Raw genomic sequence first — 226524 nt, 5'->3', positions numbered from 1 at the left:
GCGGAGCGCGCGCTGCGCCACCTCCGCCGGGTCATCGAGTCCGAGGGGCCCGCGTCGATCGCGGCGATCCTCCTCGAGACCATCCCCGGCACCGCCGGGATCATGATCCCGCCGCCGGGCTACCTCCCCGGGATCAGGGCGCTGGCCGACGAGTTCGGGATCATGCTCATCCTCGATGAGGTCATGGCCGGCTTCGGCCGCACCGGCGAGTGGCTGGCCCTGGATGCCTACGACGTCGTTCCCGACCTGATCACCTTCGCCAAGGGGGTCAACTCCGGCTACGTACCCGCCGGCGGAGTGATCATCTCCGACCCGGTCGCGGCGACCTTCGACGACCAGGTCTTCCCCGGCGGGCTCACCTACTCCGGCCACCCGCTCGCGATGGCGTCGATCGTGGCGACCATCGAGGCGATGAACGAGGAGGGCATCGTCGACAACGCCGCGACCATCGGCACCGACCACATCGCCCCCGGCCTCGCCTCGCTGGCCGAGAAGCACGACGTGATCGGCGAGGTGCGCGGCACCGGGGTCTTCTGGGCCCTCGAGCTCGTCGCCGACCGCGAGACGCGGGAGCCGCTGCCCGCCGCGACGATGGGCCGGATCAAGTCCGAGCTCATCGCCCGCAACCTGATCCCGTTCACCATGGAAAACCGCATCCACGTGGTGCCCCCGTGCATCGTCACCCCCGACGAGGTCGCCGAGGCGATCTCGATCTACGACGACGTGCTCGGCTCGCTGTAACAGCTCTCAAAAGGACGCATGACATGACCGATCTCCCCATCCTCGACCACTGGATCGGCGGGGCCACCAACCCCGGCACCGGCACCCGTCTCGGCGACGTCTACAACCCCGCGCTCGGCACCGTCCAGAAGCGCGTACGCTTCGCCTCGGCCGCCGACGTCGACACCGCCGTCTCGGCGGCCAAGAAGGCGTTCGAAGAGTGGAGCGAGACCTCGCTCACCCGGCGTACGGCCGTGCTCTTCAAGTTCCGCGAGCTGCTCAACGCCCGCAAGGGCGAGCTCGCGGAGATCCTGACCGCCGAGCACGGCAAGGTGCTCTCCGACGCCGCCGGCGAGATCGCCCGCGGGCTCGAGGTCGTCGAGTTCGCCTGCGGGCTCTCCCACCTGCTCAAGGGCACAGTCTCCGAGCAGGTCTCCTCCGGCGTGGACGTGACCACGCTCAAGCAGCCGCTCGGCGTGGTGGGCATCATCAGCCCGTTCAACTTCCCCGCCATGGTGCCGATGTGGTTCTTCCCGATCGCGATCGCGGCCGGCAACGCGGTCGTGATCAAGCCCTCGGAGAAGGACCCGACCGCGTCCAGCTGGATCGCGGAGCTGTGGTCCGAGGCGGGGCTGCCCGACGGTGTCTACAACGTCGTGCACGGCGACAAGGAGGCGGTCGACGCGCTCCTCGACAACCCCGATGTCGCCTCGATCTCCTTCGTCGGCTCCACCCCGATCGCCCGCTACGTCTACGAGCGCGGCACCGCCGCCGGCAAGCGCGTCCAGGCGCTCGGCGGCGCCAAGAACCACATGCTGGTGCTGCCCGACGCCGACCTCGACCTGGTCGCCGACTCCGCGGTCAACGCGGGCTTCGGGTCGGCCGGTGAGCGCTGCATGGCGATCTCGGTGGTGCTCGCGGTCGACTCGGTGGCCGACAGCCTGATCTCGAAGATCACCTCGCGGATGGCCACGCTCAAGACCGGCGACGGCACCCGGGACACCGACATGGGGCCGCTCATCACCGGCGCTCACCGGGACAAGGTGGCGAGCTACGTCGACGTGGCCGCGGCCGACGGGGCCGAGGTCGTCGTCGACGGACGCGGCATCGAGGTGGACGGCGACCCCAACGGCTTCTGGGTCGGACCGACCCTGGTGGACCGGGTGCCGACCACGTCGACCGTCTACACCGAGGAGATCTTCGGACCGGTGCTCTCGGTCATCCGCGTCTCCGGCTACGAGGAGGGCCTCGAGCTGATCAACTCCGGTCAGTTCGGCAACGGCACCGCGATCTTCACCAACGACGGCGGCGCCGCCCGTCGGTTCCAGCGTGAGGTGCAGGTCGGGATGGTCGGCGTGAACGTGCCGATCCCGGTGCCCGTCGCCTACCACTCCTTCGGTGGCTGGAAGGCGTCGCTGTTCGGGAACGCGAAGGCGTACGGTCCCGCGGGGCTGGACTTCTTCACCCGCGAGAAGGCGGTCACCACCCGCTGGCTGGACCCGTCGCACGGCGGGATCAACCTGGGGTTCCCGCAGAACTCCTAGTGACCAACTAGTAGTCGTAGTCGTCGTCGGGGCCGACTGCGTCGAGCTTCTGCTCGGCGTAGTCGGCCTCGTTGACGTCGTCCGGGGTCGAGGTCACCGTCTCCTCGGCGTCCAGAGGCGCCTCGTCGTCGACGGCCTCCTTCACGACATCGGTCGCCTGCTCCTCGAGGTCTGCCTCTGCTGCGTTCTCGCTCATCTACCCTCGCTCAGATCGATCCGTGTGCTCGGACTCCAGTAGACCACCGCCACCCGAGTGCCGCCACGGACCGCTGCGGCTCAGCGCCGGCGTGGCGCCCCCAGGGCAAGTCGGAGATCCTGCTTCAGGGTCGTGTACGCCTCCTTGGGCTGCCGATTCACATCCCAGAGCAGCGCGTAGCCCTCCCCTTCGAACCAGCCAGGTACCCAGGAGTGGGTGTCGTCGATGCCCCAGACCGTGAACGATGTGCAGGCGCGTACGGCGAGGCAGGCCTGGAGCATCTGGGAGAACTCGTAGGGGTGAGCGAAGAGCGCCAGGTTGTCCGTGGGGACCTGGGTCTCGGCGGAGTCGACGAAGGTGCGTACGTCGGCCTCGGTGACCGCCACCTCGAGACCGAGGTCGGCATAGCGCTGCAGGTCGGCGCGGAAGCGCTCCCCGGAGAAGCCGTACTGAGTGTCGAGGTGGCCCTGGTTGCCGACACCGTGGATGGGTACGCCCTGGGCGACCAGGCTCTTGACGAAGGCGTAGACCGCGTCGGCCTTGGCGTTGTGGCCGTCCTCGCCGGCGATGTTGTAGTCGTTGTAGAACAGCCGCGCCTTCGGGTCGGCCTGATGGGCCCAGCGGAAGGCGTCGGCGACCACCTCGGGTCCGAGCCGGGAGACCCAGAAGTTGTCCGGGTTGAGCCGCGAGGGGTTGGTGTCGGTGAAGAACTCGTTGGCGACATCCCACTGGTAGACCTTGCCGCGGAAGTGGGCGACCTCGTCGGTGATGTGTTTCTTGAGGATCCCGCGGAGCTCGTCGTTGCTGATCGTGCCGTTGTTGACGCCCTCGGTCAGCCAGGCGGGATTCTGGTTGTGCCAGAGCAGGGTGTGGCCGCGCACCTTCTGACCGTGGGCGCGGGCGAACTCGACGACCTCGTCGGCGCCGGACCAGTCGTAGGTGCCACGAGTCGGCTCGACGGTCTCCCACTTCATCTCGTTCTCGGGCGTGATGCTGGAGAACTCGTCCGCGGCGATGCCGGCGAGCTCCTCGTCCGCGAGCACCTCGGGGTTGGCGGCGACACCGAGGTGCAGCCCGATCTGGGACGCGTAGGAGCGGAGCGAGTCGGACGGGGGCCGGAAGCCACGTGGCTCGGCCTGGGCCATGGATGACGCGGTCGCGGTGACGGTCGCCGCCGCGGTCACGGTCACGACGATGTGACGAAGTTTCACGGTGCCTCCAGGTGCACTAAGTGTGATCGGCATCACAGACAGGGATCAGGATGGCGAGGGCCCACGACTTTGTCAATCGTTGTCGATAACGTTTTCCGACGATGCCCATCGAAGCTGGATCCCGGCTACGATCCGGTCCATGCCCACCGAGACCTCTGCCCGCGAAGCTCCCGGATCGACGTGGGCCCGCAGCTACGACTACACCGCGCGCGAGCTGGTGCGACCACGTTCCGTGGATGACGTACGCGACCTCGTGCTGCGCGAGCCGCGGCTGCGCGCGCTGGGGTCTCGGCACTCCTTCACCGATCTCGCGGACACGCCGGGGGTGCTGGTCTCGCTCGACCTGGAGAGCTCGCCGAGCCTGGCCGGTGACGTGGTCCGGGTGCCCGGCGGGATGCGCTACGGCGAGCTCGCCGCCTGGTTGCAGGAGCACGGGCGGGCGCTGCCCAACCTGGCCTCGCTCCCCCACATCTCGGTCGCCGGCGCGGTCGCGACCGGCACTCATGGCTCCGGTGTCGGCAACGGCTCGCTGGCCACCTCCGTGACCGCGCTGGAGATCGTCGACGGCCGCGGCGACCTGGTGCGTCTGGAGGCCGGCTCGCCCGACTTCGCGGGGGCCGTGGTCGGCATCGGCGCCCTGGGGATCGTGACCCATCTCGAGCTGCTGACCTCGCCGACGTACCAGGTCGCACAGACGGTCCACGAAGGGCTCACCTACGCTGACCTGCGAGAACACCTCACCGAGATCCTCGGTGCGGCCTACTCGGTGTCGATCTTCACGCGCTGGTCCGACGAGCCCGACGGGTCGGTCGCGCGGGTCTGGGTGAAGTCGCGTTCGGGGACGCCGGAGCTCCCCGGGACGGTGCTCGCCACCGAGCCGCGGCACGTCGTCCCCGGCCTCGACCCGGCCCCGTGCACCGAGCAGCTCGGCGTACCCGGACCGTGGCACGAGCGGCTGCCCCACTTCCGACTCGACTTCCAGCCGAGCGTCGGCGCGGAGCTGCAGAGCGAGTACCTGGTGCCGCTCGATCGCGCGCAGGAGGCGGTCGAGGCGGTCCGCTCACTCGCCGACCGGGTCCGGCCGCTCCTGCAGGTGAGCGAGATCCGCGCGGTCGCGGCCGACGAGCTGTGGCTCTCCCCCGCCTACGGCACCGACACGCTGGCGCTGCACTTCACCTGGAAGGCCGACCCCGTCGGCGTACGCGAGCTCCTGCCCGACCTGGAGCAGCGGCTTCCGGCGGGCACCCGGCCGCACTGGGGCAAGCTGTTCGCCACCAAGGACCCCGGTGCCGCGTTCCCGCGCTGGGACGACTTCAGGGACCTGGTACGCCGCTTCGACCCCGACCGCCGGTTCTGGAACGGGTGGCTGGAGCGGGTGCTCGGCTGACGCGTGGCTGGGGTGGTCCGGTAGCGAACTGCCTATTACCGGCGAGTAGATGGGCAGGTCGCTACCGGACTACCCCGACGCTCAGTCCTCGACGAACTGGCGGTGGTTGCGGATCACCTCGGCGATGATCACGTTGAGGATCTTCTCGGCGAACTCGGGGTCGAGGCCGGCGTCGTCCGAGAGCCGGCGGAGCCGCTCGATCTGGACCGCCTCGCGGCTCGGATCGGCCGGCGGGAAGCCCGCGCGCGCCTTCAGCCGGCCGACCTGCTCGGTGCACTTGAAGCGCTCGGCGAGAAGGTGGACAAGGGCGGCGTCGAGGTTGTCGATGCTGCCGCGCAGGCGCAGGAGCTCGTCGTGGGCGTCTTCGGTCACAGCGCTATCAAACCCGATGCCGGCCCCGGAGCACCGACGAGTCTTACTCGCCGGACTCCTTCGAGGACTGCTCGGCAAGCGCCTTGTCGATGTCGAGCTCGACGACGGCGTCGATGACCTGCTTGAGCGCGGGCGCGGGGAGCGCACCGGGCTGCGAGAAGACGAGGTTGCCCTTCTTGAAGGCCATCAGCGTCGGGATCGAGGTGATGTTGGCGGCACCGGCGAGCGCCTGCTCGGCCTCGGTGTCGACCTTCCCGAAGACGATCTCGGGGTGCTCCTGGGAGGCGGCGTCGTAGATCGGGCCGAACTGGCGGCACGGGCCGCACCAGGACGCCCAGAAGTCGACGAGGACGATCTCGTTGTCGGTGACGGTGCTCTCGAAGTTCTCTGCGCCGAGCTCGACGGTGGGCATGGGGCTCTCGCTTCCGGTCTGGGGTGGGTGCGCGCCGGATCGGCGGGCACGTACGTATCAACGCACGTGCGTCACTGAGGATTCCCCGTGCGGATTCCTTATGGGATCAGGGAAGACGCTTGCTCTTCGGCCCGATCTGCCGCTCGATGCGGCTGCGTGGCTGCCCGGTCAGCTTGGCGACGATCGGAACCCGGAACACGTATCCACCGACAGCCGCTGCGATGACCAGCAAGATAATCCAGAACATGTGATCCAGCGTACGCCGGACCACCCAGGCCCCACCTCAGGATTCTCCCTGAGATGGGGCCCGGATGAGTCCTGGGTCGGTGTCAGGCGGCGCGCCGGCCGCGGCGGCCGGACTCGCGCTTGCGCAGAGCGTCGGTCAGCAGCGAGACCAGGGCCTCGAGCTGTACGTCGGCGGAGTCGGTGACCTCTTCGTCGGAGCCGTCCAGGGCTCGAGCCGCGAGGCCGGCCTTGGAGTCGATCAGCTCGGCGATCCGGGTGTCGATGGTCTGCGAGGCGATGATGCGCCAGGCGGTGACCGGCTCGGTCTGGCCGATGCGGTGGACACGGTCGATCGCCTGGGTCTGCTCGGCGTCGGTCCAGGAGAGCTCGGCCAGGATCAGGTTGGAGGCGGCCTGCAGGTTGACGCCGACACCGGCGGCGGTGAGCGAGCAGACGATGATCTTGACCTCGGGGTCGTTCATGAACTCGTCGATGGCCTTCTCGCGTGCCTTCGAGGTCTGGTCGCCGCGGATCGTGGAGTAGCGGATGCCGCGCTCCTCGAAGAGCTTCTGCGCGGTGTCCATCACCTCGATGTGCTTGGCGAAGAAGACGACCTTGCCGACGTTGCGCGCCAGCTGAGCGGCGTAGTCGGCGGCCAGCGAGGCCTTCGCGCGACCGATGCGGCGCATCATCCCGAAGACGTTCTCGCCGGTGGAGGCGTCCTGGTCCTCGCGCTCCCAGGTGGCGACGCGGCGGATCAGCTCGAGGTCGAGCTCGCCGGGGGCCGGCTTGGCGCCGGTCACCCGGGTCTCGATCGCAGTGTCGTAGCGCTGCATCATCCGCTTGGCCAGCTCGGCCTCTGCGGCCCGGATCGAGCGGCCCTCGGCGTCGTCGAGCTCGACCGGCAGGTCGGCCACGCGGCGCGCCGGGATGTCGCTGGCGACGTCGATCTTGCGGCGGCGCACGATGCCCTGGTTGACGACGACGCGGCGGGCCGCGCCGTAGAAGCTGTTGTCCTGCGGGGTCAGCCCGGTCTCCTCGAGCCCTTCGAGCAGGCCGTTGAGCGGCTTGACGTCGTCGATCCAGCCGAGGAACTGCCAGATCGCCCGGAAGTCCTCGATGTCGTTGATCAGCGGGGTGCCGGTCAGCGCCATCAGCAGCGGGTTGGCCGTACGCTGCCGGATCTTCTCCGAGAGGGCCAGCACGTGCTGGGAGCGCTGGGAGGACTTGTTCTTGATGAAGTGGGCCTCGTCGACGACCATGCCCTTGAAGCCGAACTCGCCGAGCCAGCCGACGTGGCGGTCGAGGATCTCGTAGTTGACCACGATGATGTCGGCGAAGCCATCGATGTCCTCGCCGTTGCCGTGGACGACGGTCGCCTTCTTGGACGGTGTCCAGAGGTCGACCTCGCGGGCCCAGTTGGCCTTGACGACGTTGGGCACGACCACGAGCAGCGGGTAGGCGTCGGCCGCCTCGGCGGCGAGCAGCGCCTGCGCGGTCTTGCCGAGGCCGGGCTCGTCGGCCAGCAGGTAGGAGCGGTGGCCCTCGGCCGCCGAGGCGACCAGCTGCGCCTGGTGGTGCATGAGCTCGCGGGTGCCCGGCGCGTCGATGTGGCCGGGGCCGTAGGCGGGCGGCTCGGGCAGCGGCATGCAGGAGGGCCCGGAGTCGGCGTACTCGAAGCTTCGGAACAGCGGCCCGAGGAGCTCCCAGCCGGACAGGCGGCGGGCGTGCACCGGCGGGCGGGCGTTGGTGAAGTCGGGCACCAGGAACGGGTTGGAGAGCTGGCGCTGGATGACGCTGGTCGGCACCACGCGCTTGTCGGGGACCACGACGGCAGGCGTCTCGTCCTCGTCCTCCTCCTCGTCCTCCGGCACGTCGACGCCGCCACGCGCCATCAGCTCGTGCTTGAGGTCGACGGCGGCCTCGGAGATCTCGGCGTCCTCGGCGAGGAGCTCGAACAGGCGCGAGTCCATGGTCGCGGTCTTGGCGAGGATCGTGGCGATCCCGTCCAGACGCTTGAGCTGCTCGGCGCGGCGACCCTCGTTGAGGGTCTCGTCCTCGAGCACGCGGTGGCGCTCGTCTCGGGCGAGGAGCGCGACGACCTGGAACTTGGTCCGTACGTCGGGCATGGCCGAGCGGCGCTGAACGGCCGACTCCACCTCGCGGACGACCTGCGCGAGCACCGGAATGATGCCCTCGTTGTCCTTGTGGACGCCCTTGCGGCGACCGTTCTGCCCGGACTTGCCGGCATTGCCGTTGCTACGTGAACGGCCGGACCGGTTGTTGCGCCGGGTAGCGGCTCCCTGAGCCAACTGAATCCTCCTTGGGGCCACGCACGGGTGAGTGGCATGTCCAAATGCCGACCCTCATCGGCCGGTCGCCCTCCCAGGGCTCACGCAGATCGATGGCAGACGACTGACGACCGCGTCCAAACAGCGGATACGCGCGATCGGCGCCTCATCGACCGGGCCAGTGACTCGTTCGGTCCCCACGACGAACGTCCACGAGCCGGGCGCTTGGAGCGAGTGTAACCCCACCCACACCGGTTAGCGGAAGTCTCGTTCGGCGTTTTCTGTCAATTGATCAAACGCGGGGCTCAGGCAGGCCTCGGATGAGCCCGGTAGAACTCGCGTGCGCGCCTCCCGAGACGGTTGGTGGCGACGTCTGAGAGCACCACACCGAGCGGGATGTTGAGCACCGGGATGCCGCGCAGGACGACACGCCGGGCGACCCGGACGCCGACGAGGTGCGCCATCGAACTGGTGGCCTCGACGGTCTTGTTCACCGCCCAGCGGGAGACGGCCCGGACGCCGAAGCGGCTGCCCGCGGCGCCCGCCACGCTGCCGCCGCCGTCGAAGAGCAGGTTCACGCCGGCCAGCTTGAGGAACTCATTGATCCGGACCGGATCCTCCAGATCGTGTCCGTACGCGGCGGCGATGTGCATCACCAGGCGCTGCTCGATCCACGCCAGCGCGATCAGGTCTCCGAGGATCGCCGTTCCGGCCGCGGCGGCAACCGCAGCCGGACCGCCGATCACGGCCGGCACCTCGGCGACAGCGATCATCGCGCCGCCGCCGGCACCCTGCAGACGGGCGAACCAGCGGTGCTTCCTGATCAGCTCGTCGACGTACGCCTCGGTGTCGAAGCCGGGCTCGGACCGGTCCGCGGCCACCTTCCTGGCGATCTCCGGACCCTGGGTCGCGACCAGGTGGCCGACCAGCACCTGCGGTGCCGCAGACCCTGCCGTGATCAGCTCCTTGACCGGGAACTTCGGCTTCTTGATCATCTACCCTCCGCGTCGCTCGGCGACCGTGCCACCGTCTGATGGCCCGAACCTATCCGAGGTCGACGCGGCGACAGCGCTGCGACTCAGTCGATCAGGTACTGATCCGCCCAGGCCGAGATGATCCGGGCGGCACGCTGGGCCTGGCCTCGCTTCGTGAGGAGATGGTCGGAGCCCTCCAGCGCCACGAAGGACCGCGGGTGGCGGGCGGTGTTGAAGATGTCGGAGGCGTTCTCGATGCCGACCGTGGTGTCGGTCGGGCTGTGCATGACCAGGAGCGGCTTCTTGAGCTGCATGATCTTGTGGCGCAGGTCGGCGCGGCGTACGTCATGGACGAAGGCCTTGCGCAGGGTCAGCGACTTGCCACCCGCCATCCACGGCGCCTCGCCGTCCTCCAGCACACGGGAGAGCACGGCGTCGTAGTTGTGCTCGACGTGCGCCGGCTGGAACGGAGCCGCGACGGTGGCGACGGCGTCGACGCCGACCCCGTCAGCGGCCGCAGCGAGGACCGCCGCACCGCCGAAGGAGTGGCCGACGAGCAGCTCAGCCGGGGTGCCACGTTCGGCCATGAAACGGGTGGCCTCGACTGTGTCGGCGACCTTGTGGGTGAAAGAGCCGTCGCCCCAGTCACCCTCGGAGTCGCCGAGCCCGAGGTTGTCGAAGCGCAGCATCCCGATGCCCTCGGCGGCGAGCTGCTTGCAGATCCGTGCGGCCGCCGGAGAGTCCTTCCCGAGGGTGAAACCGTGACTGAACACGCCCCAGCCACGCACCTCACCCTCGGGCAGGTCGATGAGACCGGCCAGCATGGGTCCGGACGTACTCTTGAAGGTCACCTTCTCAGCCACGCCCAGGATTCTCTCAGAATCCGGCGTGACTGCTCGGGTCTGCTCAGCGCTCGACGTAGAACAGACGCTTGTTGAGGAACTCGTCGATGCCGAGCGGGCCGAGCTCGCGGCCGAAGCCGGAGCGCTTGGTGCCGCCGAAGGGGACGTCGGCGCCCTCGCCGGCCGGCGTGTTGACGTTGGCCATGCCGACCTCGAGCTGCTGGGCGACGGCGATCGCGCGCGCCTCGTCGGTCGAGAAGACGGCGCCGCCGAGGCCGTACTCCACCGCGTTGGCCAGCTCGACGGCCTCCTCGTCGGTGCTCACCTTGTAGACGACGGCGACCGGGCCGAAGAGCTCCTCGGTGTAGGCGCGCATCTCCGGCGTGACACCGGTGAGGACCGCGGGGGCGAAGAAGGCGTCGGGGCCGTCGGAGATCTCGCCGCCGGCGTGGAGCGTGGCGCCCTTGTCGACGGCATCCTGGATCTGTGCGCGCAGCGCCTCGGCCGCCTTGCGGGCCACCAGCGGGGAGTAGACGGTGTCGTCGCCGTCCTCGCCCTCGAGCGGCTTCATCGCGGCGGCGCGCTTGGTGAGGGCCGCGACGAAGTCGTCGTAGACGCCCTCGTTCACGATCATCCGCTTGTTGCCGTTGCAGACCTGGCCGACGTTCTCCATCCGGGTCGCCCAGGCGGTCTCGGCAGCGTCGTCGACGTCGTCGGAGTCGAGGATGATGTAGGGGTCGGAGCCGCCGAGCTCGAGGACGACCTTCTTCAGGTGGCGGCCGGCGGCCTCGGCGACCGCCGTGCCGGCGCGCTCGGAGCCAGTGAGGGAGACCGCGCGGACCCGCGGGTCGGCGATCATCGTGGCGATCTGCTCGTGGGTGGCGTAGAGGTTCTGGTAGACGCCCTCGGGAAGGCCGGCGTCCTCGAAGATCTTCGCGATCGCGGCCGAGGAGCGCGGGCAGTTCTCCGCGTGCTTGAGGATGACGGTGTTGCCGGCGACCAGGTTGGGCGCGGCGAAGCGGGCGACCTGGTAGTAGGGGTAGTTCCACGGCATCACACCGAGCACCGGACCGAGCGGGAGACGCTGGATGACCGCCTTGCCCTCGTGGCCGGGCAGGTCGGTCTCCGCGAGCAGCTCGGGGCCGTGGTCGGCGTAGTAGGCGGTGATCTCGCCGGAGAACTCGGCCTCGCCGGCGCCGGAGGAGGCCTTCTTGCCCATCTCGGTGCGGATGATCCTCCCGAGCTCCGCGGCCCGCTCGGTGAAGAGGTCCGCGGCGCGCTTCACGATCGCGGAACGCTCCTCGATCGGGGTCGAGCGCCAGGTTTCGTACGCCTTCTTGGACCGCTCCAGCGCCTCCTCCACCTCGGCGTCGGTGGCGAACGGGAAGGTCTCGATCACCTCGCCCGTTGCGGGGTCGGTCACCTGGTAGGGAGGCGTGGTGCTCATCGTCATCCTCTTCGATCGGGGGCTGCTTTGGTGCGATGGTACGTGGTTCTGGAGCGCTTTTGATGACGGAACCGTTACTCTTTACCGGTTTTGGCAACTGAATCCGAAGTTAGGACACGTTCTAGAATGTCCGCATGGATCTCGCATTCTTCCGGCGCACCGATGACGGTTTCGAGCCTACGCCGATGGCTCGCAGCATGTGGGCCGAGGACCACATGCACGGAGTGGCCGCCAGCGGCCTGATCGCTCGCGGTCTCGAGGACCAGATCGAGGAGCTCGGACGTGCCTCGGAACTGGTGCCCTCGCGCTATCACGTGGACCTGTTCCGACCGCCACGGATGGTGCCGACGCGGATCCGTACGAGCGTCGTACGCAACGGCCCACGCATCGCGCTGCTCGACGCCGAGATGGTCCAGTCCTCCGGCGACGGCGAGGAGCGGGTCGTCGCCCGCGCGACCTGCACCTACCTGCTCGCCGGCGAGAACCCGGCCGGCGACGTCTGGTCGGCGACCGACCGCGCCACTCCCCCGCCGCTCGAGGTCGCGCCGCCGACCTCCGAGCCGCACGTACCGTTCTTCGTCTCCGAGAACCCCTGGTCCGACGACTTCGGCAAGCACCAGAACGCCGGGCGCCACGTCACCTGGCAGGTCGCGGTTCCGACCGTCGCCGGCGAGCCGATGACCCCTTTCCAGACCGTGGCCTCCATCGCCGACGCCACCTCGATGGTCACCAACTGGGGCAGCAACGGCGTCGAGTGGATCAACACCGACATCTCGCTCGCCCTCGCCCGGCGACCTGCCGGGATGGAGGTCGGCCTCGCCACCATCGACCACGTCGCCCATGAGGGCATCTCCGTCGGCACCGCCGAGGTCTTCGACCGCGAGGGCACCATCGGCACCGCCACCGTCACCGCCCTGGCCAACGCCAAGCGCACCGTCGACTTCACCGCTCCTGGCGAGGGTGGTCCCGCCACCCCGGTCTAGCCGAAACCGCAGTTGTGGCGGCCGAATCCGCACTTGTGGGCGACGAAACTCTCGTTTCGTCGCCCACTTCTGCAGTCTCGGCCGCCAGAACTCACGTCTCGGCCGACGCTTGTGCCTTCTCGGCGAGGGTCAGGTTCTGGTCGACGAGGGCGGCCATGAGGGCTCGCTGACGGGTCGGGGTGAGGCCGAAGCCGGAGGGGGTGAGGTCGGGGGTTGCCAGGGACTCGTCGATGCCGTGGAGACGGGCGGTCGCGTGGTTGACGTCGGCGATGGCCTGGCGAAGGTCGGTGGTCGCGGGGTCGTGGGCGTCGGGGTCGCCGACGAGGTTGAGTACGCCGGTGATGCCGATCCGGCGATCCTCGCCGACCCGGTCGAGGGCCGCCAGGAGCGTGATGCCGGCCGGGCGGAGCGGCTCGAGGTCAGCGGGGAACGGGTAGGTGGCACGCAGACGCGAGGGGTTGTAGCGGTAGGCGGTGTTGAGCATGGTGCCGCCGGCGCGTACCGCCCAGACCCGGTGGAGGTCGGAGGCGAGGAAGGCGTATGCAGCCGGGTCCTGGGTGGGATAGACGACCAGCCCGTTGGAGAAGACGTGGTCGGCACCGACCAGCACGGGCCACAGGTGCTTACTGTGCTTGCTGAACGCGATGACGTGCGACAGCCCGGCCGCGTCGCGGTAGAGCTCGTCGACGGGGCTGAGGAAGCCCCACCAGCGCTCCTTGAGCTGGGGGTACTTCACGAACTGGCGGCGGCGCTCGGCACGCACCTTCGACCGCACCAGACGCGCGAGCGCGCGGTCCTCGGCGAGCTCCTCGAGGCCCAGCTTGCCGACGTCGAGCACGAAGCGGGAGGCGGTCGAGCCGCAGGGCGTCACCAGGTCCTCGCCGCTCAGATAGGGGCGCACGGTGTGCCCGAGCGGACCACGTCCGAGAGCCTCCGCCTCGGCCGGCGTCAGGACGAGCGTGCGGCCGAGCACGATGGTGCCCTGATAGCCGTGAGGCAGCGGTACGTCGAGATCCAACCTCGCAGGCTCCGGGAGGGAGAAGCCGTCCTCGAGCGTCCCGGTGATCGCCGGGACCGAGCGCCCGTCGAGCCACGCGCTGTCGAGCGGCCGGGTGGTGAGCCAGATCTTCGCGAACCGTACGCCCGCCGTCGGCCACGGGGCCGAACGCTCCGCCCGGGCGACCTGCCAACCGCGGTCCAGCAGCGCACCGAGGCCGAAGCGCGCGGTGTCACCCTCGCTGATCGAGTCGGTCGTGATCAGCCCGATCTCGCCGCGACTGAGAGCAGCTGCCCGGAGCAGGAAGTAGATGACGTAGTCGGCCCGCCTCGTCGTGCCGCCGGCGAGGGTGTGCGCGAGGTAGTCGCGCAGCTCCTGGCCGATCGCGTCCCGCACCCGTTTCACCCCGAGGTAGGGCGGGTTGCCGACCACCGCGTCGAAGCCGCCGCGCGCCATCACCTCGGGCGCGACCAGCGCCCAGTGGATCGGCCGGACGGCGGGCACCGGCAGACGCCGACACCGACTCAGTGCCGCGTAGGCCTCCTCGAGCCGTCTCCCCGGCCGACCGCCCAACGGCAGCGCGACCGCGACCATGGCATCGGCGTACGCCTCGGGGTCATCGACGCCGGCCGGCAGCTCGTCCGCGTCGACGAGCCCGACCAGCGAGTTGCCGCACAGGATCCGGTCGTCGAGGAAGGTCAGCGGGAGCGAGGGGTCCTCGCAGAGCAGCCAGAGGGAGAGCTTGGCGATGTCGACCGCGACCGGGTCGATGTCGGCACCGTAGAGGCAGCGCGTGACGATCTCGGCCACGGGCCGCTCGCACGCGGACGCCAGATGACGGGCGGAGGCGAGGAGGAAGACGCCGGTCCCGGCGGCGATGTCGACCACGGCCGCGTCGGCGGAGGCGACCGGAGCCAGCGCGTGGGCGACGACCTCGTCGGCGAGCTCGGGAGGGGTGTAGTGGGCGCCGTTGTCGCGTCGCGAGGAGACCTCGAGCAGCGCCTCGTAGACGTAACCGATCTCCTCCAGAACGAGATCATCGACCGCGGCCCCATCCAGGAACAGATAGTTCGACAGCAGATGATCCGGCTGCGGACCGTCCGCGCACGACAGCAACCCGGCGGCGTCCAGGGCAGCATCGGTGAGCACCATCCCCCGTGCCCGCGCGAACCCCGCTACGACACTGCGCATCACCGCCGCCACCGCCGAGGGGCCGCCGCCCAGCTCGGCAACCGCCGACCGCGCTCGAGTGCGCAGTGCCCGGGGCGTGATCACAGGATGAACCATAGAACGCCCGCAGGTTCGCGGAGACGAACCGATGGTGAAGAGTGACGCGCCGGGGTGCCCCCGTTCACCACAACGTCACACCGTGCGTACAGAATCCGGCGCATGTCAATCGACTCGGAGCGGCTCGGGCCCCTCCTTCACATCCGGCCGGGCACGGCGCCCCGCGTGGCGATCATCTCCGCGAGCTACGGCGCCGGCCACAACTCGGCCTCCCGGGAGATCTCACGAGCACTCGGGGAGGCCGGATGCGACGTCGAGATCTTCGACTTCGTCGACCTGATGCCCTGGCGGCTCGGGCACGGGCTGAAGGTCGGCTACAAGATGCAACTCCAGGTCAGCCCCGACTCCTGGGGCACCACGATGAGTCTGGTCATGCCGGGACGCCCGCTCCACAAGCCGTTCAACCAGTTCCTTCGCCTCTCCACGCGCAACCTCACCGAGGCCGTGCGCGGCGCCGATCTGGTCATCTCGACCCACCCGTTCTGCTCGCAGGTCATCGGCCACCTGCGCACCAGCGGACAGCTCACCGTGCCGGCGGTCACCTATCTCACCGACGCCGCCGTCCCGGCGCTGTGGATCAACCCCGGCATGGACCTCAACCTCGCCATCCACGAGGTCGCCGCACGCGAGGCGCGCATGCTCGGCGGCAACGCGGCGGTGGTCCAGCCGCTGGTCCCACCGGGGGCGGCGTACGTCCCGGGGCAGGTCTTCCCCGATCCGCTCGCCGACCTCGACCTGACGGGTCCTCGGGCGCTGGTCACCGGCGGCTCGCTGGGCGCCGGTGCGCTCGAGCAGACCGCCCGCGACATCCTCGAGCACAGCGACATGACCCCGGTGGTCCTCTGCGCGACCGATCCCTGTCTCAAGCGCCGCCTGGAGCGGATTCCCGGTGTCGTGGCGCTCGGCTGGCGCACCGACGTACGCGCCCTGATGGCGACCAGCGACTGCGTCGTCCAGAACGCCGGCGGCTTCACCTCACTCGAGGCTCTGGCCTCGGGCACGCCGGTGATCACCTACCGCTCGATCTCCGGCCACGGCGCCGCCAACTCGGCCAACCTGGACCGTGCCGGGCTGATCCCGTGGGCCCGCGACGAGGTCGAGCTCGCCAAGCACCTGGAGGTCGCCGCCGAGTCGCCACGGTTCAACCGGCTCGCGCTCGGCGTCCCCGACATCGTCCAGATCCTCACCGACAGCTACGACGAGACCGCCGTGGCCTAGCCGGCCGGCGGCAGCCCGAAGAGCCGCGCGGCGTTCTCGTAGAGCACTCCGCGCGTCCACTCATCACCGAGCCCGAGCCCCAAGACCCCGTCGACCGCCTCGAGATAGGGATAGGGGATGTTCGGGAAGTCGCTCCCGAACAGCACCCGCTCACCCAGCGCCTTCAGGCGCGGCAGCTCCTCGGCCGGGAAGGGCGTCGACGCCTCGGTGAAGGCGGTGAAGGCCATGGTGGTGTCCAGGTGCACGCCGTCGTACTTCTCCACCAGGTCGAGGAAGCGCGAGTAGTCCGGCAGCCCCATGTGAGCGACGATCAGCACCAGATCCGGATAGCGTCCGAGCAGCGCCTCCATGCCGCCGGGCCCGGTGAACCGACCCGGAGCGGGCCCGTGACCCGAGTGGATCACCAGCGGCGTGCCCGACTGGGAGAGCACCTCCCAGACCGGGTCGAGCAGCGGCGAGTTGGGGTCGTAGTCGCCGACCTGGACGTGCGCCTTGAAGATCCGCGCACCTGCGTCGACGGCCTCGCGCACGTAGTCACCGGCCCCCGGCTCCGGGTAGAACGTCGCCGACTGCAGGCAGTCCGGCTTGTCCGCCGCGAACTCCGCACCCCACTGATTCAGCCACGCCGCCATCCCCGGCTTGTGCGGATAGGTGAGCGCCGAGAAGTGACGTACGTCGAGATCCCGCAGCACCCGGAGCCGCTCCTCCTCGGAGCGCCGATAGGCGATCGGCCACGGCTGGCCGGTCAACGGCCCGACCGCATCGAAGTAGCCCCACACCTTGTCGAGCATCCGCGCGGGCAGGAAGTGGGTGTGTACGTCGAAGATGCCGTCCAGGCCCAGCGCATCGAGCCGCGCGCGGACCTGCGCGGGCTCGTCGGGGGCGATGGTGACCGTAGGAGGGTTCACGAGGGCCGAACTTACCTGGCTGAAGCGGAGCCCGAAGCAATCTATCCGGCGGCGGCGGAGCCGGACGCCACGGGCGCAGCGAACGTCTCCGCGATCGCACGGGCCCTTTCGGGCACCTCGTCGGCGGTCAGCCCCCAGGTCCCCTCGGCGAAGCGCCGGGCGAGCTTCGCGAGCGAGTCGGCACCCTCGTTGAGCGCCTCGCCGACGTGGCCGCGCACCCACTCGAAGGAGAGCCGGTCGGACTCGCGGCACAGGTCGTCGTGCATCCGGGTCAGGCCGGCGAGCTCGGCGCGATGTTCGCTCTCATAGCCCTTCGGCATCGACAGCTCACCCCGGAGCCAGTCCTCGATCATCGCGAGCGCGACCCGGGAGTCGGTCCGGATGGTCAGCGTGCGGCGGGGCAGCGCCCGCACCGCCTCCGCGATCGCCTGCAGCTCGGCCAGGACCACCAGCGACTGCGGGTCGCGGATCCGGGCGTTGGGCACCTGCCGACCGAAGCCGTGCTGGCCGTCGCCGGCGAGCCATCCCCAGCCGATGAACCCGCGGTGGGCCGAGCCGTCGGTCGCCACCACCAGCGGCGGCATCGGGCCGGCCCGATGGATCGCCAGCGCCTCCACCGCCTCCGCGCGGATGTCCGCGTCCTCCTCGGCGAACGGCACCACGGTGACCCCGGGATAGGCGTCGGCGATCTCGTCGGTCAGGATCCAGAACCGCGAGTTGGACGGCAGCGCCACCACGACCTGGACCGGCGCGAGCGACTCCAGCGAGTCGTACGCTGCCCCGACCGCCGCGATGATCGCGTCCTCGGTCCCGCGGGCACCCAGCGATCCCGCCGCCTGCAGCCCCGGACCAGCCAGGACCCAGTCCCATCTCTCGGCATCGCTGCGCTCTTTGACGACGATGAAGCAACGCATTGCTGACCTCCTGACCCGCCCGAACAAGTCGTCCTCGACGTTACCGGGCGGCCCCTGAGAAAGTGACTCCGCCGTCAGGATCCGGACACCGCTGACCGGAACGGTCAGACGAGCCCGAGCTCCCGAGCACGTACGCCGGCCTGGAACCGGGACGCGGCGCCGAGCGCCTCCATCAGCTCGGCGACCCGGCGCCGGTAGGTGCGTACGCCGAGCCCGAGGGTGCGCGCCGCGGCCTCGTCCTTCACGCCCCGGCCGAGCAGGTCGAGCACCTGCGGCGCGATGTCGCGCAGCTCGGCGATCCGGGCGTCGTAGGCGTCCACCGTCGTCGCCGAGCGCCAGGCCGCGTCGAAGAGCGAGGTGACGCCCTGGACCACCTCGGGCTGGGTGACGATGCTGAAGCTGCGCTCGCCCAAGCGCGGGTCGCCGGCGAGGATCGCGACCCGGCGGTCGATCAGGATGGTCTCGTTGATCTCGTCGGGGGTGATCCGGATCTGGGCGCCGCGGACGTCGCGGATCTCGCGCAGATGGGCGGCGGAGACCGGGTCGAGCAGCACGTTGGGCCGGTAGACCTTACGCAGCCGCACCTCTGCGCCGTCGCGACCGCACAGCGCCGCTCTGATGCCGGATTCGGTGCGCGCGGCCGACCAGGTGCGCAGGTCGATCGCCGCACACGCGATGTCGGTGGCGGCCGCGAACAGGTGCGAGGTGCGCCGCACGAGCTCCTCCTCGCCGCGTACGACGGCGACGGTCCCGCCCGCCCGGATCGTCCCCACCGTGTTGGTCACGGCATCGATTCTCCCCCGCCATCCAAGACGCGAGCCGCGATCGGCAACAACCTGCCAACGGCGTGAGTACGCGGCACCGGGTCGCGACGCTGGAGGGCATGACGACGAACCACATCACCGCCGGTGCCGCCGGCACCTGGCAGCTCGGCGACAAGCAGATCAACCGGATCGGCTTCGGCGCGATGCGCCTGATCGGCAACCTCTCCACCCCGATCGCCCCCGACCGCGAGAACGCCATCGCCGTCCTCCGCCGCGCCGTCGAGCTCGGCGTGAACCACATCGACACCGCGGCCATCTACTTCACCCCGACGCGCTCGGCCAACGAGCTGATCGCGACCGCCCTCCAGCCGTACGCCGACGACCTGCTGATCGCGACCAAGGTCGGCCCCACCCCGCGCGGCCGGGACGGCGCCTGGCAGTCCGAGCCTCGACCCGAGCGGCTGCGCGACCAGGTCGAGGAGAACATCCGCCAGCTCGGCCTCGACCACCTCGACCTGGTGAACCTGCGCTGGGGAGTCGGGCGCGAGCGCGGCACCGGATCGATCGCCGACCACTTCGGCGCCCTGCTCGACCTGCGCGAGGCGGGCCTGGTCGAGCACGTCGGCCTCTCCAACATCGGCCCCGAGCAGCTCACCGAGGCGCTCGCGATCGGGCCGGTGGCCTGCGTACAGAACCAGTACGGGCTCACCACTCGCCGCGAGGACGACGTCCTGCTGCGGCTGTGCGGCGAGCACGGGGTCGCGTTCGTGCCCTTCAACTCCATCGGCGCCGCCGTCGCCGGCGCGGTCCCCGGAACCGCGCCCGACGAGACGGGTCGCGAGGTCGTCGAGGCCATCGCCGCGGCGCACTCCGCCACCCCCTCTCAGGTACGTCTCGCCTGGACGCTCCACCAGGGTCCGCACGTGCTCGCCATCCCCGGCACCGCCGACCTCGCCCACCTCGAGGAGAACATCGCCGCCGGCGCCCTGCGGCTCACCGACGAGGAGGTGAGCCGCTTGGACGCCGTCGCCGCGTAGGCCGCCCGGCTCAGTCCTGGGTGTAGAGCCCGTCGATGACGTCGGCGTACTTCTTGCTCACCACCCGCCTCTTGAGCTTCAGGGTCGGGGTGAGCTCCTCGGACTCGGCGGTCCACTCCTCGCCGAGCAGCTCGAAGGCCTTGACCTGCTCGGGGCGGGAGAGGCGGGCGTTGGCGGCATCGACGGCCTGGGCGACGGCGCCCCGGATCACCGGGTGCTGGGCCAGCTCGGCGAGCGAGCCGGCCTCGACGCCGAGCTTCTGAGCGACCACGGGAGCGATCTCGCCGTCGAGGGTGAGGACGGCGACGACGTACGAACGGCCGTCACCGACCACCATCGCGTGGCCGACGAGCGGGCTCTCCTTGAGGAGGTTCTCGATGTTGGAGGGGGCGATGTTTTTGCCCGCGGAGTTGATGATCATCTCCTTCTTGCGGTCGACCACGGTGAGGAAGCCGTCCTCGTCGAGCGAGCCGATGTCGCCGGTGTGCAGCCAGCCCTCCGAGTCGAAGAGCGCGGCGGTGGCGTCGGGTCGGCCCACGTAGCCCGGGGTCATGATCGGGCCCCGGAACAGGATCTCGCCGTCATCGGCGATGCGCAGCTCGATGCCGGGCTGGGCGCGCCCGACGGTGCCGAGCCGGAAGGCCTTCGGCCCGTTGCCGGTGGCCGCCCCGGTGGTCTCGGTCATGCCGTAGACGTCGTAGATCTTCAGCCCCAGGCCGGCGAAGAACTTCGCCACCTCGATCGGCATCGGCGCGGCCGCGCTGGCCGCCCACTCGACCCTGTCGAGACCGAGGAGTGCACGCATGGTCGACAGGACCGCGGCGTCGACCTGTTCGAACTGCGCCTGCAGTTCGGGTGAGGTGGTCTGCCCGAACTGCTGCGACTCGACGTAGGCCAGCCCGACCGCCATCGCCTTCTCGACACCGGCCTTCTTGGCCTCGTCGGTCTCGGCGGCGAGCAGCGCGGTGACGCCGGTGCGGATCTTCTCCCAGACCCGTGGCACCCCGAAGAAGCTGGTCGGGTGCACCTCCTGGAGGGTGCCGAGCAGCAGCGCGGGGTCCTGGACCAGGTAGACGTGGCCGCCGTTGAACTGCGGGATGTAGAGGCTGAGCACCCGCTCGGCGATGTGCGCGAACGGCAGGTACGAGACGAGCACTCCCGGCTCCACGACCCCGGAGACCGTCAGCGAGCTGGTCGTCTCGAAGACGATGTTGCGGTGGGTGAGCACCACACCCTTCGGCTGCCCGGTCGTGCCCGAGGTGTAGAGCATCGTGACCGTGTCGTCAGGGCTCACCGCGGCACTGCGCGCGTCCAGCTCCTCGCCGACCTCGGACAGCGCCGCCGCGCCCGAGGCCACGAAGTCGTCCCAGGCGACCGCCCGCGGGTCGTCCTCCACGGCGGTGTCGATGGTGACGACGCGTACGATCTCCTCGCGCTTGAGCCCGAGCGCCCAGCGGGCGACGTGGTCGTCGGTCTCGAGCACGACGATCCGCGGGTCGGCGTGCTCGGCGACGTAGCCGACCTGGTCGGGCGCGAGGGTGTTGTAGATGCTGATCGGGACACCACCGGCGAGCACCGTGGCAATGTCGGCGACGACGTGCTCGATGCGGTTCGCGGCCATGATCGCGACCGACTCCCCCGGCTGGAGACCGGCGGCGATGTAGGCGGCGGCCAGCTCGCGGGCACGCTGGTGCAGCTCGCCCCAGGTCAGCGTGCGCCAGCCCGTGCCGTCAGGGGTGTGCCGGTCGGAGAAGGCCGGCTCGGAGCCGCGGTCGGCGACCACCTTGGCGAGTACGTCGACCATGGTCCGGTCGCCGATCTGGGACTCGAGGGCGGCGCGGTCGGCGAGGACGTCGGGCATCGGAGCGCTCCTTCTGTAGTTTGTGACTCGGGTCACAATCGAGGTGCCTCGACCGTAGGGACGAGTTGGCGCGGACACAAGAGCCCGTCTGCGCTATTTGGAAATCCACCCAGGGGCGCGCTTTTCATTCAGTGGAAGAACGCGCTGGCGGCAGCCGCCCGAACGGGAGTTGACTCACCCCATGGCAGAAGAACGTACGCAGGTTGTGATCGTCGGCGCCGGCCCCGCGGGGATGCTGCTGAGCCATCTCCTCGCCGCCGACGGGGTCGACTCGGTCGTGGTCGAGACCCGGTCGGAGGAGTACGTCGCGGCCCGCATCCGCGCCGGGATCCTGGAGCAGTCGAGCGTCGATCTGCTCACCGAGGTCGGTCTCGGCGACCGGCTCGCCCGCGACGCCGACAAGCACCGCGGGATCTACCTGCAGTGGCCCGAGGAGCGCCACCACCTCGACTTCGTCGACCTGGTCGGCCGAGCGGTCTACGTCTACGGCCAGACCGAGGTGCAGAAGGACCTGATCGACGCCCGCAAGGCCGCCGGGCAGGTCGTCCACTATGAGGTCAGCGACACCGCGCTGCACGACATCGAGTCCGACCGCCCGTCGGTGACCTTCACCGACGCTGCCGGGCTCCCCCAGCGGATCCGGGCGGATGTCATCGTCGGCTGCGACGGCTCCTTCGGCCCCAGCCGCGCCGCGATCCCGGCCCGGGAGAGCTGGGACCGCACCTACCCCTACAGCTGGTTCGGCATCCTCGCCGACGTCGCGCCGTCGACCGACGAGCTCATCTACGCCTGGCACCCCGACGGCTTCGCACTGCACTCGATGCGCTCGGAGAGCGTCTCGCGGTTCTATCTCCAGGTGCCCAACGGCACCGACCCGGCGACCTGGTCCGACGACCAGATCTGGGACGCGCTCGCCGCCCGGCTCGGCCACGGCCAGAACGGCTGGAGCCTGCAGCCGGGCCGGATCACCGACCGCAGCGTCCTCCCGATGCGCTCGCACGTCTCCACGCCGATGCGCCACGGCCGGCTCTTCCTGGCCGGCGACGCCGCCCACATCGTCCCGCCGACCGGCGCCAAGGGGCTCAACCTCGCGGTCGCGGACGTCGCGCTGCTGGCCCCCGCGCTCACCGCGCTGCTCAAGGGCGACTCACGACTGGCCGACGACTACTCCGAGACGGCGCTGCGTCGCGTCTGGCGCTGCACCCACTTCTCCTGGTGGATGACCACGATGCTGCACACCGCCGACGATCCGTTCGACACCCAGCTCCAGCTCTCCCAGCTGCGCTGGGTGACGTCCAGCGAGCATGCCGCCGCCGGGCTCGCGGAGAACTACGCCGGTCTGCCGATCGGCTTCTGAGCGGGCGAGCCCCGCCCGGTCGGCGTGCGACCGGACGGGCCCGATCCCCTTCAGGCCGTGACCTCGTAGACCAGGTTGAACGGTGTCTCGGCGACGGTGCGGAAGGAGCTGAACCCGCCGTCGGCGGTCACCTGCTGGATCCGCGCGGGTCCCGCCTGGGTGCCCAGTGCCGCGGCGCCCTCCTGCGATACCGATCCCGGCGTGCAGAGCAGCGTCGAGAAGCCGTAGTAGGCCCGCCCGACGGGGTTGAAGTTGTCCTCGACGTGGTCCCCGGCCTTCGGCTCGACGATCATCCAGGTGCCACCGTCCGCGAGCGTGGCGCGGACCTGACGGGCGGCTCCCACCGGGTCGCCCATGTCGTGGAGGCAGTCGAACATCGTGACCAGGTCGTAGCCCTCGCCGCCGAACGACTGGGCCGTGGCCGTCTCGAAGCGCACCCGGTCGGCGACACCGGCATCGGCCGCGCGCTGACGTGCCATCTCGATGGACGGGCCGTGGGCGTCGTACCCCACGAACGTCGAACGCGGGTAGGCCTGCGCCATCAGGATCGTCGAGGCCCCGTGGCCGCAGCCGACGTCGGCGACGTTCGCGCCCGCCTCCAGCTTCGGCACCACTCCCTCGAGCGCGGGCAGCCAGTCCGGGATGAGGTTGGCGTTGTAGCCGGGGCGGAAGAACCGCTCGCAGCCGTTGTGCACGTCGGAGTCATGGTCGCCCCACGCGACGCCGGTGCCCATGCGGGCCGCCTCGATGATGTGCGTGGTGTCGTGCACGGTCCCGAGGGCGATCTGGAAGAAGCCGGGCAGGAACGCCGGGCTGTCCTCCACGGTCAGTGCCACGGCCTGCTCGGGAGGCAGCGTGAAGCGGTCGGTCTCGGCATCGTAGGTCAGGTACTCGCCGGCGGCCTGCGCCCGCAGCCACTCCCGGGCGTACGGCTCGACGGTTCCGGTACGCCGGGCCATCTCCTCGGCCGTGGACGGCCCGTTGGCCGCGAGGTCGCGGTAGTAGCCGAGCTTGTCGCCCATCACGACCAGAGCCGCGTTGAGCGTCGCACCCACTTCGTCGACGGCCCTGAAGACGAACGCCATCAGCTTGTCGGTGTCGATGTCGGTGACGGTCATCGGTGAATTCCCCCTCTCGTGTGCCCGAGAAGGTCCAGCCGGTCGGCCGGATCGCCTCCGACGCTAGCCATGGCGCCGGGCGCCGGATAGTTCACGATCTGAAGCGGCTGGTCCCGGCATTGATCACTCCAGGATGTGAGCGGTGGCTCTTGCTCGATCAATCGGATTCATGTTTAGGTAAGCCTTACCTAAACAGGAGGTGCCATGGATTCGACCGCCAGCATTGCCCGCAGCATCCTGTCATGCCCTCGTGGCGGCAGCGTGGTGATCGACGGCATCCCCTACTCGATGGAGGAGCTGGAGATGCAGGGCTTCGCCGACGACGGCGGGCGCCCGACCTTCCTGTGCCCGCCCGAGCAGCGGATGGCGTACGCCGGGCGCCGGGGCAGCCATGTCGTGCTGGTCCTCCAGGGCGTGCTGGGTGACGGCGAGGCGGTCCGGCTGACCGGGGCGCTGAGGTGGCTGCGTACGGATGCCTGCACGTGCTGCGAGACGGAGTGGGAGGAGGTGGTCATGGACGTCTCCAACGTGATGCTGGTGCGCCGCACCGGCGAGGCGGTCCCGATCCCCCTCGATGCCTTCACCGACCGCGACCTCGACCTCAACGACGGCGTGCTCCACCGCAACCAGGACCATCTCAACAACCACCACGGCAACGAGCTCCGCGAGGCGGTCGCGACCCGCTCATACATCCCGGTCGACACCATCCTGGCCGCCCAGATCACCGGCCTCAGCGCCGAAGGCTTCGAGTTCCAGTGGGTCGACGAGGGCGGGGCGCACAGCGCTCGCACCACGTTCGACCGACCGGCCCGGACCCCGGAGGACCTCGTCGCCGGCGTGCGGAAGGCTCTCGCCGCCGAGATCTGCTGAGCGGGACACGCGCGCCGAACCTGTTTCCCGGTACACAAATCCCATGTACCTTGGTGACGTATCAACGTCGTGCAAGGAGGCTCGGATGGTTGTGCAGACACTGCGCTCGATCGGTGGCTACGTGGGTGCGGTCGCCGGCACCCCGGTCCGGATGATCACGCCCACAAGGCCCCTGCCGCGGCGGGAGTACGACGAGACGCTGCGTACTTTGTCCGAGGCGTCGGTCGAGATGTACTTCAACGCCTTCAAGGACGTCGACTGGGACGCGCCTGAGATGGCCCTGCCCGAGGACGACGAGCGCTGGATCCTGCCCACGCTTGACCTGCTCGGCGCCCATCCGTGGTACCAGTCGCTGCCCAAGGCACGGCAGATCGAGGTCGGCCGGCACCGGCTCACCGCGATGGTGAAGACCGGCTCCCAGTTCGAGCAACTGCTCCTCCTCGGCGGCACCCAGTTCCTGATGGGCGTCGACAACGGCGACCCCGAGTTCCGCTACTTCATGCACGAGCTCACCGAGGAGACCCATCACATCCAGATGTTCCAGGAGTTCACCAACCGCGCCTGTCCCGACGTGGTGGGCGCACCGGGCTGGCTGATGCGTGCCATCCCGCTCGTGGGACATCTCGGCGGGCTCTATCCCGCTCTGTTCTTCGCCATCATCCTCGCCGGCGAGGAGCCGATCGACCACGTGCAGAAGGAGGCCATGCGCGCCGGCGGAACCCATCCGCTCCTGGACCAGATCATGGCCATCCACATCGCCGAGGAGGCCCGCCACATCGGCTTCGCGCACGCCTGGCTCGAGGAGCACGCCCCCTCGCTCAACCCGATCTCGCGCCTGGCTCTCGGCATCCTCACCCCGCTCGCGATGCGGCTGGGCTCCGACGCGATCATCATCCCCTCGCGCGCCGACCGCGAGCTCATGGGACTGCCCGACTCGGTCGTCCGCGAGGTCTGGGGCACCGGCGCCGAGGCCGCCGCGTTCCGCCGTCATCTCTTCGCCGACGTCCGGATGCTCTTCGACAACCTCGGGCTGCGTACGCCGCTCACGCGGTGGTCCTGGAAGGTGCTCGGCGTGGATGGGCGGCCGGCGCGTTTCCGCGCCGAGCCACCCACGGCCGCCGCTTGACGAGCAGAGTTGAATGGCATCACCGACTCAACCGAGGAGCACGATGCCGAACAACGACAATGGCCGCGCGAACATCGGCGTGGTGGGCCTGGCCGTGATGGGATCCAACCTGGCCCGCAACCTCGCATCTCGCGAGGGCAACACGGTGGCGGTCTACAACCGCACCTACGCCCGAACAGAGGAGCTCATCACCGAGCACCCGGAGGCCGGCTTCCTCGCCTCCGAGACGATCGACGACTTCGTGGCGACGCTGGCCAAGCCGCGTACGGCGATCATCATGGTCCAGGCCGGCAAGGGCACCGACGCGGTGATCGAGCAGCTGGCCGAGCGGTTCGAGCCGGGCGACATCATCGTCGACGGCGGCAACGCCAACTTCAACGACACCATCCGCCGCGAGCGCGAGCTGCGTGAGCGTGGCCTGAACTTCGTCGGCACCGGCATCTCCGGCGGCGAGGAGGGTGCACTCAACGGCCCCTCGATCATGCCCGGCGGCTCGGCCGAGGCCTGGACGACGCTCGGCCCGATCCTGAAGAGCATCGCCGCGGTGGCCGAGGGCGAGCCGTGCGTGACCCACGTCGGCACCGATGGCGCCGGCCACTTCGTGAAGATGGTCCACAACGGCATCGAGTACGCCGACATGCAGCTGATCGCGGAGGCCTACGACCTCCTCCGGCGGGTGGCCGGGCTCTCGGTGGAGCAGCTCGTCGACGTCTTCAGGGACTGGAACACCGGCGACCTGGAGTCCTACCTGATCGAGATCTCCGCGGAGGTGCTCGCCCAGAAGGACGCCGAGACCGGCCAGCCGCTCGTGGACGTCATCCTCGACGAGGCCGGCTCGAAGGGCACCGGCGTCTGGACGGTGCAGAACGCCCTCGGCCTCGGCATCCCGGTCTCCGGCATCGGCGAGGCCGTCTTCGCCCGGGCGGTCTCCTCCAAGCCGGCCCAGCGCGGCGCGATGCGGGCCGCGGTGACCAACCGCCCGAAGGCACCGGCGGTCCCCGACACGTTCGTCGACGACGTACGCGCAGCCCTCTACGCCTCGAAGGTGGTCGCCTACGCGCAGGGGTTCGACCTGATCGTGGCCGGAGCCAAGGAGTACGGCTGGGACATCGACCTGGGTGCGCTCGCCAAGATCTGGCGCGCCGGCTGCATCATCCGGGCCCGCTTCCTCAACCGCATCGTCGACGCCTACGCCACCAAGCCCGACCTGGAGACGCTCCTGGTCGACCCCTACTTCGCCGACGCGGTCGCGTCCGGCGAGGAGGCGTGGCGACGCGTCGTCGGGATCGCGGCTGCCTCCGGCGTACCCGCACCGGGGTTCTCCTCGGCGCTCGCCTACTTCGACTCGCTCGCCGCCGACCGGCTCCCGGCCGCGCTCATCCAGGGCCAGCGGGACTTCTTCGGCGCCCACACCTACAAGCGCGTCGACAAGGACGGCACGTTCCACACGCTGTGGTCCGACGACCGCTCGGAGATCCCGACGACGCCCTCGACGCACTAGGGAAGCTGCCCGGGCGGAGATACCGAACTTGGGGCTGTCAGCGGCGGCGACGGCAGACCTAGCCTGAAGCATGGGGTTCGACGTCGCCGCTGAGAGGTATGCCCGCTTCATGGGGCGCTACGCCGAACCCCTTGCACCGCACTTCGCCAACTTCGCCCGGGTCAGCATGGGCCAGCGGGTGCTCGACGTCGGCTGCGGACCGGGAACGCTCACCCGCCATCTGGTGACCCTCACCGAGGCCCACCTGGTGGCCGCGATCGACCCCTCGCCACCATTCATGGAGGCGGTCGCACGGCAGCTGGCCAGGGTCGACGTGCACACCGGCGTGGCCGAGGCGCTCCCCTTCGCCGACAACTGGTTCGACGTCTCGCTGGCCCAGCTCGTCGTGCACTTCATGACCGATCCGGAGGCCGGGATCAGGGAGATGGTCCGGGTGACCCGACCCGGCGGCACCGTCGCGGCGTGCGTCTGGGACGGCGACACCGGTGCCGTAGCGCCGTTCTGGGACTGCGTGCACGAGATCGACCCGGAGGCCGAGGACGAGGCCCTGCTCGCCGGCGCCCGGCTGGGTGATCTGGAGAAGCTGTTCAAGAAGGTCGGCCTCCACAAGGTCGAGCCGAGCGGCCTGGTCGTCCGCGTCACGCATCCCACGTTCGAGGACTGGTGGGACCCGTACACCTTCGGTGTCGGGCCGGCAGGCGACTACGTGAGCGCCCTCGACGACGCCGGGCGCACGGCGCTCGAGGAGGTTGCCCGGCGCCGGCTCGGCAACGGCCCGTTCACCGTGACCGCGACGGCCTGGGCGGCCCGCGGCACCGTCGCCTAGCCGCCCGGGTCTCCGCCGGCGGTCCGGCGTGGCAATTTGCATCGTTCCCCTATCCTCCATAAGGTTGTAAAAGTCAACCAATCAGAGGGGGCGATGATGACGCAGGCGACCTACCGCGAGCTGATGCATCGACTCATCGAGGTCGGGGCCGTCAAGAAGGGCCTGGCCCGCAACCTCCCGCCCGACCTGCCGGCCGGCTCGGCGGCCGTGCTGGGTCTGCTGAGCCAGCACGGCGAGATGACCATCAGCGAGCTCACCGACCTGCTCGCCATCGACATCTCGGTGACCAGCCGCCACGTCTCGTACGTCGCCCACCAGGGCTGGCTCGAGCGCACCCCCAACCCGGCCGACGGGCGCTCGCGCCTGCTGCGCCTCACCGACTCCGGAAGCGATCTGCTCGCCGGGTTCTCCGACCACATCACCGAGCTGCTCGCCGAGCGGCTCAGCGACTGGAGCGAGGAGGAGGTGCATGAGCTGATCCGGCTCATGGCAAAACTGCACGACAGCCTCGTCTGCCCCGCGCCCACCCTCCCCCACGTACGCAACTAGGGCTCTGCCCCACCACCGATCTGCTCGATACAGAAGGGAAGTCCATGGCAACGACGACAGCCGAACGGACTCACGCCGGTCCACCGGGAGGCCCGTCCGAGGGCTCACCCACCTCGCACGGTGAGATGTCTCACCGCGAGATCATGGAGGCGCTCTCGGGTCTGCTGCTCGGCATGTTCGTGGCGATGATCTCCTCCACGATCGTCTCCAACGCTCTGCCCGAGATCATCGCCGACATCGGCGGCGGGCAGTCAGCCTACACCTGGGTGGTCACCGCTTCCCTGCTGACCATGACGGCCACCACCCCGCTGTGGGGCAAGATGTCCGACCTGTTCAGCAAGAAGCTGCTCATGCAGATCGCGCTGGTCCTGTTCGTGGCGGCCTCGGCCGTCGCCGGCCTCGCCCAGAACCCGGGTGAGCTCATCGCCGCCCGGGCGGTCCAGGGCATCGGCATGGGCGGTCTGACCGCCCTCGCCCAGGTCATCATGGCCGCGATGATCTCCCCGCGCGAGCGTGGCCGCTACTCGGGCTACCTCGGCGCCGTCTTCGCGGTCGCCACCGTCGGCGGCCCGCTGATCGGCGGGGTCATCACCGACGCCGACTCGCTCGGCTGGCGCTGGTGCTTCTACGTCGGCATCCCGTTCGCGGTCATCGCCTTCATCGTGCTGCAGAAGACCCTGCACCTGCCCGTCATCAAGCGCGACGGCGTCAAGGTCGACTGGGCCGGCGCCTTCTTCATGGCCGCCGGCGTCTGCCTGCTGCTCGTCTGGGTCACCTTCGCCGGTGACAAGTACGACTGGGCCTCCTGGGAGACCGCGGCCATGGTCGGCGGCTCCGTGCTGCTCCTGCTGATCTTCGTCCTCGTCGAGTCTCGGGCCAAAGAGCCGATCATCCCGCTGCGGCTCTTCGCCAACCGCACGATCACGCTCTCCTCGCTCGCCTCGCTCTTCGTCGGTGTGGCGATGTTCGCCGGCACGATCTTCTTCAGTCAGTACTTCCAGCTGGCCCGCGGCGAGTCGCCGACGATGGCCGGGGTGATGACGATCCCGATGATCGCGGGACTGTTCCTCTCCTCGACCGTCTCCGGCCAGGTCATCACCCGCACCGGGAGGTGGAAGGCCTGGCTCGTCGTCGGCGCCCTCCTCATCGTCGGCGGGCTCGGCCTGCTCGGCACGATCCGCTACGACACCGAGTACTGGCACGTCGCCGTCTTCATGGCGGTCCTCGGCCTCGGCGTCGGCATGACGATGCAGAACCTGGTCCTCTCCACCCAGAACCAGGTCGCACCCGCCGACCTCGGTGCGGCCAGCTCCATGGTGACGTTCTTCCGCAGCCTCGGCGGCGCGATGGGCGTCTCCGCCCTCGGCGCGCTCATGGCCCACCGGGTCACCGACTACGTCCAGGACGGCCTGGCCGACCTCGGTCCGCGCTACGCCGCGCTGGCGCAGGGCACCTCGGGCGAGATCCCGGACATGGACAAGGTCCCCGAGCCGCTGCGGACCGTGCTGGAGAGTGCGTACGGGCACGGCATCGCCGACATCTTCCTGGTCGCCGCAGGGGCAGCCGTCATCGCGCTGCTGTTCGTGGTGTTCATCAAGGAGGTTCCGCTGAAGACCAAGGGTGGGATCGCCCAGGCCGCCGCGGAGGCTGCCGAGGTCGACCGACCCGCAGCGGTCGCCGAGGCCGTCGCCGGGGTGCCCGAGCAGCACGCCGCCCCCGCGCCGGTCGTCAACGGGATCGCGCTGCACGGCTTCGTCCGCGGCTCCGGAAGCATCCCGATCCCGCACGCCGCGGTCACGCTGATCTCGCTGTCCGGGCGCCAGCTCGGCCGCTCGGTCGCCCACGCCGACGGCTCCTACGCGGTGGACGCGCCCGGGTCGGGGACGTACGTCCTGATCGCCTCAGCCGACGGCTTCCAGCCGCAGGCGTCCACGGTGGTCGTGGGCGGTGAGCCAGTGGCGTACGACCTCCTGCTCAGCGGCACCACGGGCCTGAAGGGCATCGTGCGTGGCGGCGAGGACGGGGCGCCGATCAAGGACGCGATGGTGATCGTGACCGACGTACGCGGCGACCTGCTCTCCACCGGCACCACCGTCGCGGACGGCACCTTCTTCATCGACGAGCTGGTCCCGGGACCGGCGACGGTCGCGGTCAACGCCGAGGGCTACCGCCCGCGCGCCGTGCCGATCGAGATCGGCGCCACCGGCCTGACCCGGATCGAGGTCGAGATGGTCACCGGCGCTCGCCTGACCGGTGTCGTCAAGGCGGCCTTCGGGCCGCTCGCCGACGCTCGGGTGACGCTGGTCGACGCGGCCGGCAACGTGGCCGGGACCGCGACGACCGGCCCGGACGGGGCGTACGCCTTCGCCGATCTCGACAGCGGGGACTACACGGTCCTGGCCACCAGCTACCCGCCGGCGGCCGGCGCCGTGAGCCTCACCGGCCATGGGGTGGACGGCCACGAGATCGTCCTCTCCCACCCCGAGGACTGATCCGCGATGGCACTGACCGCACAGATCCGCACCCGCGACGGCTGGGCCGTGGCGCACGCGGTCGTCACCCTCACCGACACGGCCGGCGGTCAGGTGCTGCGCGCCGAGGCCGACGAGGACGGTGTCGTCGCCGACGACACCGCCCTCGCCCCCGGGCCGTACGTCGCGATCGTCACCGCGATCGGCTGGTCCCCCACCGCGGCGACCGCGATCGTCACGGCCTCGGGGACGGCTGCGCTCGGCGCCGTCACCCTGACCCGTCAGGGAGACACCTCCCTCCCCGCTCCTGGGCCGTGGACGATCGACCCCGCCCACTCCACCGTCGGCGCGGTCGCGCAGCACCTGGGCATCTCCAGCGTGCGCGGCCGCTTCACCGACTTCGTCGGAGTCGTCGAGATCGCGCCGGACCATCTGGAGAAGTCACGCGTCGAGGCCGTCATCCGTGCCGCCTCGATCGACACCGGCAACCGGATGCGCGACGACCACCTTCGCAGCGGCGACTTCCTCGATGTCGAGGCGTTCCCCGAGATCGTCTACCGCTCCACCGGCCTCACCCCGGCCGGATCGGACCGCTGGACCGTCCACGGAGAGCTCTCGATGCACGGGCAGACCCGCTCCGTCGACCTCGACGTCGCCTACCTCGGCACCGGCCCGGACGCGTGGGGCGGCACCCGGGCCGCCTTCCGCGCCACCGCTCAGCTGCGCCGTGACGACTTCGCGATGAACTACAACCAGGCCGTCGCCGCCGGCATCGCCGCCATCGGCACGACGCTCAAGGTGGAGCTGGACATCCAGGCCGTCCAGGGCGACACGTTGCCGGCCTGAGCCGAGGCCCACGACAGCCGAAACGTCAGCTACGTCGGCCGAAACGTCAGCTACGTCGGTCGAGTTGGCAAAGCGGTGCCATCTCGGCCGACGTACGTGACGCCTCGGCCGACGGGGGCGACGGCTCGGCAGGCTGATCAGTGCCGAGCGACTGAGACTCTGCGAGTATGAGTGCATGGAGCTGCGCCATCTTCGCTACTTCGTCGCGGTCGCCGAGGAGCGTCACTTCGGCCGGGCGGCGGAGCGGCTCCACATGGCGCAGCCGCCGCTGTCGCAGCAGATCCGCCAGCTCGAGGCCGAGCTCGGGCTGACCCTGCTCACCAGGACGACGCGGCGGGTCGACCTGACCCCGGCCGGTGCTGCGTACCTGGAACGGGCGCGGGAGATCCTCGGCGCCGTGGACGCAGCCGCCCACGAGGCCGCCAGCATCGCCTCGGGGCGGCGTGGGCGGCTGCTGATCGGGTGCGTCGGGTCAGCGACCTACTCGCTGCTCCCGGCTCTGGCACGCACCCTGCGCGCCGAGCTGCCCGAGGTCGAGTTCGGATTCCGGGGCGAGATGCTCTCGCCGGACCAGGCCGCGGCGCTCACCGACGGCACCCTCGACCTCGGCCTGCTCCGCCCGCTGCCCACGGGCAACTCCGGGAGCCTCTCGATCACCCACCTGCGCCAGGAGAACCTGCTGGTGGCGATGCCGAAGGACCACCGGTTCGCCGGCCGTCGCCGCGTACGCATCGCCGACCTCGACGGCGAAGGCCTCGTCATCCACGCCGGCGGCGGCCGCTCGGCGATGAACGCGATGATCCAGGAGCTCTTCGACTCCGCCGGGATCCGCAGCCACATCACCCACGAGGTCGCCGAGACCTCCACCCTGGTCACCTTCGTGGCCGCCGGTCTCGGCGTCGCCATCGTCCCCGAGCCCACTGCGGCCCTCGCCGTCCCGGGCGTCGTGTACGTCCCCCTCACCGGCACCCCCGGCGTCGAGCTCGTCGCCGCCACTCGCGCCGGCGACGAGAGTCCGCTGATCACCCGCGCACTGGACATCCTGGCCGGCCTCAGCACCGACTAGCCCCGAGTCGGCGCGAACTGACGGCACGACGCCGAGTCGGCGCGTCATGACGAGCCGACTCGGCACGGATCTCGGTCAGAACGAGCCGACTCGGCACGGAGAGGGTCAGCGGCAGCGCAGGGTCTGCGAAGGCGTCACGCCGTAGGCCTGCCGATAGGCGGCGGCGAAGCGGCCGAGGTGGGTGAAGCCCCACCGGTAGGCGACCTCGGCGACCGTGTCGCCGCGGCTGGCGAGGAGGTCGGCGTGGACGCGTTCGAGGCGGATCTCCTGCAGCTTCTGGGTCGGGGTGCGGCCGAGGTATCGCTGGAAGCCCTGCTGGAGGCGGCGGATGCCGACGTCGGCCTCGCGGGCGAGATCGGAGGCGGCCCATTCGCGCGCCGGGTCGGCCTCCATGGCCTCGACGACGCGGGAAACGATCCGGGGCCGGACGGAGCCGACGGCCGGCTCTTCGGGGAAGCAGGCGGCGACGAAGGCCGCGGTCAGCGTCCCGGCCAGCCGGCGGCGCACCCTCTCGTCGCCCACCAGCGCCGGGTTGCGCATCGCCTCGGTGCCGAGCGAGCCGAGCAGGCCGATCCAGGCGCGGGCGCCATGGGCACGCAGGTCGAGCTGAGCGGGCAACCGGTCGGTGTGCAGGCCGACCAGGGCCGCGACCTCCTCGACCAGGTAGTCACGGTCGACCCGCATCCCGACGATCGAGCAGTCGGCCGACCAGCGCGTCATCTTGGTCGGCCGGTCGGGAGGGCACACCGTCGCCTGGCCGTCGAGCGAGAGCACGTGGGCGCCACCGACGTTGGCCTCGAGCACACCGCTGCGCGGGACGTTGACCGCCCAGGCGCCGGGATGGTCCGACTCCACCGACACCTCCGCACCCCAGCCGATCCGGGTCAGCCGGACGGGGCCGAGGTCGACCGCACGCAGCTCAGCCGGGCACGCGGGCCGGCCGCGCATGGTCAGGGCATGCGGGAAGTACGCCCGGGCGACCTCGTCGGAGAAGCTCTCCATGTCGCCGGACGACCCGGATGATGCGGTGAGAGTGCCGGTGCTCATCTGCCACCCCCTAGTGACGTCCTTCACATTAACAGCGCATCGGGCCGTCGCCGAGAGCGTCCGGAAACCCGGTGCGCAATCCGGACAGCCCGTTCGCCCAGCGGATCGCCGCCCTCGTGATCCGGATCTAGCGTCGTCCTCCGACGTGACCGCCGCCACACATCTGCGGCCCCGACGAAGGAGGAGCTCCATGGACCCACGCACCCTGCGGTCGACCTTCGGCCGCTTCGCGACCGGCGTCACCGTGATCACCTGCCGCACCCCGGACGGCGCCCACCACGGCGCCACGGTCACGGCCTTCACCCCGATCTCGCTGGACCCGCCGCTCGTGCAGGTCGCCCTGACGCGTACGTCCAAGGCGGCCGCCTATCTCGAGGGCGAGGCCTTCGCGGTCAACGTCCTCGCCGACGACCAGAGCGATGTCGCCATGCACTTCGCCGGGCGTCCGGGCAGCGATCCGCTCCCCTGGCGTGAGGGCGCGACCGCGCCGCGGCTGGGCGGGACGGCCGCGACGCTGGTGTGCCGCCCGTGGCGTACCGACGACGGCGGGGACCACCTGCTGTTCCTCGGAGAGGTCGTCGAGGTGATCACCACCGACCGCAAGCCGCTGCTCTTCCACGACAGCGCCTTCCACCACATCGGCAACCCGTCCTCCGAGGTCGTCTGGCTCGGCTGCCAGGACGACCCGAGCACCGGCTGGTTCGACGCGACCACGTCGTTCACCGCCCTCGATGTCCCCGCGATCCCGCGATCCACCCACTACTGATCCCAACCCTGAAAGCCAGACCAAGGAGAAACCATGACCGACACCCTCGCCCCGGAGACCCAGCCCGACGGACCGCCGACCGTCAATCCGGCCGCCGGCTCGCCCGCCAACCAGCAGACCAACTTCGCCTCCCGGCCGATGACCGGCGACGAGTACATCGAGAGCCTGCGCGACGGCCGGGAGATCTACCTGCACGGCGAGCGGGTCGAGGACGTCACCACGCACCCGGCCTTCCGCAACCCGGTGCGGATGACCGCGCGCCTCTACGACGCGCTGCACACCGGCCCGCACGTCGACGAGCTCACCGTGCCGACCGACACCGGCAACGGCGGCATCACGATGCCGTTCTTCAAGACCCCGACGTCCTCGGCCGACCTGCTCAAGGAGCGCGACGCGATCGCACGCTGGGCCCGGATGACGTACGGCTGGATGGGCCGCTCCCCCGACTACAAGGCCAGCTTCCTCGGCACCCTGCACGCCAACAAGGAGCTGTACGCCCCGTTCCAGGACAACGCCGAGCGCTGGTACCGCGAGTCCCAGGAGAAGGTCCTCTACTGGAACCACGCGATCATCAACCCGCCGGTCGACCGCCAGCTGCCGCCGGACGAGGTCGGCGACGTCTACATGAAGGTCGAGAAGGAGACCGACGCCGGCCTGATCGTCTCCGGCGCCAAGGTCGTCGCGACCGGTAGTGCGATCACCAACTACAACTTCATCGCCCACTACGGCCTGCCGATCCGCAAGAAGCAGTTCGCGCTGATCTGCACCGTCCCGATGGACGCCCCCGGGATCAAGCTGATCTGCCGCTCCTCCTACACCGAGCAGGCCGCCAAGAACGGCGAGCCGTTCGACTACCCGTTGTCGAGCCGGATGGACGAGAACGACACCATCTTCATCTTCGACAAGGTGCTCGTGCCCTGGGAGAACGTCTTCATGTACGGCGACGTCGACCGGATCAACGCGTTCTTCCCACAGTCGGGATTCCTGCCGCGGTTCACCTTCCAGGGCTGCACCCGCCTGGCCGTCAAGCTCGACTTCATCGCCGGCCTGCTGATGAAGGCGCTCGACGCCACGGGCTCGGGCGGCTTCCGCGGCGTACAGACCCGGGTGGGTGAGGTGATCGGCTGGCGCAACCTGTTCTGGTCGCTGACCGAGTCGATGGCCCGCGACCCCGAGCCGTGGGTCGGCGACGCGGTCATCCCGAAGCTGGAGTACGGCCTGACGTACCGGATGTTCATGATCCACGGCTATCCGCGGGTCAAGGAGATCATCGAGCAGGACGTCGCCTCCGGGCTGATCTACCTGCCCTCCGGCGCCGCCGACTTCAAGAGCCCCGAGGTGAGGCCGTACCTGGACAAGTACGTCCGCGGCTCCAACGGCATCACCGCCGTCGACCGGGTCAAGGTCATGAAGGCCCTGTGGGACTCGATCGGCTCCGAGTTCGGCGGCCGCCACGAGCTCTACGAGCGCAACTACTCCGGCAACCACGAGAACGTGAAGGCCGAGCTCCTCTTCGCCGCCCAGAACCGCGGCGGGGCGGACGCGATGAAGGGGCTCGCCGACGAGTTCCTGGCCGAGTACGACCTGGACGGCTGGACCGTGCCGGACCTGTTCTGAGGAGAAACCCGCCGAGTCGGCGCGTCAGAACGCGCCGACTCGGCATTCGGGCCTCAGCGCAGGATGTACCAGAGCCCGACAGCTGCCGGCAGGACACCGAGGACCAGCCAGGGCGTGAACGGGCTGCGCCGGTGGATGAGGAACCCGCCGGCCAGGCCCAGCACCCCGAAGGCCCCAGCGATGATGCACAGCCCGATCCGCGAGCTCTGGTAGACCGGGTCGATCGCCACGGCACCGATGACCAGCCCGACCGCCAGGTGGGCCACGGTGAACACGACGAGCACGGACGCCACCCACTGCTTCACGTGAGTGAGCGACTTGTCGTTGACGGGCCGGATCGGGTTGTCCGGGTCCATCAGGTGGCGTGGTCGTCGCGGTTGATCGTTCACGGTCTCATACTTACCAGGCAAACTGTTTGTGCACCAACTATTGGTACGCTAACTCACATGCCGACGAAGAAGGACCCCCTCTCGGAGATCGAGAACCCGCTCGCCCTCGATCAACAGGTCTGCTTCGGCCTGGCCGTCGCCGCCCGCAGCGTCATCGGCCTCTACCGACCCCTGCTCGAGCCGATGGGGCTGACCCACCCGCAGTATCTGGTCATGCTGGCCCTCTGGGAGGAGGAGCCGCTCCGCGTCTCCGAGCTGAGCCGCAAGGTGCAGCTCGACCCCGGCACCCTCTCGCCGCTGCTGAAGCGCCTCGAGGCCCAGGACTACATCCGGCGCGAGCGCAACAAGCTCGACGAGCGCTCGCTCGCCGTCGTCCTGACCGAGCGCGGGCGCGCACTGCGCCACGACGCCGAGAAGATCCCGCCCGCGATCGTCGAGCGTCTCGACATGAGCGTCGACGAGCTGATGGAGCTCCATCGCCGGCTGCTGGAGGTCATCGCCGCAGCGACCCGCTGAGCCGGGCGCCTAGCGGGACGCCAGCGCGCCCGCGAGCGAGTCGAGGACGCCGGGGACGATGGAGAAGTAGGCCCACCGGCCGCGCTGCTCACGGGTGACGAGCCCGGCCTCGACCAGCAGCTTCATGTGATGGGAGACCGTCGGCTGGGACAGCCCGACCGGCTCGGTGAGGTCGCAGACGCAGGCCTCCTTGTCCTCAGCGGCCGCGATGATCGAGAGCAGCTTGACCCGGTTGGGGTCACCGAGCGCCTTGAACATCCGTGCCAGCGCCTCGGCCTGGTCGTCGTCGAGTACGCCTGCGGTCACCGGCGAGCAGCACGCGACGGCGGCGGACGGAAGCACGGGAAGAACGGTCATGAGGACGAGTCTACCGAATGATATTGACGAACGTCGATACGTCGCCTAAGGTCGCCGTCATATCGACGTTCTTGAATCTGAGGAGCATCATGACCGACCTTCCCGTTGCCGTCATCGGCGCCGGCCCCCAGGGCCTCGCGGCCGCTGCCCATCTCCTCGAGCGCGGCCTCACCCCGCTCGTGCTCGAGCAAGGGAGCGAGCCTGCGGCAGCCGTCGCCGAGTGGGGCCACGTACGTCTCTTCTCGGCCTGGCCGGAGCTCGTCGACAAGGCCGCCGCCCGGCTCCTTGAGCCGACCGGCTGGACCGCGCCCACTCAGGGGTACCCGACCGGCGCGCAGTGGCGCGAGCGCTACCTCGCCCCGCTGGCCGACACCCTCGGCGACCACGTCCGCTACGGCGCCACGGTCACCGGCGTCTCCCGCAAGGGCCGTGACCGCCTCGTCGACACCGACCGTGCCGAGCAGCCTTTCGTCCTGCACGTGACCGGTGCGGATGGCGCCGACGAGCGCATCGAGGCGCGGGCCGTCATCGACGCCTCCGGCACCTGGCGCCGGCCCAACCCGGCCGGGGCCGACGGGCTCCCGGCGCTCGGGGAGCGTGCGGCGCACGCCGTCGGTGCGCTCGGCTACGCCGTCCCGGACCGCGCTCACCCCGAGGCGTACGCCGGCCGGCACACGGTCGTGATCGGCGCGGGTGACTCCGCGTTCAACGCCGTCAACGAGCTCACCGCCATCGCCAAGGACCACCCGGGAACGAGGATCACCTGGGCGATCCGCCGCGCGGTCTCGACGAACACCTTCGGTGGCGGCGAGGCCGACGAGCTCCCGGAGCGGGGCGCCCTCGGCGTACGCGCGAGGAAGGCGGTCCAGGACGGCTCGGTCGAGCTGGTGACCGGGTTCCGCACGGAGCGGGTGGACGGCGGCACCGTCATCGCCGAGGACGGGCGCGCCATCGAGGCCGACCAGATCGTCGTGCTCACCGGCTACCGTCCCGACCTCGGCTTCCTCAGCGAGATGCGCCTCGACCTCGACCCGACGCTGGAGGCGCCCCGCAACATCGCGGTCCAGATCGATCCCAACCTGCACTCCTGCGGCTCGGTCAGCGCGACCGGCGCCAAGGACCTCGCCCAGCCCGAGCCCGACCTCTACCTCGTCGGGATGAAGTCCTACGGTCGCGCGCCGACCTTCCTCGCGATGACCGGCTACGAGCAGGTACGCAGCGTGGTCGCCGAGCTCGCCGGGGACCACGACGCGGCCGCCCGGGTGGAGCTCGAGCTCCCCGACACCGGGGTCTGCGGCGGCGCCGGGGTCTTCGACGACCCGGAGAGCACGAGCGGTGGCGGCTGCTGTGGCCCGACAGCTCCGAGCGAGGAGATCTTCACGATCAGCCGGGCGCCGATCACTCTCTCGTGATCGAGCGCTCCGGGGTCACGCCGAGCTCGCCGAGCAGGGTGAGCACTCGCTGCTCGATCTCGTCGCGGATGCCGCGCACGTGCTCGATGCCGCCGCCCTTCGGGTCGGTGACCTTCCAGTCGTCGTAGCGCTTGCCGGGGTAGAACGGGCACGAGTCGCCACACCCCATCGTGATGACCACGTCTGCGCTCCGGACGACCTCGTCGGTCCAGGGCTTGGGGAACTCACCGGAGATGTCGATCCCGAGCTCACCCATGGCCTGGACCGCGACCGGGTTGATGGCGGCGGCCGGAGCCGAGCCCCCGGACCAGCCGATCGCCTGGACACCGGCGTAGTGGGCGAAGAAGCCGAGGGCCATCTGCGAGCGGCCGGCGTTCTCGACACAGAGAAAGAGGACGGCGGGCTTGGCCTCGGCCGCTGATCCGTCGGTGTTCATCAGTGGTTCTCCTTGCGTGGGGGGTGTGGGGTCAGGAGTCGAAATCAGGAGTCGAAACGGGAAGCGAGCGTCCGAATCCGGTGCTCCAGCTCGACGTACGCAGCGTCGAAGGCCTCAGGGCCCCTGCCCACCGGGTCGGGGATCGACCAGTGCAGCTCGCCGGCGACCTTCGGGGTCTCATGCGCGCGGTCGCACACGGTGACCACCAGATCGTCCGGGTCCAGCACATCGTCGAGATGACGAGGATCGACGATGGGGAGCTCCAGGTCGTGGCGGGTCGCGACCTCGACCGCACCCGGGTTGATCTGCTCGGCGGGATGGGTGCCGGCAGAGGCGGCCGGGATCGTGCTGACCTGGCGCCACAGCGCCGCGGCCAGATGCGATCTGGCCGAATTGCCGGTGCACACGAACAGGACACGCCTGGGCACCGCCACGGGGGATGCGGTGCCCAGGCTCTCGAGCGCGTCCTGCTCGAGGTGCAGGTAGGTACGTCTCCCGTCGCCCTCGGAATGATGACGGGACACGACACCTGCGCTCACCAGGGTCTGCACGTGGTGAGCAAACAAGTTCGACGAGACATTCAGCATCCCGGCGAGCTCTGTGGGGGAGGCATCACTCATCTGGAGGCTGTCGACGATCCGAAGTCGCACCGGATCACCGAGCGCTGCGTGTATCTTCGCCCGGCGTTCCAGCTCCGGCTGTCTCTCAACCTCCATTGACTCAATGTTGACTGAGTAATCGTCGAACGTCAAGAATGCGACCGTGATCTCTTCCCTCCCGCGCCGTCTGCTGGCCGAATTCCTGGGCACCGCCCTGCTGGTCGCCGTGGTCGTCGGCTCGGGCATCGCCGCCGAGCAGCTCTCCCCCGACGACGTGGGCCTGCAGCTTCTGGAGAACTCGATGGCGACCGTCTTCGGCCTGGCCGCGCTGATCCTGATGTTCGGCCCGGTCTCAGGCGCACACTTCAACCCGGTGGTCTCGCTTGCCGACTGGTTCCTCGGGCGCCGGGCCGGCAAGGGGCTCTCGCTCGCCGAGGTCGGCGCCTACGTGGTGGCGCAGGTCGCGGGCGGGATCGGTGGTGCGTTGCTGGCCAACGTGATGTTCGACGTCGACCAGGCGATCTCGACCAAGGACCGGGCCACCGGCGGCCACCTCGTCGCCGAGATCGTCGCCACCGCCGGCCTGGTGGCCCTGATCTTCGCCCTCGTACGCAGCGACCGCGGCGCCCTGGCGGCACCCGCGGTCGGCGGCTACATCGGCGCGGCCTACTGGTTCACCAGCTCCACCTCGTTCGCCAACCCGGCGGTCACGATCGGCCGGGTCTTCTCCGACACCTTCGCAGGCATCGCTCCCGGCTCGGTGGCTCCGTTCATCCTCGCGCAGCTCGTGGGCCTGGTCGTCGGCGTACTCCTGATCCTGGTTCTCTACCCTGGTGCCGGCGACAAGGCCGACGACGTCGTCGTCCCGCATCCCTGAGCCGCGACCTGCCCTGCCCACCGGAACGGACACGCCATGACGCTCGAGAACGCACGCACCAACGACGTCATCCCGCTACGGGAGGCGACCCGCGCGTGGTTCGCGATCTCCTTGCAGACCTTCGGCGGGCCCGCGGGTCAGATCGCGGTCATGCAGCACAAGCTGGTCGATGACAAGCGCTGGATCGGACAGCAGCGGTTCCTCCATGCCCTCAACTACTGCATGCTGCTGCCCGGCCCCGAGGCCCAGCAGCTGGCCATCTACGTCGGCTGGCTGCTCAACGGCACCCTCGGCGGGTTCATCGCCGGCGTCCTGTTCGTGCTGCCCGGCGTCGTCGCGCTCCTCGCCCTCTCGGCTCTGTACGTCGGCGCAGGCTCCACCGCGCTGGTGGCCGGGCTCTTCGCCGGCCTCGCGCCCGCGGTCATCGCAATCGTGGTCCAGGCGGTGCAACGCGTGGGCACGCGGGCATTGCACCATCCGATCCTGGTGGCGATGGCGATCGCCTCGTTCGTCGCACTGACCGTCTTCAAGGTCCCGTTCCCGGTCGTGATCGTGGTCGCGGCTCTACTCGGCTGGCTGGCCGGCACGCGGGTCCCCGCCTTCACCCGGAGCAAGGGTCACGGCAGCACGGACGACGGCCCCGAGCCGCTGATCAGCGATGACGCCCTGCACCACGACGCACCGTCGAAGGTCCGCGGCCTGAAGACCCTCGTCCTGGGCCTTGTGCTGTGGTTCGCCCCGGTGGCGCTGGCGGCGATCGTGTTCAGCCGCGACAGCGTGTTCGTCGACCAGGGCCTGTTCTTCTCCGGCGCCGCCGTCGTCACCTTCGGAGGCGCGTACGCGGTTCTTGCCTACGTCGCCCATCAGGCCGTCAACGTCTTCGGCTGGCTGAAGGCCGGCGAGATGGTCCGTGGTCTCGCGCTCGCCGAGACGACACCGGGACCGCTGATCATGGTCGTGCAGTTCGTCGCCTTCGTGGGCGCCTACCGCAACCCGGGCTCCCTCGACCCGTGGGTGGCCGCCGTGATCGCGTCGCTGCTGGTGACCTGGGTGACCTTCGTCCCCTGCTTCCTGTTCATCTTCCTGGGCGCTCCCTATGTCGAGCGACTTCGGAACAACCAGCACCTCACCGCGGCGCTCACCGGGATCACCGCGGCGGTGGTCGGCGTGATCGCCAACCTCGCGCTGTTCTTCGCGCTGCACACGCTGTTCGACCGCTCCCGCACCCTGGCGTGGGGGCCGATCGACCTGGATCTTCCGGTCCTGTCTTCATGGGACCCGATCGCGTTCGCCATCACCGCGGTGGCGATCGCACTCGTCTTCTGGCGCAAATGGAGCACCATGCGGACCCTCGGCGCGTGCGCGGTCCTCGGACTCGCCTCGACCCTCATACCTCTCTGACGGCGGTGAGCAGGCGCGGCCAGGCCGTCGAGGTCGGGTCGCCCCAGGCTGCGTGGTCGGCGTCGTCGACGACCTCCAGGCGTACGCCGGGGTGTGCTGCCGCATAGCGCTCGGAGATCGCGAGCGGGATCACGGTGTCGGCGGCGCCGTGCAGAACCCGCACCGGGACCTGAGGGGCGAGGCCGAGTGGGTCGGCGGCTGCATACGAGTCGGGGGAATCGGACGGGGTGCCACCGAGGAACTCCTCGACCGCGCCGTCGCCGAGGCCGTCCTGGCTCATCGCGGCCAGCGCGGCGGCGGGGGCCAGGGCCACGACGCCGGTGACGAGGGTGCCCGCGCGGGAGGCCGCCCACAGGGCGAGCTGGCCGCCGGAGGAGTGTCCGACCAGGGTGATCCGGCGGGGTGCGTCGTTGTGGATGGTCCACTCCCGGCCGCTGAGCTGGATCGACTCGATCGCGGTCTCGACGTCGTCGAAGGCCTGCCGCCACTGGCCGGGTCCGTGCCGGTACTCCACCGTCGCGGTCAGATGACCGGCCTCGGCGAGCGCCCGGCCGGCGGACCAGGTGCGCATCCGGTCGGAGTCGCGCCACATCCCGCCGTGGAGCAGCAGCACGAGGGAGTCGGTCGCCTGCGCCGGCTCGAAGACGTCGGCGACCTGACGGGCGGTGGCGCCGTAGCGCATCGTCGCATCGGGGTAGGTGGTGTCGGTGGTCGTCATGACTTCTCCTCGCTGTTGCGGCTGTCTCGGTGGTCGCGGTCGAGCAGCACGCTGACCGCGACACCGACCACCAGCCCCCAGAAGGCGGAGCCGATGTTGAAGACGGTGATGTCGGCGACGGTCACCAGGAAGGTGACCAGCGCGCCGGTGACGTAGGGCCCGCTGAAGGCGGTCTGGAAGGCGCCCTGGAGCGGCTTGAGCATGGCCAGGCCGCCCAGCACGGCGACGTACGCCTCGGGCATGGTGGTGATGACCCGGACCATGCCGGGGGCGAGCAGGCCGAACCCGATCGCGAGTACGCCGCACCAGATCGCCGCGGCATAGTGCCGTCGCCGCTCGCCCGAGGCGGTGACCAGTGCGTTGGTCGGCCCGGCCAGGCAGGTGGACACGCCGCCGAAGGGAGCCGCGACCAGGGAGGTCACCCCGCACCAGCCGGTCACCTGGTTCATCCGCGGGTCATGGCCGGCGGCTCGCAGGACCGCCATGCCCTGGCCGTTCTGGACGACGAGGACGGTGATCAGCAGCGGGATGGTGAGCTCGATGAACGCGGACCCGGTGAAGGTCGGCGTGGTCCAGACCGGGTCGATGAGCCAGCGGCCGGAGACCTCGACGGCCGGTCGGTCGGCAAGGCTCACCGCGACCGCGCCGACGGCGAGCGCGACCAGCACCGCCGGGAGCCAGCGCGCGAGCCGTGGGACGGCGCTGACGGCGACGAAGGCGACCACCATCGGCCCGGCGATCGCCAGGTCGCGGTCGACGGCGAGGACCAGGTCGGTGCCGAAGCGGAGGAAGACACCGGCCACCATCGCCATCACGATCGGCATCGGCAGCAGGTGCATGACCCGGTCGACCTGCCGGGTCAGGCCCAGGGCGACCAGGAGCACCGCCGCCATGATGAAGCCGCCGACCGTCTCCGGCCAGGTGGTGCCGGCGGCCATCGCCTGGCCGACGACCACGGTGCCGGGGATCGTCCAGAAGTAGACCAGCGGCTGCCGGCTCCAGCGCGAGGCGATGATCGTCAGCACCCCGTTGAGGCAGAAGACCGCGCTCACCCACGAGGCGACGACACCGGCGGAGAGCCCAGCACCCTGGCCCACGGCGAGAATCACCGCGACCGGGCCGGTGCAGGAGAAGAGGAAGCCGATGAAGCCGTTGACCAGCTCGTGACGGCCCAGGTCGCGACGCAGACCGGGCCGGGGCTCGCGGACGTCGAGATCGTCGAGCTCGGTGCTCATGGCTCCTCCGTCGGCTCGGCCGCCATCGCCGCGAGCTCGGTCCGGCTGCGGACGCCGAGCTTCGCGTAGATGCGGGTCAGGTGGTACTGCACGGTCTTGGGCGAGACGAACAGCTGCGCGGCCACCTCGCGGTTGGAGAGCCCCGAGGCGACCATCTGCGCGACGGTCTCCTCCTGCGGGGTCAGGTCCACCGGGCCACGCTGACCACGCGGCGCCCGCACTCCCCCGGCGCGCAGCTCGCGCTGGGCGGCGTCGACGTAGGTCAGCGCCCCGATCCCGTCCCACAGATCGCGCGCGGAGGAGAGCAGCGCCTCGGCGTCGCGACGGCGGCCGGCACGGCGCAGCGCCTGGCCGTAGGCGAAGGTGACCCGGGCGCGCTCGTAGCGCAGCGGCAGCCCGTCGAGCAGACCGAGCGCGCGGTCGAACGTGTCCCGGACCCCGGCGAGGTCGCCACGCGCGCCGTGCCAGCGGCCCCGGGCCGTGGCCAGCCTGGCCTGGGCGGAGCGGTGCTGCTCCTCCCGAGCGCGAGCCTCGTGCGGGCGGAGGAACTCATCAGCCTCGTCCAAGCGGCCCTCCGCGATCAGCGCGGCGGCGTACGTCTCGGCCCAGGGCCAGATCGCCGGCTCGGTCAGCGCGCTTCCGGCCGGGGCCTGGGTGAGCGGCTCGAGGATACGGAGGACCGCACGGAAGTCGCTGCGGGCCTCGGCGATGTGGGCGCGGGCGAGCAGCGCGGGGACGCGCATGATCTCGTAGCCCTGCGCCCCGATCTCGGCGGCGCGGGCGGTGCGGGCCGCCTCCTCCCAGCTGCCGCGCAGCAGGTGGGTCTCGGTGGCCGTCCACTCCAACAGCGGGGTGACCAGGGCGATGCCCGACTCGGCGGCCAGCGCCCGGCCGGCCGCGACCGTCTGCAGGGCCGCGTCGCCCTCACCGGTCAGGAACTGCACCCGTGCCAGCCAGGCCAGGGCCCACATCGAGATCCGGGTCGAACCGCCGAGGACCCGCGGGTCGGTGACGCCCTCCAGTCGGCTGCGGGCCTCGTCGGGCTCGTCGGAGAGTACGTCGAGCCAGCCGCGACCCATGGTGACCCGCTGGGTCTGGGCGCTGTGCCCGACGCGGCGCGCCGCCAGGGCGTACGCCTCGTGGGCGTCCTCGAACCGGCCGGCCATCGCCAGGCCGAGCCCGCGGATCGCCGCCGCCTCGACGCCCGCCGCCGAGTCCCGGCCGGCTAGCGAGATCGCCCGGTCGGCCCAGGTGACCAGCTCGTCGCCGCGGCACAGCGCCAGCGAGTGCAGCACGTGCCGGGTGGCGATCAGCGCGGCGGTCTCCGGCTCCCGGTCGGCGTTGACGATGTCCCAGGCGCGCTTGAGCCGCACCTCGGCCTCGGTGGCGCGGCCGCGCAGGATCGCCAGATAGGCGAGCACCGCATCGCGCAGGGGCGTCTCGCGCAGACTCTCGACGACGGGCACCAGCGCCGCGGCGCCCATGCCGTCACCCGCCGCGACCAGCGCGTCGACGGAGTGGATCAGCCGGTCGTCGCGCCGCACCGGGTCCTCGGTGAGCCGGCTGGAGTCACGGTAGAGGGCCGCGGCCTCCGCCCAGGCGCCCTCGTCCCCGCGCCGCTGGGCGAGCCGGGCGACCTCGTCGGCGAGCTCGGCGTCTGGAAGCGGGGTGGCAGCGACGAGGTGCCGGGCCCGGCGGACCTCGTCGTCGACGATCGCGGCGGCGCGCTGGTGCGCGTCGGCGGCCCGGCGAGCGCCCATCGTCGCCAGCACGGCGACGCCGACCAGCGGCGTACGCCAGCGGGGGCGGTGGTCGCGGGTCGTCTCGACGAGCCCGGCCGAGGCCAGGGCGTCGACCGCGGAGAGCGGGTCCTCGAGGCCGGCGAGGGCCGCGGCCTGGCCCAGCGACGCGTCCTCCCCCAGGATCGCGAAGGCCTCGGCGAGGGCGCGTCCATCGGCGCCGCACCCGGCGAGGGCGACCTGGACCTCGTCGCGTACGTGGACCGGGGCGGGCAGCTGCGTGTCGGGCCGTGCCCAGCGGGTCGGTGGGAGCTCGTCGAGCAGCGCGACCGCGTCGCGCGGGCTGCCCGCCGTGTGGCGGGTGAGGACCTCCGCCATCGACGGGTGCAGGACCCGTCCGCGCAGCGAGGCGAGCTCGCCGACCGCGGCCGCGTCCAGCCCCTCGATGCGTACGGTCTCGGCGGCGATCTCGCCGAGGAACGCGGTGCTGCGGGTGGCTGAGAGCACCACGAGCACCGGTGCGTCGCGGTGCCGGCGCAGCGCGGAGGCGATCGCCTGCAGCGAGAACGTGTCGGCGAGGTCGGCGTCGTCGACCAGGATCATTCCGGGCTCCTCGGCACACCCCGCCAGGGACCGCGCGACCAGGGCATCCGCCGCGGCGACCGGGTCGGCCGGCGGCTCCTCCCCGAGCAGCTGGCGCAGCACCGCTCCGGGCGAGTCCTGCTCCCACGCGCCGGCGCGGGCCCTCAGCGCCGGCGTCGCGACCCGGTCCGCCAGGCCGCGCAGCAGCGCGGTCTTCCCCAGCCCCGGGTCGCCGAGGACGAGTACGGCGGCGGAGCCGGAGGTGCGGGTGCGGGCCAGCCGCGAGGTGAGCTCCACGAGCTCGTCCTCGCGACCGACACACCCAGCTCGTTCTATGAGCACGGTCACACCCTAGGCCCCCTTCAGGCCGGTACGCCGTCGTCGAGCGTGACGCTCACGACGGTCTCTTCCGGGGACCGCGGCACCGCCACGGTCACGAGGGCACCGAGCACCGCGACGCCGGCGAAGATCTGGAAGGCGGTGGTGCCGCCCACTCCGGCGGCGACCAGCGCCCCGCCGATGATCGGTCCGACGATGCCGCCCAGCCGGCCGAACCCGGCACACCAGGCGACGCCCGCGCCGCGGGCCCGGGTCGGGTAGTAGTTGGCGACGAGCCCGTAGATCAGCACCTGCGTACCGATCGTGCCGACCCCGGCGATCGCGACGGCCGGGAACAGGATGGTGAGCGGCAGCCCGAGGGGCAGCAGCAACAGCATCAGGCCGGCGAGCACGAAGGTCGTCGAGACCACCTTCTTGGCCCCGGTGCGGTCGGCGACGTACGAGGCGAGAAGGCCACCGAGGATGGCACCGCCGTTGAGCACCAGCAGGAAGGTGAGCGCGTACGCCTTGCCGTAGCCGTTGTCCTCCATGATCTTCGGCAGCCAGGTGTTCAGGCCGTAGGTCAGCAGCAGCCCGGAGAAGCTCATCAGGCCGAGCACGGCGGTCGGGAACGCGAGCGGGCGGCGCGCCAGGGCGCTGAAGCCGACCGCCTCCTGGGCGGTGCTGGTCGCCGCGACCCGGCCGCGGGAGTCGAGCCACAGCTGCGACTCGGGCAGCTTGGCGATGGCGAAGGGCAGCAGGAGCACCAGCGGGGCGGCGCCGATCGCCATCAGGATCCGCCAGTTGGAGCCGCTCGGATCGATGATGAGCGCCATCACGGAGGCGGCCACGCCGCCGGCGGGGATGCCGCTGTAGACGATCGCGTTGAGGCGGTTCTTCCGCTCCGGCGGCGCGAACTCGGCGACCAGGGCACCGACGGTCGCCAGGATCGCGCCCAGGCCGAGGCCGGTGAGGAAGCGCAGGATGCCGAAGACGGCGATCGACTGGGCGAACGCGGTCGCGGCCATCCCGAGCGAGAACCAGGTGATGCTGGCGAGCACGACCTTCCGGCGGCCGATCCGGTCGCTGACCGCGCCGGCGCTCAGTGCGCCGACGAGCACCCCGACCAGCGCATAGCTGCCGAGCGTGCCCGCCTGGCCCGCGGAGAGCTGCCCGATCTGGGAAGGATCTGACATCAGGGTCGGCAGCACCGTGCCGTAGACCACGAGGTCGTAGCCGTCGAACATCAGGGCCAGTGCGGAGAGCGCGACGACCCAGGCGAGCTGGCGCGCGGTCTTGGCCCGAGTGATTTCATCGGTGTTTTCGGACATGGGTGTCTCCATGGGTGACGCGAGCGTGCTCGCGAAGGGAGGGACGGCCCCGAGAGAGGACCTGGTGGCTCAGCCGAGGTCACCGCCGGCGACGGGAAGGACCGTGCCGGTGATGTAGGAGGCTTCCTCGGAGGCGAGGAAGCAGATCGCGGCGGCCTGCTCGTCGAGCGTGCCGTAGCGGTGCATCAGTGAGGTCTCGAGGGTCTGGTCGATATGGGCCTGGAACCAGGCCTTCTCGTTGTCGGTCTGCGGCGTTGGTGTGCCCCGGGAGATCCGGCGCGGCGGCGCTTCGGTGCCGCCCGGAGCGGTCGCGACGACCCGGATGCCATCGCCGGCGTACTCCAGGGCGAGCGAGGCGGTGATCGCGTTGATCCCACCCTTCGCCGCCGAGTACGGGATCCGGTGGATGCCGCGGGTCGCGGCCGAGGAGACGTTGACGATGACGCCGTGCCCACGCTCGACCATGCCCGGCAGGGCGGCCCGGCAGGCGTACAGCGTGGTCATCAGCGACCGGGTGATCTCGGCGTCGATCTGCGCAGGCGTGAACTCGGTGAACGGCTTGAAGTTGATCGCGCCGCCGACGTTGTTGATCAGCACGTCGATCCGGCCGTACGTCTCCACAGCCCGCTCCACCAGCGCGGCCGCGCCGTCGTAGTGCTCGAGGTCGCACTCGACCGCGGTCGCTTGTGCGCCTTGGCTGGTGAGGTCGGTGGCGACCTCGGCCACCAGCGGCGAGCGGTCGGCGAGGACGACCTTTCCGCCCTCGGCGGCCACCCGGCGAGCCACTTGGGCGCCGATGCCCTGGGCGGCCCCGGTGACCACCACGACCTGCCCGGCGAACCGGCCCGGCGTGATGAACCGCGGCCTGCTCGCGGCGGCCGACTCGGCCATCGCGCGCCGCATCGTCTCCTGGGACCGCTCGCTGTGGGCCTTGATCAGGTCGCGGGCGGCCAGCCGGTCGCCGCGCTCGAAGGCCTCGACGATGTCGAGGTGGTCCTGGGTGCACTGCGGGTGGCACCAGGTGGCGTTACGCAGCACGTCCTCCATCCGGCCCTTGACCCCGAGCGCCTGGTAGGCGGCCAGCAGGTGGCTGTTGCCGGTGAGGGTGAACAGGTAGTCGTGGAAGGCCGCGTTCGACTCGGTGTAGCCGTGGGCGTCGAGGAACCGGTCGCCCTCGACGTACGGGAGAGTGGACTCGGCGAGCAGACGGTAACCGGCCAGCTGCTGGGAGTCGAGCCGCCCGATGGTCAGGTCGAGCGCCCCCACCTCCAGCGCCGCCCGGGCCTCGAAGATGGCGTCGGACGCGGAGATGTCCGGGTGCTCCTCCCCGATCGTGTAGCCGTCCGCTGTGGTCGAGACGTCGCCCGCGTCGGCCGAGGCGTCAGGTACGTCGGCCGAGAGGTCATCGCCGGCCGGGAACACCTTCTGGCCACCAATACGGCGGGCATCCGCGGTCACCGTCAGGCCGTTATCCTCGACGACCGCACCGACGGCTCCGTCGAGCGCGGCCGGCGCGACCAGCTGACCCGCGATGCAGCGTACGACATCTCCGTCGTCACGCGTCGTGGCGGCCGATCCGGCGGGTCCGAGGTCAAGCGCTGGAAGCATCTGCTGCCCCGCGATCGCCCGCGCCTCCGGGTGGGTCTCCAGCTCGACGCGCACGGGTGACGCTTCGGCCGACGCGGGTGACGCTTCGGCCGACGGGGATGACGCTTCGGCCGACGGGGCTGACGCCTCGGCATCGGCCGGCACCGCGAGGGCGAACTTCTCGTAGTAGAACCCGGTGGGCTCGATGCCGGCACCGGCGACATGCGTACGCACCGCCTCGACCATCGGCGGCGGGCCGCACAGGTAGATCGCGACGTCGCCGTCGTGCAGGTCCTCGTCGCCGATCAGGCTCATCACGTAGCCCTTGTTGGCGGCGGTCGAAGCGGGGTCGGAGACGCAGTGGTCCCAGGTGAACCCGGGCAGCCGCGAGACCAGCTCCTCGACCTCGTCGAGCTTGACCAGGTCGTCGTCGGTGCTGACGCCGTAGACCAGTCGGCCGCCTCGGTCGCAGCCGTCGACGTCGAGCTGACGCAGCATCGAGAGCACGGGCGCGAGCCCGGTGCCACCGGCCAACATCAGCACCGGCCGGCGCGCCTCGCGCAGGAAGAAGGAGCCGTTCGGTCCGGTGAAGGTGACCTCGTCACCGACGGCGGCCCGCTCGGTCAGCCAGGTCGACATCGCGCCGCCCGGGGTGAGCTTGACCAGGAAGACGAGCCGCTCCTCGTGCGGGGCGTTCGCGAAGGAGTACGACCGGGTCACCTCGGTGCCGGGCACCGCGATGTTGACGTACTGACCCGGCAGGAAGGCCAGCTCGCCGCGGTTGGGGATGTCGATCGCGAGCTCGACCGTGGTCGGGCTCAGCCGGTCCAGGCCGACGACGGTGCCGGTGTAGCTCGCGGCGCCGGTCTTGGCGACCTCGGAAGTGGTGGCGATCTGCAGCGCGAGGTCCGAGCGTGGCTTCATCGAGCACGGCAGGGCGTACCCCTCGGCGGCCTCCGCCTCGGAGAGCGCGTCCTCGATGTAGGTGCCGCCGTCGTACTCCCCCGACTCGCACAGCGCCTTGCACGTCCCGCATGCGCCGTCGCGGCAGTCCAGCGGGATGTTGATCCGCTGCCGGTAGGACGCGTCGGCGACGGTCTGGTCCTCACGCACGGTGATGAACCGGGTCACCCCGTCCTCGAAGGAGAGCGCCACCTGGTGGGTCGCGACCCCGGTGCTCGGCTCGGTCTGTGTTGCAGTCATCGCGGTGCCTCAGACGTGGTAGATGTCGACGACGTGGTGGATGTAGTCGTTCTTCAGCACCACGGTCTTGCGGCGGATCAGCGGCTGCTCGCCGGAAAAGTCGATGGTGTAGAACGACGTGCCGTAGTAGGGGTCGACGGTCTTGTAGCGGAAGTACATGGTGTGCCAGTTGAAGCGCACGTCGACCAGGTCGCCGCGGCGCTCGATCACCTCGACGTTGCTGATGTTGTGCGACGTACGCGGCTCGGGCAGGGAGGTGGCCGAGGACCGCTCCGTACGGATCCGGAAGACCCGGTCCTCCAGACCACCCTTGTTGGGGTAGTAGATGAGCGACATCTCGGTCTGCGGGTCCTCGGTGAGGAGGTCCGCGTCGTCCCAGCAGGGCATCCAGTAGACGACATCGTCGGCGTAGCACTCGAGCCACTTCTCGAACTCGCGGTCGTCGAGGAAGCGCGCCTCGCGGTAGAGGAACTGCTCGATCATGCTGTGCGTAATGAGCTTGGGGGTGACGAGCTTCGCCCCGGCCGGGGCGTTCTGGGTGAGCGTCATGGTCAGTTGCCCTTCTCGTTCGCGATGGCCGCGCGCATCTGCTCGGTCCACTGCGCGTGCATGACCGGGTAGAGACCCTCGTCCTCGTTCTTCGCGCCGGCCGAGATCACACCCGGCATGTCCAGCGCCTCGGCGACCTCGTCGGGGCCGGTGAGCCAGTGCTCGGCGCCACGGCTCATGTCGTTCCACGGAGCGGCGGAGGCCTGGTAGGTGAGGAAGCAGGAGCGGAACTCCTCCAGGTCGTCGGGCGTGGCCATGCCGGAGGCGTTGAAGAAGTCCTCGTACTGCCGGATCCGCCAGGCGCGTGACTCCGGGCTCTCGCCCTTCGGCGCGATGCAGTAGATGGTGACCTCGGTCTGGTCGACCGAGATCGGGCGGAAGTGCCGGATCTGGGTCGAGAACTGGTCCATCAGGTACACGTTCGGGTAGAGCAGCAGGTTGCGGGAGCCCTTGACCATGAACTCGCCCTTGGCCTCGCCGAACTTCTCCTTGAGCGTGTCCATCTGGTCCCACAGCGGCCGGTCGGCGGGGTTGGCGGCCCAGGTCCACAGGCACAGGTGGCCGTTCGGGTAGGACCAGTAGCCGCCACCCGCCTTGCCCCAGCTGCCCGCGTCGACGGTTTTGGTCGTGTTCTTCGACTCGCCGGTGTTGCGACGCGAGGTCGTGGCCGCGTAGTTCCAGTGGGTGGCGGTGACGTGGTAGCCGTCGGCGCCGTTCTCCGCCTGGACCTTCCAGTTGCCGTCGTAGGTGTAGGTCGAGGATCCGCGCAGCACCTCGAGCCCCTCGGGCGACTGGTCGACGAGCATGTCGATCACCTTGACGGTGTCACCGAGGTGCTCCTCGAGCGGCAGTACGTCCTCGTTGAGCGAGCCGAACAGGAAGCCGCGGTAGCTGTCGAAGCGGGCCACGTGGGTCAGGTTTTGCGAGCCTTGCGTGTTGAAGCTCTCCGGGTAGCCCGCGTCGTCGGGGTCCTTGACCTTGAGCAGGGTGCCGTCGTTGCGGAACGTCCAGCCGTGGAACGGACAGGTCAGGGTCATCCGGTTGTCGGTCTTGCGCCGGCACAGCATCGCGCCACGGTGGGCGCAGGCGTTGATCATGCAGTGCAGCTCGCCGTCCTTGTCGCGGGTGATCATCACCGGCTGCCGCCCGATGTAGGTGGTGAAGTAGTCGCCGGGGTTGGGCACCTGGCTCTCGTGGGCGAGGTAGATCCAGTTGCCCTCGAAGATGTGCTTCATCTCCAGCTCGAAGACCTCCTCGTCGGTGAAGATTCGGCGGTTGGCGCGGTAGATCCCGGCCTCGCGGTCCTCGACCACGGCGTCCGACAGGACGTTCTCGATGTGGCCCAGGCTCTCGGTGAGCGGTGCGGTCATGGTGATGCCTCCAACGGGTGACGGTCCCCACACCTTCGCAAGACGTGGCGACCGTCACACCAGGCGAATGCCCAGTCCCGACCTAGGCACCCATTGATCATTCAAATCGATCAATAGGCGTCAGTTTCGTCCTTGTTGTTTATCTATCGCGGTCCTAGTGTGGCGGTCATCACCACCTCGTGAGGAGCGCTTCATGGAGCTACGCCACCTGCGGTATTTCGCCGCGGTCGCCGAGACCTGCCACTTCGGGCAGGCCGCGGCACAGCTGCACATCGCCCAGCCGGCGCTCTCCCAGGCGATCCGCCAGCTCGAGTCCGAGCTCGACGTCACCCTGTTCACCCGGACGACCCGGCAGGTCTCCCTCACCCCGGCCGGCGAGTTCCTGCGCACCGAGGCCGCGCGGGTCCTGGCCGCCGTCGACGACAGCGTCCGAGGCGTACGCCGCATCGGGGCCGGCCGCCACGGCCTGGTCCGCCTGGGACTAACCGGCACCGCCTCGTTCTCGCACCTGCCGGGCATCGCCCGGGTGGTCAAGCGCGAGCTGCCCGAGGTGGCGCTCGAGATCCACGCCGACCTGCTCACGCCGGCCCAGTGCGAGCGGCTGCAGAGCGGGGCCCTCGACCTCGGCGTACTGCGGCCGCCCGCCACCGGCGAGGGACTGACCCTGCGTACCCTCGAGGTCGAGCCGCTCGCGCTCGCCATCCCCGTCGACCACCGGCTCGCCGTCGAGCCCGTCGTAGCCCTGGCCGACCTGCGCACCGAGCCGTTCGTGGCCTACAGCGCCCGCGACTCGGCGGTCAACGAGGCGGTCCTGCGCAGCTGTCGCGAGGCAGGCTTCGTGCCGCGCCGCGAGCACGAGGCGCCCAGCACCGCTGTCCTGCTGGCGCTGGTCGCCGCGGGCCTCGGCGTCGCGGTCCTCCCGGCCTCGGTCCGGGCCCTTCCGCTGGAGGGCGTGGTCTTCCGCGACCTGCTCGACGCGGGCAGCGTCGAGCTCTCCCTCGCCTACCGCACCGACGACGACAACCCCGTCGTCGACGCCGTCATCGAGATCCTCGAGGCAGCCGACCTGTTCACCGCACCCCGTCTGGAAGCTCCCCGATCATGAAGATCACCAAGGTCGAGGCGATCCCGTTCGCCATCCCCTACCGCAAGCCGCTGCGCTTCGCCTCCGGCGAGGTCCACACCGCCCAGCACGTGCTCGTCCGGGTGCACACCGACGACGGGGTCGTGGGTGTCGCCGAGGCGCCGCCGCGGCCGTTCACCTATGGCGAGACGCAGGCCGGGATCATCGCCGTCATCGACCAGCTCTTCGCCCCGCAGCTCGCCGGGCTGACCCTGCTCGAGCGCGAGACCGCCCGTGTCCTGATGGAGCGCACCGTCGGCAACCCGACCGCGAAGGCCGCCGTCGACATGGCCATGTGGGACGCCCTCGGCAAGACCCTGGATCTGCGGGTCGTCGACCTGCTCGGTGCCTTCACCGACCGGATGCGGGTCTCCCACATGCTCGGTTTCGACGGGCCCGAGGCGATGGTCGCCGAGGCGGAGCGGATGCGGGAGACGTACGGGATCTCGACGTTCAAGGTGAAGGTCGGTCGCTCCCCCATCGAGCTCGACACCGCCGTGGTCCGGGCGCTGCGCGAGCGGTTCGGCGCCGAGATCGAGCTGTACGTCGACGGCAACCGCGGCTGGACCGCGGCCGAGTCCGCCCGCGCGATGAAACAGATGGCCGACCTGGACCTGCTCTTCGCCGAGGAGCTCAACCCGGCCGATGACGTGCTCGGGCGACGCTGGCTGGTCAGCCAGCTCGACGTGCCGTTCATCGCCGACGAGTCCGTGCCGACCGCGGCCGACGTCACCCGCGAGGTGCTCGGTGGCTCCGCCACCGCGATCAGCATCAAGACCGCGCGCACCGGCTTCACCGGGTCACAGCAGGTGCTCCATCTCGCCGAAGGCCTCGGGCTGGAGGTCGTGATGGGCAACCAGATCGACGGCCAGCTCGGCAGCGCCTGCTCGATCGCCTTCGGCGCGGCTCACCGGCTCACCTCCCGCCGCGCCGGTGAGCTCTCCAACTTCCTCGACATGGCCGATGACCTGCTCACCGAGCCGCTCGAGATCCGCGACGGCGAGCTCGTCGTACGTCCTGGTGCCGGCCTCGGGGTCGAGATCGATCCGGAGAAGCTGGATCGCTACCGCACCGACAACTGAACACCTGACCCCACCGCAACACGAGAGGACACACCCATGACCACCGACCAGACCCTCGAGTCCGCCGAGTCCGCGACCGCGGCCGCCTCGGGCGCCTCCGCCACCGAGCGCTTCGCTGCCGACAAGTCGCCCTTCGACGCCGTCAAGGACACCCCGCCGGAGCGCGTCGACCGGCTGGCCAAGCGCGTGCTCAACGCCGTCTACGACACGATCCGCGAGGAGAAGGTCAGCTACGACGAGTACAACGCGCTCAAGGCGTGGCTGATCCAGGTCGGCAAGGACGGCGAGTGGCCGCTCTTCCTCGACGTCTGGGTCGAGCACGAGGTCGAGAAGGTCGCCACCGAGCACCGCGAGGGCAACAAGGGCACCATCGAGGGCCCCTACTACGTCCCGGCGGCCCCGGAGCAGGGCGCGAACGGCACCATCCCGATGCGCGACGGCGAGGCCGGCACCCCGCTGACCTGGACCGGCACCATCACCTCCACCGACGGCACCCCGCTCGACGGCGCCAAGGTCGAGCTGTGGCACGCCGACGCCGACGGCTTCTACTCGCAGTTCGCGCCCGGCATCCCGGAGTGGAACCTGCGTGGCAGCTTCACCGTCGGGGGCGACGGCGCCTTCGAGATCCACACGATCCAGCCGGCGCCCTACCAGATCCCGACCGACGGCTCCTGCGGCAAGCTCATCGCCGCCGCCGGCTGGCACGCCTGGCGCCCCGCGCACCTGCACGTCAAGGTGTCGGCTCCGGGTCACGAGCTGCTCACCGCGCAGCTCTACTTCCCCGGAGACGAGCACAACGACGACGACATCGCCTCGGCGGTCAAGCCCGAGCTCGTGCTCGCGCCCGTCGCCAACGGGGACGGCTCGGTGAGCGTCGACTACGGCTTCGTGCTCGACCCGGTTCGCGGCTGATGCTCTATCACGTACGCATGGACGTCCGGATCCCGCACGACCTGGATCCGGACGTCCGCGACGACACGATCGCCCGTGAGAAGGCCTACGCCCAGGAGCTCCAGCGCGCCGGGAAGTGGCCGCACCTGTGGCGGATCGCCGGGGAGTACGCCAACTTCTCGGTCTTCGACGTCGAGTCCCACGACGAGCTCCACCAGATCCTCTCCGGCCTGCCGCTGTTCCCCTACATGGACGTCCAGGTCACCCCGCTGGCCAAGCACCCGTCCAAGGTCGACTGACTACTCCCCCACCGTCTCCACCCGCCACGGAGCGGTCGCGCTTGTCGTCACCTCGGGATGCCCGTCGGTCCCCATCACCACCTCGTACGTCGCCGAGGCCCCGTCCGGGGTGACCACCTCGACCACGCGCCGCTCGCCGGCCTCGAGTCCGGGGAATACCCGCAGCTCGAGGCCGTCGAGGTAGTCGTAGTCGGGCCGGTCGGTGCGGGTGCCGACCGGCACGACCGCCCCGGAGCGTACGTAGAGCGGGAGGGTGTCGAAGTCGTGCTGCTCGCGGCGCCAGCCACCGCCCTCGACCACCCGGCCGGTCCACCAGTCGGTCCACCGCCCCGGTGGCAGGTAGACGTCGACGGAGCCGTCGGGTGAGAACACCGGCGCGACGAGGAGGTCCGGACCGAGCAGATACTCCCGGTCGACGTACGCGGCCCCCGGATCGTCGGGGAAGGCCAGCGCCAGCGGCCGCATCATCGGGACACCCCGCAAGCTCGCGGCCAGGCCGGCGGCGTACAGGTAGGGCATCAGGGAGAGCTTGAGCCCGGTGAACCGTCGGGTCACCGCGACCGCGCTCTGCGGCGACTCATCGACGGTGCCGGTCACCGGGTCCTCGTCGAAGGTCCACGGCACCCGGTACGAGCCGCTGCCATGCAGCCGGGAGTGGCTGGAGAGCAGCCCGAACGCGGTCCAGCGCTTGAACACCCCGGCGTCCGGCGTGCCCTCGAACCCGCCGATGTCATGGCTCCAGAAGCCGAACCCGCTCATCGCCAGGGAGAGCCCGCCGCGCAGCGTCTCGGCCATCGACTCGTAGGTCGAGGTCGAGTCGCCGCCCCAGTGCACCGGCAGCCGCTGACCACCGACGGTGGCGGAGCGGGCGAAGAGCAGCGCCTCGCCCTCGCCGCGCCGCTCGACCAGGACGTCGTGGACGGCCTGGTTGTAGAGCTGGGTGTACCAGTTGTGCATCTGCACGGGGTCGGAGCCGTCGTGGTAGACGACGTCGGTCGGGATCCGCTCGCCGAAGTCGGTCTTGAAGCAGTCGACTCCCTGACCGACCAGCCGGCGCAGCTTCGACTTGAACCATTCGGTGGCATCGGGGTTGGTGAAGTCGACCAGGCCCATCCCGGCCTGCCACATGTCCCACTGCCAGACCTCACCGCACGGCTTCCGCAGGAGATACCCCAGGCCAGCGGCCTCGTCGAAGAGCGGTGACCGCTGCGCGATGTAGGGGTTGATCCAGACGCAGACCCGCAGGTCACGCTCGGTGTGCAGCCGGTCGAGCATGCCCTCGGGGTCGGGGAACGTACGCGGGTCCCACTCGAAGTCGCACCAGTTGAACTCACGCATCCAGAAGCAGTCGAAGTGGAAGACCGACAGCGGCAGCCGGCGCTTCGCCATCGCGTCCAAGAACCCGGTGACCGTGTCCTCGTCGTAGTCGGTGGTGAAGCTGGTGGAGAGCCACAGCCCGTAGCTCCACGCCGGGACCTGCGCAGGCCGCCCGACGAGCGCGGTGTAGCGCTCGAGGATCTCCGCCGGCGTCGGGCCGTAGATGATGAAGTAGTCCAGGCTCTCGCCCGGCACGGAGAACTGCACCTGCTCGACCGACTCGCTGCCGACCTCGAAGGAGACCTTGCCGGTGTGGTTGACCAGCACCCCGTAGCCGCGGTTGGTGAGGTAGAACGGCACGTTCTTGTAGGCCAGGTCGCTGGAGGTGCCGCCGTCGGCGTTCCACACGTCCACGGTCTGTCCGTTCTTGACCAACGGGCCGAACCGCTCACCGAGCCCGTAGACGAGCTCGCCGACGCCGAGGGCCAGCTGCTCGTGGACGTACGTCTCCCCTGCGGTGACGGCATAGCCGACCGAGCGCTCGCCGCTGCGGGTCAGCACCCTGCCCTCCGCCTCGAACCGGAGCTCCCAGGGCGCCCCGGCGGTGACGGTGGCCTGCAGCGGACCGCTGCGCAGCACCCCGCCCGCCTCGCTGGTGCTGACCTCCGCCGCACCCTCCTCGGCGCCGAGCAGGTCGAACCCGCGAGGCTTGCGGGCCCCGCGCAGGTGCTCGATGCGTACGCCGATGACCCCTTCCAGCGGTGAGCTGAGGGTGACCGTCAGCGTGGGGCGGTTGAGCGTGTCCCCGCGCGACTCGATGACCTTCGTCGGTGCGGTGACGACCAGGGTGTCCTCGGTCGCCTCGACGTCGTAGGCCTCTCTGGCATAGAGCATCTCGACGCCGGGCAGGGGACGCCAGAAACCGTCGGTGAACTTCACGAGCGAGCCTTTCTCATTTGACCGCACCTGCGGTGACACCGCGGGTGAGCGTGCGCTGGAAGATGAGGAAGAAGACGAGAGTGGGGATCAGGCCGAGCAGGGCCGCGGCGCTCGTGGTGGTGACGTCCATCAGCTTCTCGCCCTGGAGCGCGGCCACCGCGAGTGGCACCGTCTGCTTGTCGTTGCTGACCAGGAAGGTCGTCGGGATCAGGAACTCGTTCCAGGTCCAGATGAAGAAGAAGATCAGCAGCACCGAGAGCGTCTGCCAGGAGACCGGGACGACCACCTGCCACAGCGTGCGCCACCGGCCGGCGCCGTCCATCGCGGCCGCCTCCAGCAGCTCACGAGGAAACCCGCTGTAGACGCTGGTGAGCAGGTAGGTGCCGAACGCGCTCTGGATGACGGTGAAGATGATGATCACCGACCACTGGCTGTCGTAGAGCCCGACCGCCTTCGACATGTTGTAGAGCGGGTAGAGGAGCGCCTCCTGCGGCAGCATGTTGGCCAGCAGGAACACCACCAGCAGCGGAATCCGGCCACGCGCCCGGCCGATGCCGAGGGCGTAGGCGTTGAAGAGCGAGACCAGCACCCCGAGCACCGACACCATGGCGGAGATGAAGATGCTGTTCCACAGCTTCACGGGGAAGTCGGAGGCCTCCCAGAACCTGGCCAGGCCGTCGAAGTAGAGATGCGACGGCAGCTGCAGCGGACCACCCTGGTTGTAGTCGCCGGGAGACTTGAACGAGTTGAGCAGGATCAGCAGCAGCGGGGCCACCACGACCAGCGCCCCCAGCACGGCGCCGCCCAGCAGCACCCAGTCCAGCGGCCGGCGTTTTCTCGACATGCTCATCGGGCCACCCCCGTAGCGCAAGCGCCGGAGTACGGACGCGGCCCGATGAAAGATCGGATGATCACTCGCTGACGCTCGCTCATCGGGCCTCCTCGGCCTGTTCGACCCGGCGCTGGGCGATCAGGAAGACCAGGGCCACGACGACGATCACCACGGTCAACGCGGTCGCGATCGTGGCGCCGTAGCCCACCTGCGTACGCTGGAAGAACTCGCTGTAGGCGTAGTAGCTCGGCACGGTCGTCGAGGTGCCCGGACCGCCACGGGTCAGCGCGTAGACCGGGGCGAAGACCTTCAGCGCCGCGATCGTGCAGGTCAGGGCGACCACGAAGATCTCCGGACGGATCACCGCGATCGTGATCGCGCGGAAGCGATGCCACCAGTTGGCCCCATCGAGCTCGGCCGCCTCGTAGAGCTCGGGGTCGACCCGCGCGAGCGCCGCCATGAAGACCACCACCGGATAGCCGACCTGTACCCAGATCAGCACCGCCATGATCGTGGGCAGCGCCCAGGTCGGGTCGCCGAGCCAGTTCTGCTTGGCGCCGTCGAGGCCGACGGTGCCCAGGACCGAGTTGAGGGCACCGTCGTCGGGGCGCGCGATCCAGCCGATGACGATGGCCGCGACGACGATCGGGATGATCTGAGGGATGTAGTAGGTGGCCCGCAGGAAGCTTGCCACCCGCCCGCCGAACCGCTTCCCGACCAGGTCGAACAGCACCGAGGCGATGAGCAGGCCCAGCAGCGTCGGCACCACCACCATTGCCACGATCATGGCGATGCTGTTGCGGAACGACGTCCAGAACTTGGCGTCGGCGAAGAGCTGCCGCCAGTTCTCCAGCCCGATCCACTGCGGCGGAAGGATGCCGCGGTAGGAGGTGAAGCTGTAGTAGATGTTCATGCCCAGCGGGATGATCACGATCGCTGTCACCAGCAGCAGCCCCGGCAGGAGATACCACCAGTAGCCCGCCGGCTGCTGGACCTTCGTGGTGCTCACCGGTCAGGATCCGCCGGTGATGCTGTCGACGCCGTCCTGGTAGAGCCCGCCGAGCTCCTTATTGACCTGGTCCGGGTCCTTGGTGCCGTTGAGCACCTCTTGCAGGCCCGCGTTGAGCTCGTCATAGAACGTCGGGGTCGGCCAGTCCGGGTAGAAGGCCAGCCCGTCCTGGTCGGTCAAAGTGTTGAAGTTGGCGATGAGCTGCTTGCTCTTCTCGTCGGTGATCGCCTCGGGGTCGGAGGCCACCGGTACGCCGCCGTGGTTGCCCATCAGGTTCTGGATCTTCGGGCTCATGGTGATGTCGATGAACTTGTAGGCGAGGTCCTTCTCCTTCGCCTTGGTCGGCACGACCCACAGGTTGCCGGAGGAGCCGGGCGACATCTTCGCGCCGGGGAAGAGCCCGGTGCTCCAGTCGAACTTCGCCTCCTCGACGAACCGGCCGTACCACCAGCTGCCGGAGAAGAACATCGGCGCCTTGCCGTTGATGAAACTGACCCCGGCGTCCTCGGCCTTGAGACCGGTGGCGCTCTTGGAGATATAGCCCTTCGCCGTCCAGTCCCTGATGGTCTCGGTGGCGTAGCTGATCTCGGGGCCGGAGAAGTCGACCTCGTCGGTGTAGGTCTGATAGGCGTCGACCCAGTCGCGGTCGGCCTTCATCAGGGCGAGCTGATACCAGAGCTGGCCGAGCGGGTATTCCGCGGCCGACTCGGCCAGCGGCGTGATGCCCTTGGCCTTGAACGCGGCCATCGCCTGCTCGACCTCCTCGAAGGTGGTCGGCACCTTCACGCCGTTCTTCTTGAAGAGGTCCTCGTTGTAGTAGAACTCGACGTACTCGCCGTAGTTCGGGATGCCGTAGTAGCCGCCCGAGCCCATGACGCCCTTGCTGTCGTAGGTGGCGGTGGTCTGCAGGCTCGGGGCGAGCTTGTCGTCCCACTTGTAGGCCTTGACGGCGCCGTCGAGGTTGGTCAGCAGCCCCTGGCTGGCGAGCAGGCCGGCGGTCGCGTTGCCCTTGTTGTATTCCATGACGTCGGGCGCCTTGTCGGAGTTGAGCACCTGGCTGGCCGTGGTGCGGATCTGCTCGAAGGACTTGGCCTCGAACTCGACCTTCGCGCCGGTCTCCTTCTCGAACTCCTCGATCGCGGCCTTCCAGGCCACACCCATCGCGCTGGTCTCGTTCTCGTAGTGCCACAGGGTGAGCGTGTGGCCCTTGCCGTCCACCGTGGTGTCGACGTCGTCGCTGCTCGTGCTGCCGCCCGAGTTGCTGCAGGCGCTCATGACCAGTGTCCCGGCCAGCACGGCCGCACCGAGCGCAAGTCTCGTGCTGCGCATGGCGTACCTCCTCCTCTGGCGTGCCTCGGTGCACCGCCAGCATTTGTCCTTGACGTGAACATAATGGAGCGGCGAGTGTGATGCAAGACACAAACCTCCAGAATCTTGGGTGATTCCGGAGGTTTGTACGTCGCCGGCGGAGGCGCCGGCCGCCTCAGGTCGAGAGGAAGCCGGCCGGGTCGGCAAGCAGCTCGGACCAGACCAGCTCGGCGGCGCCGATCATCAGCTGCTCCTCCCCCAGCGCCGCGTCCCGCACCTCGACGCCCTCACGGATGGCGGCAACCGCGTCGCCGACGAGGTCGACGGGTGCGGCGTCGTGCAGCGCGGCGAGGAAGCCGGAGAGCACGATCGCCTGCGGGTTGAGGACGTTGACGGCGTTGCGCACCGCGACCGCGAGCAGGCCGGCCTTCTCCTCGACCAGGGCGGCCAGTGAGCGGTCCGGGTCGTCTGCCAGACGCTCGGCGAGCCGCTCGCCGAGGCGTCCGGCGTCGGCGTCGTCGAGGCCGACGGCAGCGAGCAGGGTCGCCTGGTCGACCTCGGCCTCGAGGCAGCCGGCGGCGCCGCAATGGCACTGTTTCCCGCCCGGTCGCACGACGGTGTGGCCGAACTCGCCGGCATAGCCCGCAGCGCCGGTCAGCAGCCGTCCTGCCATCACCGCACCGCCACCGACACCGCTCGCCCCGCCGATCAGATAGACCAGGTCAGCGACACCTTTCCCGGCGCCGAAGCGACTCTCGGCACGCATCGCGAGGGTGGCCGCATTGGCCGCCCAGGACCGCACCCCGGTGGCCTTGGCGACCTCGTCGACGATGGGCACCTCGCTCCAGCCGAGATGGGTGGCTTGGCGCACGACGCCGTCGTCGAGGCGGACCTGACCGGGGATCGCGAGGCCGAGGCCGAGCACCCGCGCCGGGTCGCCGGCGAGCATGCCCCTGACCGTGGCCGCGGCCAGGCCGACCACGGTCGCCACCTCGGTGTCGGGGGTCTCGATGCGCACGTGCTTGACGACTCGCCCGCCCAGTCCGACGAGCCCGACGTGCACCGCGTCGACCTCGGGGTTGACCGCGACCGCGACGACGTCCTCAGCGAGCCTGACCACCCCGCTGGGCCGGCCCGCTCCACCGCTGAGCGTCGTCGGCGTCGACTCGGTGACCAGCCCCAGCTTGACCAGGTCGGCGACGACCCCGGCCATCGTTGACCGGCTGAGCCCGACCTCCCGGGTCAGCTCGGCCCGCGACCGCGCTCCCCCCTCATGGAGCACGGTCAGCACCCGGGAGAGATTTCGCCGACGCAGATGCTCCGTGGTCTGGCTCGTCATGGAGCGACACTAACACTGGGCGCTATTTTGTCGTGGATACGAACAAAGTGGCCCGAAATGGACGACCAGGTCACGCCGCGGCCAAGCACCCTCCAAGGTGAACTAGCCCCCGAGCTGCTCGAGCACCCGGTCGGCTTCGCGCCGCAGCGGCGCGAAGCCGTGCTCGGCGGCCAGTTGCCTGCCGCGGCGGGCGTGGACCCGGGCGGCCGCGGTGTCTCCCTCCGCGTGGAGCGCCTGGGCCAGTCCGATCCGGGCACGGGTCTCGGTGAACGAGGCGACGTGGGTGTGGCTGAGCCGGACCGCGTACTCGTAGGTCTCGGCGGCGTCTCGGTGGTTCCCGGTCGCATCGAGGGCGGCGGCATAGCTGCACGCCGTCGAGGCGACGAAACGTACGTCCCCGTGGGCCCGCGCGGTCAGGTGGGCCCGCTCGGCGAGCTCGAGCGCCGAGGTGAAGTCACCACGGACCAGGGCGAGCAGACTGAGCTCCTCGAGCGCGTTGGCCTCGGCGAACGGGCTCCGGTTGCGGGTGGCCTGCGCCAGCGCCGACTCGAGCCGGTCGCCGGCTGAGTCGAGCAGACCGAGAGCTCGCTCGGCCGCGGCCAGGGTGGAGAGCTCGAGCGGCGTGGCGCTGCCCTGTACCTCGCTCAGCTCGACCGCCTGGAGATGGTGGCGGCGGCCCTCCTCGAAGCGACCCTGCTCGGTGCAGGCGATGCCGAGGGCCTGATGGGCCCAGGATCGCAGCCCCTCGGTGCCCTCGACGTCGCCGAGGATCTTCAACGCGTGCGTGTAGGCGACCTCTGCCTCACGTCCGGAGTCGGCGACCCGGTGGCGGTGGCCGTCGACGATCGACGCGAACGCCAGCCCCTGCGGCCACCCGCTCGTGTCGAGCAGACTCCAGGCGCGGTCCGACTCCGCCCAGGCCTCCTCCATCCGCCCCAGGACCCCGAGCACATCGGCCCGCAGCGTACGCAGGAAGGCCTCGGCCCGCGCCTCCTCCTCCAGCATGGCGACCTCGGCCCCGACCGTCACGAGCTCGAGGTAGGTGGTCACGTCGAGGCGGGTGCGGTAGTGGATCCGGGCCTGGTCGACGAGCTTCCAGGCGTAGTGACGCCGGAGCGGGTCGGTCGCCACCTGCTTCGAGAAGGCGATCAGCAGCTGGGCCTCGCGGTCGAGCCAGGTGCGGGCGTCGTCGCCGGAGTCGAAGCGGCTCTGCGCCGACAGCTCGATCTCCAGCGCGCGCAGGCGGCCGGGGTAGGCGGTGTCGGCGGCACTGACCGTGGTGTCCAGCAGCCAGTCGGCGAGCCGGCCCTGCGCCTGCGGCTGCTCGGGGTCGGCGGCGGCCAGATCGCCGGCGTGGAGCCGGAGCAGATCGTGGTAGTGGTAGCGCCCGACGCCGTCGTCGGAGACGGCGGTCTGCAGCATGTTGGCATCGACCAGGTCCTCGAGCAGCCGCTGCGTGGTGCTCGGGTCGCGGTCGAGGACGGCGCAGGCCGGAGCGGGGTCGAAGTCGTAGGCCGAGATCAGCGAGCACAGCCGGAACGCGCGCTGCGCTTCGGCGGGCATCGCGGCGTAGGAGATCTCAAGACTGGCCGCGACACTCACCTCGCCGACGGCCAGCTCGGCGAGCCGGTGGGAGCTCTCGCTCAGCCGGGAGGCGTACGTCTCGATCGACCATTCCGGGCGGCTCAGCAGTCTGGCCGCGGCGATCCTGAGCGCCAGCGGAAGGCGGCCGCACGCCAGCGCCAGGGACTCGCTCGCGCGCGGCGCCGCGGCGACGCGCTCGTGCCCGACGATCGCGCCGATGAGGTGGACGGAGGCGTCGGTGCTGAGCTCGCCGAGGTGGATCTGTCGGCCCAGGTCGATCGTGCCCGCGAGGGCCGGCAGCCGGTGGCGGCTGGTGAGGATCGTCCGGGTGGCGCCTAGCCCGGGCAGCAGCGGGATCACCTGGCCGGGGCTGTCGACACTGTCCAGCACGATCAGCATCCGGCGGTCGGAGAGCTCGCTGCGGAGCAGGGCCGCGGCGTCGGCGGCGTCGGTCGGGATCTGCTGGCCGGAGAGTCCGAGCGAGCGCAGGAAGCGCCGCAGCACCGTGCCGGGGTCGACCGCATCGCCCGAGACGCCGTGGAGGTCGGCGTAGAGCTGGCCGTCGGGGAAGTCGCCGCGCAGCCGGGCCGCGGCGGTCAGCGCCAGCGCGCTCTTCCCGGAGCCCGCCGGCCCGGTGACCAGCACCGCGCCACCGCCGCCCTCGCCGAGCCCGGCCGCCAGCATCGCGAGCTCGGCGTCACGCCCGATCAGCGCCGGCGCCGCCGGCACCTCCCGAGGTACGTCCCGCCGGCGCGCACCCTCGACCAGCGTCGGTCGCCGGGTGTGCCAGCGCCCTTCCAGCGTCCCTTGGCGGACGTCCTCGAGGACCGGGCTCGGGTCCAGCCCGACCTCCTCGGCCAGGACGGACCGGACCGTGTCGTAGGCGGCGAGCGCCTCGGCCTGCCGTCCGGCCGCGGCGAGCACCTTCACGTACGCCGCCCACAACGGCTCGTCCAGTGGTCGCAGCCGGGCGAGCTCGCCCACGACCGGGAGCGCCTCGATGGCGCGGCCCTCGGCAACGCCGAGGGTCGCCCATCTGAGCACGACCGCGACGTACTCGTCCTCGATGGTGCTCGACAGCCAGGGCGCCTGGTCGAACCCGTCGGGACGCCCACGCCACAGGCCGACGGCCTCGGTCAGCGCGGCCAGCTCGTCGGTCCAGGTCAGCTCACGGAACCGGACCAGGTCGAGCTCGTCGGCCGAGGCGTCGAGGCGGAGGGCGCTGCCGTCCTGGGTGACCGCGACCGGGGCGACGAGGGCGCGCAGGCGCCGGATCAGCTGGGCCAGCCGCCTGCCCGACTCGGCCGAGGTGAGGTCGGGCCACAGCAGGTCGAGCAGCTCGTCGCGCCCGACCTTCTCCCCCGGCTCGAGGGCGAGCCTCCGGAGCAGGAGTCCGACCTGATCGGCCATCTCGACCGGCACTCCGTCACGGACCACGACGGTCGGGCCGAGGACGGCGATGCTCACCACCGCGCCGTCGGCCTCGCGGGCGGGTGCGACGGCCTCGGCGAACCGGACCGTCTCCTCCTCGCTCAGGTCCAGCGCCTCGGCGAGCGCGCGCAGCGAAGCCGCCCTCGGCCGCCTGGTCCTGCCCTGCTCGAGGTCGCGGATCGAGGCGACGCTGACCCCCGCTGCCCGCGCCAGCGCGCCCTGTGTCAGCGAACGCGCCTCGCGCAGCCGGCGGAGCCTGGGACCGAACGTGCCCTCATGGCGCACCCCGGCCTCCGTCAAGACCCCGAGCCTGGCGAATCACCACGAAATCCTATCGGGTCAGGCGTGGTCCGGCGTGCAGGATCGTCGTACCTGCGAGGATCGCAGCGAGGTGATGAGATGTCGATGATCGACTATGCCGCTCCCGCGGGTCCGACGCGTGGCTATCTTTCGGTTCCCGAGGGTCCCGGACCCTGGCCCGGCGTGGTGGTCGTGCACGACATCTTCGGCATGACCTCGGACGTCGAGCGGATCAGCGACCGGTTCGCGGCCAACGGCTACCTGACCCTGACCCCGGCGCTCTACGAGCGCGGCCCGAAGGTCGGGTGTGTCGTCAGCGCGATGAGGTCGCTGGTGACCGGCAAGGGCACCGCCGTCGACGATCTGATCGCCGCCCGCGACCATCTCGCCGACGATCCACGCTGCACCGGCAAGGTCGGCGTCGTCGGCTTCTGCATGGGCGGCGGCTTCACCCTGCTGCTGGCCCCGCGCGGGATCTTCGACGCGGCCGCACCCAACTACGGCGTGCGGCCCGGGGGTCTGTCCGCGCTGAGCTCCTCGTGCCCGATGGTGGCGAGCTACGGCGCCAAGGACCTCCTCCTGCGCGGCGCCGCGGACAAGGTCGAGGCGGCGCTCACCGCGGGCGACGTGCCCCACGACGTCAAGGAGTATCCCGGCGTCGGGCACAGCTTCATGAACGACTGGGGCTTCCCCACCCCCGCCCCCGTCCTGGAACGCGTGGTCGGCTTCAACTACTCCGAGCCCGAGGCGGAGGACGCCTGGCGGCGCATCCTCGCCTTCTTCGGCGAGCATCTCGCCCCGAAATAGCGCGGAAACCTCGGCGTTCTACTGTGGTGGCGCCCGAGTTCAACGGACAGCAAGGCCTCCTGGCCGGGAAAGCGGACACCTCCGGGCACGACCACCTGTCTGCTCCGAGCAAGGAGAACTCCCGTGAGTACCTTCCACGTTCCCGTCGTCGACATCGCTGCGTACGTCCAGGGCGGAACGCCCCAGGAGAAGGCGACCGTCGCGGCTGCCATCGACACGGCCTGCCGTGAGGTCGGCTTCATCCAGATCCTCGGCCACGGCGTCGCTCCGTCCGCGGCCGCCGGCCTCGCCGCGGCGATCGACGACTTCTTCGCCCTGCCGCCGGCGGAGAAGATCCGGTGGCGCCGACCGGCCGCCGAGAACCGCGGCTACACCCCGCCCAAGTCGGAGACGCTCGCGCTCAGCGCCGGCGTCCAGTCCGAGACGCGGATGAAGGACTTCTTCGAGGCCTTCAACGTCGGCTCGTCGGTCTCCGACCACCCCGAGGCCGATCTCGTCACGGCGCACTACGCGGAGAACACCTGGCCGTCGGTGTCGGACTTCCGGGCGCGCATCGACGCCTGGCGCGCCGAGGCCGCCCGGGTCGCGCGCACCATGGTCACCATCTTCGAGGACGCGCTCGACCTGGAGCGCGGTGCCATCGCGAACCTCGCGGCCCACCCGATCGAGGTCCTGCGGATGAACAACTACGCCCTCCCGGAAGGCACCCGGGTCGAGGTCGACGAGGACATGATCGGGATGGGTGAGCACACCGACTACGGCATCGTCACGATCCTGTGGGCCGACCGGGTCAAGGGTCTCCAGGTCCTGCACGGCGGCGAGTGGCACGACGTCAGCCCGGCCGAGGGGGCGCTGCTGATCAACCTCGGCGACCTCACCACCCGGCTGACCAACGAGCAGTGGCTCTCGACCCTGCACCGGGTCAAGCCGCCGATCGTCGACGGCACCATCCAGCGGCGCCGATCGGCTGCGTACTTCTTCGACGGCGACGCCGAGGCGGTCATCGGCCCGCTGCCGGGGTTCGTCGACGACGAGCACCCCCGCCTCTACCGTGAGGTCACCGTCGACGAGCACATCGCCGCCAAGCTCGCGGGCTCCCGTGCCGGCGTCCTCAACGCCGCCGCCGGCCGGGAGGCAGCCCGCGTGCTCACCGCGGGTCGCTGACCAGCGGCTCCTCGGAGTGCCGGCGGGCGATCGAAGCAGGCCACCAGATCTTGTCGCCGACCAGGGCGAAGACCGCCGGCACCACCACGGTGCGGACGAGGAAGGTGTCCAGCAGGATGCCCAGACCCACGATCAGGCCCACCTGGGTCAGCGTGATCAGGGGCAGTACCCCCAGGACCGCGAACACCGAGGCGAGCACGATGCCGGCGCTGGTGATGACGCCACCGGTCAGTCCGACCGCCATGACCATCGCATCGACGGTGTCGTGCTCGGCGGTCTCCTCCCTCGCACGCAGGACGAGGAACACCGTGTAGTCGACACCGAGCGCCACCAGGAACAGGAAGGCGTAGATCGGTGTGCTGACGTCGAGCGCAGGGAACCCGAAGACATGCGTGCTCATCCAGGCACCCAGGCCGAGGGCGGCGAAGGTGGCGATCACGCTGATGGTGACGAGCACCAGCGGCGTCACGATCGACCGCAGCACCGCGAAGAGCACCAGCAGCACCACCAGCAGGATCAACGGCACGACGACCTTGAGATCACGCTCGGCGCCGTTGCGGCTGTCCAGATCCTTGGCCACGCTGCCACCGACCAGAGCGCCGGTCCCGGCCAGCTCGCTGCGCATCGTCTCGATCGTCTCGATGCTCTCCGTGGTGGCCGGTGCGTCCTCCAGCGTCGCGGTGATCTTCACCAGGTCGCCGCTCTCGCCCGACGGGCGAGCGCTGTCGACCCCGTCCATCTGGTTGACCTGCGCGAGAACCGCGTCGGCCTGATCGGCACCGACCACGATCGTCACCGGATCGGAGGCGCCGGGCGGGAAGTGCTTCGAGAGAGTGTCCAGACCGTCGACCGACTCGGCGTCCACACGGAACTGGTCGGTCTGAGAGAGCCCGACCTTGACGCCCAGCAGCCCGGAGGCGAGTACGCCGAGGATCACCGCGGCCACGGCCAGCACCGCTGCCGGGCGGCTCACCACGGCGCGCGCGATCCGGAACCAGACACCGTCGCGAGACTTCTCGTCCTCGCCGTTGCGCGGCACGAACGGCCAGAACAGGCCACGACCGAACAACGACAGCGCTGCGGGAAGGGCGAAGAGCGCGAAGAGCAGGGCCACCAGCAGGCCGATCGCAGCCGAGACCCCCAGGGCCCGGGTGTTGGGAGCGACGCTGAACACCAGGGCCAACAGCGCGAGCACGACGGTGAGGTTGCTGGCCACGATCGCCTCGGCGGAACCGCGCACCGCGGCGGCGAGGGCGTCGCGGTGGTGTGCGTGCCGCCGGAGCTCCTCGCGGTAGCGCGAGACCAGCAGGAGCGCGTAGTTCGTGCCGGCACCGAAGACCAGCACGCTGGTGATACCGGACGTGGAGCCGTCGAGGCCGTTGCCGGTCCAGTCCGCGACGATCTGGGTCACCACCGAGGCAGTGCGATCGGCGACCGCGATCACGATCAGCGGCACGAGCCACAGCACCGGCGAGCGGTACGTGAGGATCAGCAGGATGGCGACGACCGCGGCGGTGACGAGGAGCAGCCGCACGTCGGCACCCTCGAACGCCGAGGAGATGTCGGCGGCGAAGGCGGCACCTCCGGTGAGCTCGACCGTGAGGCCGTCGGGCCGGTCCTCGTCGACCGTCTCCCGCAGCTCGCCGACGAGCTCGGTGAGATCGAGTCCGGTCACGTCGGCATCGACGTCGATGGCGACGATCAGGGCATCGCCGTCGGGCGCCGGGATCGGCGGCGAGACCTCGTTCCCGGTGATCTCGGCCCAACGCTGCGACACCTCGGCGACCCATGCCCGGTCCTCCGCTGTCAGCCCACCCGCACGCTCGACCACCGCAACCGCGGGCAGCACGTCCCCGCCCGGAAAGCTCTGCTGGAGCTCGGCGACCCGGGCCGACTCGGCGTCCGCCGGCAGCGGGTCAGGCGCCGAGCTGGCGGACTCCAGGGAAGATCCGACGACCATCACCGCACCGGCCAGGAGGACCGTGATCACCAGGACCAGCCATGCCGTGGCCTTTCTCGTGGTGAGTCGTGCGAGAGCTGCTAGCGCGGAGCGCATGGTCGGACCTTTCCAGTTGGGGGTGGTGAACGCGTCGGATGACATCGGGGCTAAGGCCTCTCCAGGCCGGCGGCAGCCGCCGCCCATCTCCACAGCGCCTCGGTCTCTCCGCGACCCGGGCCGGTCGCCGACCGATAGCTCGTTGGCCGCTGGCGACGGTCGTGCCAGAAGGTGCCGGACGGCGGGGCGGGCTCGGTGGCTGCGAGCCACACCGCTGTGTCCGCGCCCTCCTCGGCCGGACGTAGCAGCGGGCGGGTCAACGTACGGAAGCCGGGGAGGGATCGGGCGAGGCCCGGTGTGTCCGCCCAGCCGGGGTGCATGACGAAGGTGGAGATCCGGTCCGGCGACCACCGCCGGTCGAGGATCGGTGCCAGCTCGACCTGCATGCGCTTGGACCTCGCGTAGGCCACGGCGCCCTGGTAGGTGCCCTGCTCGAACTCCGGGTCGTCCACGGGAAGAGGCTGGGTGTACATCCCGCCCGAGGCGACGAAGACCTGCCTGGCGCCGCGCGCCGAGCGGCGCAGGGCCGGCAGCAGCTGCTCGGTCAGCCGGATCGGCCCGAGCACATGGGTGGCGACGGACAGCTCGTGACCCTCGACCGACTCGCTCCGCTCGGGCGGCATGACCCCCGCGTTGTGCACGAGTACGTCGAGCGCGGTGCGGCCGTCGTCGCGCGCGCAGAAGTCTGCTGCGAACGCGTCGACCATCGCCGGATCGGAGACGTCGCAGCGCTCCGTCCGAAGATCGGCGGCCCGCCCCTCGTCGCGGAGGATCCGCTCGATCCGCTCGACCGCGGGCGCGGCGCGTTCGGGCGAACGTACGAGGAGGTGTACGCGGGCACCGAGCCGGGCCAGGCCCAGCACCGTGGCCTCGCCGAGACCGCTGCCGCCGCCGGTGACCACCGCGGTCCGCCCGGCCAGCACGTCCGGACGCGGGTCGCCCTCGGCCCAGCGACGGCGACGGATCGCGTACCCGAGGCGGGAGTAGCCCAGCACGACCGTGCGGTCGAGCAGGCGGTCGAGACCCTGGTCAGATGCTGCGGCGTGCTTCATGTGCGTACGCTCCCGAGGACATGTCGCAGCGCCTGCTCGGCCTCGACGAACCGGAAGCGGTGGTCGAGCGCGAGGAGTCGTTGCGGGACCACCCGCTGGTTGGCGAAGGCCACCTCCTGCGCTCCCTCCCTGCCCAGGAGCAGACGGGGACCGAACGACGGTGTCGGCAGGATCGCGGGGCGGTGCAAGGCTCGGCCCAGGGCGGCGGCGTAGGCACGCTGCCGCAGCGGCGCGGGCGCGACGGCGTTCACCGGGCCGGCGAGGCCGGGGTCCACCAGAGCCCGATGGTAGATGTAGACGAGATCGTCGATCGCGATCCACGACTGCCACTGCTCCCCCGACCCCATCGGGCCGCCGAGACCGGTGGCGAACAGAGGCCGCTGCAGACGCAGGGCTCCCCCGCGCGGGCTCTGCACGATCCCGGTGCGCACCAGGACGACCCGCATCCCCGCGTCGACCGAGGCCAGCGCCGCCTCCTCCCAGTCGCGGACCACGTGAGCGAGGAAGTCGTCCCCGGTCGTGGAGTCCTCGGTGAGGACCTCCTCGCCGCGGTCGGCTCCGTAGATCCCGATCGCGGACGCGCAGACGAAGACGCCCACTCCTGCCGTCGCACTGGCCCGGGCGAGCAGGCGGGTGGGCCCGATGCGCGAGCCGCGGATCTGCTCCTTGTGCCTGTCCGTGAAGCGGCCGGCGATGCTGTGTCCGGCCAGATGGACGACGGCGTCCACTCCGGCCAGCGAGGCCGGGTCGGGGTCGTCGGGGTCCCAGGCACGCTCGTCCGGAGCCGTCGGCCGATGGCGCACCAGGCGGACCACGGTGTGTCCGCCGGTCGTCAGGAACGCCGAGACCGCGCTCCCCACCAGACCGGATGCGCCGGTGACCGCCACGGTGAGCCGAGGGGTCCCGGCCGCTGAGCGGTGAGCCGCCAGGTCGTCGGCGAGCTGACGCCGCCGGTACGCGAACATCGGCTCGAGCAGCCGCTTCGGCAGTGTCGTCGTGACCCTGTCGATCACGGTCGTGCCCTCACCGACGCTCTCGAAGTCGTGGCGATGGTGCCACGACACCGGCACCACGAACGGACGCGAGACCAGGCGGTCGGCGAAGCGCTGGCCGGCCACGTACTCCTCGGGCAGGTGCTGGGCCACCCATCGCCGGCCGGCCGGGAAATCGAGCACCGCGGTGCCTCCGGCGAGGTCCTGGGCCTCCTCGCCGATCCGGACGGGCTGCCACGGGGGCACCAGCCGCTGGAACGCGCCGGGTCGGCCGTGCCAGTCGAAGACGACGTCGGCCGCGTCTGGCACCGTGTGCCGGAACTCGTGGGTCGTCGTACGCAACAAAGTCATAAGGTCGAGTCCTTCAGCTCTGTCAGCCGGGCCAGCGCCTCGCGACGCTCCACGGCATGGTCGACGATGCGTTCAGGGTAGCCGTTGGTAAAGCCCTCCGGGTGGCGCCACGGCTCGTGGGCGGCTGCCCCCGGAAGGTGGCGAAGCTCAGGTACCCAGCGCCGGACGTAGTCACCCTGCGGATCGAACCGGAGACCCTGGGTGATCGGGTTGAAGACCCGGAAGTACGGCGCGGCGTCGGTTCCCGTCCCAGCCACCCACTGCCAGCCGTGGCTGTTGGAGGCCAGGTCGCCGTCGAGGAGATGGTCGAGGAAGTGCCGGGCGCCGGCCGGCCACCAGATGTGCAGATCCTTGATCAGGAAGCTCGCGACGACCATCCGCACGCGGTTGTGCATCCAGCCCTCCGCGAGCAACTGACGCATGCCGGCATCGACGAACGGGAAGCCGGTCCTGCCCGACTTCCAGGCCTCCAACAGCTCGGGGTCGTCGTCGTACTGCATGCCTCGCAGCCCGTCCCGCAGGTCACGCCAGGCCGACCGGGGGTCGTGCCAGAGCACGTCGGCGTAGAACTCGCGCCAGGCCAGCTCCGCGACGAAGCGCTCGACGTCCTCTCGGGAGGCACCGTTGCCGTGCTGATCCAGATCGGCGAGGAGCGTACGCGGATGGATCTCGCCGAACTTCAGGGCCGTCGAGATGCGGCTGGTCCGGTCGAGGTCGGGCCGGTCCCGGGCCGAGGCGTAGCCGGCCAGGTCCTCGGCGCAGAAGTCCTCCCAGCGGTGCAGCGCCACCCGCTCGCCGGCCTCCTGGTCCAGATGCTCGGGATGGTCCGGCAGCGGGTCCGACTCGAGCTTCGTCATCCACTCGACCTGAGCGTCACCGGCAGGCCCCCTCCATCCGTGCTCGCGCCAGGCACGCAGGAAGGGCGTGAAGACGCGATAGGGAGCACCGCTGGCATTCCTGATCCTGCCCGGGGTCACGGCGTACGGGCTGCCGGTGCCGACCAGTCCGATGCCGGCATCCGCCAGCCGCTGCTCCGCGGCCTCGTCGCGTCGCCGGCCGTACGGGGTCGTCTCGGTCGAGATGTGCACCTGGCTCGCTCCGGCCTCGGCGGCGACCTGGGCCACCACCTCGGCCGGGTCGCCCTGACGGATCACCAGTGCCCCGTCCGTCTCCTCGCGCAGCGCGGTGAGCGAGGCCAGCAGCCGCTCCCACCTCCGCCCGGAGCCGGCCAGGCGCGGGTCGAGCACGAACAGCGGCACCACGGGCCCGTCGGCGCCCGCGGCCTGCAGGGCTGGATGGTCTCCCAGCCTCAGGTCGCGCCGGAACCACATCACGGATGTGGTCATGAGTAGTCCCGTTCCCCGGGCTCCAGCCGGATCTGGGCGACGTCGATGGCTCCGGCCCGGAAGCCCGCCTCGCAGTAGACCAGGTAGAACTCCCAGGTACGACGGAACTCCTCGTCGAACTCTTCGGACCGGATCGTGGGCCACGAGGCCAGGAAGGCGGCGCGCCAGCGGCGGAGCGTCTCGGCATAGTCGGCACCGAACCTGTCGGCGCGGGTCACGCTCAGGCCGACTCGGTCGGCCTGAGCGGAGATCGCCGTGGCGGACGGGATCAGGCCTCCTGGGAAGATGTGCTTCTGGATCCACCCGTAGGAGTTCCGGGTCGCCAGGTAGCGCTGGTGCGGCATCAGGATCGCCTGCAGGGCGACGGCGCCGCCGGGACGGACCAGACGGGACAGGGCGGCGAAATAGTCGGGCCAGTAGCGCTCGCCGACCGCCTCGATCATCTCGATGCTGACCACGGCGTCGAAGGTGCCGGTGACCTGTCGGTAGTCCTGCACCACCACCTCGACCCGGTCGGTGTACCCCGCCGCCTCGATCCGCTCCCGGGCCAGTGCCGCCTGCTCGACCGACAGCGTGATGGTGGTGACCCGGGCGCCGCGACGTGCCGCCTCGATCGCCAGGGTCCCCCACCCCGTACCGATCTCCAGCACGTCGTCACCGGCGCCGGCGAAGGCCAGGCGAGGCCCTCCGGACGTACGCAGCCGGGCCGCTGCCGCGACCGCCTCGGTGGTGAAGACCGGGTGCTCATAGCTCATCCGTGCGGTGACCTTGGCCGGGTCGACGTGCTCGGTGGCGTTGAGCGTCACCACATGCTCGTCGTGGTCCTCGAGACCCTGGAGCCGGTTCATCCAGTAGCTGACAACCACCTTGTCGGCGCCGCCGCCGCACGAGGCGAGGCGATAGTTCCAGGACGCCCGGGCGCGGGGCAACGCCGGCAGCAGCGCGGCGTCACGGTGCAGCCAGGTCTCGTTCCGCGAGTATCCGATCGCGGCCAGGTCCGCCTTCTCCTCCGGGGTCGCATCGGCCAGGAGCCGCAGGGCCTGGTCGGCGTGGGTCGCCAGGACCACGCGATCGAAGTGCTGGGACCCGGCCTCGGTGCGCACCTCGACCCCGTCGGCGTGCCGCTCCACGGCGGTCACCGCTTCGCCGACACGGATCTCGCCCACCCGCTCGGCGATCTTGTCCACATAGGCACGGGAGCCGCCCACGACCGTGCGCCACGTGGGCGACCCGGTGACCTGGAGCATCCCGTGGTGGTCGAGGAAGGCGAACAGGTGCCGCGCCGGATAGGCGGCGGCGTCCTCGTCACCGCACGACCAGACGCACGAGACCAGCGGCACCGCGAAGTGCTGGACGAAGTAGTCGCTGAAACCGCCCTCGTCGAGGAACTGTCCCCACGTCAGGTCGCTGTCGGTCTGGAGCAGACGGCGGGCGCGACGGTGGAACCGCGGCACCTGCGCGAGCATGCGGAGGAAACGCGGATCACCGAGGCGACGCGGGTCGGCCAGGATGCCACCCAGCCCCTTGCCGCCGGCGTACGACAACCCGCAGTCGTCGCAGTCGATGCTCATGCTCATTTCGGTCGGCCGGGTCTCGACACCGAGCTCTCCGAAGAGGCGGAGCAGATTCGGATAGGTGCGCTCGTTCATCACGATGAAGCCGCTGTCGACCCGGGGGACGGCTCCCGACGCGGGCGGGACGTCGTGGGTGTGCGCATGGCCACCGAGCCTCTGCTCGGCCTCGAAGAGCGTGACGTCATGGCTGCGGCCGAGGAGGTACGCCGCGGTCAGCCCGGAGACCCCGCCACCGATCACGGCAACCGTTGGCCGCGGTGTGTGGGCCGCTCGGCTCATGAGAACTCCCTCGTCCGGCAACGGCATGGCCGCTGGCTAGTTTCGAAGATCGAACGTACAATGTTTGTACAAAGTATGTCAAAGGTTTGAAAGGGGCACGACATGAGGATCGATCGCACCGTGGAGACCTCCGCACCGACCGCCGAGGTGTTCGACTTCCTGGCCGACTTCACCAACACCGAGGAGTGGGATCCGGGCACCGTGCGCACCGACCGGATCTCCGGCGACGGCGGGGTCGGGACGGCGTACGCGAACACCTCTCGCTTCCTCGGGCGCAACACCGATCTCACCTACGTGGTGGAGGTCTACGAGCCCGGGAAGCGCGTCACGCTACGAGGCGAGAACAATACGGTCGTGGCTCATGACACGATGACCTTCGTCCCGACAGCCACGGGCGGAACCTCTGTGCGTTACGTGGCCGAGTTCGAGCTGAAAGGCATGGCCAAGATGGTGGCCCCACTGCTGACCCCCGCGTTCACCCGCCTGGGTGACTCCGCCTCCGAGCAGATGCGCGCGACCCTGGACCGACTGGGCCGGTAGCCGCGCAGATGTACACCATCAAGCACGCGGCACAGCGGGTCGGCATCACCACCGCGACGCTTCGTGCCTGGGAGCGCCGGTACGGCGTGATCGCTCCTCACCGGTCCGAGAGCGGCTACCGCCTCTACGGCGACCGCGACGTCGCCGTGCTGCGCTCGATGAAGCAGCTCGTGGACCAGGGATGGTCGGCCGCTCTGGCTGCGGCCGAGGCGATCCGGCTCGATCGCGCGCAGCCCGCTCACGAGATCGCGGCGGCGCCGGGCGACGGAGCCAGCTCCTCTTCCGAGCTCGCGGAGCGACTGACGACCGCCGCGGCAGCACTCGACACCACCGACCTGGCTGCAACCCTGGACCAGGTGTTCGCCCTCGGCGGCTTCGAGACGGTGATGACCGACCACGTCTTCCCTGCGCTGGAGGAGCTCGGGGACGCCTGGGCCGACGGCCGGGTCAGCATCGCCGGCGAGCACCTGGCCTCGAACGCGGTGATGCGGCGCCTCGCCCTCGCGTACGAGGCGGCGGCCGCCCATGGCCATGGGCCCCGCATCGCCCTCGGGACGGCGCCCAACACCCGCCACGAGATCGGTCTCTTCGCCTTCGCCGTCGCCGCACGACGGCACGGCATGGACACCGACTACCTGGGTGCCGACCTGCCGATCGACGACTGGCTCGGCGTGGTCGACGACCCCGCCCTCGCCGCCGCGGTGCTCGTGATCCCCACCACCTCCGACATCATCGCCACCGCCGCGGTGATCACCGCTCTGCACGACCACCGCCCCGATCTCCTCGTGGCCGTCGGCGGAGCCCAGCAGAGCCACGCCCCCGAACCCGCCGTACGCCTGGGTCACGACATCGTCGCGGGCGCGAAGACCCTCTCGGCCCTGATCTCGCAGAAGCAGCACTGACCTCGTTCCCTCCGACCGCGACCGGAGCCTCGCCGTCGTGTCACACGGCGTCGCGTCGTCTCGTCTCCAGTGGTGAATCCACGAACAAGGAGAGAAATGATGCACATCGCCCTATGGATCACTGCCGGACTGCTGGCGCTCGTCGCCCTCACCGGAGGCATCACCAAGACCTTCGTGCCACTGGAGAAGCTCGCCCAGCACGAGGGTGCGGCGTGGACCCGTGACGCCAAGCCCGCCTTCGTCAGGACCCTCGGCGTACTCGAGATCCTGGCGGCGATCGGGCTCACTCTTCCCGCTGTACTCGATGTGGCACCTGTCGTGGTGCCGATCACCGCCGCTTGCTGGGTCGCTTTGATGGTCGGCGCGATGATCACTCACGGGCGCCTCGGCCAGGCCAAGCTGGTCATGGTCAACGTGGTCTACCTCGCCCTGGCTCTCTTCATCGCCGTCGGTCGGTTTGGCGCCACGCCGTTCGTTGCCTGATGTATGGGCTCGTCTGTGACCGTGTTTTGGGGGTGGGGTGGGCCGCCGACCCTTGCTTTGAGGGTGTTCTCGACGAACCCCGGAGTCAAGGACGGCCTGCGGCCGCCGGCTTCGCCGGCCGCTTCGCGGTCCTTGACACCGGGGCCCGTCGAGAAAAGATTTGGCTGGCTATCGGGGCGGCGGCCCGGGTGTGGCGCAGCGGAATCTTGCTTGGGACACCTGCTGTTGATGGGGTGTGAGGGTGGCCCTTCGGGCCACTTACCATCCACAAGATCGAGGTCGTTCGCTCACCGCGAAAACAGTGGTTGACCAGGGAAAATAGGTGGCTCCGGAGCGAGTGAAGGCGTAGAATCGGACACATCACAGCACACCTCCGAGGAGAGGGCAGCGATGAGTCTCGGCCGCTCGATCGACCCCTGGGGCACCAACCCCGGCGATGCGATCGACGCTGCCCTGGCCGCCATCGAGACCGCCCTCCACGAGTTGCTGGCCACCGATCCCGCCTACTGGCGCACCGGGCAGAAGAAAGACCTCCTCGAACGGTTGGAGAAACTCCAGGCCCAACAAGCCGCATTGAAGCTGAGAGTGCTCGCATCTGCTGGCGACATTGCTGAGGAGACCGGCGCGAAAGACGCCTCCGGATGGATGCGGACCGACCTCCTCGTCGACAAAGCCGTGGCACGCTCCCAGGTGAAACTCGCTGCGGCAGTCACGAAGTACGGCCTCGTGGCTGCCGGCCTCGCTGAAGGCGTCGTGTCCCAGGACAAAGCCCGGGTGATCACCCAGGCGCTCGACAAGATCGAGGCCGACCCGGTCGCCAGCGGCGAGGACCTGGTCCTCGCCGAGAAGCTTCTCGTTGACTACGCCACCCGGTTGACTGCCAACGAGCTCCGCATCGTCGGACGACGGATCCTGGCCGAGATCGACCCGGCCCGGTTCGAAGACGCCGAAGCCCAAGCACTCCTCGCCGAGGAAGAACGCGCCCACCAGAAGACCGCCCTACGGGTCTGGGACAACCACGACGGCACCATCGGCTTCGACGGCGTCCTCCCGACCTCGATCGGGATGAGGTTCAAGCGGCTGGTGGAGGCCTGGGCCCAACCCCGCAAACAACAACTCGTCGCCAAGGGTGCCCCGCTGCCGCCGTGGGAACGACTGATGGGCCAGGGCTTCGCCCGCCTGTTGGAGACCGTCGACCCGGCCGCGTTGCCTAGGCATGGCGGGGATGCCACCACCATCAACGTGGTCATCTCCCTGGAGGAGCTCCGCAAGGACCTCGGCATCGCCACCCTGGGCTACGACGAGACCAACGGCACCACCATCACCGCGGCCGAGGCCCGGCGGATGGCGTGCAACGCCACCATCATCCCCTGGGTCCTGGGTAGCGACAGCGAGGTCCTCGACGCTGGTCGGGGCAGCAGGTTCTTCCAACCGATCCAACGCAAAGCACTCCGGATCCAGCACAAGTGCTGCCAAGCCGAAGGCTGCGACATGCCACCCGAATGGTGCGACGCCCACCACCTCGACCCCTGGGCCGCCGACGGCAAGACAGACCTCAAGGACGGGGCCTTGTTGTGCCCCCACCATCACCGCCTGGCCCACAACGCGGCGTACGTTCATGAGCGGCTGCCGGATGGCACCATCCGGTTCACCCGCCGCCCCTGACCGGGCGGGCGAGGAATCACACCACCGGGCCCTGCCCTCGGCCCGACGACTCCCACCATCGACGGGTTTCAACTCCTACTGCAGCCGTCCGTCCCGGTGCCCCATATGAGCGTTCCGGCCACCTTTCTCGACTCCACGCCCGCCGCTCCCCACCGGCGAGGACACCTCCCCACTCCAGTGAAGGCTCCCCACGCTCCGGAGGATGGGGAATGTCCACGCCCGAGGGGATCTCCCGATCGGTGGGAACTCTCGTGACCCGGCCGGCACCGAACCCGCCCAGGCAAGAACAACGGCGCGCTTGTGAACGGTTCACAAGATCGCGCCCACTGCCGTAGGCACCCACGCGGCACGATCCGCCCGCGCACGACCGGCCCACGGCCCCCAGCCCGTATCCAACTGAGAACTCCGCGCCAAACCCCGCCGCCGACCCGATAGCCAGCCAAAATTCTCGCCGGGGCCCGGTGTCCAGGATCGCCGAAGGCGACCGGCGAAGCCGGCGGCCGAAGGCCGTCTTTGACTCCGGGAGCTGGCGAGAACACCCTCCCGTAACGGGTCGGCGGCGAACACTGAAACGAGCCCACGGCCACCTCCGCGGCGGCGAACCGAGACCAAACCAAGACCGACAGACCCGATCACGGTGCGAGACACGCAAACCCGGTGTGACCGTCGTCATACCGAAGGCGCATCACGTCAGTCCGAAACGGGCTTGGACGCGTGTTCGGAGCCGTTTCTAGGCTGCCAATCCAGCGGCCTCCTCCAGGGAGGGCATTCGCGAGAGGCAATGGCATGGGCATGGAGTTCGATCGTCGTTCACTCTTCAAGGTCGGGGCGACGGTGGCCGGCGGCGGGGCGCTGGCAGCGAGCGGAGCGGGGACCCAGCAGGCGGCGCACGCCTCGGTCCCGGAGCGGCGGCTCGAGCGCAACGGGGTCGCGGTCGGGTTCGTCATCGGCGACGCGAAGGTCGTCGACCAGGGCACCCAGGCGGTGGTCGAGGTGCCGGTGCTGGGAGAGGGCGGCCTCCGGCTGGCGGTGACCCAGCGCGTACGTCCCAGCGCAGCCGAGCAGATCGCGGCCGGTCTCGCGCCGGGCGCGCTCGTCGACTTCGTGGTCAAGCGCGGCGAGGTCGTGGTCGACGACGGCCAGACCCAGCCCTTCCACACGGTGCTGACGAAGTCGGCCAGACCCGTCTTCGCGACGCAGAAGTACGGACCGGAGCTGGCGCCTCGCGACGGCAGCCCGGGTGCGATGGTCGCCGCCGGCTGGGTCTACGCCAAGCGCGGCCGCACGATCACGATCGGCGACGGCCGGAAGGTGACCGAGGACATCGGCGGTCGCCCGCTCCCCCGGCCGAGCAAGCGCTACGAGGAGACCTACCGGGTCGCGGCCGATGTCGAGGTCTACCGCGTCGACACGGCCAACTGGGCCGCCTCGCGCCCCTCGACGTTCGCCGCGGTGCCGGTGACGAAGGACTACGCCTACAGCACGACCGAACGCCAGGCCGCGTTCGTCGTCTTCGACCGCGACTTCCGTGACGCCGACGACGCCCGGGTGCGCCAGATCTTCTACTTCACGCCACAGGACGTCTCGGACGGCAAGCCGGTGTGGGACGTACCCACACAGAGTGACCTGCTCACCGACAAGGGCGTCGACCCGGTCTCGGGCCAGCGCTACGTCGACATCGTCGCGACGGGCGTCACCGCGGCGCCCTACACCCGCAGCACCGAACCCTTCGAGATCGTGGCCGACACCTTCTACTTCGTCGGCGACAACGAGGTCTCCTGCTACCTGTTCAACACCGACATGGGCACCCGGAGCGCGCGCGACAACCGGCTCGTCCTGCTCGACACCGGCTGGCCCAACAGCGGCTACCAGTACTGGAAGAACATCGAGGCCATGGGCTTCGACCCGCGCCACATCGACGACATCATCATGGCCCACGGCCACGGCGACCACTACGGCTCCACGGTCGAGCTGGTGACGATGATCGAGAACGCCGGCGGCAGCGTACGGCTCCACTCCCCGCACGAGGACATCGTCGGACTCGGCCAGGACGCCGTCGGCAACACCTGGAACCTCCCACCGGCGCTGCCCGCGAGCGAGACCCTGATCCGGGAGCGCAGCGACTTCCTGGTCTACGACGAGTGGATGGACTTCGGCAACGTACGCCTGATGCCGCTGTGGTCGCCCGGCCACACTCCCGGGTCGGCCTCGTTCGTGTTCGAGGTCGAGAACCCTCGCGACGGCAAGCGCCTGACGTTCGGCTACATGGGTGGCTACGGCTGGAGCGCCAGGACCGTGACCCCGACGAACGGCTGGCAGCGGCTCGGATTCCCTTACAACCTCGCCTGGCTCCAGCAGCGGGTCGCGCCCGACTACGTCACCGGCCAGCACGCCAACCAGTTCCCGCTCGTCGAGATCTACCAGGCCCTCAAGGCCTACAACAACGACCCGGCCAACAGCGACCGCCAGCTCACGATGCTCGACGCGATGGTCCCCGGTGAGTGGGTGAACTACCTCGAGAAGAGGTACGCCACCGCCACCAACGCCATCGCCGACACCCAGCCCGGCTACCAGAGCATCGAGACCTACGGTCCGTTCAAGCCCGGCCGCGAGAACGGAGACCAGGACGTACGCGTCCGGCTGGTCGACGGCGGCCAGGTGCAGCACGGCTACGACCGCGCGCTCAACCGCAATCCGCTGATCCCGCTCCTGGCCGACGGCATCAACATCAAGATCGACAGCTTCGTGCACGACCCCGACGGCTGGTACGTCCAGTTCGAGCTCGACGTCCTCGACTCCTACGGTGGCTTCCTCCCCGGCGTCGGCCCCGTCGAGTCGATCCGGCCCGAGGTCACCGAGATCCTGCGTACGCAGCGCCTCGGCAGCCGCGCGGAGGCCGAGGCCGTGCGTGCCACGGTGAGCGCCGGCGGAACCTACCGGGTCGACCTGACTCCCGCCAGCGCCATCGTCGTCCCCGCCGACGGCACCCCCGTCTTCGAGGCCGACTGACGACCCTGTCAGGCGTCCCCGGACTCCAGGCGCTCGGTCTCGATCCGGAGCGCCTCGATCACACCGGTGACCCAGCGTCCGATGGCGGCAAGCTCCTGCTGGTCGAAGCCTTGGTTCATCTCCTCGATCCGTCGAGCGAGCCCGGCCGCAGTCGGGCGTGAGGTCTGCTGGAAGTGAGGCGTGGTGTGGATCCGGAACGACCGGCGATCACGCGAGCTGCGTTCACGACGTACGTAGTCGGCGGCGACGAGCTTGTCGACGATCTTGGTGACGGCCGCATTGCTCAGGCCGGTCGCTGCCGAGAGCTCGCCGGGGGTGATGCCGTCGGGGTGGCGGGCCACGAGATCGAGCATCTTGTGCTCGCTGTTGCTGACGCCCAGCCGGCGGGCGATGGCCTCGTGGAACATCACCACGCGAAGGCTCAGCTCGGCGCCGAGCCGATCGCCCTCCTCGGACATGCGGCTCCTCCCCTCCTCGCAAATTTGTTTCACCTTAGTGAAATAACAGGCTAGTCTCCGCCCATGAGGATCGAGCTCTCGCCACCCCGGACGACCACTGATTCCCCCACCTTCGCCGGTGCCCTGCTCCGCTGCTACGTCGCGACACTGCTCGTCGGAGCTCCGCTCGCCGCACTGCTGCTGACCCCTGGGCTCATGCGGAGCCGGGTCGCCCTGGTTCCGGGGATCACCTCGTTCGGCATCACCGCGTTTCTGGTGCTGTCCTTCCTGCTGATCGCGGTGGCACCGCGCATCTCGGCCCGGGTCGCGCCCGGCGGCGCATGGCGACCGGGGCTCGTCCGCAAGGTCGGCCCCGCGCTCCGCCGCGAGCTGCCTCGTCAGTGGTGGAGTCGCGCCGGCGAGGCCCTGCTGATCTTCGTCGCATCCCAGCTGACCGGCGGCTTCATCGCCTGGATGATGCCCTACATCTGGGCCGACCCGGCCTCGACCGACGACCAGGTGATCTGGGTGCTCCACTACCCCAACTACGCGACCCAGGCCGTCTCGATGTACCTCGTCATCTGCCTGGCGGCGGCCTGGTTCGGCACGCGGCTGCGCCAACTGGCCCTCGGTATCGACTTCGTCGACCACGGCCAGCCGGTGTCGTAGCGGGATCAGCGTCCGAGCACGGCGCGGAGGCGGCCCACCTGGGCGGTGCGCTCGGCGAGGCGCTGCTCGTCGAGACTCCGGCTCGACGCAGCCGCCAAGAGCTCGTGCGTACGCCGCACCGCGGTCGTATCGTGGGCGACGAGCGACCCGACCAGGTCGGTGAGGGCCGAGTCCAGCTCAGCGGCCGGCAAGACGCTCTGCGCGAGCCCGATCAACTCGGCCTCGGCAGCGCCCACCCTGCGCGCGGTGGCACAGATCTCGAGCGCTCGCGCATAGCCCACGGCCTCGACCAAGGGCTTGGTGCCGGCGAGGTCGGGAACCAGCCCCAGCGCAGGCTCCTTCATACAGACCCAGGCGTCGTCGGCCATGATCCGCAGGTCGCACGCCAGCGCCATCTGGAAACCGGCACCGATCGCGTACCCCTCGACGACCGCGATCGAGATGAACCTCGGGTCCGCCAGCGCCGCGAACGGCCGCTGATACTCCCCGATCAGGTCGATGACCTCCTGGTCGCTCCGTGCCAGCGTCGCGACGAGGCTCCCGGCCACCTCGGTCTGCCCCGGATCGACCAGCGACAGGTCCAGCCCCGCGGAGAACGTGCCGCCGGACCCGCGCACGACCACGACCCGCACATCAGCTGAAAGCGACTCGAGGAACCCCGCGATCGCCGCCCACATCACCGGATGCTGGGCGTTGCGTACGTCGGGACGGTCCAGCAGCACGGTCGCCACCACGCCGTCGATGCTCAGATCCACACCTGGTTCGTTCATGTTCATGGCTTCATCCTGACCCCTGGGGCGGCCGGCCGATCATCCAGGACGGCCGCAGGCCCGGCGCGATGCGCCGGGCCTGCGGTGGTGGTGCTCCCGGCACGCAGCCGGGTCAGCGGATCCCTAGGAGCGGGCCGCCTCGATCTGGGCGGTCACGTCGTAGGGGAACTCCGAGGTGATGCCGATCTTGTCGTACTCCATCTTCGAGGCGTCGAACCCGTCGTTCCAGTTGCCGTTGGTGACCTCGTTGCACTGGTAGGACTGGTAGGACTGGTCGGTGGTCTCACCGACCTCGATGTTGGCGAAGGAGAACCCGCAGCCGCCGGCGTCCATGTGGATGCCGCGCGTGCCGGAGTCGGGCATCTCCCCGACCGGGTCGGTCAGTACGTCACCGATCACCATCTGCTCCACCTTGTTCTTGATGGGGTGCGGATCCTGGTTGGCCACGCCGTACGTGTAGAACGCGCCCATGTCACCCGAGTCCAGACCGGCGTTCTGGATCTCGATGTAGCGGAAGGTGTTGTTGTCGGTGTACTGCTCGCCGTCGATGACCTCCGGACGCGACTCCAGGCTGATGCCGTACCGCGCGGAGTGGTTGACGAAGACGTTCTCCACCAGGTTGTTGCCGGTGTCCATCAGCTCGATCCCGGAAGCGTCGCCGGGCACCAGCTCGCCGATGTGGTCGATGAACACGTTGGAGATCGTGTGTCCGTGGCTCAGGTCGCCTTCGCCGGGCCAGCCACCCTCGATCTTGATCGCGTCCGCGCCGATGTTCTCGAACAGGCTGTTGGTGACCTTCAGGCCCTCATTGGCGAACAGCGCGTAGACACCCATGAACCCGGTGTCGGAGACATGCAGGTTGGTCAGCGTGATGTCCTTGGTGTTCTCCAGCGTGATCGCACCGAAGCGGTTGCGCGGCATCTCGATCTGCCGGTCGTACTCGGGGTACTTGTGGGGCTCGCCCGAGTCGCCCGCCGAGATCCACCCCGCGCGGTACCAGTCGACGAAGTCGCTGTGCTGCAGCCCGATCCCGTCGAAGGTGATGTCGCGTGCCCGCCGCTCCGGCGTCGCACCCTTCACATCGATCAGCTTCTTCACCGTCGGTGCCATGATCCGCACCTTGCTGATGTCGCCCTTCGGCTTGTAGTAGATCTCGTTGTTGGCGTAGTCGAAGTAGTACTCACCCGCCTGGTCGAGGAACGGGAGAGCGTTCTGGATGAAGTAGCGCGAGCCGCCACCGCTGTTGACCAGCGCGTAGCGGGTCCAGTACTTCAGCGTGGTGAAGCCCTTGCGGTAGTCGGCCCCGCCGAGCGGCACGGTGTCGGTGAACCAGCTCCAGGAGCCACCGGACCACACGGTCACCTGGGCGTTGGCCAAGGGGTTGCTGGTCGGAGTGTCGTCCCACGCCGGGTCCCAGTCACCTTCCTCCCAGTACAGCCACTGCCGCACGGCCTCCTTCTCGGGCTCACCGAGCTTGGAGAAGAGGTACGGCCCGTGCGAGTCCTCCGACCCGCGGTTGGGATAGCGGGCGACCTCGGCCCGCGCGCCGTCCTCGAACAGCGTGTAGAACCGCTGCCCCGGCTCGACCTTGGTCTTGTAGATCCCGTCGCGGAACGGCTCCCACCCGGTCAGCTCCTTTGCACCGGTCAGGACCGCCTTACCCGGTCCGTCCACCGACCGGTAGACCACGTCGTGGCCGTTGCTTCCGCTGTCACGGTCGTCGAGCTCGAGCGTGGAGTCCACCTGGTACTCACCGGCCCGGACGTTGACCGTGACGTCGCAACCCATCTGGGCATTGAGCTTCTTGTCGCGGATCTCGTCGCGGGCACGCTCCAAGGTCGCGAACGGGGCACTCTCCGACCCGGCGGCCTCGTCGCTGCCGTCGGGCGCGACCCAGAGGGCCTTGCACTTTCCTCCCGCCGCGCCGGCGGTCTGTGTGGTGACCGCGAACCCGGTGACCGCTACGACGGCCGCCGCGGCCAGCGCGCCCAGGCGGCGCGTCATTGGTTGCTGCATGGTCCGTTCCCTTCTCTATGGGGGCGGAGCGCCCGGCGAGAGGCAGAAGGACCACCCAGGGGTGACCGTGCAGCCTCCGAGACGAGCTCCGTGTGACATGCGCCACGCACCTAGCGTGATGTCATACATATGACGTGTCAAGACCTGCCTGGATGATGAGATGCCTCGCATGCGTCCGCGCCGCACGGTCGGATCGGCGTCGCGGCGACGTACGATGTCCTACACTTCCGGTTATGCCGCAACCGCTTTCCCGGACCACCACGGTTCTCTCCCAGCCGCGTGACCGGCAGCCGATGCTCGGCGTGGTCGTCGTCGACGAGCTCGTCGACGCGATCGTCTCCGGGCGCCTGGCTCCGGGTGACGCGCTGCCGCCGGAAGGACCGCTCAGCGAGCAGTTCGGCGTGAGCCGCACCGTCGTACGCGAGTCCGTGAAGCGCATCGAGGAGAAGGGTCTCGTCACGATCGCGCGCGGGCGTGGCACCGAGGTGCGCCCGATGACGGCGTGGAACACGATGGACCGAGTGGTCCTCTCCGCCTTGATCAAGCACGACGAGACGCTGGGCATTCTCGACGAGCTCAGCGTCGTCCGTGCCCAGCTCGAGTCGGTGATGGCGGCAGAGGCCGCCCAGCGGCGATCGGACGAGCAGGTCGCCGAGCTCGACCGGGCGATGCAGCGGATGCGGGAGAGCACGGCCGACGAGGATGTCTTCCGCGCCGCCGACGTGGCCTTCCACGAGACCGTCATGGAGCTCTCCCGCAACCGGCTCGCCGGCAACATCGCTCGTACGCTCATGGACCACGCGCTGGAGAGCTCTCGCTACCACGGCGTCGACACACCCGACGCGTTCGCCCTGACCCTGCGTGAGCACGAGGCCGTGCACGCCGCCATCTCCGAGGGAGACCCGGTGCGGGCGCAGGACGCGATGAACAACCACATCCTCGAGGCGTGGCGCCGCCGCAGGCTGCCGCTGCCCGACGCCAACCGCGAGGACTGAGCCTGGGTGTGGGCAGCCACCGTGGCCGCCCACACCTCACCCCTTGACCGCTCCGGCGGCCAGGCCACTCATCACCCAACGCTGGGTGAGCACGAAGATCACCAGGATGGGCAGCACGGCCAGCAGGAGCGTGGGGAACACCTGCGTGTAGTCGGCGGAGTACTCCCCCACCGAGGCGTAGACACCCGTGGTGACCGTGTAGAGGCCCGAACCGGGACCCAGGATGAGCTGCGGGCTGGCGAAGTCGTTCCACACGCTCAACGTGTTCAGGATGAACACGGTCGCCACGATCGGCTTCATGAGCGGCAGGATGATCGTCCACAGCGTCCGGTACGGACCGGCGCCGTCGATCGCCGCCGCCTCGTCGAGCGAGGCGGGCAGCATCCGGATGAACCCGGTGAAGACGAAGATCGTGAACGGCACCGTCGCCGAGGCCATGAAGAGCACCAGCCCTGGGAACGTCGACATCAGCCCGATCGCGCGGAGCACGAAGATCACCGGCACCAGGATCACCTGGGTCGGGATGAACATGCCCGAGATGAAGAACAGCAGCGCCGCACCGAACACCGGCCGTGGCGAGCGCGCGATGACGTACGCCGCGGGCGCGCACACGCCGATGGAGACGATGTTGACGCAGATGACCAGCCCGATCGTCACGGCGTAGCCGAACGCGATGTCGAAGTCCGGGTTGTTCCAGGCCGCAACGAGATGCTCGAGCGTGAACTGACCGGGCGAGAGCGAGAACGGCCTGCTGATGATGTCGCGCTGGTCCTTGAACGCGTTGACGACCAAGAGGTACATCGGCACCAGCATCACCACGCAGAGTGCTGTGACCATGGCGTACCAGAACGGCGTACGCCGCTCGCCGGTCGAGTTCCGCCGGCCCGCCAGTGCTTGCAGCGCGCTCATGCCTGAGCCCCCTGGTCGTGACGGCGGCGCAGCGCGAGCACGCCGAAGGCGAGGATCGCGGCCACGAGGATGAGGACCACGGCCTCGGCCGAGGCCAGTCCCACCTGCCGCTTGGGGAACTCCACGGCGAGGATCTGGTAGGCGAAGGTCTTCGTGGATCCTGCCGGTCCGCCGCCGGTCAGCGAGACGACGACGTCGTAGGTCTTGAGCAGCGAGATCATCGAGGTGATCAGGGCCACCGTCACCGATGGCGCGAGCGCCGGCCAGGTGACGTGGCGGAAGGTCTGCCAGCGGTTGGCACCGTCCATGCGCGCGGCCTCCAAGAGCTCGGCGGGCACTGCCTGGAGCCCCGCGAGATAGATGAGCAGCTGGACGCCGAACTGCGCCCAGGCGATGACGAGGATCAGGGTGGCGAGCGCCCAGGTCTCGTCGCTGAGGAACGGGAGCGCGCTGCTGCCCAGGTTCTCCAGCACCGAGTTGACCGCCCCCTGCGGGCCCAGGATCGCCGACCAGAGGAAGCCGACGACGATCAGGCTGAGCACGTGGGGGTAGAACATGACCACCCGGGCGAACGCGGTGAAGCGGGTGGTGCGCCACAACAGCAGGGCCAGGCCGAGCGCCGCGGCGTTGACCACCATCGAGCCCGCGACCGCGACGATCGCGGTCACCGTCATGGAGCCCCGGACGTCGGCGGACTCGAAGATCCTGACGTAGTTGTCGAAGCCGACGATCTCCGGGGTCTGCGTCGGAAAGCCGTTGTAGTCGGTGAAGCTGTAGTAGACGGCGTACCCGACGGGCACGACGAGGAGCCCGACGAAGACCACCAACGCGGGTAGCACCATCGAGGCCTCCACCCACCGCGAGGTGCGCGGACGGGAACCGGATGACCGGCCGATCGCCCGGCGAGGCCGGGCCCCTTCCTCCCGCGGCAGGTCCACTGCCGCGGGAGGGCTGTCGGTGTTGCTGACGCTCATGAGAGCCATCATCGTTCTCCTCGTCGTGGCCCCGAGGGGTCAGCCATTCTGCTCGGCCCAGTCGTCGAGCGCCTTCGCGGCGTCCTCGGGGCTGGTTCCGGTGTAGAGGCTCTGCACGATCTCGGTGAACTTGTCGTTGAGGCCCACGACGGGCAGGCGGATGTCGCCCGCGCCCTCGCCCACCGCCACCAGCTCGGGTGCCTCGTCGATGATCGCCTGGATCTCCGTCGCGACCGGCGACTGCTCGACGGAGGCGCCGGCACGGAACACGCCGTCGGCGGTCAGCTGGCTCTCGATCGCGGCCTGGTCAGTCACCAGATACTCGACAAGCTGGAGGGCTTCGTCGGAGCGCTCGCTGCCGGCGTAGACCATGTAGGGGCTCGCCATGGTCGCGCCCTGCGGGCCGGGGTAGGCCATGCCCTCGTCCACCGGCGGGGAGAAGACGCCCACCTCGAACGGAAGCTCGCCCGCGTTGTCCAGGCTGGCGACGAGCCAGCTCCCGAGCGGGTACATCCCGACCTTGCCGTCCATGAAGTTGGCGTCGGCCGTGGTCGGGTCGAGGCCGACATCGGTCTTCTTGATGTAGCCGTCGCCCAGCCAGGTGGCGTAGTGCTCGAACATCGGCTCGAAGGCGTCACCGAGGGTCAGCTTCCCGTCGGCGACGGTCGACTGCCACTCGGGCTGCTCGGTGTTGAGGGTGGGGTGCCACAGCTGCTGGAGCTGGAGGCCGGTCTGCCACTGGCCCGCGGTCTGCAGCGGGGTGTAGCCGGCGTCGGCGAGCTTGCCGAGCGCAGCGTCGAACTCGTCCCAGGTCTGCGGCGTGGCCTTGATCCCGGCCTTCTCGAAGGCCGTCTTGTTGTAGTAGACGAGCGACTGCGCCTGGGAGCCGACACCGGCGACCAGCCGCTTGCCGTCGATGGCGTACGTGTCGACCATCGGGATGTCCTCGACCCAGCTCTCGTCGGAGAGGTCGAGCACCTCGGGAGCGATCTGGTCGTCCGGGAAGATCGACTGCACGACGTCGGGGGCGGTGCCCGCGGCGAGCTGAGAGCTGAAGGTCTCGCTCACGTTGGTGCCGGTCGGCCCCTCGATCTTGACGTCGATGCCGGTCTCGTCCTCGAAGGGCTTCACCAGGTCGTTCCAGAAGTCCTTGGTGAGGTTGTCGGTCAGGTTGACCAGCACCCGCACCTCCTTGCTGTCGTCGCTGGCGGCGCCGTTGCCTCCACAGGCCGCGGTCGCGATCAGGGGGAAGAGAACCGCCGCGACAGCACCCACCCTCCACATGCGTCGTGTCTCCACAGGAGTCTCCGTTTCGTCGTCCGTCGATCTCTCCGACGGAGGTTGTTCGTGGGGATCCTGGCGATGCGAGCTGCCGACCACCAGGATTAGGAAAGCGCTATCCCGGGCACTAACGTGACGAAGATAACACATATGATGTTTAAATAGGCAAGCCCGTTCTAGACATTTTTGAAACGGTCCAACCAGCCTCGACCACACCGAGAGGAGCCGCCTCGTGCGTGCCGCCTTCGCCATGACTCCCGACCTTCAGCATCGGTTCTTCGATGCCACCCTGCTGGCCGAGCTGGGCGAGCTCGTGGACATCGATGCCGACGCCGTGCTCACGTCCTACGACGACCCAGGTGCCGCCGAGATGGAGGTGCTCATCACGGCCTGGGGCACGCCGACCATCGACGCATCGGCTCTCGCCCGGATGCCACGGCTGCGCGCCGTCGTCCATGCCGCGGGCTCGGTGAAGTACTTCCTCACCCCCGCAGCCTGGGAGCGTGACCTCCGGGTCACCTGCGGCGTGGAGCCCAACGCCCGCCCCGTGGCCGAGTACGCCCTGGCCGCGGTGCTGTGGGCGACGAAGTCGGTCCTCCCACTGACCGAGCGGTTCCGCGCCGAGCGGGTGTCTCCCGACCTCACCGTCGACGACACGATCGACGGGGCGTACGGCACGACCATCGGCGTGCTGGGCGCCTCGGCCACGGGACGAGCGCTGATCGAGCTGCTCGCCCCGTTCGACCTCACCGTCCTGGTCAGCGACCCCACGATCGACGCAGCGCGCGCCGCCGAGCTGGGCGCCGAGCTCGTGGACCTCGACGAGCTCTTCGCGCGCTCGCGCGTCGTCTCGCTGCACGCGCCGCTGCTGCCGCAGACCAGGCACCTCGTCGACGCTCGCCTGCTCGGGTTGATGGGCGACGGCACGACCCTGATCAACACCGCCCGGGGTGGCGTCGTCGACCACGACGCGCTCCGCGCCGAGCTCGTGTCGGGGCGCCTGCGGGCCGTCCTGGACGTCACCGAGCCGGAGCCGCTCCCCGCCGATGATCCGATGTGGAGCCTGCCCAACGTCACCCTGACCCCGCACATCGCCGGCTCGCAGGGCAGTGAGCTACGCCGCCTCGGCCGCGCCGCCGTCGACGAGGTGCGCGCCCTGGTCGACGGCCGGCCGCCCCTGCACCCGGTCGACCCCGCCACCCTGGCCACCAGCGCATGACCGCCATCCCGAAACCGGAGACCCACGTGACCACCCTCACCCCTGGCCCCACCTCTGCGCCCGACCTCGCCGACCTCACCCGCTGGTTCCTGACCTGGGTCACCGACGAAGGGGCGATCAACGGCTTCCACAACCACAGCGTGTGGGGCACGAACCCCGCGACCTTCCTCGACTGGACCAGCGGCCACGCCGCCTTCTCCGCGCCGGCTCTCGGTGCCGTCGCACTGCTCCTCGCCGCGCGGCCCGATGACCGGGCCGCCGAGGTGTGGCGGCGGATGATGCGCTTCCAGAGCAGCGCCCTGCAGGACGACGACCAGTACAAGCACGTCGGCTTCCAGGTCGGCGAGTCGGCCACGACCGGCCTGATCCACAACGCCACCGGCAGCATCGGTCTGCTCCTCGGGCTCAAGCACGCCCGGCACCTGCTCGACGACGCCGAGGTCGACCGCATCGTCGACGTGGTGCGCCGCAACCTGGTCGCCCTCCACTCCTTCGGCGGCGGCCGCCCGGCCGAGGACGGCACCTGCAACCAGGAGTACGCCCGGGTGTGGGTCAAGCTGCTGCTCTCTGAGGTGACCGGCGACGACAGCGGTCTGGCCGAGATCCGCGAGGACCTCGACGTCCTCATCGCCCGCCACCACGAGCCCGGAGTCCCGGACGCCGACTCCTCGGGCACCTGGCGCCAGGCCGAGGATCGGGTCGCCGGCGGGATCCTGGAGCCTGCGGAGTACTACGGCCTGATGATCATGCCGCTGCTGCTCGGCCACCTGCGCCTGGGCGAGCAGCGCTATCTCGACGAGGCGGTCCGGCTGTGCCGCCATGTCGCCCGCTCCGCATGGACCGACGCGGACGGCCAGACCCGCTTCCACCGTTACTGGTACGTCGCACCCAGCACGACGCTGAAGAGCGACACCCCCATGCTGATCGCGGGCATGGGACTGTCGCTGCACGGCATCCGTGAGGTGTGCCGGGTGCGCCCCGACGCCGAGCTCGAGGAGTTCATGGCGCGTTGCCGGGCGACGTACGCGCACTATCAGGCGCCGGCCGGCTACTTCGCCTCGGCGACCCACTGGGGCACCGAGGCCGACGTCGCCCCGAGCACCGCCTGGCACGCCCACGACCTGGTCTTCCTCGCCGACGACGTCGAGGACCCGGGCCAGGACTTCTGGACGACGGTGCTCACGCCCGACGAGCGCCAGTCGGTGCTGATGACCAACCGGGCCGTATGGGCCGAGCACGGCGTGCACTGGTGCATCCGCAGCCCGCTGACCGCAGGCGACCTCCACCTCTACGGCCGCAAGGACCGGGCGGTGTTCGGGCGCGACTTCTTCGCGTGGACCGACAAGGAGCCGCTCGACGACGAGCTGCGCTACCCCGAGGCGCCACTCTTCCTCGAGACCAACGACGGCATGCGTCGGGTGGACACCTCCGATCGCCCCACCGACGTCTCCACGCTCGGCACGACCTATCAGGGAGAGCTCTGACCATGACCTTGCTGCGCCCCGGGCTGTGCTCGGTCACCGCCCGTCATCTCCCGACGGGCGGGGTGCTCGAGGCCGCCGCGGAGGCCGGCCTGGCCTGCATCGAGTGGGGTGCCGACGTCCACGCCCCGCCTGCCGGCGACCTGCGCGGCCTGGCCGCGGCCACCGCTGCTGCCGGACTGGCCGTCGCTTCCTACGGCACCTACTGGCGGGCACCGGCGGACGACGACGGGGGCGCGCTGATCGGCGCAGCCCAGGCGCTGGGGTGCACACGCCTACGCATCTGGGCGGGCACCACCGGCTCGGCCGAGGCCTCCCCCGCCGAGCGCGCCGAGGTCGTACGCCGCGTACAGCGGCTGGCCGACGAGGCGGCCGGCCACGGCCTCGAGCTCGCCTTCGAGCACCACGACCTGACCCTGGCGGACACCGTCGAGTCCACCCTCGACCTCCTCGACGAGGTGGACCGGCCCAACGTCGGCACCTACTGGCAGCCCCGGGTGGGCGAGCCCTCAGAAGTGGCCCTGGCCGGGCTCGCCCGGCTGCTCCCGCACGTACGTGCGGTGCACGCGTTCTCCTGGTGGCCACGTCACGAGCGCCTGCCGTTGGCGGCCCGAGCCGACCTGTGGCCGGCGGCCCTGGAGATGCTCGCGGCCGCCGGGCGGCCGACGGACGTACTGCTGGAGTTCCTGCCCGACGACGACATGTCGATGCTGCCGAGCGAGGCAGGTCGCCTGCGCGAGTGGATCGCGCAGGCGACCTGACCGCTCAGCCGGCGGCCGGGCCGCCGGGGAGCCCGATGCCGTCCCGGGTGACCAGCCGGTTCCAGGTCGCCACCCACTCCTGGCCGAAGGTCTGGGCGACCTCACCGGTGTAGCTGAAGCTCAGCGTGTCGAGGTCGAGCCCGGCGGCCTCGAGCGACGCGGGCTTGCTGAGGTTGGTGTTGATCGCGTCGCTCCACGTGGAGAGGCGATAGGTCGCGGCCGGGTTCGCGAACGAGTTCTCGCCGGCGCGGTACTCACCGCCGCCGATGATGACCGAGCGGTCGATCGCGTTGCGGGCGGGCACGTAGAGGGAGTTGGGGTTCTCCCACACGGTCGCACGGTCGCAGCCGTTGGTGGCAGCAGGCGCGTAGTCGGCCTTCTTGCAGTCCTCGCCGGTGGCGGTGACGCGCGGGACGTACCAGTCCCCGATCTCCGGGAACACGATCGGCTTCCCGTCGGAGTAGCGGGCCTTGCCGTCGGTGTAGTGACGGTGCCAGCCGGCGACGTCCTCCTCGGTGGCCGAGTACTTCTCGCCCGGCCGTACGTCGAGGAACGAGTTGTAGCGGCTCTGCACCACCCAGCCGTTCGGCACAGGCAGGCCGGTCTCGCCGTTGCGGTGGTAGAGCTGGTCGTGGCCGGTCTGGTCGACGTCGATGAACACGTTGTCCGTCGCCTTGTTGCTGTGGCCCGACTGGAAGAAGACACCCGAGTGCGCGTTCTTCACGACGTTGTGGTGGAACCGCATCCCCGAGACGCCGTCGTCCATGTAGAACGCGTCGTTGGAGCCGCCGATGGTGTCGAAGAAGTTGTACGCGACCTCGTTGCCCAGATAGGTGTAGTCACGCCCGGTGTAGACGACGCCCTGGTCGCCGGCGTTCTTCACCAGGTCGTAGAAGTAGTTGTGGTTGACGCGCATGTCGTTGCCCATGATCTGCACCGCCATGTGGGGCGCATCGTGGACGTAGTTGTTCTCGAAGCTGTTGCCGACGCCGTACAGATAGGCCGCCGGCGTGTAGGTCGCCAGCCGCGAGAAGCGAGCGATCTCGTTGTTGCGGGCCACGTTGTCCCCGCGCTCGAGAGTGCTACGGTCGCCACCGCCGAGCAGGACTCCGCCACCACCGAGGTCGTGGAGGTAGGAGTTCTGGACGACGTTGTCGTGGCCGCCACGTACGGTCTCGTAGTCGGGCAGCGCGGTGATCGACTCGGTGGTCTCGCCGATGCGGACCGCGTCCATGCTGACGTTGGAGATGTCGACGCCGTCGATCAGCGTCTTCTCGGCATCGAGCAGCTGGACCGCGCTGATCAGCGAGTCCGACATCGACAGACCCTTCAGGGTCACGCCTGTGGTGCCCTCGAGCCGGAAGATGTTGTCGTCGAAGGCGCGCAGCGTCGCGCTCTTGCCCGCCATCGTCCCGCCCGCCGGCTTGTAGTAGACGACGTCGTTGCCCGCGTGGCGGTCGATGTAGTACTCACCCTCGACGTCCATCTCGGAGAGGATGTTGATCGCCTTGACCTTGGTGTAGTCGTTGCGGGGCCAGTACATCGAGGGGTACTTGGCGTACATCGTCGTGCCGCTCCAGGAGACCAGCCGCACCATGTCGTTGGCGTAGTTGTTGCCGAGATAGCCCGAGAGCCACGCCTCGGTCTCGTACGTCGTGTTGTCGACGTCGGTGAGCTCCTGCGGGTCGGCCTGCACCGGGATGTGGGAGTAGGCACCGAAGCCGCGGGTGCCGTGGTCGATGATCTCCGGCACCCCCTGCGGAGCCCAGCCCTGGTAGCGGTCGCCCTCGAGGAGCCGGCCACCGACCTCGTAGAGGGGAGGCGTCATCTTGCGCATCTCGTCCTGGGACCAGGTGTCGCGGTCCTCGGGGTCGGCGAGCTGCTGCTTCTTGTCCTCGAACTGCGCGCGCGGCGTCGTCCCGCTGATCGCCCAGTCGGGCTCCATCCCGAACCGGTCGCGCAGCGTCCACTGGATGAGGTCGTTGGTCGCCGGGACCTTCCACTTGCCGCCGTCGCCGTAGAGGTGACAGCTGGAGTCCGCCCCGGTGCAGCCCTCCTGGTTGGGGAACTGCGCGAGCGTCTGCGTCCCGCCGTCGACGACGAGCTCGGGAGCGAAGGGCTGCGGAAGCCAGTTGAACCCGTTCTTGTAGAGCGTGCCTGGGTCGATGCCCTCGGCACCCAGGTCGTAGACCCAGACGCCCTCGCGCAGCGCCGGCGAGTCGAGTCGGGCGTTCGAGGAGAGCTGAGGCTGGGCGAGCTCCTCCTCGGACAGGTCCGCGAGCGGCCGCCAGCCCTGGGCTTCCAGGGCGTGCGCGCCGGTGAGGCGGACCTTCTCCCCCGCCGCGGCGCGGTAGGTGACCCAGGAGTGCTCGGGACCGGTCAGGTCGATCGCGTCATCGAGGACGTACTCGCCTCCCTGGACGATCACCGTGCCTCGGTTCTCTGCGGAGGTACGTCCGGCCAGCGCGTCGCGGGCCGCTTCCACCGTCCGCAGCGGCCGGCTCTTCGTGCCCGGGTCGGCGTCGTCGCCGTCCGGGGCGACGTGGACCGTGAGGGTCGTCTCGGCCGCGGTGGCGGGCTGCGTACCGGTGACGAGGACCGTCGAACCGAGTGCCACCAGGACCACGGCCGCCGCGGCGCGGGCGCGGCGTGTCGTGCGAGTCTGCATGTCCGTCTCCTTGAGATATGACGTATGACATGTGTCTAACATCACAGACGACGTGCGGGCAAGCGTTTTCCAATGTTTCCGGGGCGCGCGACCTCGATCAGGAGACGAGGCCGTAGACCCGAGCCGCCGTGCCACCCCGGACAACGGCGCGGCCGGTGTCGTCGAGCCCGGCGAGCACGGTGTCGGCGAGGTTGATCACCTCGCCGTAGGAGGACCGCAGCAGGCAGACCGGCCAGTCCGAGCCGATCATGGTGCGCTCGGCGCCGAAGACATCGATGACGTACGCGGCCCAGGGAAGCACCGCATCGATCGGCTGGTCCGGAGCGAGCTCGGTGACGAGCCCGGACAGCTTGCACGCCACGGTGTCGTGGCGGGCGAGCGCGGCGACGTGTCCCGCCCACTCGTCGAAAGCAGCGGGGTCGATCACGGGCTTGCCGACGTGATCGAGCACCCAGCGCCCTCCGGGCACCTGCTCGACAGCGCAGACGGCTGCGGGCAGCTGGGGCTGGCGCACCAGCAGGTCGTAGACGAGGCCGGCATCGGCGACGGCGGTGAGCCCCCGCAGCACGTCGTCACGGAGGAGCCACTCGGGATCGGGCTCGGACTGCACCAGGTGCCGGATGCCGACCAGGAGCTCTCCTCCGGGCCCCTCGCGCAGCCGGGCGAGCCGGTCGGCGACGTCCGGGGCGGTGAGGTCGACCCAGCCGACGACCCCGAGGATCTCGGGCGTGGCCGCCGCCAGCGCGAGCAGCTCGGGGGTCTCCTCGGCGACCGCGACGGTCTGGACGACGACGGTTCCGGCGATCTCGTGGTCGTCCAGGTGGGGCCGGAGGTCGTCGAAGGAGAAGGAGCGCCGGATGGCCGGGAGATCGCGCGTCCACTCCTGGTCGCGGACCTCGAGGTCCCACACGTGGTGGTGGGCGTCGATGCGCCGCGCCTCGGACGGCAGCTCGACCACGGGCTCAGTCAAGGTGGAAGACCTCGGTCATCGGCGACCACTGCTCGTCGTCCGCGGCGGAGGGCAGCCGCTCCTGGCACGGGGCGGTGACCTCCCACCACCGCTGGGTCACGTCGTGAGCGGCGATCGCGGCCATGTCGGCGTCGTAGTCGGTCCCGACGTACTCGAAGTAGCTGAAGAGCCAGCCCTCGCGCAGGAAGATGGAGTAGTTGCGGATGTTGCTGGCAGTCAGGCGCTCGAGCACCTCGGGCCACACAGCGGCGTGCAGCTCGACGTACTCCGCCTCCTTCTCGGGGCGCAACCGGACCACGGAGCCGTGTCGGGTCATGGTGGGGTCCTCTCGGTGTGGTGGGCGAACGGTCAGAGGTCGTCGACGAGGACGACGTGCAGGGTCCGCGGGCCGTGGACGCCCTCGACGCGGTCGAGCTCGATGTCGCTCGTCGCCGACGGGCCGCTGATCCAGGTCTGCGGCCTCGCCGGGTCGAGCCGGGCGACGGCCTGCGGGACACCGGCCACGACGTGGGCGGCCCCGAGCACGCACACGTGCAGGTCCGGGACGAGGGTGAGCGCGCGACGTCCCTGGCCGGGTCCGTGGTCGAGCACCACCGTGCCGGTGGCTGCGATGCCGAGCGCGGCTGCTGACACGACCGCGTCGATCGCGTCGAGCTCGGCGGCCGACTGCCCGGTGTCGTCCACGGATCCGGGGACCGGCCACGGCAGGCCCGGGGGTACGACGACGCTCCGGCCGGCGACCGCCCGCGCCAGCACCTCGGCGACCTCTGCCGCACGGCACCGGGTGACGGTGGCGCGGTAGTCCTCGACCCGCTCCACGAACCGAGCGAGCACCGTCGACCGGTCGAGGTCGTCACCCACACCTCGGTAGCCGCGCGGCACCTCAGCGGTCGGGCGAGGGACCTCGCCGAGCGCCTGCCGGACACGGCCGAGGATCTCCTCACGGGTGCTCATCGGCACCTCCTTCGGTGCGGCGCCACCAGGCGCGGAAGGACTCGACGGGCGGGTCCGGCAGGTCGCGGGCCTGCGTCCAGGGGCGCGCACCGGCGCGGCGGGCAAGCCGGACGCCGGTGCCGACGAGGCGCTCGGCGAGGCCGAGCCGGCGGCTGGACGCGAGCGTCGCTCCGGCGGCCTTCATCGCCACCGCCTCGGGCTTGGGTACGCCACCCCGGTGGGCGTCGACGACCTGCGAGCGCAGCTCCACGAGCACCGATGGGATATCGATACGCACGGGGCAGGCCTCGAAGCAGGCGCCGCACAGCGTCGAGGCGTACGGCAGGGAGTCGGTCTGGTCGTCGTGCCCGACTCCCTTCAGCAAGGGGTTGAGGATGGCGCCGATGGGGCCTGGGTAGACCGAGCCGTAGGCATGGCCGCCGGTGCGCTCATAGACCGGGCAGACGTTGAGGCAGGCCGAGCAGCGGATACAGCGCAGCGCCTGACGACCGACCTCGTCGGCGAGCGCGCGGGTGCGGCCGTTGTCGAGGAGCACCACGTGCACCTCCTGCGGGCCGTCGCCCGGGGTGACGCCAGACCACACCGAGGTGTAGGGGTTCATCCGCTCCCCCGTCGCCGAGCGCGGCAGGAGCTGGAGGAAGACGTCGAGGTCGTCCCAGGTCGGCACGGTCTTCTCGATGCCGACCACGGAGACCAGCACCTCGGGCAGGGTCAGGCACATCCGGCCGTTGCCCTCCGACTCCACCACCACGAGCGACCCGGTCTCGGCGACCGCGAAGTTGGCACCCGAGACACCTACCTTGGCACGCAGGAACTTCTCGCGCAGATGCAGGCGAGCGGCCTCCGCGAGCCGCGCGGGCTCGTCGGCGAGGTCGTCCGGAGCGGGACGGCCGACCTCACCCATCGCGGAGGCGAAGATCTCGCGGATCTCGGCCCGGTTGCGGTGGATCGCCGGCACCAGGATGTGGCTCGGCAGGTCGTCGCCCAGCTGGACGATGAGCTCGGCCAGGTCGGTCTCCCAGGCGTCGATGCCGCGCGCGGCCAGCGCCTCGTTGAGACCGATCTCCTGGGTCGCCATCGACTTCACCTTCACCACCTCGGTGGCGTCGTGCGCGGCGGCGATGTCGCCGACGATGCGACAGGCCTCTGCGGCGTCGCTCGCCCAGTGGACGGTCGCGCCGGCCTGGGTGAGCGACTCCTCGAGACGTACCAGATGCTCGTCGAGGTGCAGCAGCACGTTCTCCTTGATCGCCGCACCGGCCAGGCGCAGCTCCTCCCACTCCTCGACCTCGCCGACGACGGCGGCGCGCTTGGCGCGGATGGTGCCGGTCGCGTGCGCGAGGTTGCGGCGCAGCTGGGAGTCGCCGACCGCCTCGCGCGCGGCCTTCGGGAACACCGGCATCCCGACGAACGTGCCGGTCATGAGGCAACCACGGCGGCAGGCTCGGTCTGGGCAAGGACGTCGGCCAGATGCATGACGCGTACGCCTGCACGCTGCCGTGAGAGCAGGCCTCCGACATGGGTCAGGCAGGACCGGTCGCCGGCCACCAGCACCTCGGCCCCGGTCTCGCGTACGTGCCGCGCCTTGTCGGAGCCCATGGCCACCGACGTGTCGGAGTTCTTCATCGCGAAGGTGCCGCCGAACCCGCAGCACTCGGTCGCGCCGGGCAGGTCCACCAGGTCGATCCCTCGGACGTGCTGGAGCAGCCGCAGGGGCCGGTCGCCGACCGCGAGCATCCGCAGCGAGTGACAGGTCGGGTGGTAGGTCACCCGGTGCGGGAAGTAGGCACCCACGTCCTCGACGCCCAGTACGTCCACCAGAAACTCGCTGAGCTCGTAGACGCGCTGGGACGTCTCGCGGGCCGCCTCCCGCAGGCCGTCGTCGCCGCTGCGGCGGGCCACCAGGTCGTGCTGGTGCCGGGCCGACCCGGCGCACGAGCCCGACGGTGTGACGACGGCGTCGTACCCCTCGAAGGCTCGGACGAAGGAGCGCAGCACCGGCACCGCCTCGTCGAGGTAGCCGGTGTTGACCATCGGCTGGCCACAGCAGGTCTGGCCCTGGGGGAAGTCCACCTCGACGCCGAGGCGGCGGAGGAGCCGGACCACGTTGCGACCGGTGTCGGGGAAGAGGGCATCGTTGATGCAGGTGACCATGAGGGCTACGCGCACGACGGCACCAGTCCCTGGTCGGCCAGGTCGGCCCACAGCGCCTCGGGAACCGTGGCCGCCAGACGGTCGAGGTTCTGGCGCACCTGCTCGGGCCGGCCCGCGCCCGCCACGACCGAGACGACCCGCGGGTCCTGCAGGGGGTAGTGCAGCGCGGCGGTGGCGATCTCGACCCCGTGCGCCTCGCACACCTCGCCGATGCGCAGCGCACGCTCGAGGATGTCCTCGGGCACTTCGCCGTAGTTGTACATGGCGCCCCGGCGCGGGGTGGTTGCCAGGAGACCGCTGGCGAAGACGGCCGCCGCGACGATCTTGGTGCCGTGCCGGTCGCACGCCTCGAGTACGCCGTCGGCGACGGACTGGTCGAGGAGCGTGTAGCGGTTGGCGACCATGATCACGTCGGCGAGGCCGGTCTCGACCGTCGCGGTGAGCGCCTGAACCGACAGGGATCCGGTCCCGATCGCGTCGACCATCCCCTCCTCGCGGAGCTTGGCCAGGCCGGCGAGCGCGGTCTCGACGGCTGCGGGGTCCTCGGAGAACTCAGGATCGTGCACGTAGAGGATGTCGACCCGGTCGAGGCCGAGCCGGGTCAGCGACTCCTCCAGGCTGCGGCGTACGCCATCGGCGGAATAGTCCAGGACCCGGTGCGAGCTCGCCGGGACCGCGAAGCCCATGTCGTCCTGGGACTCCCCGTCCCAGGTGGGATTGGGCCGCACGAGCCTGCCCACCTTGGTCGAGACGACGAACTCCGACCGCGGACGTGTCGCCAGGAACTGCCCGATCCTCTCCTCGGACAGTCCCAGCCCGTAGTGGGGCGCGGTGTCGAAGTGACGTACGCCTGCTTGCCAGGCCGCCTCGAGCGTGGCGTGACAGTCCTCGTCGGTGCGCGGCCGGAACAGGTTGCCCATCGGTGCACAGCCGAGTCCGAACAGCGGGATCTCCATCCGCCCTCCTCAACCTCTGACTCCACGGTCGTCCGACCGCCACATCGAGGCTAGACATCTGATGTTTGGGCTGTCAATATGCATGAAGTGCCCAATTCGGCGCTCTCAAACCACCATAGATCCGATTAATCAACGCTGGAGGCCACACCATGAAGTTCGCCCGCCTGGGACCCGCAGGTGAGGAGCTGCCCGTCCTCGTGCTCGAGGACGAGGTGCGCAGCCTGGCCGGTCTCACCGACGACATCGACGGGGCCTTCTGGGCCTCCGACGGACCGGCACGAGCCGCCGCCGCCCTTGCCGCGGGCGACCTCCCCCTCGTCGAAGGAGCCGACACGCTCCGCGTCGGCGCCCCGATCACCCAGCCCGGCGCCATCGTCTGCATCGGCATGAACTACGCCGCACACGCCGCAGAGTCCGGCGCGGAGCCGCCCGCGGTCCCGGTCATCTTCTTCAAGGCTCCCAACACGATCGCCGGGCCGAACGACACCGTCACCATCCCGCGCAACAGCACCAAGACCGACTGGGAGGTGGAGCTCGGCGTGGTGATCGGAAAGCGCGCGTCCTACCTCGACTCCCCCGACCAGAGCCTGGAGCACGTCGCGGGCTTCGTGGTCGCCAACGACCTCTCCGAGCGCGAGTTCCAGCTCGAGATCTCCGGCGGCCAGTGGAGCAAGGGCAAGATCGCCCCCGGCTTCAGCCCGATCGGCCCCTGGGTCGTGACTCCCGACGAGGTCGAGCACCAGAAGCTCGGCATGCGCTCCTTCGTCAACGGCGAGCCGCGCCAGGACTCCGTGACCGCCGACCAGATCTTCGACGTCGCGACGGTGATCCACCACCTCAGCCAGTTCATGGTCCTCGACCCGGGCGACCTGATCATGACCGGCACCCCGGAGGGCGTCGCTCTCTCCGGCCGCTTCCCCTACATCCAGCCCGGCGACGTCGTCGAGATCGAGATCGACGGACTCGGCCGCCAGCGCCAGGAGTACGTCGCGTTCGGGGGCCAGGCATGAGCGAGCGCCAGCGAGCGACCATAAACCTCAGGTCGCCGCATCCGTACGATTGCGCTTGCGCTACGGAGGCGGCGGCATGAGCGGCCAGGGGACGCGCGAGCTCGACGGGCTCGTCGCGCTCGTCACCGGTGGTGCCTCCGGCATCGGCGCTGCCATCGTCGAGGTCCTGCTGGATCGGGGAGCCCAGGTCGCGGCCCTCGACCTCGACCCCGAGGGCATCCACCCCAAGGCCCTCGGCATCCGCGCCGACGTCACCGACGACGCGAGCATCCGGGCCGCGGTGGAGCAGACGGTCGCCGACCTCGGCCGGCTCGACATCGTGGTCAACAACGCCGGCATCGGCGCCCAGGGCACCGTCGAGGACAACCCCGACGAGCAGTGGCACGCGGTCTTCGACGTCAACGTCCTCGGCGCCGTACGAGTCTCGCGCGCCGCGCTCCCCCACCTTCGTCACTCCCCCGCCGCGGCGATCGTGAACGTGGCCTCGGTGGCCGCGACCACGGGCATCCAGCAACGAGCCGTCTACTCCGCGAGCAAGGGTGCGGTCCAGTCCCTGACGCAGGCCATGGCCGCCGACCACCTCCGGGAGGGCATCCGGGTGAACTGCGTGAACCCCGGGACCGCCGCCACCCCCTGGGTTCAGCGCTTGCTCGACTCGGCCGACGACCCCGAGGCCGAGCGTGCCGCCCTGGACGCGCGGCAGCCGCACGGCCGGCTGGTCAGCGCGGACGAGGTCGCCCTCGCGGTCGCGTACCTGGCCAGCCCCTCGTCGGGCTCGACCGCCGGAGTGGCCCTCGCTGTCGACGGCGGCATGGCAACGTTACGGTTGCGACCGACCGAGTGAGAGGACCAGGATCCCGATGGCGCTGACCGACGAGGCGATCGAGAAGATCAAGGAGATGATCCTCGACGGCAGCCTGAAGCCCGGCGACCGTCTCCCCCGCGAGGCCGACCTGTCGGTCCAGCTCGGCATCTCCCGCAGCTCCCTACGCGAGGCGGTACGCGCGCTCTCGATGATGCGCATCCTCGACGTACGTCAGGGCGACGGCACCTACGTCACCAGCCTGACGCCGGAGATCCTGCTGGAGACGATGGGCTTCGTCATCGACTTCCACCAGGACTCCAGCGTCCTCGACCTCTTCGAGGTACGCCGGGCGCTGGAGCCGCTGGCCGCCGAGAAGGCGGCCATGCAGATGTCATCGGAGGAGTCCGCCGACCTGCTCGCGCTGGTGGACTCGGTCAGCCCCGAGACGTCGTTGGAGGAGGTCGTGGCCAACGACCTGGAGTTCCACCACCGGATCGCCCAGGCCTCCGGCAACACCGTGCTCTGCTCGTTCATCGACGGGGTCGCCAACCGCACCCAGCGAGCACGGATCTGGCGGGGCGTGACCCAGCAGGACTCCTTCGACCAGACGCAGCGTGAGCACCGCGGCATCGCCTTGGCCATCGCGGACCGACAGCCGAGCATCGCCGCCGCGCTCTCGCTGGCCCACGTCGCGGGCATCGAGAACTGGATCCGCCGCAGCCTCGCCGAGGACGGGGAGAAGGAGGAGTGAGCGTGCCGAACCAGGGGCGGCTGCACGTCAGCTTCCGGCCCAGCGACCGCGCCCGGCAGGCACTGGAGGCGCTGCCGGGGCCGGTGGCCTGCGCCGCGGATCCTGCCGGGCAGACCCGCGCGGAGCTGCTCACGGACGTACGCGGGGCCGCCGCGCTGGTGTGCCTGCTGACCGACCGGGTCGATGCCGAGCTGCTCGACGCGGCCGGTCCGTCGCTGCGCGTGGTCGCCAACATGGCGGTCGGCCACGACAACATCGACCTCGCCGCCTGCGCCGCTCGCGGCATCACCGTGACCAACACCCCGGGGGTGCTCGACGAGGCGACGGCCGACCTCGCCTTCGCGCTGTTGCTCGCCGCGTCCCGTCGGGTGGTGGAGGCCGATGCGTTCGTACGCAGCGGCGAGCCCTGGTCCTGGCGGCCGGACCTCTTCGTGGGTCTCGACGTCAGCAGCGGAGCGACCCTGGGCATCGTCGGCCTGGGCCGGATCGGGCTGGCGATGGCTCGGCGCGCCCGCGCGTTCGACATGCGCATCGTCGCGACCCCGTCCCGCTCGGCCGGCGACGAGGCCGCTCGCCTCGGTGTCGAGACCCTGCCGCTGTCCGACCTCCTGGTCGCCTCGGACGTCGTGTCGCTGCACTGCCCGCTGACCCCGGACACCCGGCATCTCATCGGCGCCGAGGAGCTCCGCCTGATGGGACCGGAGTCGGTCCTCGTCAACACCGCCCGCGGCCCCATCGTCGACGAGGCCGCGCTGGCGGCCGCGCTCGCCGACGGCACGATCGGCGCGGCCGGGCTCGACGTCTTCGAGAACGAGCCGGCCGTCCACCCGGACCTGCTGGCGCTGCCCAACGTCGTCCTGCTGCCGCACATCGGCAGCGCCGGGCGCGCCACCCGTGACCGGATGGCGATGCTCGCGATCGACAACGCCCGCGCCGTGCTCGCCGGCGAGCCCGCGCCGACCCCGGTCCACCCGTAGGCAGACTCAAGCCGGCCGCGGGTGAGCCCGCGGCCGGCCTGAGTCCGGTCCTAGCGCGGAACCACGGTGTAGGTGCTGCCCCGCCGGGTGGCGAACTCGACGACGTTCTCCTCCGGTCGGGAGACGTCCGTCCCGGTCACCTTGACCGGCTGCCGCGTACGCAGGCGGAGGCGGTTGCCGAGCAGCGACCGGATCCGTGCCACCTCGACCTTGCCGTCTGCCCACCTCAGGTCGACCTCGAAGCCACCGCGGGCACGCAGGCCGCGGACCTTCCCCTCCGGCCATGCCGCCGGCAGCGCCGGGAGGAGGAAGAGCTCGCCGGAGTGGCTCTGCATGATCATCTCCGTGATCCCGGAGACGCCGCCGAAGTTCCCGTCGATCTGGAAGGGCGGGTGCAGGTCGAAGAGGTTGGGGGCGGTCCGGGAGGGATGCAGCATGTGCTGGACGTGAAGGTAGGCGTTCTCGGCCTCGAGGAGGCGGGCGCGGATGTTCATCTTCCAGGCCAGCGACCAGCCCGTGGTGATCGCCGGGCCGCGCAGCTCGAGTGCCTTGCGGGCGGCGTCGGCCAGCTCCGGCGTACGCAGCGGGCTGATCTGGTCCGAGGGGAAGACACCCCACAGGTGGGAGACGTGGCGGCTCCGCTCGAGGGCGGCGTCCTCCCAGTCGATCAGCCACTCCTGCAGCTGGCCCAGGTAGCCGATCTGGTTGGGCGGCAGCTGGTCCCGCATCGCCACGGCCTTCTCGACGAGCGGGTCGTGCTTGCCGAGCGCGGCGGCGGCCTTCTCGAAGGCGGTGAACAGGTCGCGCAGGATCTGACAGTCCATCGTCGGGCCGGCGCAGATGCTGACCCCCTCGTCGTCCTGCTCGTGGTGCTTGATCTCCGGCGAGTGCGACGGGCAGGTGACCATGTAGCCGGACTGCTCGTCGCGCACCATCGTCTCGAGGAAGAACTCGACCGCTCCCCGCAGGGTCGGGAAGTGCTCGGCGAGGTTCTCCTTGTCGCCGGTGTACTCGTAGCGCTCCCAGAACAGCAGCGACAGCCAGGCGCCTCCCATCGGCCAGACTCCGTAGTAGGCGAAGTCGACCGGTGCGGTTCCCCGCCAGCCGTCGGTGTTGTGGTGGGCGACCCAGCCCTTGTCCGACCCCCACATCTTCTTCGCGGTGTTCCGCCCGACCTCCGCGAGCTCTTCGGTCATCGCGAACATCGGGTCCCAGCACTCGGCGAGGTTGGCCGGGCCGGCGGGCCAGTAGTTCATCTGCGCGTTGATGTTGAGGGTGTACTTCGACTGCCACTCGGGCTGCATCTTGTAGTTCCACAGGCCCTGCAGGTTGGCCGGCTGCCCGGGGGTCCGGGACGACGAGATCAGCAGGTAGCGCCCGAACTGGAACCACAGCGCCGCCAGCTGCGGATCGCCGCCGGCACGGAACGCGGCCACCCGCTCGTCGGTCGGCTTCTCGATCGCGGCGGAGGTGCCCAGGTCGATGTCGACGCGGCCGAAGAGGGACTGGTAGTCCCGCACGTGCGCCGAGCGCAGCTGCCCGTACCCGCGCCCGGTCGCTGCCTCCAGCGGCTTCGTCGCTCGCCCGATGTGGTCGGCGTTCACGTCGGCGTAGTTGCGGTAGCTGGTCGCGATCGAGACCAGCAGGGTCACTGACGTGGCGTTGCGAACCCGGAGGTGGTCCCCCTGGCACTGGACCGTCCCGCCCTCGGTCTCGGCACGGCCGAGGCTGACGAAGCGTACGGCGCCCTCCATCCCCTCCGTGGGGCCGCTGATGCCCTCCAGCGCGAGCGTCCGCGCGTCGTGGGGACGTACGTCGCTCTGCTGCGGGGACTCGAAGGTGGCGTTGAACGAGACCTTCTCGGCCTGGTCCGCGGTGAGGTGGACGACCATCACCTGGTCGGCGTGGCTGACGAACGACTCCCGGCGGTAGCGCACGCCGCCGACCTCGAACTCCGAGATCGCGATCGCCGACCGCAGGTCGAGCGAGCGCCGGTACGTCACGGGCTCACCGTCGATGCCGAGGAACTCGAGCAGCAGGTCACCCACCGGCTGGTAGAAGGCCTGCTCGCTGGGCCGCCCCATGAACTCCTTATCGGCCAGGCGCTGGGCACCCACCCAGTTCTCCTCGAAGATCATCCGGCGGATCTCGGGGAGCACCTCCGCCCCGCGGGGCGGGTCGTAGCTGTGCGGATGACCGGCCCACACCGAGTCCTCGTTCAGCATCAGCTTCTCGCTGGCCACACCGCCGAAGACCATCGCGCCCATCCGGCCGTTGCCGATCGCCAGCGCCTGGAGCCACTCCGCGGCCGGCTGGCGGTACCAGAGCTCCAGCGGGTTGGTCTCCGGCTCACCGGCGGCGGCTGCGGCCGCCTCGGTGACGACCGGCTGCACCAGGGCACCGCCCGCCAGCGCGGAGGCGGCCTGCAGCACCCGTCGTCTCGTGAAGTCCACCATCAGCTTCCTCCTGACTCACGCCCCAGGTGGGGCAAACATCGGTTGTTTCAATGTAATAGACATCACACGTCATGTCGATGCTTACCAAGATTTGGCTTGGAGATGGCCGATGTAGGCCGAGGCGCGACGGAAGGGATGAGCAAATCATCTGATCTCTGTGGATCAGTGCGCTTCCCGAGCGGACGCCTCCGCGGCGGCCAGCCGCTGCTCGTCGAGCCCGTAGAAACGGCGCGCGCTGCCGGCGTAGATCTCCTCGCGCTCGCCGCTCGACAGGCCGGCCAATGCGTCCCGGAGCCCGGCGAAGACCCGCTCGTAGCCACCGGCCGCGGTGGAGATCGGCCAGTCTCCGCCGTACATCAGCCGACTCGGGCCGAACACCTCGACCGCCCGGTCGACGAAGGGCTGGATGCCGGCCACGGTCCAGCTGTCGGAGGCCGCCCCTGGGTACAGCCCGGAGACCTTGCCGAACACCTTCGGGTTCTCGGCCGCCCGCTCGATGAGGCTCCACCACGGCTCTCGCTCGGCATCGCCGATCGGTGGTTTGGAGAGGTGGTCGATCACGATCCGCAGGTCCGGGTGGCGTTCGGAGAGCGTCCCGACGTGCTCGAGGTGGCGCGGCAGCACCGAGACGTGGTCGTAGGTGAGCCCGAGCCGCTCCAGCAGCCCGAGCCCCTCGGCGACGTCCGGACGGAGGATCCAGTCGGGGTCGGGGATGTTGTGGATCAGGTTGCGTACGCCGACCACCCGGTCGTCTCCGCGCAGCGACTCCAGCCGCTCGGCGGCCAGGTCCGGCCGGTCCAGCGGCACGTAGACGACGATCCCCACCACCTCGGGATGTCGGTCGGCGACCTCGATCATCAGGTCGGTGTCGCCGTCGTGGTCGTCGGACTGGACCAGCACGGTCGCGTCCACCCCCTGCGCCCGCAGCTGCGGCCGGACCTCGTCGAAGGTGAACGTGCGGTTGTACTCGGGTACGTCGGGACCGAGCCATGGGTAGGGCGAGCGGGTGAGGTCCCAGACGTGCTGGTGGCTGTCGATGATCATCTGCGGCGTCACCGGTTCGCCCAGTAGCTGCCGTCCGGATAGGCGTACGTCGCCACCGACGCGGGGTGCATCTCCGCGCTGTAGCCGGGCCGGGACGGCAGCCGGTAGGCGCCGTTCTCGACGATGCACGGGTCCGTGAAGTGCTCGTGGAGATGGTCCACGAACTCGGTGACCCGGTCCTCGAGCGTGCCCGAGACGGCGACGTAGTCGAAGACGGACAGGTGCTGGACGAGCTCGCACAGGCCGACGCCGCCGGCATGAGGGCAGACCGGGACGTCGAACTTCCTCGCCATCAGATAGACGGAGAGGATCTCGTTGACGCTGGCCAGCCGCGCGGAGTCGAGCTGGCAGAAGTCGATGGCCTCCGCCTGGAACATCTGCTTGAAGAGCACCCGGTTCATGCCGTGCTCACCGGTGGCCACCCCGATCGGGGCCACCGCCTTGCGGACCGCGGCGTGGCCGAGGATGTCGTCAGGACTGGTCGGCTCCTCGATCCACCACGGCTCGAAGCGCGCCAGCGCGTTGACCCACTCGATGGCCTGTGGCACGTCCCAGACCTGGTTGGCGTCGATCATCAGCTTCGCGTCCCAGCCGATCACCTCCCGGGCGATCTCGCAGCGCCGGATGTCGTCCTCCAGGTTCGCGCCGACCTTCAGCTTGATGTGCGTGTAGCCGGAGTCGACCGCTTCGGCGGCCAGCCGACGCAGCTTGTCGTCCGAGTAGCCCAGCCAGCCCGCAGACGTGGTGTAGCAGGGATAGCCGGTCTCCTCCAGGTGCCGGATCCGCTCCTCACGGTGGGGAACGCCGGCGCGGAGGATGTCCAGTGCCTCGTCCCGGGTGAGGGCGTCGCTGAGGTACGTCAGATCTGCGACGTCGACGAGCTCCTCCGGGGTCATGTCGGCCAGCAGCCGCCACAGCGGCTTGCCGGCTTCCCGGGCGGCCAGATCCCAGACCGCGTTCATCACGGCGGCGAGGGCCAGGTGCTCGACCCCCTTGTCCGGGCCCAGCCAGCGGAGCTGGGAGTCCGAGGCGAGATCCCGGTAGACCCCGCCCAGGTCACCCACCACGTCGCTCACCTCGCGCCCGACCAGCGGCTCACCACGGCGCTGCGCCGCCAGCGTGCAGATGTCGTTGCCGCGTCCGATGGTGAAGGTGAACCCGAAACCTGACAGCTCCGGGTCATCGGTGCTCACCACGACGTACGTGGCCGAGTAGTCACCGTCCTTGTTCATGGCGTCGGATCCGTCCATCGACACAGAGGTCGGGAAGCGGACATCGGTGACATCGACGGCGGTGATACGGGTCACGAGGGATCCTCCTGTGGGGATGGGTGGCGCTTGTTCACGAGGTAGAGGTGGGTCAGGACCAGCACCGTCTCGCCACGCTGGTTGGTCACCGTGACGAGCTCGTGGACGTACCCGAGCTCGTCCGGCTTCTTCCTGTGCTCCGACATCTCGGTGATCTCGGCGGTGACGGTGATGGTGTCGCCGATGAACACCGGGCCGATGAACCGGATCCGGTCGTAGCCGTAGGACATGGACTGTGGGTTGATGTCGGTGGCGGTCATCCCGACCGCCACCGCGAGGATCAGCGTCCCGTGGGCGATCCGCTGTCCGGCCGGCTGGGTGGCCATCCACTCCGCATCCATGTGGTGCGGGAAGAAGTCGCCCGTCTGACCGGCGTGCAGGACGATGTCGGCCTCGGTGATGGTGCGCCCCAGGGTGGTCCGGGACTCCCCGACCGCGTAGTCCTCGAACCAGCGTTCCTCGACTCTCACCGGGACGCTCCTTCCTCGACGCCGTAGGCGTCGGATCCCACGCCGAGCAGGCGCTCGGCGACCTCGCCGACCCGGCGGACCAGCTCGGGGTCGGTCATCCGGCCGGCCAGCGCCTCCGTCACCCACGGGGAGACGGTGTCCTGGAACTCCAGATAGCCGGCGGTACGCGGCCGTACCCACGCGCCCTCGAGGGTCGCCCGGGTGCCCCGGAAGAAGTCCCAGGAGTCTTCGTTGAGCCGGTCGTCGTCCCACGAGGACGCGTAGCCGGGCTGGCCGCCCGCGTCGTAGTAGACGCCCGACTGGATCTCCGGCGAGGCCACCCACAGTGCGTACGCCCGGGCTGCGTCCAGGTCTCGCGACCGGGCCGAGACGGCCACGCCGGCACCCCCGAGCTGCGAACCGGCCACCCCTCGGGGGCCGGAGGGCATGTCGACATACCTGAGGCGATGTGGCCGGAACCCTGCCCGGGAGTAGTTGCTGTAGCCGTAGAGCAACGGCGCATAGGCCCACGGCTCGGTGGCGGCGGTGGACAGCGCCTCGGCGACCTCGATCGGGTTCGCGTCCAGGCACCACGACGGCACCTGCTCGCAGAGCCGATGCATGAGGTCGAGCACGCTCAGCGCGTCCTCCTCGGGCAGGAAGGTCCCGGGATCGGCGTTGACGGGCGTCCCTCGGTTGGCTGCCAGGGTGCACAGCGTCGAGTAGGCGTCGATGGGCTTGCACGGCCAGAGCACCCTGCCCTCGGCGGCCAGGTCGAGCACCTCCTCCCACGTACGGGGCGCAGCCGGCAGGCGGTCCGGGCGGTACGCAGCGACCTGGGCCGCGGCGTCGGTGGCGAGGCCGTACTGGCGCCCACCGTGGCGGTACGACGCGTGGCTGCTGCCCACGGCATCGGCGGCCAGGGCGGCCAGCTTCTCGTCGTGTCCGGCGCCGTCCAGGGGCGCCAGCACCCCTTCCGCGACGGCCATCGGCACGTGCGGGTGGTCGATGACCAGGAGGTCGAAGCGCTCGGCCAGCTCAGCCAGCGGCGCGTCGGCGAACGCCTGCAGAGAGCGGTACTCCCAGCGCACCTCGACACCGGTCCGGCGCGCGTACTCCTGGGAGGCCGCGACCTGGCAGTCGTAGCCACGCGGGTGCTCCCAGGTCATGCCGTGCAGGACGGTCATCGGTCCCCCTCGAGGTCGTGCTCGCCCAGGCGTGGAGCGGGGCGCGGATTGGTCAACCGCTCGCCGTCGATGCGGATCGGGCTGCGAGTGGTCGTCAGGGTGAGGCCGTCACGACGGATCTGCTGGGTCATCGCGATGGCCTCGAAGCCCTTGTGCTCCACGAGCTCGGAGAGCGTGAGCACGGGGGCACACCACACGTCCTCGGCGTCCAGCACGGCCAGCCAGGCGTCCCGCGTGTCGCTCCGGAGCCGGTCGCCGATCGCCTCCTCGATCTCCGACTGCCGGTCCCACCAGGTCTGCGGGTCGGTCATCGCCTCCAGCTCGGGAAGCCCGAGCAGCCGTCCGATGGTGGGCACGGGGTTCATCGCGATCGCCAGGTAGCCGTCGCTCGTCGGGTAGATGCCGTAGGGAGCCGAGAGGAAGGCGTGGGCCGACCGGGGTCCCTTGCGGCGTACCTCGACCGACGGATCGTTGAGCCGGGTGGTCAGCAGCTCGAACTCCAGGTCCAGCAGGGACTCCATCAGGCTCGTCTCCGTCAGCCCGCCCATCTCGGTCCGGAACCGCCGGACCAGCAGGGCGGTGATGCCCTGGGCCAGATGACAGCTGGCGAGGTGGTCGGCCACGGCGAGGCCGACCGGGACCGGCGGATCGTCGGCCGACCCGTTGAGCCAGGGCAGCCCGGCGATGGCCTGGGCGAGCAGGTCCTGGCCCGGGCGGTCCTGGAACGGACCGACACCGCCGTACCCGGTGACGCTGCCGTAGACGATGCTCGGGTTGAGCGCGCGGACGGACTCGTAGTCGAGACCGATCCGCTCCATCACCCCGGGCCGGAAGTTCTGGACGATCACGTCGGCACCCACGACCAGTGCGCGTACGCGCTCGAGGTCGGCGGGATCCTTCAGATCGGCTGCGACGCTCTCCTTGTTCCGGTTCATGGCGTGGAAGGAGAGGCTGTCGCCGTTCACCGTGCGCCCGGCGAAGGCCAGGCTGCGGCCCGCGTCTCCCCCGGCGGGTCGCTCGATCTTGATGACCCGGGCGCCGAGGTCGGCGAGCCTCAGCGCTGCCACGGGACCGGCCAGGAACTGGCTGAAGTCCAGGACGGTGACGCCCTCCAAGGGCAGCTCGGAGGGTTGAGCGTCGCTCATCGACGTTCCTTTCGGCTGGTTACCGGTCATATGGCGGCCGCTCTCCCCCGCGGGCCGCGTCCGTGTACGCCGCCTCGACGACCGCCATGGTGCGGAAGACGTCCTCGACGCCGGTGGGCAGGGACGGGATCGACCCCTCGAGAAAGCGTTGGACGACGGCCATCGAGCCGATGAAGGCGTCAGGGAACCAGGACCCCTCGAACGGCACCGGTCGCCAGCCGTCGTCGAGCCGGTCGTCGGTGACGAGCTCGAGCGAGTCCTCACCGCCGCGGGGGTAGTCCAGCAGCAGGCCGAGCTGTGCCCGGATGGCGCCGCGGGTGCCCTCCCACTTGACGAAGGACTCTTCGTGCCGGGGTCCGTAGTGGTGGTCGTGGTTGGTGGAGACGACGACCCTGATCGGTCGGTCTCCGTAGCTCAGCGCGATGTCGGAGCGGCTGTTGGCGTGGGACTTCTCGGGATGACGAACGGTGACCGCGTGGACCCCGGTCGGGTCCCCCAGGAAGGAACGCACCAGATCCAGGTAGTGGACGCTGTGCATGTTGATCTCGAGCCGGTCCAGATCGAGCACGTACGGGAACATCTCCCACGGGGTCCGCACCGAGACCCGGACCTCCAGGTCGTAGAGCTCCCCGATCGTGCCGGCAGCGATGAGCTCGCGGGCAGCCACGACGTACGGCGCGAACCGGAGCTGCGTGTTGACCGCAGCCACCAGCCCCTTGCGCCGGCACACCTCACGGGTGCGGATCCCCTCGGCCAGGTGGTTCCCCAAGGGCTTCTGCAGCAGGACCGCAGCGCCGTCGGGCAGCTGCTCGAGGACCTCGACGTGCGCCTCGGGCGGAAGGGCGACGTCGTAGACCGCGTCGGCTGGAGCCGACCGGACCGCGTCCGCGACGTCCTCGCACACGGTGCGGATGCCGTACCGCTCGGCGAGGTCGCGCGCTCGCTCGGGGACGAGGTCGGTGATGCTGGCGACCTCGAACCCCGCCTTTGCGTACGCCGGCAGGTGGGCGTCACGGACGATCCCGCCGGCGCCCACGAGCACGATCGGCCGCGGGCTCTTCGGCATCTCGGCCGAGTAGCCGGGGTGCGGGTCGAGCTCCGGTGGCGGATGCGGGGCCATCAGCCCTTCACCGCCCCCATCGTCTCGCCCCGCATCAGGAACTTCTGCGCGCCGAGGAAGACGATCAGCAGCGGCAGCATCGAGATGAAGGTCGCCAGCGCCAGCTGCGGCATGTAGAGCTTCACGTCCAGGCCGGCGGCGACGGTCGGATTGAACAGCGGGCTCGCGCCGATCAGCTGCTGCAGCCCGACGGGGAGGGTCTGGTTGTTCTGGTTGGAGGAGAGCAGCGCCAGCGGCAGGAAGAAGTTGATCCAGTTGGCGACGAAGGCGAAGAAGCCGACCAGGACGGCGGCCTGGCGCGAGATCGGGAGCCCCACCCGCCAGAAGATCGACACCTCGCCGAGACCGTCGATCCGGGCGGCCTCGACGAGTTCCTGGGGCATGGTGGTCATGAAGTGGATGTAGGCCAGGTAGACCCCGAACGGGAAGAAGCCCATGATCAGCCCCACCGGCCACAGCTGGCCCACCGCGCCGATGGCGTTCACCTCGAGGAAGATGGGGATGACCAGCACGGTGTTCGGCATCACCATCGTGACCAGCGTGATCAGCAGGATGGGACGGCGGGCACGGAACCGGAGCCGGGCCATCGCGTAGCCGGCCGGGAGCGCGGCGAAGACCGCCAGCAGCGCACCCCCGCCGGCGACAGCCAGCGTGTTCAGCAGCCACCGGGTGTACAGCCCGCCACCGGGTCCGAACCCGTTGACCTGCGACCAGCTGTACTGCGCGTTGTCCCACGACATGTCGCCGAACCCGAAGGGCCCGCCGGCGCCGGAGGCGACACCCTCGTTGGACCGGAACGCCATCGCGATGAAGCCGGTGATCGGCAGGACGAACAGGCACGCCACGAACAGCATCGTGACGACGCGCGCGGTCTTGCCGATGCTCCAGTCGAACATGGCCCGCCGAGGCCGGGCCTTCGGACGTACGTCTGCGGTGATCTGACTCATCGCTGCTCCTCCTCACCGAACAGGCCGGTCCGGAAGACGACCAGCAGGCCGATCCCCAGCGTGATCACGAGCAGGATCAGCGACATCGCGGCGGCTGCGGGGAAGTTGTAGTTGCTGAAGGCGAACGCGTAGCCCAGCTGGGTGGGCGTCCACTGGTCCTCGAGGGCGTTGCTGGCGACCTGGTCGAGCAGCTGCGGCTCGAGGAACAGCTGGAACCCGTAGGCGAGGTTCATCAGCACCGCGTACCCGATCCACGGCCGGATGATCGGCAGCTTCACGTGCCAGGCCAGCTGCCACTCGTTGGCACCGTCCAGCCGCGCCGCCTCGAGCGTCTCCTCCGAGATCCCGTTGAGGCCGCCGTTGACCACGATGACCCACTGACCGACGCCCTGGAAGAACATCATCGCGGCCAGGATGAACGGCAGGTTCCCGGGTCCGGCGACCGCCTGCTTGATGGTGTCGATGCCCAGCGCCTGCCAGAACCCCTCGATCGGGGACTGGCTCGGGTTGAGCAGATAGACCCAGAGCACGAGGTTGGCGACGCCTGCCAGGGCCCCGGGGATGTAGTAGACGAACCGCATCGACGACCCGAACCATCCGGGGCTGGCGTGGACCAGCAGAGCCAGCCCGACGATGCCGATCGTCATGATAGGAAGCCAGACCACCAGGGTCGCGAAGATGTTGACGAACGTGTCGACGAACCGGTAGTCGGTGACGACGGTCCTGAAGCTGTCCACGCCCCCGAAGCCGCCGGTGGGATCCAGCGGCGTCGGCGCCTTCTCCAGAGATGTCTTGATCGCGTACGCGACCGGGATGATGCCCGCGATCATCAGCAGGACGAGGTAGGGCGCCATCAGCATCCAGGCGCCACGCGTCTCGCTGGGCCGCGCGACGCGTCGCCGGGGACGGCGCCTCGGGCCCGCCTCGGGCGGTGAGGTGGCGACGTCCTCCATCAAGGCGGTCGACATGTTGCTCCTCCGATGTGTCCGGGCCACCGTGAGGCCCCGATGTGACTGGGATGGCACCCTTCGGCCCGGGCGTTCCGGGCCGAAGGAGCTCGTGCGCGGCCGGTTACTCGACCGTGTAGCCCATCGCCTTCGCCTGGCTGACCAGCTCGTCCCCGAAGGACGTCCAGGCCTGGTCGACGTCGCCCCCTGAGGCGAGGGCGGCGGCCACCGTCTCGGTCCACACCGCTCCGGTGTTGTAGAGCATGTAGGCGTGGCCGTCGACGACGTAGTCGTTGGCCTTCTTCATCGCCTCGAACGTGGTCTCGTTGTCCGCGAAGTAGTTGGCCTTGGCCTGCTTCTCCGCCCACGCGTCCTGCACGGGACCGTACGCCGGCAGGCCGGTGGAGAGCTCGACCTGCCACCTCGGGTCGGTGGCGACGAACTCGGCGAAGGTCAGCGTGTTCTCGAGCTGCTTGCCCGTGATGTGGTTCGAGACGCCCCAGAGGCCCCCGCCCTCGTTGCCGGTGGAGGGCTCGCTCTCACCGTCCCACGCGAGGGGCTCCACGGCGGTCATCTGACCGGCCGGGATCCTCCAGGTCTGGTTGAAGAGGTAGTCGCCCCACCACGCGGCACCGGGGCTCATGACCAGGTCCTTGCCGGCCTTCGCCGCGTCCGGGTCGAAGATGCCGACGGTCGAGAGTGCCTTGCCCTCCAGCATCGTGCCGATCAGGTCCACCGCTCGCGTGCACTTGGCGTCGGAGGTGTCGATGTGGACGACGGTCTCGGACTGTCGGTCGTTGGTGGGACAGCCCGAGCCCCACAGATAGCGGTCCGGCGCGTACGCGTCGCCGGTGAAGCCGCTGATCTTGCCCGGGTGCTCCTTGGCGATCTGGACGGCCAGGTCGCCGTACTCCTCCCAGGTCGTCGGCACCTCGTAGCCGTTGGCGTCGAAGAAGGCCTTGTTGTACCAGAACACGTCAGGGGCCGCGTCGTTGCGAAGGCACCGGACCTGACCGTCGATCTCGCACGCGGCGTTGATCGAACCCTCGTAGCCGTCGAGCACGTCGGGCAGGTGGTCGGTCAGGTCGAGCGTGTAGTCGATCTGCGCGCCGGAGGCCCATGCGATGTCGTCGTTGGAGGGAAAGAAGATGGCGTCCGGCCAGCCCTGTCCGGCCTCGTTGAACTGGGCGAACTGCTGCTGAAGAGACTTGCCACCGACGGTCCCGTCGATCTGGTTGATCTTGATGTCGATGTCCGGGTACGCCTTCTTGAAGGCGTTCGCGGCGGGCACTCGCGGCGGGTCGACCCAGACGGTGATCGCGCCACCGGAGTCCGTCTTCTCGCCCGCGGCGTCATCTCCTCCGCCGGAGCCGCAGGCACCCAGGACCGAGGCGGCCAGCAGGGTCGCGGCGGCCACCAGGGGCGCCCGGCGACGTGAACCGAGTGGGTTTCGCTTCATGGACATGGCTCCTTCGACGATGTGTCCCGAGCGGATGCAATGTGACGCAGGCCACTGCTCAAACGTTAGAGCAGATCACCAGGAGTGGTCAATCGTTTGAGTAGATCTTCCTCAGGACAGCCGGGCGAGAGGCCAGGACAGGGCCGATGCGGGGCGCGCGAGACCCACCGCGCGGCTGCGGGGTGCTCGTCCGTCAGTTCTCAGACGGCCGAAGCGGTGGCGCCGTGGACTCCCGCACGATGAGCTCCGGGGCGGGGTCGGTGATCATCTCGTCGGCCATCTCACCGGTCTCGATGCGGCGGACGACGCTGCGTACGGCTGCACGGCCCATGTCGTAGAACTGCATCTTGACCGCGGTCAGCGGTGGCCAGGTGTTCTCAGCGGTCCAGGAGTCGTGCACGGTGGCCACGGACAGGTCCTCGGGGACACGGATCCCGTCGGCGCGGGCGGCCGCGAGGAGACCGATGGCGGCGTTGACGTTGGCGACCACGATTCCCGTGGGCCTCGGCTCCCGCTCCATCAGTCGCCGCAGGGCGGTGCGGCCGTTGTCGGCGGTGTAGCCGACCCGCGTCTCGTAGTCCTGACGTACCGGCAACCCGGCCTCGACGAGGGCCTCCTTGTAGCCCACCCGCCGCCGCTTCGCGGTGAACGAGCGGGGAAGGCCGTTGGCGAAGGCGATCCTCTCGTGGCCGAGGTCGATCAGGTGCTGGGTGGCGATCCGGGCACCGGTACGGTCGTCGAGAGCGACCGAACCGACGTGTCCCGGGTAGGTGGAGTTGATCAGCACGATCGGAGCGCCCGAGGCCAGCAGGTCCCCCATCCCGGCCGGCGCGACGCCGTCGCCCACCTGGATGACCATGCCGTCCACGCGTCCCTCGCCGATGAGCCGGGCGATCATCTCGCCTTCGGGACGTACGTCGTCGGCGCGGCCGAGCAGCAGCGTGTAGCCCCGCGCTGCCGACTCGTCCTCGGCGCCGTGCATGAGCTCGGTGAACAGGGCGTTGGTCAGGTCGGGGACGACCAGCCCGACCACGTGGGTCCGCGCCGACTTCAAGGCCCGCCCGGCGAAGTTGGGTCGGTAGTGCAGGTCCTTGGCCGCCTGCACGATCCGCTCGCGGGTGGCCTCGCTCACCCGTGCCGAGGGCGCGTCGCTGAGCACCCTCGAGACGGCCGAGATCGAGACACCGGCGCGGGCTGCGACATCGCCGAGGGTGGCCATGGGCCGCAGCCTAGCTCTGCCCGGCTGCGACGGTTGGGCACCCGGCGGCTCCGGCGTGGCCGGAGCCGGTTGACTGACATCGGTCATGCGGGCCAACCCTCGAGAGGGTCGGCGCCGTCACGCAGGATCCCGTGTTCTCCGAGCCGCGGCGCACCCCGCCGATGCCTGAGGATCTCGCCGTCGATGCGGATGGGGCTCCGCGTGGTCGTCAGCGTCACCGATGCGCCGCCTGGCTCCGGAGCCGAGCGCTCGACCTGCTGGGTCATCTCGAGCGCGGCGAACTCCGGCGAGGCGAGCAGCTCCTCGAGGGTGAGCACCGGCGCGAACCACTCGCTGCTCCCATCCTGTGCGCGCAGCGCGTCCAGCCAGGCGGCCGTGGTGTCACGGCCCAGAGCGGCCGAGATCAGGTCGCTCACCCGGTCCGGGTCGTTCGCCCACGACCCGGTGGCCGCGAGCTGGGCCAGCTCGGCGTCACCCAGCGCGGCCGCGAGCTCGTCGAGGGGCGCTCCTGTCAGCGCGACGTAGCCGTCCTTGGTGGCGAAGATCCCGGCGGGGGTCCAGGCGGACATCGGACGAGGCGAGCCCGCCAGGCCCTCGCCCTCGGGTCGCGTCAGGAGCGTTGCCTGCAGGTCGAGCATGCCCTCGAGCAGGCTGGTCTCCACGAGCCCGCCCCGGCCGGTCCTGGCCCGGCGTACGAGCAGGGCGGTCACGCCTTCGGCGAGGTGGCAGCTCATCAGGTGGTCCGCGAGGGAGAGCCCGACCGTCATGGGCCGGTCCGCACCGGCGAGCCACGTCGCCCCCGACACCGCCTGGGCCAGGAGGTCCTGGCCGGGTCGGCTCACCCAGGGTCCGGTGTCGCCGTAGCCCGAGGCGCTCGCATAGACGAGCCCCGGATTGAGCTCGCGCACGCTCGCGTAGTCGAGGCCGATGCGCTCCATGACCCCGGGCCGGAAGTTCTCGATGACGACGTCGGCGCGAGCGACGAGGTCCTTCACCCGAGCCAGGTCCGCCGGGTCCTTGAGGTCGGCGACGACCGCCTCCTTGTTGCGGTTCATGGCATGGAACGAGAGCGTGTCCCCCGCCGCCGAGCGGCCTGCGAACGCGAGCGTACGGCCGATCTCGCCGGTGTGCGGCCGCTCGACCTTGATCACCCGTGCGCCCAGGTCGGCCAGCCGAAGCGCTGCGACCGGACCCGCCAGGAACTGGCTGAAGTCCAGGACCACGGTCCCGGCGAGAGGCAGATCCTCCGGTTGCATCGCCACTCCCCCTCGCGCGATCAATCGTTTGCGCAATGGTACGGCCCGGGTGATGTCGAGAGCAAGCAGCGCCGAGACGTCAGCTACGTCGGGCGAGACGTCAGCTAGGGCGGACGAGTTGGCACGGCGTTGCCGCCTCGGCCGACGCGGGCGACTTCTCGGCCGACGCGGCTGACGCCTCGGCTGGTCTTAGACGTGCAGGGCGCCGTCGATGCGACGTGGCGTGCCGGTGTGTCCGTCGCGCAGCTCCTCGGGCAACAGCTCCGGCGGCGCGTCCTGCCACACCATCGGGCGCAGGAAGCGGCGCACGGCGGTGACGCCGACCGAGGTGTGCAGGGTGTTGGTGGACGGCCACGGTCCGCCGTGGTGCTGCGCCCAGGAGACACGTACGCCGGTGGGGAAGCCGTCGAAGACCAGGCGGCCGGCGATCGGGGCGACCGCCTCGACGAGCCGTCGGGTCAGTGCGGACTCGTCGGGCTCGGAGTGGAGGGAGGCGGTCAGCGATCCGGGCACCTGACTCAGGGCGGCGACGAGGTCGGCCTCGTCGGCGTACCTCACCACGACGGCGGCGGGGCCGAAGCACTCCTCGAGTACCTCCGCGAGTCCCGCCGAGCCGGTCACCAGGAGTCCCGCGGCGGCCCATGCGGCCTCGCTCTGCTCCTGCGCCGTCACGGCTGCGGTGACGCCGGGAGCCGACGCGAGCCGGCCGAGGATCTCTCGATAGGAGCCGGCGATGCCGACGTTGAGCAGCGGCTGCGCGACCGACTCGGCCAGGATCGCGGCCAGTGTCTCGACCAACGCGTCGCCGACCTCCCCGACCGGCACGAACACCAGTCCCGGCTTGGTGCACAGCTGCCCGGCCGACCCGGTGATCGAGGCCGCGAGGCCCTCGGCGATGGCCGTCCCTCGGGCCGCGGCGGCACCGGGAGTGACGACGAGCGGGTTGAGGCTCCCCAGCTCGCCGTAGAACGGGATCGGCTCGGGCCGCGCGTTGACCAGGTCGAGCAGCGCGCGGCCTCCGGCGGGCGAGCCGGTGAAGCCGACCGCCTTGATGAGCGGATGGACGACCAGGTCGGCCCCAGCCTCGCGACCGTGGACCAGGCCGACCGTGCCGGGCGGTAGCCCGAGGTCCTCGACCGCGGCCTGGAGCGCGTCGAAGGCGAGCCGGGAGGTCAGCGGGTGCGACTCGTGCGCCTTGACCACGACCGGGCAGCCGGCCGCGACGGCAGACGCGGTGTCGCCGCCCGGCACCGAGAAGGCGAGCGGGAAGTTGCTGGCTCCGAAGACGGCGACCGGGCCGAGCGCCACGAGCATGCGGCGTACGTCGGGGGCAGGCCCGAGCGCGGTCTGGCCGGCATGGTCGATCGCGGCCTCGAGGAAGCTGCCCTCCCGGACGGCCTCGGCGAAGAGGCGCAGCTGGAAGCTGGTGCGGCCGACCTCACCCTCCAAGCGAGGCCGGGTCAGCCCGGTCTCCGACATCGCGGTCTCGACGAGCCGGGCGCGACTCTCCTCGAGCCAATCGGCCATCGCCTCGAGCAGGCGGGCGCGCCCCTCGCGACCCAGGGCCGCCAGCGCGGGCACGGCTAGATGTGCCTTCGTGACGACCCGGTCGACCTCGTCGGTGGTGGTGGCCTGCAGAGCGGTCCGTGTCTCCTCGCCGGTGGCGGGGTTGCGAGAGAACAGGACGGTCACAGCAGGTTCCTTCCGGCGAGGTTGCGCATCAGGTCGGCGACGCCGAAATCCCACGGCGCGCACTCCTCGCTCGGCCGGACCCGGTTGACGAGGGTGCCGAGCTCGGGCGCGGAGATCCGGACGACGTCGCCCGAGTGGTGGGTGAACCCCATACCGGGCTCGTCCCTGTCGTCGGAGGGCGCGAACATGGTGCCGAGCAGCAGCACGGCCCCGTCGGGATACTGGTGGTGCGGGCCGACCAGCTGGCCCACCAGATCCGCGGGATCGCGGCTGATCGCACGCATCGACGAGGTGCCGACCATCTCGAAGTCGTCCTCGCCACGCACCTCGAGCGAGACGGTCATCGCGCGCACGTCGTCGAGGGTGAAGCCGTCGTCGAAGAGTCGTACGAACGGGCCGATGGCACAGGCGGCGTTGTTGTCCTTGGCCTTGGGCAGCAGGAGCGCCGAGCGGCCCTCGACGTCGCGCAGGTTGACGTCGTTGCCGAGGGTGGCGCCGACGATCCGGCCGTCGGAGGCGACGACCAGCGCCACCTCGGGCTCGGGGTTGTTCCAGCGCGATGCGTCCAGCACCCCGACCTCGGCGCCGGTGCCGACCGCGGACAGCGGCTGGGCCTTGGTGAAGATCTCGGCGTCGGGTCCGATGCCGACCTCGAGGTACTGGCTCCACATGCCACGCTCGCGCAGCACCTCCTTGAGCCTCTGCGCCTCCGACGAGCCGGGAACCAGCTCGTCGAGCCCGCCGCCGATCGCCGCGGTGATCTCGGCGCGCACCGTGGCCGCGGCGTCGGCCTCACCTCGAGCGCGTTCCTCGATGAGCCGCTCCAACATCGAGACCACGAAGGTCACCCCGGCGGCCTTGACCGCCTGCAGGTCGACCGGCGCGAGCAGCCAGGGGCGGGCGGCGTCGCGGCCCTCCGGCGGCGTGTTGGCGAGCAGGTCGGCCACCGTGGCCAGCGGCTCGGCGGGCACGTCGGCCAGCGCCGCAGCGGGGTCGGTCTGCTCGCAGAGGTCGCGCACCGTCGCGAACGTCCGGCTCACGTCGTACGCCTTGCCGTCCCGCACCACGACGACGCTCGGGCCTCCTGCCTGCGGGTCCCAGACGCGCCCCACGAGCGTCGGGACGGCGCCGTCGGTGGGCAGGGTGGTGGCCAGGTCGGGCCCCCAGTCGGTGGTGACGGTCATCGGTGGTCCTCCGGTCAGGCTCGTACGAATCGGGGTGCGCGCTTCTCGGCGAACGCCGCGCGGCCCTCGGCGGCGTCGGCGGTCGCGAAGCAGACGGTCTGGATGTCGCGCTCGTAGGTGACCGCCTGTTCCAGGGGCATGTTGGCGGCAGCGGCCAGGTTGGCCTTCGCGGTCTCGACCGCGATCGGAGCACGGCTTGCGATGGTCTCGGCGAGCTCGAGGGCGCGCGGCATGAGGGCATCAGGATCGAGCACCTCGCTGACCAGGCCCCAGGCGAGCGCCTGCTGAGCGTCGATCGGATCGCCGGTCATCAGCATCACCGCCGCGTTGCTCGGGCCGATCGAGCGGTCCAGCAGCGCCGACATACCGCCACCGCCGATCCAGCCGAGCTTCACCTCGGCGGCCGCGAGCCTCGCGGTGGTCGACGCCAGCCGGATGTCGCAGATCAGCGCGGTCTCCAGCCCGCCGCCGAGGGCGTACCCGTTGACGGCGGCGATGATCGGCTTGCGCAGCACCTTGAGCGAGTCGCAGTAGTCCTCCCGGTTGCGGAAGGCCCACGGGCTGGCGTACTTGTCGAGCTCGGCGATGTCCGAGCCCGCACAGAAGGCGCGGTCGCCGGCGCCGGTGAGCACCACGACCCGAATCTCGTCGGCGTCGTTGCACCAGCGCGCCAGCGCGACGAGCGCATCCGACATCTCCTGGGTGACGGCGTTGAGCTTGGCGGGCCGGTTGAGGGTGATCACCCCGATGTGACCGCGCTGCTCGAACAGCACCTCCGGGCAGGTCGACTCAGGTGCGGTCATCGGGCAGCTCCTTCCGGGCTCGTGCGGCCGAGGGCGGCCAGATGGCGGTCGTCGATCCGAGACAGGGCGGCGTCGATGCTGACCGAGCCGGACAGGGCCTCGCGCACGACCTCGGCCGCCGCGGTCTGGAACGTCACGTAGCCCGGATGACGGGGCCGGACCCAGGCCCGCTCGACCGTCTCCAGGGTGCCACGATAGAAGTCGCCCACCGGCTCGTTCACGGCCGGCGAGGTCCACGCGGCGCGTGCCGACGGCTGGCCGGAGTGTGCCGGGATGAAGGCCTCCTGCACCGGCCCCGACATGAGATGGCGTACGTGGTCGAGCAGCTCAGGAGTGACTGCGCACCGTGCCGTGATGGCCAGGCCGGTCCCGCCGAGGGTGGAACCGGGCCGGGTACCAGGTGCCAGCGTGGGCGCGTCGGTGAAGCGCACCGGACGGTCGAGCGTGGTGTCGGCGTAGGTGACGTAGCCGTAGACGAGCGGCACGTGGGCGATCGTGTCGCCCTCGGTCATTTCGGCGAGCAGCCCGATCGGGTCGAGGTCCAGGGTGTGGCGCGGCGCCCGGGTGGCGAGGTCGGCCATCAGCTCGAGGGCCTGGCGTCCGACCTCGTCGGAGACGAAGCCTTGCGCGCCCCCTGGCTCCTCCCCCAGTGCGACGCAGACCGAGGTGAAGGTCAGGAGCGCGTGCGGGCCCGCGACCGAGAGCGCGACCGGCGCCCGCCGGGACAGCGCGGCGACCTCCGCCCACAGCCGCGGGACGACATCCACGAGGTCCGCGCGCGTCGCGGCGACCTGCGTCGCGGCGTCGAGAGGCACCGCCCACAGCCGTCCGTCCATGACGTACGACGCCAGGCTGGGGCCCACGGCCGCGTCCGCCCACGCCGCCACCTGCTCGTGACCGACGAGGTCGTCGAACGGCTGCAGGCAGCCCTGTGCGAGGGCGTCGCCGAGGTGGGGGTGGTCGAGGACGACGAGGTCGTAGTCGGCGGCGATCTCCTCGATCGGGGTGGACTCGAAACCGCTGAGCGGGTGGACGTCCCAGGTCAGGTCCAGGTCGCTCGCCTCGGCCGCCGTGACCAGGGCATCCCGGCCGCGCGGGTGGTCCCAGGTCAGGCCACGGAAGGTCGGCAGGGTCATCAGACCGGCTGCTCTGGACGGGTCTCGGCGACCACGCCGTCGGCGGTCAGCGCCGCGATCTCCTCGTCGCTGAAGCCGGCCTCTGCGAGCAGCTCGCCGGTGTGCTCCCCGACCAGGGGAGCGCCCCGCTCGATCGAGGCCGGGGTACGGGAGAAGGCGTACGGGAATCCGGGGGTCGTGACCCGGCCCTCGGTGGGGTGGTCGTACTCGACGAAGGTCCCGTTGTGCTTGATCTGCGGGTCCTCGACCAGGGCCGCGTAGTCCTGGACCGGGCCGCACCAGATGCCGGCGGCTCCAAGAGCGTCGAGCCACTCGGCCGTCGTACGCAGCACCAGCCTGTCCGCCGTGCGGCGATGGACCTCGTCCCGGTGGCTCCAGCCGTGCACCTCCGAGCTCATCTCGGCGAACGCGGGCTCGTCGATGACCTTGCCCAGAGCCGGCAGGTCGGGCATGGCCAGGGCGAGGAAGCCGTCCGCCGTCTTGAACGTGCCGTACGGCGCCCGGATGTAGACGTGCGCATGCGGCTCCGCGCTGCGCTGCTGGGGCACCTTGCCGGCCACGAACACCGACAGCTCCTGCATCTGCAAGGTGGTGATCGCGTCCAGCATGTTCACCTTCACCAGCTGTCCCTCACCCGTACGCTCGCGGTGGAGCAGCGCCGCCAGGACCGCCTCGAACGCCGTGGAGGCGGTGACCGCGTCGACGAGGTACTGCCCCGCTGGCTGCGGCGCCTCGCCGTGGCGACCGGTCGAGAGCATCGCGCCGCTGCGGGCCTGCAGCAGCAGGTCCTGTCCGGGCTGGTCGACGTCGGGGCCGTCCTCGCCGTAGCCGGACATCGAGACATAGACCAGTCGCGGGTTGATCGCCGAGAGCGTCGCGTAGTCGACGCCGAGTCGCTCAGCGACCCCGGGCCGATAGTTCTGCAGGAAAACATCTGCCGTCTCAACCATCCGCAGCAGAACGTTCTTGCCGGCATCGGCCTTGAGGTCGACGGCCAGCGAGCGCTTGTTGCGGTTGAGGGAGAGGAAGGAGACGTTGATCTGGTTGCCCTGCGCGCCGCCGGCAGCGGCGTGGCGCTGCCACTCGCCGGTGACCGGCTCGACCTTGACGACATCGGCGCCCAGGTCACCCAGCCGCTGAGCGGCGAACGGACCGGCCATGGCGATCGAGCAGTCGAGGACGCGGTAGCCCTCGAGGATGCGGGGTGTGGTGGTCATCGGTCTTCCTTGTCGATCGGCTGGCTGGTCAGTCGGGCTGGTCGCCGAGTGCGCGGATCGCGGCGCGAGACGCCCGGACGGCCTCTGCACCGTCGAGCACGCGGATCGTGGTGGAGTAGCTGCGCGTCTCACCGTGCTCGAGCCAGGTCATCGAGCCGTCCTCACGGGCGGCGGCATCGCCGGCGACGGCGTGCGTCGACGGCTCCAGGCCGATGGCGTACTGGCCGCTGCGAAGGTTCTGCCACTCGAAGAAGTGCGGCATCGTGGCGGAGTCCCAGGAGACCTCGACGCCGAGGGTCTCGTCACCGCGGACCAGTGCGACCCGGTGCCGCCCATCGCCCTCGGCGACGAGCGTGTGCTCATGGACCTGCTCGACGAACCGCGGCTGCGGCTCGGGGAGGGTGCGGTAGGAGACGCCCTGCTCGGCGACCGAGTCGGAGCGCCACGGCGTCTCGCTGATCGCCGCGACGAACTCCGCGCCCGCGTCGACCAGCGGCCAGCCGAAGTTGAGGTGGTAGAGGAACATGTGCGGCGTCGGGTCGAAGCCGAGGTTGTCGACGACGTCGTGGAGGCGGATCTCGAGCCCGTCGAAGTCGGCCTCGATCGTGCGGGTCAGGCGCAGGTGCTCACCGAAGGAGGTGGCCTGGACGACCTCGCCGCGCACCCGCAGCACGCAACTGTCGCCGTCCCACACCTCGCCGGCCTCGAGCAGCCGGCCGGGGATCGCGGTGAGCCGGCCGTGCAAGCCGTGGTTGACCGTCTGCTTCGGCGGATAGTTGTACGCCGTCGCATCCACGTCACCACCGAAGAGCGTGTGGTCGAGGCCGCCGGAGACCAGCAGGCCATCGAGGGCGCGCAGCCAGGACAGACCGCCCTCGTCGTGGTGCTCGTGCAGGCCGGGGTGACGGAAGCCGTTGCCGCTGCGCCACCCGAAGGGGACGCCCCGCAGCCGGGCCGCGCCGAGGTCGAGCGCCCGGTCGACCAGCACCTCGACCTCGAGCCCGGCCGAGGTGCGCAGCTGCACCGCACGGACGCCTCGTTCGGACCCGTTGTCGAGGACGACGTGGCGTACGCCTGCGACGGACTCGGTGTCGCCGGTGCGCTCGCGCAGCTCGCGAGGCGTGAGTCGGTGTCCGAAGACGTCCAGCTCGAAGTGATCGCTCATTGCATGTTCCATCCGCCGTCGACGTTCAGGGTCTGCCCGGTCATGAAGGACGCGTCGGGCCCGACCAGGAAGGCGATCACCGCCGCCAGCTCGTCGGGTCGGCCACGCCGCTTGAGGGACTGGTGGTCCAGCACGTGGGTCGTGTAGGCCTCGGGGTCCTCGTGGATCTCCTCGGCCTTGGTCGGGAAGGCACCTGGGGCGACCGCGTTCACCCGGATGCCCAGCGGCCCCAGCTCGCGCGCGAGCGCACGGGTCAGCGCCACCGCCGCACCCTTGGTCGAGACGTAGCTGGCGAGCTTGTCCCAGCCGCCGGAGAAGGTGATCGAGCCGACGTTGACGATCGAGCCGCTCCCCCGCGGCGCCATCAGCCGGGCCGCTGCCTGGGCGGCGACGAAGTAGGCCCGCTGGTTGACCGTCACCACGTCGTCGTACTCGCCGACCGGGATGTCCAGGAACGGCGTGGCCGGGTAGATCGCGGCATTGTTGAGCAGCACCTCGAGCGGCCCCAGCGCGCGCTCGGCCTCCTCCAGGGCGGCGACCACGGCACCAGCGTCGCGGACGTCCACGGGCAGGGTGGCCTGCCGTGCTCCGGTCGCCTCGACCTCGGCCGCCGTGGTGGTCAGTGCTTCACCGGCCAGATCGAGCAGGGCGAGCGAGAAGCCCTCCTGCCCGAGGCGTACGGCGCTGGCGCGGCCGAGCGAGCCACCCGCTCCGGTCACCACGGCACAACCGCGGGTCGGGGTCTGGGACGTCATCTGGCTGGTCCTTTCGTGGGGGGGGGGGGGGGGCAGGTCAGCGTGGAGCGGGGCCCTGCGGGCGCGGGTGAAGGGAGGGCTTGCGCACGAGCCTGCGACCGGCCCGCTCCGGACGTACGTGGGGTCCGCCGTGGCGTCCCCAGTCGGCGGCCTGGTTCATGTGCTCGATCGCCGCCTCGTCGACGACCAGGCCGAGACCGGGGAGGTCGCCGAGCACCAGGTGCCCGTCCTCGATCTCCTGGTCGGACGTGATGCCGAAGGGCAGATGCAGGTCCTGCACCTCGAGCGAGAGGTGGTTGGGGACGACCGTGGCGGCGTGGGCGATCGGATTGGCGTTGTAGCCGACCGGGCTCACCGGCAGGTCGAAGGCCAGCGCGAGGGCGGCCACGCGCAGGAAGTGGCTGATCCCCCAGACGCTGCCGGTCTGCACCACGTCGACCGCGTTGGCCTGCAGCAGCGGCCGGAACTGCTCGAGCCCGGTGAGGTTCTCCCCGGTCGCGACGGCCGCACGCACCGACTGGGAGACCCGGGTCAGGCCGTCGACGTCCCACCGGCGCACCGGCTCCTCGACCCAGGCGAGGTCGACCGACTCCTCGAGACGGCCGATGTGGCGTACCGCTTCCTTGCGCGACCAGGACTCGTTGGCGTCGAGCATCAGCGCGGGCGCGGCGCCCGTCCGGTCGTGGAAGACGTCGCTCACGAGGTGGAGGCGCCGCAGGTCGGCTTCGACGTCGAGGCCGCCCTTGATCTTGACGGCGTTGAAGCCACGGTCGGCGAACCTGGTCTGGAGCGCGGCCAACTCCTCGTCGGTCAGCGGCCCGTCCAGCCCGGAGGCGTACGCCGGCACGACCCGGTCGCGCCCGCCGAGCAGGCGCCACAGCGGCTGGCCGGCAGCCTTGGCCTTGAGATCCCACAGCGCCATGTCGAGTGCGCCGATCGCCCCGAACACCGCACCGCCGTGCCCGGACTTGAAGACCCACGACAGCATCCGGTCGTAGAGCGCCTGCACGGCGATCGGGTCCTCGCCCTCCAGAGCCGGGAAGACGACGTCAAGACCCTGGTGGTGGCCCAGGCCGATGCCCTCCAGCCCCGAGTCGGTGGTGAGGACGACAACGGGGACCGCTGTCTTGCCCGACCCGACGACGCCGTTGACGTCCCCGATGGGGCGTCCCCAGTCGTGCACCGTGGTCAGCGTGCGATAGCCCGTGATGTGCATCGCTCCTCTTCCTCTTCGTGGAGTCCGGTGCAGCGGATGGCGCGATCCGCCCGGCACCGGCGTCATGGGTCAGCTGTCGGACTCGGCCAGCTGCTCCAGCTGCCACATCGAAATCATCAGACATCATTTGTCTGTTGTCAACCGTCTGCTGTTTACCTTCAGGGGTCGTGCGACGTACGCAGGCCCCGACAGCGAGAGAGAAAGCAGCGATCCGGAGGCGTTGCCTCGGACGACAACGCCCTCCGGCCCCCGGCCAGGAGTCGTATCTGTCCTGACCGATGCCAGCTAGTGGTCTTGCCGGGAAACAACCACCAGACGTACGCAGGTGCGGTCGCCGACACGATCGACGTCGATCGTGCCGCCGTGTGCCCGGGCGATCTCGCGGACGATGGTCAGTCCGAGGCCGCGGTTTCCGGATCGCGGCCAGGCGTCCTGCAGGAAGCCGTCGCCCTCGTCGGTGACCTTGACGACGGCGTTGCCGGACGAGGAGCTGACGGCGACCTCGATGTCGCCGGCGCCGTGCCGGATGGCGTTGTCGACGAGGTTCGACAGTGCCCTGTCGAGGCGGGTGGCGTCGCCGCGGACCTCAACAGGTCTCGGCGAAGTCAGCTCGATGTCGCGGTCTCCGGCGGCCGCCCGGAACCGCTCCACGACGCGTGCGGCCAGAGCCACCAGGTCGACCGGCCTCGACTCGATCGGCAGGGAGAGGTCTCCGGAACCAGCTCGTTCGAGGAGATCCTCGGCCAAGGCGATCAGGCGTCGCACCTCGTCGTCGACGGAGTGCAGAGCCTGCCTCCACTCCTCGGCAGTCCGCTGCCCGGCCAGCGCCAGCTCGATCTCGGTGAGCATCAGGGCAAGCGGCGTACGCAGGTCGTGACTGGCATCGGCGACGAACCTGCGTTCCCGCTGCAGACCGTCGTCGAGGCGTCCGATCATGGCGTTGAGGGTGAGTGCGAGGCGGCGCAGTTCGTCGTCGGCCTCCGGGACCGGGAGGCGTTCGCCGGCACTGCGCGCGGAGATCATGGCCGCGCGGTCGCGCATCCGCTCGATCGGTCGCAGTCCCGCCCCTGCGACGACGTAGCCGAGTCCGCCCGCCACGGCCAGAGCGAGCGGTCCGGCGATCAGCAGCTGGGTGCGCAGGGTCATGAGTGCCTCGTCCACGTCCTGTCGCGACGTACCCACGACCAGGTAGCCGTCCTCGACCGGCCTGACCAGAATCACGAGCCGCTCCCGCTCCGGCTCCTGCCGCCCCGCGGCCGCGGCGTCGTCGTCCAGGACCGTGACGGTGCGCTCGCCCCAGCCCGTCTTCGTCCGGCCGGATGCCTGGAGCTCCGCGACATCGACAAGCGGGTCCCCGACAAGCCTCGAGGACGCCCGTACGCCACCCCGTTCCGTCAGGACCTGGGCATGGACCTCGCCGCTGAGGGCCGAGACGGCTTCCATCCGGTCGCGCCCCGACGCCGACTCGAGCCGGTCCGCCTCGGCTCCCACCGAGTCCCGGAGGCGATCCTCCAGTGCGTCGCTCACCCGCACCTGGACCGCAATGCCGAGGATCAGGACCGCGACGCCCGTCGCTGCCAGGTAGGCGAGCGCGACCCGGGTGCGCAACGGCCACCGCGCCGGCGACCAGGCCGTCACGACGTCTCCGCGGTGAGTCGGTAGCCCACGCCACGTACGGTCTGCAGGGTGCTCACACCGAAGGGCCGGTCGATCTTCGACCGCAGATAGCGCACGTAGACGTCGACGACGTTGGAGGTGACGTCGTGGTGGTCGCCCCACGCCAGGGCGAGCAGCTGCTCGCGCGTGAGCACCTGGTCGCAGCGGCGCATGAGGGCCTCCAGGAGGGTGAGCTCCCGGGTCGACAGCGACAGCTCGGTCGGCCCACGCCAGACCCGCCTCGCCGCCGGGTCCATCCGGAGGCTTCCGACCTCCAGCGCGACCGGTCTCGGCACCGGGCCGCGGCGGGCGAGAGCGCGCATCCGGGCCAGCAGCTCCTGGAAGGCGAACGGCTTGGCCAGGTAGTCGTCGGCACCACTGTCCAGCCCCGCGATGCGGTCGGCGACCGCCGTGCGCGCGGTCAGCATCAGGATCGGGGTCCACACCCGCGCGGCCCGCAGCCGGCGACAGACCTCGAACCCGTCGATGTCGGGCAGCATGACGTCCAGCAGCACGACGTCGTACTCGCCCCCACGAGCCGAGGCGAGCGCCTGCGCGCCGGTGCCGACCGAGTCGACCACGCCGCCGCGCTCGGTGAGCCCACGGGCGACGAGCGCGGCGAGCTTCGCCTCGTCCTCGACCAGCAGCACCCGCACGTGCTCATGCTAGGCGCGCAGATGAGTGCCGGATGAGAGACTCATCGGCTCCTCATCCGGCGGCCGTAGCGTCGGTGACGTGAACATGAAACCGAACCACAAGCGCATCGCCGCGGCCACCGCGGTCGCGGCCTTGGTCACCGCCGGAACCGTCGGCGCCGCACGTGCCCTCTCCGGCGACGACGACGCCCGCGACCGACCCATCCCGGCCTCCGAGCTCGAGCGGGCCGAGCGGGCCGCACTGGCGGAGACCGGCGGCGGCACCGTCACCGGGACCGAGGTCGATGACGAGGAGAGCACGTACGAGGTCGAGGTGACCCTCGACGGCGGCAACCAGGTCGACGTCCAGCTCGACGAGGACTTCCAGGTCGTCGGCACCGAGGGTGACGACGACTCCGGCTCCGACGACTGACCAGAGGTCGTACGATGCCTCGCCTCGCCGTCGCCCTCGTCTGCTGTCTCCTGGTGGCCAACGGCTGCGGCACCCGGGGCGATGGGCTCCCACAGGCCGACGAGCCCGTCGACCTCGACCCTGCCGCGTTCACCGCGGAGGTCACGAACCCGTGGTTCCCGCTCGGTCCGGGAACTCGCTGGACCTACCGCGAGACGACCGAGGACGGTGAGGTCGTCGAGGTCGTCGTCACCGCCACCTCGGTGACCCGCGAGATCGCCAACGACATCACCGCCCGGGTCGTACGCGACACCGTCACCCTCGACGGCGAGATCATCGAGGACACTCTCGACTGGTACGCCCAGGACGAGGCCGGCACGGTCTGGTATCTCGGCGAGGACACCGCGGAGTTCGAGGACGGCACCCTCACCACCCGCGAGGGATCCTTCGAGGCCGGCGTGGACGCCGCCCAGGCGGGAGTCATCATGCCCGCCTCGCCCGATGTCGGGATGACGTACCGGCAGGAGTTCTACGAAGGCGAGGCCGAGGACAACGGCGAGGTTCTCGCGCTCGGCCAGCAGGTCGCCGTCCCCGCCGGGGCGTACGACGACCTGGTGAAGACCGCCGACACGACCCCGCTCGAACCCGACGTGCTGGAGCACAAGTTCTACGCACGAGGCGTCGGTCTGGTGCTCACGATCGACAAGGACGCCGGCGGTCGTGAGGAGCTGCTCTCGGTCACGCAGGTCTCCCCGGCGCAGGCCCGCCGCGCAGGAGAAGCACAGCTGGGTGAGCCTTACTGAGCGTCACAGGGCGATCTCCGGTCGCACCCGCTTGGGCGTCCAGACCCGCTGCCGGCGGGCTCCGTAGCTGGTCAGCAGCAGTGCGCCGACGAGGAACGCGGCCAGGACGAGGGCGTCGGCGACGACCCGCCCCGAGAGCCCCCCGTACATCAGCTGGCGAAGCCCGTCGACGGCGTAGCTCATCGGCAGTACGTGGTGGAGCGGGTGCAGCGGCCCGGGAATGGTCTGCCAGGGGAACGTGCCCCCGGCGGTCACGAGCTGGACGACCATCAGGACCAGGCCGAGGAACTGGCCAGGCGCGCCGAGGAGAGCGTTGAGCATGTGCACGATCGCGATGAAGGTCGCGGAGGTGAGCAGCAGGAATCCCAACGTGCCGAGCCAGTTCACCGGGGTGATGTCCACTGCGAGACCGACGACCACGAGCACGACAACCATCTGCGCGACGCCGATGAGCGCCGGGGTGAGCCAGCCCCCGAGGGCGACCCGCAGCGGGGTCTGGTTGGCAGCCAGTGCGCGGGTCGAGATCGGCCGGACGAGCAGGAAGAGGACGTACCCGCCGATCCATGCACCCAGAGCGAGGAAGAACGGTGCCAGCCCGGCGCCGTAGGAGGACGCCTTCGCCTCGGAGACCGAGTCGATGGCGACCGGGTCGGCGATCGTCGAGGCGATCCGGTCGCGCAGCTCCTCGTTGGTGGCGGGTGCCTGCGCGGCGCCGTCCTGCAGCCCCTTCTTCAGGTCGCCGGCGCCGGTGGCGAGCTGGGCGGCACCATCGCGCAGCTTGGTCGCTCCGGTGCTGAGCTCGCCGGCGCCGTCGGCCGCCGAGGAGATCCCGGAGACCAGATCCGGCATCGCGGAAGCCAGCTGCTCGTTGCCGTCTGCCACCTGGTCGGCACCGGTGGCGAGCTGGTCGAGCTGGCCGGAGACGTCGCCGACGCGCTGGTCGACGCGGTCGAGCGGAGCGGAGCCGCGGTCGTAGACGGCCAGCACCTCGGCTCGCTGCTGCTCATCGAGCCCCTGCGCCTGGAGCCGGGCATCGAGGTCGTCCCGGTTCGACTCGTAGGCGGCGACGGCGTCGTCGACGGCGGTCGCGGCCCGCTGCCCGGTGGCGGCGATCTCGCCGTTGGCGTCGGCGACCTTGCGAGCACCGGTGGCGAGCTCGCGCGTCTTGCTGGGCAGGTCTGCGACCTTGCCCTCGATGGTGTTCAGGCCGTTCTCGAGATCGCCGGCTCCGGTGGCCAGCTTCCCGGCTCCGTCGCGCAGCGTGCCCGCGCCCTTCTCCAGCTTCGCGGCGCCATCGGCGGCCTTCACCAGACCCGAGCGGAGGTCGGAGATGCCGAGCAGGAAGTTGGCCGCGGCCTGCTCGGAGACCTCACTGGCGATGGCGTCGCGGACCTTGTCGGTCACGTTGGTCGCGATCGTGGTGGACAGGTAGGAGTTGGCGTCGTTGGTGATGACCTGGATCTGCGCCTGCTTCGGGTCGAGCCGCTCCGCGCCGGTCAGCGTCCGGGAGAACCCCTCCGGGATCCGCAGGGCGAAGTAGTAGTCGCCCTCCCGGATGTCCTTCTCCGCCGTGGCCGCGGAGACCTCCGACCAGTCGAAGTCGCCCGACTTCAAGAGCTTGTCGGCGACATCGCGCCCCGCGACGATCTTTGTGCCGTCGGTCGTGGTGGCGCCGGTGTCCTCCACGATGAGCGCTGCCGGGAGCTCGTCGAAGTGAGCGTACGGATCGTGGTTGGCGTAGAGGTAGAGCCCGGCGTAGAGCGTGGGGACGAGGACGAGCGCCACGATGACGAGCTTCGCCAGCCGCCCGGCCGTGATCCTGCGTAGCTCGGTCAGGGCGATACGCAGCGAGTTCATGCTTCCTCCGTCGGACCGATGGTGAACGTACGCACGCCAGCGGGGATGGTGACCGCACGACTCGCGGTGACCAGGACGCCGGGCCGGCTCTCGGAGTCGGCGAGGTCGTTGGCGATGTCGAGCCATTGCGCGACCGGCAGGCCGAGGCGCTCGGGGTAGGTGAGGACGAGGAAGCGGGTCCCGGGCCGCAGCAGCGCCATCCGCGCGAGGATCTCCAGGCGCGGCACCGGCGGGACCGCCTCCGTGGTGATGCCGGTCGCGAGGTCGTACTCACCCAGCCAGCCGTCGATGGCTGCCGCACTCGGCTTCTGCTTCGCCATGGCGAGCTCCTCGCCGAGGATCGTACGGAACGGCACCATCTCATCGGGCTCGGAGACTCCCGGCACGTCGACCAGCGCCACTGCGGCCTGCAGGACCCGCGGCGACGCGTCACCGTCCAGCTCCACCCTGCCCGCGTCCAGCCGGAGCCGCCCGGCGAGCGCCAGGGCCAGAGACGTGTGCCCACCTCCCGGCGGGCCGACAGCCACCGCGACCTCTCCCCCGCGCAGCGTCAACGACGTGGTCGGGAGCAGATCCCGAGCCCCCTGCCGAACACGTACGCCGAGGGCTCGCAGCCTCGTCATCTCCTCGTCGACCGCGTCCTCGCTCATGACCAAACCCTGTCACCAAATGTCGGCAAAGACCGTCAGGCACAACGATCCCGCCGCAGCCGCACCGAGAACGTCGTACCGTGATTTCAGCCGTACGACCGACGTGAACGGAGGCTCCCGCGATGCCCGATACCGACGTGGTCGTGGTGGGAGCCGGTCTGGCCGGCCTGAGTGCGGCCGACAAGCTCACCGCTGCTGGGAAGTCCGTCGTGGTGCTGGAGGCACGGGACCGGGTCGGCGGTCGCACCGAGGGCGGAGTCGTCGAGGGGCACCCGATCGAGCTCGGCGGCACGTGGATCGGGGAGGGTCACACCGAGATGTACCGGCTCGTCGACGAGCTGGGCCTGAAGACCTTCCCGACCTGGAACGACGCGGGAGAGCTGCTCATCGACCTCGGCGGCAAGCAGTCCCGGCTCGGTCCGCAGAAGGGCGCCACGCCCAAGTTCAACCCGATCGCCCTCGCCGACCTCGCCCAGGGCCTGGCCCGCTACGAGAGGCTCGCGCGCACCATCGACGTCGAGCGTCCGTGGGCTCACCCCAAGGCCACGCTGCTGGACGGACAGACCTTCGAGTCATGGATCCGTCGCAACCTGAGGACGCCCACCGGTCGTTCCTACTTCCGCGTGCTGACCGAGGCCCTCTACTCGGCCGACGCCTCCGACCTCTCCCTGCTGCACACGCTCTTCTACACGATCAGCAACGGCGATCTCGAGACCCTCGCCTCCACCGACAGCGGCGCCCAGAAGGACCGCGTCGTCGGTGGATCGGTGCTGGTCTCACAGCGCCTCGCCGAAGGCCAGGACGTACGGTTCAGGTCGCCCGTGGCCCGGATCGTCCAGACCGGCGAGAGTGCCAGCGCCATCACCCGCGATGGCGAGAGCCACACGGCGCGACATGTCCTAGTCACCCTGCCTCCGACCCTCGCCGGGCGGCTCGACTACGACCCGATCCTTCCCGCCGGCCGCGACCAGCTCACGCAGCGGGTTCCGGCCGGGACGGTCGTGAAGTGCTTCGCGGCGTACCCGAAGCCGTTCTGGCGCGAGCAGGGGCTCAACGGCCAGGCGATGTCCGACCTCGGCCCGGTCAAGATCACCTTCGACGTCTCCCCTCCCGGCGCGGAGGTCGGCATCCTGATCGGCTTCGTCGAGGCCGGCGAGGCCCGCAGCTGGCAGCGTCTTCCCGACGGGGAGCGTCGCCGCGGCGTCATCGACTGCTTCGTGCGCTACTTCGGGAGCGGGGCAGCCACACCGATCTCGTACGTCGAGAAGGACTGGAGCGCCGAGGAGTTCACCCGCGGCTGCTACGGCGCCGGCTTCGGTCCCGGCGTCTGGACGAACTACGGACCGATCCTGCGAGAACCCGTCGGACGGATCCACTGGGCCGGGGCCGAGTACGCCACCGAGTGGAGCGGCTACATGGAGGGAGCCGTTCGCTCGGGTCTACGGACCGCCGAGGAGATCCTCGCCGCACCGGCCTGACCACAAGGCCTGTCAGGACTCGAGGAGCTGCTTGAGCTCGGCCAGGTCCTTGGTCGTCGCCCGCCGCATCGCCCGCTCCATGACCGGCGCAGCGACCCGAGAGAAACCGGACGGGTTGCCGCGGTTGCGCAGCGTCATCCGGGTGCCGCCCTCCCCCGCCGGCTCCCAGGTATAGGTCGTCTCCATCGGGAACGGTCCGTCGGCCGTACGCATCACGAGCCGCTCCCCCGGCACCCACTCGACCACCTCGTAGGTGTAGGCCAGCCGGCGCCCCAGGAACTGCGCGACGAAGTCCATCCTCGACCCGACCCGCACCGGCGGATCGGTGCGCCAGTCGACCGAGCGGATGTTGGCGTACCAGGTCGGGGCGTTGCTCGGATCTCCGGCGTACGCGGACACCTCGGCCGGCGATCGCCGGATCGTCGTCTCCACCAGCACGTCCACGCTCATGGCCCCATCGTCCTCCGAGATCGGGCCGTTGTCGTCCACCGCGGTCGGCGCCTGGGCGTTGAGCATTGTTCGTCCTGAAGACGACTCGGCCAGGGTCCCGATCTCTAGCGTATGTCGCGCACATTTCCATCTGCCGAGACTCCAGAAGGACTCCACCATGGATCGTCGCAACTTCCTACGTGCCGCCGTTGTCGGCGCTGGAACCGTCGCCTTCGGGTTCAGCGTCACTCGTCCCGCCATCGCCTACCCGGCCAAGACCGGACCGAGCCCCTATGGCGCTCTCCTGGCCGCCGACGCCAACGGCATCATGCTGCCCCAAGGGTTCACCAGCCGGGTGGTCGCCCGCTCGACCAGGACCGTCGCGAACACCGGGTACACCTGGCACAGCGCCCCGGACGGTGGCGTCTGCTTCGCCGACGGAACCGGCTGGATCTACGTCTCCAACTCGGAGATGAGCAGCGGCGCGGGTGGCGTGAGCGCCCTCAAGTTCGACAGCAACGCCAACATCACCAGCGCCTACCGCATCCTCGGCAACACCACCCGGAACTGCGCGGGCGGACCGACGCCGTGGAACACCTGGATCTCGTGCGAGGAGCACGACACGGGCTACAGCTGGGAGACCGACCCGTGGGGCGTCAAGCCCGCTGCCCGTCGTGCCGCGATGGGCCGGTTCACACACGAGGCCGCTGCCTGCGACCCGGTCCGCAAGGTGGTCTACCAGACCGAGGACAAGAGCGACGGTGGCTTCTACCGCTTCGTCCCGACCACCTGGGGAGACCTGTCCGCCGGGAAGCTGCAGGTGCTCACCACGAACCTCACCTGGGCCGATGTCCCCGACCCGGACGGCTCACCGACGCCCACGCGCGACCAGGTGTCGAACATGAAGCTGTTCAACGGCGGTGAAGGCGCCTACTACCGCAACGACATCTGCTACTTCACCACCAAGGGCGACAACAAGGTGTGGGCCTACAACGCGGCCGCCAACACCCTCGACGTCGTCTACGACGACAACCTGACCAGCAACCCGCCGCTCACCGGCGTCGACAACATCACCGGCGCCTCGGCGGGAGACCTGTACGTCGCCGAGGACGGCGGCAACATGGAGATCTGCATCATCACTCCCGACGACGTCGTGGCGCCGTTCCTCCGGGTCACCGGGCAGAGCTCGTCAGAGCTGTGCGGCGTGGCGTTCAACCCGGCCGGCAACCGCATGTACTTCTCCTCCCAGCGAGGCACCAGCGGTTCGTCCAGCGGCGGCATCACCTACGAGATCAGCGGGCCCTTTCGCTCGTAGCCGGCTGAACCACATGTGACCTCTGAAAAGATCCCCGGACGCGGCAACCCTTTGCAGGGTCTGTGACCACTAGGGGGCGGATCCAGGCCACGCCGTTGCCTGGATCCGCCTTCCTTCGGTGAAAGACATGCAAGGAGTACATCCCCCATGGACAACCCCACCAACCGCGCGCGCCGCGGGCGTTACCGCAGGCGATGGATCGCCACCGGTCTGTTGGTCGGCGTACCCGCCATCGTCGTGCCGTCAGTCCTGTTCGCGCAGGAGGCCGACCAGCCGACTCCCGCGCGCAGCGGCAGGGTGCTCGACCCCAACAGCTCCTCCACGCCCGACGGCGCCCGTATCCAGCAGTCGACCGACCAGCACACCGCGAATCAGCAGCAGAATCTGGTGAAGTCGGCCCAGCCCCAGGCGGCCGCGTCCGGACCGTACAAGTGGAAGAACGCGCAGGTGGTTGGCGGCGGTTACGTCACCGGCCTGGTGTTCAACCAGCGCGAGAAGGGCCTGCTGTACGCGCGCACCGACATGGGTGGCGCCTACCGCTGGAACGCGGCGGCCGAGCGGTGGGTCCCGCTGACCGACTGGCTCGGCGAGAAGGACTGGAACCTGCTGGGCATCGACTCGATCGCCACCGACCCCGTCGCCCCCAAGCGGCTCTACCTCATGGCGGGCACCTACACCAACGACTGGGCGGGCAACGGCGCGATCCTGCGCTCCACGGACCGGGGCCGCACCTTCAAGCGCACCGATCTGCCGTTCAAGGTGGGCGCAAACGAGCACGGCCGCGGGACGGGCGAACGGCTCGTGGTCGACCCGGCCAACCACGGCACCCTGCTGCTGGGCAGCCGCAAGAACGGCCTATGGCGCAGCACCGACTACGGCGTGACATGGCGCCAGGTCTCCTCGTTCCCCATCAAGAACGGCGCGAGCAGCGGCGCGGGCATCTCCTTCGTGACGTACGGCAAGGCCGGCAGCAAGACGATCTACGTCGGTGTCGGCGACTCGTCGACCTCCCTGTACCGCTCCACCGACAGCGGCCGCACCTGGCAGGCCGTGACTGGGCAGCCCACCGGCCAGATGCCGCAGCACGGTGTCGTCTCCGGTGACGGCTCGCTGTACCTGACCTACAGCAACAGCACGGGGCCAATGGACGCGACGGCGGGCTCGGTGTGGAAGTACACGCCGAAGGGCGGGGCGTGGAAGAACATCTCCCCATCCCAGGGCAGCTACGGGTTCTCCGGTCTGGCCGTCGACCCGCGCAAGCCCTCCACGGTGATGGTCACCACCCTCGACCGCTGGTGGCCCGAGGACGAGATCTACCGCAGCACCGACGGCGGCGGGCACTGGAAGGCGCTGGCCGACAAGTCCAAGCGCAGCGCCTCCGGCGCTCCGTACGTCGGCACCCACACCGGGCACTGGATGACCGCACTGGCCATCGACCCCTTCAACTCCGGGCACGTGCTGTACGGCACCGGCAACGGCATCTGGCGCAGCAAGGACGCGAACGCCTCCGACAGCGGCGGTACCAGCCACTGGACCGTGGGAGCCCGAGGGCTGGAGGAGACCTCGCTGCTGGACGCGATCGCGCCTCCCGGCGGCGCCACCGTCATCACCGCCATGGGCGACCAGGGCGGCTTCCGCCACGGCTCCCTGACCAAGGTGCCCTCGGGTCGGCTGTCGAACCCGATGATGACCAACAGCACCGACATCGACTTCGCCCAGTCCAAGCCCTCGACGATGGTCCGGGTCGGCCATGGCGGCGATCAGGACGGCGCCTATTCCACCGACGGCGGCAGCACCTGGAACGGCTTCAAGGCGGAACCGGTTGCCGACGCCAACGATGGCCGTGTCGCGCTCGCGGCGGACGGCTCCACCATCGTCTGGACCGAGGCCGGCCAGGCCCCGTACCGCTCGACCGACAAGGGGTCCAGCTGGTCGAGGGTCAGCGGCCTGGGCACCGACGCCGTGGTCGTCGCCGACCGCTCCTCGGCCAAGACCTTCTACTCACTGTCCGGCGGCACGCTCTACGCCAGCACCGACGGCGGCGCGACCTTCACCGCCCGCGCCACCAACCTGCCCTCCGGCCGGCTCACGGCCGTGCCCGGCGTCTCCGGAGACCTGTGGATCGCCGGCAGTGACAAGGGTCTGCTGCACTCCACCGACGGCGGCCGGAACTTCAGCACGCTCAAGTCGGTGCAGTCCGCCTCCGCCCTCGGCTTCGGCAAGGCCAAGCCGGGCACCGGCTACCAGGCCCTGTACCTGATCGGCACCGTCGAGGACGTCACCGGAGTCTTCCGCTCCACCGACGAGGGCGCCACCTGGCTCCGCGTCAACGACAAGGCCCACCAGTGGGGCGCCATCGGCAGCGTCGGCGTCATCACCGGCGATCCCGACACCTATGGCCGCGTCTACATCGGCACCAACGGACGCGGCCTACAGTACGGCGCCCCGTCCTGACCCCACACCCCATCGAGTCCCGGGTCGGCCTGTCAGCAGGCCGACCCGGGACTTGGGCAATGGGCGGCAACCTTTTCGGCTCCGGCGGCAACTGCGCTGTGGAACATCGACTCGATCTACCGAACGGATGGACATGAGGACAACGAATCACGGCCCGGCGCAGCCGCTTCGCAAGCGCCGGCTGGCCATCGGCAATCCGCTGACGCTGCTGGCCGTCAGTGTTGTGGTCTGTCTGACCGCCGTGCTCCTCGTCGGGGGCAGCACGGACGCCTGGCGTGCCACCGACGAGTCCGCCACGGCTTCACAGGCCAGCGGCCCCGCCGATTCCGACTCTCCGACCGCGGCGCCCGACGCCACGATCGCATCGAGTCAGCCGCCGGTCACGAGCCCGTCCCCATCGCCCCGCCGTACCCGAAAGCCGTCGCCCGCCAGCAAGCCGCGCACACCTTCGAGCACCCTACGCACAAGCTCCGCGGAGTCCACCGGGTCGTTGGCCGGGCGGATCAAGCCCGGCATCCGTTACCGGGGCGTCGCGACCGCCTACGAGGCGGGGGACGGGAACGGGGCCTGCCTCTACGGCCCGTCCGACGACCTCATGGTCGCAGCGATGAACCACACCGACTACGAATCGGCCAAGGCATGCGGGGCGTACGTGCGGGTCCGCGCCGCCAACGGGGCTGCCATCACGGTGCGGATCGTCAACGAGTGCCCGTTGCCCTGCGAACCCGGGCAGCTCGACCTCAGCCAACAGGCGTTCGCCAGACTCGCCGACCTCTCCGTCGGCCGGCTCCCGATCACCTGGAAACTGCTGAGCCCCGCCGAGTCCGGCACCATCTCGATCCGGTACAAGGGTGGGTCCAGTCAGTGGTGGTGCGGTATCCAGGCGATCGGCCACCGCAACCCGTTGGCCACGCTCGAGGTGCGGACCGCCAACGGATGGCGCAAGCTGCACCGCACCGACTACAACTACTTCCTCGCCGAGGACGGCAACGGATGCGGCAGAGCGATCAGGATCACCGACATCTACGGTGAGCGGCTGACCATCGGCGGGATCGCCCTCGAACCGGACGTCGCGCAGCCGACCCGGGTCCAGTTCGCCCGGCACTGACCGTGCCGTCCGTCCATCGTCAGGACCCCGTCCACGGACGATCTCCGTCCGGCTGCGGGGTGAGGGGCGCTGCTACCCTCAGGCCGATTGTTAACGCGCACATCGCAGGGAGAGGGCAACCGCGGGAGATGCTCGCCTACGACGCGTCCGCAGAGTTCCACGACTTCTTCGAACGCCACTACGCCGAACTGGCCCGTCTTGCCCACCTCCTGACCGGCGAGAAGGATGCGGCGGACGACCTCGCTGCCGATGCGCTGGTCGCCCTGTGGCAGCGCTGGGACCGGCTGCGGGCAGCACAACACCCGGTCGCCTACGCCCGCGGCGTGGTGGCCAATCTCGCGCGGGAACGGATCCGGAGACGGGTACGCGAGCGACGGCGAGTAGCGCTGTTCTGGTCCCTCGGCACGGAACAGGTGGACGGGCCGGACGTTGCGGCTGTGCTGGACGTCCGAGCCGCGCTCACCCGGCTGCCGTTCCGCAAACGGGCGTGCGTGGTCATGCGCCACGCCCTCGATCTGTCGGAGAAAGACACCGCCGCTGCGCTGGGCATCTCGGTCGGTACGGTGAAGAGCCAGACCTCGAAGGGGATGGCCGAGCTGGAACGGATACTCGCCCCGAAGACGGTCGGCGACCTGGCTGCAGGAGGGAGGAACCGGTGAACGACGAGATCAGCCGACGGCTGCGAGAGGCCGCCGAGGCTCACGAGCCCAGCCGCGCAAGGATCCTGGCGCGCGTGGAGCGCGGCATGGCCGACCCCAGCGTCCGGCACCGCACACCTTCGATCGCCAGGTCATGGCCCCGGGCGGCGATCGTCGGAATCGTCGCTGCTGCCACCCTGGCGACCGGTGGTCTCGCTGTCGCTGCCGCCATCGGCGGAGCTCCGTTGCTGCCGGCCACAGCACCCGCTCCCACGGTCCCGTCCCCGACGGTCACGCCCCCGACCGTCACGCCCAGTCCGACGCCGTCCTCCGGCACCACCACCACTACCGGTCCGGCCCCCGCACCATCCCCTGCCCCCACCTGGGGCAGCGCGCACCCGACTCCGCCCGACGACAGCCGGGTCGAGGACGGACCGATGTGGTCCGAAGGCTCGCTGGACCCCCACAGCACGATCTACTGGGGTCAGAGCAACCTGACCCTCAAGACCACCAAGCCGCTCACCTCAGTCACCGTGGAGCTGCGCATCGCCCAGACCGGCGACGTGCGTAACACCGGCAGCTGGCAGACCGGACCGGACGACGACTTCACCGTCACCGTTCAGGAGTCCGACGGTGCGCTGCTCTACCGCTGGACCCTCAAGCCGGGCCGCACCGTGCCGGCCGGACAGCACGAGTTCGCCAGTCAGTACAACCACGCGACCGGCGTCCGCGCTGTCAAGCACGACAGCTACCACGTCGACGCCCAGACCTCAGGCCGTTCCACCTCAGTCTGGGGAGGGTTCGCCCCGACCCGGTGAGGACGGTCCCGCTGAAATACAACAAGACCCGGACCATCTGGTCCGGGTCTTGTCTCGGAGTAGCGGGGACAGGATTTGAACCTGTGACCTCTGGGTTATGAGCCCAGCGAGCTACCGAGCTGCTCCACCCCGCGTCGCAAGAACAACACTACCCGCGAACCGACCCGAACCCCAATCTGGGGCGCCCGGGTCTCGCCGAGCCCGACAACCAGGGCTACGGATGAGCAGACGCGGATCGAGCCTGAAATCACGAAGGCCCGGACCTTTCGGTCCGGGCCTTCGTCTTGGAGTAGCGGGGACAGGATTTGAACCTGTGACCTCTGGGTTATGAGCCCAGCGAGCTACCGAGCTGCTCCACCCCGCGTCGCAAGAAGAACATTACACGCGAGGGGAAACGAACCCCTAATCGGAGGTGTCCCTCAGCCCCCGGAGATGAGCTCGGCGGCCTGGTCGACCTTGTCCTGGGCCTCGGCGATGAGGCGCTCGCGCTCGGCGTAGTCGCCGGACTTGCCGGCCTCGTCGGCCTGGGCGAACAGGGCACGCGCGTCCTCGAGGAGCTGGCCGACCTCGCCCGGTGAGTCACCGGATGGAGGCGGGGTGGTCTCGGCCGGTTCCTCGTCGGGATCGGAGGCCGTCGGAGGCCTCGGCTCGGCACCGGTGAGCGCGACCTCGAGGGCGTCGCTCAGCGTCGAGCCGTAGCCGACCCGTCCGTCGTAGGAGACCAGCACGAAGGCCAGCTGGGCATAGCCCGAGGTCGAGGCGGTCGCCCGGCGGGCGTAGATCGGCTCGACGTACAGGATGCCGTTCTTCGCCGTCGGATAGGTGATGACCTGGCCCCACACCGGCGCTGAGCCGGAGCGGTTGAACGAGGCGACCTCGTCGGCGATCGCCTTGTCCGTACGGAACTCGTTGGAGACCATGCCCGGACCCTGGGTGTCGTCAGGGAAGCCGGTGGTGATCCGGATCTTCCCGTAGTTCTCCGAGGTGGCATCCGAGTCCACCGACATCATCGCCGCCAGGTTGGGACGGTTGTAGGGCACGAAGGCGGAGGTCAGCGACCAGCGTGCGGTGCCGGAGCCGTCGTCGAGGAACATCCGGTAGGGCGTCTGCTGGTGGTTGTCGTCGTTCGGGTCCTCGGGCACGGCCCAGCGCTCGTTGCCGGAGAAGAAGACGTCCGGGTCGGAGACGTGGTAGCGCGCCAGCTGGTAGCGCTGAACCTTGTAGAGGTCCTCGGGATAGCGAAGGTGCTCCATCAGCTCCTTCGGGACCGACGACTTCGGCATCACGGTGCCGGGGAAGGCCGCCTCCCACGTCTGCAGGATCGGGTCCGACTCGTCCCACTCGTAGAGGGTGACCGTGCCGTCGTACGCATCCACGGTCGCCTTCACCGCGTTGCGCATGTAGTTGATCTCGTCGGTCGGCAGCGTCTGCACCCCGGTCGAGGTCTGGGTGGCGTCGTCGGTCATCGAGGCGAACGAGTCACGCGCGGCCTGCGGGTAGCGGTCGGTGGTCGTGTAGCCGTCGACCACCCACTGGATCCGCCCGCCGACGACGACCGGGTAGACGTCGTCGTCGAGGGTCAGCCAGGGCGCGACCTTCTGCACCCGCTCCTTCGGAGAGCGGTCGTAGAGGATCTCGGAGTTCTCGTTCACGCGCGAGGAGAGCAGGAAGTTCGTGGAGCCGAACTGGATGGCGTACATCAGCTGCCGGAAGTTGGAGCCGATCGGGACACCGCCGGCACCCTCGTACGTCGTCCTGGTCTCGCCGTCCTCGGAGTTGTAGTCGAGCTCGACCGGGTTGCCCTTGCCGGCCTTGCCGACGATCGAGTACTCCGGCGAGTCCTCGCCGAAGTAGACCTTGTCCTGGAACTTGCCCTGGCCGGAGGTCAGGTCGTGCTGGCCGGTGCGGTCGCCCTCGGCCCACTGCATCTGGTTCGACTCGGTCTTGTCGTCGGCGCCGCGCATGTTGGCGTAGGAGGCGATCACGCCGTTGGAGTGGGTGTAGACCGTGTGCAGGTTGGTCCAGGTGCGGTCGGAGTCGGAGATGCCGGCCTGGTTGAGCTCGCGTACGCCGAGCACGACCGCCCGCTCCTTGCCGCCGACCTCGTAGGTGGAGATGTCCAGCGGCTCGTGCACCGAGTAGTAGGAGCGTCCCTGCTGGACCTGCTCGAACTCGCGGTGGACCACCGCGGGGTCGACGATCGGCAGCGAGGACGCGGTCTCGTCGAGCTGCTCGGGCGAGGCGCCGTCGGCCTCCGCCTGCGAGGTGTACTCCGTCACCTCGAGGTCGTCCTTGGCGATGCCGTAGGCGTCCTGGGTGGCCTTGATGTTGGCCGCCAGGTAGGGCTTCTCCTTGTCCTGCTCGCTCGGCCGGACCTGGAAGCCCTGCACGACCGCGGGCCAGATCATCCCGATCAGCAGCACCGAGATCGCGAACAGCGAGATCGCGATCGAGGGCAGCTGCCAGTTGCGCCGCCACATGTTGAGGATGAACAGCACGCCACAGATCACCGCGATCCCGAGCAGGATCTGGTTGGCCGGAAGCACCGCGTGCTCGTCGGTGTAGGTCATCCCGTCCAGGCGAGGCCCGGAGCCGTTGACCAGGTCGTAGCGGTCGACCCAGTAGTCGAGCCCTTTGACCAACAGGATGAGCCCGAGCATGGCGCTGAGCTGGATCTGCGCGGAGCGGGTGAACCGGTCGCGCTGCGCGGTGAGCCGGATGCCGCCGTAGACGTAGTGCACGAGCATCGCGCCGATCGTGCCGAGGATCAGCCCGGTCAGCGCGAAGTTGACCAGGTAGTGCCACCACGGCAGGTCGAAGACGTAGAAGCCGATGTCCTTGCCGAAGAACTCATCGGTCTTGTCGAAGTCGCGCCCGTGGCGCCACATCAGATACGTACGCCACTGGCCGGCGCCCGAGAAGCCGGCGAAGATCCCGGAGACGCCCGCGATGCCGATCAGCAGCCAGGTGCGGATCGGGGCGATCGCGTCGCGGTAGCGGTCCAGGCCACCGATGTCGTCGGCCGGGTGGAAGTAGGGACGGGTGCGGTAGGCGAGCGCCGCAGGCAGCCCGATCATGATCGCCATCAGCACGAAGAAGATGACGAACAGTGCCGTACGCGTCCAGAAGACGGTGCCGAAGACGCTGCTGAAGTCGATCGCGTCGTACCACAGCGCGTCGGTGTAGATCGCCGCGAAGGCGCTGATGCCGAAGAAGAGCACGATGACCGAGACGGCCGCGATCGCCAGCCATCGGTTGCGGCCGGTGCTCTGTGTGCGCGCCGGCGCCTGCGCCGGGTCGTCGTCGTCAAATAGGCTCATGCTTCACCCTCGCTGTCGCCAATCTCCTCAAGCGGAGCCTCCTCAAGAGTGACACGCAGCAGTTCGAGGAGCTCGGGGACCAGGTCGACGCCGCCGATGACCGACTGGTCGTCGTCGTGCGCCTTCAACCGCAGAGCACAGTACGTGGCACCAGCACGTGTCGCGCCGGCCACGATGCGTACCTCTTGCCGGTCGGGGTGCGCCTTGGCGAACTCCGCGGCCGCCTCGGCGTCATCGGGGATCTTGCCGTCGGCGTCGGGCGGCAGCACGAGGCGCTCGACGACCGCCGCGCAGCCGGTGACCCCGGCGGGCCAGGCGGTCGTCTGGAGGACCTCCTCCAGCTGGGTCGTGACCGGCACCTGGTCCTGCTCGATCGGGGTCAGCGACCCGTCCTGATCGGGAGCGTCCAGGCCCATCATCGTGGCGAGCGCGGGCTCGGCCTCGACCAGCGCGGCGGTGTCGACCAGCGCGAAGAGCCTCGCCGGTCCGTCCCAGCCCTCGCCGGCGACGTGGGCCTCGATCTCGAGGACGGCAGCGGCCAGGGCGGGGTCGGTCTCCAGGTCGAGACCGCGGCTGAGCTCAGGCGTGGGCTCAGGGGTGTCGTTCACTTCGTGCTCCCACAGGTCGGCAGCTTGGCATTCGGGTCCTCGGTCCAGGTTTCGATCGCCTTGATGGCGTCGTCGAGAGTCTCCACACGGGTCAGGCGCATGTCACCGTTCTCGGCGCCCTCGACGTCTTGGCAGTTGCCGGCGGGCACCAGGAAGAGCTCGGCTCCGTCTGACGCCGCACCCGGGATCTTCTGCTGGATCCCGCCGATCGGGCCGACGTTGCCGTCACCGTCGATGGTGCCGGTGCCGGCGATCTTCTTCTCGCCGGTCAGCGCCCCCTCGGTGAGGGTGTCGTAGACCGAGAGCGCCATCATCAGTCCGGCGCTCGGTCCGCCGATGGCCGGGTCGAGGGTGATCTTGACGTCGTAGGGGAACTCGTAGGTCGCTCCCAGCGAGACGCCGATGAAGGCCTTGCCGTCCTTCTCGCCGGTCTTGATGGTCTCGGTGAGCGTCTTGCCCTTGCGCTCGACGGTCAGCTCGATCGTGTCACCGGGCTCGACCTTCTGCACCTCGGCGACGACCTCTTCGGGGGTGTCGACCGCCTTGTCGCCGACCTTGGTGACCACGTCGTCGGCCTTCAGCTTGCCGGCCGCCGGCGCGTCCTTGGTCACCTCGGCGACCGAGACCTCGTCGACGTCCTCACCGAGCTTGGTGAACGCCGCGGCGATCGCCGCGTCCTGGGCGCTGGCCATCTGCACCTGTCCGGCTTCGCGGTCGTCCTCGACGGTGCCCTGGTCGGGGTAGGCGACCTCGCGCGGGTAGACCGCCTCGGTGTCGCTCATCCATGCGCCGAGCAGGGTCCAGAGCCCGAGCCTTGCCTCGCGGGTGGTCTCGGAGACCGTGGTCATCCGCAGCTGTCCCTTGTCGCGGTAGCTCTTGTGGCCCTCGACCTGGACGATGTCCTTGCCGTCGAACTCGCCCAGGACGTTCACCGTCGGCCCGGGGCTGTAGATCGTGTAAGGCAGCGGAACGACCCAGGCGATCACGATCAGGGCAACCACGAGCGGCAGGGCGACCAGACCGGCCAGGGTGCGCTGTGTCATAGCGTCACCTTCTCATTCGGGACCAACTGCACCCTAAGAGGCATCGCGGTTGACGCGGACCGCGACTCCGGTCGACCTGTCGGGCGGCGGCTGAGGCGCTGCGTACCTTCTCGAGCGCTCGCGCGTCTTCTCCTTCTCGAGCGCGATCCCGAGGCGGCGTACGACCTCTTCGCGGTCCTGCTCGCGCCCCTCACGTCCGAGGAACGCGACCCAGGCCATCGCCAGCACGGTGATGACCGCAGACGGTACGAGCCAGAGCAGGATGTCCACGTACGCAGCCTATTTGGTGGACACAACGGCGCGCATCAGGGCGCGCCGACCCACTCGTCGGTGCCGTCGGTGAAGACCTGGTGCTTCCAGATCGGCACCTCGGCCTTGAGGGTGTCGATGAGGTCGCGGGAGGCGGCGAAGGCCTCACCACGGTGGCCGGAGGCGGTGGCCACGATGACGGCGATGTCGCCGATGTCGAGGTGGCCGGTGCGGTGGACGGCGGCGACACCCGCGACGCCGTGATCTGCGGCCACCTTCTCGGCGACATCCGCGAGGCGGGCGAGGGCACTCGGATGGGCCTGGTAGTCGAGGCCGGTGACCCCCTTGCCGCCGTCGTGGTCACGTACGCGGCCGACGAAGAGCGTCACCCCGCCGGAAGCGTCGTCGTCGAGTGCGGCCAGCACCTCGGTGACATCGAGAGGGGTCTCCCGGATGTCGAGAAGCTTGACGGCGCCATTCTTCGGTTCAGCCATGGGATCAGCCTAGTCCTTGCTGACAGCGGGCTTCCGTAACCGCGTAGGCTGGACACATGAGTCAGACCCCAGGTGGCCCCGACGAGCCGGAGGAGCCGGAGAACCCCTTCAAGGGCACGCCCTTTGAAGCGTTCTTCGGTGGTTTCCCCATCGGCGGCGTCGGCGGAGGCCCCGGCGGCATGCCTGACCTGAGCCAGATCTTCGGTCAGATCCAGTCGCTGCTACAGCCCTATGACGGCCCGCTGAACTGGGACGTCGCGATGGACCTCGCCCGCAAGGTCGCCGCGTCCACGCCCGACCCGACGCCTTCGCAGAAGCAGAAGGACGCGGTCGCCGACGCGATCCAGCTGGCCGACCACTGGCTGGAGGAGACGACGTCGTTCCCCTCCGGCGTGAAGTCCGCAACGGCCTGGTCGAAGGCCGAGTGGTTGGTCAACACCCTGGACGCGTGGAAGCCGCTGATCGAGCCGGTCGCGGCCTCGACCGCGGCCGCCATGAGCGGCCAGCTCCCCGAGGACATGAAGGCCCAGATGGGCCCGATGATCGGGTTCGTCGGCAAGGCGATGGGCGCGTTGTACGCGAACCAGGCCGGCACCGGCCTCGGTCACCTCGCCGGCGAGGTCATCTCCGTCTCCGACATCGGCATCCCGCTGACCGAGCCCGGTCAGGCGGCGTTGCTTCCGGTCAACGTCGAGCCCTTCGCCGAGGGGCTGGGCGTCAGCACCGACGACGTGCTGCTCTTCCTGGCCCTGCGCGAGGCCGCCCACCAGCGGCTCTTCGCCGGCGTGCCGTGGCTGCGTGACCACGTGGTCTCGGCCGTGACCGACTACGCACGCGGCGTCGAGCTCAACATGGAGGCCATGCAGCAGCGCATCGAGGAGCAGATGCGCGGCCTGGACCTCTCCGCCATGCAGGACCCGTCCCAGCTGCAGAACATGTTCGAGGAAGGCATGTTCGAGGTGCCGGACTCGCCCGCGCAGAAGGCAGCGCTGGAGCGGCTCGAGATCGTGCTGGCGCTCGTGGAGGGCTGGGTCGACGAGGTCGTCGCCCTGGCCACCGCCGAGAGGATGCCGGTGGCGGCGCAGCTGCAGGAGGCCGTACGCCGCCGCCGGGCAGCCGGCGGTCCGGCCGAGCAGACCTTCGCGACCCTGGTCGGCCTCGAGCTCCGGCCGCGACGGCTGCGCGACGCGGCTGCGCTGTGGGGCTCGCTGCGCACCCGGCAGGGCATCGAGGCCCGCGACGGCGTCTGGATGTCCCCGGCGCTGCTGCCCACCTCGGCCGACCTCGACGACCCGCTCGGCTTCCGTGAGGGCGCCGAGGCCCCCGACGTCGACTCGATCGACTTCGACGCGGAGCTCAAGAAGCTGCTCGGCGGAGACGCTGACGAGTGAGCTTGCACGCTGATGCGCTCGCGACGCTGCGGGCGTGGGAGGCGCCGTCTGCTCCGCAGGAGACCTTGCGGCAGCGCTACGTCTCCCATCTCGAGGCCGAGCCCACCGGGGTCTTCAAGTCGTGCGTCCCCGACCACCTGACAGCCTCGTGCGTGGTGCTCTCCGACGACGGTTCCGCGGTGTTGCTGACCCACCACCGCAAGGCGCAGCGCTGGTTCCAGTTCGGTGGTCACCTCGAGCAGGGCGACCCGACCCTATGGGCGGCCGCCGCCCGCGAGCTGCGTGAGGAGTCCGGAGTGCCGGACCTGGCGCCGCTGCCCGGGCTGGTGCAGCTCTCCGAGCACCCGGTCCCCTTCTGCGCTCCCTCCGGCGACGTCCACCACCTCGACGTACGCTTCATGGCCGTCGCTCCCGCCGGCGCGGTTCCGGCGGTGAGCGAGGAGTCGCTGGACGTACGTTGGTGGCCGGTCGACGCGATCCCCGAGCCGGAGGACAACCTGCTCGAGCTCATCAAGCTCGCCCAGGCTCGCCTCTAGCGCCGGCCTCCCGGGGTCGTGCCGAGCGCCGTGTGGGCGGTCGGACGGCGGCTGACGGCGAGCGCGGCGGGCGGTTCACCGGCGTACCTGACGACGTCGCGGGTCAGATGGCTCTGGTCGGCATAGCCGTGACGGGCGGCGACCTCGGCGACGGGCAGCGTGCCGAGGTCGGCGGCGGCGCGCTCGAAACGTACGACACCGGCAGCCGCCTTCGGGGTGAGCCCGACGGCGCGCTGGAAGCAGGTCGTGACGTACCGGTGACTCCATCCGGTCTCGGCCACGAGGTCCCGGATACGCACCTGACCTCCGGACTCGGTGATCCGGTCCCACAGCCACGACACCAGCTGGTCGGCCGGATCGCACGCCCGATCGCCGACCCGCGCGAGCAGCTCGGACTCGACCAGGTCGAGCCTCGGTCGCCAGGTACCGGCCGCTCCGAGCCGCTCCGAGAAGGATGCCCCGAGCTGCGGAATCAGGTCCTCGGCCGCCAGCACCCTGCCGGCCACCTCACTGCCCGGGACACCGAGCAGCCGAGAGACACCGAGCGGTGTCAGATATACCTGCACGCACGCATGGCTCCGCCCGGACCGGGTCGAGACCGGGCCGGGCATGAAGCCGGAGACGAACGACCCGTACGTCCCGGCGCCCTCCCCCGCGGCGACCTCGACGATCTCGAACGGGTCCCCGAAGGAGAGGACCAGCGGCAGCAGGGTCCCTGCGGGCTGGCGCCGCTCGAGCGGCACCGCCGACTGCTCGCGGAAGCCGACGATGCCCGCCACCAGACCCTGCAGTCCGGAGTGGGTGGGCAGTCGAACGATCTCGCGGGTCACGCCCGTCATGTATCGATGATCGCCGGTCGATTTCGTTCAAGCCAGCCGATTCGCGCAGGGAGCAGGCTGTCGTCATGCGAAAACTGGCGATCGTGGAGTTCTTGAGCGTGGACGGCGTGATGCAGGGGCTCGGCTCCCCCGACGAGGACCGGGATGGTGGCTTCGAGCACGGCGGGTGGGGCGCGCCGTACGGCGCCGCGCTCGGGGAGGTCCTCTCTCCCGACATCGGCACGCAGACCTCGGCGTACGTCATGGGTCGGCGGACCTACCAGAAGATGGCGGAGTTCTGGCCGACGCAGCCCGACACCGACCCGATGGCGGCGAGCCTCAACTCCGCCCCGAAGCACGTCGCGACCCGCACCCTCGACGACCTGGCCTGGAGCGGTGCGAGCGTGCTCGAGGGAGACGTCGTCGAGGCGGTCGCCGGCCTCAAGGCCGAGGGTCAGGGGACCATCGTCACGCTCGGGAGCGGTGACCTCGTCCGTCAGCTGATGAGCGCCGGGCTCGTCGACGAGCTGCGGCTGTTCGTGCATCCGTTGCTGCTCGGCACTGGAAAGCGACTCTTCGGCGACCTGCCGTCGCCGTGCTCGCTGCGGCTCGAGGACATCGCCTCGACGAGTCTCGGCACGGTCGCGCTCACGTACGCCGTGGGTCAGTCGATCTCTTCGACGTCGTCGTCCTCCTCGCCCGGAGGGGCGGGGAGCTTGGCGGCTGCGGACCAGCCCGCCAGGTAGCCCTTGGCACGCTCGGCCTGCGGATAGCGGTCGACCCACGCCCAGAACGCCTCGTTGTGCTTGGCCTCGAAGAGGTGGGCGAGCTCGTGGACGAGAACGTAGTCGACGACCCAGCTCGGCATGCCGCGGAGCCGGTCGCTGAGCCGGATCGAGCGGTCGCCGGGGGTGCACGAGCCCCAGCGGCTGTTCTGGTTGTCGACCCAGCGCACGGAGTCGGGCTTGGCCAGACCGCCGAAGTACTGGTCGCTCAGCGCGGCCGATCGTCGCATCAGATCATCGTCGCTGGGCTTGCGACGCCGTTCGGCCTTCTCCAGGCGGGCGACCATCTGCTCGACCCATTCGGCCTCCTCCCGCTGGGACATCGCGGCCGGGATCATCACGATGATGCGGTCGCCGTCACGGTAGGCGGAGACCGTACGCCGACGCCGCTTGCTGCGTCGCACCTCGATCTCCGGGCCGTCCATAGGTCAAGAAACTACCTGTTCGCCCAGGCCAGCAGGCGATCCCGAGGCCAGGTGTTGATGATCCGTTCCTCTTCGATACCCGCCGTTTCGGCTCGTTCGCACCCCAGGACGAGGAAGTCGAGCTGCCCCGGAGCGTGTGCGTCGGAGTCGATAGAGAAGAGGCAACCGGCGTCGCGGGCGAGCTCGAGGAGCTTGGTCGGCGGGTCTCTCCGCTCGGGCCGGGAGTTGATCTCGACCGCGACCTCGTGCTTGGCGCACGCCTCGAAGACCTTGCGGGCGTCGAACTGGCTGCCGGGCCGGGTGCCGCGGTTTCCGGTGACCAGCCGCCCGGTGCAGTGACCGAGCACGTTCATCCGGGTCGTGGAGACCGCCGTGACCATCCGCTTCGTCATCTGCTCCTTCTCCATCTTGAGCTTGGAGTGGACGCTGGCGACCCGCAGATGGAGCTTGGCGAGCATCTCGTCGCTCTGGTCGAGGCTGCCGTCGTCGAGGATGTCGACCTCGATCCCCTTCAGCAGGGTGAACCCGTGCCCGGCGAGGTGGTCGTTGACCGCGTCGACCACACCGAGCTGACGCTCCAGGCGGGCGGCGCTGAGACCGTTGGCGATCGTCAGCCGCGGGCTGTGGTCGGTGAGCACGAGGTACTCATGGCCCAGCTCGATCGCGGTGAAGGCCATCTCCTCGATCGGCGACCCGCCGTCGGACCAGTCGGAGTGGCTGTGCAGGTCGCCGCGGAGCCTGCTCCGCAGCCTCTCCCCCGCTCCGCCCGCGGTCAGCGGACCGCCATGGACGCGCTCGGTCTCCTGCAGCCGCTGCGGAACCTCGCCGCGCGCGGCCTCGGCGATGACCTTGGCCGTGCTCGCCCCGACCCCGCTCAGCTCGGTCAGGGTGCCCTCGGCCGCCCGGCGGCGTACGTCCTCCTCGGAGAGGGGCAGGATCGCTGCCGCCGCGGCGCGGAACGCCTTCACCTTGTAGGTGTCCTCGCGCCCGCGCTCGAGCAGGAATGCGATCCGACGCAGGGCTGCAACGGGGGACAACGGCTCGCCTACCAAATCTTCCTCCAACTATTTTTGCCTCCACAACCGGTGGAGAATGCTTTTCCCAGGTCAAGGTCCTGATTCAACCGAATATTCTCCTTTCAGTCACTTGGTTACTCACAGAAAAGGGCGTGTCTTCCACCGGCTGTCCCCAAGCAAAGCGGGGTTGTCCACATCTTGTCCACAGGCAACACGGAGTGGGACGTTGACGCGCTCCCACATCCTCTTTAAGTTCGATGTCAGTGGGACCCCCGGCGCCGCCGGACGGCCTTCGCAAGGGGAAGGCGAAGGACGATCCAGGCACCGGGGGTCCCTCCAGTTTTGTCCTCACCTCGAGACCTTCGCGAGCGCCTTCGACAGACCTTCGATGCACCCTCGAAAGCCCCGAATCCCCCGGTATGACGCCAACACGCCGACACTCGCTTGATAGCCCGTGTTGCCGCAGGAAGCGCCGCGTGTCGTAGGGTCGAGTTGGCTCGTCATGACGAGCTTCCGACGGGCTTCCCTGACAACCCCGTCGCGACGACCAGTTACATATAGGCAAGGAGGCCGTCATGGCGGAGACCTGGAGCGGCGAGTTCTACTGCGTGAAGTGCAAGGAGAAGCGCGAGGCGACCGGTGAGATCCGGGTGAACGACAAGGGCACCAAGATGGCCAAGGCCGTCTGCCCCGTCTGCAGCACCAATCTCAACCGCATTCTCGGTAAGGCCTGACCACTCAGTTCATCCTGAGCCCACGCGGCGGCGTCCCCGGCATGTCCGGCGGCGCCGCTGCCACGTTTTGCCGAAGCGTCAGCCCCGTCGGCCGAGGCGTCACCCACGTGACAACTCGGCCGACGCAGGTGACGCCTCGGCAGGTTATCCACAGGCCCGTGGATTGTCGGTGCGGGAAATCCAGCGTGGTGTGAGACTCCCCGGCATGAGCACGCGCTACCGGATTCGGCCGGGGTATGTGGCCGTACGACGTGATGAGACCCGACTCCAGATCGGCATCGACCCGCCACGGCGGGCGATCGTGCAGGACGGCGTGGAGGTACGCCGCCTGCTGACCGACCTCGCCGCGGGCCGGGCGGTCGAGCCCGACCACTTGCCCGGACGGCACGCGATGCAGCAGCTGGGCAACGCGGGCCTGCTGATGGACGCAGACGGCGGCGACCCGCCACCACGGGTGGGCTTCGACGGTCCGCCTGCCCTGCTCTCGACGGCACAGGCGCTGATCGGACCGGCGCCGGCAACGCCGAGCACCCCGGACATCGTCGTGCTCCTCGCCGAGGGACCGCTCGACCGCGAAAGAGCAGACGAGCAGGTGCGCGAGGGCCGGGCACACCTCGTCGTCGAGAGCGGACCCGACACCTGGACGGTGGGCCCGCTGGTCGTACCCGGGGTCACCGCCTGCCTTCGCTGCGTCGACGCGACGCTCGCCGAGGAGGACGAGCGGAGGGCCGTGGTCGTGAGCCAGCTCGTCGGCAACGAGGTGCCGAGCGACCCCTTGCTGCAGTCCCTCGCGCTCTCCTGGGCCGTACGCGACGCCCGCACCTACCTCGCCGGACGCACCCCCGCGTCGTGGTCGGCGTTGGTGGTCCTCACCCGTGACGACGCGCCCACCGTGCGGCCCTGGCTGCGGCATCCCTACTGCGGCTGCGCCTGGGACCTCATCGCCTCGGCCGGACCGGGCGCGGGCGAACCGGCTTGACCTGCACCGATGCCTCCGGCACTCTTGCGGACATGGTCACGAAGAGCGCGCTGCGACGACGAGGCATGGGTCTCTGACCCCGCCTTTGCGTCAGCCTGCCCTCTTCACCTCCTAGGACCACTCTCGTGCACGAGCACACTCTTGCCCTGTCCGCACACCTGCAGGACGCCGTCGTCACCTGCTTCGGCGACGCCTATGCCGGTATCGATCCCGAGCTGCGGCCGGCCACCCGGCCCGAGTTCGGCCACCTCCAGTCCAATCTGCCGCTGCGGCTGGCCGGTCCGCTCGGCCTCCCGCCGCGGGAGATCGGCGCCCGACTTGTCGACGCCATCGACCTCGGCGACATCTCGACAAGCTCGATACATCGCCTCGGCACCCTCGAGCTGGCCGGCGCCGGGTTCCTCAACCTCACCTGGTCCCCCGACCTCCTCAGCGCGGTCGTCGGCGACCTGCTGACCGACCCACACCTGGGCGTACCCACCCCGGAGAGCCCGCAGCGGGTCGTCGTCGACTACTCCTCCCCCAACGTCGCCAAGCCGATGCACGTCGGCCACCTGCGCTCCACGGTCATCGGCGACTCTCTGGCCAGGGTGCTGGCCTACGCCGGCCACGAGGTCGTACGGCAGAACCATCTCGGCGACTGGGGCACGCAGTTCGGCATGCTGGTCGAGGAGCTGCTCGGCGAGGGGCTCACCGATCCGGCGGCCGTCGCCGACCTGGACATGACCGAGCTGCTCGCGCTCTACCAGCGGGCCAAGGCGCGCTTCGACGACGATCCGGGTTTCGCCGTGGCCGCCCGGCAGCGGGTGGTCGCGCTCCAGTCCGGCGAGCCGACCACCCTGGCCCTGTGGCAGGCGCTCGTCGACGCCTCGATGGCCGAGTTCGAGGTCGCCTACAGCCGGCTCGGCGTACTCCTGACCGCTGACGACTTCGACGGCGAGAGCCGCTACAACCCGCAGCTTCCGGGCGTCGTCGACGACCTTCGGGCATCGGGTCTGCTGACCGAGTCGGCCGGCGCGCAGGTCGTCTACCCCGACGGCTTCACCGGCCGCGACGGCGCGCCGCTGCCGCTGATCGTGCGGAAGGCCGACGGTGGGTTCGGGTACGCCGCCACCGACCTCGCCACGATCCGGCACCGGGTGGACGACCTGGCCGTGGACCGGATCGTCTACATCGTCGACCACCGGCAGAGCCAGCACTTCGAGATGGTCTTCGCCGTCGCCCGCGCCGCCGGCTGGCTGACCGACTCGGTGGAGGTCCAGCACATCGGCTTCGGCACCGTGCTCGGCCCCGACGGCCGGCCGTTCAAGACCCGCTCGGGAGAGACGGTCTCGCTGACCGCGCTCCTGGACGCCGCCGAGGAGGCCGCCGCGGCCAGCTACGCCGGCACGGAAGTCGTACGCGCCGTGGCCAACGCCGCGGTGAAGTACGCCGACCTCTCCAACAACCTCGCCCGCGACTACGTCTTCGACCTCGCCCGGATGTCGGCCACCACCGGCGAGACCGGCCCGTATCTGCAGTACGCCCATGCCCGGGTGTGCAGCATCCTCGCGCAGGCTCCGCAGCAGACGTACGCCGTCAGCGACCTGTCCCACCCGGCCGAGCAGCGGCTGGCGCTGGAGCTGACCGGCTTCGCCCCGGTGGTCGCCAAGGTCGCCGGCACCTTGGAGCCGCATCACCTGACCGCGTACCTCTATGGCCTGGCGACCGCGTTGACGGCGTTCTACGAGACCTGCCCGGTGCTCAAGGCACCGGGCGAGGTCAGGCAGACCCGGCTCGCGTTGTGCGAGGCGACCCGGCGAGTGCTGTCAGAGGGACTCAGGCTCCTCGGGATCGAGGCGCCTCGAAGGATGTGAGCTCACGCCCACCAGTCGGAGTCGAGCTTGGCTTCCATGGAGCGCACGTGACGTCGCGAGCAGGCCTCGCAGAACGACTTCGAACGCCCACGCTCAACCGCGGTGGTCCACGCCAGGAGGCGGTGTGGGTCGGCCTCGTAGCATCCGCAGAAATCGCAGGTCTTCATGTCTCAACGATAGGTCGAAATCCTGCGGTTCAGAGGGCGCAACACCGAAATTCTGCGTCACCTGATTGTCAGGGCCGTGTTACGTCCGGGCAGGCAGCACACAGGCGGTGTCGAGGCCCAGAACGTGGTTGAGACGGCCGAACGCCAGCCACGATCCGAGGCACATGCTCAGCTCGACAATCTCGGCATCGGTGTAGTGGGCCGACATCCGGTCCCAGAAGTCCTGGTCGATGCCGTGGTGGTCGATCGCGTAGCGCTCGGCGAACTCGGCGGCGAGCCGGGTGCGGTCGTCGAAGGCGTCGGTCGTACGCCACTGCTCGACCGCCTCGGCGAAGGACTCCTCGACCTTCTCCCCGTCTCGTTCGGTGCGCCAGTCGAGGCAGAAGACGCAGCCGTTGATCTGCGCGATCCGCAACCGGGCGGCCTCGAACTCGCGGAGCCCGAGCGTGGTGTGCTCGTAGACCGCGAGCGAGAGCCCGGCGGCCGCCGGGCCGATGCCGGGGACCATCTCGCCCCAGACGTACTCGATCGGATCCCGTCCGTCGGGGACGTCGACGATCATGCGGTCACACCTTCCTGGGCGGCCTTGGCCGCGCCGAGCTTGCCGGTTGCCGGTTGCAGCGGTACGTCGAGCGCGTCGTAGAGGCCGGGGGCCGAGTCGACGAGCCATTCGATCGCGCCGACGAGCCGTCCGACCGCGGTGGCGTTGCCGCCCGCTGCCCGGTTGCCGGCCTTGTCGGTCGCCTCGACCGTCACCTCGATCCTCGGGTCGCCCTCGATGATCACCCGGTGGGCGCCGTCGCCGTCCGGTGGCGTCGGCCAGTGCGGGGCACAGGAGGGGTGGATGCGGGTGACGTGCTCGACGACGATGAGCGGCTCCCCGGCGACGATCCCCTGGACCTCGAAGCGCACCGCGCCCTGGGTGCCCTTCTCGAAGTCGCCCATCGACTCCGTGGTCACGGTCTCGTCCAGAGGCAGCCGTTCGACGGTCTCCCGGATCTCGTCGAGCTCGACCTCGAGCCCGCGTGCGATCAACCGGACCTGGCCTCCCCACACCATCGTCGGCACGGTCTCCATGAGCATCGGGGCGTCGTAGTCCATCGGCTGCCCCATCCCGACGAGATAGCGGACGGAGTCGGGCTGGTCGTAGGTGGAGTAGTCGAAGATCTCCTGGCACCGGACGACGTCCACGGTGCTGCCCAGACCGCTGATCAGCAGCGGCAGCACGTCGTTGCCCCACCCCGGATCGACACCGGAGACGAAGAGGGACCCGCCGGCCTCGGCGATCGCGGCCAGCACCGGCTCGCGCATCTCCGGCGGAGCGTTGCGCTGGTCGTAGAGCGCGTAGAGGGCCGGCGTGACCACCACGGCCCCGGTTCCGAGAGCTCGCACGATGTCGGCGAGAGCCTCGTCCGGACGGATGTCGCCCGATGCGGCGTACACCACGGCCTGCGGACGCGTTGCGATCACCGCGTCGATGTCGTCGGTGGCGGCGACGCCGAGATCACGGCCGAGCTCCGCGAGGTCGCCCGCGTCCCGGCCGACCTTCTCGGGGTCGTGGACGAGCACGCTCGTCAGCTCGAGTCGTGGATGTGCGTCGACCGCGCGGATGGCGAGTCGACCGATGTTTCCCGTGCCCCAAACGCATGCGCTGACCATGCGATCTCCCTTGCCGGTTGCCCTGTTGGTTTGCTTTGCCGGATTGCGTGAATGTTGCGAACCTGTGACACCCCCACCGGCATACTAGAACATGTTCTAGCAATCAGTGATGAAAAGGGAGGTCATCTTGAGCAACACACCACGAGAGGACAGGTCGCGGGGCCTGTCACGCCGAGGGTTCGTGCTCGGCGCGGGCTCACTGGCTGGTGTCGGGATGCTGGGAGGAGCATTCGGAGCCAGCCCGACATGGGCATCAGCTGCGGCATCGTCGATCGGCAACGGCGCGCAGGTCCCGGTGCTGGTCATCGGCACCGGCTACGGGGGCTCGGTCGCGGCCCTGCGGCTGGCCCAGGCCGGCATCAACGTCCACATGGTCGAGATGGGGCAGGACTGGTCCACGGTCGCGCCCGGCCCGGACGGCAAGATCCACCCGAAGGTGAGCGCTCCGGACTATCGGTCCTTCTGGATGCGTACGCGGACCAAACAGCCGCTCAGCAACTTCCTCGGGTTCCCGATCGACAAGGACGTCCCGAAGTACGCCGGCATCCTGGACGCCGAGGACTTCGCCGGCATCTCCGTCTACCAGGGACGCGGCGTCGGCGGCGGCTCGCTCGTCAACGGCGGCATGGCCGTTACGCCGAAGCGGGAGAACTTCGGAGCCGTCCTCCCCTCGGTGGATGCCGCGGAGATGTACTCCACCTACTACCCGCGGGCCAATGCCGCCCTCGGCGTCGGATCCGTCGACCCCGACTGGTTCGAACGGACCTCCTACTACCAGTACTCACGCGTGGGCCGGAAGCACGCTCAGCGCTCAGGCTTCGCGTGGACGTTCGTCCCGGACGTGTACGACTGGAACTACATGGTCGCCGAGGACAACGGCAGCGTCCCGAAGTCGGCGCTGGCCCAGGAGGTCATCTACGGAAACAACCACGGCAAGAGGACGCTGCCGAAGACGTACCTGGCTCAGGCGACCGCCACCGGGAAGGTCACCATCTCCTCTCTGCACCGGGCCACGTCGGTCCGGCCCGCGGCAGGCGGTGGGTACGACGTCGTCCTGGAACAGATCAACACCGCCGGCGACGTGGTGGCGACGAAGACGGTCAACGCGGGCAAGGTGTTCTTCGCGGCCGGCAGCGTCGGCACGAGCAAGCTGCTGGTGAAGATGAAGGCGACCGGCGCGCTGCCCGCACTGAACAGCGACATCGGCCAGGGATGGGGTGACAACGGCAACGTGATGGTCGGGCGCGCCAACCACATGTGGGACCCGACCGGTGACGTGCAGTCGACGATCCCATGCTCCGGCATCGACAACTGGGACGCCGGCGGCGCCTTCGCCGAGGTCGCGCCCCTGCCTACCGGAATCGAGACGTTCGCGTCCTTCTATCTCGCGATCACCAAGACCCAGCGCCGCGCGGCGTTCAGCTACAACTCGGCCACCGGCAAGGTCGACCTGTCGTGGCAGACCGCGTGGAAGCAGGACTCCATCACGATGGCGAAGACCATCTTCGACAAGATCAACCGGACGGAAGGGACGATCTACCGGACCGACCTGTTCGGCACGAACAAGATCTGGGGTGACCACCTGACCTACCACCCCCTTGGCGGCGCCGTCCTGAACAAGGCGACCGACAACTACGGCCGGCTGCACGGTTACAACGGTCTCTACGTCATCGACGGTTCGCTCATTCCGGGCAACACGAGCGTCAACCCGTTCGTCACGATCACCGCCCTCGCGGAGCGGAACATCGAGAGGATCATCGCCACCGACCTCTGACCGGATCGGGGCACAACATAGGACCGGCCAGTCCGAGGGTTTCTCGGACTGGCCGGTCATCTTCCACACCCGCGATCAGAGGGGTGAGGCGGTGTCCCGAGCTTGTCGAGGGGTCTGGGGTCCCATCGGGGACTTACAGCGCGCGGGCAAGAGCCAGCTTCGCCTGGACGGCGGCTCGCTCGGCCTTGCGGCCCAGGCGAGCGGCCTTGACGAGGGCATGGCCTCGCCGCAGTTCACGCGCCTCTCCCAGGCGCGCGGACATTTGCGCGCGCGCCAGGTCTTCGTAAAGCAAGTTCATCTGAGTGCTCCGTACTCGGTTGGTGTTCATGTCTGTTCGTTCTCCTGCTGGTCAGCGGGCTCCGGCGCCCATGGTCATCACGATCGTGTTCATGGCTGTTGCCTTTCGTCGTTGAAACGGCGTGTTGTTGATGGTGTTGATCAGGCGGCGTCCTTGCGGGGCCGGCCACGGGGCCGCTTGCGGGGGATCACCTTCCCCTGCAGGAGCAGCTGGCCGCCCCAGACGCCCCAGGGCTCACGCCGGTCGAGGGCGCTGGCGAGGCAGAGCGGCTGCACGGGGCAGGTCGCGCAGAGTGCCTTGGCGAACTCGACGTCGGCAGGAGACTCGGCGAACCACAGCTCCGGGTTGTTGACCCGGCAGGGCAGCTGGTCCTCGTCGTAGCGGTTGGCGCGGTCATGGAGAACGCCGAGAGTGACCTCGGGCTCGAGAATGCTGGTCATATGTACACCTCCTTTGTGACTGATCGCGGGTTTTGAGAAACAGAAAGGCCGCGGATCCCGGGTTTCGGGTTCCGCGGCCTGGAGGCTGCTGTGACTACGTGGTTCTACGTAGTCGAACAGCTCCAGGCTCGAATCCCGTGGGACTTGACCTTGATGGCATCCGCCTGCGGGGACACGAGTCCCTCGACGCGCGTGCCGTAACCGGCGCCCATAAAGGCACCGGCAGCCGGGGTGGCCCAGGTCGGGCCGGACAGCTCGGGGTGGCCGCACGCGGACATGGCGATGCCATTGATCGGCGTCTGGATCGAGTTGATCTTCACTGGGGCCACCTCCTTCGGGGCTGTCGGGCGCGCCTCAACGGCGCGCGGTTTTACTTGATGAAGGAACAGTAACCGGCCGGGCATGTCGGCCGCAAACGATTAAACCGGTTGATTTCGAGGAATTTCTTTGAAGGGTTTTCAGGCGTCGGCGGCGATCACATCAAGGACTTCCGAGCCGTACGTCTCCACCTTGCTGCGGCCGATGCCGGCGATGCGCTGCAGATCCTGGAGGGTTCCCGGCTTCTGCTCGGCGATCTGCTCCAGGGTCGCGTCGGTGAAGACCACGAACGCAGGCTTACGGATCGCCTCGGCGGTCTCCTTGCGCCACTGCTTCAGCCGGCCGTAGAGCTCCTCGTCGTAGGGCGCGTCGCAGCCCTCGTGACGGCCCATCCGCTTCTCGGCCGCCGAGCCGAGCGGCCCGCCGCAGGCGTTGCACATCCGCGCCTTCCCGGAGCCGGGGCGCCGCGTCGGCACCGCGGACCGAGTCGGCCGCAGCGGGTCGAGGAACCGCGACGGCCTGCGCCGCGCAGCCTGGCCCGGCTGGCGCGCCAGCGCCCAGGACAGGGTCAGGTCCACCCGCGCCCGGGTGAGGCCGACGTAGAGCAGTCGCCGCTCCTCCTCGATCTCGGCCGGAGTCGGCTCCTCGCCGCGGAGGATGAACGGCATCGTGCCGTCCTGGAGGCCGACCAGGAACACCGAGTCCCACTCCAGACCCTTGGCGGCGTGGAAGGTCGCCAGGGTCACTCCCGACGGGACCGGTGCGTGCTGTTCGGCCGCACGGCGGTCGAGCTCGGCGACGAGTCCGGCCAGGTCGCCGCCGGCTGCGGAGAAGGTGCGCGCCTGGTCGATCAGCGCCTGCCACGACTCCCAGCGGTCGCGGGTCTGCCCCCGCCCCTCGGGCGGCTCGGAGGTCCAGCCCATCCCCGCGAGGATCCCGTGGACCGACTCCAGCAGCTCGTCACCGATCACGGCACCCTGGCCGCCTCGCGCCGCACCGCGGATCCGGGTCACCGCCTCGCGGACCTCGGGTCGGTCGAAGAATCGGGCGGCCCCGCGCAGGACGTACGGAATCCGGCGCGCGGTGAGCGCGTCCTCGTACGCCTCCGACTGGGCGTTGATCCGGAACAGGATCGCCATCTCGTTGTAGGGCTTGCCGGACTGGTGCAGACGCAGGATCTCGGCAGCGACGCCCTCGGCCTCGGCGACCTCGTCGGGCTGCTCGACGTGTTCGACGGCCGGCCCCGAGTCGCGCTGCGCCTGCAGCTGGACACCGGCGCTCGGCGTACCTTCCAGGATCTTGTTGGCGGCCTTCACTACCTGCGGCGAGGAGCGGTAGTTGCGGACCAGCTCGACCGAGGTGGCGCCGGGGTGCTTCTTCGGGAAGTCACGCAGGTAGGCGGCATCGGCTCCGGCGAAGGTGTAGATCGTCTGCGCCGGGTCGCCGACGACGCAGAGCTCGCTGCGCCCGCCGAGCCACAGGTCCAGCAGCGCCGACTGCAGCGGCGAGACGTCCTGGAACTCATCGACGGTGAACCACTTGTACTGCCGTCTGACCTGCGCCGCGACGCGCTCGTCGTGCTCCAGGAGCCCGGCGGTCAGGAGCAGCACGTCCTCCATGTCCATGCGTGCCTGGGTGCGCTTGACGTCCTCGTACGCCGCATAGATGTGTCCCACCATCGACGGGGTCAGGCCGCCGACCTCCCGGCCCCGAGCCTCGGCCGACTTCGGGTAGTCGTCGGGGTGGACGTTGGAGACCTTCGACCACTCGATCTCCGAGGCCAGGTCGCGCGCCTGGGCCTGGTCGACGTTGATCCGCTGGCGCTGGGCGGCCGCGCGGATGAGCGGGATCTTCGACTCGGTCAGGTTGGGCAGCTCGGTGCCGTAGACCTTCGGCCAGAAGAACCGCAGCTGGCGCAGGGCCGCGGAGTGGAAGGTGCGCGCCTGGACCGCGCCGGCGCCCATCGCCCGCAGCCGCTGCCGCATCTCCCCCGCTGCCCGGGTGGTGAAGGTGACCGCGAGGACCTCCTGCGGCGCATAGACGCCGGTGGCGACGCCGTAGGCGATCCGGTGGGTGATCGCCCGGGTCTTGCCGGTCCCCGCACCCGCCAGAACCCGGACCGGACCCCGCAGTGCCTCCGCCACCCGGCGTTGCTCAGGGTCGAGGGCGGCGAGGAGGGACTCGGGGGTCATGGGCGGGAAGAACTCCTCGGGGTGGGAACGTTATGCCTTGCAGGCCAAGACTATTGGCTCGCACCGACAGTTCTGATGAGGAGAGCCCCCGATGAGCAGCTTCACGATGTACACCACACCCTGGTGTGGATACTGCCAGCGACTCAAGGGTCAGCTCGGCCGTGAAGACATCACGTTCGACGAGGTCGACATCGAGCAGGTCCCGGAGGCCGCGCAGATCGTCGAGCAGGTCAACGGCGGCAACCAGACCGTCCCGACCCTCGTCTACGCCGACGGCACCGCGATGACCAACCCGTCGATCGCTCAGGTCAAGGCGAAGCTCGCCGAGCTGGTCTGAGGCCGGTCACCACGAGCCGGGTAGCTCCCCGCCGTACCACTCCTCGACCAGCGAGCGGCTGATCGAGATGCCGCTGGGCAGCTTGATCTCACCGCTCTCCGCGACCGCGGCGAGCTCCGCGCGGGTGAACCAGCGCGCCTCGCGGATCTCGTCCTCGTCGACGGTGATCTCGTCCGACGCCGCACGCGCGAAGAAGCCGAGCATCAGGCTGGCCGGCAGCGGCCAGGGCTGGTTGCCGAAGTAGTCGACCTGCCCGACTCGTACGCCGACCTCCTCGGCGACCTCGCGACGGACCGCGTCCTCGAGCGACTCCCCCGGTTCGACGAAGCCGGCGAGGGTGGAGAAGTTGGGCGCGGGCCAGCGGGTGTGGTTGCCGAGCAGACAACGCTCCTCGTCGCTCCCGGGCTCTCCCGACGTCACCAGCATGATCACCGCCGGATCGGTACGCGGGAAGCTCACGTGTCCATTCGCGCAGGCCAGCTCGTGGCCGGCTGCGCGCGGTTCGAGGCTGCCGCCGCACCGGGAGCAGAACCGGGTCGCCCGATGCCACTCGGCCAGCCCGATCGCGTGCATCAGGAAGCTCGCCTCGGTCGTGTCGGCGAGCAGCGCGGGGAAGAGCCCGCGCAGATCACGCCACGTCTCATCGGCCTCCTCGCGCCCGGTGAGCACCGCGAACCGGGCACCTTCGGCGGTGTCGCCGAGGAGCAGCCGGATCCCCTCCGGAGAATCCTCCGGAGTACGCCACCTCACGCCGGTCCTGCCTGACGGCTCGACCCTGTTGCCGGCGACCACGAGGACCCTCGTGGTCTCGTCCGACCAGGCCTTGTCGACCCAGCCGTCATCGGCGCGCAGATGGCCGGAGCGGTCGTGGGGATCCTGAATGATTCGCAGATGGATGGGCAGCTTCGGGGAGTCCACCCGTCAGAGCCTAGGAGGTGGGTATAAGTTCCGCGGCGTGGATCGGTTCTGGCGTATCGCCGCTGTCGTCTCCGTCGTGGTCGCTCTGGCGATCAACGTCTACATCGCCTGGGGCTCCAACCTCTCGTTCATGTACGACGAGATCGGGACCGTCATCCATGGACGGACCGTTCTCTGGCTCGACTCGCCACAGCTGAACACCCCTGGCTACTACCCCGGGTGGGGCGTGCTGTTGGCGCCGTTGTGGCTGGTCACGTCGAACGTCTTCACGTTCTACAAGCTGGCGATCGTCGTCGGTCTGGTGATCAGCATGCTCACGATCTGGCCGCTGGCTCGGGTCGCGGTGCGGCTCAGCGGAGTCACACCGGCGCAGGGTGTGGTCGCCGGCGCCATCGTGATGGCCCTGCCGCCGCGCGCGATCCAGGCCGACTACATCCTCTCCGAGCGGTTGGTCACGCTGCTCGTCGTCCTGGCCACCCTGGTCGCGTTCCGACTCTGGGAGAAGCCGACCTACCGCGGCGTACTCCTGCTCAGCCTGCTCACCGCGCTCGCGCTCTTCTCCCATGCCCGGATGCAGGTCTTCGTGGCCGCGGTCTGCCTGTGGCTGATCTTCTTCCTCGTACGCAGGTGGCAGGTCGCCCTTGTCGGACTCGTCGCCACCGGCGTGCTCGCCGTGATCGCCAACAAGGCCGCGCTCTGGTTCCACGCGCAGCTGGTGCCGTGGAAGTTCATCCAGGCCCAGGGCTTCTTCGAGAAGGTCACCCAGGCCAACCCGCGGTACTGGGTCGACACCTTCACCGGCGAGGCCTGGACGCAGATGATCGGCAGCTTCGGCGTCGTGGTCGTCGGCCTCGTCGTGGTGACCGCCCTGTTCTGGAAGGAGCTCCGCTCGCGCCAGGTGGGGCCGGCCGGGTTCGTGCTGATCGCGGCCGGGTCGATGTACGTCCTCAGCTGCCTGAACTGGGGCAACGAGTACTCGCTGTTCACCATGGAGTGGCGCCGCTTCGACTACTGGATCTATGGGCGCTACATCGATCCCGTCTTCGCGGTCCTCGTGCTGGCCGGGGTGTGCGCGGCGATCCAGGCCGTACGCTCCCGCGCGGTCCTCGTCTGGACCTGGGTGATCGTCGCCTGGATCTCGCTGGTGACCATCCTCGTCGTCGCCCCCGACGCCCCCACCTGGGCCTACACCACCCCGGCGCACATCCCCGGCGCGATCCCGTGGTGGTGGGCGCTTCCGGACGGAGAGTTCCCGCAGCCGGGACCGATCCCGTCGTTCACCAACGACAACCGCTTCTGGCTGATCGCGACCCTGTGCGCCCTGGTGCCGCTGGCGATCTGGACCCTCCTCGCGGCCCTCTCCCGGTTCAGCACTCGGCTGAGCTCACCGAGGGCTGACCGAGTGCGCTCGGTCGTCGTCACCGCGCTCGTCCTGGTCGTGGGCACCGCCGGCTCTGCCGTCGCCGACGTCGCCTCCGACGAGTTCCACGACCGCTTCGACCACGCCACCCCGGTCATCGACGACCTGCGCTCGATCCTCGCCGAGCACCCCGACGCGGTCGTCGCCTACGACGACAACTGCCCCCGCCGCCCCTCGGCGATGAACTCCGAGCGCAACTGGCTGATGTGGTGGATGCTGCCCACCATCGTCGAGCGCGAGTGGGAGTGGGGCGATGACATCGTCTTCTCCTGCCCGGACGGCGAGCCGGCGTACGTCACCGGTGCGGTGATGCTGCGCGAGCGGCCGTTCCCGTATGCGACCGTCTGGATACTGCCTGGCGATCTGCTCGACTCGTTGCGTGAGTCTGGGGAGTTGCCGGAGGTTGCGCGGACGGTCAAGTAGCTCGGTCTGGCATTGGTTGGCGACCGATCCTTCGGGTTGGGCTGGGCCGCCGACCCGTTCTTCGAGAGTGTTCTCGACCTGCCCCGGAGTCAAGGACGGCCTGCGGCCGCCGGCTACGCCGGCCGCCTTCGGCGATCCTTGACACCGGACCATGTCGAGAAAGATTTTGGCTGGCTATCGGGGCGGCGGCCCGGGTGTGGCCACGGCACACGCACCCACGGCAGGTGACCGCTCCACGCCTAGACCAGACATGGGGTCTCCGGGTGGAAGAAAAATTTCTTCCACGCGCCGACCCCACTCGGGGCCAGGCTCCCTCTGAGGCGAACGAAAATTCGTTCGCCCCGCCGGAAGGAAAATTCCTTCCGGCGGTCGGCCCACCCCAGTCCCCAAGCCCCTACCCAACCCACATCGCTGCGCCAAACCCCTGCCGCCGACCCGATAGCCAGCCAAAATTCTCGACGAATCCCGGTGTCAAGGATCGCCGCAGGCGACCGGCGTCAGCCGGCGGCCGAAGGCCGTCCTTTACTCCGGGGTTCGGCGAGAACACCCTCCAAGAACGGGTCGGCGGCAAACCCCAACCACAAATAAACGCCGACAAAACGAGCGCCGAAAACGAAGGCGCTACCGATCCCCACCCACGATCCCCTCCAACTCCTCCCGACCAGGAAGAGCAGAAGGCTCGACAAGCCGACCAGAGCGCACGTAGTAGAACGCAGCCCGAACCCGCGACAACGGCACCCCCATCAGCTCAGCCCACCCAAGCCGATAGAGGGCCAGCTGGAGAGGATCGGCGTTCTGGGTCTGGTTGGTCTTCCAGTCCACGATCAGGAAGCCCCCGTCGGGCTCCTGGTAGACCGCGTCGATCCGGCCACGTACGACCTGACCTGCCAGAACGATCGCGAAGGCCGCCTCGACCCGGTACGGCGGGCGGTCGGCGAACGGGCCCTGTTCGAAGGCGGCAATGACCTCCTCGAGACCGGACTCGTCCTCGATTCCGTGGTCGGCGCGACCAGGTAGGTCGTCGGGGTCGAAGAGGTCCTGCTGGCCGAAGCGGGCCTCGACCCAGGCGTGGAACCGGGTGCCGAAGCGGGCTTGGGAGGACGGCTTGCGGGGCATCGGGCGGACCAGGTCGGCGGCGAAGCCGAGCGGGTCGTCACGCAGCTTCGACATGGCGGTGGCCGACAGCGACGAGGGCAGCGGTACGACCACCTCGGGAGCGCGCTCGCGCTCCGCCTCGGTGAGCAGCCGCTCGATCTCCTCGTCCCACTGGTTCACCGTCTCGAGCAGGGTGAGGTCATCGAGATCGTCAGGCCCCGGTCCCACCTCCCGAACCAGCCTCGCCGCCTCCAGACGGCGCTCCACCTCGGGGGTGTGGTGGTTGATCGGCCAGGGCAGGTCGACCTCCTGCGCGGCGTACGGATTCTCCTCCTCGCCCTTCACCACGACATCCGCCCACCGGTCGGGCTTGGCTCCCCACTGGAGCAGCGCCTCGCGGGTCTTCTCCACGTAGACCGACGGCCCACGCCCCTCCTTGAGCGAGGGTGACCAGCGCCAGCACGAGACGAACTGGATGTGGCGGGCTCGGGTCCAGGCGACGTACGCCAGCCGGAGCTCCTCGACCCGCTCGTGCTCCTTGCGCTCGGCGAGGAGCTCGTCGATCGAGTCGGCGTCGTGGCCCTGCAGCTGCGGCAGGTCGTCGCGGTCGCCGCGGAGCGCGGCGGGCATGACCGAGGGGACGGTCAGCCACGACGAGCGCGTCTGGCCGGTGGGGAATTTCTTGTGGGTGACTCCGACCAGGAAGACGACGTCCCACTCCAGCCCCTTGGCTCGGTGGACGGTGAGCAGCTTGACCGAGTCGGCCTCCGAGGGCGTGGCGACGTCGAGACCCTGGCCGTATTCGTCCTCAGCCTCCAGGTAGGCCAGCAGTGCGGCGAGGGTGACCTGGCCGTCGAGTCCCTCGAAGTCGGCGACCGCCTGGACGAAGAGGTCGAGGTTGTCGCGCCTGGCCGAGGCTGCCGGAGAGACCGAGGCGGCCAGCTCGACGTCGATGCCGGTGACGTCGATGATCCGCCGGACCAGGTCGAGGAGCGGCTCGTTCACCGCGCGGCGCAGCCCACGGAGCTCCTCGGCGAGGAGCTTGAACCGCTCCCTGGCCTGCGGCGAGTAGTCGTAGTCGGAGGGGTCGCCCGGATCCTCCAGGGCGTCGTTGAGCGAGGGGATCTCGGTGGGGTCGGTGCCCTCGACCGCCGCCTCCAGCTGCCGCTCGATGTCGGCGAACTCCTCCGCCCCACCGACGACGCCGGCCAGGTCGCGGGAGCGCCGACCCAGGATGGCCAGGTCGCGCGGCCCGATCGCCCACCGCGGACCGGCGAGCAGCGTGAGCAGCGCGGCGTTGGCAGTGACGTCGTGGAGCAGCTCCATGGTGGCCACGACCTCGGCCACCTCGGGCAGCCGGAGCAGCCCCTTCAGACCGACGATCTCGACCGGGATCTCGCGAGCGGTGAGCGCGTCGAAGACCGCTGCCGCCTGCGAGTTGTCCCTGGTCAGGACTCCGATCTCCTTCCACTCCCCGACCGCCTCATGGGCCTCGATCACCTTGTCGGCGAGCCAGAGCAGCTCATCGTCGTACGTCTCGTGGACGTGCACCTGCACCTCACCGTCGCGCGCGCCCTCGGCGGCGACCAGGCGCTCCTTCTCCCGGCCCTCGTAGAGCTGGGCGGCCAGATGATTGGCGGTATCGAGGATGCGCGCGTCGGAGCGGCGGTTGACGGTCAGGGAGTAGGCCGGGCGACGCCCGTCCTTCGTCGGGAAGTCGCGGCCGAACTCGAGGATGTTGCTCACCGAGGCGCCGCGCCAGCCGTAGATCGCCTGGTTGGGGTCGCCGACGGCGGTGACGGGATGTCCGTCGCCGAAGAGGCGGGCGAGCATCTGCGCCTGGGCCACCGAGGTGTCCTGGTATTCGTCGAGCAGTACGACCTTGAACTTCCCGCGCTCGATCTCACCGACCTCGGGCGTCTCCACGGCCAGCCGGGCGGCCAGCGCGATCTGGTCGGAGAAGTCCATCAGTCCGAGCCGGTCCTTGAGCCGCCGGTAGCCGTCGACGAGGTCGAGCAGCTCGTAGCGCTTGTCGATCGCGTCGATCGCCTTCTCGACCTTGGTCAGCTTGGTCTTCACCCGTTTCCCGTCGGCCAGCTGGGAGTTGAGGTCGGCCACCTCGAGCGCGAACAGCGACCGCTCGTTGCGGTCGTAGGCCCGCAGCGTGGCGGGGTCGACGAGGTGCTCGGAGAGCTCGGAGTCGAGCGCGAGCAGCTGCTGGACGGCCAGCTTCGGATAGTCGGTCAGCTTCTCCACCGGGTGGGTGTGCCGGGCAACGGCTCGAGCCGCGAGCTGGTAGCGGGTCGCGTCGGCGATCAGGCGGGTGTCGGGCTCGTGGCCGATCCGCAGCCCGTGCTCGGAGAGCAGGCCGGAGGCGTAGGAGTGGTAGGTCGCAACGGTCGGCTCGGTGGGCTCGTCGTCCTCCTCACCGGGCCGCGGCGGACCGTCGCGTCGCTCGGGCCAGAGCCCCGCCTTCTGCAGCGACTCCTTGATCCTGGTGGCCAGCTCGGCGGTCGCCTTCGTGGTGAAGGTCAGGCCGAGCACCTCCCCGGGAAGTACGCGGCCGGTGGCGACCAGCCAGACGACTCGAGCAGCCATCACCGCGGTCTTGCCGGATCCGGCACCGGCGATCACCACGGCCGGCTCCAGCGGAGCCGTGATCGCGCGGAACTGCTCCTCGCTGTAGAGCCAGTCGTGGCCCATCAGCTTGGCGAGCTCTTCGGGGGTCTCGACCTTCATCGCGGAACTCATCTCAGGGGTCACGACAGCACCGATCCCGAGGTCTGCGCCGGGCAGAGCGCGACGAACTGGCACCGGTCGCACTGCTTGCCGGGCCTGGCCACGAACTCCTCGGCCCGGACCGTCGCCACCGCCTTCTCCAGCTGGGTGATGATCTCGGGCGGCTCGGGCGCCTGCACCTGCACCTTCGGCAGCTCGCTCCCCGAACCCGCGGGATGGCGCAGCTGGATCAGCTCCGCTCCCCCGGAGGTCGCCCCAGGCGCGAGCTCGGACGCGGCGCCGTGCTCGACGGCCAGCTGGTAGAGGCCGAGCTGGCCGTGCTCCTTGACCTCCTGCGCGGTGGGCGGATACTTCCCGGTCTTCAGGTCGACGACGACGATCCGGCCGCTCTCGTCGAGCTCCAAGCGATCGGCATACCCGTTCAGCCGCACCGTCTCCCCGCTGGGCAGCGATACCTTCGCGGTCAGCTGCTCCTCGAACCCGATCACGGTCCGCGCGCCGGGGCGCCGGTGCCAGGTCAGGAACCGGGCCAGCACATCCTGGACCGCTTCGCGCTCGCGGGCAGCGGACCATGGCGTACGGAACTCGAGGCGGCCCCAGACCTCGTCCACGAACGGCATCAGGTCCTCGACGGTGGCGGCGTCGAGGTCGCCACGAGCGAGCTGCTCGGCGATCGCGTGCACGACCTTGCCGAACCCCTGGCTCGAGGAGTCCGTGACGGCACCGCCCGCTTCGCGGGCCAGGAACCACTGCGCGGGGCAGGTCAGGATCGCCTCCAGCGCCGACGCGCTCAGCGTGATCGGACGGTCCTCGGGACGCACCGCGGCCGAGGCGTACGTCGGGGCCCGCAGCCCCCACCAGGTCGACGGGTCGGCGGCGAGCGCGATCCGCTTGCCGCGCACCTCGGTCGCGGCCAGCTTCTGCAGCCTTCTCGCGGCCGCCTCGCGCAGCGTGTCGGGTTGGGCCGGATCCGCGGCGGTGCGGCGCAGCTCGGCGATCAGACCGGCCAGCGACAGCGGCCGTGTCGGCCGGCCGACGCGGTGACGGATCTGGTCCTCGCGCAGGCCGAGCTCGTTGATGAACCGCGAGGGCTGGTCACCGTCGTCGTCGGGCGACTTCACCGCGGTCACGACCAGCCGGGACCGGGCGCGGGTGGCCGCAACGTAGAAGAGCCGGCGCTCCTCGGCGAGCATCGCAGTCCGGGTCAGTGGCGGCAGCAGCCCGCCGTGACGGCCGTCCGGCAGCGCCGGTGCGATCCGGTCGGGTCCGAGGAGCGAGTCGCGCCGGCGCAGGTCGGGCCAGGCGCCCTCCTGGACGTGGGCGACGACCACGAGACCCCACTCCAGCCCCTTGGAGCGGTGGGCGGTGAGCAGCCGCACCGCCGAACCGCGCACACCCTTGTCGGCCAGGGTGTCGGCCGGGATCTCCTGGGCACGGAGCGTGGCCAGGAAGGTCTCCACCGAGGTGAACTCCTGGCGGCCCTCGATCTTGGCGGCGGTGTCGAAGAGGGCCACGACCGCGTCCAGGTCACGGTGGGCCAGCCGCGCCGCGGCACCGCCCGACTCCACCTGCGCCCGCAGCCGCTGCCCCCACTCGGCACCGTCCCACAGAGTCCACAGCACCTGCTCCGCCCCGGCCCCCTCCTTCAGCGCGGCCCGGGCCTCGGCGAGTAGGACCGCGAGCCGGCGCACCCGCCCCAGCACCCGCTCCTCACCGTCCCCGCTCTCCTCCGGGTCGAGCAGCGACGGATCGAGCACGGCACGACGCACGAGATCGTGGGCGGCGACGTCGGGGAACCTCGCCCGCAGGGTGCGGGTGAGCGCGCGGACGTCGGTGGCGTCGAGGCCGCCGAGAGGACCGGTGAGCAGCTCCTCGCAGCGGTCGGGGCGTACGTAGCGCTCGTCGAGGTCGGATTCGACGTCGGCGTCGACGACGATCCCGAGCGCGTCGAGGAGGACCGCGGCGGCGGGCTCGCGGACCAGCGGCGTCTCGTCGGCGGCGACCTCGACCGGTACGCCGGCGGCGGTCAGCGACCGGCGCAGCTGCGGGATCGAGGTGCGCCCCGAGCGCACCAGGACAGCCATGTCGGACCAATCGATGCCGTCCTCGAGATGCGCTCGACGAAGCAGGTCGGCGATGTGCTCGGTCTCGGCGCGGTCGGTGTCGAAGGTGAGCACCTCGGCCCGGCCGGGGTCCTGGGCAAGCGGGTGCGGGTTGCGGAAGGTGTCGTAGGCCGCGGCCGGGATCGCGCCGCGCACCGAGATGCCCGCCGCGATCGACCGCGACGCCCGCAGCAGCCGCGACCCGAACCGGCGGGTCGTCCCGAGCGCCACCACCGGCGCATGCCGGCGCTCCCGGGTGAGGAACTGCGAGGGGAAGTCGAGGATCCCGTTCACGTCCGCGCCCCGGAACCCGTAGATCGACTGATCGGGGTCACCCACCACGATCAGGTCGCGCCCGTCGCCGGCCAGCGCCTGAAGCAGGGCGACCTGGCTCGGGTCGGTGTCCTGATACTCATCCACGAACACGCAGGCGAACTCGGCCCGGAGCTCGACCGCGTGCCGCTCGGCCTCGATCACCCCACGCATGATCAGGTCGGGGTAGTCGATCGCCGACTGCGCACCGAGCACGTCGAGATACTGCTCCAGGAACCACCCGGCAGCGACGAACTCCTCGATGCCCTCGTCCTTGCCGAGCGCCACCAGCTGGTCGGGGTCGAGCCCGCGCTCGCGCGCCCGCGCGATCACGGTCTGCACCTCACGCGCGAACCCGCGGGTGCCGATCGCCATCCGGAACCGCTCCGGCCACCTCACCGACTCCGGGTGGTCGGCCAGCAGCTCCTGCAGCACCACATCGGCCTCCGGCGCGGAGAGCAGCGTCAGCGGGGCGGCGTAGAGCTCGGCCGGTGCGTAGCGGCGCACCAGCCCGTAGGCGAAGGAGTGGAACGTCGAGGAGACCGCCCCCGACAGCGTCCGCCCCAGCCGCGCGGTCACCCGGTCGCGCAGCTGCTCGGCGGCCTTGCGGGAGAAGGTCAGCGCCAGCAGCTGGTCAGGACGTACGCCGCGGTTCTCGATCCGGTCGACCACCGCCTCCACCAGCGTGGTCGTCTTGCCGGTCCCTGGTCCGGCCAGCACCAGCAGCGGCCCGCCGGGATGCTCCACGACCGACCGCTGGTGCTCGTCGAGCACCGGCACTCCGGCAGCGCTCGGCGGCGGGGCAAGGCGGTAGGCGACACTCACGGGTCCCACCCAATCAGACGGCACCGACAGTTTTCAGGCGTCCCCTCATGCCTCGTGCCCCAGCCGCATACGCACCGCGACCACGTCGTCGAGATCTATCCCCTCCGCCTTCCGGACGACCACCTTCAACGGCAGCAGATAGGTGCCGTCCTTGGGGAAGAGCGCGGTGGTGAACGTCGTCGCGCCGATGGTGGCGGTGACGGCGACCTGGCCCCAGTACTCCAGACCCTTGGCGTCCTCCTTGAGGTCCTCGGCGTCCTCGACGGGCATCGGCACGTAGTAGAACGGCGCCGGCCCGCGCCACTCGACGACGGCTCCTTCGAACGCGTACTCCATCTCCTACTCCGCAGCGCCTGATTCCGGGACAAGCTCGAAGTCGTCGAAGTCGAACCCTGGTGAGACCACGCAGGAGACGAGCGCGTCCTCGGCCGAGGGGACCGTACGCTGCCACACCCCCGCCGGCACGACCGCCTGCGGCACCTGGCCGGCGGCGACGTCCACGCCGACGAGCACGGTCTCCCCCTCGACCGGCGCCGAACCGGCGCCGCCGAACTGCAGGGACACGACGCCCGTGTGCGCCAGCCAGATCTCGTCCGAGGTGACGCGGTGCCACGCGGACGACTCCCCGGCCAGGAGCCGGAAGTAGATCAAGGTCGCGGTCGGGCGCACCCGGCCGTCGGGCAGGGTGACGGTCTCGGCGGCAGCCCAGGTCTGCCTGAACGCGCCGCCTTCGGGGTGCGGCGCGAGGTCAAGGGCGGAGGTGATGGAGTCAGCGGTCACCCGGCTCATTGTGCCGGGTCTCGCCGGCCGGGTCGTCAGGGAAGCGCGGGTCGCCGAGCAGGTACTGCCAGAACAGTCCCGGCTCCTTGTGCGGCAACGGCTTCGGTCCACCGACCGACCGGCCCTCGACCGCGTCCCAGATCGCGTCGACGGGACGGGCCACGCGGCGTACGACCTTTCCGGACAGGCCGGTGTGCGGGAGATGGGGGTGCGGACGCGAGGGTGCCCGGCGCTCGGCCACCGCGAGCCGTTCGGCGACCAGCACGAGCACGTCGTCGGAGGCCTCCTCGGCGAGGCGCGAGACCAGCTCGTCCTCCTTCACCTCCTGGTCGATGAGCGCCTCCTCGACCTCGCCCCACAGGGTGGGCCACGCGTGGGTGGTCTCCCAGGTGGAGCCGTACTCGTGCGCCTTCACGTGGAAGAGCAGCACCTCCAGGTGCCGCGCCGTGGGGAGGTACTCGTGGACCAGAGCGGATCCGTTCTCGACGTGGGCGGAGATCGCCGGCAGCAGTGCCTCGTCCACCGCGTGCAGGTGACGGGACGTACCGGCGTTGAACTGGTCGATCGGCGGGCAGCCCCGGCGGGTCTGCTCGGGCCTGAGGATGATGCTCCGTGCGCGGGCCAGGCGCCCAACGAGCTCGTCGTGCTTGTGTCGCAGCTCTTCCTGCAACACGGTCGTGGTGGCCATCTGCCTCACCTCGGCTGCTAGAGGGGTCCACCCTCCAGAATGCGCCCCTTCGCGCGCCGGCGCAACAAGCAATCAGACGTCGGCGGGCCGCTCGTTGTAGACCCCGGCCACGTCCTGCCCGCTCAGCGCGGCGATCGCCTCCATGACCTCGTCGGTGAGAGCCCGGCGGGCCTTGCCGAGAGGTACGCCGTCGAAGCGGCCGGCCACCTGGATCGGCCGCCCGAACTCGACCGTGACCTTCGCCAGCCGCGGCAGGCTCGACCCGACCGGCTGAAGCTCCGCGGTCCCCCGCAGGCCCACCGGCACCACGGGCACACCGGCGGTCAACGCCAGGTGTGCCACTCCGGTGCGTCCGCGGTAGAGCCGACCGTCGCGCGACCGGGTGCCCTCCGGGTAGATCCCGAACGCCTCACCCTTGTTGAGGACCTCCAGGGCCACCTCGAGCGAGCCGAGCGCGGCCTGCGGGTCGTCGCGGTCCACGGGCAGCATCCCCATGCCCTCGAACCACGCCCTCTGCGCAGCACCCTTGAGGCCGGTGCCGGTGAAGTAGTCGGACTTGGCCAGGAAGTGCACCGGCCGAGGCGAGACCGACGGGATCACGATCGAGTCGGCGAAGCTGAGGTGGTTGCTGGCCAGGAGCACGCCACCGGTGCGCGGGACGTTCTCTGCCCCCGTCACCGTGGGGCGCCAGACGGCCCGTAGCAGGGGTGGCACGACGGCGTGGAGGACGCGATACATCACGTGCTCATCGTAGGCGGCAGCCACATCGCCGCGCGCAGGTCCACCGCCCCCGAGACGCGGCGCGGGGTGCCCTCCTCGAGATACGCCTGCCGCGCCTCCTCACCGTGTGAGGCGGGGAGCGAGCCATCGGCCCGCACCACCCGCCACCACGGCATCCCCGCGCCCTCGCGCGCCATCACCGAGCCGACCTGCCGAGGCCCGCCTCCGAACTCGTCGAAGAGGGCATCGGCGATCGCGCCGTACGTCGTCACCTGCCCGCGCGGGATCTGCTCGACAAGACGCAGAACGGCTTCCACGTACGCCTCCCGGTCGGTCATGTCGCCGCCTCCGTAGCGCAAGCGCAACCATACGGACGCGGCGACCTGACCCTCATTGTCGCTCGCTGGCGCTCGCTCATGTCGCGCACATTAGCGCGGTCTCACAGGATCGGGCTGAACGGCTCCGTGCCCTGGACCAGACGGAGACCCGAGATGCCCGAGTTCGCCTGGGCGTACTTCAGCTCGAGGTCCATGTCACCGATGTTGTTGGACCCGGCGAGCGGGAGCAGGCCCAGGGTCGACAGGGTCCCGACCGCCTTGCCGTCGGCGTTCAGGAAGCCGGAGCCGGAGTCACCGGGGATGCCGGGGGTGAGGTTGTAGAGCGGGTGCGACCAGCGGGTGCCGTTGACGCTGTCACCGAGCGAGAGGCCGATCTTCGGCGAGAGCAGGTCCACGTCGGCGCGCACCGAGGAGTTGCCGTAGGAGTAGACCTTGTCGCCGGCGACGGTGCCGTCGGTGTCGATGCCCGTCGGACCGCCCCAGATCGGCACGCTCGGGTTGACCTTGCCGGCGTCGGCGGCGTTCACCTTGACCAGGGCGAAGTCGTTGTAGGCGCAGGTGTTCTCGTCCTTGGTGCCCGACTGCTGCATGGTCAGCCAGGACGAGTACGCCAGCTTGCCCTTCCCCAGCACGGTGCCCTCGCTCAGCAGGGAGCCGCCCTCGTTGAAGGTCACCTCGGTGCCCAGCGGGAGCGACTTGGCGGCGCAGCCGTTGGTGTCGGTGGCCTCACCGAGACCCGCACAGTGGGCGGCGTAGCCGACGTAGACGTTCGAGGCGGAGTCGGCGAAGACGAAGTTGGCGGTGCACTGGGCACCATTGGTGTACATCATCACGCCCGGGGTGATGGTGGCCGTGTCGGCCGGGGCCCAGGCGTGGGCCGGAGACGGGATCAGGGCCGGGACGAGCGCGGCGGTCAGGGTGCCGGCGGCGACGGCTGCGGCGCGGCGTACGGAACGGCGTGTGCGGAGCATGTGGGGGCCTCGGTCTGTAGGTGATGTGACTCACAAGTAACGAGGCTCGCCTGTCCTGGGTTACGGATCGGCCACCACCACGGTGTTGCCCTGGAACGAGGTGCCGTCCCAGTCGTCGCACGTCACCACGACCAGCTTCGGCTTGCCGTCGGTGTCGAAGAGCCTCTTGCTGCGCTTGGCGACCTGCTCCTTGGAGAGGTCGCGCACCGACCGGACGGTGTAGCTGAACTCGTCGTTCTTGGTCCGCACGACGATCTCGTCGCCCTCGTTCACCTCGCCCAGCCGGTCCAGGATGCCGCCGCCGTTGTGCAGGGTGTGGCCGACGATGAGCACCGTGCCGTCATCCGCCCCCGGCTTCGCGCCGCCCTTCCACCAGCCCATCAGCGAGGCGTCGGCAGGCGGGGTGAGCGTGCCGTCCTCCATGGCCAGCGGCACCACGTCGGCATGCACGTTGAGCGACTCGATCGAGACGCCGCGTACCTTGCCCTTCTTCTTCGGCACCTCCGCCAGGGCCTCGGCCGGGATCGAGGAGGTCGTCCCGGGCGGGGTCGCGGTCGCGTTGCTCTTCTTCGCGTCGTCGAGCTTGGTGTAGTAGTCGTACGCGGCATAGCCGAGCACGGCGACCGCCACCACGAGGACGACGACGAAGATCTCCCCGAGGAAGGTCCTCAGGTTGGGTTGACCGTTGCTCACTCGGCCGAGCGTGCCACAGCCTCAGCTCGTTTGCGACGCACGGCCATTCCGGCCCCTGCCCCCATCAGCAACGCACCGACCCCGGCGAAGACATAGGACGGCGGTACGCCGCGGGTCGGGTCCGCGACGTTCGACTCCAGCCTCTCCGGGTCGATCGCAGAGCCTACGGCCGCGCCGGAGGCTGGCTCCGGGGCCTGGTCGCTCGCGTTGGCAGGGGCACCGAGAAACAGTCCGCCGGCCAGGGTGGCACCGGCGAGCGTCGCGCTGAGACGAGCGCGTGTGGACAACGTCGAATCCTCCGAGGTTCGGGCATTGATGCAACTCCGCCCCCCGCAGCTGCGATCGCAAAACTATCGGGTACGCCGCGTACAGATAAAGCCAGCGGCGGCCCCAGAGGGGCCACCGCTGGCCTACAGTTCAGTAACCCGGATCAGTACGACGGCTGGCTCGGGTCGATCTGGTTGACCCACGCCACCACGCCACCGCCCACGTGGACCGCGTCCGCGTAGCCGGCGCCCTTGGCGATCGCGAGCACCTCGGCGCTGCGTACGCCGCTCTTGCAGTGGAACACGAGCGGCTTGGCACCGTCGCCGGTGAGCTCGGCGACCTGCGGGATCGCGTTGCCGTTGAGGAACTCGCCCTTGGGGATCAGGACGGCGCCGGGGATCTTGTTGATCTCGTACTCGTTCGGCTCGCGCACGTCGACGAGGACGAAGTCGCGGCTGCCCTCCTCGCGCTCCTTGATCATCTCGGAGAGCTGGTTGACCGAGATGGTCGAGCCGGCCGCGGCGTCGGCCGCCTCGGTGGAGATCGCGCCGCAGAAGGCGTCGTAGTCGATCAGGTCGGTGACCGTGGGGTTCTCGCCGCACAGCGCGCAGTTGGGGTCCTTGCGGACCTTCAGCTTGCGGTACTCCATCTCGAGTGCGTCATAGATCATCAGCTTGCCGACCAGCGGCTCGCCGATGCCGGTCAGCATCTTGATGGCCTCGTTGACCTGGATGGAGCCGATCGAGGCGCAGAGCACGCCCAGCACGCCGCCCTCGGCGCAGGAGGGGACCATGCCCGGGGGCGGGGGCTCCGGGTAGAGGCAGCGGTAGCACGGGGCGTCGTCGGTCAGGGTCGGCGCGAACACGGATGCCTGCCCGTCGAAGCGGTAGATCGAGCCCCAGACGTACGGGATGCCCAGGAAGTACGCCGCGTCGTTGACCATGTAGCGGGTCGCGAAGTTGTCGGTGCCGTCGACGATCAGGTCGTAGCCGGTGAAGATCTCGCGCACGTTGTCGTTATCGAGCCGCACGTCGTGCAGCACGATGTTGACGTACGGGTTGACCTCCTTGATCGCCGCCGCGGCGGATTCGGCCTTCGGCTGGCCCACCGTCGACTGCTTGTGGATGATCTGGCGCTGCAGGTTGGACTCGTCGACCTCGTCGAACTCGACGATGCCGAGGGTGCCTACGCCGGCCGCGGCCAGATAGAGCAGGGCGGGCGAGCCGAGACCGCCGGCGCCGATGACCAGCACCTTGGCGTTCTTCAGGCGCTTCTGCCCGTCCATGCCGACGTCGGGGATGATGAGGTGGCGGCTGTAGCGGCGCACCTCGTCGATCGTCAGCTCGTCAGCGGGCTCCACGAGCGGGGCTAGGGACACAACGGCTCCTCAGTTCGGACGTACGTATGCCTACTTGAACACCGCAGGCACTTCTCCATGTTCCCTCATCCGTGGACGAGACAACGACGCGTCCCGCGATCCGAGTACCAGCGGGTAGGCTGCTGGGGTGACCACGCACCAATCCGAGCTCGACCCCACTCGACCGCGAGGGGCGCGACTACCCCGGACGGAACGACGAGCCCAGCTTCTCGACTCCGCTCTCGAGGTCTTCGTCGCCTACGGCTTCCATGCCGCCGCGATGGACGACATCGCCGAAAGGGCAGGGGTCTCGAAGCCCGTTCTCTACCAGCACTTCCCCGGCAAGCTCGACCTCTACCTGGCCCTGCTGGAGAAGTCCGCGAACGAGATCATCGATCGCTGCCGGGAGGCCCTGGCGTCGACCGACGAGAACAAGGAACGCGTGGCCCGCACCGTCGAGGTCTTCTACGACTACGTCGCCTCCGAGTCCGGTGCGTTCCGGCTCGTGTTCGAGTCCGACCTGACCAACGATCCCGCCGTGCGCGAGCAGGTCGACCGGGTGACCAACGAGTGCGCCGAGGTCATCGCGGAGGTCATCGCGGAGGACACCGGCTTCGCCGCCACCGCCTCTCACCTGCTCGCCGTGGGCCTGGTCGGCCAGATCCAGGTCAGCGCGCGCTACTGGCTCCACAACAACGGTGAGCTCTCCCAGGCCGACGCGGCGCGTCTCGTCGCCGGGCTCGCCTGGCGGGGCATCGGCGGCTATCCCAAGACCGACTGAATCCATTCCGAGTTCCGCTCGTAGCGCAACAGCGGGGTTCCTCACGGTCCGTGTGAGAGGATTCCGAAGCATTGATCGACCCATCGCAAGGAGGACCCGTGGAGGTCAAGATCGGCGTCCAGCAGGCCGCCCGTGAGCTCGTCGTAGAGACCGAGGAGTCCAGCGAATCGGTGGAGAAGCTCATCGCCGACGCCCTCGGCGGCGGCGCTGTGCTCGCTTTGACCGACAGCAAGGGCCGCAAGGTCATCGTCCCGACCGAGAAGCTCGCCTACATCGAGATCGGCCCGGCCAAGGTCGGCAAGGTCGGCTTCGCCGGCTGAACCACTCGGGCTGCACAACTCAGGGATGGCCCTGATTCCGGTGACGAACTTCCGAGTTTGAGCCATGTTGTCCGTGCATTCCAGTCCCAACAGGTGCAATATCAAAATATGGGCGCATTCGTGGCGCCACTCACAACCTGAAGGGAAAAGGCATGATCTCTACGATCCTCGTCACCCTCATCGGCGGCGTCATCATTGGTGCCCTCGGCAAGTTCTTCGCTCCGGGCGATAAGGACAACATTCCGTTCTGGCTGACGATTGTCTGCGGTATCGGCGGCATGCTGATCGGCAGCTTCATCTACTGGTTCGTCTTCGGCCAGAACAACGGGCCGTTCGACGGCCATGCGGCCACGTGGGACAACGCAACCAACGGCATTGACTGGTGGCGTCACATCTGGCAGGTCGTGATCGCCGCCGTTCTGGTGGTCATCGCCTCCGGTGTCACCGGAAAGTCCAAGGCCTGAACCTCGTCCAGGTCACTCGAAGCGGTCCCGCCCCTCTGGGGTGGGGCCGCTTCTGCTGTTGCAGGTACGCCCCGCCAGCCTCACCAGTTCGGCTGTGCCGGCGGCTCCGGCGGGACCACGTCCGAGGGCCGGATGACGTAGACGATCCGCCCGGAGCGTGCCCAGGCGCGGTCGAGCTCGCCGAGGTCGTACGTCGTCCGTACCTCCGCGTCGCTGACGATCCGGTGGGAGGCGGGGTCGTGGACGACGGGGTCGCCAGCCTCGTCGAAGCCAGTCAGCACGAGCAGATGACCGTTGGTCACGTACCCGGCTCCGGTCAGCTCGCCGGCTTGGTGCGAGACGGCCAGCACGAGCGGAATCCCGGCCTCGAGGAACTGGGCGGCCTCGGCGAAGGAGCGGAGCCTGGTGACGTACGCGACCAGCCCCCGGGCGCCCGCGTAGGCGGTGTTGAAGGCCCAGTTGCCGGCGCCACCGAAGGACTCGTCGTAGACCTCCCGGACGGTGAACGGCACCTGCGGGTCGGGGGTCTCGTAGTCCACCCAGGCCGTCTCGGCGGGCGTCGGCCCGGCACCCCAGAAGTCGGCGATCATCGCGGTCGAGGCGGCGCTGCACCAGGACTGCCCGCCACCGTCCCAGTGCGGATAGCGGTCACGGTGGAGCTGCTGCGAATAGGCGGGTACGCCACCCACCACCGTCCCGCGAGGCACCGTGCCCGGCGCCGGCGCCGAGTTCCGGGCGGCGGCCGAGACCATCGCCCCGAGCAGGCTCGCCCGCGGCAGGCTCCCTACGGGGCCGTGCAGGCTCAGCCGCAACGAGAACTCCGTGAACCTGCGCCCGTCCCGCCCCAGGATGGTGTCGTCGGACGCGACCGCGACCGGGTCGTCCTGACCGGCGACGGAGGTGGAGGTGAAGGCCGGGTCCGAGGACCAGCGAGCCAGCGCCAGCCAGCCGCTCCGCTCCCCCGACTCGGCGACCACCTGAGCCGCGACCTCCACCCAGGTCCCGGGCGGGGTCACCACGTTCCAGGAGGCGACCAGCTCGTCGAAGCAGAACCCGGGGCTGACCTCGGGAGACGTCCACACACCGGCGTCGGGGACGATCAGCGTCCCTGGCCAGCCGGTGAAGTGGATGTCAGTGCTCAAGCCCGAGCTTGCCCATTCGCTCGACGTGACGCTGGGTGAGTCGGGTGAGCATCTCGCCGATGGTGCCGAGGTCGAGACCAGAGAGGTGGCCGCCGGCGATCAGCTCGCTGAGCCCCTCGCGGGTGGCAGCGACCTGCTGCGCCTGGGTGATCGCCTCGCCCATGAGGCGACGGCCCCACAGCGCCAGGCGTCCGCCGATGAGGTGATCGGCCTCGATGCCGGCCCGCACCCGGTCGACGATGAAGTCGGCCCGCCCGGCGTCCTCGAGGGTGGTGACCACGAGCTTGTGGGTGTCCTCGTCGAGGAAGCCCGCGACCTCGCGGTAGAAGTCGTTGGCGAGCCCGTCACCGACGTACGCCTTGACCAGCGACTCCCACCAGTCCGCGGGCTTGGTGTGGATGTGGAACTCGTCGAACCCCTCACGCAGCGGCTCCATCGCCGCGTACGGGTCGGCACCGAGCTCCACCAGCCGGTCGAGGACCGGCTGGATCTTGGCGTGCTGGGCGGCTGCCATCGCGAGCAGAGCCGTCTTGTCCTCCAGCGAAGGCGCCATCTTGGCGTCGTCGGTCAGCCGCTCGACAGCCGAGACCTCGCCATAGGCGACCGCTCCGAGAAGGTCGATGACGGCGGCCTTGTAAACAGGATCACCGAACGGATCCTGAGGACCCGTGAACTCTGACGATGCAACCACGGGAGAACCCTACCGATAGAATGCCTTTTGACCGACCCAGCGCCGCTGTAATGCACTTCATATCGCGGTGGTCTGGATCCCGTATGTGCGCGGCGTGGCACTCGCTTGGCAAGCTCGAGACACCCGTGAGTCGCTCGCCGCATTCGATGAGACAAGCGAGTAGCGACGAATCATGACAACGTTCAAGGAGCTCGGGGTTCATCCCGAGATCTGCGCTCCCCTCGAGCGCAAAGGCATCACCACCCCCTTCGCCATCCAGGAGATGACCCTCTCGGTCGCCCTGCAGGGCACCGACCTGATCGGCCAGGCCCGCACCGGCTCCGGCAAGACGCTGGCCTTCGGCATCCCGGTGGTGCAGCGCAGCGTGTCCCCCAAGGACCGCGACTACATCGACCTTCCGCAGGGCAAGCCGCAGGCCCTGATCGTGGCTCCGACCCGCGAGCTGGCCATGCAGGTCTCCGCCGAGATCTCGATGATCTCCGAGGACCGCGGCCTCCGCGTGCTGACCGTCTACGGCGGCGCGGGCTACGACCCCCAGATCGACGCGCTGGAGAAGGGCGTCGACATCGTGGTCGGCACCCCCGGCCGCCTGATCGACCTGGCCAACCGGAAGGTCCTCGACCTCTCCCACGTGCACGCCCTCGTCCTCGACGAGGCCGACGAGATGCTCGACCTCGGGTTCCTGCCCGACGTGGAGAAGCTCGTCACCCTCACCCCGGAGACCCGCCAGACGCTGCTCTTCTCGGCCACCATGCCGGGCGCGATCGTGGCGCTGGCGCGCTCCTACATGCGCCACCCGATGAACATCCGCGCCGAGTCCGCGAGCGAGCGCGAGACCGTGCCTGCCACCGCGCAGTTCGTCTACCAGGCCCACGACCTCGACAAGCCCGAGATGATCGGCCGCCTGCTGCAGTGCGAGGACCACGACAAGGTCGTCGTCTTCGCCCGCACCAAGCGGCAGGCACAGCGCGTGGCCGACGACCTCGCCGAGCGTGGCTTCCCGGCCTCTCCCCTGCACGGCGACATGCAGCAGGCTGCCCGCGAGCGGGTGATGCAGAAGTTCCGTGACGGCAAGGTCGAGGTCCTGGTGGCCACCGACGTCGCCGCCCGCGGCATCGACGTCACCGGCGTCTCCCACGTGGTCAACTACACGACACCCGACGACGAGAAGACCTACGTGCACCGCATCGGCCGCACCGGCCGTGCCGGCGCCTCCGGTGTCGCGGTCACGTTCGTCGACTGGGCCGATCTCCACAAGTGGAAGATGATCAACAAGGCTCTCGACCTTCCCTTCGACGAGCCGCAGGAGACCTACTCCTCCTCGGAGCACTTCCTCCACGACATGGGCATCCCGAAGGGCACCAAGGGCAGGATCAAGGCCGCCGCGCCTGCGAAGCCCAAGGACAAGGACTCCGACAAGGACGGCGAGAAGCGGGAGCGCGCTCCCCGCAACCGCGACCGTCAGCGCACCCGCTCGCGCGGCGGCCAGGTCGTCGACAAGTCTGCCGCTCCGGCTGCCGCCGAGTCGGCTCAGTCGACGAAGCCCGCCGACGGCGAGGCCAAGGCCGAGGGCTCCGCGCCCCGTCGCCGCCGCCGTCGCCGCTCTTCGGGCTCGGGCGGTTCCGCGCCCAAGGCCGACGCCTGAGCCTGCCTAGGGGATCACGACCACCTTGGTGCCGAGCCGCGCGAAGCGCCACATCGCCTTCGCGTCCGGCTCGGCCTGGCGGATGCACCCGTGCGACAGCGGCGTGCCGAGCTGGGCGCGGGTCTGTACGCGCTTGCCCTTGTCCACCGGAATGTTGTGGAAGCCGATCGCGGCGCGGGGGCCGTTGGTGAAGCGTACGAACCACTTCATCCGGCCCGAGTCGTCGATCCCCCTCGCGTGCTCGGAGCGGGAGAAGACCTTGTAGGTGCCGGGCTCGAGGTTGTCGTAGATGCTGCCCGAGACCGGATACGTACGCCTCGTCCGGTCGGCCGCGGAGACGATCCAGACCCGCTGGCGGCTGATCGAGAAGACGGCCCGGCGACCGGTGCCGGAGTCGTCCGGGAGCACCTTCTCCGCGGCGGCCGTCCGCGCGTCGACGTGACGGTCGATCGCGGCCTCGCGCTGGCTGTCGTGCGGCCAGACCGGGGTGCGCCCGGCGTCCGCGCCCAGCTTCATCCCGCTGTCGGCTGCGCTGGGCCGGCCGTTGGCCACCGGCTCGGCGACGACCTCCATCCCGACGTACAGACCGGCCGACGTCAGCAAGGACGCGGCGAAGAGCATCTTGGTGCGCCGGAGAGGCCTGGATCTCACGTGGCGCGCAGTGCGGCTCACTTCTTCATCACGTGCCCGAGTCCCCCTACGAAATCCACGTCGAACATCATCCAAACACGTATCACCGCAAGTCAACTGTCACACGACAGACAGAAACCGTGATTCCGCGTGTGAACCGACGGCCCGGCGCCTGGATCTCCCTCGCGGCCGATGGTGGCAGGATTGCCCCATGTCGAACCCCACCTCTCTGGTCACCGGCGCAACCGCCGGCATCGGACTCGCCTTCGCCCAGCAACTCGCCGCTCGCGGACACGACCTCGTCCTCGTCGCCCGTGACGAGGAGCGCCTCACCGGCGTCGCCAAGAACCTGGCGGACGCCCACGGCATCGGCGTCGAGGTGCTCCGCGCCGATCTGACCGACAGCGCCGATCTGGCCAAGGTCGAGGCCCGCCTGGCCGACGCCGATCACCCGGTCGACCTGCTGGTCAACAACGCCGGTCACGGCCTCAAGCACCGCTTCCTCGACAACACCGCCGACGAGGAGACCGCGATGGCGGAGGTGCTCGTCATCGCCCCGCTGCGCCTCTCCCACGCCGCCCTGGGCGCCCAGGTCGCCCGCGGCCACGGCGGCATCATCAACGTCGGCTCCGTCGCCTCCTACCTCCCCCGCGGCACCTACTCGGCCGCCAAGGCGTGGATCAACTCCTTCACGGAGTGGGCCCACAACGAGTACGCCGGCCAGGGCATCAAGGTGATGGCCCTGCTCCCGGGGTTCACCAAGACCGAGTTCCACGAGCGCCTCGGCTCCGGCTACGACTCGGCCCCCTCGTGGATGTGGCTCGACGTCAACGACCTGGTCCGCGAGGCGCTCGAGGACTACGACGCCGACAAGACCTTCTCGATCCCGAGCAAGCGCTACAAGGCCCTGGCCACCATGGCGCGGGTGGTCCCGTCCGGCGTACTCCAGAAGTTCCAGTCGCTGGGCCGCAAGTAGCCGACCCAGCAGGTAGTCAGAGACGTTCTGGCCCGTTACCGGCGGGTATACGGGCCCGAAGGTCTCGGACTATCCAGCGCGGGCCCTCAGGTAGCGCTCACGCTGCCAGTCCGCCAGGGCTCGACGCATCTCGACGGTGTGGGTGGGGGTCCACCAACGTGGCGGGTTGATCGTCCACTGCCGTTCGGCCATCGGTGTCCGGCTTGCTCGCGCCCGAGCCTCGTGCGTCCTCCTGATGAAGTCTGCGGGGTCACGACGGTCGGCGGACACCATGGTGACGTACTCAAGACCGATCCGCCGGAAGGCGCCCTCACGCCGCAGGTCCTATGTGCCGGCCATCGAGGTCGAAGACCGGGCGGTTGCTGACCACCCCCGCGATCCCCATCCGCACCTTGAGGGTGAGTCGCAGATCGGTCTCCGACGGCGACCACACGTTCTCATCGGCAAGCGAGATCGCACGTCTCAGGCGATAGATGCCGGTCCAACCGCTGAGCGTCTCGGCGTAGGCCGCCATCTCCGCCAATGAGATCAGGTCGCTGGCCGCCACGAGGTCGAGCCAGCGTACGGCCGACAACGGCGTCTCTGCCCTGCGGACCTCGAACGCCACCGACCGATGCGGATCCGTGAGCACCACCCCGTCCACGACCTGACGCGTTCTCGGCAGCATCCGCTCCTTGCTCACCTCGATCCCGGCCTGCGCACGTGCCTGCGATCCCGGGGTGAGAATGGTGACCGGAAGCTCGCTCCCATCCGCGTCGCAACCGTCGATCCAGCGCACCCGCTGCCATGCCAGCGCGGCCCAACCCGTCACCGCGCCGTCCGCAGGCACCACTGCGGAGGCCTCGAGAACCCGCTGCTGCGGTGAGTCCGGGACGTACGCAGGCACGTAGAGCCCCCGCGACGAACGCCGCCACGCCCGTCCCCTCGCCTGCTTCGGCGTCGGACCGAGCACACCCGAGGGGTCCGTCCGCACAGGACGCACCAGCCCAGGGCGCCCGGGTATGTCGGACGGCCTGAAGTGAGAGGCACGAGAAGCCACGGCCCTCATGATGTCCGCGACCACCGACATGTTGCCGCCCACCGGGTAGTCCGAGACGTTTCGGCCCGTTACCGCCCGGTAGGAGGGCCCGAACGTCTCGGACTACCCAGCTTCAGGCGTTCGCGATGAAGGTCGTGACCGCGTCGGCGACCATCTGAACGGCGATCGCGGAGAGGAGCAGACCGGCGATCCTGGTGATGAGCAGGACGCCGGACTCCTTGAGCACCTTCAGGATCGGGATGGAGAAGACCATTGCTACCAGGAGGGCGAGGTGGACGACGACGAGTCCGAGCCCGAGCCCGAAGGCGGTCCCGACGGAGTCGACCTCCTGGGTGAAGACCATGGTGGCGACGATCGCACCGGGGCCGGCCAGGAGCGGGGTGCCGAGCGGCACCATCGCCACGTTCGCTCCGGCGGCGGCGACGGGGTCGTCGAAGTTGTCGGTGAGCAGCTCGAGGGCGACCAGCAGCAGGAGCAGGCCGCCGGCGCACTGCAACGCCTCGAGGGAGATGTGCAGGAAGTGCAGGATCGCCTGTCCGAACAGCGCGAAGATCGTGATCACCAGGAACGAGACAGCGACCGCGAGGAGCGCCGCGCGGCGCTGCTTGCCCGGTGACTGCCCCGCGGTCAGCGACAGGAAGATCGGGATCGTGCCGACCGGGTCCATGATCACGAAGAGCGTCACGAACGTGGAGACGAAGATCTCGGTCAACGTACGACCTCGGGGGTGGCTCGTCCGGAGGCGGCCGCGGCTGCGGCGGCGCGCTCCAGGAGCCGCTCGTACTCAGCGGGTGCAGTGGTGTTCACTCCCAGATGGTGACCCACCTTCCCGGTGCCGTGGTAATCGCTGGATCCGGTCACCACGAGGTCGAGGTTGCGGGCGATCACCCGCAGCTTGTCGCGCACTTCGGGGCTGTGATCCTGGTGGTCGACCTCGAGTCCGGACAGGCCCGCGTCGACCAGTGCGGAGATGGCTGCCTCGTCGGGCTGCTCGCGTCCGGACCGGCCCCACGGGTGGGCGATCACGGTGACTCCTCCGGCTGCGGCGACGGTGCGGATCATCGGCTCGAGCGGGGCCGCGTAACGGCTGACGTTCGCCGGTTTGCCGGCCCCGAGGTAGCGGTTGAACGCCTCGTCGCGACTGCGCACGTACCCCTTCGCGACGAGCGCGTCGGCCAGGTGCGGGCGCCCGGAGGCAGCGGCGTCACCGGAGACGGCGGCGACGTCCTCGAGCGACACCTCGATGCCGAGACGCGCCAGGCGGGCCAGCATCAGCGGCAGCCGTCCGTCCCGGCCGGCCAGAATTCGGGCGAGCTCGGCAACCAGCGGCGGATGGGTCCGGTCGGGCAGGTACGCCAGCAGGTGCACGCTGTGGCCGACGTGGTCGGTGCTGATCTCCATGCCGCGCACCAGCTCGATCCCGGCCTCGGTGGCAGCGGCTGCCGCTTCGTCCCAGCTGGCGGCGGTGTCGTGGTCGGTGATCGCGACCACGTCGAGCTCCGCGGCCTTCGCCGCCTGGACCAGCTCGGTGGGCGAATCGGTCCCGTCGCTCACTCGCGAGTGAGTATGGAGGTCGATGCGCACCCGCCTATCCTAGGGCGAGTTCCACCAAGATCCACCGGGGCCGCCGAAGGGCAGCTCGACCATCTGTACGCCCAGGTCCCGGACCTGGCGCAGGTGCCAGCCGTCCTGGAGCATCAGCATCGCCGTGGCCGGGCGGAAGACGAGCCACAGCCAGCGGCCGGCGGCCTCGCCGACGACCACGGACCGTTCCCACTCCTCGGCGCCATTGGTCCACTGGGTGATCGGCCACAACGGCACCAGCTGCCGCTGCCCGGCGACCCGGACCCTCGTCGTGGGCGGGCCGGCACAGGCGTCGATGCCCGGGTCCGGTCCTTCCGTACGCGCGCACCGCGCCCCCAGCCCGACGCCGGCCTCCTCGGTGACGACGGTCATCTCGACCGGCCCGTCGTCGGGGGTCACACCCGTCAGCGTGAGCAGGGTCGCCGCACCCTTGTTCTCGTCGCCGACCACGGCGAGGTCGGCGATCGACCAGCCCGACTCGACCGGCCACGGAACGTAGGTGGGCACCTCACCGGCCAGCGAGAGGATCTGCACCAGGTCCTCGTAGGAGGCGGCATTGGAACGCCATAGCGGGGTCACCACCCCATGCTCGGGGCACGACTTGCTGCCGCCGGCACCGATGCTCGCCACCGGCGTCGCGCAGCGTGGACAGCCAACCGCAAGAGCCACCCCACAACGGTGACCCGTGGCATCCGTCTGGTCAAGACGTACGGTCAGGCATCCGCCCTGACTAGGTGTTCCAGTGCTTGACGACCGGCTGCCCGTGGTGGGCGTCGAGCATCGAGACGGTCGCGGTGTCGAGCCGGAAGAGACGGCCCTCGGTGACCGGGAGTCCCAGCCACACCGCCGCCAGCGCGCACAGCGCGTGTCCGTGGGAGAAGACCAGGGTGTCGCCGTCGCGCTCGCGCGCGGCCGAGACGACCCGGCCCAGCCTCTCCTGGACGGCTGCCGCGGGCTCGCCGCCCGGCGTCTTTCCGGTCCACAGGCTCCAGCCCGGGTCGGTACGGTGGATCTCGTCGGTCGTGATGCCCTCGTAGTCGCCGTAGTCCCACTCGACCAGGTCGTCGGTGACGACCGCGTCGGGGAAGCCCGCGAGCTCAGCCGTACGCAGCGCCCGCTGTCGCGGGGACGTGAGCACCGCGGCGTACCTCTGGTCCTGAAGGCGCGACGAGAGCACCTTGGCGGCCTCCTCCCCCTCGGGCAGGAGGGGAAGGTCGGTGTGGGAGGTGTGCCGGCCGTTGAGGGACCACTCGGTGGTGCCGTGCCTGACGAGGTAGAGGGCCATGCCCCCATCCAACCAGCCATCGGCCCGGCCGAATTCTCAGGCCCGAGTGATGAACCGGTTGACCTCGCGGACGAACAGGTTGGGGGCGAGGTCGGCGGCGGTCGAGAGGGCCCTGGCCGGGAAGCCGACGGTGGTGTGCACCTTCGGCAGCCGTCCGCGCAGACCCTTGCGAGGCTGCGCCATCTCCCAGACCTGGTCGGCGACGTCCTCGACGGTCAGCCGGATGCCCAGCGTCTCGTGGGAGGAGGCGGCGTTGCCGTCGAGCAGGGCGGTCTTCACCCACAGCGGCCAGACCGCCTGCACCCGGATGCCCTCCTTGCGCCACTCCAGCTCCAGCGCCTCGGTGAGTCCGCGCACGGCGTACTTCGACGCGCTGTAGGAGGCGATCTCCGGCTGCCCGTAGATCGCGCTCGCGCTGCAGACGTTGATGACGCCGGATCCGGGCGTGGCCCGGAGATAGGGGTACGCGGTGTGGCAGCCGTTGATCACGCCGTTGACGTTGATCTCGATGGTCTGGTGGTGCTGAGCCAGGTCGACCTCGGCCAGGCGGCCGGCACGCAGGATGCCGGCGTTGTTGACCAGCAGGTCGAGGCGACCGCCGGCAGCGGTGGCGAACTCCTCCAGCGCCGCGTTCCAGGACGCCGGATCGGTGACGTCGAGCGTGCCACCGATGGCGTTGTCGGACCCGAGGATCGCGGCGACATCACGCGCGAGGTCGGCGTCGATGTCGTAGACGCCGACGAACCATCCCTCGCTCGCGAACTTCTCTACGATCGCCTTGCCGATCCCTTGGGCGGATCCGGAGACGAAGAGAGCTTTCCTGGTTGCCATGACGTGCTCCTTACGCAGGGATGAGCGCCCAGTAGTCGAGGTCGAGCAGCACGCCGGGGGCGTACTTCCCGTCCTCGCCGCGCAGGGTCATCGACTCGTCGCGGCCCTTCGTGGCGACCAGGCGCAGCCGCAGCGCGCCGACACCCGGGGCGTCGGTCTCCACCTTGTCGAGCACCTCGGACCAGGCGTAGACGGTGTCGCCCGCGAAGGCCGGAGAGGTGTGTGCGCCGGCGTTGATCGCGGCGATCAGCTGGGCGTTGGCGAGGCCGTTGAACGACAGCGCACGGGCCAGCGAGATGATGTGGCCGCCGTAGACGAGGTTGCGGCCGTCGGGCCGGGCCTCGACGTTGAAGTGCACCTTCGCGGTGTTCTGCCACAGCCGGGTGGCCTGCTGGTGCTCGGACTCGGTGAGGGTGACCCCGTCGACGTGGTCGATCTTCTCGCCGACCTCGTAGTCGGCCAGCCGGTGCGGTTCGCCGGCGGCGGTGAAGTCGTAGGAGGAGAAGTCCAGGCCCGTGGGCACGATCAGGTTCTTCGCGTCGACGACCGCGGCCAGCTCCGGGATCACGGTCTCGGGGGCCGCGGCGTCCTGGTCCCGCTTGTGCACCATCACCCAGCGCGCCCAGTCGATGGCGACCTCGCCGCGCTGGTTGGTGGCGGTCGAGCGTACGTAGACGACGCCAGACTTGCCGTTGGAGTTCTGCTTGAGGCCGATGACCTCGGACTTCGTCGAGAGCGTGTCGCCCGGCACCACCGGCTGGTGGAAGCGGCACTCGGCGTAGCCGAGGTTGGCGACCGCGTTCAGCGACACGTCCGGGACGGTCTTGCCGAAGGCGATGTGGAAGCCGATCAGCTCCTCGACCGGGTGCTGCTCGAGCCCGACGGAGGCCGCGAAGGCAGCGCTCGAGGGCACCGCGAAGCGGGTCGGGTAGAGCGACCCGTACGCAGCCCGGTCGCCCTCGGTCACCGTGCGCGGCGTGGCGTGCTCGATGACCTGGCCGACCTGGAAGTCCTCGAAGAAGTTGCCGGGGTTCGTCTTGCTCATCTGCGGCCTCTCGTCGGTGAGTCTGGCGGTGCGTGGATTACCGGACGGTAACCTAGTTCAGACGATCCCGTGGAGGCGTTCCGGGATGCGTAACAGCGGCTGGTTGCGGAGGTTGTCGATGTGGCCCGGGCCGACGGCGCGGTGCACTCCGTCCTCCTCACGGACGAGCCTGGCCGGCAGGACCGATGCCGGGTCGAACTCCTCGACGTCAGCGCTCACCGAGGCGGTCGCGGTGCTCAGCAGGCCGGCGAGATCGTCACCGGAGCGTCCCCACGAGCTGCCCTTGCCGCGACCCACCGCCTTGGCGAGCTCGTTGCGGCGGTCGGCCTGTCGGCGCAGCAGATCCAGGTCGGCGAACTTCATGTGGAGCATGAACAGCCCGGGATCGGGCACGTACGGCGCCTTGATCCCGTGGGAGGCGAGCGTCCACGCGGCCGGCACCCGCTTGACCGACGGCTTGCACATCAACGGCGCGAACTGGGCGTACGCCCGCTGGCCGACGATCGGCTTGCCGCTGACCAGCGCTCCCTCGACCGCCGTGTGGTGGACGACGTTGAGGGCGAACGGGGCGATCACCCGCTCGGGACGTCGGGCCAGGTAGTCGGAGAGGTTGGCGTACCTCGCCGGGTCCGGGACCAGGAACTCGTCCACGTCGGTGAAGATGACCACGTCGTAGACCCCCAGGAGACCCTGGGCGACCCCGCTGGCCAGGCCCATCCGGCCGGCCTCGAAGTTGCCCTTCCGGAAGCCCGGCAGGCGCTGGACCGTGCACGACAGGTCGTCGGTCGAACCGTCGGTCGAACCGTCGTCGAAGACGATCAGGTTCTCGAGACCCGCCGCTCGGCCGTAGTGGTCGACCCAGCGAGTGAGCATCTCACCCTCGTCGCGGGCGATGGTGAGCACCGCGATCCGTGGCGGCGCGGCCGACGTGCCGCCCGTCTCCTCGGCGAGTCTGCGACGACGGCGCAGGCTCCAGCTGCTTGACAAAGAGTTCCCCCGAATATGTGTGTGTTGAGGCCCTACGTGCGGACCAGCTCCTCTCGCCGAACGGACCACTCCACGAGGTCGGCCAGGGCGGAGACGGCGCGCGCCGGGGCCTTGCGGCCCTCCCCCGGGTCGATGACCTCACCAGGGATGGTCGGGTCGGCGAGCTTCTTGTCGAGGTCCGTACGCAGCGCCGCGTAGGAAGCCACCGCGGCGTCTCGAACCTGCTTGTCGGTGACCTTGCGCGGGTCGATCCCGCGTACGTCCACAGGGGCCAGGTCATCGAGATCCCCGTGGATGGTCGCGTCCAGACCGCTCAGCTCGGCTGCCTGGTCGCGGGTGAACGAGGCCGTCCAGCGCGGTGCCTGGAGCCCGATACGCGGGTCGTCGACCGTCAGCTCCGGCATCAGGCGCTTGCCGAGGACGTGCTTACGCAGCCCCATCGCCGCCGGGTAGGCCAGGCCACGCCGGTCCAGCTCGGCGTTGAGGCCGCGCAGCACCTCGACGGTCGCGGAGCCGAGGGAGGTGTTCTTCGGCGGCGGGCTCTTCATCCCCTCGGGATCGAAGCCCATCGCCACACCGAAACGCTCCAGCAGCAGGGTCGCCGGGCTGCCCGGAGGCGGCACCGTGACCAGGTGCAGAGGCCCGGCCTGGGCCCAGCGCCGGGCGATGGCGACCATGTCCTGCTCGGACCAGAACCGCTTGCCGGGGCCGGAGTGACGGCGCTCGGGAGAGCCCGGACGGCTCTTGTTGACGGAGGTGAGAAAGTCCGACCAGGTCCAGTCCACGCCGTTCTGGACGAGCTCCTGCCACATCGACGGGATCTGCCGGTTGATGTCACGCAGCGAGAGCACGATCTCGGGGGTCACGCCCGTGAAGCTCGTCGCCACCCGCTCGACCGTCTCCGGGCCGACCGGCGCCAACAGCTCGACGGAGATCAGCGCCGTGCCGTCCCACTCGTCGACCTCGGCGACCAGGCGATCCCAGGCCCCGGCGACCGAGTTGCCCTGCGGGTGCTTCCGGCGGCCCTTCACGTCGAGCACGGCCTCGATCTGGTTGCGCCAGCGCGCGCCGGGGACCAGGAACCCACGCTCCGCGAGGAGAGCCTTGTTCTTGTACAGGGCACCCTGCAGATAGGTCGTCCCCGACTTCATCGCCCCGACATGGAGCACTACGCGGCGCGCCAACTTCTCGTTACCTCTCGACCAGACCGACCCGACACCCCCGAGGGGGCATCGTAGCGTCAGGACCCGCCGCCGCCCGCCTTCCGGCGGTGCATCTTCGGTGCGCCACCGACTACCTCGGACCCGTGCGCCTTCTCCTTGGCCCCCGCGCTCTCGGCGCGTGCGTGGTCGTGGTTGTTCTTCTTCTCCAGCGCCTCGCGCATCTTGGCTTTGAGATCGTCGTTGGTCATCGCTCTCCCTAAATCGGCGTTGTGAGTCGTTGGTCGGGTAACGACCAACCTACGACACGCGCCCCGACGAATCCCCAGTTTTTCCGGACGAGACCGGAGTTATGGGCGACGAAGGTCTACTTTCGTCGCCCACAACTACGGATTCGGCGCCCGTTCGTGCGGACTCGATCGAGGCGAGTCAGGCGACGTGGTGATGGGCGGGGAGGTCGAGGAAGCCGGCGTCGCCGCCGGCGTAGTAGGTCGCCGGGTCGGCCTCGGCCAGGGGAAGCCGACGACGAAGGCGCTCGACGAGGTCCGGATTGGCGAGGTACGCCCGGCCGAAGCTCACCAGGTCGGCTCCCAGCCCCAGCCAGCGGTCCGCGGAGGCCAGGTCTGTCGGCCTGGCCCCGAACGGCGCCGCGCCGCGGGTCAGCCACGAGCTCGGGTTGACGATCATGGTCCCGTCCCACCGCTTGCGCAGGTCCAGCATGGTCGCCTCGTCGGTGGTGGCCTCGAGGTGGACGTACGCCAGCCCGAGCCGGTTGAGCTCGGTGAGCAGCGCCGCATAGACCTCGGCATGATCGGGCTCGGTGACGTCCCAGAGCCCGGCGCCGGGCGAGAGCCGGATGCCGACGCGGTCGCCGCCGACGGCGTCCACCGTCGCGGCAACGGCCTCGACGGCGAACCGGATCCGGTTGGCCACCGAGCCGCCGTAGCGGTCGGTGCGCAGGTTGGCGTTGGTCGAGAGGAACTGGCTGATCAGGTAGCCGTTGGCCCCGTGCAGCTCGACCCCGTCGAACCCGGCGCCGACCGCGCGGCGGGCGGCCTCGGCGTACGACCCGGCCTGCTCGGCGACCTCAGCGGTCTGCAGGGCACGCGGCACCGGTGCGGGCAGAGGCCCGGTCGGCGTGAAGACGTCGGTCGCCACCGCGACAGCGGACGGGGCGACCGGCCGGAGGCCGGAGATCGACTCGTGCGATACCCGGCCGCCGTGCATGAGCTGGGCGAAGATCCGGCCACCGTTGATGTGGACCGCGTCGGTGACCTGCCGCCAGGAGGCGGCCTCTGCGTCAGTGCGCAGCCCGGCGGTGTTCGGGTTCGAGGTACCGACAGCGTTGGGAGCGATCCCGTCGGAGATGAGCAGGCCGGCGGTGGCCCGCTGAGCGAAGTACGTCGCCATCGACGGCGTCGCCAGGCCGTCGGCGGTGCCTCGGGCGCGGGTCATCGGCGCCATCACGATCCGGTTCGGCAGCGTCAGCGGGCCGAGGTGGTGGCGGTCGAAGAGGCTGGTCACAGGTGAGCTCCTTGGGAGTGGCAGTGGGTCGCCACGTACGCTAGAACCTGACACTGACGTCAGAGGCAAGTCTTGTGCCGGAGATCACTCAGGAGGAGTTCGATGCGGATCGGCGAGCTCGCGAGGCGAGCAGGCGTGAGCGTCCGCTCGCTGCGCTACTACGAGGAGCAAGGGTTGCTCGAGTCCGAGCGCAGCAGCAGCGGCCAGCGGCACTATCCGGAGGCGGCCGTCGACCGGGTGATCCTCCTCCAGCGGCTCTACGCGGGCGGACTCTCCAGCCGTACGATCGGCGAGGTCCTCCCCTGCGTCGACCGGCCGAGCGCCGACACCTCCGAGGCCGCCTTCGAGATGATGGTCGGCGAGCGCGACCGGCTCAGCGCCCACATCGAGGACCTGCTCCGGACCCGCGACATGCTCGATGAGCTCATCGCCACGAACCGCCGCCACAACGCGACCCTCGCGTCCGACTCAGCCCCCTGACCGACCGGCCGAGACAGCAGAAGTGGGGGGGGGGGCCCCCCCATTGTGGGGCCCCGGGAAAAAATAGTGGGGGAGGGGGGCCGGGGGGGGCGGGCCTGTTTTTGGTGTGGGGGGCCACCCCCCAGCATAAAATATTGGTGNCGTACGTACCCCCCCCCCCCCCCCCCCCCCCCCCCCCCCCCCCCCCCCCCCCCCCCCCCCCCGCGCCCCCCCCCCCCCCCCCCCCCCCCCCCCCCCCCCCCCCCGCGGGGGCCCCCAACCCCCCTGTGCCCCCCCCCACTTCTACAGATTCGGCGGAAGGGCTCGCCGGAGGCTCAGGACTTGTAGTCCTTGAGCAGCGAACGCCCGATGATCATCTTCTGGATGTCGCTGGTGCCCTCACCGATCAGCATGAACTTCACCTCGCGCATGATCCGCTCGATCTCGTACTCCTTGGAGTAGCCGTAGCCACCGTGGATCCGGAAGGAGTCCTCGACGACCTCGTTGGCGTACTCCGAGGCGACCATCTTGGCCATCCCGGCCTCGACGTCCATCCGCTTGCCGGTGTCCTTCAGGCGCGCGGCACGGACCATCATGTTGTGGGAGACCTCGACCTTGGTGCCCATCTCTGCGAGACGGAACAGGATGGCCTGGTGCTCGGCGATCTTCTTGCCGAAGGTCTGGCGCTGCTGGGCGTAGGCGATGCCGAGCTCGAAGCCACGGATCGCCAGGCCGCAGGCGCGGGCGGCGACGTTGACCCGGCCGACCTCGACACCGTCCATCATCTGGAAGAAGCCCTTGCCCGGGGTGCCACCGAGGATCTGGTCGGCCGAGATCTTGTGACCCTCGAAGATCATCTCGGTGGTGTCGATGCCCTTGTAGCCCATCTTGTCGATCTTGCCGGGCACGGTCACGCCCTGCGCGGTCTCGCCGAAGCCGGGGGTCTTCTCGACCAGGAAGGTGGTCATGTTCTTGTAGACGCTCTCGGCGCCCTCATCGGTCTTGGTCAGCACCGCGACCAGGGTGGAGGAGCCACCGTTGGTCAGCCACATCTTCTGGCCGGTGATGCTGTAGGACCCGTCCTCGAGCTTGGTCGCCTTGGTCGACACCGCGCTCACATCCGAGCCGAGACCGGGCTCGGACATCGAGAACGCGCCACGCACCTCGCCGGTGGCCATCCTCGGCAGGTACTTCTGCTTCTGCTCCTCGGTGCCGTGCTGCATCAGCATGTAGGCCACGATGAAATGGGTGTTGATGACGCCGGAGACCGACATCCAACCGCGCGCGATCTCCTCGACACACAGCGCGTAGGTCAGCAGCGACTCACCCAGCCCGCCGTACTCCTCCGGGATCATCAGACCGAAGATGCCGAGCTCCTTGAGACCCTCGACGATCTCGGTCGGATACTCGTCGGCGTGCTCCAGCTCCTGGGCCACCGGAATGACCTTCTCGTCCACGAACTGACGGACGGTCTTCAGGATCTCTTCCTGAATATCGGTGAGACCTTCGGTCTCGGCAAGGCGACCCATGCTTCACTCCTACTCTCGGTGGTCGAGCCTGTCGAGACCACCACGACGTGTCACTGCGGCAGGTTACCAATCAGTAACCATCAGTGACAGGGTGACTCCCACCACATCGCGATCCTACGTCTCTCAAACCCGCCGTCCGACTGCCGAGAAGAACGGCTTGAAGAGCTTGTCGTACGACGCCCTGGTGACGCTCACGTAGCCCGACCGCTTGCCGCTGCCGGCCGAGGTGGACATCTGGGTGCTGGAGCTGAAGGCGAACGCCGGGGTGGCACCGGTCCTGCTGATCAGCAGCACGGTCGCCCGCAGGCCGGCACGGTCATAGCCGCTCGGACGCCGTACGGCCCAGCTCTCCTTGTTCACGTCCTTGCCGAGGACCCGCTGCAGCGAGCGCATCTCGGCGGTCGTGGTCCGTTCCGCGGTGACGACCTGGACCTGCGCACCACGCGACCTGGCCCGCTTCAGCGCCCGGAGCACCTTGGCGTTGCTCAGCGCACGGGTGGCCAGATGGACTACCTGACCGCGCTTGGTGCTGTTGATCGACTTCAGGACCGTACGCAGCACGCTCTGCTCCTCGGCGGTGCTCAGTCCTGGGTCGGTGAACACGACACCCGGCCCGAACCTGACCCGCGAGGAGCCCTCGGTGGAGGTGACCGGCAGCGGCGAGAAGTCGACGCGTACCGCGTGGTGGTCGGACTCGAGCCCGAAGGCGCGCTGATTGCCGGTGGCGAACCGCGCGATCCCGCGGGCGAGTATGTAGTCGATGGTCGAGGCCCGGCCGTGCGTCACCGGTGCCTGCTGAGTTACGTCGTAGCTCGGGGTCAGGTGCTGCGCGGCGAAGATGTCGCCCGGATAGCGAGAGCCCTCGTACTGCACGTTCAGGTCGCCGCCCACCACCACCGGGCCGCGTCTGGCCAGCGCCTTGACGAGCACGTTGAGCGCGCGGGCCGAGGGACGGACCAGGTCGCCGTAGTACTTGGATTTGGGCGCGAAGTGCACCGCGACCACCGAGACGTTCCGGCCGGTCGCCCGGTTCTCGAGGGTGACCCAGTTGGCGAACCTGATGCCCCAGTGCAGCCGCTGGTCGGCAGCCTTGCCGCGCTTGTTGCTGATCTGGTGGATGCCCTTCGAGGTCGCTGCCCACTCGTCGTTGTCCCAGGCCACCGCCGTGGCCGACCTGTACGGGTCGCCGCCCTTGCGCCACACGCGGTAGCGCCCCGGCTCGAGGTCCGCGGTCCGGCGGCCGTTCACCTCGTTGTAGGTGATGAAGTCGGGCGCCGTGTCGACGACCTCGCGTACGTCCTTCTTGAACCTCGCCGTACCCATGCTGGCCTTGATGTTGGCCTGCACCATCCGATAGCGCGGTGGCGAGTAGGCGACGGTCTCCAGGTCCGTCACCGGCGGAGCGGACGAGTCGCGCACGGCGACGAGCGCGCCGCCGAAGAGGCCGATGACAAGCCCCGCGGAGAGCAGGGCCTTGACCACCCGACCCCCGCGAGATGGCACCTGAGGTCGTGTACGCATCCGTCCGGGCCCCTCTCGCAGCATTCGCGACCGGTCACTCTGGTCACATTGAAAACATTTGTAACACAAGCCTCAGTCAGATCCCGGACCCCGTTCCGGCGCGGTTCGGATAGTTCATCGAATATGTGGTCCGTGCCATCGCGTGAGCGTCGAAGCGCCCCGCTGGGGGCTATGTCATAACGTTGGCTCGTGAGCACCTCGCCCAACCGCGTCTACGCGGCACGCCTGGTCGGCCTTCCGATCTTCGACCCGCTCGGTGAGCAGGTCGGCAAGGTGCGAGATCTCGTGGTCACGGTCAGATCCGACGCCCGGCAGCCCCGCGTGCTGGGCCTGGTGGTCGAGGTCTTCGGGCGCCGGCGCATCTTCGTGCCGATGACCCGGGTGACCAGCATCGACTCCGGTCAGATCTACACCACCGGCCTGCTCAACATGCGCCGCTTCCAGCAGCGTTCGACCGAGACCCTGGTGATCGGCCAGATGTTCGACCGTCAGGTCACCATCCGCCCCACCGGCGTCGTCGGCACCGTCTACGACGTCGGCATGGAGCAGGCCCGCAACCGCGACTGGCTGCTCTCGCGGGTGGCCGTGCAGGAGCTCGCCAAGGGACTGCGCCGTCGCGGCCAGACGCACGTGGTCGAGTGGAACGACGCCGAGGGGCTGGCCAGCCGCTCCCCCACCCAGGCCGCGACCCACCTGGTCCAGGCGATCCACGACATGCGCCCGGCCGATGCCGCGACGATGATCCACGAGCTCCCGCCCGAGCGCCAGCGACAGGTCGTCGCCGCCCTCGACGACGAGCGCCTGGCCGAGGTGCTCGAGGAGCTGCCCGAGGACGACCAGGTCGCCATCGTGCGGGCCCTGGACTCCGAGCGTGCCGCCGACGTGCTCGAGGAGATGTCGCCCGATGACGCCGCCGACCTCATCGCGGAGCTGCCCGAGGAGACCGCCACCCTGCTGCTCGAGCTGATGCAGCCCGAGGACGCCAAGGACGTACTCCGGCTGATGTCCTACGAGGAGGACACCGCCGGCTCGATGATGACGCCCGAGCCGGTCATCGTCGGCCCCGACGCGACCATCGCCGATGCGCTCGCTCTCGTACGCAACCCCGACCTCACCCCGGCCCAGGCCGCCCTCGTCTACGTCTGCCGTCCTCCGCTGGAGACGCCGACCGGCAAGTTCCTCGGCATCGCCCATATCCAGCGACTGCTGCGCGAGCCACCGTCCACGCTGGTGGCGGGCGCGCTCGACGAGTCCCTGGAACCGCTGCGCCCCGAGGACAGCACCGAGCAGGTCGCGGCCCACCTGGCGACGTACAACCTGGTCGCCGCTCCCGTCGTCGACGAGAACGGCCATCTCGCCGGCGCGGTCACCGTCGACGACCTGCTCGACCACCTGCTCCCGGAGAACTGGCGCGAGAACCTCGCCCGCCAGGAGTCGGCCACCGAGCCGCGTCCGGACACGAGGCCCGACACCCGCCCCAACAAGGTGATCACTCCGGAGATGGTGCGCCGTGGCTGACACTCGCGCCGCCCGCGGCCGCCTCGACACCCCGCGCGAGCTGCGCCGCCCGCTGGTCCGGCGGCCCACCTTCCGCGCCGACGCCTTCGGCTCCTTCGCCGAGGCCTTCGCCCGCTACATGGGCACCGCCCGGTTCCTCGCCTGGATGACGATGGTCGTGTTCATCTGGGTCGCCTGGAACGCCCTGGCTCCCCGCGAGTGGCGCTTCGACGAGTTCCCGTTCATCTTCCTGACCCTGGCGCTGAGTCTGCAGGCCTCGTACGCCGCGCCGCTGATCCTGCTCGCGCAGAACCGCCAGGAGGACCGCGACCGGGCCATCGCCGAGCAGGACCGTCGCATCGCCTCGCAGTCCAAGGCCGACATGGAGTTCCTCGCCCGCGAGACCGCGTCGCTGCGGATGGCCCTCGGCGAGGTCGCCACCCGCGACTACCTCCGCTCCGAGCTCCGGCTGCTCCTCGAGGAGCTCGACGAGCGCGACCGTCACCGCGGTCCGATCGACCAGCCCTCGGGCGATGCTGGAGACTCCCCACGCACGACGTAGGCTTGCATACCGTGAGTAGCCCGCTTCTCGACCGTGTCAACGCAGCCCTGGCGACCGTTCAGGACCCGGAGATCAAACGTCCCATCACCGAGCTGGGGATGGTCGACTCCGTCTCGATCGACGACGCAGGTGTCGTCAGCGTCAAGGTGCTGCTGACCGTCGCCGGCTGCCCGCTCAAGGACACCATCAACCGCGACACCACCGCGGCGCTCGGATCAGTCGACGGCGTCACCGGCGTCGACCTCGAGCTGGGTGTGATGACCAACGAGCAGCGCACCGAGATGCGCAACGGGCTCACCGGCGGTCAGGCGCAGCGGGAGATCCCCTTCGCCCAGCCAGGTTCGCTGACCAAGGTCTTCGCGATCGCGTCGGGCAAGGGCGGTGTCGGCAAGTCGTCGGTCACGGTCAACCTCGCCGTCGCGCTCGCCCAGCAGGGCCTCAAGGTCGGCATCGTCGACGCCGACATCTACGGCCACTCGGTGCCCGCGATGCTGGGCGTAGCCGACTCCCGGCCGACCCAGGTCGATGACCTGATCATGCCGGTCCCGACCGCCTCGGGCGTCTCGGTGATCTCGATCGGGATGCTCAAGCCCCGCCGCGACCAGGTCGTCGCGTGGCGCGGACCGATGCTCGACCGGGCCCTGGTCCAGATGCTCTCCGACGTCTACTGGGGCGACCTCGACGCGCTGCTGCTCGACCTGCCCCCGGGCACCGGCGACGTGGCGATCTCGCTGGGTCAGCACCTGCCCAACGCCGAGATCGTCGTGGTCACCACCCCGCAGGAGGCCGCCGCCGAGGTGGCCGAGCGGGCCGGCACGATGGCCGAGATGATGCACCAGCGCGTCGTCGGCGTCGTGGAGAACATGTCCTGGCTCGTCCTGCCCGACGGCTCCAAGATGGAGGTCTTCGGCTCCGGCGGTGGCCAGCGGGTCGCCGACACCCTCTCCCAGCGCTTCGGCTCGAAGGTCCCGCTGCTCGGCCAGATCCCGCTGGAGCAGACCCTGCGCGAGGCCGGCGACGCCGGGAAGCCGATCGTCGAGTCCGACCCGACCGCCGAGTCGGCCAAGGTGCTGGCCGAGGTGGCGCGTACGATCTCGGGCCGCGGCCGCGGGCTCGCGGGCATGCAACTGGGCCTCACTCCCACCTCCAAGCTCTGAGCCTGTAGGTTCACCTCCGTGTTCGGCATCGGCTTCGCGGAGCTTGCCGTCATCGTCGTGATCGCCATCCTGGTCTTCGGCCCGGACAAGATCCCCGACATGGCACGGCAGATCGCCCGCCTCCTCCACCAGGTGCGCAACCTGGCCAACAACGCGCGCGACGATCTGCGCGGAGAGCTCGGGCCCGCCTACCAGGACCTCGAGCTGCGCGACCTCGACCCGCGTCGCATCGTCAGCAGACAGATCCAGGAAGCTCTCGCCGACATCGAGGAGGAAGAGGCGCGCGCCAAGGCGCCCAAGCCTCTTCTCGCCGGCGAGAAGCCGCCCTACGACGACCAGGCCACATAGCCCGTCCCTCCAGTCTCCTTTGTCACAGGAGAACCTTCTGTTACTCGCCGGTTTAGAACCACGAATAACGGGTAAGAGAAGGTTGCCTGCGTAGAAAGGAGTTTGCGCCCATGAGCGCTCTACCATCTCGGGACCCTGATCCTGCGGAGCCGGATCCGCAACGCCCCGCCGAGGTGCCCCTGGCCGATGTCCAGGGCACGCTCGCCTTCGACCTACAGCCACGCCTGGACCCGCCGCAGCCGGACCGGAACGGGCAGGATGACGCACTGCTGGCCGAGCCGATCCCCATCGTCCCCGCCCGCGGCCATCTGAACGCGTGGATCCCACAGTTCGCCCAGAAGGTCGCCGAGGTCGTCGGCGGGGACCGTCCGGCGAGCCAGCTGGTCCGCTGGACGACCAAGGAGGTCGTCGCCGATCTTCGCTACCGCGCCGCCCTCACTGCCCGTAGCGGGGCGTACGAGCCCGGCCTGGGCCGCCACCAGCCGGTCCGTCCCCGCGTCTATCGTTGGCACCTTCACGTGGTCACCGACACCATCGTCGAGGCCACCGCCACGATCAAGTACGGCCACGGCTACCGCGCGATGGCCCTCCGCTTCGAGCAGAGCGGCGAGAACTGGATCTGCACGGTCCTCAACTTCGGGCCGTACGAATGAACCCGTGGAGCGCTGTACGTACCAGGTACGTACAGCGCTCCACGGGTTGTGAGCTGAGTGTCATCAGCCGTTGACGCGGGTGGTGAGGCCGGTCGGGCCGCCGGGGCGGCCGTGGCACTGCTTGAACTTCTTGCCCGAGCCGCAGGGGCACTGCTCGTTGCGGCCGATCTTGGCGTAGGGGTCGTCGGCGTTGCTGACGGTGTTGCCCTGCGCCTCGGCCTGACCCTGCTCGTCCGGGCCGGAGAAGGCCAGGTGCTTCGGAGCGGCAGGCTTCTGCAGACCCGGCGCGACGATGTGGGGCGACCCACTCGGCGCCTGGCCCGCGGGCTGTGCCTTCAGGGCGGCGGAGATGTCCTGGAGACCACCGGCCTGACCGACGCCGACCGGCGGCTCGGCGAGCGCGCCCTCGTGCATCGGACCGGCGTGACGGGTGCCGTCGGGGTGGTAGTGGAACTCCGGCTCCGCCTGCTCGACCTGGACCTCCAGGTTGAACAGGTAGCCGACCGCGGCCTCCTTGATGCCGTCCATCATCGCGGTGAACATGTCGAAGCCCTCGCGCTGGTACTCCACCAGCGGGTCGCGCTGCGAGTAGGCCCGCAGACCGATGCCCTCACGCAGGTAGTCCATCTCGTAGAGGTGCTCGCGCCACTTGCGGTCCAGCACCGAGAGGACGACCTGGCGCTCGACCTCGCGCATGCCCTCGGAGCCGATCTCCTCCTCGCGGCGGTCGTACGCCTCCTGGGCATCCTTCTTGAGGATCTCGATCAGCTCGTTGCGGTCGAGGTCGTCCTTGCTGCCGCCGGCGTCCGCGATCAGCTTCTCGGGCTCGACCGACACCGGCCACATCTGCTTGAGGTCGGTCCACAGCTGGTCGAGGTCCCACTCCTCGGCGTAGTCCTGGGTCGCGCCGGTGACGACGCCGGTGACGACGTCGTCGATGAAGGTGCGGATCTGGTCCTCGAGGTCGGCGCCCTCGAGCACCTCGCGGCGCTCGGCGTAGATCACCTTGCGCTGGCGGTCCATGACGTCGTCGTACTTGAGGACGTTCTTGCGGGACTCGAAGTTCTGCCCCTCGACCTGGGTCTGCGCGTTGGCGATCGACTTGGTCACCGACTTGGCCTCGATCGGCACGTCGTCGGGGATCTTCAGGGTGGTCAGGATGCGGTCGACCCACTCGCCCTTGAACAGGCGCATCAGGTCGTCCTCCAGCGACAGGTAGAAGCGGGACTCGCCCGGGTCACCCTGACGGCCGGAACGACCACGCAGCTGGTTGTCGATGCGGCGGGACTCGTGGCGCTCGGTGCCGAGGACGTAGAGACCACCGAGCTCGGTGACCTCCTCGTGCTCGGCGGCGACCTGCTTCTTGATCCGCTCGACGGTCGGCGCCCAGCCCTGCTCGTACGCCTCGGCGGTCTCGCCCGTGGGCTCCAGGCCCTGCTTGCGAAGCTCCTGGTCGGCCAGGAAGTCGACGGACCCACCGAGCATGATGTCGGTGCCTCGACCGGCCATGTTGGTGGCGACCGTGACCGCGCCCTTGTGGCCGGCCAGGGCGACGATCTTGGCCTCGTCGGCGTGGTACTTCGCGTTGAGGACGGTGTGCGGGACGCCGCGCTTCTTGAGGATGTTGCCGAGGTATTCGGACTTCTCCACCGAGACGGTGCCGACCAGCACCGGCTGGCCCTTCTTGTGGCGCTCCACCAGGTCGTCGGCGACGGCCTCGTACTTCGCCTCCTCGGTCCGGTAGACGAGGTCGGGCTGGTCCTTGCGGATCATCGGCTTGTTGGTCGGGATCGGGACCACGCCGAGCTTGTAGATCTTGTCGAACTCCGACTCCTCGGTCATGGCCGTACCGGTCATGCCGGAGAGCTTCTCGTAGAGGCGGAAGTAGTTCTGCAGGGTGATGCTCGCCAGGGTCTGGTACTCCTCGCGGACCTTCACACCCTCCTTGGCCTCGATCGCCTGGTGCAGGCCGTCGTTGTAGCGGCGGCCGGCGAGCATGCGGCCGGTGTGCTCGTCGACGATCAGGACCTCGTCGTTGGCGACGACGTACTCCTTGTCGCGGCGGAAGAGCTCCTTGGCCTTGATCGAGTTGTTCATGAACGAGATCAGCGGGGTGTTGACCGCCTCGTAGAGGTTCTCGATGCCGAGGTGGTCCTCGACCCGGGTGATGCCCCGCTCGAGAACGGCGATGGTGCGCTTCTTCTCGTCGACCTCGTAGTCGACGTCCTTGGTCAGCGTCTTGGCGATCGTGGCGAACTCGTCGTACCACTTCACGTCGTCCTCGGTCGGGCCCGAGATGATCAGCGGGGTGCGGGCCTCGTCGATGAGGATCGAGTCGACCTCGTCGACGATCGCGAAGAAGTGGCCGCGCTGAACCAGGTCGGCCATGGACGAGGCCATGTTGTCGCGCAGGTAGTCGAAGCCGAGCTCGTTGTTGGTGCCGTAGGTGATGTCGCAGTTGTAGGCCTCGCGGCGCTGCGCCGGGGTCATCTGCGGCAGGATCACGCCGACGGTGAGGCCGAGGAAGCCGTAGATGCGGCCCATCATCTCGGCCTGGAACTTGGCCAGGTAGTCGTTGACCGTGACGACGTGGACGCCCTTGCCGGCCAGCGCGTTCAGGTAGGCCGGGAGCACCGCGGTCTGGGTCTTGCCCTCACCGGTCTTCATCTCGGCGATGTTGCCGAGGTGGAGCGCCGCGCCGCCCTGGATCTGCACGTCGTAGTGACGCTGGCCCAGGACGCGCTTGGTGACCTCGCGGACCGTGGCGAACGCCTCGGCCATGATGTCGTCGAGATCCTCGCCGTTCTCCAGGCGTTGCTTGAACTCGTCGGTCATCCCGCGCAGCTCGTCATCGCTCATCGCGACGAACTCGTCCTCGATCGCGTTGACGGCCTTCGAGATGGCCTCGAGCTCGCGAAGGATCTTGCCTTCGCCGAGGCGAAGGATCTTGTCGAGAATTGCCACGGTGGCGGGCTCCTACTAGCGGCAGACAGATAGCACGCTCACTCTACCCACCTCCCGGTCGCCCACTCACACCAACGGCGCAAGCAGGGGTGCCAGGTCGCCCTTGGGATCGACCTCGATGGTGCTCAGGCCGAGCCATCCGGCGAGCCGTTCGAGCTCGGCCGCGAGCTCGATGGCCGTCTCCACCGGCGCGCCGGCTTCCGCGAATGCGCCCTTGACCTGGAGCGTTCCGCTCTTGCGGTCGGCCTTCAGGTCGACGCGGCCGACGATCTGCTCGCCGAGGAGGAACGGCAGCACGTAGTAGCCGTGGATCCGCTTGGGCGCCGGCGTGTAGATCTCGATCCGGTAGAAGAAGTCGAAGAGCGCCTCGGTGCGCTCCCGCTCCCAGACCAGCGGGTCGAACGGGCTCAGCAGCGCACGAGCCTCGACGCGCCTCGGGAGGCGCGACCCGGAGAAGAGGTACGCCTGCTTGCGGATGCCCTCGACCGCGACCGGCTCCACCTCGCCGGCGTCGATGAGCTGGTTGAGTGCGCGTGTCGTGTCGTCGACGCGCATCCGGAAGTAGTCGGCGATGTCCTTGGCGGTGCCGACCCCGTGGGACCGGGTGGCGCGGCGTACGAGCTCGAGGTGGGCCTCCTCCTTCGACGGCGTCGGCGCGTCGAGGTGGATCCGCGGGATGACGCGCTCGGGCAGGTCGTAGGCGACCTCGAACTGGTCGTTGCGGTGCGAGATCGCCAGCTCGCCGAACATGTAGAGGATGTCGAGGGTCTTGCGCGAGTCGGACCAGTTCCAGCCCCAGTGGTCCTTGGTCTGCGGACCGGCGTCGTCGAGCGCCTTGGCCGCCTCGCGCGCGGTGAGCGCCCCCTGCTCGGCCACCAGCGCGAGCACCTTCTCCTTCATCCCGTCCGGCACGCTCCCCCACCACTTCGAGCCCTTCTGGGCGCGGTAGTGGTCCATCCGCCACTGCATGTGCGGCCACAGCTCGACCGGCATGAACGCCTGCACGTGAGCCCAGTACTCGACCATCCGGCGATCCTTGAGGCCCTTGCTGGCGCGGTGCAGGAGCCCGGTGTCGTACGCCCCCATCCGGCTGTAGAGCGGCATGTAGTGCGCGCGCTGCAGCACGTTGACCGAATCCACCTGGAGGACTCCGGTGCGCTCCAGCGTGCGCTGGAACGTACGCATGGTCGGCATCGTGTGGGGCTTGTCGGCGAACCCCTGCGCCGCCAGGGCGATCCGGCGGGCCTGGGAGCGGCTGAGTGTCTGGGAGCTAGGCACGAATCCGACTCTAGAGCCGGTTCCGGACGTTATCCGACCTGATCCGGGTCAGGCGGCCGTACCGCCCCGTGATGCATCTGCGATCGCTATGACAGAGGGTCCGACCTTGTGAAACTTTCACAAGGTCGGACCCTCTGTCATAGCGGTGCCTAGGCTCGGATTCATGACGACACGATTCGGGATCAAGCTCAGCCAAGCAGCCCCCATCGACGACTACCTGAACGTGTGGCGTACCGCCGACGAGGCGGGCTTCGACCATGTCTGGGTGATGGACCACATCGCCAGCCTGGGCGACAGTCCGAACGAGCCGATCTTCGACGGCTGGGCGATGCAGGCGGCCATGGCCGTCGCGACGAAGCGGGTGCGGATCGGATGCATGGTCACCGGCAACACCTACCGCCACCCCGGCATGCTCGCCAAGCTCGCCACCACCGTCGACCATCTCTCCGGCGGTCGGCTGGAGTTCGGCATCGGCGCAGGCTGGGCGGAGCGCGAGCACACGATGTACGGCCTGGAGTTCGGCACCTGGCCGTCACCTCCCTCGACACGCTCCGGGACGCCACCGCCTGACGGCGGAGCCGCACCCGGGGAGCGAGAGGCGTACCTGACGCGCCTCACGCTCCCCAGGTCCTGCCTCAGAGCGGGCCGAACACCTCGCCGACGTCCGCGTCCAGCGCGAACGACTCCAGCACCCCGAGCAGCTTGCGCTCCTCGAAGCGGAAGTGGGACTCCATGATCGCGGCGATGCCTTCGAGGTGCTTCCCGAGGTCTTCGGGGGTTGCGGCCCGATCGACAGCGGCCTGGAGGCCGCCGAGGAGGTGGCCGATCATGGAGTGGTCCTGCTCGAGATAGCGGATCGTCTCGCGCAGCTCCGAGTGTGACCGGGCGATCGCCGGGAAGAGCTCCCCGTCCTCCCCCTCGTGATGTCCGGTCAGGGCCGCGCAGAACCCGTGACAGAACAGCAGCAGGTCGCGAGCCGCGGGCTCGGCGGGATCTCCCGCGGCGATGGCCTCCTGCGTCACCCGCAGGGCCTTGCGCAGACGCTCGTGCACGTCGCGCATCTCGTTGCTCCAGGCGATCAGCCTGGTCTTCTCGCCCTCAGTCACGTGAGGGCGAAGGGGACGACAACATCAGTCGTACTCCTTCGAATCCGGCGCCTCCATGCCTGACACGGTCTGCCACCGGCACGCGACGCTGGCGTCAGCCTAGTCGACGTTGAGGAGCTTCTGGCGCACGGCGTACATGACCGCCTCCATGCGCGAGTGGGCCTGGAGCTTCTCCAGGATGTTGCGTACGTGGTTCTTGACGGTGTTCTCCGAGATGAACAGCCGCTTGGCGATCTCGCGGTTGTTGAGACCCTTGGCGACCAGGCCGAGGACCTCGAGCTCGCGGTCGGTGAGCTTGGGGCCGGGGACCGGAGAGCGGTCCGGCCTGGACATCTGCTTGAACTCCTCCATCAGCTTGACCGCCATGGAGGGGCTGATCAGGGACTGGCCGTCGGCGACGACCCGGATCGCCTGGGCGACCTGGTCGATCGAGGAGTCCTTGAGGAGGTAGCCCATCGCCCCGGCCTTGACCGCGTCGTAGAGGTCGGCCTCCTCGTCGGAGACGGTCAGCATGATGATGTTGGCCGAGGGAACGGCCTCCTTGATGGCGACGCAGGCCTCCAGCCCGGTCTGCTTCGGCATGCGTACGTCGAGCAGCACGACGTCCGGAGCGGAAGCCGCGGCGCGCTCGGTGCCTTCGATGCCGTTGGTCGCCTCTCCGATGACCTCGATGCCGGGTTCGCTCGCGAGCAGCGCGACCAGGCCCCTTCGGAAGAGCTCCTGGTCGTCGACAACCAAGACGCGGACCGGCTCACGATCGGCACCAGATGTAGATGACACGAATGCATCATGGCACGTAACTGATGATGACAAAGAGAATGGCCGGGACTCATCCATCTGAGGGATGGATAAGTCCCGGCCGACGTGCTTACGAGCGGTTGCCCGTCACAGCCGTCAGACGAGGTCTGCGCGGTTGAGCGCGATCACCCCGTAGTCGTATCCCCGCCGGCGGTAGACGACCGCCGGCCGCATCGAGTCCTTGTCGATGTAGAGGTAGAAGTCGTGTCCGACCAGCTCCATCTCGTAGAGCGCCTGGTCGAGCGTCATCGGCTCCGCGGTGTGCGTCTTCTCCCGGACCACCAAGGGCCCCTCCCCCGTCACCGTGATCGGACCGACCTGGTGCTCGCGTACCGTCTCCTCCTCGAACTGCTCGGACTCGGACGTAGCGGCCAGGCCGTCGGGCTCGATGCCCGCGAGTGCCTGTCCGACGGATACCGGCGTACGACGGCCACGGTGGACTCTGCGGCGGTCGGCGGCCCGGCGCATCTGGGATGCCATCTTGTCGACAGCCAGGTCCAGCGCCCCCATCTTGTCCTCGGCACACGCCTCGGCCCGGATGACCGGACCCTTCGAGTATGCGGTGAGCTCGACGTGTACGGCGCCCTTGTGCTGGCGCGGGTTGGGCTCGTTGTCGACCTCCACGTTGATCCTGATGATGCGGTGGTCGTGCTTCTCGAGCTTCGCGAGCTTCTCTGCTACGTGAGCGCGATAGCGGTCTGAGACCTCGGCGTTGCGAGCCGTGACGACAACTTCCATCGGTACCTCCCGGTGTTTCGGGGTTGGCGGGATCCCGGACGGTCAGCGCATGTGACCTCCGGGGTACGGAGTCCGCCCGGCCGACCTGGTCTTCGACCCCACAATCGCCTGCTGAGGCTTAGCGGCTTGGTGCCACTCCACCTTCTCCCTGCTGGTTCCCGTATCTGACGGGAGAGCAAGGGCAGGACTTATCTCTAAGCCGCACCGTGATCCCCTTGCCCCAAAATCTGGGTGCGTAGGGTTACGTGGACCGTTTCGCCTGCGACTGGCATCGGCTTGCCGCTCGGATGCCCGCAATGCGGACCTCTCTGCGACGCAACCACGGACCCAGGCGGACTCCATGTAGTGACGGTAGTTCGCCGATCTGCCCCACGAAAGCCCTTCAACAGAATTACATGACGGTTTCCTACATTTGAACGCGAGACCGACGCTGGGTGGCCGCGACGGTCGCAATCGCTTTCACGCCGAGACCGACCGATTCCAGCGCTCGTTGAGCCTCCCGAGCGGTCGCGCCGGTGGTGATCACGTCGTCGCAGACGATGAGGGTCGCTCGTGGGATCTTCCGGGCAAGTGTCCGGATGCCGGACGCGGGACAGGTGATCGAGCCGTCGAGGTTGGCCTGTCGCTGCCGGGAGTCGAGACCGGCCTGGTCCGCGACGCCGGGTCTGGTGCGGAGCAGCTGGTGATGACGTACGCCGAGCCCGTGGCGCCTCAGCAGCGCGGCGGCCCCGCGCGTGATCGCCGCGGTGCTGTCGAGGCCGCGCTCACGCACGGAGGCGGGACGTGACGGGACCGGGACGAGGACGGTCGGGCCGGCTCCGGTCGTCGCCATCGCCTCGAGGACGGAGAGCGCGAGCAGGCCGGCCAGCGGCCTGCGAAGGCCGAGGAGCTGGTGTTCCTTGAGACCGATGACGAGCTGCTTCAGCGTGCCGTCGTAGGGCCCTGCCGCGAAGACCGGGGCGATGCCCGGCGGCGCCGGGCTCGGCGGGCTCGGCCGGGCCGTGTCCGGGAGGTTGGCCCGACAGTCAGGGCAGAGCAGCCTGCCCGGTCGCCGGCAGCCGACGCAGCGGCCGCCGACGACCAGGTCGTGCCAGGCGTCGGCAAGGTCGAAGCGGAGCCCGAGACGATCACGCACGGCGAAGCCCATGGGCCCGAGTCGACCAGGGTGCGTCCCACGGGGCAACCAGTGGCTGCGTACCTGTGGATAAAGCTGTGGAGAGTCAGCCCTGGTAGGTGACGTCGGAGAGATCGGAGGGCAGCCCCAGGTCGAACCTGTCGAGGGGGTCCAGGAGCGTCCAGCCCGAGATCGCGTAGAGGCGGGCCGAGGCCACCGGGGAGCCGACCACGCCGGTGACCCGGTCGCTGAGGGTGTAGCGCTCGCCGCTGGGGGCGCCGTCGAGCGAGACCGACTGGAAGAGCGCGGTCGAGCTGATCTGCTGGACCGCGACGATGGTGGTCGGCGAGGTCCAGGCGATGTCGGTGACGCGCATCGTCGCGGAGTCCGGGTGCGGTAGCAGGACGGCCGAGGTCGCGGTGGTGATCTCGCCCTTCGAGCTGGCCTGCAGGCGGCTGACCACGATCCGGTCCGAGGACTCCCCGTCGATCACCGCCACGAACCGGGTGCCGTCGCGGGAGACCAGGAACCGGGTCACGTTCTCCCCGGTCACCCCGGGTATGGCGACGCGGACGCGGCGGTCGCCGTCGACGTACATCACCCGGGCGCCGGTCGAGTCCTTGTCGACCAGCCACAGCCGGCCGGCGAGGTCCCAGGAGGGCCTCAGCAGCCGGGTTCCCTTCACCGGAGCCCTGGTGAGCTCGCCGTCGCTGGTCAGCTGGCCGACGACGACGCCGGTGCGGTCGGCGGTGATCGCCGCGGCGGTCGAGCCGTCGGCGTCGACGGCGACGTCGGTGACGCCGTGAGACTTCGCCCAGCCGCCGAGCACCGGCACCCACGGGTCGCCGTTCTCGCCGGTGCTGGTCACCAGCGCTCCACCGCGGAGTGCGTAGAGGTCGACCCTGGCGGTATTGCCGTTGGGGTCGTAGCCGCCGCCGCTGTCGACGTTGAACGTCTCGCCGTAGCCCGGCAGCACCACCGGCTCGCCGTCGATCGTGAGCCGGATGCGCTCCACGCTGGCGTCCTGGCGCAGGGTCCAGGCCAGCTGGGCGCCCATGAGCTGGAGCTCCTCGGAGCTGTGGTCCTTCAGGTCACCGGCGAGGTCGACCTCGGCCACCCCGTCGCGTACGTCCACCGAGCGGGGCTCGTCCGCCTCGGGCGGGAGCGCGCTGCGGATCACGCCCTGCGCCTCCTCCCCGGGGCCGCTCAGCAGGCTGGCGACCAGGGTGGTGGCGTAGGAGTTGCCCTTGGGGGCGAAGATCGGCTCGGGCACCAGGGTGTGGCCGGTCGGTTCGACGTAGTAGAGGTTGCTGCGGGCGAAGTGGGTCAGGAACCAGTCCTCCTCGACGACCAGGGCGTTGGGTGCCGCGCTGATCCGCCACTCGCCCTCGGCGCGGGTCAGCTCGAAGTCGAGGATCGCCTGCGAGGCGGCCAGCTTGCCGCGCCACACGCCTCGCTCGTCGAGCCAACCGGCGTCCTCCAGCTCCACCGACACCCGCGGCGAGGAGCTGACGTGGCTGCCGAGCTCGCCGTAGACCAGGGTGCGGCCGGCCGGCGCCCAGTTCATCGCCGCGTCCTTGGTGAGGTAGCGGCGGGCGTAGGCCGTGCTCATCGGGGTGGCCTTCATCGCGTCGAGGAACCCGTCCACGATCTCGCCCGGGGACGCTCCCGCGCGCGGGGCGCCGGGGTTGTAGGGAATGACCTCCTCCTGCGCGTCCGGCGCGGCCAGGTCGACGCTCTGGACGGGCCCGGAGTCCGGCACGCCCGAGCATGCCGAGACGAGGAGCGCGAGCGCGGCCAGGAAGACGGCGAAGACGGGTCTCACGATGCCTCCAGGGTGTCGCGGGCGTCCGCCGGGACGAGCGGGAGCGGGCTGTGCCGCAGCGCCGCGCCGGCATAGCGCGGAAGCGTGAGCCGGAACTGCGCACCCTGGTCCGGGCGGCCCCATGCCTGCAGCCAGCCTCCGTGGAGATGGGCGTCCTCGAGGGAGATCGACAGGCCCAGGCCGGTGCCGCCGCTGGAACGGTCCCGGGCGGGGTCGGCGCGCCAGAACCGGTTGAAGACCAGGGCAGTCTCCCCTGGGGCCAGCCCGACACCGTGGTCGCGCACGGTCAGCGCCGCCGCGTGCTCGTCGCTGTCGATCCGGATCGTGACGGTCTGCCCCACCAGAGCATGGTCGGTGGCGTTGGCCACCAGGTTGCGTACGATCCGCTCGACCCGGCGATGGTCGACCTGGGCGATGCACGGATGGCTCGGAGCGACGACCTTCAGCTCGATGTCGCGCTTGTCGGCGAGCGGCGTGTAGGCCTCGACGACGGCGTGGGCCAGCGCGGTCAGGTCGGTGTCGTAGAGGTCGAGCACGGCCGCCCCGGCATCGAACCGACTGATCTCGAGCAGGTCGCTCAGGAGCGTCTCGAACCGGTCCAGCTCGGTCTGCAGCAGCTCGGCGGCACGGGCCGTCGGGGCGTCGAAGGTGTCCCTGGCCTCATAGAGGACGTCGCTGGCCATGCGTACGGTGGTGAGCGGCGTACGCAGCTCGTGGGAGACGTCGGAGCTGAACCGTCGCTGCACGCGGGAGAGGTGCTCGAGCTGGCGGATCTGGTTCTGCAGCCCGCTGGCCATCTGGTTGAACGAGAGCGCCAGGCCGGTGAGGTCGTCCTCGCCGTGGACGACCATCCGCTCTTCCAGGCGGCCGGCGGCGAGTCGCTCGGCGGTCCTGCGGGCGATCCGGATCGGCGTGACGACGTGGCGGGTCACGATCCAGCTGCCGACACCGATCAGCAGGATCAGGATCGCACCGGCGGCCAGCAGCCCGCGGGTGATGACGCCGAGCGTCTCCTGCTCCTGGTCCATCGGGAAGAGGAAGTAGACGTTGTACGTGTCGTCGTGCAGCTCCAGCTGCGACCCGATCACGATGCCGGGGGTCGAGGACCGCTCGCCGTCGTCGTAGGAGATCCGGGTGTAGGTCCAGGCCGGCTCGGCGCGGATCGTCTGGAAGCGGTCCTCGAGGGCGCGCGGGACGCTGCGTACGTCCACACCGGGTGTCCACTCGACACCGTCGTCGCTGATCCGGCCGGAGGTCGAGGTCACCGGTCCGGCCATGACGACGCCGTAGCCGCGCGAGACGCTGCGCTGGATGATCGGGTCGCCCAGGTCGTTGCGCTGCAGCGGGGTGCCGCCGTTGGCGCCCGAGGTCTCCGCGATGCTCGAGCGGGCCGCGGAGAGCTCCTCGGAGGCCTCCGCCTTCGCCGCGGCGACCCGGTCCTGGACCAGCTCGTCGCCGATCTGCTCGAGCAGGATCAGCCCGACCAGGCTGACGGCGGCCGCGGTGAGGAGCACGGTGTAGACCACGACGCGGGTCTGGATCGACCGGCGCCAGGTGGTCAGGAGCTTCTTGGGCGTCCGGGCAGTGGTGCGGACGACCTGCTGGAGTGTCACACGGGCCCTGCCTTGTAGCCGACGCCGCGGACGGTGACGACGATCTCGGGGTTCTCCGGATCGTGCTCGACCTTGGAGCGCAGCCGCTGGACGTGCACGTTGACCAGCCGGGTGTCAGCGGCGTGACGGTAGCCCCACACCTGCTCCAGCAGCACCTCGCGGGAGAAGACCTGGTGAGGCTTGCGGGCCAGGCACTCCAGCAGGTCGAACTCCAGCGGGGTGAGCTGGATCTGCTCGTCGCCACGGGTCACCTGGTGGCCGGCCACGTCGATGGTGAGGTCGCCGATCTCCAGCACCTCGGGCACGGCGTCACCGTGCCTGCGGACCCGCGCCCGGATCCTCGCGATCAGTTCCTTGGGCTTGAACGGCTTGACCACGTAGTCGTCGGCCCCCGACTCGAGTCCGACCACAACGTCCACCGTGTCGCCCTTCGCGGTGAGCATGACGATCGGCACACCCGACTCCTTGCGGATCTGCTTGCAGACCTCGATACCGTCCATCCCGGGAAGCATCAGGTCGAGCAGCACCACGTCGGGCTTGTAGTCGTGGAACGCCGGCAGCGCCATGTCACCACGCGCGACGAGCTGTGAGTCGAACCCCTCTTGTCTCAGCACGATCGCAAGCATCTCGCTCAGCGAGGCATCATCATCGACGACGAGGACCTTTCCCTTGGCGGGCTGGTCGGGAGCACTGCGATCGGCCATGTGTCCGATTCTGTCACCCAGTGCGTGCGACGCGTCACATGAGCCACCCCACAACGCGCGAGTCGGCCCGTCCTGACCCGATTCCCTGCCGAGTCGGCTCGTCATGACGAGCCGACTCGGCGAGGTTTTCGGTCAGAACGAGCCGACTCGGCGAGGGTGGATCAGTAGCGGTAGTGGTCCGACTTGTAGGGACCCTCGACCGGGACACCGAGGTAGTCGGCCTGAGCCTTGTTGAGCTCGGTGAGCTCGACACCGAGGGCGTCGAGGTGGAGGCGGGCGACCTCCTCGTCGAGCGCCTTGGGCAGGACGTAGACGCCGATCGGGTACTCGTCGGTCTTGGTGAAGAGCTCGATCTGCGCCAGCGTCTGGTTGGTGAACGAGTTCGACATCACGAAGCTCGGGTGACCGGTGGCGTTGCCCAGGTTGAGCAGGCGACCCTCGGAGAGCACGATGATCTTCTTGCCGTCGGGGAAGATCCACTGGTGGACCTGCGGCTTGATCTCGTCCTTGACGATGCCCGGGATCTTCGCGAGGCCGGCCATGTCGATCTCGTTGTCGAAGTGGCCGATGTTGCCGACGATGGCCTGGTTCTTCATCTTCTCGAAGTGCTCGACCCGGATGATGTCGAAGTTTCCGGTCGTGGTGATGAAGATGTCGGCGGTCTCGACGACCGACTCCAGGCGGCGGACCTCGTAGCCGTCCATCGCCGCCTGCAGCGCGCAGATCGGGTCGATCTCGGTGACGATGACACGAGCGCCCTGGCCGCGCAGCGACTCCGCGGAGCCCTTGCCGACGTCGCCGTAGCCGCAGACGACCGCGACCTTGCCGCCGATCATCACGTCGGTGGCGCGGTTGATGCCATCGATGAGCGAGTGGCGGCAGCCGTACTTGTTGTCGAACTTGGACTTGGTGACCGAGTCGTTGACGTTGATCGCCGGGAAGAGGAGCGAGCCCTCCTTGAACCGGTCGTAGAGGCGCAGGACACCGGTGGTGGTCTCCTCCGTGACGCCCTTGATGCCGTTGGCGATGTTGGTCCAGCGCTGCGGGTCGTTCTTCAGCGAGCGGTCGAGGACCCGGAGGACTTCCTTGAACTCCTCGTTGTCGGTGGAGTCCTGGCCCGGCACGGCGCCGGCCTTCTCGAACTCGACACCCTTGTGGACGAGCAGCGTGATGTCGCCGCCGTCGTCGAGGAGCATGTTCGGGCCGACCTTGTTGCCGTCGGCGTCGGTGAAGTCGAAGACCTTCTCGGCCTCGTCCCAGTACTCCGCCAGGGTCTCGCCCTTCCAGGCGAAGACCGGGGTGCCCTGGGGGTCCTCGGCGGTGCCGTTGCCGACGACGACGGCAGCGGCGGCGTGGTCCTGGGTGGAGAAGATGTTGCAGGTGGCCCAGCGCACGTCGGCGCCGAGCGCGGTCAGCGTCTCGATCAGTACGCCGGTCTGGATCGTCATGTGCAGCGAGCCGGCGATGCGGGCGCCCTTGAGCGGCTGGTCCTTGCCATAGCGCTCGCGCATGGCCATCAGGCCCGGCATCTCGTGCTCGGCGAGGGAGAGCTCCTTGCGGCCGAACTCGGCCAGGCTCAGGTCGGCAACCTTGTAGTCCATGGTTATTCCTTACCGAAGTTAATGCGGGCCTGCGTCGCGCATCTGCGCATCAGCGGGATCTCCCACGCAGGTTCTTCTCAGACTACAAGCGGCCCTCGGCCCCTGCGGTAATCCTGGACGTCAAACGCCAGGCCAACATCAATGGACCAGCATCGGGTGACCCGCCACCGCACCCGCGGTCAACGGCAGCCCGCCCGGGTCAGTGGCTCTTCTTGAACGGCAGCAGGTGCAGTACGCCGACCACGATCGCTCCGACGATGAGCCCGACGAGCGCGGAGAAGAAGGTGTTGACCAGCCAGCCGGCAGCCGCGCCGACGGCACCGAGGGCGTGGTGGACCTCCTCCTCGAGGTGGTGCACGGTGTCGTAGGGCCATGCCCAGCCGGGGTGGCCGGCGGCGAGGCCGTTGACGTCGTGGACACCGACCAGGATCAGGTGGCCACCGACCCAGAGCATCGCGACGGTGCCGACGATCGAGATCACGGTGAGCACCTTCGGCATCGCCGAGACCATGCCCAGGCCGAGCCGCTGGGCGAAGGCACCGGGGCGCTGGGAGAGCGACAGGCCGGCGTCGTCCATCTTCACGATCAGGGCGACCACGCCGTAGACCACGATCGTGATCAGGAACGCGACCGCCACCAGGGCGCCGAGGCGCATCCAGAAGCCCTGGTCGATGACCTCGTTGAGCGCGATCACCATGATCTCGGTGGAGAGGATCAGGTCGGTGCGTACGGCACCCGAGATCATCGTCTTCTCGGCCTCGGGCCCTTCCAGGGCGACCGGCGTCTCGTGGGCCTCCTCGTGCGGCCGGACCCATTCCAGGACCTTCTCGACGCCCTCGTAGGCGAGGAAGGCGCCACCGACCATCAGGATCGGGGTGATCGCCCAGGGCGCCCACTGCGCCAGGATCAGCGCCACCGGAAGGATGATCAGCAGCTTGTTGCGCAGCGAGCCGAGCGCGATCTTCTTGATGATCGGCACCTCGCGCTCGGCGGCGATGCCGTGGACGTACTGCGGCGTCACCGCGGTGTCGTCGATGACGACGCCGGCGGCCTTGGCCGAGGCCTTGCCGGCAGCAGCGCCGACGTCGTCGACGGACGCAGCCGCCAGCTTGGCGATGGCGGCTACGTCGTCGAGGAGTGCGAAGAGTCCGGCGCTCATAACCGGAACCTTATCGGGTGGGGTCCGTTACTCGACGCCCTGCTCCCGGAACCGCTCCGAGAGCGGGTACTCCTTGAAGTAGTCGGTCTTGATCCGCAGCCAGTCCCCGTTGACGATCATCTCGTCGATCGCGTCGTCGGCCTGGTCCCTGAGCCCGTCGCCCTTGCGGAAGACGAAGGCGATGGGGGCCTTGTCGGACGGGAAGACGATCCGCTCCTCCATCGTGATCGGGGCGCTCTTGATCAGCCCCTCGGTGAACGGCGCGTCGTAGAAGAACGAGTCGGCCTTGCCCGCGGCGACCGCCTCGAGCGCGGCCGCCTCGTTCTTCCGCTTCACGATCTCGGCCTTGGGGAAGCGAGCCTTGAGGATGCTCTCCTGCGCGGTGCCGTCCACGATGGCGACCCTGGTGCCGTTGACGTCCTTGAGCTTCTTGATCGGGGAGTCCTTCGGAGTCGTGAAGGACAGGTACGTCACGAAGTAGGGGTGCGAGAAGTCGTAGGCCTTCTCGCGCTCCTCGGTGACACTCACCTGCGAGGCGATCATGTCGATCTCGCCTTCGTCGAGCGCGGTGAACAGGTCGGCGAAGTCCATCGGGATGAACGATGGCTTGATGCCGAGCGACTCGGTGACGCCGAGGGCGACCTCGTAGTCGAAGCCCTTCGCGGTGGAACCATCGGTGTAGTAGACCGGCGGGCTGTCCAGCACACCGATCTTGAGCTGGCCGTCATCTGCGGCGCTGCTGCGCCTGGCGGAGGAGGGGCCGGTCGTCTCAACCGTGTTGGAGACCACGATCAGGATCACCAGAAGGGTGACCGCGCCCGCAAGGATGAACTTCAGGGATTTCATACGACGTCCTGGGTGGGGGGAGGGGTGCGCCGAGACACTGCCGACCCGACCGGAGTCGGGCCAGCGGGCATCGTAGGCTACTGGACTTCAGGCGCCCCAAAGTGGGGCGAGCCGGGTCAGGCTCAGGCGCCCTTGTCCTTGAAGACCTCCGAGAGCGGGTACTCCTTGAAGTACTCCTTCTTGATCTTCAACCACTTCCCGTCGAGGATCATCTCCTCGAGGACGCCGTCGATCGTCGCCTTGCGCGCGTCACCCTTCTGCATGACGAACCCGATCGGAGCGTCGTCCGCCGGGTAGACGATCGCCTCCTTCAGCGGGAACGTGTCCTGCCAGCGAGCGATGATCGGCGTTGTGTAGGGGGCGTCGTAGAAGAACGCGTCCGCCTTGCCGTCCTGGATCGCCTTGACCGCGGTGTCCTCGTCCTTGGCCTTGATGACGTTGACGTTCTCGTACTGCTCGTCGAGGTAGCGCTCGTGGATGGTGCCCTCGACGACCGCGATGTTCTTGCCGTTGACGTCCTCGCGCTTCTTGATCGGCGAGTTCTCCGGGGTGAGGAAGGACAGGTAGGTGACGAAGTAGGGCGCGGTGAAGTCGAAGTCCTGCTTCCGTTCCGCGGTCTCGGTGACCTGGGCGCCGATCATGTCGATCTCACCGGCCTCGAGCGCGGTGAAGAGGTCGCTGAAGTCCATCACGACGAACTCCGGCTTGGCACCCAGACCCTCGGCGACGCCGAGCGCCATCTCGTAGTCGAATCCCTTGGTAACGCCGTCGACCTTGTAGTAGGCGGGCTCGGTGCCGTCGACACCGATCCGCAGCGTGCCTCCTGCGGAGGCACTCTTCTCGTCGGTCGCTTGCGGGGCTGGGTCGGCGAAGTAGCCGCCGATCACCAGGACCCCCAGGAGGGCCAGGGCGCCGGCGACGACAAACTTGATGTGATTCATGCGGAAGTCCTGTGTTTTCGGGATGGTGGGGCATGCCCGTCACGTCGGCGCCGAGAATCCGAGACGTGCTGGCCAAGAGAGGCCGGACGATGTTGCATCAAACACCTGTCTGCTCCCTCGCGTCCAGGTTTTCGACCATCGATGTCACGATCTGTCACGATCCGTGACCGAACCTTCACCGCACTGCGTGACACAGATCACGCGCATCGTTCACCTTCGAGATCCCTCCTCAGGCGAACGGAACCAAACACAGACACCCGCACCTCAGGCGCCCTTTTCCCTGAAGACCTCGGAGAGCGGGACCGCCTCGAAGTAGTCCGTCTTGATCTTCACCCACTCCCCGTTGAGGACCATGTCCTCGATGACGTCGTCGATCTTCTCCTTGCGCTGATCACCCTCCCGAACCACGAACCCGATAGGGGCGTCCTCGGCCTGGTAGACGATCGGCTCGATCAGCGGGATCGGCGCGCCCTTGATGACCGACTGCGAGTAGGGAGCGCCGTAGAAGAACGCGTCGGCCTCGCCCCGCCCCATCGACCTGACCGCGGCGTCCGCGTTCGGAGTCTTGATGACGGTGACGTCCTCGTACTGCTCTTTGAGGTAGCGCTCCTGGACGGTGCCCTCGACGACGGCGACCCTCTTGCCGTCGATGTCCTCGCGGCTCTTGATGGTCGAGCCCTTCGGGGCGAGGAAGGACACGTACGTCACGAAGTACGGAGCGCTGAAGTCGTACTTCCGCTCCGCCTCGTCGGTCTTGGTGACCTGGGCGCCGATCATGTCGATCTTGCCCGCTTCGAGGGCCGGGAAGAGCTCGTTGAAGTCCATCTCCACGAACTCCGGCTCCGCGCCCATGCCCTCGGCGACACTGCGCGCCATCTGGTAGTCGAAGCCCTTGGTGACGCCGTCGACCTTGTAGTACGCCGGCTCCGCGCCGTCGACGCCGATCCGGAGGGTGCCGCCGGCCGCGGCGCTCGCCTCGTCCGTCGCCGGCGGTGCGGGGTCGGAGAGACGTCCGCTGAAGACGATCGCGCCCAGGAGGGCAAGGGCACCGACGACGACGAACTTGGTCTGGCTCATGGGAGGGGGATCCTGTTCCAGGGAGGGGCCAGCCTTCGATGTGGCTGAATTGTTGCCAAATCGAACAGCGGTCCACTCCGCGACGTCCAGGGTCCTCAACCCATAACGAGACGACGCCAACGCCCCTGACCGTGCGATATGAGCCAGGTCACACGGTTCTGTCCGTGATTCGGAATCAACCGTCGCTAACGAGGCCCAAACGAAGATACTCCGCGGAGTATGTGCCCTGGAGGAGCAGGGACGCGTAGCGGGCGACCTCCGTGGTCGCGTTCGCCTCGACGACCTCCACCCGTACGCCGCGCGTGTCCGCGGCCTCGGTGAGCAGGCGTCGCTGCTCGACCATGATCGGATCGGTCGCGCCGTCGTCGAGGATGACCAGGACGGGACGTACGGACGACTCCTCCTCGGCGAAGGGGTCGTCGAAGACGTTGCGCGGCCGCGCCGCCTCGAGGACCGGGAGCAGGTCGTCGGCGTCACCGGCGATGGCACCGCGGCCGCTGGCCCGGCGCAGGTTCTCGGCGACGCGTCGGGCGGCGCGGGCGGCGAGGACGGAGCCACCCCACACGACCGGGAGCGAGTCGGCCAGCGAGATCGCCAGGATCTTGCCCGGGTTGACCGAGATGTCACGGTGCGGCGAGCAGGCGGTGGCGACGTCGTCGAGCGCGTCGGCCACCTTGTCCGCGTCGGCCTCCGGGCCGAGACCGACCGAGTTGAGGTAGGTGAGCATCAGGATCGCCATCGCGAGCGTGTCGCCGCCCTCGACCGGGAGCAGCGTGCTGTCGCGTCCCTCGGCGTGCTGGGCGACCAGCGACTTCTCCGGAGCGGCCACGACCAGCTGGGCGCCACGGCGGACTGCCTCGGCGGCGGCCGAGGCCTCACCCGGGTCGGAGCCGGTCGGGGCCAGCACGACCACGAGGTCGAGGCTCCCGGCCCAGCCCGGCAGCCCCGGGGCCGGCCAGGCGACGAACGGCACCGGGCAGAACGGCTCGAGGACGGCGCGGAGCAGGCGTGAGTCGGGACCCGCCGCGACGACGGCACGGGGTCGGCCGGTCTCTGCGGCGCGGCGTACGGCCTCCTGCAGGGGCTCTGCGGCACCCGCAGCCTCCCGGCGGACCCGGGCTCCGGACTCGGCCAGCGAACGCAGCAGCAGGTCGATACCGGCCAGCGCCCGCTCGTCGTCCAGCCTGGACTCGTCGAACCAGGTCATCGCGGCCTCACCCCTCCGTTGGCTGAGCCTTGGTGGGACGGGCCTCGTCGATGAGGAGGACGGGGATGCCGTCACGGACCGGGTAGGCAAGGCCGCACTCCCCCTGGCAGACCAGCTCGCTGTCGGCCTCGACAGGCAGGAGGTCGCCGTGGCACTGCGGACAGACGATGATCTCGAGCAGCTTCTCGCTCAGGCCCAGGGCGCTCATGAGACGGTTTCCTTTCGAATGATCGCGAGCGCCTCGTCGCGCACGCGCTCCATGGTGGGTGTGTCCTTGCCCTCCGCGTTGAGCCGCAGCAGCGGCTCGGTGTTGGAGGCGCGTACGTTGAACGACCAGTCCGCGTGGGAGAGGGTCAGGCCGTCGAGCTTGTCGACGGTGACACCGTCGCGCCCGGCGTACGCCTTCTCGATCTCGGCCACCGTGGCGGCCTGGTCGGGGACGGTGGAGTTGATCTCGCCGCTCATCGGATAGCGAGCGTACGCGGCCAGCAGCTCGCTCAGCGGCTTGTCGGTCTCGGCGAGGGCGGCCAGGACGTGTAGCGCGGCGAGCATGCCGGAGTCGGCGCGCCAGAAGTCGCGGAAGTAGAAGTGGCCGCTGTGCTCCCCGCCGAAGGCCGCCTCGGACTCGGCCATCACGGCCTTGATGTAGGAGTGGCCGACACGCGTGCGTACCGGGGTGCCGCCGAGCTCGCTCACGATCTCCGGAACCGCGCGGGAGGTGATCAGGTTGTGGATGATCGTCGCGCCCGGCTCCTGGGCCAGGGCACGCTCGGCGATCAGGGCGGTGATCGCGCTGGGGCTGACCACCTCGCCCTTCTCGTCGACCAGGAAGCAGCGGTCGGCGTCGCCGTCGAAGGCCAGGCCGGCGTCGGCGCCGGTCTCGCGCACCTTGGCCTGGAGGTCGACCAGCGTGGTCGAGTCGAGCGGGTTGGCCTCGTGGTTGGGGAAGGTGCCGTCGAGCTCGAAGTACATCGGGATCAGCTCGACGGCCTCGGCGCCCAGGCGGCCGAAGACCGCGGGCGCGGTGTGGCCGGCCATGCCGTTGCCGGCGTCGGCGACGATGGTGAGCCGGCGGCCCTTGACCGGGGCCAGACCGAGCAGGTGCGCGGCGTACGCCTCCAGCACATCGGTCTCGCTGATACTGCCGGCGACGTCGGCGATCGGGGCCTCACCTGAGATGACCAGATCGCGGATCTCGTCGAGCCCGGTCTCGGCGCCGACCGGGACCGCGTTGGCCCGGCACAGCTTGATGCCGTTGTACTGCGCCGGGTTGTGGCTGGCGGTGAACATCGCGCCCGGAAGGCCGAGGTGACCGGAGGCGAAGTAGAGCTCATCGGTCGACGCCAGCCCGATCATCGTCACGTCGGCACCGGCCTCGGTCGCACCTTCGGCGAAGGCTCCCGAGAGCACCGGGGAGCTCGGGCGCATGTCGTGGCCGACGACGATCTCGCCGCCACCCGCCGAAGCGGAGCCCGAGGCAGTCCTTGCTGCACCGACGACGTGCACGAAGGCCCGCCCGGCGAGTCGGGCGAGGTTCTCGTCGATCTGGTCAGGGACGGTGCCACGGACGTCGTACGCCTTGAAGACGGCGTTGGCGATGTCGGGGTCGACTCTCTCCGGCATGTCCGGAACTCTAGTCGTCCTACTCCGACGTCAGCACGCGGAGGTGCCCGCGGCGGGTGCCGCCGGGGCGGGGCTGGCCGTCGTTCGCCCCCGGCTCGTCGGCGTCGTCCTGCCCAGGGGCCCCGACGGGTCCTCGTGGGGACGGAGCCGGCGGCCTCGCAGCCTCACGGACGGCATCGGCCAGAGCCAGCAGGTCATCGCCCTTGGGCTGCGGGTCGACGGGCTCACGAGCCAGCCTGACGACCTCCCAGCCCCGAGGCGCGGACAGCCGCTCGGCATGCTCCTCGCACAGGTCATAGGCATGCGGCTCGGCATAGGTCGCCAGCGGGCCGAGAACGGCCGTCTGGTCGGCGTACACATAGGTGAGCGTGCAGACGGCTTGACGCTGGCAGGCGGTACGCGAACAACGACGAGCAGTCACGGGTGAACCGTACTCCCCTGAGGCCAGCCGCGCAGTTAGGCTCGCGTACATGACCAGGCACAGGGATCGGCACGGCCGTGGGAGACGCGGCCCGATGGCCGTCCCGACCGACCCGAAGGTGCCGGTCCTGCGCACCCGCCGCGAGCGCTTCGACGACATCGCGCTCACCATCGTCACCGAGATCGACGCTCGCTGGCAGTCACGGCTGGGCCTGATCGAGTACGCCGTCGAGGAGTCTCCGGACATCCCCAAGGAGTGGACCGTCGAGGACCACATCCCGCTCGGGTCGCTCGAGCGCGGCGCGGGCGCGAAACCCGCGCGGCTGGTGATCTACCGGCGGCCGATCGAGCACCGCTGCCACACTCGCTCCGAGGTCGAGGCGATGGTGCTCATGGTCGTGGTGGAGCAGGTCGCGGACCTGCTCGGGATCTCGGCCGAGGATGTCGATCCGCGCTACCAGCCCTGAGGCGTGGGCGAGTCGTCTTCTTCGGCGTTCATAGGTACCGAGATTTCGGGGCTGGTCTTGGGCCGCCGACCCGTTCTTCGAGAGTGTTCTCGACTTGGCCCGGAGTCAAGGACGGCCTGCGGCCGCCGGCTACGCCGGCCGCTTCGCGGTTCTTGACACCGGACCATGTCGAGAAAAGATTTTGGCTGGCTATCGGGGCGGCGGCCCGGGTGTGGTCACGGCACACTCACCCACGGCAGGTGACCGCTCCACTCCGAGATCAGACATGGGGTCTCCGGGCGGAAAGAAAATTCCTTCCACCGGTCGGCTCACCCCAGTCCCCAAACCCCTACCCAACCCAAACCGCTGCGCCAAACCCCTGCCGCCGAC

At 69.6% G+C, this 226524-nt stretch carries 207 protein-coding genes, 2 tRNA genes and 1 pseudogene (1 of these 210 only partly in view); 71 read left to right on the top strand and 139 right to left on the bottom strand.

Annotation, left to right across the window (positions count from 1 at the left end; all coding sequences use genetic code 11):
* On the top strand, positions 1-741 hold the 3' portion of the coding sequence (locus ACIO3S_RS15410; RefSeq protein WP_400465149.1) for an aspartate aminotransferase family protein. Its footprint begins 561 nt before the window's first position; 741 of the gene's 1302 nt are visible here — the last part of the coding sequence; its start codon lies off the left edge, out of view; its stop codon occupies positions 739-741.
* Between the two features lie 23 nt (positions 742-764).
* A complete protein-coding gene (locus ACIO3S_RS15405; protein ID WP_400465146.1) occupies positions 765-2264 on the top strand; it encodes a CoA-acylating methylmalonate-semialdehyde dehydrogenase in 1500 nt (499 codons plus the stop codon).
* Positions 2265-2271: 7 nt separating this feature from the next.
* Here the strand turns inward: ACIO3S_RS15405 and ACIO3S_RS15400 are convergent, their stop codons facing one another.
* Both ACIO3S_RS15400 and ACIO3S_RS15395 read right to left on the bottom strand, forming a co-directional pair.
* Positions 2272-2460 (bottom strand): hypothetical protein, encoded by a 189-nt coding sequence (locus tag ACIO3S_RS15400; protein WP_350844385.1) that lies wholly within the window; start codon positions 2458-2460, stop codon positions 2272-2274.
* Between the two features lie 80 nt (positions 2461-2540).
* Entirely contained in the window at positions 2541-3671 is a 1131-nt protein-coding gene (locus ACIO3S_RS15395; RefSeq protein WP_400465143.1) for an endo-1,4-beta-xylanase, read from the bottom strand.
* Positions 3672-3810: 139 nt separating this feature from the next.
* Between ACIO3S_RS15395 and ACIO3S_RS15390 the strand changes: the two genes are divergently transcribed.
* Positions 3811-5058: an FAD-binding protein gene (locus ACIO3S_RS15390; RefSeq protein WP_400465140.1), complete on the top strand. Its 1248-nt coding sequence runs from the start codon at positions 3811-3813 to the stop codon at positions 5056-5058.
* A gap of 81 nt (positions 5059-5139) precedes the next feature.
* On the opposite strand, the gene ACIO3S_RS15385 is transcribed toward ACIO3S_RS15390, so the two are convergent.
* The 7 genes from ACIO3S_RS15385 to ACIO3S_RS15355 form a co-directional block, all read right to left on the bottom strand.
* Complete coding sequence (locus ACIO3S_RS15385; RefSeq protein WP_201451241.1) at positions 5140-5430, bottom strand: chorismate mutase; 291 nt, start codon at positions 5428-5430, stop codon at positions 5140-5142.
* Between the two features lie 43 nt (positions 5431-5473).
* Positions 5474-5842: a thioredoxin gene (gene trxA / locus ACIO3S_RS15380; protein ID WP_160027609.1), complete on the bottom strand. Its 369-nt coding sequence runs from the start codon at positions 5840-5842 to the stop codon at positions 5474-5476.
* A gap of 106 nt (positions 5843-5948) precedes the next feature.
* Entirely contained in the window at positions 5949-6089 is a 141-nt protein-coding gene (locus ACIO3S_RS15375) for a hypothetical protein (RefSeq protein WP_183543801.1), read from the bottom strand.
* Between the two features lie 82 nt (positions 6090-6171).
* Positions 6172-8379: a DEAD/DEAH box helicase gene (locus tag ACIO3S_RS15370; protein WP_350842941.1), complete on the bottom strand. Its 2208-nt coding sequence runs from the start codon at positions 8377-8379 to the stop codon at positions 6172-6174.
* 284 nt (positions 8380-8663) lie between these two features.
* Positions 8664-9353 carry a hypothetical protein gene (locus ACIO3S_RS15365; RefSeq protein ID WP_400465134.1) on the bottom strand — a complete coding sequence of 230 codons (690 nt, stop codon included), beginning with the start codon at positions 9351-9353 and terminating at the stop codon, positions 8664-8666.
* Positions 9354-9436: 83 nt separating this feature from the next.
* Positions 9437-10195: an alpha/beta hydrolase family protein gene (locus ACIO3S_RS15360; RefSeq protein ID WP_400465131.1), complete on the bottom strand. Its 759-nt coding sequence runs from the start codon at positions 10193-10195 to the stop codon at positions 9437-9439.
* Between the two features lie 43 nt (positions 10196-10238).
* Positions 10239-11621, bottom strand: coding sequence for an NAD-dependent succinate-semialdehyde dehydrogenase (locus ACIO3S_RS15355; protein WP_400465129.1), 1383 nt, complete (start codon positions 11619-11621; stop codon positions 10239-10241).
* A gap of 134 nt (positions 11622-11755) precedes the next feature.
* Between ACIO3S_RS15355 and ACIO3S_RS15350 the strand changes: the two genes are divergently transcribed.
* Complete coding sequence (locus tag ACIO3S_RS15350) at positions 11756-12604, top strand: acyl-CoA thioesterase domain-containing protein (protein WP_400465126.1); 849 nt, start codon at positions 11756-11758, stop codon at positions 12602-12604.
* A gap of 91 nt (positions 12605-12695) precedes the next feature.
* On the opposite strand, the gene ACIO3S_RS15345 is transcribed toward ACIO3S_RS15350, so the two are convergent.
* On the bottom strand, positions 12696-14876 hold the full coding sequence (locus ACIO3S_RS15345) for an Eco57I restriction-modification methylase domain-containing protein (protein WP_400465123.1): 2181 nt from the start codon (positions 14874-14876) through the stop codon (positions 12696-12698).
* Between the two features lie 114 nt (positions 14877-14990).
* Here ACIO3S_RS15345 and ACIO3S_RS15340 point away from each other — a divergent pair, with 114 nt between their 5' ends.
* Positions 14991-16106, top strand: coding sequence for a galactosyldiacylglycerol synthase (locus ACIO3S_RS15340; protein WP_400465120.1), 1116 nt, complete (start codon positions 14991-14993; stop codon positions 16104-16106).
* Here ACIO3S_RS15340 and ACIO3S_RS15335 read toward each other — a convergent pair.
* The 3 genes from ACIO3S_RS15335 to ACIO3S_RS15325 form a co-directional block, all read right to left on the bottom strand.
* A complete protein-coding gene (locus ACIO3S_RS15335) occupies positions 16103-17014 on the bottom strand; it encodes an amidohydrolase family protein (RefSeq protein WP_400465118.1) in 912 nt (303 codons plus the stop codon). The genes ACIO3S_RS15340 and ACIO3S_RS15335 overlap by 4 nt on opposite strands.
* 41 nt (positions 17015-17055) lie before the next feature.
* Positions 17056-17928 (bottom strand): RNase H family protein, encoded by an 873-nt coding sequence (locus ACIO3S_RS15330; RefSeq protein WP_400465115.1) that lies wholly within the window; start codon positions 17926-17928, stop codon positions 17056-17058.
* A gap of 104 nt (positions 17929-18032) precedes the next feature.
* Positions 18033-18713, bottom strand: a complete 681-nt coding sequence (locus tag ACIO3S_RS15325; RefSeq protein WP_400465112.1) for a DNA-binding response regulator — start codon at positions 18711-18713, stop codon at positions 18033-18035.
* A 98-nt stretch (positions 18714-18811) separates the two neighbouring features.
* On the opposite strand from ACIO3S_RS15325, the gene ACIO3S_RS15320 reads away from it, so the two are divergent.
* A complete protein-coding gene (locus tag ACIO3S_RS15320; protein ID WP_400465109.1) occupies positions 18812-19729 on the top strand; it encodes an oxidoreductase in 918 nt (305 codons plus the stop codon).
* Positions 19730-19739: 10 nt separating this feature from the next.
* On the opposite strand, the gene ACIO3S_RS15315 is transcribed toward ACIO3S_RS15320, so the two are convergent.
* Positions 19740-21590, bottom strand: coding sequence for an AMP-dependent synthetase/ligase (locus ACIO3S_RS15315; protein ID WP_400465107.1), 1851 nt, complete (start codon positions 21588-21590; stop codon positions 19740-19742).
* Positions 21591-21771: 181 nt separating this feature from the next.
* Here ACIO3S_RS15315 and ACIO3S_RS15310 point away from each other — a divergent pair, with 181 nt between their 5' ends.
* Positions 21772-22947 (top strand): 4-hydroxybenzoate 3-monooxygenase, encoded by a 1176-nt coding sequence (locus ACIO3S_RS15310; protein WP_400465104.1) that lies wholly within the window; start codon positions 21772-21774, stop codon positions 22945-22947.
* Positions 22948-22997: 50 nt separating this feature from the next.
* Here ACIO3S_RS15310 and ACIO3S_RS15305 read toward each other — a convergent pair whose 3' ends face one another.
* On the bottom strand, positions 22998-24065 hold the full coding sequence (locus ACIO3S_RS15305) for a class I SAM-dependent methyltransferase (protein ID WP_400465101.1): 1068 nt from the start codon (positions 24063-24065) through the stop codon (positions 22998-23000).
* A gap of 204 nt (positions 24066-24269) precedes the next feature.
* Here ACIO3S_RS15305 and ACIO3S_RS15300 point away from each other — a divergent pair, with 204 nt between their 5' ends.
* The 8 genes and pseudogenes from ACIO3S_RS15300 to ACIO3S_RS15265 all read left to right on the top strand — a co-directional run bounded on the left by ACIO3S_RS15300 (position 24270) and on the right by ACIO3S_RS15265 (position 33320).
* The gene (locus ACIO3S_RS15300) at positions 24270-24935 is read left to right on the top strand and encodes a DUF2470 domain-containing protein (protein ID WP_400465098.1); all 666 of its coding nucleotides are present in this window, start codon (positions 24270-24272) and stop codon (positions 24933-24935) included.
* A gap of 85 nt (positions 24936-25020) precedes the next feature.
* Entirely contained in the window at positions 25021-26061 is a 1041-nt protein-coding gene (locus ACIO3S_RS15295; RefSeq protein ID WP_400465095.1) for a diiron oxygenase, read from the top strand.
* Between the two features lie 43 nt (positions 26062-26104).
* Positions 26105-27562 carry an NADP-dependent phosphogluconate dehydrogenase gene (gndA, locus tag ACIO3S_RS15290; protein ID WP_400465092.1) on the top strand — a complete coding sequence of 486 codons (1458 nt, stop codon included), beginning with the start codon at positions 26105-26107 and terminating at the stop codon, positions 27560-27562.
* Between the two features lie 217 nt (positions 27563-27779).
* Positions 27780-28388, top strand: a pseudogene (locus tag ACIO3S_RS15285) (class I SAM-dependent methyltransferase); the annotation flags it as partial.
* 96 nt (positions 28389-28484) lie between these two features.
* A complete protein-coding gene (locus ACIO3S_RS15280; protein WP_400465090.1) occupies positions 28485-28937 on the top strand; it encodes a MarR family winged helix-turn-helix transcriptional regulator in 453 nt (150 codons plus the stop codon).
* 125 nt (positions 28938-29062) lie between these two features.
* The gene (locus ACIO3S_RS15275; RefSeq protein ID WP_400465087.1) at positions 29063-31429 is read left to right on the top strand and encodes an MFS transporter; all 2367 of its coding nucleotides are present in this window, start codon (positions 29063-29065) and stop codon (positions 31427-31429) included.
* A gap of 6 nt (positions 31430-31435) precedes the next feature.
* Positions 31436-32254 (top strand): YceI family protein, encoded by an 819-nt coding sequence (locus ACIO3S_RS15270; RefSeq protein ID WP_400465084.1) that lies wholly within the window; start codon positions 31436-31438, stop codon positions 32252-32254.
* A 175-nt stretch (positions 32255-32429) separates the two neighbouring features.
* Complete coding sequence (locus tag ACIO3S_RS15265; protein ID WP_400465081.1) at positions 32430-33320, top strand: LysR family transcriptional regulator; 891 nt, start codon at positions 32430-32432, stop codon at positions 33318-33320.
* 105 nt (positions 33321-33425) lie between these two features.
* Here the strand turns inward: ACIO3S_RS15265 and ACIO3S_RS15260 are convergent, their stop codons facing one another.
* Entirely contained in the window at positions 33426-34367 is a 942-nt protein-coding gene (locus ACIO3S_RS15260) for an AraC family transcriptional regulator (RefSeq protein ID WP_400465079.1), read from the bottom strand.
* A 190-nt stretch (positions 34368-34557) separates the two neighbouring features.
* Here ACIO3S_RS15260 and ACIO3S_RS15255 point away from each other — a divergent pair, with 190 nt between their 5' ends.
* Together ACIO3S_RS15255 and ACIO3S_RS15250 are read left to right on the top strand one after the other, a co-directional pair.
* On the top strand, positions 34558-35133 hold the full coding sequence (locus tag ACIO3S_RS15255; protein ID WP_160027567.1) for a flavin reductase family protein: 576 nt from the start codon (positions 34558-34560) through the stop codon (positions 35131-35133).
* A 33-nt stretch (positions 35134-35166) separates the two neighbouring features.
* Positions 35167-36750, top strand: coding sequence for a 4-hydroxyphenylacetate 3-hydroxylase N-terminal domain-containing protein (locus tag ACIO3S_RS15250; RefSeq protein WP_160027565.1), 1584 nt, complete (start codon positions 35167-35169; stop codon positions 36748-36750).
* 53 nt (positions 36751-36803) lie between these two features.
* On the opposite strand, the gene ACIO3S_RS15245 is transcribed toward ACIO3S_RS15250, so the two are convergent.
* Positions 36804-37139, bottom strand: a complete 336-nt coding sequence (locus tag ACIO3S_RS15245) for a hypothetical protein (protein ID WP_400465076.1) — start codon at positions 37137-37139, stop codon at positions 36804-36806.
* A gap of 57 nt (positions 37140-37196) precedes the next feature.
* Here ACIO3S_RS15245 and ACIO3S_RS15240 point away from each other — a divergent pair, with 57 nt between their 5' ends.
* Positions 37197-37655, top strand: a complete 459-nt coding sequence (locus ACIO3S_RS15240; RefSeq protein ID WP_400465073.1) for a MarR family winged helix-turn-helix transcriptional regulator — start codon at positions 37197-37199, stop codon at positions 37653-37655.
* A gap of 9 nt (positions 37656-37664) precedes the next feature.
* Here the strand turns inward: ACIO3S_RS15240 and ACIO3S_RS15235 are convergent, their stop codons facing one another.
* Positions 37665-38012, bottom strand: coding sequence for an ArsR/SmtB family transcription factor (locus ACIO3S_RS15235; RefSeq protein WP_400465070.1), 348 nt, complete (start codon positions 38010-38012; stop codon positions 37665-37667).
* Positions 38013-38101: 89 nt separating this feature from the next.
* Here ACIO3S_RS15235 and ACIO3S_RS15230 point away from each other — a divergent pair, with 89 nt between their 5' ends.
* The gene (locus tag ACIO3S_RS15230) at positions 38102-39424 is read left to right on the top strand and encodes an NAD(P)-binding domain-containing protein (protein ID WP_400465067.1); all 1323 of its coding nucleotides are present in this window, start codon (positions 38102-38104) and stop codon (positions 39422-39424) included.
* Here the strand turns inward: ACIO3S_RS15230 and ACIO3S_RS15225 are convergent.
* Positions 39411-39860 carry an arsenate reductase ArsC gene (locus ACIO3S_RS15225; RefSeq protein WP_400465065.1) on the bottom strand — a complete coding sequence of 150 codons (450 nt, stop codon included), beginning with the start codon at positions 39858-39860 and terminating at the stop codon, positions 39411-39413. The two genes, ACIO3S_RS15230 and ACIO3S_RS15225, sit on opposite strands and share 14 nt — an antisense overlap.
* Before the next feature lie 44 nt (positions 39861-39904).
* On the bottom strand, positions 39905-40576 hold the full coding sequence (locus ACIO3S_RS15220) for an ArsR family transcriptional regulator (protein WP_400465062.1): 672 nt from the start codon (positions 40574-40576) through the stop codon (positions 39905-39907).
* 46 nt (positions 40577-40622) lie between these two features.
* Between ACIO3S_RS15220 and ACIO3S_RS15215 the strand changes: the two genes are divergently transcribed.
* Positions 40623-41336, top strand: coding sequence for an aquaporin (locus tag ACIO3S_RS15215; RefSeq protein ID WP_400465059.1), 714 nt, complete (start codon positions 40623-40625; stop codon positions 41334-41336).
* Between the two features lie 36 nt (positions 41337-41372).
* Positions 41373-42737, top strand: coding sequence for a chromate efflux transporter (gene chrA / locus ACIO3S_RS15210; RefSeq protein ID WP_400465056.1), 1365 nt, complete (start codon positions 41373-41375; stop codon positions 42735-42737).
* On the opposite strand, the gene ACIO3S_RS15205 is transcribed toward chrA, so the two are convergent.
* The 7 genes from ACIO3S_RS15205 to benA form a co-directional block, all read right to left on the bottom strand.
* Entirely contained in the window at positions 42724-43455 is a 732-nt protein-coding gene (locus ACIO3S_RS15205) for an alpha/beta hydrolase family protein (protein ID WP_400465053.1), read from the bottom strand. The genes chrA and ACIO3S_RS15205 overlap by 14 nt on opposite strands.
* A complete protein-coding gene (locus ACIO3S_RS15200; RefSeq protein WP_400465050.1) occupies positions 43452-44690 on the bottom strand; it encodes a benzoate/H(+) symporter BenE family transporter in 1239 nt (412 codons plus the stop codon). Before ACIO3S_RS15200 ends, ACIO3S_RS15205 begins: the two co-directional genes overlap by 4 nt.
* Positions 44687-47353, bottom strand: coding sequence for a LuxR C-terminal-related transcriptional regulator (locus ACIO3S_RS15195; protein ID WP_400465047.1), 2667 nt, complete (start codon positions 47351-47353; stop codon positions 44687-44689). Before ACIO3S_RS15195 ends, ACIO3S_RS15200 begins: the two co-directional genes overlap by 4 nt.
* A gap of 20 nt (positions 47354-47373) precedes the next feature.
* A complete protein-coding gene (locus ACIO3S_RS15190) occupies positions 47374-48660 on the bottom strand; it encodes an aromatic acid/H+ symport family MFS transporter (RefSeq protein ID WP_160027546.1) in 1287 nt (428 codons plus the stop codon).
* 69 nt (positions 48661-48729) lie between these two features.
* Positions 48730-51450 carry a benzoate 1,2-dioxygenase electron transfer component BenC gene (gene benC / locus ACIO3S_RS15185; RefSeq protein WP_400465043.1) on the bottom strand — a complete coding sequence of 907 codons (2721 nt, stop codon included), beginning with the start codon at positions 51448-51450 and terminating at the stop codon, positions 48730-48732.
* Positions 51451-51459: 9 nt separating this feature from the next.
* Positions 51460-51999, bottom strand: coding sequence for a benzoate 1,2-dioxygenase small subunit (gene benB / locus ACIO3S_RS15180; RefSeq protein WP_400465040.1), 540 nt, complete (start codon positions 51997-51999; stop codon positions 51460-51462).
* Positions 52000-52001: 2 nt separating this feature from the next.
* Positions 52002-53369 carry a benzoate 1,2-dioxygenase large subunit gene (gene benA / locus ACIO3S_RS15175; RefSeq protein ID WP_400465038.1) on the bottom strand — a complete coding sequence of 456 codons (1368 nt, stop codon included), beginning with the start codon at positions 53367-53369 and terminating at the stop codon, positions 52002-52004.
* Between the two features lie 193 nt (positions 53370-53562).
* Here benA and ACIO3S_RS15170 point away from each other — a divergent pair, with 193 nt between their 5' ends.
* The 4 genes from ACIO3S_RS15170 to catC are packed head-to-tail and all read left to right on the top strand — an operon-like array spanning position 53563 to position 56764.
* Positions 53563-54474, top strand: a complete 912-nt coding sequence (locus tag ACIO3S_RS15170; RefSeq protein WP_160027542.1) for a LysR substrate-binding domain-containing protein — start codon at positions 53563-53565, stop codon at positions 54472-54474.
* A complete protein-coding gene (locus ACIO3S_RS15165) occupies positions 54471-55574 on the top strand; it encodes a mandelate racemase/muconate lactonizing enzyme family protein (protein ID WP_400465035.1) in 1104 nt (367 codons plus the stop codon). Before ACIO3S_RS15170 ends, ACIO3S_RS15165 begins: the two co-directional genes overlap by 4 nt.
* Before the next feature lie 36 nt (positions 55575-55610).
* Positions 55611-56486 (top strand): catechol 1,2-dioxygenase, encoded by an 876-nt coding sequence (catA, locus tag ACIO3S_RS15160; protein ID WP_400465032.1) that lies wholly within the window; start codon positions 55611-55613, stop codon positions 56484-56486.
* Complete coding sequence (catC, locus tag ACIO3S_RS15155; protein ID WP_008361945.1) at positions 56486-56764, top strand: muconolactone Delta-isomerase; 279 nt, start codon at positions 56486-56488, stop codon at positions 56762-56764. Before catA ends, catC begins: the two co-directional genes overlap by 1 nt.
* Here the strand turns inward: catC and yicI are convergent, their stop codons facing one another.
* The 6 genes from yicI to ACIO3S_RS15125 all read right to left on the bottom strand — a co-directional run bounded on the left by yicI (position 56765) and on the right by ACIO3S_RS15125 (position 66823).
* A complete protein-coding gene (gene yicI, locus ACIO3S_RS15150; RefSeq protein WP_400465029.1) occupies positions 56765-59020 on the bottom strand; it encodes an alpha-xylosidase in 2256 nt (751 codons plus the stop codon).
* Positions 59021-59033: 13 nt separating this feature from the next.
* Positions 59034-59870, bottom strand: coding sequence for a carbohydrate ABC transporter permease (locus ACIO3S_RS15145; RefSeq protein ID WP_400465026.1), 837 nt, complete (start codon positions 59868-59870; stop codon positions 59034-59036).
* Between the two features lie 79 nt (positions 59871-59949).
* Complete coding sequence (locus tag ACIO3S_RS15140; protein ID WP_400465023.1) at positions 59950-60861, bottom strand: carbohydrate ABC transporter permease; 912 nt, start codon at positions 60859-60861, stop codon at positions 59950-59952.
* A gap of 3 nt (positions 60862-60864) precedes the next feature.
* Positions 60865-62190, bottom strand: coding sequence for an extracellular solute-binding protein (locus tag ACIO3S_RS15135; RefSeq protein ID WP_400465020.1), 1326 nt, complete (start codon positions 62188-62190; stop codon positions 60865-60867).
* Positions 62191-62344: 154 nt separating this feature from the next.
* Entirely contained in the window at positions 62345-63508 is a 1164-nt protein-coding gene (locus tag ACIO3S_RS15130; RefSeq protein WP_400465018.1) for an ROK family protein, read from the bottom strand.
* A 102-nt stretch (positions 63509-63610) separates the two neighbouring features.
* Positions 63611-66823, bottom strand: a complete 3213-nt coding sequence (locus ACIO3S_RS15125; RefSeq protein WP_400465016.1) for a BTAD domain-containing putative transcriptional regulator — start codon at positions 66821-66823, stop codon at positions 63611-63613.
* Positions 66824-66922: 99 nt separating this feature from the next.
* On the opposite strand from ACIO3S_RS15125, the gene ACIO3S_RS15120 reads away from it, so the two are divergent.
* Positions 66923-67630, top strand: coding sequence for a dienelactone hydrolase family protein (locus tag ACIO3S_RS15120; protein ID WP_400465014.1), 708 nt, complete (start codon positions 66923-66925; stop codon positions 67628-67630).
* Between the two features lie 123 nt (positions 67631-67753).
* Positions 67754-68794, top strand: a complete 1041-nt coding sequence (locus ACIO3S_RS15115) for an isopenicillin N synthase family dioxygenase (RefSeq protein ID WP_400465011.1) — start codon at positions 67754-67756, stop codon at positions 68792-68794.
* Here the strand turns inward: ACIO3S_RS15115 and ACIO3S_RS15110 are convergent.
* The 5 genes from ACIO3S_RS15110 to ACIO3S_RS15090 are packed head-to-tail and all read right to left on the bottom strand — an operon-like array spanning position 68778 to position 76444.
* On the bottom strand, positions 68778-70850 hold the full coding sequence (locus tag ACIO3S_RS15110) for an MMPL family transporter (RefSeq protein ID WP_400465008.1): 2073 nt from the start codon (positions 70848-70850) through the stop codon (positions 68778-68780). The genes ACIO3S_RS15115 and ACIO3S_RS15110 overlap by 17 nt on opposite strands.
* Before the next feature lie 50 nt (positions 70851-70900).
* Entirely contained in the window at positions 70901-71902 is a 1002-nt protein-coding gene (locus tag ACIO3S_RS15105) for an SDR family NAD(P)-dependent oxidoreductase (protein ID WP_400465005.1), read from the bottom strand.
* Entirely contained in the window at positions 71899-73245 is a 1347-nt protein-coding gene (locus tag ACIO3S_RS15100) for a TIGR01777 family oxidoreductase (protein WP_400465002.1), read from the bottom strand. The genes ACIO3S_RS15105 and ACIO3S_RS15100 overlap by 4 nt, the downstream gene beginning before the upstream one ends.
* A complete protein-coding gene (locus ACIO3S_RS15095; protein ID WP_400464999.1) occupies positions 73242-74591 on the bottom strand; it encodes a cryptochrome/photolyase family protein in 1350 nt (449 codons plus the stop codon). The genes ACIO3S_RS15100 and ACIO3S_RS15095 overlap by 4 nt, the downstream gene beginning before the upstream one ends.
* Positions 74588-76444 carry an FAD-dependent oxidoreductase gene (locus tag ACIO3S_RS15090; protein WP_400464996.1) on the bottom strand — a complete coding sequence of 619 codons (1857 nt, stop codon included), beginning with the start codon at positions 76442-76444 and terminating at the stop codon, positions 74588-74590. The genes ACIO3S_RS15095 and ACIO3S_RS15090 overlap by 4 nt, the downstream gene beginning before the upstream one ends.
* Positions 76445-76546: 102 nt before the next feature.
* Between ACIO3S_RS15090 and ACIO3S_RS15085 the strand changes: the two genes are divergently transcribed.
* From ACIO3S_RS15085 to ACIO3S_RS15065, 5 genes are all read left to right on the top strand, one after another.
* Positions 76547-76984, top strand: a complete 438-nt coding sequence (locus ACIO3S_RS15085) for an SRPBCC family protein (RefSeq protein WP_400464993.1) — start codon at positions 76547-76549, stop codon at positions 76982-76984.
* A gap of 8 nt (positions 76985-76992) precedes the next feature.
* Positions 76993-77886 (top strand): MerR family transcriptional regulator, encoded by an 894-nt coding sequence (locus ACIO3S_RS15080; protein WP_400464990.1) that lies wholly within the window; start codon positions 76993-76995, stop codon positions 77884-77886.
* A 99-nt stretch (positions 77887-77985) separates the two neighbouring features.
* Entirely contained in the window at positions 77986-78369 is a 384-nt protein-coding gene (locus tag ACIO3S_RS15075; RefSeq protein ID WP_400464987.1) for a DoxX family protein, read from the top strand.
* A 390-nt stretch (positions 78370-78759) separates the two neighbouring features.
* Positions 78760-80034, top strand: coding sequence for a DUF222 domain-containing protein (locus ACIO3S_RS15070; protein ID WP_400464984.1), 1275 nt, complete (start codon positions 78760-78762; stop codon positions 80032-80034).
* A gap of 792 nt (positions 80035-80826) precedes the next feature.
* Complete coding sequence (locus ACIO3S_RS15065) at positions 80827-83043, top strand: MBL fold metallo-hydrolase (RefSeq protein WP_400464981.1); 2217 nt, start codon at positions 80827-80829, stop codon at positions 83041-83043.
* A gap of 8 nt (positions 83044-83051) precedes the next feature.
* Here the strand turns inward: ACIO3S_RS15065 and ACIO3S_RS15060 are convergent, their stop codons facing one another.
* Positions 83052-83501: a MarR family winged helix-turn-helix transcriptional regulator gene (locus ACIO3S_RS15060; RefSeq protein WP_400464978.1), complete on the bottom strand. Its 450-nt coding sequence runs from the start codon at positions 83499-83501 to the stop codon at positions 83052-83054.
* A gap of 63 nt (positions 83502-83564) precedes the next feature.
* Between ACIO3S_RS15060 and ACIO3S_RS15055 the strand changes: the two genes are divergently transcribed.
* On the top strand, positions 83565-84149 hold the full coding sequence (locus tag ACIO3S_RS15055) for a hypothetical protein (RefSeq protein WP_400464975.1): 585 nt from the start codon (positions 83565-83567) through the stop codon (positions 84147-84149).
* Between the two features lie 5 nt (positions 84150-84154).
* On the opposite strand, the gene ACIO3S_RS15050 is transcribed toward ACIO3S_RS15055, so the two are convergent.
* Both ACIO3S_RS15050 and ACIO3S_RS15045 read right to left on the bottom strand, forming a co-directional pair.
* Positions 84155-84925, bottom strand: a complete 771-nt coding sequence (locus tag ACIO3S_RS15050; protein ID WP_400464973.1) for an enoyl-CoA hydratase/isomerase family protein — start codon at positions 84923-84925, stop codon at positions 84155-84157.
* 117 nt (positions 84926-85042) lie between these two features.
* On the bottom strand, positions 85043-86935 hold the full coding sequence (locus tag ACIO3S_RS15045; protein ID WP_400464970.1) for a right-handed parallel beta-helix repeat-containing protein: 1893 nt from the start codon (positions 86933-86935) through the stop codon (positions 85043-85045).
* A 233-nt stretch (positions 86936-87168) separates the two neighbouring features.
* On the opposite strand from ACIO3S_RS15045, the gene ACIO3S_RS15040 reads away from it, so the two are divergent.
* Entirely contained in the window at positions 87169-87930 is a 762-nt protein-coding gene (locus tag ACIO3S_RS15040; protein WP_400464967.1) for a FadR/GntR family transcriptional regulator, read from the top strand.
* Between the two features lie 36 nt (positions 87931-87966).
* Here the strand turns inward: ACIO3S_RS15040 and ACIO3S_RS15035 are convergent, their stop codons facing one another.
* From ACIO3S_RS15035 to ACIO3S_RS15025, 3 genes are read right to left on the bottom strand one after another with little or no spacing between them, the layout of a single operon-like run.
* On the bottom strand, positions 87967-88839 hold the full coding sequence (locus ACIO3S_RS15035) for a carbohydrate ABC transporter permease (protein WP_400464964.1): 873 nt from the start codon (positions 88837-88839) through the stop codon (positions 87967-87969).
* The gene (locus ACIO3S_RS15030) at positions 88836-89822 is read right to left on the bottom strand and encodes a carbohydrate ABC transporter permease (protein WP_400464962.1); all 987 of its coding nucleotides are present in this window, start codon (positions 89820-89822) and stop codon (positions 88836-88838) included. Before ACIO3S_RS15030 ends, ACIO3S_RS15035 begins: the two co-directional genes overlap by 4 nt.
* Positions 89823-89852: 30 nt before the next feature.
* Positions 89853-91112, bottom strand: a complete 1260-nt coding sequence (locus ACIO3S_RS15025) for an ABC transporter substrate-binding protein (RefSeq protein WP_400464959.1) — start codon at positions 91110-91112, stop codon at positions 89853-89855.
* A gap of 214 nt (positions 91113-91326) precedes the next feature.
* Between ACIO3S_RS15025 and ACIO3S_RS15020 the strand changes: the two genes are divergently transcribed.
* The 3 genes from ACIO3S_RS15020 to ACIO3S_RS15010 are packed head-to-tail and all read left to right on the top strand — an operon-like array spanning position 91327 to position 94555.
* A complete protein-coding gene (locus ACIO3S_RS15020; RefSeq protein ID WP_400464957.1) occupies positions 91327-92313 on the top strand; it encodes a hydroxyacid dehydrogenase in 987 nt (328 codons plus the stop codon).
* Positions 92310-93797, top strand: coding sequence for a hypothetical protein (locus tag ACIO3S_RS15015; RefSeq protein ID WP_400464954.1), 1488 nt, complete (start codon positions 92310-92312; stop codon positions 93795-93797). Before ACIO3S_RS15020 ends, ACIO3S_RS15015 begins: the two co-directional genes overlap by 4 nt.
* Positions 93798-93799: 2 nt before the next feature.
* Positions 93800-94555, top strand: coding sequence for a sugar phosphate isomerase/epimerase family protein (locus ACIO3S_RS15010; protein WP_400464952.1), 756 nt, complete (start codon positions 93800-93802; stop codon positions 94553-94555).
* A gap of 4 nt (positions 94556-94559) precedes the next feature.
* Here ACIO3S_RS15010 and ACIO3S_RS15005 read toward each other — a convergent pair whose 3' ends face one another.
* From ACIO3S_RS15005 to ACIO3S_RS14975, 7 genes are all read right to left on the bottom strand, one after another.
* The gene (locus ACIO3S_RS15005) at positions 94560-97223 is read right to left on the bottom strand and encodes a right-handed parallel beta-helix repeat-containing protein (protein ID WP_400464950.1); all 2664 of its coding nucleotides are present in this window, start codon (positions 97221-97223) and stop codon (positions 94560-94562) included.
* A gap of 97 nt (positions 97224-97320) precedes the next feature.
* Positions 97321-98193, bottom strand: coding sequence for an amidohydrolase family protein (locus ACIO3S_RS15000; RefSeq protein ID WP_400464948.1), 873 nt, complete (start codon positions 98191-98193; stop codon positions 97321-97323).
* Positions 98186-98509 carry an L-rhamnose mutarotase gene (locus tag ACIO3S_RS14995; protein ID WP_160027504.1) on the bottom strand — a complete coding sequence of 108 codons (324 nt, stop codon included), beginning with the start codon at positions 98507-98509 and terminating at the stop codon, positions 98186-98188. The genes ACIO3S_RS15000 and ACIO3S_RS14995 overlap by 8 nt, the downstream gene beginning before the upstream one ends.
* A 32-nt stretch (positions 98510-98541) precedes the next feature.
* Complete coding sequence (locus ACIO3S_RS14990; RefSeq protein ID WP_400464945.1) at positions 98542-99147, bottom strand: lactate utilization protein C; 606 nt, start codon at positions 99145-99147, stop codon at positions 98542-98544.
* Complete coding sequence (locus ACIO3S_RS14985; RefSeq protein ID WP_400464944.1) at positions 99134-100570, bottom strand: LutB/LldF family L-lactate oxidation iron-sulfur protein; 1437 nt, start codon at positions 100568-100570, stop codon at positions 99134-99136. The genes ACIO3S_RS14990 and ACIO3S_RS14985 overlap by 14 nt, the downstream gene beginning before the upstream one ends.
* Positions 100567-101301: a (Fe-S)-binding protein gene (locus ACIO3S_RS14980; protein WP_400466435.1), complete on the bottom strand. Its 735-nt coding sequence runs from the start codon at positions 101299-101301 to the stop codon at positions 100567-100569. The genes ACIO3S_RS14985 and ACIO3S_RS14980 overlap by 4 nt, the downstream gene beginning before the upstream one ends.
* 5 nt (positions 101302-101306) lie before the next feature.
* Positions 101307-102257 (bottom strand): aldo/keto reductase, encoded by a 951-nt coding sequence (locus ACIO3S_RS14975; protein WP_400464941.1) that lies wholly within the window; start codon positions 102255-102257, stop codon positions 101307-101309.
* 149 nt (positions 102258-102406) lie between these two features.
* On the opposite strand from ACIO3S_RS14975, the gene ACIO3S_RS14970 reads away from it, so the two are divergent.
* From ACIO3S_RS14970 to ACIO3S_RS14955, 4 genes are all read left to right on the top strand, one after another.
* Positions 102407-103267 (top strand): fumarylacetoacetate hydrolase family protein, encoded by an 861-nt coding sequence (locus tag ACIO3S_RS14970; protein WP_400464938.1) that lies wholly within the window; start codon positions 102407-102409, stop codon positions 103265-103267.
* A 76-nt stretch (positions 103268-103343) separates the two neighbouring features.
* Entirely contained in the window at positions 103344-104111 is a 768-nt protein-coding gene (locus tag ACIO3S_RS14965; protein WP_400464935.1) for an SDR family NAD(P)-dependent oxidoreductase, read from the top strand.
* Between the two features lie 16 nt (positions 104112-104127).
* Positions 104128-104823, top strand: a complete 696-nt coding sequence (locus ACIO3S_RS14960; RefSeq protein WP_400464932.1) for a FadR/GntR family transcriptional regulator — start codon at positions 104128-104130, stop codon at positions 104821-104823.
* Positions 104824-104825: 2 nt separating this feature from the next.
* Positions 104826-105800 (top strand): 2-hydroxyacid dehydrogenase, encoded by a 975-nt coding sequence (locus tag ACIO3S_RS14955; RefSeq protein WP_400464929.1) that lies wholly within the window; start codon positions 104826-104828, stop codon positions 105798-105800.
* 50 nt (positions 105801-105850) lie between these two features.
* Here the strand turns inward: ACIO3S_RS14955 and ACIO3S_RS14950 are convergent, their stop codons facing one another.
* From ACIO3S_RS14950 to ACIO3S_RS14845, 22 genes are all read right to left on the bottom strand, one after another.
* Positions 105851-108256, bottom strand: coding sequence for a glycosyl hydrolase family 95 catalytic domain-containing protein (locus tag ACIO3S_RS14950; RefSeq protein ID WP_400464926.1), 2406 nt, complete (start codon positions 108254-108256; stop codon positions 105851-105853).
* Between the two features lie 162 nt (positions 108257-108418).
* Positions 108419-109312, bottom strand: coding sequence for an amidohydrolase family protein (locus ACIO3S_RS14945; RefSeq protein ID WP_400464924.1), 894 nt, complete (start codon positions 109310-109312; stop codon positions 108419-108421).
* Complete coding sequence (locus ACIO3S_RS14940) at positions 109309-110607, bottom strand: L-fuconate dehydratase (protein ID WP_400464921.1); 1299 nt, start codon at positions 110605-110607, stop codon at positions 109309-109311. The genes ACIO3S_RS14945 and ACIO3S_RS14940 overlap by 4 nt, the downstream gene beginning before the upstream one ends.
* The gene (locus ACIO3S_RS14935; RefSeq protein WP_400464918.1) at positions 110604-111077 is read right to left on the bottom strand and encodes a MaoC family dehydratase; all 474 of its coding nucleotides are present in this window, start codon (positions 111075-111077) and stop codon (positions 110604-110606) included. Before ACIO3S_RS14935 ends, ACIO3S_RS14940 begins: the two co-directional genes overlap by 4 nt.
* Positions 111074-112243: an extracellular solute-binding protein gene (locus ACIO3S_RS14930; RefSeq protein ID WP_400464915.1), complete on the bottom strand. Its 1170-nt coding sequence runs from the start codon at positions 112241-112243 to the stop codon at positions 111074-111076. The genes ACIO3S_RS14935 and ACIO3S_RS14930 overlap by 4 nt, the downstream gene beginning before the upstream one ends.
* Positions 112240-113388 carry a CaiB/BaiF CoA transferase family protein gene (locus ACIO3S_RS14925; protein WP_400464912.1) on the bottom strand — a complete coding sequence of 383 codons (1149 nt, stop codon included), beginning with the start codon at positions 113386-113388 and terminating at the stop codon, positions 112240-112242. Before ACIO3S_RS14925 ends, ACIO3S_RS14930 begins: the two co-directional genes overlap by 4 nt.
* 19 nt (positions 113389-113407) lie before the next feature.
* Positions 113408-114508 carry a Gfo/Idh/MocA family protein gene (locus tag ACIO3S_RS14920; protein ID WP_400464909.1) on the bottom strand — a complete coding sequence of 367 codons (1101 nt, stop codon included), beginning with the start codon at positions 114506-114508 and terminating at the stop codon, positions 113408-113410.
* Entirely contained in the window at positions 114508-115455 is a 948-nt protein-coding gene (locus ACIO3S_RS14915) for a carbohydrate ABC transporter permease (protein ID WP_350717347.1), read from the bottom strand. Before ACIO3S_RS14915 ends, ACIO3S_RS14920 begins: the two co-directional genes overlap by 1 nt.
* On the bottom strand, positions 115452-116423 hold the full coding sequence (locus ACIO3S_RS14910; protein ID WP_350844404.1) for a sugar ABC transporter permease: 972 nt from the start codon (positions 116421-116423) through the stop codon (positions 115452-115454). The genes ACIO3S_RS14915 and ACIO3S_RS14910 overlap by 4 nt, the downstream gene beginning before the upstream one ends.
* Positions 116424-116526: 103 nt before the next feature.
* Entirely contained in the window at positions 116527-117861 is a 1335-nt protein-coding gene (locus ACIO3S_RS14905) for an ABC transporter substrate-binding protein (protein WP_400464905.1), read from the bottom strand.
* A gap of 193 nt (positions 117862-118054) precedes the next feature.
* The gene (locus ACIO3S_RS14900) at positions 118055-119080 is read right to left on the bottom strand and encodes a LacI family DNA-binding transcriptional regulator (protein WP_400464902.1); all 1026 of its coding nucleotides are present in this window, start codon (positions 119078-119080) and stop codon (positions 118055-118057) included.
* A gap of 83 nt (positions 119081-119163) precedes the next feature.
* The gene (locus ACIO3S_RS14895) at positions 119164-120336 is read right to left on the bottom strand and encodes a CaiB/BaiF CoA transferase family protein (protein WP_400464899.1); all 1173 of its coding nucleotides are present in this window, start codon (positions 120334-120336) and stop codon (positions 119164-119166) included.
* Positions 120337-120525: 189 nt separating this feature from the next.
* Positions 120526-122028 carry an aldehyde dehydrogenase (NADP(+)) gene (locus ACIO3S_RS14890; protein ID WP_400464896.1) on the bottom strand — a complete coding sequence of 501 codons (1503 nt, stop codon included), beginning with the start codon at positions 122026-122028 and terminating at the stop codon, positions 120526-120528.
* Entirely contained in the window at positions 122025-123212 is a 1188-nt protein-coding gene (locus ACIO3S_RS14885; RefSeq protein WP_400464893.1) for a fumarylacetoacetate hydrolase family protein, read from the bottom strand. The genes ACIO3S_RS14890 and ACIO3S_RS14885 overlap by 4 nt, the downstream gene beginning before the upstream one ends.
* 14 nt (positions 123213-123226) lie before the next feature.
* The gene (locus ACIO3S_RS14880; RefSeq protein WP_400464890.1) at positions 123227-124015 is read right to left on the bottom strand and encodes an enoyl-CoA hydratase/isomerase family protein; all 789 of its coding nucleotides are present in this window, start codon (positions 124013-124015) and stop codon (positions 123227-123229) included.
* Entirely contained in the window at positions 124012-125151 is a 1140-nt protein-coding gene (locus ACIO3S_RS14875) for a hypothetical protein (RefSeq protein WP_400464887.1), read from the bottom strand. Before ACIO3S_RS14875 ends, ACIO3S_RS14880 begins: the two co-directional genes overlap by 4 nt.
* Positions 125151-126368 (bottom strand): CaiB/BaiF CoA transferase family protein, encoded by a 1218-nt coding sequence (locus tag ACIO3S_RS14870; protein WP_400464884.1) that lies wholly within the window; start codon positions 126366-126368, stop codon positions 125151-125153. Before ACIO3S_RS14870 ends, ACIO3S_RS14875 begins: the two co-directional genes overlap by 1 nt.
* Before the next feature lie 28 nt (positions 126369-126396).
* Positions 126397-127533 carry an aldose 1-epimerase family protein gene (locus ACIO3S_RS14865; protein ID WP_400464881.1) on the bottom strand — a complete coding sequence of 379 codons (1137 nt, stop codon included), beginning with the start codon at positions 127531-127533 and terminating at the stop codon, positions 126397-126399.
* Positions 127530-128288, bottom strand: a complete 759-nt coding sequence (locus ACIO3S_RS14860; RefSeq protein WP_400464878.1) for an SDR family NAD(P)-dependent oxidoreductase — start codon at positions 128286-128288, stop codon at positions 127530-127532. Before ACIO3S_RS14860 ends, ACIO3S_RS14865 begins: the two co-directional genes overlap by 4 nt.
* A 37-nt stretch (positions 128289-128325) precedes the next feature.
* Complete coding sequence (locus ACIO3S_RS14855) at positions 128326-129504, bottom strand: mandelate racemase/muconate lactonizing enzyme family protein (RefSeq protein WP_400464876.1); 1179 nt, start codon at positions 129502-129504, stop codon at positions 128326-128328.
* A gap of 285 nt (positions 129505-129789) precedes the next feature.
* Entirely contained in the window at positions 129790-131142 is a 1353-nt protein-coding gene (locus tag ACIO3S_RS14850; protein ID WP_400464873.1) for an ATP-binding protein, read from the bottom strand.
* The gene (locus ACIO3S_RS14845) at positions 131139-131816 is read right to left on the bottom strand and encodes a response regulator transcription factor (protein ID WP_400464870.1); all 678 of its coding nucleotides are present in this window, start codon (positions 131814-131816) and stop codon (positions 131139-131141) included. Before ACIO3S_RS14845 ends, ACIO3S_RS14850 begins: the two co-directional genes overlap by 4 nt.
* Positions 131817-131895: 79 nt before the next feature.
* Here ACIO3S_RS14845 and ACIO3S_RS14840 point away from each other — a divergent pair, with 79 nt between their 5' ends.
* Together ACIO3S_RS14840 and ACIO3S_RS14835 are read left to right on the top strand one after the other, a co-directional pair.
* A complete protein-coding gene (locus tag ACIO3S_RS14840; RefSeq protein WP_400464867.1) occupies positions 131896-132228 on the top strand; it encodes a hypothetical protein in 333 nt (110 codons plus the stop codon).
* A gap of 14 nt (positions 132229-132242) precedes the next feature.
* Positions 132243-133010, top strand: coding sequence for a hypothetical protein (locus ACIO3S_RS14835; RefSeq protein ID WP_400464864.1), 768 nt, complete (start codon positions 132243-132245; stop codon positions 133008-133010).
* Positions 133011-133013: 3 nt separating this feature from the next.
* Here the strand turns inward: ACIO3S_RS14835 and ACIO3S_RS14830 are convergent, their stop codons facing one another.
* On the bottom strand, positions 133014-134867 hold the full coding sequence (locus tag ACIO3S_RS14830; protein WP_400464861.1) for a YhgE/Pip family protein: 1854 nt from the start codon (positions 134865-134867) through the stop codon (positions 133014-133016).
* Complete coding sequence (locus tag ACIO3S_RS14825) at positions 134864-135517, bottom strand: hypothetical protein (RefSeq protein ID WP_400464858.1); 654 nt, start codon at positions 135515-135517, stop codon at positions 134864-134866. The genes ACIO3S_RS14830 and ACIO3S_RS14825 overlap by 4 nt, the downstream gene beginning before the upstream one ends.
* A gap of 122 nt (positions 135518-135639) precedes the next feature.
* On the opposite strand from ACIO3S_RS14825, the gene ACIO3S_RS14820 reads away from it, so the two are divergent.
* Complete coding sequence (locus ACIO3S_RS14820) at positions 135640-136995, top strand: flavin monoamine oxidase family protein (protein ID WP_400464855.1); 1356 nt, start codon at positions 135640-135642, stop codon at positions 136993-136995.
* Positions 136996-137007: 12 nt separating this feature from the next.
* On the opposite strand, the gene ACIO3S_RS14815 is transcribed toward ACIO3S_RS14820, so the two are convergent.
* On the bottom strand, positions 137008-137511 hold the full coding sequence (locus ACIO3S_RS14815) for an SRPBCC family protein (RefSeq protein WP_400464852.1): 504 nt from the start codon (positions 137509-137511) through the stop codon (positions 137008-137010).
* 91 nt (positions 137512-137602) lie between these two features.
* Between ACIO3S_RS14815 and ACIO3S_RS14810 the strand changes: the two genes are divergently transcribed.
* From ACIO3S_RS14810 to ACIO3S_RS14790, 5 genes are all read left to right on the top strand, one after another.
* The gene (locus tag ACIO3S_RS14810) at positions 137603-138739 is read left to right on the top strand and encodes an alkaline phosphatase PhoX (RefSeq protein ID WP_400464849.1); all 1137 of its coding nucleotides are present in this window, start codon (positions 137603-137605) and stop codon (positions 138737-138739) included.
* 147 nt (positions 138740-138886) lie between these two features.
* The gene (locus ACIO3S_RS14805) at positions 138887-141193 is read left to right on the top strand and encodes a carbohydrate-binding protein (protein WP_400464846.1); all 2307 of its coding nucleotides are present in this window, start codon (positions 138887-138889) and stop codon (positions 141191-141193) included.
* Between the two features lie 133 nt (positions 141194-141326).
* A complete protein-coding gene (locus ACIO3S_RS14800) occupies positions 141327-142301 on the top strand; it encodes an expansin EXLX1 family cellulose-binding protein (protein WP_400464843.1) in 975 nt (324 codons plus the stop codon).
* 128 nt (positions 142302-142429) lie between these two features.
* A complete protein-coding gene (locus tag ACIO3S_RS14795; protein ID WP_400464841.1) occupies positions 142430-142960 on the top strand; it encodes a SigE family RNA polymerase sigma factor in 531 nt (176 codons plus the stop codon).
* Complete coding sequence (locus ACIO3S_RS14790; RefSeq protein ID WP_400464838.1) at positions 142957-143757, top strand: hypothetical protein; 801 nt, start codon at positions 142957-142959, stop codon at positions 143755-143757. Before ACIO3S_RS14795 ends, ACIO3S_RS14790 begins: the two co-directional genes overlap by 4 nt.
* A 60-nt stretch (positions 143758-143817) precedes the next feature.
* Here ACIO3S_RS14790 and ACIO3S_RS14785 read toward each other — a convergent pair.
* From ACIO3S_RS14785 to ACIO3S_RS14755, 7 genes are all read right to left on the bottom strand, one after another.
* Positions 143818-143891: transfer RNA gene (locus tag ACIO3S_RS14785), tRNA-Met, on the bottom strand.
* Between the two features lie 156 nt (positions 143892-144047).
* Positions 144048-144121 (bottom strand) — tRNA-Met (locus ACIO3S_RS14780).
* A 55-nt stretch (positions 144122-144176) separates the two neighbouring features.
* Complete coding sequence (locus ACIO3S_RS14775) at positions 144177-147077, bottom strand: UPF0182 family protein (protein ID WP_400464835.1); 2901 nt, start codon at positions 147075-147077, stop codon at positions 144177-144179.
* Positions 147074-147685: a PPA1309 family protein gene (locus ACIO3S_RS14770; RefSeq protein ID WP_400464832.1), complete on the bottom strand. Its 612-nt coding sequence runs from the start codon at positions 147683-147685 to the stop codon at positions 147074-147076. Before ACIO3S_RS14770 ends, ACIO3S_RS14775 begins: the two co-directional genes overlap by 4 nt.
* Positions 147682-148728, bottom strand: a complete 1047-nt coding sequence (locus tag ACIO3S_RS14765; RefSeq protein ID WP_400464829.1) for a PDZ domain-containing protein — start codon at positions 148726-148728, stop codon at positions 147682-147684. The genes ACIO3S_RS14770 and ACIO3S_RS14765 overlap by 4 nt, the downstream gene beginning before the upstream one ends.
* A 33-nt stretch (positions 148729-148761) precedes the next feature.
* Entirely contained in the window at positions 148762-148998 is a 237-nt protein-coding gene (locus tag ACIO3S_RS14760; RefSeq protein WP_160027430.1) for a hypothetical protein, read from the bottom strand.
* Positions 148999-149033: 35 nt separating this feature from the next.
* Positions 149034-149471, bottom strand: a complete 438-nt coding sequence (locus ACIO3S_RS14755; RefSeq protein WP_400464826.1) for a molybdenum cofactor biosynthesis protein MoaE — start codon at positions 149469-149471, stop codon at positions 149034-149036.
* A 56-nt stretch (positions 149472-149527) separates the two neighbouring features.
* Here ACIO3S_RS14755 and ACIO3S_RS14750 point away from each other — a divergent pair, with 56 nt between their 5' ends.
* Both ACIO3S_RS14750 and ACIO3S_RS14745 read left to right on the top strand, forming a co-directional pair.
* The gene (locus ACIO3S_RS14750; RefSeq protein ID WP_160027426.1) at positions 149528-150862 is read left to right on the top strand and encodes a zinc-dependent metalloprotease; all 1335 of its coding nucleotides are present in this window, start codon (positions 149528-149530) and stop codon (positions 150860-150862) included.
* Positions 150859-151398 (top strand): NUDIX hydrolase, encoded by a 540-nt coding sequence (locus ACIO3S_RS14745; protein ID WP_400464821.1) that lies wholly within the window; start codon positions 150859-150861, stop codon positions 151396-151398. Before ACIO3S_RS14750 ends, ACIO3S_RS14745 begins: the two co-directional genes overlap by 4 nt.
* Here the strand turns inward: ACIO3S_RS14745 and ACIO3S_RS14740 are convergent.
* Complete coding sequence (locus tag ACIO3S_RS14740; RefSeq protein WP_400464819.1) at positions 151395-152237, bottom strand: helix-turn-helix domain-containing protein; 843 nt, start codon at positions 152235-152237, stop codon at positions 151395-151397. The two genes, ACIO3S_RS14745 and ACIO3S_RS14740, sit on opposite strands and share 4 nt — an antisense overlap.
* A 65-nt stretch (positions 152238-152302) precedes the next feature.
* Between ACIO3S_RS14740 and ACIO3S_RS14735 the strand changes: the two genes are divergently transcribed.
* Positions 152303-152962 carry a dihydrofolate reductase family protein gene (locus ACIO3S_RS14735; protein WP_400464817.1) on the top strand — a complete coding sequence of 220 codons (660 nt, stop codon included), beginning with the start codon at positions 152303-152305 and terminating at the stop codon, positions 152960-152962.
* Here the strand turns inward: ACIO3S_RS14735 and ACIO3S_RS14730 are convergent.
* Complete coding sequence (locus tag ACIO3S_RS14730; protein ID WP_141795322.1) at positions 152881-153426, bottom strand: M48 family metallopeptidase; 546 nt, start codon at positions 153424-153426, stop codon at positions 152881-152883. The two genes, ACIO3S_RS14735 and ACIO3S_RS14730, sit on opposite strands and share 82 nt — an antisense overlap.
* Positions 153427-153437: 11 nt before the next feature.
* A complete protein-coding gene (locus ACIO3S_RS14725) occupies positions 153438-154463 on the bottom strand; it encodes a PHP domain-containing protein (protein ID WP_400464813.1) in 1026 nt (341 codons plus the stop codon).
* A 554-nt stretch (positions 154464-155017) separates the two neighbouring features.
* Here ACIO3S_RS14725 and ACIO3S_RS14720 point away from each other — a divergent pair.
* The 3 genes from ACIO3S_RS14720 to argS all read left to right on the top strand — a co-directional run bounded on the left by ACIO3S_RS14720 (position 155018) and on the right by argS (position 158011).
* Complete coding sequence (locus ACIO3S_RS14720) at positions 155018-155176, top strand: DUF5679 domain-containing protein (RefSeq protein WP_091051197.1); 159 nt, start codon at positions 155018-155020, stop codon at positions 155174-155176.
* A 205-nt stretch (positions 155177-155381) separates the two neighbouring features.
* Positions 155382-156155 carry a hypothetical protein gene (locus tag ACIO3S_RS14715; RefSeq protein WP_400464808.1) on the top strand — a complete coding sequence of 258 codons (774 nt, stop codon included), beginning with the start codon at positions 155382-155384 and terminating at the stop codon, positions 156153-156155.
* Between the two features lie 158 nt (positions 156156-156313).
* The gene (gene argS / locus ACIO3S_RS14710) at positions 156314-158011 is read left to right on the top strand and encodes an arginine--tRNA ligase (protein ID WP_400466432.1); all 1698 of its coding nucleotides are present in this window, start codon (positions 156314-156316) and stop codon (positions 158009-158011) included.
* A gap of 2 nt (positions 158012-158013) precedes the next feature.
* Here argS and ACIO3S_RS14705 read toward each other — a convergent pair whose 3' ends face one another.
* From ACIO3S_RS14705 to ACIO3S_RS14695, 3 genes are all read right to left on the bottom strand, one after another.
* The gene (locus ACIO3S_RS14705) at positions 158014-158178 is read right to left on the bottom strand and encodes a hypothetical protein (protein ID WP_400464805.1); all 165 of its coding nucleotides are present in this window, start codon (positions 158176-158178) and stop codon (positions 158014-158016) included.
* 79 nt (positions 158179-158257) lie between these two features.
* A complete protein-coding gene (locus tag ACIO3S_RS14700; protein ID WP_400464802.1) occupies positions 158258-158740 on the bottom strand; it encodes a carboxymuconolactone decarboxylase family protein in 483 nt (160 codons plus the stop codon).
* The gene (locus ACIO3S_RS14695) at positions 158737-159837 is read right to left on the bottom strand and encodes a dihydrodipicolinate reductase (RefSeq protein WP_400464799.1); all 1101 of its coding nucleotides are present in this window, start codon (positions 159835-159837) and stop codon (positions 158737-158739) included. The genes ACIO3S_RS14700 and ACIO3S_RS14695 overlap by 4 nt, the downstream gene beginning before the upstream one ends.
* Before the next feature lie 127 nt (positions 159838-159964).
* On the opposite strand from ACIO3S_RS14695, the gene ACIO3S_RS14690 reads away from it, so the two are divergent.
* Positions 159965-161611 (top strand): GMC oxidoreductase, encoded by a 1647-nt coding sequence (locus ACIO3S_RS14690; protein WP_400464797.1) that lies wholly within the window; start codon positions 159965-159967, stop codon positions 161609-161611.
* 133 nt (positions 161612-161744) lie between these two features.
* Here the strand turns inward: ACIO3S_RS14690 and ACIO3S_RS14685 are convergent, their stop codons facing one another.
* The 4 genes from ACIO3S_RS14685 to ACIO3S_RS14670 form a co-directional block, all read right to left on the bottom strand.
* Positions 161745-161909 carry a hypothetical protein gene (locus ACIO3S_RS14685; protein WP_229788002.1) on the bottom strand — a complete coding sequence of 55 codons (165 nt, stop codon included), beginning with the start codon at positions 161907-161909 and terminating at the stop codon, positions 161745-161747.
* Between the two features lie 140 nt (positions 161910-162049).
* Entirely contained in the window at positions 162050-162349 is a 300-nt protein-coding gene (locus tag ACIO3S_RS14680) for a WhiB family transcriptional regulator (protein WP_141802912.1), read from the bottom strand.
* Positions 162350-162453: 104 nt separating this feature from the next.
* Complete coding sequence (locus ACIO3S_RS14675; protein WP_400464793.1) at positions 162454-162669, bottom strand: hypothetical protein; 216 nt, start codon at positions 162667-162669, stop codon at positions 162454-162456.
* Positions 162670-162807: 138 nt separating this feature from the next.
* Positions 162808-164859 carry an ATP-dependent DNA helicase UvrD2 gene (locus tag ACIO3S_RS14670; protein ID WP_160027404.1) on the bottom strand — a complete coding sequence of 684 codons (2052 nt, stop codon included), beginning with the start codon at positions 164857-164859 and terminating at the stop codon, positions 162808-162810.
* Between the two features lie 91 nt (positions 164860-164950).
* Here ACIO3S_RS14670 and ACIO3S_RS14665 point away from each other — a divergent pair, with 91 nt between their 5' ends.
* Entirely contained in the window at positions 164951-165196 is a 246-nt protein-coding gene (locus ACIO3S_RS14665; RefSeq protein ID WP_091051217.1) for a mycoredoxin, read from the top strand.
* Between the two features lie 6 nt (positions 165197-165202).
* Here the strand turns inward: ACIO3S_RS14665 and nudC are convergent, their stop codons facing one another.
* Positions 165203-166114 (bottom strand): NAD(+) diphosphatase, encoded by a 912-nt coding sequence (nudC, locus tag ACIO3S_RS14660; RefSeq protein WP_400464789.1) that lies wholly within the window; start codon positions 166112-166114, stop codon positions 165203-165205.
* A 37-nt stretch (positions 166115-166151) separates the two neighbouring features.
* On the opposite strand from nudC, the gene ACIO3S_RS14655 reads away from it, so the two are divergent.
* Positions 166152-167957, top strand: coding sequence for a hypothetical protein (locus ACIO3S_RS14655; RefSeq protein WP_400464787.1), 1806 nt, complete (start codon positions 166152-166154; stop codon positions 167955-167957).
* A gap of 621 nt (positions 167958-168578) precedes the next feature.
* Here the strand turns inward: ACIO3S_RS14655 and ACIO3S_RS14650 are convergent.
* The 11 genes from ACIO3S_RS14650 to moeZ all read right to left on the bottom strand — a co-directional run bounded on the left by ACIO3S_RS14650 (position 168579) and on the right by moeZ (position 180865).
* Positions 168579-171866 (bottom strand): UvrD-helicase domain-containing protein, encoded by a 3288-nt coding sequence (locus tag ACIO3S_RS14650; protein WP_400464784.1) that lies wholly within the window; start codon positions 171864-171866, stop codon positions 168579-168581.
* Positions 171812-175030 carry an ATP-dependent helicase gene (locus tag ACIO3S_RS14645; protein ID WP_400464781.1) on the bottom strand — a complete coding sequence of 1073 codons (3219 nt, stop codon included), beginning with the start codon at positions 175028-175030 and terminating at the stop codon, positions 171812-171814. The genes ACIO3S_RS14650 and ACIO3S_RS14645 overlap by 55 nt, the downstream gene beginning before the upstream one ends.
* 45 nt (positions 175031-175075) lie before the next feature.
* Complete coding sequence (locus ACIO3S_RS14640; protein ID WP_400464778.1) at positions 175076-175366, bottom strand: DUF1905 domain-containing protein; 291 nt, start codon at positions 175364-175366, stop codon at positions 175076-175078.
* Positions 175367-175369: 3 nt separating this feature from the next.
* A complete protein-coding gene (locus ACIO3S_RS14635) occupies positions 175370-175819 on the bottom strand; it encodes a cupin domain-containing protein (RefSeq protein ID WP_400464775.1) in 450 nt (149 codons plus the stop codon).
* On the bottom strand, positions 175800-176498 hold the full coding sequence (locus tag ACIO3S_RS14630) for a hypothetical protein (RefSeq protein WP_400464772.1): 699 nt from the start codon (positions 176496-176498) through the stop codon (positions 175800-175802). Before ACIO3S_RS14630 ends, ACIO3S_RS14635 begins: the two co-directional genes overlap by 20 nt.
* 72 nt (positions 176499-176570) lie before the next feature.
* Positions 176571-177236 (bottom strand): lysophospholipid acyltransferase family protein, encoded by a 666-nt coding sequence (locus ACIO3S_RS14625; protein ID WP_400466429.1) that lies wholly within the window; start codon positions 177234-177236, stop codon positions 176571-176573.
* On the bottom strand, positions 177236-177556 hold the full coding sequence (locus ACIO3S_RS14620; protein WP_160027391.1) for an MGMT family protein: 321 nt from the start codon (positions 177554-177556) through the stop codon (positions 177236-177238). Before ACIO3S_RS14620 ends, ACIO3S_RS14625 begins: the two co-directional genes overlap by 1 nt.
* Before the next feature lie 101 nt (positions 177557-177657).
* Positions 177658-178527 (bottom strand): hypothetical protein, encoded by an 870-nt coding sequence (locus ACIO3S_RS14615; RefSeq protein WP_400464769.1) that lies wholly within the window; start codon positions 178525-178527, stop codon positions 177658-177660.
* A 60-nt stretch (positions 178528-178587) separates the two neighbouring features.
* Positions 178588-179220 (bottom strand): class F sortase, encoded by a 633-nt coding sequence (locus tag ACIO3S_RS14610; RefSeq protein ID WP_350721132.1) that lies wholly within the window; start codon positions 179218-179220, stop codon positions 178588-178590.
* Entirely contained in the window at positions 179217-179507 is a 291-nt protein-coding gene (locus tag ACIO3S_RS14605; RefSeq protein WP_160027385.1) for a hypothetical protein, read from the bottom strand. The genes ACIO3S_RS14610 and ACIO3S_RS14605 overlap by 4 nt, the downstream gene beginning before the upstream one ends.
* Before the next feature lie 143 nt (positions 179508-179650).
* The gene (moeZ, locus tag ACIO3S_RS14600; protein WP_160027383.1) at positions 179651-180865 is read right to left on the bottom strand and encodes an adenylyltransferase/sulfurtransferase MoeZ; all 1215 of its coding nucleotides are present in this window, start codon (positions 180863-180865) and stop codon (positions 179651-179653) included.
* Between the two features lie 127 nt (positions 180866-180992).
* Here moeZ and ACIO3S_RS14595 point away from each other — a divergent pair, with 127 nt between their 5' ends.
* The 3 genes from ACIO3S_RS14595 to ACIO3S_RS14585 all read left to right on the top strand — a co-directional run bounded on the left by ACIO3S_RS14595 (position 180993) and on the right by ACIO3S_RS14585 (position 182409).
* Positions 180993-181625, top strand: coding sequence for a TetR/AcrR family transcriptional regulator (locus tag ACIO3S_RS14595; RefSeq protein WP_400464764.1), 633 nt, complete (start codon positions 180993-180995; stop codon positions 181623-181625).
* A gap of 98 nt (positions 181626-181723) precedes the next feature.
* Positions 181724-181945 (top strand): DUF3107 domain-containing protein, encoded by a 222-nt coding sequence (locus tag ACIO3S_RS14590; protein ID WP_091052608.1) that lies wholly within the window; start codon positions 181724-181726, stop codon positions 181943-181945.
* Positions 181946-182097: 152 nt separating this feature from the next.
* Complete coding sequence (locus ACIO3S_RS14585; protein ID WP_350721129.1) at positions 182098-182409, top strand: hypothetical protein; 312 nt, start codon at positions 182098-182100, stop codon at positions 182407-182409.
* 80 nt (positions 182410-182489) lie between these two features.
* Here the strand turns inward: ACIO3S_RS14585 and ACIO3S_RS14580 are convergent, their stop codons facing one another.
* Together ACIO3S_RS14580 and ACIO3S_RS14575 are read right to left on the bottom strand one after the other, a co-directional pair.
* On the bottom strand, positions 182490-183551 hold the full coding sequence (locus tag ACIO3S_RS14580; protein ID WP_400464760.1) for a C39 family peptidase: 1062 nt from the start codon (positions 183549-183551) through the stop codon (positions 182490-182492).
* A complete protein-coding gene (locus ACIO3S_RS14575) occupies positions 183541-184242 on the bottom strand; it encodes a ferritin-like fold-containing protein (protein ID WP_160027375.1) in 702 nt (233 codons plus the stop codon). The genes ACIO3S_RS14580 and ACIO3S_RS14575 overlap by 11 nt, the downstream gene beginning before the upstream one ends.
* 172 nt (positions 184243-184414) lie before the next feature.
* Between ACIO3S_RS14575 and ACIO3S_RS14570 the strand changes: the two genes are divergently transcribed.
* Positions 184415-185887 (top strand): DEAD/DEAH box helicase, encoded by a 1473-nt coding sequence (locus ACIO3S_RS14570; RefSeq protein WP_400464757.1) that lies wholly within the window; start codon positions 184415-184417, stop codon positions 185885-185887.
* A 6-nt stretch (positions 185888-185893) separates the two neighbouring features.
* Here the strand turns inward: ACIO3S_RS14570 and ACIO3S_RS14565 are convergent, their stop codons facing one another.
* Positions 185894-186538: a L,D-transpeptidase gene (locus ACIO3S_RS14565; protein ID WP_400464754.1), complete on the bottom strand. Its 645-nt coding sequence runs from the start codon at positions 186536-186538 to the stop codon at positions 185894-185896.
* Positions 186539-186728: 190 nt separating this feature from the next.
* Between ACIO3S_RS14565 and ACIO3S_RS14560 the strand changes: the two genes are divergently transcribed.
* A complete protein-coding gene (locus tag ACIO3S_RS14560) occupies positions 186729-187493 on the top strand; it encodes an SDR family NAD(P)-dependent oxidoreductase (protein WP_400464751.1) in 765 nt (254 codons plus the stop codon).
* 310 nt (positions 187494-187803) lie between these two features.
* Here ACIO3S_RS14560 and ACIO3S_RS14555 read toward each other — a convergent pair whose 3' ends face one another.
* The 11 genes from ACIO3S_RS14555 to ACIO3S_RS14505 all read right to left on the bottom strand — a co-directional run bounded on the left by ACIO3S_RS14555 (position 187804) and on the right by ACIO3S_RS14505 (position 196948).
* Positions 187804-188466, bottom strand: coding sequence for a hypothetical protein (locus tag ACIO3S_RS14555; protein ID WP_400464748.1), 663 nt, complete (start codon positions 188464-188466; stop codon positions 187804-187806).
* A gap of 178 nt (positions 188467-188644) precedes the next feature.
* Positions 188645-189244 (bottom strand): MarC family protein, encoded by a 600-nt coding sequence (locus ACIO3S_RS14550; RefSeq protein ID WP_160027365.1) that lies wholly within the window; start codon positions 189242-189244, stop codon positions 188645-188647.
* Positions 189241-190116 carry a PHP domain-containing protein gene (locus ACIO3S_RS14545; RefSeq protein WP_400464746.1) on the bottom strand — a complete coding sequence of 292 codons (876 nt, stop codon included), beginning with the start codon at positions 190114-190116 and terminating at the stop codon, positions 189241-189243. Before ACIO3S_RS14545 ends, ACIO3S_RS14550 begins: the two co-directional genes overlap by 4 nt.
* Before the next feature lie 9 nt (positions 190117-190125).
* The gene (locus ACIO3S_RS14540) at positions 190126-190785 is read right to left on the bottom strand and encodes a DUF6758 family protein (RefSeq protein ID WP_400464743.1); all 660 of its coding nucleotides are present in this window, start codon (positions 190783-190785) and stop codon (positions 190126-190128) included.
* A 61-nt stretch (positions 190786-190846) separates the two neighbouring features.
* Positions 190847-191401, bottom strand: coding sequence for a histidine phosphatase family protein (locus ACIO3S_RS14535; RefSeq protein WP_400464740.1), 555 nt, complete (start codon positions 191399-191401; stop codon positions 190847-190849).
* A 36-nt stretch (positions 191402-191437) separates the two neighbouring features.
* Complete coding sequence (locus ACIO3S_RS14530; RefSeq protein WP_160027357.1) at positions 191438-192232, bottom strand: SDR family oxidoreductase; 795 nt, start codon at positions 192230-192232, stop codon at positions 191438-191440.
* Between the two features lie 10 nt (positions 192233-192242).
* Positions 192243-193277 (bottom strand): MaoC family dehydratase, encoded by a 1035-nt coding sequence (locus tag ACIO3S_RS14525; protein WP_400464737.1) that lies wholly within the window; start codon positions 193275-193277, stop codon positions 192243-192245.
* Between the two features lie 57 nt (positions 193278-193334).
* Positions 193335-194264: a glycosyltransferase family 2 protein gene (locus ACIO3S_RS14520; RefSeq protein WP_400464734.1), complete on the bottom strand. Its 930-nt coding sequence runs from the start codon at positions 194262-194264 to the stop codon at positions 193335-193337.
* A gap of 32 nt (positions 194265-194296) precedes the next feature.
* Positions 194297-195448, bottom strand: coding sequence for a hypothetical protein (locus ACIO3S_RS14515; RefSeq protein ID WP_400464731.1), 1152 nt, complete (start codon positions 195446-195448; stop codon positions 194297-194299).
* Positions 195449-195504: 56 nt separating this feature from the next.
* Positions 195505-195675: a DUF5302 domain-containing protein gene (locus ACIO3S_RS14510; RefSeq protein WP_160027349.1), complete on the bottom strand. Its 171-nt coding sequence runs from the start codon at positions 195673-195675 to the stop codon at positions 195505-195507.
* Positions 195676-195853: 178 nt separating this feature from the next.
* Entirely contained in the window at positions 195854-196948 is a 1095-nt protein-coding gene (locus tag ACIO3S_RS14505) for an alkene reductase (protein WP_400464728.1), read from the bottom strand.
* Between the two features lie 102 nt (positions 196949-197050).
* Here ACIO3S_RS14505 and ACIO3S_RS14500 point away from each other — a divergent pair, with 102 nt between their 5' ends.
* Positions 197051-197428 (top strand): MerR family transcriptional regulator, encoded by a 378-nt coding sequence (locus ACIO3S_RS14500; protein WP_400464725.1) that lies wholly within the window; start codon positions 197051-197053, stop codon positions 197426-197428.
* 314 nt (positions 197429-197742) lie between these two features.
* Here ACIO3S_RS14500 and ACIO3S_RS14495 read toward each other — a convergent pair whose 3' ends face one another.
* Together ACIO3S_RS14495 and ACIO3S_RS14490 are read right to left on the bottom strand one after the other, a co-directional pair.
* The gene (locus ACIO3S_RS14495; protein ID WP_400464722.1) at positions 197743-198936 is read right to left on the bottom strand and encodes an acyl-CoA dehydrogenase family protein; all 1194 of its coding nucleotides are present in this window, start codon (positions 198934-198936) and stop codon (positions 197743-197745) included.
* Between the two features lie 123 nt (positions 198937-199059).
* Complete coding sequence (locus ACIO3S_RS14490; protein ID WP_400464719.1) at positions 199060-200439, bottom strand: endonuclease/exonuclease/phosphatase family protein; 1380 nt, start codon at positions 200437-200439, stop codon at positions 199060-199062.
* Positions 200440-200646: 207 nt separating this feature from the next.
* Here ACIO3S_RS14490 and ACIO3S_RS14485 point away from each other — a divergent pair, with 207 nt between their 5' ends.
* The 5 genes from ACIO3S_RS14485 (at position 200647) to ACIO3S_RS14465 (ending at position 204674) form a co-directional block, all read left to right on the top strand.
* Positions 200647-201975: a magnesium transporter MgtE N-terminal domain-containing protein gene (locus ACIO3S_RS14485; RefSeq protein ID WP_400464716.1), complete on the top strand. Its 1329-nt coding sequence runs from the start codon at positions 200647-200649 to the stop codon at positions 201973-201975.
* Complete coding sequence (locus ACIO3S_RS14480; protein ID WP_160027330.1) at positions 201968-202516, top strand: DUF1003 domain-containing protein; 549 nt, start codon at positions 201968-201970, stop codon at positions 202514-202516. Before ACIO3S_RS14485 ends, ACIO3S_RS14480 begins: the two co-directional genes overlap by 8 nt.
* An 11-nt stretch (positions 202517-202527) precedes the next feature.
* Positions 202528-203673, top strand: a complete 1146-nt coding sequence (locus ACIO3S_RS14475; protein ID WP_400464713.1) for an Mrp/NBP35 family ATP-binding protein — start codon at positions 202528-202530, stop codon at positions 203671-203673.
* Positions 203674-203691: 18 nt separating this feature from the next.
* Positions 203692-204021: a sec-independent translocase gene (locus ACIO3S_RS14470; RefSeq protein ID WP_008364136.1), complete on the top strand. Its 330-nt coding sequence runs from the start codon at positions 203692-203694 to the stop codon at positions 204019-204021.
* Positions 204022-204131: 110 nt separating this feature from the next.
* On the top strand, positions 204132-204674 hold the full coding sequence (locus ACIO3S_RS14465) for an Rv3235 family protein (protein WP_400464710.1): 543 nt from the start codon (positions 204132-204134) through the stop codon (positions 204672-204674).
* A gap of 63 nt (positions 204675-204737) precedes the next feature.
* On the opposite strand, the gene secA is transcribed toward ACIO3S_RS14465, so the two are convergent.
* Both secA and ACIO3S_RS14455 read right to left on the bottom strand, forming a co-directional pair.
* The gene (gene secA, locus ACIO3S_RS14460; protein WP_400464707.1) at positions 204738-207638 is read right to left on the bottom strand and encodes a preprotein translocase subunit SecA; all 2901 of its coding nucleotides are present in this window, start codon (positions 207636-207638) and stop codon (positions 204738-204740) included.
* A gap of 66 nt (positions 207639-207704) precedes the next feature.
* Positions 207705-208916 (bottom strand): winged helix-turn-helix domain-containing protein, encoded by a 1212-nt coding sequence (locus ACIO3S_RS14455; RefSeq protein WP_400464705.1) that lies wholly within the window; start codon positions 208914-208916, stop codon positions 207705-207707.
* 163 nt (positions 208917-209079) lie between these two features.
* Here ACIO3S_RS14455 and ACIO3S_RS14450 point away from each other — a divergent pair, with 163 nt between their 5' ends.
* Positions 209080-209652, top strand: a complete 573-nt coding sequence (locus ACIO3S_RS14450) for an LLM class flavin-dependent oxidoreductase (protein WP_400464702.1) — start codon at positions 209080-209082, stop codon at positions 209650-209652.
* Here ACIO3S_RS14450 and ACIO3S_RS14445 read toward each other — a convergent pair.
* The 16 genes from ACIO3S_RS14445 to ACIO3S_RS14370 form a co-directional block, all read right to left on the bottom strand.
* Entirely contained in the window at positions 209552-210022 is a 471-nt protein-coding gene (locus ACIO3S_RS14445; protein WP_400464699.1) for a hemerythrin domain-containing protein, read from the bottom strand. The genes ACIO3S_RS14450 and ACIO3S_RS14445 overlap by 101 nt on opposite strands.
* A 99-nt stretch (positions 210023-210121) precedes the next feature.
* Positions 210122-210802, bottom strand: coding sequence for a response regulator transcription factor (locus tag ACIO3S_RS14440; RefSeq protein ID WP_045547972.1), 681 nt, complete (start codon positions 210800-210802; stop codon positions 210122-210124).
* 114 nt (positions 210803-210916) lie between these two features.
* Complete coding sequence (hpf, locus tag ACIO3S_RS14435; RefSeq protein WP_400464694.1) at positions 210917-211558, bottom strand: ribosome hibernation-promoting factor, HPF/YfiA family; 642 nt, start codon at positions 211556-211558, stop codon at positions 210917-210919.
* Positions 211559-211964: 406 nt separating this feature from the next.
* The gene (locus ACIO3S_RS14430; protein WP_400464690.1) at positions 211965-212705 is read right to left on the bottom strand and encodes a ComF family protein; all 741 of its coding nucleotides are present in this window, start codon (positions 212703-212705) and stop codon (positions 211965-211967) included.
* 73 nt (positions 212706-212778) lie between these two features.
* The gene (locus ACIO3S_RS14425) at positions 212779-214497 is read right to left on the bottom strand and encodes an LpqB family beta-propeller domain-containing protein (protein ID WP_400464687.1); all 1719 of its coding nucleotides are present in this window, start codon (positions 214495-214497) and stop codon (positions 212779-212781) included.
* Positions 214494-216110: an MtrAB system histidine kinase MtrB gene (gene mtrB / locus ACIO3S_RS14420; RefSeq protein ID WP_400464684.1), complete on the bottom strand. Its 1617-nt coding sequence runs from the start codon at positions 216108-216110 to the stop codon at positions 214494-214496. Before mtrB ends, ACIO3S_RS14425 begins: the two co-directional genes overlap by 4 nt.
* Positions 216107-216814, bottom strand: coding sequence for an MtrAB system response regulator MtrA (mtrA, locus tag ACIO3S_RS14415; protein WP_091052660.1), 708 nt, complete (start codon positions 216812-216814; stop codon positions 216107-216109). Before mtrA ends, mtrB begins: the two co-directional genes overlap by 4 nt.
* A 161-nt stretch (positions 216815-216975) precedes the next feature.
* Positions 216976-218415, bottom strand: a complete 1440-nt coding sequence (ahcY, locus tag ACIO3S_RS14410; protein WP_201451226.1) for an adenosylhomocysteinase — start codon at positions 218413-218415, stop codon at positions 216976-216978.
* A 199-nt stretch (positions 218416-218614) separates the two neighbouring features.
* Positions 218615-219574, bottom strand: a complete 960-nt coding sequence (locus tag ACIO3S_RS14405; protein ID WP_160027303.1) for a DUF808 domain-containing protein — start codon at positions 219572-219574, stop codon at positions 218615-218617.
* 27 nt (positions 219575-219601) lie between these two features.
* Positions 219602-220420 (bottom strand): substrate-binding periplasmic protein, encoded by an 819-nt coding sequence (locus ACIO3S_RS14400; RefSeq protein ID WP_400464678.1) that lies wholly within the window; start codon positions 220418-220420, stop codon positions 219602-219604.
* Positions 220421-220542: 122 nt separating this feature from the next.
* Positions 220543-221361 carry a substrate-binding periplasmic protein gene (locus ACIO3S_RS14395; RefSeq protein WP_400464675.1) on the bottom strand — a complete coding sequence of 273 codons (819 nt, stop codon included), beginning with the start codon at positions 221359-221361 and terminating at the stop codon, positions 220543-220545.
* Positions 221362-221625: 264 nt separating this feature from the next.
* Positions 221626-222438 (bottom strand): substrate-binding periplasmic protein, encoded by an 813-nt coding sequence (locus ACIO3S_RS14390; RefSeq protein WP_400464672.1) that lies wholly within the window; start codon positions 222436-222438, stop codon positions 221626-221628.
* A gap of 175 nt (positions 222439-222613) precedes the next feature.
* Positions 222614-223645, bottom strand: coding sequence for an SIS domain-containing protein (locus ACIO3S_RS14385; RefSeq protein ID WP_400464670.1), 1032 nt, complete (start codon positions 223643-223645; stop codon positions 222614-222616).
* A gap of 7 nt (positions 223646-223652) precedes the next feature.
* Positions 223653-223844, bottom strand: coding sequence for a Trm112 family protein (locus tag ACIO3S_RS14380; RefSeq protein WP_400466426.1), 192 nt, complete (start codon positions 223842-223844; stop codon positions 223653-223655).
* Between the two features lie 5 nt (positions 223845-223849).
* Positions 223850-225268, bottom strand: a complete 1419-nt coding sequence (locus ACIO3S_RS14375) for a phosphomannomutase/phosphoglucomutase (RefSeq protein ID WP_400464667.1) — start codon at positions 225266-225268, stop codon at positions 223850-223852.
* Between the two features lie 19 nt (positions 225269-225287).
* Positions 225288-225740, bottom strand: coding sequence for a DUF3499 domain-containing protein (locus ACIO3S_RS14370; protein WP_091052677.1), 453 nt, complete (start codon positions 225738-225740; stop codon positions 225288-225290).
* Between ACIO3S_RS14370 and ACIO3S_RS14365 the strand changes: the two genes are divergently transcribed.
* Positions 225739-226155, top strand: coding sequence for a metallopeptidase family protein (locus tag ACIO3S_RS14365; RefSeq protein ID WP_400464663.1), 417 nt, complete (start codon positions 225739-225741; stop codon positions 226153-226155). The genes ACIO3S_RS14370 and ACIO3S_RS14365 overlap by 2 nt on opposite strands.
* Positions 226156-226524 lie beyond the last annotated feature (369 nt).

Source organism: Nocardioides sp. NPDC087217, from assembly GCF_044744805.1.
Lineage (GTDB): Bacteria > Actinomycetota > Actinomycetes > Propionibacteriales > Nocardioidaceae > Nocardioides.
Note: the sequence above shows the minus strand (reverse complement) of the source record. Positions and strands in the feature narration are given on the sequence as shown.

What these genes read in the sequence shown, in the direction of transcription:
- ACIO3S_RS14765 (WP_400464829.1), bottom strand. Translation starts at nt 148,728, where the DNA reads ATGACACAGCGCACCCTGGCCGGTCTGGTCGCCCTGCCGCTCGTGGTT.
- ACIO3S_RS14870 (WP_400464884.1), bottom strand. Translation starts at nt 126,368, where the DNA reads ATGACCACCACACCCCGCATCCTCGAGGGCTACCGCGTCCTCGACTGC.
- ACIO3S_RS14630 (WP_400464772.1), bottom strand. Translation starts at nt 176,498, where the DNA reads ATGGCCACCACGACCGTGTTGCAGGAAGAGCTGCGACACAAGCACGAC.
- ahcY (WP_201451226.1), bottom strand. Translation starts at nt 218,415, where the DNA reads ATGGACTACAAGGTTGCCGACCTGAGCCTGGCCGAGTTCGGCCGCAAG.
- ACIO3S_RS15235 (WP_400465070.1), bottom strand. Translation starts at nt 38,012, where the DNA reads ATGACCGTTCTTCCCGTGCTTCCGTCCGCCGCCGTCGCGTGCTGCTCG.
- catA (WP_400465032.1), top strand. Translation starts at nt 55,611, where the DNA reads ATGACCACCGACCAGACCCTCGAGTCCGCCGAGTCCGCGACCGCGGCC.
- ACIO3S_RS14990 (WP_400464945.1), bottom strand. Translation starts at nt 99,147, where the DNA reads ATGAGCACCCGTGAGGAGATCCTCGGCCGTGTCCGGCAGGCGCTCGGC.
- ACIO3S_RS15305 (WP_400465101.1), bottom strand. Translation starts at nt 24,065, where the DNA reads ATGACCGTCACCGACATCGACACCGACAAGCTGATGGCGTTCGTCTTC.
- ACIO3S_RS15265 (WP_400465081.1), top strand. Translation starts at nt 32,430, where the DNA reads ATGGAGCTGCGCCATCTTCGCTACTTCGTCGCGGTCGCCGAGGAGCGT.
- ACIO3S_RS14385 (WP_400464670.1), bottom strand. Translation starts at nt 223,645, where the DNA reads ATGACCTGGTTCGACGAGTCCAGGCTGGACGACGAGCGGGCGCTGGCC.
- ACIO3S_RS14910 (WP_350844404.1), bottom strand. Translation starts at nt 116,423, where the DNA reads ATGTCGACCGCCTTGATGGAGGACGTCGCCACCTCACCGCCCGAGGCG.
- ACIO3S_RS14680 (WP_141802912.1), bottom strand. Translation starts at nt 162,349, where the DNA reads ATGACCAGCATTCTCGAGCCCGAGGTCACTCTCGGCGTTCTCCATGAC.
- ACIO3S_RS14450 (WP_400464702.1), top strand. Translation starts at nt 209,080, where the DNA reads ATGACGACACGATTCGGGATCAAGCTCAGCCAAGCAGCCCCCATCGAC.
- ACIO3S_RS15045 (WP_400464970.1), bottom strand. Translation starts at nt 86,935, where the DNA reads ATGCAGCAACCAATGACGCGCCGCCTGGGCGCGCTGGCCGCGGCGGCC.
- ACIO3S_RS15055 (WP_400464975.1), top strand. Translation starts at nt 83,565, where the DNA reads ATGAGGATCGAGCTCTCGCCACCCCGGACGACCACTGATTCCCCCACC.
- ACIO3S_RS14835 (WP_400464864.1), top strand. Translation starts at nt 132,243, where the DNA reads ATGCCTCGCCTCGCCGTCGCCCTCGTCTGCTGTCTCCTGGTGGCCAAC.
- ACIO3S_RS14830 (WP_400464861.1), bottom strand. Translation starts at nt 134,867, where the DNA reads ATGAACTCGCTGCGTATCGCCCTGACCGAGCTACGCAGGATCACGGCC.
- ACIO3S_RS14400 (WP_400464678.1), bottom strand. Translation starts at nt 220,420, where the DNA reads ATGAAATCCCTGAAGTTCATCCTTGCGGGCGCGGTCACCCTTCTGGTG.
- ACIO3S_RS15390 (WP_400465140.1), top strand. Translation starts at nt 3,811, where the DNA reads ATGCCCACCGAGACCTCTGCCCGCGAAGCTCCCGGATCGACGTGGGCC.
- ACIO3S_RS15225 (WP_400465065.1), bottom strand. Translation starts at nt 39,860, where the DNA reads ATGAACACCGACGGATCAGCGGCCGAGGCCAAGCCCGCCGTCCTCTTT.
- ACIO3S_RS14395 (WP_400464675.1), bottom strand. Translation starts at nt 221,361, where the DNA reads ATGAATCACATCAAGTTTGTCGTCGCCGGCGCCCTGGCCCTCCTGGGG.
- ACIO3S_RS14615 (WP_400464769.1), bottom strand. Translation starts at nt 178,527, where the DNA reads ATGCTCCGCACACGCCGTTCCGTACGCCGCGCCGCAGCCGTCGCCGCC.
- ACIO3S_RS14905 (WP_400464905.1), bottom strand. Translation starts at nt 117,861, where the DNA reads ATGAAGCGAAACCCACTCGGTTCACGTCGCCGGGCGCCCCTGGTGGCC.
- ACIO3S_RS15120 (WP_400465014.1), top strand. Translation starts at nt 66,923, where the DNA reads ATGTCGATGATCGACTATGCCGCTCCCGCGGGTCCGACGCGTGGCTAT.
- ACIO3S_RS14715 (WP_400464808.1), top strand. Translation starts at nt 155,382, where the DNA reads ATGAGCACGCGCTACCGGATTCGGCCGGGGTATGTGGCCGTACGACGT.
- ACIO3S_RS15170 (WP_160027542.1), top strand. Translation starts at nt 53,563, where the DNA reads ATGGAGCTACGCCACCTGCGGTATTTCGCCGCGGTCGCCGAGACCTGC.
- ACIO3S_RS14525 (WP_400464737.1), bottom strand. Translation starts at nt 193,277, where the DNA reads ATGAGCAAGACGAACCCCGGCAACTTCTTCGAGGACTTCCAGGTCGGC.
- ACIO3S_RS15375 (WP_183543801.1), bottom strand. Translation starts at nt 6,089, where the DNA reads ATGTTCTGGATTATCTTGCTGGTCATCGCAGCGGCTGTCGGTGGATAC.
- ACIO3S_RS14640 (WP_400464778.1), bottom strand. Translation starts at nt 175,366, where the DNA reads ATGGAGTACGCGTTCGAAGGAGCCGTCGTCGAGTGGCGCGGGCCGGCG.
- ACIO3S_RS14735 (WP_400464817.1), top strand. Translation starts at nt 152,303, where the DNA reads ATGCGAAAACTGGCGATCGTGGAGTTCTTGAGCGTGGACGGCGTGATG.
- ACIO3S_RS14720 (WP_091051197.1), top strand. Translation starts at nt 155,018, where the DNA reads ATGGCGGAGACCTGGAGCGGCGAGTTCTACTGCGTGAAGTGCAAGGAG.
- ACIO3S_RS15060 (WP_400464978.1), bottom strand. Translation starts at nt 83,501, where the DNA reads ATGTCCGAGGAGGGCGATCGGCTCGGCGCCGAGCTGAGCCTTCGCGTG.
- ACIO3S_RS14805 (WP_400464846.1), top strand. Translation starts at nt 138,887, where the DNA reads ATGGACAACCCCACCAACCGCGCGCGCCGCGGGCGTTACCGCAGGCGA.
- ACIO3S_RS14535 (WP_400464740.1), bottom strand. Translation starts at nt 191,401, where the DNA reads ATGGCCCTCTACCTCGTCAGGCACGGCACCACCGAGTGGTCCCTCAAC.
- ACIO3S_RS14800 (WP_400464843.1), top strand. Translation starts at nt 141,327, where the DNA reads ATGAGGACAACGAATCACGGCCCGGCGCAGCCGCTTCGCAAGCGCCGG.
- ACIO3S_RS14635 (WP_400464775.1), bottom strand. Translation starts at nt 175,819, where the DNA reads ATGAGCCGGGTGACCGCTGACTCCATCACCTCCGCCCTTGACCTCGCG.
- ACIO3S_RS15220 (WP_400465062.1), bottom strand. Translation starts at nt 40,576, where the DNA reads ATGGAGGTTGAGAGACAGCCGGAGCTGGAACGCCGGGCGAAGATACAC.
- ACIO3S_RS15355 (WP_400465129.1), bottom strand. Translation starts at nt 11,621, where the DNA reads ATGAGCACCACGCCTCCCTACCAGGTGACCGACCCCGCAACGGGCGAG.
- benB (WP_400465040.1), bottom strand. Translation starts at nt 51,999, where the DNA reads ATGACGCTCACCCAGAACGCCCCGGCCGGGGCGAAGCTCGTCACCCCC.
- ACIO3S_RS14365 (WP_400464663.1), top strand. Translation starts at nt 225,739, where the DNA reads ATGACCAGGCACAGGGATCGGCACGGCCGTGGGAGACGCGGCCCGATG.
- ACIO3S_RS15085 (WP_400464993.1), top strand. Translation starts at nt 76,547, where the DNA reads ATGAGGATCGATCGCACCGTGGAGACCTCCGCACCGACCGCCGAGGTG.
- ACIO3S_RS15165 (WP_400465035.1), top strand. Translation starts at nt 54,471, where the DNA reads ATGAAGATCACCAAGGTCGAGGCGATCCCGTTCGCCATCCCCTACCGC.
- ACIO3S_RS14750 (WP_160027426.1), top strand. Translation starts at nt 149,528, where the DNA reads ATGAGTCAGACCCCAGGTGGCCCCGACGAGCCGGAGGAGCCGGAGAAC.
- ACIO3S_RS15275 (WP_400465087.1), top strand. Translation starts at nt 29,063, where the DNA reads ATGTCTCACCGCGAGATCATGGAGGCGCTCTCGGGTCTGCTGCTCGGC.
- ACIO3S_RS14820 (WP_400464855.1), top strand. Translation starts at nt 135,640, where the DNA reads ATGCCCGATACCGACGTGGTCGTGGTGGGAGCCGGTCTGGCCGGCCTG.
- ACIO3S_RS15015 (WP_400464954.1), top strand. Translation starts at nt 92,310, where the DNA reads ATGACCGCCATCCCGAAACCGGAGACCCACGTGACCACCCTCACCCCT.
- ACIO3S_RS15075 (WP_400464987.1), top strand. Translation starts at nt 77,986, where the DNA reads ATGCACATCGCCCTATGGATCACTGCCGGACTGCTGGCGCTCGTCGCC.
- ACIO3S_RS14795 (WP_400464841.1), top strand. Translation starts at nt 142,430, where the DNA reads ATGCTCGCCTACGACGCGTCCGCAGAGTTCCACGACTTCTTCGAACGC.
- ACIO3S_RS14465 (WP_400464710.1), top strand. Translation starts at nt 204,132, where the DNA reads ATGAGCGCTCTACCATCTCGGGACCCTGATCCTGCGGAGCCGGATCCG.
- ACIO3S_RS14885 (WP_400464893.1), bottom strand. Translation starts at nt 123,212, where the DNA reads ATGACCGTCACCACCGACTGGGGGCCCGACCTGGCCACCACCCTGCCC.
- ACIO3S_RS14965 (WP_400464935.1), top strand. Translation starts at nt 103,344, where the DNA reads ATGAGCGGCCAGGGGACGCGCGAGCTCGACGGGCTCGTCGCGCTCGTC.
- ACIO3S_RS14695 (WP_400464799.1), bottom strand. Translation starts at nt 159,837, where the DNA reads ATGGTCAGCGCATGCGTTTGGGGCACGGGAAACATCGGTCGACTCGCC.
- chrA (WP_400465056.1), top strand. Translation starts at nt 41,373, where the DNA reads ATGACGCTCGAGAACGCACGCACCAACGACGTCATCCCGCTACGGGAG.
- ACIO3S_RS15340 (WP_400465120.1), top strand. Translation starts at nt 14,991, where the DNA reads ATGTCAATCGACTCGGAGCGGCTCGGGCCCCTCCTTCACATCCGGCCG.
- ACIO3S_RS14670 (WP_160027404.1), bottom strand. Translation starts at nt 164,859, where the DNA reads ATGACCCCCGAGTCCCTCCTCGCCGCCCTCGACCCTGAGCAACGCCGG.
- ACIO3S_RS15330 (WP_400465115.1), bottom strand. Translation starts at nt 17,928, where the DNA reads ATGCGTTGCTTCATCGTCGTCAAAGAGCGCAGCGATGCCGAGAGATGG.
- ACIO3S_RS15205 (WP_400465053.1), bottom strand. Translation starts at nt 43,455, where the DNA reads ATGACGACCACCGACACCACCTACCCCGATGCGACGATGCGCTACGGC.
- ACIO3S_RS14810 (WP_400464849.1), top strand. Translation starts at nt 137,603, where the DNA reads ATGGATCGTCGCAACTTCCTACGTGCCGCCGTTGTCGGCGCTGGAACC.
- ACIO3S_RS14705 (WP_400464805.1), bottom strand. Translation starts at nt 158,178, where the DNA reads ATGAAGACCTGCGATTTCTGCGGATGCTACGAGGCCGACCCACACCGC.
- ACIO3S_RS15010 (WP_400464952.1), top strand. Translation starts at nt 93,800, where the DNA reads ATGACCTTGCTGCGCCCCGGGCTGTGCTCGGTCACCGCCCGTCATCTC.
- ACIO3S_RS14430 (WP_400464690.1), bottom strand. Translation starts at nt 212,705, where the DNA reads ATGGGCTTCGCCGTGCGTGATCGTCTCGGGCTCCGCTTCGACCTTGCC.
- ACIO3S_RS15110 (WP_400465008.1), bottom strand. Translation starts at nt 70,850, where the DNA reads ATGCGCTCCGCGCTAGCAGCTCTCGCACGACTCACCACGAGAAAGGCC.
- benA (WP_400465038.1), bottom strand. Translation starts at nt 53,369, where the DNA reads ATGACCGCACCGCTCACCGAGAGCCTGGGCCACATCGAGAACGTCCTG.
- ACIO3S_RS15260 (WP_400465079.1), bottom strand. Translation starts at nt 34,367, where the DNA reads ATGAGCACCGGCACTCTCACCGCATCATCCGGGTCGTCCGGCGACATG.
- ACIO3S_RS14920 (WP_400464909.1), bottom strand. Translation starts at nt 114,508, where the DNA reads ATGGCCCCGCATCCGCCACCGGAGCTCGACCCGCACCCCGGCTACTCG.
- ACIO3S_RS15145 (WP_400465026.1), bottom strand. Translation starts at nt 59,870, where the DNA reads ATGAGCATGTCGAGAAAACGCCGGCCGCTGGACTGGGTGCTGCTGGGC.
- ACIO3S_RS15190 (WP_160027546.1), bottom strand. Translation starts at nt 48,660, where the DNA reads ATGTCCGAAAACACCGATGAAATCACTCGGGCCAAGACCGCGCGCCAG.
- ACIO3S_RS14975 (WP_400464941.1), bottom strand. Translation starts at nt 102,257, where the DNA reads ATGGAGATCCCGCTGTTCGGACTCGGCTGTGCACCGATGGGCAACCTG.
- benC (WP_400465043.1), bottom strand. Translation starts at nt 51,450, where the DNA reads ATGACTGCAACACAGACCGAGCCGAGCACCGGGGTCGCGACCCACCAG.
- ACIO3S_RS15365 (WP_400465134.1), bottom strand. Translation starts at nt 9,353, where the DNA reads ATGATCAAGAAGCCGAAGTTCCCGGTCAAGGAGCTGATCACGGCAGGG.
- ACIO3S_RS15070 (WP_400464984.1), top strand. Translation starts at nt 78,760, where the DNA reads ATGAGTCTCGGCCGCTCGATCGACCCCTGGGGCACCAACCCCGGCGAT.
- ACIO3S_RS15250 (WP_160027565.1), top strand. Translation starts at nt 35,167, where the DNA reads ATGACCGACACCCTCGCCCCGGAGACCCAGCCCGACGGACCGCCGACC.
- ACIO3S_RS15100 (WP_400465002.1), bottom strand. Translation starts at nt 73,245, where the DNA reads ATGACTTTGTTGCGTACGACGACCCACGAGTTCCGGCACACGGTGCCA.
- ACIO3S_RS14980 (WP_400466435.1), bottom strand. Translation starts at nt 101,301, where the DNA reads ATGGTCACCTGCATCAACGATGCCCTCTTCCCCGACACCGGTCGCAAC.
- ACIO3S_RS14665 (WP_091051217.1), top strand. Translation starts at nt 164,951, where the DNA reads ATGAGCAGCTTCACGATGTACACCACACCCTGGTGTGGATACTGCCAG.
- ACIO3S_RS15050 (WP_400464973.1), bottom strand. Translation starts at nt 84,925, where the DNA reads ATGAACATGAACGAACCAGGTGTGGATCTGAGCATCGACGGCGTGGTG.
- ACIO3S_RS15065 (WP_400464981.1), top strand. Translation starts at nt 80,827, where the DNA reads ATGGAGTTCGATCGTCGTTCACTCTTCAAGGTCGGGGCGACGGTGGCC.
- gndA (WP_400465092.1), top strand. Translation starts at nt 26,105, where the DNA reads ATGCCGAACAACGACAATGGCCGCGCGAACATCGGCGTGGTGGGCCTG.
- ACIO3S_RS14985 (WP_400464944.1), bottom strand. Translation starts at nt 100,570, where the DNA reads ATGACCGGCACGTTCGTCGGGATGCCGGTGTTCCCGAAGGCCGCGCGC.
- ACIO3S_RS15200 (WP_400465050.1), bottom strand. Translation starts at nt 44,690, where the DNA reads ATGAGCACCGAGCTCGACGATCTCGACGTCCGCGAGCCCCGGCCCGGT.
- ACIO3S_RS15280 (WP_400465090.1), top strand. Translation starts at nt 28,485, where the DNA reads ATGACGCAGGCGACCTACCGCGAGCTGATGCATCGACTCATCGAGGTC.
- ACIO3S_RS14370 (WP_091052677.1), bottom strand. Translation starts at nt 225,740, where the DNA reads ATGTACGCGAGCCTAACTGCGCGGCTGGCCTCAGGGGAGTACGGTTCA.
- ACIO3S_RS14390 (WP_400464672.1), bottom strand. Translation starts at nt 222,438, where the DNA reads ATGAGCCAGACCAAGTTCGTCGTCGTCGGTGCCCTTGCCCTCCTGGGC.
- trxA (WP_160027609.1), bottom strand. Translation starts at nt 5,842, where the DNA reads ATGCCCACCGTCGAGCTCGGCGCAGAGAACTTCGAGAGCACCGTCACC.
- catC (WP_008361945.1), top strand. Translation starts at nt 56,486, where the DNA reads ATGCTCTATCACGTACGCATGGACGTCCGGATCCCGCACGACCTGGAT.
- ACIO3S_RS14620 (WP_160027391.1), bottom strand. Translation starts at nt 177,556, where the DNA reads ATGACCGACCGGGAGGCGTACGTGGAAGCCGTTCTGCGTCTTGTCGAG.
- ACIO3S_RS14875 (WP_400464887.1), bottom strand. Translation starts at nt 125,151, where the DNA reads ATGACCCTGCCGACCTTCCGTGGCCTGACCTGGGACCACCCGCGCGGC.
- ACIO3S_RS15310 (WP_400465104.1), top strand. Translation starts at nt 21,772, where the DNA reads ATGGCAGAAGAACGTACGCAGGTTGTGATCGTCGGCGCCGGCCCCGCG.
- ACIO3S_RS14825 (WP_400464858.1), bottom strand. Translation starts at nt 135,517, where the DNA reads ATGAGCGAGGACGCGGTCGACGAGGAGATGACGAGGCTGCGAGCCCTC.
- ACIO3S_RS14510 (WP_160027349.1), bottom strand. Translation starts at nt 195,675, where the DNA reads ATGACCAACGACGATCTCAAAGCCAAGATGCGCGAGGCGCTGGAGAAG.
- ACIO3S_RS15350 (WP_400465126.1), top strand. Translation starts at nt 11,756, where the DNA reads ATGGATCTCGCATTCTTCCGGCGCACCGATGACGGTTTCGAGCCTACG.
- ACIO3S_RS14930 (WP_400464915.1), bottom strand. Translation starts at nt 112,243, where the DNA reads ATGACCGTCCTGCACGGCATGACCTGGGAGCACCCGCGTGGCTACGAC.
- ACIO3S_RS15240 (WP_400465073.1), top strand. Translation starts at nt 37,197, where the DNA reads ATGCCGACGAAGAAGGACCCCCTCTCGGAGATCGAGAACCCGCTCGCC.
- ACIO3S_RS14970 (WP_400464938.1), top strand. Translation starts at nt 102,407, where the DNA reads ATGAAGTTCGCCCGCCTGGGACCCGCAGGTGAGGAGCTGCCCGTCCTC.
- ACIO3S_RS14855 (WP_400464876.1), bottom strand. Translation starts at nt 129,504, where the DNA reads ATGCACATCACGGGCTATCGCACGCTGACCACGGTGCACGACTGGGGA.
- ACIO3S_RS15005 (WP_400464950.1), bottom strand. Translation starts at nt 97,223, where the DNA reads ATGCAGACTCGCACGACACGCCGCGCCCGCGCCGCGGCGGCCGTGGTC.
- ACIO3S_RS14530 (WP_160027357.1), bottom strand. Translation starts at nt 192,232, where the DNA reads ATGGCAACCAGGAAAGCTCTCTTCGTCTCCGGATCCGCCCAAGGGATC.
- ACIO3S_RS14860 (WP_400464878.1), bottom strand. Translation starts at nt 128,288, where the DNA reads ATGACGTCCCAGACCCCGACCCGCGGTTGTGCCGTGGTGACCGGAGCG.
- ACIO3S_RS14925 (WP_400464912.1), bottom strand. Translation starts at nt 113,388, where the DNA reads ATGAGCGACGCTCAACCCTCCGAGCTGCCCTTGGAGGGCGTCACCGTC.
- ACIO3S_RS14775 (WP_400464835.1), bottom strand. Translation starts at nt 147,077, where the DNA reads ATGAGCCTATTTGACGACGACGACCCGGCGCAGGCGCCGGCGCGCACA.
- ACIO3S_RS14500 (WP_400464725.1), top strand. Translation starts at nt 197,051, where the DNA reads ATGCGGATCGGCGAGCTCGCGAGGCGAGCAGGCGTGAGCGTCCGCTCG.
- ACIO3S_RS15135 (WP_400465020.1), bottom strand. Translation starts at nt 62,190, where the DNA reads ATGCGCAGCACGAGACTTGCGCTCGGTGCGGCCGTGCTGGCCGGGACA.
- ACIO3S_RS15080 (WP_400464990.1), top strand. Translation starts at nt 76,993, where the DNA reads ATGTACACCATCAAGCACGCGGCACAGCGGGTCGGCATCACCACCGCG.
- ACIO3S_RS15095 (WP_400464999.1), bottom strand. Translation starts at nt 74,591, where the DNA reads ATGACCACATCCGTGATGTGGTTCCGGCGCGACCTGAGGCTGGGAGAC.
- ACIO3S_RS15035 (WP_400464964.1), bottom strand. Translation starts at nt 88,839, where the DNA reads ATGAGCGCGCTGCAAGCACTGGCGGGCCGGCGGAACTCGACCGGCGAG.
- ACIO3S_RS14375 (WP_400464667.1), bottom strand. Translation starts at nt 225,268, where the DNA reads ATGCCGGAGAGAGTCGACCCCGACATCGCCAACGCCGTCTTCAAGGCG.
- ACIO3S_RS15030 (WP_400464962.1), bottom strand. Translation starts at nt 89,822, where the DNA reads ATGGCTCTCATGAGCGTCAGCAACACCGACAGCCCTCCCGCGGCAGTG.
- ACIO3S_RS14915 (WP_350717347.1), bottom strand. Translation starts at nt 115,455, where the DNA reads ATGAGTCAGATCACCGCAGACGTACGTCCGAAGGCCCGGCCTCGGCGG.
- ACIO3S_RS15295 (WP_400465095.1), top strand. Translation starts at nt 25,021, where the DNA reads ATGGTTGTGCAGACACTGCGCTCGATCGGTGGCTACGTGGGTGCGGTC.
- ACIO3S_RS15405 (WP_400465146.1), top strand. Translation starts at nt 765, where the DNA reads ATGACCGATCTCCCCATCCTCGACCACTGGATCGGCGGGGCCACCAAC.
- ACIO3S_RS14755 (WP_400464826.1), bottom strand. Translation starts at nt 149,471, where the DNA reads ATGGCTGAACCGAAGAATGGCGCCGTCAAGCTTCTCGACATCCGGGAG.
- ACIO3S_RS15320 (WP_400465109.1), top strand. Translation starts at nt 18,812, where the DNA reads ATGACGACGAACCACATCACCGCCGGTGCCGCCGGCACCTGGCAGCTC.
- ACIO3S_RS14700 (WP_400464802.1), bottom strand. Translation starts at nt 158,740, where the DNA reads ATGATCGTCGACGTCCCCGACGGACGGGATCCGATCGAGTACGTCTGG.
- ACIO3S_RS14570 (WP_400464757.1), top strand. Translation starts at nt 184,415, where the DNA reads ATGACAACGTTCAAGGAGCTCGGGGTTCATCCCGAGATCTGCGCTCCC.
- ACIO3S_RS15230 (WP_400465067.1), top strand. Translation starts at nt 38,102, where the DNA reads ATGACCGACCTTCCCGTTGCCGTCATCGGCGCCGGCCCCCAGGGCCTC.
- ACIO3S_RS14405 (WP_160027303.1), bottom strand. Translation starts at nt 219,574, where the DNA reads ATGAGCGCCGGACTCTTCGCACTCCTCGACGACGTAGCCGCCATCGCC.
- ACIO3S_RS14865 (WP_400464881.1), bottom strand. Translation starts at nt 127,533, where the DNA reads ATGAGCGATCACTTCGAGCTGGACGTCTTCGGACACCGACTCACGCCT.
- ACIO3S_RS14560 (WP_400464751.1), top strand. Translation starts at nt 186,729, where the DNA reads ATGTCGAACCCCACCTCTCTGGTCACCGGCGCAACCGCCGGCATCGGA.
- ACIO3S_RS14900 (WP_400464902.1), bottom strand. Translation starts at nt 119,080, where the DNA reads ATGGCCACCCTCGGCGATGTCGCAGCCCGCGCCGGTGTCTCGATCTCG.
- ACIO3S_RS15400 (WP_350844385.1), bottom strand. Translation starts at nt 2,460, where the DNA reads ATGAGCGAGAACGCAGCAGAGGCAGACCTCGAGGAGCAGGCGACCGAT.
- ACIO3S_RS15270 (WP_400465084.1), top strand. Translation starts at nt 31,436, where the DNA reads ATGGCACTGACCGCACAGATCCGCACCCGCGACGGCTGGGCCGTGGCG.
- ACIO3S_RS15315 (WP_400465107.1), bottom strand. Translation starts at nt 21,590, where the DNA reads ATGCCCGACGTCCTCGCCGACCGCGCCGCCCTCGAGTCCCAGATCGGC.
- ACIO3S_RS15105 (WP_400465005.1), bottom strand. Translation starts at nt 71,902, where the DNA reads ATGAAGCACGCCGCAGCATCTGACCAGGGTCTCGACCGCCTGCTCGAC.
- ACIO3S_RS15300 (WP_400465098.1), top strand. Translation starts at nt 24,270, where the DNA reads ATGGATTCGACCGCCAGCATTGCCCGCAGCATCCTGTCATGCCCTCGT.
- ACIO3S_RS14585 (WP_350721129.1), top strand. Translation starts at nt 182,098, where the DNA reads ATGATCTCTACGATCCTCGTCACCCTCATCGGCGGCGTCATCATTGGT.
- ACIO3S_RS15130 (WP_400465018.1), bottom strand. Translation starts at nt 63,508, where the DNA reads ATGACGAGCCAGACCACGGAGCATCTGCGTCGGCGAAATCTCTCCCGG.
- ACIO3S_RS14685 (WP_229788002.1), bottom strand. Translation starts at nt 161,909, where the DNA reads ATGAACTTGCTTTACGAAGACCTGGCGCGCGCGCAAATGTCCGCGCGC.
- hpf (WP_400464694.1), bottom strand. Translation starts at nt 211,558, where the DNA reads ATGGAAGTTGTCGTCACGGCTCGCAACGCCGAGGTCTCAGACCGCTAT.
- ACIO3S_RS14495 (WP_400464722.1), bottom strand. Translation starts at nt 198,936, where the DNA reads ATGGGTCGCCTTGCCGAGACCGAAGGTCTCACCGATATTCAGGAAGAG.
- ACIO3S_RS15090 (WP_400464996.1), bottom strand. Translation starts at nt 76,444, where the DNA reads ATGAGCCGAGCGGCCCACACACCGCGGCCAACGGTTGCCGTGATCGGT.
- ACIO3S_RS15040 (WP_400464967.1), top strand. Translation starts at nt 87,169, where the DNA reads ATGCCGCAACCGCTTTCCCGGACCACCACGGTTCTCTCCCAGCCGCGT.
- ACIO3S_RS14625 (WP_400466429.1), bottom strand. Translation starts at nt 177,236, where the DNA reads ATGTATCGCGTCCTCCACGCCGTCGTGCCACCCCTGCTACGGGCCGTC.
- ACIO3S_RS14740 (WP_400464819.1), bottom strand. Translation starts at nt 152,237, where the DNA reads ATGACGGGCGTGACCCGCGAGATCGTTCGACTGCCCACCCACTCCGGA.
- ACIO3S_RS14815 (WP_400464852.1), bottom strand. Translation starts at nt 137,511, where the DNA reads ATGCTCAACGCCCAGGCGCCGACCGCGGTGGACGACAACGGCCCGATC.
- ACIO3S_RS15255 (WP_160027567.1), top strand. Translation starts at nt 34,558, where the DNA reads ATGGACCCACGCACCCTGCGGTCGACCTTCGGCCGCTTCGCGACCGGC.
- ACIO3S_RS14730 (WP_141795322.1), bottom strand. Translation starts at nt 153,426, where the DNA reads ATGGACGGCCCGGAGATCGAGGTGCGACGCAGCAAGCGGCGTCGGCGT.
- mtrA (WP_091052660.1), bottom strand. Translation starts at nt 216,814, where the DNA reads ATGGCCGATCGCAGTGCTCCCGACCAGCCCGCCAAGGGAAAGGTCCTC.
- ACIO3S_RS14880 (WP_400464890.1), bottom strand. Translation starts at nt 124,015, where the DNA reads ATGACCGCACCTGAGTCGACCTGCCCGGAGGTGCTGTTCGAGCAGCGC.
- ACIO3S_RS14995 (WP_160027504.1), bottom strand. Translation starts at nt 98,509, where the DNA reads ATGACCCGACACGGCTCCGTGGTCCGGTTGCGCCCCGAGAAGGAGGCG.
- ACIO3S_RS14895 (WP_400464899.1), bottom strand. Translation starts at nt 120,336, where the DNA reads ATGCAACCGGAGGATCTGCCTCTCGCCGGGACCGTGGTCCTGGACTTC.
- ACIO3S_RS14950 (WP_400464926.1), bottom strand. Translation starts at nt 108,256, where the DNA reads ATGGTGGACTTCACGAGACGACGGGTGCTGCAGGCCGCCTCCGCGCTG.
- ACIO3S_RS14960 (WP_400464932.1), top strand. Translation starts at nt 104,128, where the DNA reads ATGGCGCTGACCGACGAGGCGATCGAGAAGATCAAGGAGATGATCCTC.